This is a genomic window from Lactobacillus delbrueckii subsp. jakobsenii ZN7a-9 = DSM 26046, from assembly GCF_001888925.1.
Taxonomy (GTDB): domain Bacteria; phylum Bacillota; class Bacilli; order Lactobacillales; family Lactobacillaceae; genus Lactobacillus; species Lactobacillus delbrueckii.
Window position 1 is genome coordinate 689062 of the sequence record NZ_CP018218.1, and the last position, 228912, is coordinate 917973.

The window sequence follows — 228912 nt, forward strand, 5'->3', positions numbered from 1 at the left end:
ACGGGGTCAAGGACCGGCCTTATGTGGTCAACCTGGCCTTAGACAGCTATGAAAAAGCAGGCCTGGCGCCAAATGTACAGACCTTTAGAGGGGGAACCGACGGTAACTTCATCACCAAAAAGGGAATCCCGACCCCCAACCTCTTCAATGGCGGGGGCAACTACCACGGCCGCTACGAATACGTGACGGTCGAGCAGATGGACAAGCTGGCCGAGGTCTTGGTGACGATCGCGGCTGAGCATGCCCGCCAGAGCAAGGAGGGGCAAGACAAGCGGCCTCTGGAAAAATACTGGTAAAGATAAGAAGAGCATCCTCTTTTAACGGGGGATGCTCTTTTAGCGGGCTTTTGATTTGTCCTTCAGGCCTATTCTTGTTATGATATAAAGTTGTAGTTATTGAAAGGAAAAAGATGGCAATGGACACTACTTGGAAGATACGTGAAATCGAAATCCCTAACCGGGTGATGGTGGCGCCGATGGCTGGCGTTTCCAACATGGCTTTTAGAAAAGTCTGCAAGGAATTCGGCGCCGGCATGGTTGTCTGCGAAATGATTTCCGACCACGGGATCATCTACGGCAACGAGAAAACTTTGAGCATGCTGGACGTCGACCCGGGCGAGCACCCGATGAGCATCCAGATCTTCGGGGGGACGGAAGACAGCCTTTTGCAGGCGGCCCAGTACATCGACCAGCACACCGATGCCGACATCATCGACATCAACATGGGCTGCCCGGTGCCGAAGGTAACGAAGACTGACGCGGGTTCCAAGTGGCTTTTGGACTCAAACAAGATCTACCAGATGATCCACAAGGTTGTTCAGAACGTGGAAAAGCCGGTGTCCGTCAAGATGCGGATCGGCTGGGACCGCAAGCACATTTTTGCCGTGGAAAACGCCCTGGCCGCCCAGGAAGCCGGTGCTTCCATGCTGGCCATGCACGGCCGGACCAGAAAGCAGATGTACCAAGGCGAAGCTGACTGGGAAACCCTGCATGAAGTAGCCCAGGTCATGGACATTCCTTTCGTGGCCAACGGGGACATCACGACCCCACAGCTGGCCAAGAAGGCCCTGGACGAGATCGGCTGCACGGCTGTCATGGTTGGCCGGGCCGCCTTGGGCAATCCTTGGATCTTAAAGGAAATGACCCACTACCTGGCAACGGGCGAAGAACTGCCAAAGCAGTCCGTCCGGGAAAAGGTGGAAACCGCCAAGCACCAGCTCGACGGCCTGGTCCAGCTGCATGGGGAAAAGCGGGCCGTGCCGGAATTTCGCCAGCAGGCAGCATATTATTTGAAGGGAATTCCCCGTTCAGCCCGGACTCGTGCTAAAATAAATGAAGTCTGGACGCGTCAGGAGGTTTTTGACCTGCTTGACGAATTCGTCGAAATTTACGAAAAAAGGGCGCGGCAGAAGCAAGACCGCGTCGCTGATACCCAATCTATGTAAATGGAGGAAAAACACGTTGGCAAAGAACGAAATTAACGACCAATTGCTTGTTCGTCGGCAAAAGCTTGAAGAACTCAAGGAGATGGGGATTGAACCCTTCGGCCGCAAATATGACCGGGAAGCCCTGGCCCGCGACCTGGACGAAAAGTACTTGGGCCTTGACAAGGATGAACTGAACGCAAATATGCCGAAGACCAAGATCGCTGGCCGGATGCTGGCCAAGCGGGGCAAGGGCAAGGTCGGCTTTGCGGACCTCTATGACCGTAGCGGCAAGATCCAGATCTACGTCCGCAAGGACATGGTCGGTGAAGAAAACTACCAGATTTTCAAGAAGGCCGACCTTGGTGACTTCCTGGGCGTTGAAGGCGAAGTCTTCAAGACTGACTCAGGCGAATTGTCTGTCCGGGCCCAGCACGTGACCTTCCTGTCCAAGGCTTTGCGGCCACTACCTGACAAGTACCACGGTCTTAAGGACGTTGAATCCATTTATCGCCAACGCTACCTGGATTTGATCACCAACCACGAAAGCTACCAGCGCTTCGTTAACCGGACCAAGATCATCCAGGCCATCCGTGACTACTTAAACGGGCAGGACTTCCTGGAAGTTGAAACGCCAGTTTTGCACAACATCCCAGGCGGGGCTGAAGCACGTCCGTTCATCACCCACCACAACGCTTTGGACATCAACCTCTACATGCGGATTGCCTTGGAATTGCCGCTGAAGCGTCTGATCGTCGGTGACATGGAACGGGTTTACGAAATCGGCCGGGTCTTCAGAAATGAAGGGATGGACCTCAAGCACAACCCTGAATTTACTGAACTGGAAACCTACGCTGCTTACTACGACTTCCACGATGTCATGGATGAAGCCGAAGGAATCATCCGGGCAGCGGCCAAGGTTGTTTCAGAAGACGGCAAGATCAACTACCAGGGCACTGACCTGGACTTGGGCAAGCCATTCCGCCGGGTGCACATGGTTGACCTGATCAAGGAACTGACTGGCGTTGACTTCTGGCAGCCAATGACTCTGGAAGAAGCCCGGAAGGTTGCCGCTGAACACCATGTTGAAGTTGAACCTTACTGGCAAGTTGGCCACATCATCAACGCCTTCTTTGAAGAATTTGGTGAAAAGACAATCGTTGACCCAACCTTCGTTTACGGCCACCCAGTTGAAGTTTCACCGCTGGCCAAGAAGAACGCGGATGACCCGCGCTTCACTGACCGTTTCGAAATCTTCATCATGGGCAATGAATACGGCAACGCCTTCTCAGAATTGAACGACCCGCTTGACCAGCGGGAACGGTTCGAAGCCCAAATGGCTGAACGTGACGCCGGTAACGACGAAGCCGACATCATCGACGAAGACTACCTGCGGGCTATGGAATACGGTATGCCACCTACGGGTGGTCTGGGCATCGGGATCGACCGTCTGGTCATGCTTTTGACCAACGCGGCTTCAATCCGCGACGTCCTCCTCTTCCCAACCATGCGGCCGGAAAAGATCGTCGACGACGAAAAGAACATTAAACTGGACAAGTAGTTCAGATCGCTAAATTTAACTCTCCAGCTTTGCCTGGAGAGTTTTTTGTTTGAAAAAATAAAACGAATCGTTTTCAAGATATCAATATTAGAGCTTTTTTGCTAGAATATAGGCAATTAAATTGCGAGCTGCTATTAGAAAAGGTGAATTTTTGCCAATCTACAAATACTTATTGTCGATCTTAACCACCATCTCCGCCTTGGCTGGGGCCTTTTTGGCTGCCAGCAGCGGCTTACCGGCTTATTTGGCCGGCCAGCCCTTAAAGGCGGGGATTTTTGCCGTCCTCTGCCTCTTAGAGGGGCTTAGCGCCTACCTTCTCTGGCGGCCGGGGAAGCGGGCATTAGCTGTTTTGAATGGCGGCCTGCTGGCGGCAGCTTTGCTTTTGTTTTGGCAGGGAGAAGGCCTGGCAGCTGGAAGTGCCCTGGCTTTATTGGCAATCAACTATTTGCTGAAAAGGGAAGAGACCTGGGCCTGGACTCTGGCTTTAGTCTTGAACCTGGTCTTTGCCGCTTTGACCATGCTGCCCCACCAGTTTATGTCTTTCCCGGCCGCCTAGTTTTTTCATATCGTGCAAAGAGAGCGGATCGCCTCTTTCCTACTTTTTAACAAGTACAAGGAGAACCAGCGCGAGCTCCGGGTCCAGGCTAATTTTGACCACTTGAGCGGGGTGATACTCCGGTCGACCTTCATGGACCTTTTACAAAAAGCAATCGAGCAGCCGGAGTGCACTGACCTCTTCATCGGCCTGGTTGACATAGACTACTTCAAGCAAATCAACGACAATTACGGCCACCGGCTCAGCCAGCTGCGTTTTTCCTGCGGGGTCATCCACTACCTAAACAACTTGTCTAATGTCGATCAGCTCTACCAAAAGGCCGACTAATTGATGTACGAGGTGAAAAAGCAGGGCGGGGGCAATGTTTTGCTGGCCCGGTCCTGATTTTTCCCGGAAAAGAGATTGACTTTGGACAAAAAGCTCGTATACTTTAAATACGGATTAAGTTTAGCTGGGAAAGTGCTTTCGGCGGCTTGATTTGGTGAATAGGACGATCAACCAGGAAATCACTGCCATGATTTCCTGGTTTTTGTTTGCCCTTTTTTCTAAAAAACGGATTGACATTTTCCCTAAGGATAGTACACTTAAAACTAAATTAAGAACTGATGAAGAAGGGAGAACCAAGATGGAATTCGCAGCTAAGAATTGTCAAATGCAAGTCATGCCAATGAACATGCTGATGTCCAGCATGCCTTTTAGCGTAGAAGCGAATACCTGTGGTTCACCATCCTAAGATCGTTACTGTATTGAAGATAGTAAAGGCCGCCTGAACTACTGGTTAGTTGGGCGGCTTTTTTTACGAGGTAAGGTTCATGTGTAGGAAACGGTATCAACAGACGAAACGCTGGCTGATCCTCTGGCGGGGAGCAGCGATTGGGGTCAGCTACATGTGTCGCTTGTGTTTGTAACAGCAATATTTCAGCAATCTAATCATTTCCAACAACTAACAACTAAAAAATAAATATTACACAGCAACAACACAAGCGAGGTAAAAAACATGAGTAAAGAGGCTATCAGCAACGAAGGTTTGTCATTTGAAACTTTGCAGGTCCACGCCGGCCAGCCAATCGACGAAACTGGCGCCCGGGCAGTGCCGATCTACCAGACCACGTCCTATGTCTTTGACGACGCTGACCAGGCAGCTGGCCGCTTTGCCTTGACCGACGCCGGCAACATCTACAGCCGTTTGACCAACCCAACCACGGCTGTTTTTGAAAGCCGGGTGGCTGCCCTGGAAGGCGGCACTGGTGGTGTATCTTTGGCAACTGGGGCGGCAGCGATCACCGCGGCTATCTTGAACGTAGCCGGGGCGGGCGACGAAATCGTAGCTGCTTCCACCATTTACGGCGGGACCTACGACCTGTTTGCCCAGACCTTGCCGCCATTGGGCATCAATACCCACTTCGTTGACCCAAGCGACCCGGCCAATTTTGAAAAAGAAATCAACGACCATACCAAGGTGGTTTATGCTGAAACCATCGGCAACCCGAATGCCAACTTGATCGACATTGACGCGGTAGCAGCAGTGGCCCATAAGCACGGGGTTTTGGTCATTATCGACAACACCTTTGCTACCCCTTACCTCTACCGGCCATTTGAACATGGGGCTGACGTGGTTGTTCACTCAGCGACCAAGTTCTTCGGTGGCCACGGGACGACTATGGGCGGGGTAGTCGTGGAAAGCGGCAAGTTTGACTATGAAAAGTCCGGCCGCTACCCGACTTTCACTAACCCTGACCCGTCCTACAAGGACGTGACTTGGGCCAAGCTGGGGGCTGGGGCCTTCACGAGCAAGATCCGGGCAACAGTTCTGCGCGACACCGGGGCCAGCCTCAGTCCTTTCAACGCCTTCCTTCTTTTGCAGGGTTTGGAAAGCTTGTCCTTGCGGGTTGAACGCCACGTCTACAACGCGCAAAGAGTAGCTGAATACCTTAGCAAGCACCCAAAGGTTGCCTGGGTCCGCTACCCGGGCCTGGCCGACAGCCCGGACCATGCCCTGGCTGAACGGGACTTCCCGAAGGGGGTCGGCTCAATCTTCACCTTTGGCCTGAAGGGCGGGGAAGAAGCCGGCAAGCAGCTGATTGACAACTTGAAGCTCTTCTCTCTTTTGGCCAATGTGGCTGACGCCAAGTCCTTGATCATCCAGCCAGCTTCAACCACCCATGCCCAGCTGAACGGCGAAGAACTGGCCAGCGTCGGGATTACTCCGGACTTGATCAGAATTTCCGTTGGGGTGGAAAATATCGACGACCTTTTGGCCGACCTGGACCAGGCCCTGTCCAAACTGTAATTTTTGAAAAATACTCCTTAATACTAAAAAACGTTTCCTGCTTGAGGAAACGTTTTTTGCGTCTACATTTTCTTGATAGTCTCCATGTCATAGATGGAGTAGTCGCAGCGGTAGATAAAGAGCCGGTGTCCGTCGACATTGATCTGGGTGGTTGATGGCATGTCAGTGGCACTGACCCGGACCTTGTTACCGGCATAAACGGCGATCGGCTTGCCGGCTTGGGACCGGATCATGATAACCTTGCCCTTGGAGAGCCAGTCGTTTCTGAAATTGTTGTACATTATTGACAGAACCGGAATGGACCGCTGCTTGTCGGTGATGGTGACCTTTTTGGAAAAAGTATCTTCGTAATTGCGCAGGCCTTCGTTGGCGATCAAGCTGGAGCCGACATGGATCATCTGCTGGCCGCCGAATTCCACGTCGATGACTTTGGACTGCTCGTCGCCGCTGGAATTTTTCTTGCTCATCGGCTTGTAGGTCTCAATGTGGACTGACTTACCCTTGATCTGGTCGATCTTCTGCCCGTCGTAGTCATAGGTGGAGACGGTAAAGGGGATGCCGACCAGCTTGGACTTGAGGTCCAGGGTGTAGTCGCTGATCATGGAGCAGGAGGACAGGAGAGGCAGGAGGGCCAAGGCCAGGCAGGCCGCCAGGAGTCTTTTCTTTTTCATTTTTTCTCTTCCTTTCATTTAGACAAACGTTTTCTTACTCTTAGTTTAATCGAACTTGCCCCCGAGAAAAATACTATTTTTTATAAAAAGCCCTTGCCAAGACCCGGCTTTTAGATTATCCTAATAGATGTGTTGCGGAAGTAGTTCAGTGGTAGAACATCACCTTGCCATGGTGGGGGTCGCGGGTTCGAATCCCGTCTTCCGCTTCTTCGGGAATTAGCTCAGTTTGGTAGAGCGCTACGTTCGGGACGTAGAGGTCACAGGTTCAAATCCTGCATTCCCGATTAGCCAATGTGTGATCAAAGCGTTACTTTATAGCGGCGCTTTTTTCTCATTTATGGGCAAAAAAGACTTGCAAAAGAGAAATTTTTTGGTAAACTAATAAATGTATCGCGGAAGTAGTTCAGTGGTAGAACATCACCTTGCCATGGTGGGGGTCGCGGGTTCGAATCCCGTCTTCCGCTTCATCAAAGACTCGCTAATTTAGCGGGCCTTTTCTTTTTGCCTTATAGCCTTATAATAGATCTGCGGGGCGCCTGGCTTGTCGAAAAGATCGGGAAATGTTATGCTTGCAAGCATAGCAATTTTTGCCTTTTTACCTATTTATTGGCAGACGTGAAGGAGGAAATCATGGCAGCAGCAAGTCAGGCAGAGTACGAGTTATTGCTTGAGCAGGCCAAGGCCTTGACGGCCGGGGAGAGCGACTGGATCGCCAATACCGGTAATGTTTCGGCCCTTTTGAAGGCGGGGATGAAAAACGTTAATTTTGCCGGGGTCTACCGTTTTGAAAAGGGGGAATTGATCCTGGGACCCTTCCAGGGGATGCCGGCCTGCGTGCACATCCAGCTGGGTAAGGGGGTCTGCGGGAAAGCCGCCCTGGAAAAGAAGACGCAGATCGTGGCCAATGTTCATGACTTCCCAGGCCACATAGCCTGCGACAGTGCCTCCAATTCAGAAATTGTCGTGCCGGTTTTTAACCGGGATGGCAGCCTTTGGGGCGTGTACGACTTTGACTCGACTAATTTAGACAATTTTGATGATTTGGACCAGAAGTACTTAGAGCAGATCGCGGCAGTAGCTTTAGGCAACTAGGTCCAGTGTGAGGCGATTTTTATATGCAAAATTCATACAGTAAGAGCAGCAGACAGGTCTTGGAAATTGCCCAGGAACAAGCCAAGGAGTTTCACCACCGCCTGGTCGGGACAGAGCACGTCCTTTTGGCCCTGGTAATCGAAGCTGACGGCAAAGCCGGCAAGATCCTGCGGACCATGAACGTGACGCCGACCGGAGTCAGGGAAGAAATCGAGCGCTACACGGACTACGGCTCAGCGGCCCCGACAAGCTACATGGAATTTTCTCCCCGTCTGACTTTGGCGCTGGATTATGCCAAGCGGAATTCTGAACTCCGGTCCAGCAAGGAAATCGAAACGACTGACATTCTCCAGGCTTTGGTCTCCAGTGAGCAGATCCTGTCAGCCATGATCCTGCGCAACCTGGACGTGGACCTGGAAAACTTGAAAGACGAACTGGACGACGCCAACCAGGTGACCGGGGAAAGCAGCCAGACCAGCCGGCCAGCCGCGGCAGGCAGCAGCCAGTCGCAGACACCGATTTTGGACCGCTTCGGGATCGACTTGAACCGGCGGGCTAAAGAAGGCAACATTGACCCGGTGATCGGCCGCCAGCGGGAACTGGACCGGGTGATTCAGATCCTGTCCCGGCGGACCAAGAACAACCCCCTTTTGGTCGGTGAGCCTGGGGTCGGCAAGACCGCGGTCGCTGAAGCTTTGGCCAGTGCGATCGTTGCTAAAAAGGTTCCCCGGGACCTGGCTGACAAGCGGGTGGTTTCACTGGATATCAACAGCATGGTGGCCGGTACCCGCTACCGGGGTGAATTTGAAGAGCGGATGGACCGCTTAATCAAGGAAGTTACTGCCAGCAAGAATGTCATTCTTTTTGTCGACGAAATCCACTCTTTGGTCAAGGCCGGGGACGCGGAAGGGGCGATGAGCGCCTCCAACACCTTGAAGCCGGCATTGGCCCGCGGGGACATTCAATTGATCGGGGCCACGACTTTTGAAGAATACCGCAAGCACATGGAAAAAGACTCTGCCTTTGTCCGCCGCTTCCAGCTGGTCCGCCTGGCTGAGCCAAATGAAGAGGAAACCCTGCAAATTTTGCATGGGATCAAGGACAAGTATGAAGACTACCACCGGGTAGCTTTGTCAGAAGAAGCCTTGCAGGCAGCAGTTGATTTGTCCAGCCACTACATTGCCGACCGCTACCAGCCGGACAAGGCCATCGACTTGATCGATGAAGCCAGCGCGGCGGTTAAACTGGCTAATGACACTGGCGAAGACAAGGACCTGGCTGAAATCGATTTGGAAATCAGCCGGACTCTCAAGCAGAAGAACGATGAAGCAGCCAAGCAGAACTTTGCCCAAGCGGCCAAGCTGCGCAACCAGGAAATCGCCTTGCGGCAAAAGCGGAATGAGATTGCCAAGAAGCTGGCCGGCAAGGATGAGAAGCGGTCAGTCGTTGGGGCTGAAGACGTGGCCAAGGTGGTCTCCATCTGGACCGGGGTTCCGGTAACCCAGCTTAAGACCAGCGAAAATAAGCGCCTGGCCCGCCTGGAAGGGATCCTGCATGAAAGAGTCATCGGCCAAGACGATGCCGTCAAGGCCGTGGCCAATGCCATCCGCCGGTCCAGAAGCGGCTTGAAGGACGAGAACCGGCCGATCGGTTCCTTCCTCTTCCTAGGCCCAACCGGGGTCGGCAAGACTGAACTGGCTAAGGCTGTTGCTGAGGCAGTTTTTGGCTCAGAAGACAATATCATCAGAGTCGACATGTCAGAGTACATGGACCGGGAATCTTCCTCCAAGCTGATCGGGTCAGCGCCTGGCTACGTTGGCTACGAAGAAGGGGGCCAGCTCTCCAACAAAGTCCGGGAACATCCTTACTCAGTGGTTCTTTTTGACGAAGTGGAAAAGGCAAACCCGGAAATTTTCAACGTCTTGCTACGGGTCCTGGATGAAGGCTTCATGACTGATTCTCTGGGCCGGAAGGTCGACTTCAGAAACACGATTATCATCATGACTTCCAACCTTGGTTCCAGAAGCTTGGAAGCTGACAGCCACGTGGGCTTCTCAGCCAGCCAGGAAGACCAGGGCAAGCTGATCGCAGAAAAGGTAACCAGGGCTACCAAGGACTTCTTCCGGCCGGAATTTTTGAACCGGATCGACGAAAAGATCGTCTTCAAGCCCCTGGAAGCCAAGCAGCTGCGGGAAATCGTGACACTTTTGACCCGGAAGCTGGTCAAGCGGCTGGCGGAAAAAGATATTACTTTGCGCCTGTCGCCAGCTGCCTTGGACCAATTGGCCAAGGACGGCTACAATCCGGAAATGGGGGCCCGGCCATTGCGGCGGACCATCCAGGATGAAGTTGAAGACGAATTGGCCCAGGACCTGGTCAGCGAAAAGCTGCAGGCCGGCGACACGGTCAAGATCGGTGCCCGGGGCGGCAAGCTGCGCTTTGAAATCGTCAAGGCCAAGACTGGTGAAAAGATCAAGGGATAATCAATAGATTTTTGGAGGCAGATTATGTTTGGCAAGAAGAAAAAAGCTGAAGCTGCTAAGGCAGAACAAGAAGCAAGCAAGAAGACTGACGGGCGGATCCTGCTTTACAGCGACATCATCGACGCTCTTTACGACGAAATGCCAAGAGAAGATCGGGAGGCCCTGCTTGAAGCTAAGCAGCAGCTGGAAGAGAAGGTTTACGGGACTTGCGGATCGCTTTAGAGCCGGTCGCGATCAAATCCCAGCTCAGCCCGCAAGGCAAGCAGATTTTCTGGAATATCATGGCTGGCGGTTACCAGCTCACCGGGGTTGGTCTGGTCAGCCAGGCGGCCATGCTTTTTAGCGGCCACTAGGGCTTGCTTTCCTTTAAAATTAGTGGTACAATATTGGGCGATTTAAAAGGCTGAAGTTCAGGATTTTACTGATATATTGTCCAGTAAAATGATACAGACAAAAACGACTGGTTCGTTTTTGTCTTTTTTATGCCCAAAATCCCGGCCTTTTTAAAATGTAACACAAATGTAATATTTGCTTTCTTCAACAGGATAGAAAGGATGTTTTCCTTGCTAAACGGACACGTAGTAAATTACGGACAACACCGGACAAGACGCAGCTTCTCACGGATTAAGGAAATCCTGCCGCTGCCAAACTTGACCGACGTACAGACTGAATCATACAAGTGGTTCCTTGACGAAGGCGTTAAGGAAGTTTTCGACGACATTCTGCCAATCAGCGACGCTTCTGGCCGCCTGACTCTGGAATACGTCGACTACAAGCTGCAAGAACCTAAGTATACTGTCGATGAAGCACGCAAGCACGACGCGACTTACTCCGCTCCAATGCACGTGACTCTGAAGCTGACCAACCACGAAACTGGCGAAATCAAGACCCAAGACGTCTTCTTCGGCGACTTGCCGCTGATGACCAAGTCCGGCTCCTTCATCGTTAATGGGGCGGAAAGAGTTATCGTTTCCCAGCTGGTTAGATCACCTGGTGTCTACTACAGTGGCGAATTCGACAAGAACGGCCGGCAAATCTTCGGCACGACTGTCATCCCTAACCGTGGGGCTTGGCTGGAATTCGAAACTGACGCCAAGAACATTTCCTACGTCCGGGTTGACCGGACCCGGAAGCTTCCTTTATCTGTCCTGGTCCGGGCCCTGGGCTTTGGCTCTGACAGCGAAATCAAGGAAATCTTCGGCGACAGCGACACTTTGGACCTGACTTTGGACAAGGATGTTCACAAGAACCCAGCAGACAGCCGGGTAGCAGAAGCCTTGAAGGACATCTACGACCGCCTGCGTCCAGGTGAACCAAAGACTACCGACTCATCCCGGAGCCTCCTGGTTTCCCGCTTCTTTGACCCACGCCGTTACGACCTGGCTGCTGTTGGCCGCTACAAGGTCAACAAGAAGCTGAGCTTGAAGAACCGGCTTTTGGGCTACACTTTGGCTGAAACCCTGGCTGACCCTGACACTGGAGAAGTTCTAGCTGCCAAGGGGACGGTTGTCAACAACGAAGTCATGGACGTTCTGAAGGACTACCTGGACCGCGACGACTTCAAGACTGTTACCTACACCCCATCTGATGAAGGTGCAATCCCAGAACCTGTAACTGTTCAGGAAATCAAGGTCTTCTCCCGTGAAATTCCTGACCGGGAAATCAAGCTGATCTCCAACGGCCACATTGCTGAAGACGTTAAGTGCATCACTCCAGCCGACATCATCGCTTCTGTCAACTACTTCCTGGAACTCCAAGAAGGCGTCGGCAACATCGACGACATCGACCACTTGGGTAACCGTCGCATCCGCCGGGTTGGCGAATTGCTGCAAAACCAGATGCGGATCGGTTTGGCCCGGATGGAACGGGTTGTCCGCGAACGTATGTCAATTCAAGACGCGGCTACGGTTACTCCGCAGCAATTGATCAACATCCGGCCAATCGTTGGTTCAATCAAGGAATTCTTCGGTTCATCCCAGCTTTCGCAATTCATGGACCAAAACAACCCGCTGGGTGAATTGACCCACAAGCGGCGTATGTCCGCCTTGGGGCCTGGTGGTCTGTCCCGTGACCGGGCCGGCTACGAAGTCCGGGACGTTCACTACACCCACTACGGCCGTCTGTGCCCAATCGAAACGCCAGAAGGCCCTAACATCGGTTTGATCAACTCCATGGCCACTTACGCCATCATCAACAAGTACGGCTTCCTGGAAACCCCATACCGGCGCGTTTCCTGGGCAACCCACAAGGTTACCGACAAGATCGACTACTTGACTGCCGATGAAGAAGACAACTACATCATCGCCGGGGCCAATACTCCTCTGAACGAAGACGGCTCCTTCGTTGATGACGTGATCCTTTGCCGGCACCGGGAAGACAACGTCGAAGTAAGTCCAGACCGGATCGACTACATAGACGTTATTCCAAAGCAGGTTGTTTCCGTAACTTCCGCATGTATTCCATTCCTGGAAAACGACGACTCCAACCGGGCCTTGATGGGGGCCAACCACCAACGTCAGGCTGTTCCTTTGATCAACCCGCACGGTCCGCTTGTGGCTACTGGTATGGAATACCGGGCAGCTCACGACTCCGGTGACGCCTTGCTGGCTGAAGCAAACGGTGAAGTTGAATACGTGGACGCAAACGAAATCCGCGTCCGCCGCGAAGACCAGACACTGGACACTTACACCCTTGAAAAGTACCGCCGGTCAAACGCGACTAAGAACTACAACCAAACGCCAAACGTCAAGCGCGGCGACAAGGTTGTTGATGGCCAGGTAATTGCCAACGGTCCGTCAATGGCTGATGGCGAACTTGCCCTGGGTCAAAACCCGGTTATCGCCTTCACCACTTGGAACATGTACAACTTCGAAGACGCCATCATGCTGAGCGAACGCCTGGTTAAGGAAGACGTCTACACTTCAATCCACATTGAAGACTACGACTCAGAAGCCCGTGACACCAAGCTGGGGCCGGAAGAAATTACCCGGGAAATCCCTAACGTTGGTGAAGACGCCTTGAAGGACCTGGACGAAAACGGGATCATCCGGATCGGTGCCGAAGTTCACGACGGCGACATCCTGGTCGGCAAGGTTACCCCTAAGGGGATAACTGAACTGAGCGCTGAAGAAAGACTGCTGCACGCCATCTTTGGTGAAAAGGCCCGTGAAGTCCGTGATACTTCATTGAGGGTACCTCACGGCGGTGGCGGTGTGGTTCAAGACGTTCAAGTCTTCACCCGTGAAGCCGGCGACGAACTGGCACCAGGCGTTAACACCCTGGTTCGGGTTTACATCGTACAGAAGAGAAAGATCCAAGTCGGGGACAAGATGTCCGGTCGTCACGGTAACAAGGGTACGGTTGCCCTGATTGCTCCAGTTGAAGACATGCCTTACCTGCCAGACGGTACTCCAGTCGACATCTGCTTGAACCCAATGGGTGTGCCATCACGTATGAACATCGGGCAGCTGCTTGAAATCCACTTGGGCCGGGCAGCCCGGGCCTTGGGTATCCACGTGGCTACTCCGGTATTCGACGGGGCCAGCGAAGACGACGTTTGGGACTTTGTCCGCGAAGCCGGTGTTGACTCAGACGGTAAGACTGTCCTTTACGACGGCCGGACCGGTGAACCATTCCACAACCGGGTTTCAGTCGGGGTTATGTACTACCTGAAGCTGACTCACATGGTTGACGACAAGATCCACGCGCGGTCAATCGGGCCTTACTCACTTGTTACCCAACAACCTTTGGGTGGTAAGGCGCAATTCGGCGGCCAGCGTTTTGGTGAAATGGAAGTCTGGGCTTTGGAAGCCTACGGTGCAGCCTACACCCTGCAAGAAATCCTGACCTACAAGTCTGACGACGTTGTCGGCCGTGTCAAGGCCTACGAAGCAATCGTCAAGGGCGAAAGAATTACTAAGCCAGGCGTGCCTGAATCATTCCGCGTTTTGGTCAAGGAACTGCAATCATTGGGTCTGGACCTGCGCGTTTTGGACAGCGACGAAAACGAAGTTGAACTGCGCGACATGGACGAAGACTCAAATGAACATGTAAACATCGATGCTTTATCTCGCCTTGCGGAAGCGCAAGAAAAGAAGAAGTTGGCCGAAGAAGAGGCCGAAATCGCCGCAGAAGCTGAAGGCAGCACGGAAGAAGACGCAACTGAAGCAGATGCTGATGCAAATGAAGCTGAAACTGCTGACGACGACAAGGCTTCAAAGTAATTGGGAGGTTAAACTTTGATCGACGTAAATAAGTTTGAAAGCATGCAGATTGGTTTGGCTTCACCAAACAAGATCAGAAGCTGGTCTTACGGGGAAGTTAAGAAGCCGGAAACCATCAACTACCGGACTTTGAAGCCAGAAAAAGACGGTCTGTTCGATGAACGGATCTTCGGGCCGACCAAGGACTACGCTTGTGCCTGTGGCAAGTACAAGGGCGTTCGCTACAAGGGGATCGTCTGTGACCGGTGCGGGGTTGAAGTAACGACCTCTCACGTGCGCCGAGAACGGATGGGCCACATCGAGCTGGCTGCTCCTGTAACCCACATCTGGTACTTCAAGGGTATCCCATCAAGAATGGGTCTGGTTTTGGACGTGTCTCCAAAGCAATTGGAAGAAGTTATCTACTTCGCTGCCTACATTGTCATCGATCCAGGTGACACTGGCCTGGAAGCCAAGCAGCTCTTGACTGAAGCTGAATACCGGGAAGAAAAGGCCAAGTACGGCAACCGCTTCGTGGCTAAGATGGGTGCCGAAGCTATCCGCGACCTGCTTAAGCAGGTTGACCTGGACAAGGAAGTTACTACCCTTAAGGCAGAACTGCAAACCTTGAAGGGGCAAAAGCGGACCCGGGCCATCCGCCGGCTGGACATCCTTGATGCCTTCAGAAACAGCGGCAACAAGCCTGAATGGATGGTTATGGAAACTGTTCCGGTTATTCCGCCGGACTTGCGCCCAATGGTTCAGCTGGAAGGTGGCCGTTTCGCCACTTCCGACTTGAACGACCTTTACCGTCGGGTTATCAACCGTAACAACCGGTTGAAGAAGCTGCTGGACATGCACGCTCCTAGCTTGATCGTGCAAAACGAAGAGCGGATGCTGCAAGAAGCAGTTGACGCCTTGATCGACAACGGCCGCCGGGGCCGCCCAGTTGTTGGGCCAGGCAACCGGCCACTGAAGTCTATCTCACACATGCTGAAGGGTAAGCAAGGGCGTTTCCGTCAAAACTTGCTTGGTAAGCGTGTTGACTACTCCGGCCGTTCAGTTATCGACGTTTCTCCAAAGCTGAAGCTTTACCAATGTGGTGTTCCGCGTCCAATGGCTCTGGAATTGTTCAAGCCATTCGTTATGCGGGAACTTGTCCGCCGGGGCATTGCTTCCAACATCAAGAACGCCAAGCGCAAGATTGACCGGGAAGACGACGACATCTGGGACGTATTGGAATACGTCATTAAGGAACGTCCAGTTCTTTTGAACCGGGCACCTACCCTGCACCGGCTGTCAATCCAGGCCTTTGAACCAGTTTTGGTCCCAGGCAAGGCCCTGCGTTTGCACCCGCTGGCTTGTGAAGCCTACAACGCCGACTTCGACGGTGACCAGATGGCCATCCACGTGCCGTTGTCAGACGAAGCTGTAGCTGAATCCCGCCTCTTGATGCTGGCTGCCCACCACATCTTGACTCCTAAGGACGGTACGCCAATCGTTACTCCGTCCCAGGACATCGTTTTGGGTAATTACTGGCTGACCCAGGCTGAAATCGGCCGGGAAGGCGAAGGCATGATATTTGCTACTCCAGAAGAAGCAACCATCGCCTACAACAACGGTGATATTCACTACCACACCATCATCGGTGTGTCAGCCGCTTCAATGCCGAAGAAGGACTGGGGCGCGGGCCACGAAGACAGCATTTTCGTAACTACTTACGGCCGCTTGGTCTTCAACTCCCTCTTCCCAGACGACTACTTCTACATCAACGAACCAACCCAGGACAACTTGAAGCAGCCAATGGCTGACAAGTACTTCCTGGAAGATGGCCAGGACATCCAGGACAAGATCGCTGAAATTGGCCAGGACCTTGTGGCTACGCCATTCAAGAAGGGCTTCCTGGGTGACACTATTTCTGAAATCTACAAGCGCTACCGGGTACAAAGAACTTCTGAATATCTGGACGACTTGAAGGAAATGGGCTACTCAGCTTCAACTATTTCCGGCTTGACCATCGGTATGGCTGACGTTCCGGAAACCAAGACCAAGGATGCTTTGGTTGCTGAAGCCCGCAAGAAGGTTAAGCAAGTATCCAAGATGTTCCGCCGGGGCAAGCTGTCCGACAAGGAACGTCACGACAACGTCATCAAGATCTGGACTGACTGTAAGGATGCCGTTCAACAGGAAATTGCTGAATTCAAGGACCAAAGGAACCCAATCTCCGTCATGCAGCAGTCCGGTGCCCGTGGTAACATCTCCAACTTTACCCAGCTGGCTGGTATGCGTGGTTTGATGGCCACTCCAAGTGGTGAGTTGTTCGAAATCCCGGTTATCTCCAACTTCAAGGAAGGTCTGACCGTTCTGGAACTGTTCATGTCAACTCACGGCGCCCGGAAGGGGATGACTGACACGGCCTTGAAGACTGCCCAGTCTGGTTACCTGACCCGTCGTTTGGTTGACGTTGCCCAGGACGTTATCATTCGTGAAGACGACTGTGGCACTGACCGCGGCATTACTGCCAAGGCCATCGTTGACAAGGATGCCGGCTTGATTGAATCACTTTACGACCGTCTGGTCGGCCGCTTTACCAACCGGACTATCCGTGACCCGCAAACTGGTGAAGTCATCTGCCCTAAGGGAGTCTTGATGGACGAACAAATGGCGCAGAAGATTGTTGACGCTGGCGTGCAGGAAGTTCAAATCCGATCAATCCTGACTTGCAACACTTCCCACGGTATCTGCCGGAAGTGCTACGGCCGGAACCTGGCCACTGCCGAAGAAGTTGAAATCGGTGAAGCAGTTGGTACGGTTGCCGCTCAGTCAATCGGTGAACCAGGTACCCAGCTGACCCTGCGTACTTTCCACACCGGTGGTGTTGCCGGCGCAGAAGACATCACTCAAGGTCTGCCTCGTGTGCAAGAATTGTTCGAAGCCCGCAACCCTAAGGGTCGCGCGGTTATCTCTGAAGTTGACGGTGTTGTTGACAAGATCGAAAGTAACGCGGCTGAACACTTGCAGGAAATCACCGTTAAGGGCAAGATCGACACCAGAGTCTACACCATTCCTTACACTGCTAAGCCAGCAGTTCAGGAAGGTGATGAAATCCACCGTGGTGACAAGCTGATCCCTGGTTCTATCGACCCTAAGGAATTGATCAAGGTAACTGACACCTTGACGACTGAAGAATACATCCTGGCTGAAGTCCAGAAGTCATACCGGACTCAAGGGGTTGACCTGGCCGACAAGCACGCCGAAGTCTTGACCAGACAGATGCTGCAGAAGGTCCGGGTTCTTGACCCAGGTGAAACCGACATCTTGCCAGGTGAAGTCATGGACATCGCTGAATTCCGCGACAGAAACCGTGACGTCATCATCAGCGGCGGGATCCCGGCTACTGCCCAGGCTGACATTCTGGGTATCACCAAGGCTGCCTTGGAAACCAACAGTTTCCTGTCAGCTGCTTCCTTCCAGGAAACTACCCGGGTTCTTACCGACGCGTCAATCCGCGGCAAGAACGACCCGCTTCTCGGTTTGAAGGAAAACGTCATCATCGGGAAGATCATCCCAGCTGGTACTGGTATGCCAATTTACCGCGACCAAGTGCCAAAGGTTGATGTTCAACAACCAGACTCAGTTTACTCAATCGCTGACCTGGAAAAGAAGATGGAAGACGAAAACAAGGAAACTGAAAGCAAGTAATCCAGTTTAATTAACAAGAAAAAACGCTCGAATGGCTCAAAGTCATCCGAACGTTTTTTCTTTTACCCTAAAGGAAAAATTGGAGGTTGAGGCCCCAGAATAAGTAGGGCAGGAAGGCAAAGGGCTCTTTACCCGGCCGCTTATGCCAAAGCGCGTGGGCGATGGCCAGCAGGGAGGCCAGCAGGAAACTCTTCACAGCAACGGGACATGAAAAATTTAAAGACAGGAGTAAAAAATGCCAAACGTCCCCGCTGCCCATTTTCCCTGTAAAAGCGAGCCAGACCAGGACTGCCAGAAAAATTGCAGCCTGCCCCAGGCCTTCCGTGTTTGGTGTCTGGAAAAAATGCATCAGCCCGGTGGCCAGCGGTACGACGAGCAGGCAAGTATCAAAAGACTGTTCATGCAGGTCGCTGACAACCATTAAAAAGAAGTTGATTATAAAGAGCAAAGAAATAGCACTGCTCCTAGAATTGGAGATTAAATAAACTAACAAATTTCCGGCCAGAATGATGTAAGGGATATCATCCGCCAGCCAGCTTTTACACTCAAGAAAGGTATTATAACGATAACGGTCGGCGATGAAAGCTGCCAAAAGACCGCAGAGTAAAGAAATCATTTCGCTGAGCATTTTTTCCCTCCACTTACTATTACACCTTTTTTGCCAATATTTTTTAAAAAGGCAAAAAATTGTCAGTTTAGGGAAAATTACCTGCTAAAAAACAAATTTCTCCAGAGCTTGGGCGATCCCGTCTTCATCATTGCTACTGGTGACATAGTCAGCGGCTTGCTTAACCAGGTCATTGCCGTTGCCCATGGCCACGCTGGTGGCGGCAAAAGCAAACATGTCTAAGTCGTTTCTCTCGTCGCCGATCGCCATGACTTCTTCTGGCGCGATTTCCAGCCGGCCGCAGAGTTCTTTGAGCCCCTGGCCCTTGTTGACCTTGGGATTGAGCAGTTCAAGGAAGCAGGCGGCAGTACCGCGATTGGCCGGCCGGAACAGAGAACGATTTTAACGCCGCGGTCAAGTGCCTTAGAGATGGCTTCCTTTGTGCTGGCCTGGATTTCTCCTTGGGAGTTGAGCAGGGTACCGTCAGTGTCGATAGCAATTAATTTGATCATTTTTTACCTCATTTTTTCTTTTCTACTAACAATAAATTAATTTTTTTGCATAAAATTAATCTTAGCATAGATAGAAAACGCTGCCATCGAGTGAAAAAGCGCAGCTTTTTTCAGGCTGGAAATTCTAGAAAAAAGCTTTGCATTAGCTGGCAAATGGAGTATACTAACAGATGTATGTTTTGAAGATTACTCCGCGAGGCAAAAAAGAAACTCCCGGATATGTGAACAAAATGATATATAAATTTAGGAGGAACTAGTTAATGCCAACCATTAATCAATTGGTTAGAAAAGGCCGTCACTCAAAGACTACTAAGTCAAAGTCACCAGCCTTGAACTACAGCTACAACAGCATGAAGAAGGAACAAGTCTTCAACCCAGCACCACAAATGCGTGGGGTTGCGACTCGTGTCGGTACTATGACGCCAAAGAAGCCTAACTCAGCTTTGCGTAAGTACGCCCGTGTACGTCTTTCAAACTTGACTGAAGTTACTGCCTACATCCCAGGTGAAGGCCACAACTTGCAAGAACACTCAGTTGTACTGATCCGTGGGGGCCGTGTAAAGGACCTTCCTGGTGTACGTTACCACATCGTTCGTGGTGCCCTTGACACTGCTGGTGTTGACGGCAGAAAGCAATCTCGTTCCAAGTACGGCGCTAAGAAGGGTTAAAGGAGGACTTAAATAATGCCAAGAAAAGGTCATGTTTCAAAGAGAGACGTTTTAGCAGACCCAGTTTACAACTCAAAGCTGGTTACTAAGCTGATCAACCACTTGATGAAGGATGGTAAGAGAGCTCAAGCTTCATCAATCTTGTACGATGCTTTTGACATCATCAAGGACAAGACTGGCAAGGAACCAATGGACGTCTTTGAAGAAGCCATGAACAACGTTAAGCCAGTTTTGGAAGTTAAGGCTCGCCGTATCGGTGGTTCTAACTACCAAGTTCCTGTAGAAGTTCGTCCAGAAAGACAAACTACTTTGGCATTGCGTTGGTTGGTTTCATACTCCCGCCTGCGTAACGAACACACTATGGATGAACGTTTGGCAAACGAATTGATCGATGCCTCAAACAACACTGGTTCAGCCGTTAAGAAGCGTGAAGACGTGCACCGTATGGCAGAAGCTAACCGTGCCTTCGCTCACTACCGTTTCTAATCCAGTGCTCGTTATCTAAGGAGATAGAAAATTATGGCTAACAAACGTGAATTCTCATTAGAGAAGACTCGCAACATCGGTATCATGGCCCACATCGACGCCGGTAAGACTACTACTACTGAACGTATCCTTTACTACACTGGTAAGATCCACAAGATTGGTGAAACTCACGAAGGTGACTCCCAAATGGACTGGATGGAAGAAGAAAAGGAACGTGGGATCACGATCACTTCCGCAGCCACTACTGCACAATGGAAGGACCACCGGATTAACATCATCGACACCCCAGGACACGTCGACTTCACTATCGAAGTTGAACGTTCCCTGCGTGTCCTTGACGGTGCCGTAACTGTTCTGGACGCACAATCAGGTGTTGAACCACAAACTGAAAACGTTTGGCGTCAAGCTGAAAACTACGGTGTTCCGCGGATCGTCTTCGTTAACAAGATGGACAAGATTGGTGCCAACTTCGACTTTTCAGTTAAGAGTCTGCACGAACGTTTGAACGCTAACGCTATCGCCGTTCAAATGCCTATCGGTGCTGAAGACCAATTCGAAGGCGTTATCGACTTGTTCGACATGGTTGCCGACGTCTACGACGAAGACAAGCTGGGCGCAAACTGGGAAACTATTCCAGTTCCAGACGAATACAAGGAAGAAGCTGAAAGCCGTCGTGAAGAAATGATCGAAGAGATCGCTGAAGTTGACGACGACATTATGGAAAAGTTCCTTGGCGGTGAAGAAATCTCCAACGAAGAACTTAAGGCTGCCTTGCGCCGGGCAACTTTGGACTTGAAGGCCTTCCCAGTATTTGCTGGTTCAGCCTTCAAGAACAAGGGTGTGCAAATGATGCTTGACGGTGTTGTTGACTACCTGCCATCACCACTTGACGTTAAGCCTTACATCGCCCACGACAAGGAAGGCAACGAAGTTGAATTGCTGGCTGACGACAACAAGCCATTTGCAGCTTTGGCCTTCAAGATCGCCTCTGACCCATTCGTTGGTCGTTTGACTTTCATCCGTGTCTACACTGGTTCATTGGAATCAGGTTCTTACGTTTTGAACGCTTCAAAGAACCAACGTGAGCGTGTTGGTCGTTTGTTGCAAATGCACGCCAACTCACGTACTGAAATCCCAGAAGTCTTCTCAGGTGACATCGCTGGTGCCATCGGTTTGAAGAACACTACTACTGGTGACTCTTTGACTGACCCAGCTCACCCATTGATTCTGGAAAGCCTGGACATCCCAGCTCCAGTTATCCAAGTTTCAGTTGAACCTAAGTCAAAGGCTGACCGGGACAAGATGGATGTCGCTTTGCAAAAGCTGACTGAAGAAGACCCAACTTTCCGGGCTGAAACTAACCCAGAAACTGGTGAAACTTTGATCTCCGGGATGGGTGAACTTCACCTGGACATCATGGTTGAACGTATGAAGCGTGAATTCAACGTTGAAGCAACCATCGGTGAACCACAAGTTGCCTACCGTGAAACCTTCACTGTACCAACTCGAGCTCAAGGTAAGTTTGTTCGTCAGTCAGGTGGTAAGGGTCAATACGGTGACGTTTGGATCGAATTTACTCCAAATGAAGGCAAGGGCTACGAATTCGAAGACGCCATTGTCGGTGGTGTAGTTCCTCGTGAATACATCCCAGCAGTTGACGCTGGTTTGCAAGAAGCCATGAAGAACGGTGTTCTGGCTGGCTACCCATTAATCGACGTTAAGGCTAAGCTGTACGACGGTTCATACCACGAAGTCGACTCAAGTGAAGCTGCCTTCAAGGTTGCCGCATCATTGGCGTTGAAGAACGCTGCTCCAAAGGCCGGCGCTGTTATCCTTGAACCAATCATGAAGGTTCAAGTCATCGCTCCAGAAGAATACCTTGGTGACGTTATGGGCTCAATCACTGCTCGTCGTGGCCAAATGGAAGGTATGGAAGACCGAGCAGGTGCCAAGGTCATCAACGCGATGGTTCCATTGTCAGAAATGTTTGGTTACGCAACTACCCTGCGTTCATCTACTCAAGGCCGTGGTACCTTCACGATGGTTATGGACCACTACTCACCATGTCCTAAGTCAATCCAAGCTGAAATTATCAAGAAGCGCGGCGGCAATGCTTAATGCTTCCTAGCATGATCTAGGCCTTGATTTAGACCAAAACAGAAATCCTAGTAAAGACATTACTTGTCCTTGCTAGGATTTTTTGTATTTTTTAAGAAAAAACTGGCTTCTGGAAATATAAATATGTTAAAAAGGAAAGAAAAATTTCTCTGCCAAGGGAAAGGAATTCCAGGAAACTTTTTCGAAAAAAATAGGGCTAAACCCTTGCTATTTAAGGCTTAAGGCCTTATACTAGATGAAGTGCTTTTGAGAGGGAAAATGCCCTCTGAGTACAAATTGTAGGTAGCTTAGACGCGGAAGGTTGCGGCACACTAGGCTGCATTGCCACAGTGGTTGTGCAGGGAATTTTCGCCGAGCTAGTCATCTTTTAAAGAAGACGTATAGGAGGTAATTAGATGGCAAATGAAAAGATTCGCATTAGACTAAAGTCTTACGAACACAGCATTCTCGATGAATCAGCTGCTAAGATTGTGGACACTGCGAAGAGAACTGGTGCTGAAATCTCAGGTCCAGTTCCGCTTCCAACTGAAAGAACTTTGTTCACTGTTCTGCGTTCACCACACAAGAACAAGGACTCACGTGAACAATTCGAAATGCGGACCCACAAGCGCCTGATCGACATCTTGAGCCCAACCCCTAAGACGGTTGACTCATTGATGAAGCTCGATCTGCCAAGCGGCGTAGACATCGAAATCAAGCTTTAATTTTTAGATAGAAAGAGGTGTAATCATGACCAAAGGAATCTTAGGAAGAAAAGTTGGCATGACTCAAATCTTCACTAAAGATGGTGTTCTTGTGCCAGTAACTGTTATTGAAGCAACTCCAAACGTTGTTATGCAAGTTAAGACTGTAGAAAACGACGGTTACGAAGCTGTACAATTGGGCTACCAAGACAAGCGTGAAGTTTTGAGCAACAAGCCAGAAAAAGGTCATGCTGATAAGGCAAAGACTTCACCTAAGCGCTTCATTCGTGAACTCCGCGGAGTAGAGCTTAGTGACTACGAAGTCGGCTCAGAAGTTACCGTGGAGACGTTCAAGGAAGGTGACGTTGTCAACGTTACTGGTACTTCAAGAGGTCATGGCTACCAAGGTAACATCAAGCGCCACCACCAATCACGTGGTCCTGAAACTCACGGTTCCCGTTACCACAGAATTCCGGGTTCAATGGGTTCAATCATCAACCGCGTGCCAAAGGGCAAGAAGTTGCCAGGTCACATGGGTGTGAAGACTGTTACTATTGAAAACTTAGTAGTAGAAAAAGTTGTTGCAGACAAGAACGTTTTGATGATCAAGGGTAACGTGCCAGGCGCCAAGAACTCATTGATCGTTGTTAAGTCATCTGCAAAGGCTAGCAAGTAGGAAGGAGGACTCAAATGGCTAATTTCAAACTTATGGATCAAAACGGCAACAACGCTGGTGAAGTAACTTTAAACGATAACGTGTTTAGCGTTGAACCAAACGAAGCTGTTGTCTTTGATGCAATCATCAGACAAAGAGCTGGCAAGCGTCAGGGTACCTCTAAGGTGAAGAACAGATCTGCCGTTCGCGGTGGTGGTAAGAAGCCTTGGAGACAAAAGGGTACTGGTCGTGCTCGCCAAGGTTCAATCCGTGCTCCGCAATGGCGCGGCGGTGGTGTTGTCTTTGGGCCTACTCCACGTTCCTACGCTTACAGCATGCCAAGAAAGCAACGCCGGCTGGCTATCAAGTCTGTCTTGTCACAAAAGCTCCTTGACCAAAACTTGGTAGTTCTGGACAAGCTGACTCTGGACGCTCCTAAGACTAAGGACTTCGTTGCAATCTTGAACGGCTTGAAGCTTGAAGGCAAGGTTCTGGTTGTTTCAGACGACAAGAACGTACAACTTTCAGCCAAGAACCTGCCAAAGGTTAAGGTTGTTCCAGTTAACGGCTTGAACGTTGAAGACGCCGTTAACTACGACAAGCTCGTTTTGACTCAAGACGACGTTAAGAAGATTGAGGAGGTATTGGCTTAATGGACGCACGCGACATTATCTTAAGACCTGTTATCACTGAAAAGTCAGCCGACTTGATGGACAGCAAGAAGTACACTTTCGACGTGGCCTTAACTGCTACCAAGCTTCAAGTTCGCGACGCTATTGAAGAAATCTTCGATGTTAAGGTTAAGAGCGTGAACATCATGAATGTTCGCGGCAAGGAAAAGCGCGTAGGCCGCTACACTGGCAAGACTGCCCGTCGCAGAAAGGCTATCGTTGCTTTAACTGAAGATTCAAACGACATCAAGATTTTCAAAGACGAAAACAACGAATAAATCAAGTAATTAGGAGGTCAGTCAATTGGCTATTAAAGTTTACAAGCCAACATCAAACGGTCGTCGTAATATGACTTCTTCTGACTTTGCAGAAATCACTAAGTCAAAGCCTGAAAAGACTTTGCTTGCTTCTAAGTCAAAGACTGCAGGTCGTAACTCATACGGTCACATTACTGTAAGACACCGTGGCGGCGGTCACAAGCAACAATACCGTATCATCGATTTCAAGCGTACTAAGGACAACGTTAAGGCTAAGATTGTCGCAATCGAATACGATCCAAACCGCTCAGCAAACATCGCCTTGTTGCACTACACTGATGGTACTAAAGCTTACATCTTGGCTCCTAAGGGCTTGACTGTAGGTTCATGGGTAGAATCAGGCGCAGATGCCGATATCAAGGTTGGTAACGCATTGCCACTGAAGAATATCCCAACTGGTACTGAAGTTCACAACATCGAACTTAAGCCGGGCAAGGGTGGCCAAATCGCACGTAGTGCTGGTACTTCAGCTCAAGTTTTGGGTGTTGACGGCAAGTACACTCAAGTTCGTCTGCAATCCGGCGAAGTTCGTGAAATCCTTTCAGAATGCCGCGCTACTATCGGTGCTGTCGGTAACGAACAACACTCACTGATCAACATCGGTAAGGCTGGTCGTTCACGTTGGATGGGCAAGCGCCCACAATCCCGTGGTTCTGTAATGAACCCTAACGATCACCCACACGGTGGTGGTGAAGGTAAGGCACCTGTCGGCCGTCCACAGCCAATGACTCCATGGGGCAAGAAGTCACGTGGTGTTAAGACTAGAGACAGCAAGAAGGCTAGTGAAAAGTTAATCATCCGTCACCGTAAGGGTCGTAAGTAAGAGAAGGGGGTAATTAAATGAGCCGTAGTATTAAAAAGGGTCCTTTTGCAGATGCCCATCTTTTGAAGAAGGTTGACGAGCAACAAACCGCGGAAAAGAAGCAAGTTATCAAGACTTGGTCACGTCGTTCAACTATTTTCCCTTCTTTCGTAGGGTTGACTATCGCTGTTTACGACGGTAGAAAGCACGTTCCAGTTTTCGTAACTGAAGACATGGTTGGTCACAAGCTGGGTGAATTCGTGCCTACTAGAACCTTCCGCGGCCACAAGGCTGACGACAAGGCATCCAAGTAATAAGGAAGGAGAAACAATTAAATGGCAGAACAAATTAGTTCAGCTAGAGCTGAAGCAAGAACTGTTCGTATCGCCCCAAGAAAAGCTCGTCTCGTTGTAGACTTGATCCGGGGTAAGAGCGTTGCTGAAGCATTGGCAATTTTGAAGTTTACGCCAAAAGCTGCTTCCCCAATCGTTGAAAAGGTTTTGCGTTCAGCAGTTGCTAACGCAGAACACAACTATGATCTTGAAAGTGCAAACCTTTACGTATCAGAAGCATATGTTAACGAAGGTGCTACTTTGAAGAGATTCCGTCCACGTGCCAAGGGTTCAGCTTCTCCAATCATGAAGAGAACCAGCCACGTAGTTGTTGTTGTTTCAGAATTGAACGATTAAGGGAGGTATTTGAATGGGTTCAAAGATTAACCCAATTGGTTTCCGTCTTGGTGTTAACCGCGACTGGGAAGCTAAATGGTACGCTGCTAGAGGCTACAAGGAAACTTTAAACGAAGACCTTCGGATCAGAAAGTTCCTCGATGAAAAGTTGAAGGATGCCTCCGTATCTACCGTTGAAATTGAACGTGCTGCTAACCGTGTAAACATTGCTATCCACACTGCTCGTCCAGGTATGGTTATCGGTAAGGGCGGCGCTGAAGTTGAAACCTTGAACAAGGAAATCAACGCTTTAACTAACAAGCAAGTTCACATTAACATTGTTGAAATCAAGAAGCCTGATCTCGACGCCAAGCTTGTTGCTGACGGCATCGCTCGTCAACTTGAAGCTCGTATCGCTTTCCGTCGTGCCAGCCGTCAAGCTGCACAACGTTCAATGCGTGCCGGCGCCAAGGGTATCAAGGTACAAACTGCAGGCCGTTTGAACGGTGCTGACATAGCTCGCCGTGAATGGCACACTGAAGGCAGTGTTCCACTTCATACTTTAAGAGCTGACATCGACTACGCATGGGTAAACGCATTTACTACCTACGGCGAAATCGGTGTTAAGGTTTGGATCAACCGTGGCGAAATTTTGCCAGGTCGCAAGAATCAACCTGCAAAGCGTTCAAAGGGAGGTAAGAAGTAATGCCTTTAGTACCAAAGCGTGTAAAACACCGTCGTGAATTCCGTGGTAAGATGCGTGGTGCTGCCAAGGGTGGCAAGACTGTAGCATTTGGTGAATACGGTCTTGAAGCACTTGAATCCCACTGGATTACTAACCGTCAAATCGAAGCTGCCCGTGTTGCGATGACTCGTTACATGAAGCGTGGTGGTAAGGTTTGGATCAGAATCTTCCCTCAAAAGTCCTACACTGCTAAGGGTGTTGGTGTACGTATGGGTTCCGGTAAGGGTGCACCAGCAGGTTGGGTAGCTGTAGTTAAGAGAGAAAAGATCATGTTCGAAATTGGGGGCGTTTCAGAAGAAACTGCTCGTGAAGCAATGCGACTCGCAGCAAGCAAGCTTCCAATTAAGTGCAAGTTCGTGAAGAGAGAAGACCAGGAAGCAGGTGGCGCAACTAATGAAGACTAAGGAAATCAGATCATTATCAACTGATGAATTGTTGGCAAAGGAAAAGCAATACAAGGAAGAATTGTTCAACTTGCGTTTCCAACAAGCTACCGGTCAATTAGAAAACACCGCTCGCTTGAGCCAAGTCCGTAAGAATATCGCTCGGATCAAGACTATCTTGAGCGAAAAAGAATTAGAACAAAACTAGTGGAAGGGAGATACTAACTTGAGCGAATCAATCGAAAGAAACCGCCGCCATGTTTACCAAGGCCGTGTCGTTTCCGACAAGATGGATAAGACTATCGTTGTTGTAGTTGATACTTACAAGAACCACCCAGTTTACAGCAAGCGTACTCGTTACTCAAAGAAGTACTACGCTATGGATGAAAATAACGAAGCCAAGGTAGGCGACATCGTTCGTATCATGGAAACCCGTCCATTATCACGTACTAAGCGTTTCCGTTTAGTTGACATTGTTAAGAAATCTGTTTAATTTACGGATTAGCTAAGGGAGGATTTAATAGTGATTCAAACTGAAACTCGTTTGAAGGTAGCTGACAACTCCGGTGCACGTGAATTGCTTGTTATCCGCGTTATGGGCGGGTCAAAGCGTAAGACCGGTAACATCGGTGACATCGTTGTCGCGGCTGTTAAACAAGCAACGCCAGGTGGTGTTGTAAAGAAGGGTGACGTCGTTAAGGCTGTTATCGTAAGAACCAAGTCAGGCGCTCGTCGTGAAGACGGTTCATACATCAAGTTTGACGAAAACGCAGCAGTTATTATCAACGCTGACAAGAGCCCTCGTGGTACTCGTATTTTCGGGCCAGTTGCACGTGAACTTCGTGAAGGGGACTTCATGAAGATCGTTTCACTTGCCCCTGAAGTATTGTAAAAGGAGAGTTGCGCGAATGTTCGTTAAAACTGGTGACAAGGTAAAAGTTATTGCCGGCTCAGAAAAAGGCAAGGAAGGCACTGTCCTTTCCGTAAACGTTAAGAAGAACCGCGTGGTTGTTAAGGGCGTTAACATGATCAAGAAGGCTACCAAGGCTTCAGCTTCTAACGCTAACGGCGGTGTGGTTGAAACTGAAGGTTCAATCCACGCTTCTAACGTTAAGGTTATTGCCAAAGCTGAAAGCAACAAAGACTAATTAGGGAAGGAGGACACTAATGGCTAATAGTTTTGCAACTAAGTACAACGAAGAAATCGTTCCTGCATTGACCAAGAAGTTTAACTACACTTCAAGCATGCAAGTACCAAAGATCGACAAGATCGTTTTGAACATGGGTGTTGGTGACGCCGTTGCCAACGCAAAGAACCTGGACGAAGCTGTTGAAGAATTGACTCTGATCTCTGGCCAAAAGCCAATGATTACCAAGGCCAAGAAGTCAATCGCCAACTTCCGTTTGCGTGAAGGTATGTCTATCGGTGCTAAGGTTACCCTTAGAGGCGACAGAATGTACGACTTCCTGAACAAGCTGATCAACGTATCTCTTCCACGTGTTCGTGACTTCCGCGGTGTTTCAACTCGTTCATTTGACGGCCGGGGCAACTACACTCTGGGTGTTAAGGAACAATTGATCTTCCCAGAAATCGACTTCGATAAGGTTAACCGCACTAGAGGTTTGGATATCGTTATCGTAACTACTGCGCAAACTGATGAAGAAGCTCGTGAACTTTTGACTCAATTTGGCATGCCATTTGCTAAGTAATTTGGAGGACATACATGGCTAAGACATCACAAAAGGTAAGAAATCACCGTCCTGCAAAGTTTTCTTCACGTGAATACACTCGCTGCGAACGTTGTGGGCGTCCACACTCTGTTTACCGCAAGTTTGGTTTGTGCCGCATTTGCCTGAAGGAATTGGGACACAAAGGTCAAATTCCTGGTCTTAAGAAGGCCAGCTGGTAAATCGGTAAGGAGGATAGCATAGATGGTATTGACTGACCCAATCGCAGACTTTTTGACTAGAATCAGAAACGCCAACATGGCTAAGCACGATTCAGTAGAAATTCCTGCATCAAACATTAAGAAGTCACTTACAGAAATCTTGAAGCAAGAAGGTTTCATCCGTGACTACGAAGTAACTGAAGATGGTAAGCAAGGCGTAATCAAGATTACCTTGAAGTACGGTCCAAACGGTGAACGTGTTATCTCCGGTTTGAAGCGTATCTCCAAGCCAGGCTTGAGAAACTACGTTTCGGCTGACAACCTGCCAAAGGTTTTGAACGGTTTAGGTATCGCCATTGTTTCTACTTCAGCTGGTATCCTTACCGACAAGGAAGCTAGAGAAAAGAACGTCGGCGGCGAAGTTATCGCTTACGTTTGGTAATTCTGACAGGAAGGAGAACAATTAATGAGCCGTATTGGTTTAAAGGTAATTAACGTCCCTGAAAGTGTCACTGTTACCAAGAATGGTAATGAAATTACTGTTAAGGGCCCAAAGGGTGAATTGACTAGGGAATTCGACCCACGCATCAAGTTCGAACAAGAAGACGGAGTAATCCGCTTCAGCCGTTCAAACGAAAATGACAAGGCTATCCACGGCACTATGAGAGCCAACTTGGCTAACATGATCGAAGGTGTCGTAAATGGCTACAAAAAGGAATTGAAGCTGATCGGTGTTGGTTACCGTGCAGTTGCCAAGAACAATGTCTTGACTCTGAACGTTGGCTACTCACACCCAGTTGAAATGAAGGCCCCAGAAGGCGTTACTGTGACTACCTCATCAGCAACTGACGTTACTATTGAAGGTATCTCAAAGCAAGTAGTCGGCCAATTTGCTGCGGAAATTCGCGCCGTACGTTCACCTGAACCGTACAAGGGTAAGGGTATCCGTTACGCTGATGAAGTCGTTCGCCGCAAGGAAGGTAAGACTGGTAAGTAATAGAAAATAAATTTTGAGGTGAAATTGTGATTTCAAAACCAGATAAAAACAAGTTGCGCTTAAAGCGCCACAGACGTGTTCGCGGTAAGATTTCTGGTACTGCTGAGCGCCCACGCTTGAGTGTTTTCCGTTCAAACACTAACATCTACGCTCAATTGATTGATGACGTAGCGGGTGTCACGCTTGCAAGTGCCTCAACTTTAGATAAGTCCGTTTCAAAGGATGCTACCAAGGTGGAACAAGCTCAAGCAGTTGGCAAGGCCATTGCTGAAGCTGGTAAGGCCAAGGGCATCACTGAAGTTGTCTTCGACAGAGGTGGTTACATCTACCACGGTCGTGTAAAAGCTTTGGCTGACGCAGCTCGTGAAAACGGCTTAGAATTCTAGGAAAGGAGATTAACATATGGCAAACCGAAACGATTCAAAAAATCGTAGAAACAAGGACGACATCGAAGATCAATTGGTCGCTATCAACCGGATTACCAAGGTTGTTAAGGGTGGTCGCCGTCAAAGATTTGCTGCCTTAGTTGTCGTTGGTGACAAGAAGGGTCACGTTGGCTTTGGTACTGGTAAGGCAACTGAAGTTCCAGAAGCTATCCGTAAAGCAGTCGAAGCCGGCAAGAAGAACATGATCTCAGTTCCAACTGTTGGTACTACTATTCCTCACGAAGTACTTGGCCACTACGGCTCAGGTAACGTTCTGCTTAAGCCAGCTGAAGCCGGTTCAGGTATTGCAGCTGGTGGTGCCGTACGTATCGTTATGGACATGGCTGGTATCGACGACGTTACTTCCAAGTCTTTGGGTTCAAACACTCCAATCAACGTTATCCGGGCCACTATCGATGGTCTGCAAAAGTTGAAGACTCGCGAAGACGTTCTGAAGCTTCGTGAATCAGCTAAGAGCTTGCAAGATTAGGGAGATTATAGATGACAGATTTAAAGATTACTTTAATTAGAAGTGTTGCCCACCGTCTGCCTGAACAAAGAAAAGTTGTTAAAGCTCTCGGCTTAGGCAAGATCAACAGTACTGTTGTCCAACCAGACAACGCTGCAACTCGTGGCGCGCTGATGAAAATCGCTCACTTAATTTCTGTTGAAGAAGTTAACAAATAAATCAAGGAGGGTCCAATTTAATGAAACTTAATGAATTACACCCATCCGAAGGTTCACGCCACGCTAGAAAGCGTGTCGGCCGTGGTACTTCAAGTGGCTTCGGTAAGACTTCAGGTCGTGGTCAAAAGGGTCAACACGCACGTTCCGGCGGTAACACCCGTTTAGGTTTTGAAGGTGGTCAAATGCCATTGTTCAGAACTATGCCTAAGCGTGGCTTCAAGAACATCAACCGCAAGGAATACGCAATTGTTAACCTTGCAGATTTGAACAAGTTCGAAGAAGGCAGCGTAGTTGACTTCGAAGCTTTGAAGGCTAAGGGCTTGGTTAAGAAGCAATTGTCAGGTGTCAAGGTACTTGGCAACGGCGACTTGAACGTTAAGTTGACTGTAAAGGTTAACAAAGTTTCTGAAGCTGCTAAGAGCGCGATCGAAGCAGCTGGTGGCACTGTAGAGGTGATCTAATGTTTTCAACCTTGAAGAACGCCTTCAAGGATAAGGAAATTAGAAATAAGCTTTTCTATACTTTGTTTATCCTTGTAATTTACCGACTTGGTGCAAATATTACAGTTCCGGGGATAAATGCGAAGGCTCTGACAACAGTTGCTAATACGGGACTTGTTTCCGTGTTAGATACGGTTTCCGGTGGTGGCTTGGACAACTACTCCATCTTCTCATTGGGGGTATCACCATATATCACTGCGCAAATTGTTATCCAACTGTTGCAGATGGACATCGTACCAACGCTTGTCGAATGGGGCAAGCAAGGGGAAGTTGGCCGGCGCAAAACCAACCAGGTTACCCGGTATTTAACGCTGTTTGTTGCTTTTGTCCAGAGTGTGGGAATTACATTAGGTTTTAACGCCTTGTCTTCCTTCGGTCTGGTTAAGACTCAAACTTGGCAAACCTACTTCGAAATCGGTATGATCATGACAGCTGGTACCTTCCTGTTAACTTGGCTGGGTGATGAAATTACCGATAAGGGTTTAGGCAATGGGGTTTCAGTAATTATCTTTGCTGGGATCATTGCCCGTCTGCCAGGCGGACTTTACCAAGTCTTCCAAGATCAGGTGATCAACAACAGTGCAAGTGATCGCTGGCAAGGAGTTGCGTTCTTCGTTGCGCTTATTGTCGCAATTTTATTGGTAACGAAATTCGTTACCTGGGTTGAACAAGCTGATCGTCGTATTCCGATTCAATATACGAGAAGAGCAACGATCAGTGGATCAGAAAGTTTTCTACCATTAAAGGTTAACGTCTCCGGCGTTATTCCAGTTATCTTCGCCAGTTCGTTCATCGTTACGCCAGCCACGATTTTGATGGCTTTCCAAGGCAAGTACGGCGACACGACTTGGTATCAGGTCTTATCGAATATCTTTAGCTTGCAGACGACCCCTGGTGCAATTATCTACACCCTTTTGATCATTCTATTTACTTTCTTCTATGCCTTCGTTCAGGTAAATCCTGAGAAGCTGGCGGAAAACTTACAAAAGCAGGGTGCATATATTCCTAGCGTGTGGCCAGGTAAGGACACTGAGAAATATATGAGTTCAATGTTGCTGAAGCTTTCAACGGTCGGGTCCGTATATCTGGGGTTGGTTGCTTTGCTTCCACAGCTTGCAACCAACATCTGGGACCTGCCAAGTTCAATTGGCTTGGGTGGGACCAGCTTGTTGATTGTTATCGGGGTTGTTCTGGAATTGTCACGGCAAATCAACGGTTTGTTGATGAAGCGTGAATATGCCGGATTTATTAGATAGGTGAAAAAATATGATTAATTTGATTCTTCTTGGTCTGCCAGGCGCAGGCAAGGGTACTGCATCTGAACAAATCGTTGACAAGTATCACTTGGCTCACATTTCAACCGGTGATATGTTTAGAGAAGCTATGGCTAACAAGACTCCAGTAGGCTTGGAAGCCAAGTCTTACATCGACAAGGGCGATTTGGTTCCAGACGAAGTAACTGCTAAGTTGGTTGAAGAACGTCTCGGTCAAGACGACGTTAAGAATGGTTTCATTCTTGACGGTTTCCCGAGAACGACTAACCAGGCAGAATTGCTCGACGAAATCACTACCCGCTTGAACAAGCAGCTGACCAACGTCATCGCAATCGATGTCAAGGAAGAGACTTTAATCGATCGTTTATCTGCACGGTTCATGTGCAAGAATTGCGGCGCAACTTACAACAAGTTCTCAAAGAAACCTAAGGTCGAAGGGACTTGCGACCGCTGCGGCGGCCACGAGTTCTATCAACGTGAAGACGACAAGCCTGAAGTTGTCAAGAACCGGCTGGAAGTTAACGAAAAGATGAATGCTCCATTGAAGGAGTACTATGACAAGAAGGGCTTGCTCGCTACTGTAAACGGCGAACAAGCACCTGAAAAAGTTTTTGCAGATATCGACGCTATCCTGAGCAAGGATTAGCCAAACGAATTTGCAAATTTTTTCGAACATGTTATAATTTCGAAGTATGACTGTTTTGATTGCGGAGGGGCAACTTTGGCAAAAGATGATGTCATTGAAGTAGAAGGTAAGGTAGTTGATACCTTACCTAATGCTATGTTTAAAGTCGAATTGGAAAACGGTGCCACTATTTTGGCTCACGTTTCCGGCAAGATCAGAATGCACTACATTCGGATCCTGCCTGGCGACCGGGTCACTGTGGAGCTGTCTCCATATGACTTGACTAAAGGTAGAATTACGTATCGGTTTATTAAATAAAAACGGAGGCAAACATGAAGGTTAGACCATCTGTTAAGCCAATGTGCGAACATTGCAAGGTCATTAAGAGACATGGTCGTGTTATGGTTATTTGCCCTGCAAATCCAAAGCACAAGCAACGTCAAGGTTAATTTTAGAAAGTAGGAGGTGCATTCTATGGCACGTATCGCTGGTGTTGACTTACCAAGAGATAAAAGAGTTGTTATCGCTTTAACTTACATTTACGGTATCGGTGAACACACTGCACAAAAAATCTGTGCAGCAGCCGGTGTATCTGAAGACATTCGTTCAAAGGACTTGACCCCAGAACAACAAGAAAAGCTTCGTGCAGAAGTCGACAAGTACCGTGTTGAAGGTGACTTACGTCGTGAAGTAAGCATGAACATTAAGCGTCTTGTTGATATCGGTTCATACCGTGGTATCCGTCACCGTCGCGGTCTTCCAGTTCGTGGTCAAAACACCAAGAACAACGCACGTACTCGTAAGGGTGCTAAGAGAAGCCGTTAATTCAAAAATAATATAAGGAGGTTTATTGATGCCTGCAAATAAAACTGCTCGTAAGCGTCGTGTGAAGAAGCACGTTGAAAGTGGCGTGGCTCACATTCACTCAACGTTTAACAACACTTTAGTTATGATTACTGACGTTCAAGGTAACGCCGTGGCCTGGTCTTCAGCTGGTGCTTTGGGTTTCAAGGGTAGCCGCAAGTCTACTCCATTTGCTGCGCAAATGGCTGCTGAAGCTGCTGCTAAGAGCGCAATTGACCAAGGTATGAAGCACATCGAAGTATCAGTTAAGGGCCCAGGTTCTGGTCGTGAATCAGCAATTCGTGCTCTGCAAGCTGCTGGTCTGGAAATCACTTCAATCCGTGACGTTACTCCAGTACCTCACAACGGTTCTAGACCACCAAAGCGTCGTCGTGTTTAATAAAATCTTACTTTGAGACGTGCGTTTTGAAAGGGGCCCAGTAATGATTGAATTTAAAAAACCAAATATTACCGTCGTGGATCAAGAAGACAGTTACGGTAAGTTTGTCGTTGAACCGCTGGAGCGTGGGTTTGGTACTACCTTAGGTAATTCACTGCGTCGGGTTTTGCTGACTTCTGTCCCAGGGACCGGTTTGGTGAAGGTGAAGATCGATGGTATCTTGCACGAATTCACTACTGTTCCCGGTGTTAAAGAAGACGTAACCAAGATCATCTTGAACCTGAAGAAGCTTGAACTCCGGGCCTACACTGAAGAAGTAAAGACGATCGAACTCGATGTTGAAGGTCCAGCTACGGTAACTGCTGAAGATTTGAAGGCTGATGCTGATGTTGAAGTCTTGAATCCTGACCAATACATTTGTACCATCGCTCAAGGTGGCCACCTGCACATGTGGATTGATGTCTGCAACGGCCGGGGCTACGTACCAGCCAGCGAAAACAAGTCTGCTGAAATGTCCATCGGCGACATTCCAGTTGACTCACTTTTCTCACCAATCGAAAAGGTCAACTACCAAGTTGAATCAACCCGGGTTGGTAAGAGAGAAGACTTTGACAAGCTTACCCTGGAAATTTGGACAAATGGTTCAATCGCTCCGAATGACGCCCTCAACTTTGCCGCCCGTGTTCTGGTTGAACACTTCAAGGCCTTCGAATCAGCTGACGCTGCTGCCGAAATCGGCGAAGTTATGGTAGAACAGGAGAACGACCAAAAGGAAAAGAAACTCGAAATGACTATCGAGGACCTGGACCTTTCAGTTCGTTCATACAACTGCTTGAAGCGGGCTGGCATCAACACCCTGCAAGACTTGACTGTTAAGTCAGAAGCAGAAATGATGCGGGTACGCAACCTGGGACGTAAATCATTGGAAGAAGTTAAGAATAAATTGGCAGACCTGGGTCTTTCACTTCGTCAAGAAGACTAGTCTGCAATAAAGGAGGCACATTAATGTCATACCGTAAATTAGGTTGGGACAGTAGTCAAAGAAAAGCTATGCTCCGTGAAATGACTACCCAATTGATCATTAACGAACGCATCGTCACTACTGAAGCTCGCGCTAAGGAAGTACGTCGCACTGCTGAAAAGATGATCACTTTGGGCAAGCGCGGTGACTTGGCTGCAAGAAGAAAGGCTGCTGCTTTTGTACGTAACGAAATCGCTGATATCCACGAAGAAGGCGACGAAGTAGTTGTTAAGTCAGCACTTCAAAAGCTCTTCAGCGACGTAGCTCCTCGTTACAAGGACCGTAACGGTGGTTACACCCGGATCATGAAGCTGGCAGTTCCTCGTAAGGGTGACGCAGCTCCTATGGTAGTTTTGGAATTGGTTTAATTCTCAAGCTGCAAATTTAATACTTTTTGAAATTATTCATGAAAGCGAGAATAAGCGCGATGATGATGGGGAAACCTTAGTCTAGCTTAGATGGTTCGATATCATCCCTCTTCATGGATGATTTTTTTTTTGCGCTTTTTTACCCTGGCTTGATACAATAGAAGGAAATGACCAAATAGGTGGTGACGCGATGAGCGACAATATTATTTCTTTTGACCATGTGACTTTTACTTACCCGGACAGCCCGCGGCCAGCTGTGTCTGACCTCTCTTTTGCGATTGAGCGGGGAAGCTGGACGGCGCTGATCGGGCATAACGGCAGCGGCAAGTCAACGGTCTCTAAATTGATCAATGGCCTGCTGGCCCCAGATGATTTGGATAAGTCCTCTATTACAGTTGACGGGGTCAAGCTGGGGGCTGACACGGTTTGGGAAGTCAGAGAGAAGGTCGGCATTGTTTTCCAGAATCCTGACAACCAGTTTGTCGGGGCCACGGTCAGTGACGATGTTGCTTTTGGCTTGGAGAACCGGGCAGTGCCCCGGCCGGAAATGCTGAAAATCGTCGCTCAGGCGGTCGCTGACGTTGGTATGGCTGATTATGCTGACAGCGAGCCCAGCAACCTCTCAGGGGGGCAGAAACAGCGCGTAGCGATCGCCGGCATCCTAGCAGTCAAGCCCCAGGTCATCATCCTGGATGAATCGACCTCCATGCTGGACCCGGAAGGCAAGGAGCAGATCTTGGACCTGGTTCGGAAGATTAAGGAAGACAATAACTTGACGGTTATTTCCATCACCCACGACCTGGAAGAAGCCGCGGGGGCTGACCAGGTTTTGGTCTTAGACGACGGCCAGCTGCTAGACCAAGGTAAGCCGGAGGAAATTTTTTCCAAGGTGGAGATGCTGGAGCGGATCGGCCTGGATATTCCCTTTGTCTACCGGCTCAAGCAGCTCTTGAAGGAACGGGGGATTGTGCTCCCGGATGAAATTGATGATGAGGAAAAGTTGGTTCAGAGCTTATGGCAATTAAATTCGAAAATGTAAGTTATGTCTACAGCCCTGGCTCACCGCTGGAGGCGATTGGCCTGGACCAGCTGAATTTCAGCCTGGAAGAGGGGAAGTTCATCGCTCTGGTTGGCCATACGGGCAGCGGCAAGTCGACCCTAATGCAGCACTTTAACGCGCTGTTAAAGCCCACCAGTGGCAAGATCGAAATCGCGGGCTACACCATCACCCCGGAGACTGGCAACAAGGGCTTGAAGGACCTGCGCCGCAAGGTGAGCCTGGCCTTTCAGTTTCCAGAGGCCCAGCTCTTCGAAAACACGGTTTTAAAGGACGTTGAGTATGGGCCAAGGAACTTTGGCTTCAGTGAAGATGAGGCCCGTGAGGCGGCCTTAAAATGGCTTAAAAAGGTGGGTCTGAAAGATGACTTGATTGAGCATTCGCCATTCGACCTGTCCGGCGGGCAGATGCGGCGGGTGGCCCTGGCTGGGGTTTTGGCCTATGAGCCGGAGATCATCTGTTTAGATGAGCCGGCAGCTGGTCTGGACCCAATGGGGCGGCTGGAAATGATGCAGCTGTTTAAGGACTATCAGGCAGCCGGGCATACGGTGATTTTGGTAACCCACAACATGGATGACGTGGCAGATTACGCCGACGACGTCCTGGTTTTGGAGCATGGCCGCTTGATCAAGCATGCCAGCCCTAAGGAAGTCTTCAAAGACAGTGAATGGCTGCAAAAACACCACCTGGCTGAACCCCGCAGCGCCCGTTTTGCCGCAAAACTTGAGGCGGCTGGCTTAAAGCTGCCGGGCCAGCCTTTAACCATGCCGGAGCTGGCGGACGCGATCAAGCAATGCTTGAAGGGGGGAGAGCATGAGTAGGATTATTATCGGCCGCTATCTGCCGGGGACGACCTTTGTCTACCGGGTAGACCCGCGGGCCAAGCTGCTGACGACTTTTTACTTTATCATCATGATCTTCTTGGCCAACAACTGGGTCAGCTATCTGGTGATCAGTATCTTCGGCCTGGCCTGCGTTTTCGCGACGGGACTGAAGGCCAGAGTTTTTTGGGACGGGGTCAAGCCAATGATTTGGCTGATTGTTTTCACCTCCCTTCTGCAGACCTTCTTCATGGCCGGTGGAAAAGTCTACTGGCACTGGTGGATATTTACCCTGTCCAGCGAGGGCTTGATCAATGGTTTGTACGTTTTCATCCGTTTTGCCATGATCATTCTGGTGTCAACAGTGATGACGGTGACGACCAAGCCCCTGGAAATCGCGGATGCCATGGAATGGATGCTGACGCCGCTCAAGCTCTTCAAGGTCAACGTGGGCATGATTAGTTTGGTGATTTCGATCGCCCTGCGCTTCGTGCCGACCTTGTTTGACCAGACGGTCAAGATCATGAATGCCCAGCGGTCCCGGGGTGCCGACTTTAACGACGGCGGCCTGGTCAAGCGGGCCAAGTCAGTTGTCCCGATGCTGGTGCCGCTTTTTATCGATTCTCTGGAAGTGGCCCTGGACTTGTCCACAGCCATGGAATCCCGGGGCTACAAGGGCAGTGAGGGCCGAACCCGCTACCGGATCCTGGAATGGAGTAAGGTGGACTTGATTCCAGCAGCCTACTGCCTGCTGTTGACAATTTTGATGATCACGACAAGGAAGCATTGATGACGAGCAGATACAAATTGACATTGTCCTATGACGGCCATGACTTTCATGGCTTCCAGTCCCAGCCGGGGCAAAGAACGATTCAAGGGACGGTAGAGGAGATTCTCAAGCGGATGACTAAGGGCCAGGAGGTCCGGGTCTTCGGGTCAGGCCGGACTGATGCCGGAGTCCACTCAGTCGGGCAGGTAATCCACTTTGACTATCCAGGCAGGGAAATTCCGGCAGCCAACATGATCAAGGCCCTAAATTCCCAGCTGCCGATGGATATGGTTTTTACTGACTGTAAAATTGTGGATAAAGATTTCCACTCCCGTTTTTCCGTCAAGGGGAAGTGGTACCGTTACCGGGTCAGCCTGGACGGCTTCGTAAACCCCTTTAAGCGTTTTTACACAGGACACTACCCATATCCGGTAGATGTGGAAAAGATGCAAGAAGCCGCCAAGGACCTCCTGGGCCGGCATGATTTTACCAGTTTCGCGGCCAGCGGCGGGCAGATTGAGGATAAAGTCCGGGACATGTACTATGTCAACGTGGCCCTGGATGAAGAAAACAACGAAGTGATCATGGACTTTATCGCGACCGGCTTTTTGTACAACATGGTCCGGATCCTGGTGGCCACCTTGCTGGAGATCGGCAATGGCCGCCGGCCGGTGCACGACTTAAAGCGGGTGATCGCGGCCAAGAACCGGCTGGAGGTCCAGCAGACCGCCCAGGCCTGCGGCTTGTACCTCTACCATGTCTTTTACGAGGAAGTGCCAAGAAAATATCGGCTCGACCTTGATTTATAATTGACATTTTGGTATTTAGGACATATGATATAAGGGTATGTTTGTCCACGGTAGGCCCCGGAAACTTATTGTATTCAAACTACGAATTAAACGGAGGAATTTACATTGCGTACTACACCATTAGCAAAGACTAGTGAAATTGAACGTAAGTGGTACTTGATTGACGCTACTGATGTTTCATTGGGCCGTCTTTCAACTGTTGTTGCTACTATCCTTAGAGGTAAGAACAAGCCTCAATTTACCCCAAACGTTGACACTGGTGACAACGTCATCATCGTTAACGCTTCTAAGTTAAAGCTGACTGGTAAGAAGGCAACTGACAAGATCTACTACCACCACTCAGAATACCGTGGCGGCTTGAAGTCTGTATCAGCTGGCGAATTACTTGCCAAGAACCCTGTTAAATTGGTTGAATTGTCAGTTAAGGGTATGCTTCCAAAGAACACTCTTGGCCACCAAGAATTCTTGAAGATGCACGTTTATGCTGGTGAAGAACACAAGCACGAAGCGCAAAAGCCTGAAAAGTTAGACATTAACAATTTGATCTAGGAGGTAGTTTAGATGGCACAACAAGCTGCATATGCAGGTACTGGTCGTCGTAAGGACGCCGTAGCTCGCGTTCGTTTAGTACCAGGCGATGGTAAGATCACTGTTAACAACAAGGATGTTGCTGACTACATTCCATTGCCAATCTTGGTTAAGGACCTTAAGCAACCTTTGACTTTGACTGAAACTGAAGGCCAATACGACGTTATCATTAACGTTAACGGTGGTGGTTTCTCAGGTCAAGCCGGTGCGATCCGTCATGGTATCGCCCGTGCCCTTCTTGAAGTAGACCCAGACTTCCGTGGTCCACTGAAGAAGGCCGGCTTCTTGACTCGTGACCCAAGAATGAAGGAAAGAAAGAAGCCAGGTCTGAAGAAGGCCCGCAAGGCTTCACAATTCTCAAAGCGTTAATCTGGATCGTCAAGAACGGCATCAGATCAGCGGTTTCGAGACTTCAAATGGTCACATATGGTCACAACAGATCATATCGAATCCAAGAGATTTAAAGCATCAGCATCTTGCTGGTGCTTTTTTTCTGCATCAATTTCAGATAATGTTTTTCAGTAGAAACGTGGGTATCTCTTAAGCCATGAAATGTGCTTGTAGGGATGCCCTTTTTTAGCTGTTACTTGTATTTTTGCTTAGTGGGGGTAAAATTGATATGAAATTAAAGGAAAATGTTTACATTATATAAAACGGGAGTATAAAAAGTGCGATGAAAAAAATCTTGACTAGTAAAGTTGCCAGAAGCATATTAGCGTTTATATTTATATTTTTTACGGGGTGGTCTGCCGCAAGATTAAAGGTACGGACAGAAAGGTCTAATTCGACATATGACTACTTGATTTTAGGAGGGTTTAGTCTGTTTTTAGGTGTTTTGGAACTCTATAGATTAATGAATAGTAAGTAATCTATAGATCAAAATATAATGTAATGAACAGTGGAGTTTTGCCCATGAATTATGAAAATGCCGTTGATCTTATTGACCACTTGATTGACCAGCAATCAGACAAGTATTTTGCTGATTTTGTTCCGTTTACTTTTCAAAATGAAGATTATGCAGAACTATAGATGTATTTAAACGTACACTTTAAGCCGTGATTTGCAGAAAAAATAAAATTTATTGCCTTCGCGCTGATGTACCAGCACGAGTCATATGTCTACTTAGATGAAGCAGTGGCTAATGCCCTTTACCCCTATCTGAAAAACAAGAACCTACGAAACATTGGCTTAGAGCGGCCGGGAGAAATCATCGATACTATGGTGATTGACAATTACTGCAGCTTAAATATCTTGCTTAAGCAGGAGAATGATTTTTCGCTTATGCGGAGTGAAGATGGTTTTAGTGCAATTTTCTTTAACCTTAAGGGGCAGTTGCAAGAAGAAGTAGAGAGTCTGGTTGAGCACCAAGGACTGTATTTCAAGGAAATTGACTGAGCAGACCAATTTTTCTCCCCAGCTTATCCACATAAGAAAATTAAGCAAAAGTCTAGACCAACTGAATAAAGTAAATCCGTGTCGGACAGAAAACTTCCAAAACTAAGAGTTTCCCGGAAAAAAGACAAGTCCTTGCATATGCTGCAAAATGGAAATACAATGGGTACAAGCTTAAAAAATTAACCAGCGATGACAAAGATGTGAAAACAGGGGACAAGACAATGAAAATTCCGAAAAACTTAGGTCAAGCAGCCTGCGTCTGCCTGGCGGCACTCGCGTTAACGGCATGTGGCTCTTCAAAGGCAAGTTCATCTGCCAAAAAAACTCTGAACTGGTCAGCTGGTGCTGAAATTCCGACCATGGACCTGTCAAAAGCGACCGACTCAGTTTCCTTTACCCAGATCTCCAACACCTTTGAAGGCCTGTACCGCCTGGGCAAGGACTCAAAGATCACTCCTGGCCTGGCAACCTCTGAAAAAGTTTCCAAAGACGGTAAAACTTACACCTTTACCTTGAGAAAGAACGACAAGTGGTCCAACGGGGATCCGGTGACGGCCCAGGACTTTGTCTACTCCTGGCGGCGGACAGCCAACCCGAAGACTGAATCAGAATACTCGTACCTCTTCTCTGGCATCAAGAATGCTGACAAGATCGTAGCTGGCAAGAAGCCGGCAACGAGCCTAGGGATCAAAGCGGTTGGCAAGTACAAGCTTGTCGTGACCCTGGAACGGCGGATCCCTTACTTCAACAAGCTGATGGGCTTCGCGGTCTTCTTCCCGCAAAATGAAAAAGCCGTTAAGAACTATGGCTCCAAGTACGGGACAGCTTCCAAGTACCTGGTCTACAACGGCCCTTACATCCAAAAGGGCTGGACCGGGTCCAACCTGTCTTGGAAGATGGTCAAGAACAAGTACTACTGGGACAAGAGCAAGGTCAAGCTAAACCAGATCAACTGGAGCGTACAAAAATCAACCACGACCTCCTACAACCTCTACCAGGCTAAGAAGCTGGACGCTACTTCCCTTGATTCTTCACAAATCAAGCAGCTGAAGAGCGATAAGGCCTTCACCTTGCTGCCGCAAGGCGGGACCTACTACATGACATTCAGCCAGGGCAAGAGCGGCAACGAATACGTCAAGAACGCCAACATCCGCAAGGCCCTGTCACTGGCAATTGACCGCGGGGGCCTGGTTTCTACCATCGACGGCGGGGCCAGCCAGCCGGCCAACACTTTGACCTCCAAGGACTTGACCAAGGTCAACGGCAAAGATTACACTAGCTTGATCTCCAGAAGCGCAAAGAGCCTTTACCCGAAGGACGGCAACAAGAAGTTGGCCAAGCAGTACCTGGCTAAGGGCCTGGCTGAACTGGGCAAGAGCAAGATTAAGCTGACCTTGATCTCCAGTGATACGGACAGTGCCGAGAAGACGGCAGAATCAATCCAGTCCAACATTGAAGCGACCCTGCCGCAGGTTAAGGTGGAAGTTAACAGCGTGCCATTCAAGACCCTGCTGAACCGCCTGGCCAGCCACAATTTCCAGCTGGGCCTGATCGACTGGATCGCCGACTTCGCTGACCCAATCTCCTTCCTGGACCTGTTTACGACTGGAAACAGCCAAAACGACGGGCAATGGTCAAACAGCGAATACGACAAGCTGATTGCTGACTCCAAGACCACCACGTCTGCCAGCCAGCGCTGGAGCGACATGAGCAAGGCTGAAGACATCCTCTTAAACGATGCCGGCATTTGCCCGCTCTACTACTCAACCAGCGTCATGCTGGTTCGGACCAGTGTCAAGAACGCGGTCTACAACCGGGGCAACTGGGACTTCAAGGAAGCCTACGTCAAATAATCGAGATTAAAGATAGTCAAGAAAGCAGATCTCCGGATCTGCTTTTTTGCGCAAAAAATTTTCCCCTTTGACTATAATTAAGGCAGGAACAATTACAGCAGAAGGAAGAGAGGGCATGATGAAAAAAGGCGACAAATTGATTGACTGGGCCATGGAAATCCAAGCGATCGGGCAGACCGGCCTGGCCTACAGCAAGGACGTTTTTGACACGGAGCGCTACAGCCGTCTGCGGGAAATAGCCGCGGAAATGCTGGCGGAAAAAAGCGCGGTCAGTTATGACAAGGTCAAAGAGCTCTTTTGCAATGAAATTGGCTACCAGACTCCGAAAATCGCGACCAGGGCAGCCATCTTTAAAGATGACCAGATTCTCCTGGTCCAGGAAAAAGAAGGGCATTGGTCCCTGCCCGGCGGCTGGTGTGACGTCGACCAGTCTCCAGCTGACAACTGCATTAAGGAGTGCCGGGAAGAGTCAGGCTTAACTGTCAAACCGGTCAAAATTATCGCTGTTCAAGACCACTTCAAGCACCATGGCTCCATTCACCCTTATGGGATTACCGACATCTATTATCTCTGCCAGTCTTTAGGTGGGGAATTCCAAGCCAACTCCGAAACCAGCCAGGCGGCCTGGTTTAAGGAAGATGACCTGCCGCCTTTGGCAGAAAACAAGAACTCAACTGAACAGGTGAAGATGTGCTTTGCCGCGCACCGGGATGCCAACTGGCAAACTTTATTCGACTAAAAAACTCGCCGTGCGGCGAGTTTTTACTATCTATTCATTTTTTAGCTTTTGCCTATTTTTACTTCTTAGCAGCTAATTGCCGGCAGACCAGGACCATCAGAAGGCAGCTGAGCAAACTGTAGACCCCGCCAAAGTAGGGGGTGCTAGCGATCCCGGTCAAGCCTGCCGCTTGCGCTGCCGTAAAGGAGCCCAGGGAGATGCCGACATTGGCAAAAATTGAGTTGAAGCTGGAAGCGAAGTCGATTGACTCTGGATATTCAGCCGCGGCCAGGTCCATGAAATAAACCTGGGTGGAAGACCCGTACATGCTGTTGACGCAGCAGATGCCGACGATGCACAGGAAGGCTAGCCAGGACAGAGGCAAAAGGGGAGCCAAGAGGAAGAGCAGAACAGTCTGGATGCCAAAGACCAAAGGCAGGCGCTTGATCCCGCCATGGTCGGCCAGAAAGCCCCCAGTCTTGTTGCCGGCAATAAAGGCCAAGCCTAGCAGCAAGAGCAGGACATTCAGCCAGCTCTTCGGGAAATGCATGTAGTCGGTGATCAAGGTCCGGATGTAGGTATAGTAGGTATACTGAGCCGCGCAGACCAGGATGATGGCCAGGAGGGTCAGCTGGATGTGCCAGTTGCCCAGGATGGCAAACTGCTTATTGCCCTTGCTGGACTGGCTCTGCGGAGTGTCCCGGGGCACGAAGGCCAGTAAAAGGATAAAGGTTACGAGTGTCAGAAGCGAGATCATCCAGAAACTAGCATGCCAGGAAAAAGTCGTTGAGATCAAGGTCCCCATTGGCAGGCCGATGATGGAAGCAATCGAGAAGCCGGCAAAAATCCAGGAGAGAAGCGAGGCTCTTTTTTCCAAGGGAGCCACGAAGTTGGCGATAACCAGGATCAGGGAAATAATCGCTCCAGCTGTCGTGGCTGACAGGATTCTGGACAAAAGCAGGCTGACATAGCTGTGTGACAAGGCCGTCCAGGTATTGCCGATAAAGAAGATCCCCATCAAAAAGAAGAGGAGCTGGTGGCGCTTGAAATACTTGGTCAGGGAAGTGACCAGGGGAGTGGCGACAGCATAAACCAAGGCAAATACGGTAACCAGGTAGCCCAAGCTGCTGAGGGAGGCATTTATTTCCCGGGAAATATCCGGCAAAACGCCGACGATCATATATTCATTGCAGCCCAACATGAAGGCTACGAAAACGAAGAGAAAGGATTGAATTTTGTAACGTGACATGAGAAAACTCCTATAAAATACACCGTTAATTAGTTTAACAGAAAAAATGTTAAAATGAAGATGATGTATAGTAAGTCTTGAGTAAAGAAAGCAGGTTTAACCATGCAGATTCAAGTTAAATTGGATAAGGGCTATTTGCCCGATGAATATGCCAAGTATGCCAGCGTTAAAGAAGCCGGCAATCCGGTAGTGTCTTTTCCTTTTACCCTGACGGACCTGCCGGAAGGGACCAAGTACCTGGCCTGGTCCTTGGTCGACTATGATTCCATTCCGGTCTGCGGCTTTGCCTGGATCCACTGGCTGGCTAGCGACGTGCCAGCAGTCAGCGAAATTCCAGCTGACTTCAGCCGGACGACGAATACGCCCCAGGGTTACAATAGTACTGTTTCCCGCTTTTTAACCGATCCAGAAGAAGTGCATACGGGCTATATCGGGCCGACTCCGCCGGACAAGGACCACGACTACCACTTCCGGGTTTACGCTTTAAGCGAGAAACTGGACCTGGAGCAGCCTTATTACTACAATGAATTCTTGCGTGCCTTAAAGGGCAAGGTTTTGGCTGAAAGCCAGGTCGACCTACCGGCCCGGGTTTAAGGGAAAAGATTTTTAGAAAAAGTTGCCGAAAACTGTTGACCAAAGCTAGGAAATTAGGTAATATACTATTGGTTGAGCGATCAGCTCACAAGTAAGATTGCGTTATAGCCAAGTGGTAAGGCAACGGTTTTTGGTACCGTCATGCGCTGGTTCGAATCCAGCTAACGCAATAAGCAAGGCCAGGCCGGAAGGCTTGGCCTTTTTTGCGCACCAAAAAAGCAGGTCAAAAATCTGGTAAAATGGAAAAGAACTTTTGTCGTCAGATTGATTTTAAGAAAAGAGGCAGCAAATGGCTGGAAAAGAACAAGAAGCGGAGAAAATTCAAAAGCTGCTGGGCCAGCTGGAAGAAGAAATTTCCTTGAGCTACTTCCTTAAGCCCGGAACAATCACAGTCGGCCGTGACCTCCTGCAGGCCATGCAGGACCTGTTGGCTAATCCTGAAAATTGGGAAGAAAATTAACATATCTCGCTTGACTTTAATTTGTTCTTAAGATATAGTTAAAGCATAAAATGTTGAGAGAGGACAAGAATCATGAACGCTTTAATCAGCAAGAACGCGAAATTCTTTAGCTTTTATTACTGGAACTAGCTTGCATCTGTGGATGCAAGTTTTCAAGCAAGAACATGCATCTGCAGTTTCAATAATAAGAGTTTTCTCAGCATTTTTTGAAACGGCAGGAATCAGGATCCGGCGGTTTCAAGAACACGCGCATTAGCAGACTTTGGTAATCGTGGATCATCTGATCCGCGATTTTTTTGTTTTTACGGTAGCCAAGGAGGACACCATGGTTGATTTAACTAAGCACTTTAAGCAGGGAGTAGCGGAAGTAAAGTCTTCAGCTATTCTGAATTTTGCCAAGTATACGAGCCAGTACCCGGACATCGTCAAGTTCACGGTTGGCGAGCCAGACTTCAATACCCCGGACCATATCAAGACGGCTGCCATTAAGGGGATCGTGGACAACCACTCCCACTACGCTCTTTCAAACGGGACGCCAGGCCTCAGAAAAGCCGCGGCAGACTTTCTGGCCCGGCATTACGACATGCACTATGAGCCAAGCGAAATCATCGCTACCAACGGAGCAACGGAAGCCATCTACACGGTCATGTCTGCCATCATCAACCCAGGCGACGTGATGGTCCTGCCAACCCCGATCTTTCCTTTATATATTGCTGACGCGGCCCTGGAAAAGGCTGAAGTTGTCCAGATCGACACTTCCCAGACCAGCTTCAAATTAACGCCAGACCAGCTGCAAGCAGCCGTTGACGAATACGGCGACCGCCTCCGGATTCTGGTCATGAACTACCCGACCAACCCGATTGGAGTCATGTACAGCCAGGAAGAGCTGGATGCTTTGGCGGCAGTAATCAAGGACCGGCCAACTTTTGTCCTCTGCGACGAAATCTACAGTGAACTGAACTACGATCAAGAGCACGCCTCAATGGCCAAGTCCCTCAGAAGCCAGGCCATCGTTTTAAACGGTGTCTCCAAGTCCTGGGCCATGACCGGCTACCGGATCGGGATCATGGCGGCTCCCCAGGAAATCACTGACCAGCTGGCCAAGGTCCACCAGTTCATCACCACGACTGAACCGACCCCAATGCAGGACGCGGCCGAGGAAGCTTTTAAAAACGGGGATAGGGATGCCCGGGAAATGAAGGCCGCCTTCAAAGAGCGCCGGGACTACCTCTACCAGGCTTTGACGGAAACCGGCTTTGAAGTGGTCAAACCGCAGGGGGCCTTCTATATCTGGGCCAAGATTCCAGCCGGTCTTAACCAAAAAGACACGGAATTCGTTTATGAGCTGGCTGACCAGGCCCATGTCGGGGTTTGTGCCGGTTCCTGGTTCGCCAAGGGCGGGCAGGGCTGGCTCCGCTTCTCCTACGCGACGGCACTGGACGAAATTAAAGAAGGCGTAAGCAGAATCAAGAAATTTGTCGAGGAAAATAAGAATGACGGAAAGTAAAGAAACAAACGGCCTTAAGCAAGGCACGCTGAACATTTTAAACGGGATCGGACTCGGGGTCATTGCTGCCCTGGTGCCGGCCGCGATTTTAGGCCAGCTGATGAAGGCCCTCTTGGGTGTAGCTCCGGCTTTTGCCCAGACGGTCATCAACATCACTACTTTTACCCAGAGCCTGCTGGCGGCCATGGCCGGCTTCTGCGCGGCCTACCTCTTCCAGATGAACATGATCCAGATGTGTTCGGTCGCAGCCGCGGCCATGATCGGGTCTGGCGCGGTTACTTTTAAAAACGGCTTTATCATGGTCGCCGGGACTGGTGACGTTATCAACATTGGCTTGACGATCACCCTAGCCATCCTCTTGATCAAATTGATTGGCAACAAGCTTGGTTCCTACACGACCATTCTCTTGCCAATTATCGTCTTGGTCGTTGGCGGCGGGATCGGCCTCTTGATATTGCCATACGTTAAAACCGTGACCACTTTTATCGGCATGATTGTCATGGCCTTTACCAAGCTGCAGCCGCTCTTGATGGGTGTCTTGATCGGGATGTCCTTCGCGGCTATGATCGTGTCCCCGATTTCTTCAGTTGGGATCGCGGTGGCGATCGGCTTGACCGGGGTTGCCTCCGGGGCCGCCAACCTGGGCATCACTGGGGCGGCCTACACTTTGGGGATTATGAGCTACAGCGTCAACGGGATGGGGACCACCTTGGCCCACTTCATCGGTACGCCAAAGATCCAGATGGCCAATATGCTGGAGAAGCCGAAGCTTTTTGTCCCGGTCCTGCTTTCGTCTGCTTTGTCCGGTCTTCTGGCCGCCATCTTCAACCTGCAGGGGACGCCTAATTCCGCTGGCTTTGGCTTCAGCGGCCTGATCGGACCCCTGGCGGCTTACGCCAAGATGACGCCAGGCTGGGGGAGCATCATCCTGTTGACGGTTCTCTACGTCGTTTACCCAGTTGCCTTGGGCTTCTTCATGCGCTGGCTCTTCATCGACCGCTTGAGCTTTGTCCAGGCAGAGGACCTGCGCCTGGAAGTTTAAGCCAAAAAGTAAAAAAATCGCCAAAAAACCTTGCACTTGCCCTGTTTTTTTGTTAGTATAATAGAGTACTTCAACGGAGGAATAGCGAAGTGGCTAAACGCGGCGGTCTGTAAAACCGCTCTCTCTGAGTTCAGTGGTTCGAATCCACTTTCCTCCATTGATTGCGTTATAGCCAAGTGGTAAGGCAACGGTTTTTGGTACCGTCATGCGCTGGTTCGAATCCAGCTAACGCAATTGTTCTAAAGAACACCCAACCCGAAAAAAGAGCTCCTGACCCAGTCAGAAGCTCTTTTTTTGCCCAAGCAAAAGAAAAATAGTTTTTGGCCAGAAGAAGCGCTTAAAAACATATGAAAAAGATAATTTTAAAAGAAAAAAATTTCTTTCATAAGTAATGATGTACATTCTTAGTATTACTTGCTATACTGAAAAGTAAGTTGTTGGTTACTTTTAGTAAGTTTAATAAATGCAAGTAAGATTAGATTGGATTAGACTAGACAAGTAAACTCTCGGGAGATTAAACGATGCATAAGAAAAAGATTGCTTCAGTAACACTTTTGGCAACGGCCGCACTTTTGACAGCTTGCGGGCAAAACAAGGGGGCTTCCAGCTCCAAGCAGGTGATGAAGACAGCCGTAACCGGGGAAATCAGTACCCTGGACTCCAGCAAGTACGGGGACACCATCAGCTCTGAAACCCTGCAGAACTCCATGGAAGGGCTCTACCGTTTTGACAAAAAGGGGCAGGCCCGGCTGGCCGGGGCGGTCAAGGTGACCAAGTCCAAGGACCAAAAGGTTTACACTTTTACCCTTAGGAAAAATGCCAAGTGGTCTAATGGGGACCCGGTAACGGCCCAGGACTACGTCACTGCTTGGCGGCGGACGGTTGACCCGAAGAACGATTCCCTGGACAGCGACAGCTACCAGGTGATCAAGAACGGGACGGACATCGTGGCCGGCAAGAAGAAGGTGTCTAGCCTGGGCATCAAGGCCTTGGGCAAGTACAAGCTGCAGATTACTTTGGAAAATCCGATTCAGTACCTGCCGGATCTTTTGACTGGGGCCCAATTCTACCCGCAGGACACGAAGATCGTCAAAAAGTACGGGTCCAGCTACGGGACCAGTTCCAGCAAGCTGGTTTACAACGGGCCATTTACTGTCAGCCAATGGACCGGGTCCAATCTCAAGTGGACTTTGAAGAAGAACAAGACTTACTGGAATGCCAAGTCAGTCAGCTTGAGCGCGGTCAAGGTCCAGGTCATCAAGACTACCTCTACCGGCCTCAACCTCTATAAGGGCGGGCAGCTGGACTACGCGCCAGTTGATTCTGACTACGTCAAGCAGTATGAAAAGAACGCTGACTACCACACGAAGACCACGCCGACCAACGGCTACATGGTCTTTAACTTGAAGCGCAAGACTACTGGTAATGTCCACGTCCGCCGGGCAATCAGCCTGGGCGTGAACAAGCAGGAATTAGTGAAGACGGTTCTGCATTCAGGCAAGGCGGCCCAAGGTTTAGTAGCCAGCGACTTCATCTACGATGAAAACGGCAAGGACTACCGGGCCAGTGCCGGCAAGCTGATGACCTACAATCTGAAGCAGGCCCAAAAGGAATGGGCTTTGGCTAAAAAGCAGCTGGGCAAGTCCAAGATCACCATCGAACTGTTAACCAGTGACATGGACGCTTCCAAGCGGGTAGGCGAATACCTGCAGAGCAACTTGATGAAGAACCTGCCGGGCTTGACCGTTAAGTTGCGGTCAATTCCGCTGAAGTCCCGTTTGGCGGACACGAGCAAGCACAACTTTGACATGGTTTACGGGACTTGGCAGCCAAGCTTCCAGGATCCGATCGACTACTTGACCATCGGTGGTCTCTTCAACCTGGAAAGTGACTACAAGAACAGGACTTTCTGGAAGGAAATCAACCAGGCAAAGAGCACTTACGCCACCCAGCCAGCCAAGCGGCAGGCCAGCTTGATCGCTGCCGAAAAGCAATTGATCCAAAAGGATGCTTTCGCGGCACCGCTCTACCAAGCCGGAGTTTCCTACCTGCTTAAGTCCAAGGTGACCGGCTTCCGCCTGTCTCCTTACGGGACGGTTGCCTACTACTGGGACGTCAAGATTAAGTAAAACAAGTTTTAAACCGGTAAAAGCTGCCAGTTTCTTTCAATAAGGAAGAAACTGACGGCTTTTTTGCGAAAAAAGAAGCATTCTTCAACTATTTTGCCCGTATAGCGGGTACAATAGTATTTAGTTTTTTGACCAGGAGGCGGACATGAGCAAATACATCAAAGTTGGCAGCGGCGGCGGTGAAATGACCTGGCACCAGGCCATGCTCGACATTGAGCCGGGGGACTATCTGCTGCTGGAGCCCGGCTATTACGTTTGGCCCCGGGGCCGGCTATTAGAAGACGTGACCATCAAGGGCCTGGGGGCCAGTCCGGAAGACACCCGGATCCGCAGCTTTTTCTCCATCGGTGAAAACAGCTCCCGGGTGGTTTTTGAAAACTTGACCCTGGAACCTTACGGGGACGTAAATACCCTGGATTTGCCGGAAGAGACCAACAGCTATCTGATCCTGCGCGGCTGTGTCTTGACCGGGACCGGCAGCAAGACGACTACGATTTCCGTCAACGGCCAGGACACGGTGGAGATGTACTCCTGCCGTCTGCTCAACGGGACCCTGTCCTTTTTTGAAAAAGCCAATTTCCGCCTGGAAATGGCGGACTGCCTGCTGGACTATGAATCAGAAAAATTCGGCACCATCTCTTTGGAAGGGACTGGGACGGCCATCATTAATAACTCTGAGATCCGGGGGACGGTCAACAGCTTTGATTCCAGCAACATTGAATTAAACATCAATAACTCCGCCATCGGCAACCTTAACTTAGGCGGCAAGAGCTGGGTCAACGTTTACTCCTGCCGTTTTCTTAACCGGGACTACAGCCTTTATGCCCGGGGCGAATGCTGGTTGAACATCCTGGAGAGTCAAATGCCCAGTCAATTGGCTATCGAAGACCACTGCCACTTGCTAATGCAGAACAGCCAGCTCTACAATTTCCAGGCCCGGGGGGAGAGCCAGAGCTTTTTGTCCAATGTGCAGATCGCGGCCGCGGCCAGCCTGGAAGGCAAAAGCTTTATGGACGGCAGCTTAGTGACTTTCTCCGGCAATGGCGACTACCCTTACTTCATCTTCCTGGTCGACCAGGCGGTATTGAAGGGGCGGAACCTGCAATTTGACCCGCAAAACTGGCCGGTTCTGGTCGACAATGATGCCCGTTTAGTGGCCAACGCCCTTTACTACCAGGGGGCGCCACTGGAAATCAAGTGCGAGCATCCGGAAAACATCTCTTTGATGGGGATCAAGTGGACTGAACGGAAGGAATAGAAAGGAGCCAGATCATGCGCTTAATCAAAGTAAGCCAGGACCCCCGGGACTTGTCCTGGGAGCAGGCTTTAGACCAGCTGGAAGACGATGACGTGCTCATGCTGGCTCCCGGCTTTTATGAAATTCCTTTTGGGCAAAAGCTGAAGAATATCGTGATCAAGGGGACGGGGACAGCAGCGGATATGACGGTCCTGGTTGGCACGGTCATCCTGGATGGCCGCTATTTGACCTTGGAAAATCTGGCCGTCAAGACTACCGCAATTGCTGGAGCCCTGGTCAGAGTCTATGAAGGAGAAAATGCTCCTTACTTGACCCTGCGCGGCTGCCGGCTGGAAGCAGCAGAAGGGGAGAGGGGCACGTCCCTCATAGCCTTGGGGCCGGTCTGGCTGGAATTTTACTCCTGCCAGGTCAAAGGGGGAATCCGCCTGGTTGGCGATGAGGAGCAGCATGTCCAGATCTCTTCCAGTGAAATCTCGGCAACTTCCGCTGCTTTTACCGGCAATGGCTTTGGCCCATTAGCCATCAGCCAGTCCCAGATCAAGGGGGATTTTGTCCTGGAGGAAAGTTCGGCTTATGAAGGGCACTTTGACCAGACGGCTTTTGACCAGGTGATCAGCTTGAGCGAAGGAAATGACCTTTACTTCACTGAGTCTGCCCTGTCTTTAACTCTGAAAAATGGCCAGGCCGACCTTTTGAACTGCGACTTGCCGGGGACAACCCTTTTGGAAAAAGCTAATTCAGCCGCTTTCCAAAACTGCACTTTTAAGCAATTCAAGCAGGTCAGTGGAAGCAGCAACTTAACCAACTGCCACTTGGAGGCAGGGGAAATCATGGGCCAGGGCAAGGCTGTTTTTTGCCGGCCGCACTTTTCCTGCAGCGAAGGCACTTGGCTTAGTTTAAGGGATGCAAGCCAGGTCCGCCTGCAGAATGCCCTTTTAAACGTGGCTGGCAGCCACTTGCTCCTGGCTGACAAAGCCGGGATCTTAGGCAATGTTTTGGAGAGCGACCAGGACCAGCTGCTGGTCAAGCAGACTGGCCAGGGCAAGGTAAAATTGACGGGAATAAAATGTAAACTTGTCTAAAGGCCGCCTTTTGCTATAGAATTTAATTAAGATCCAAGCTTGATGATCCTGTGGGGGGAAAGACCGATGCAAGAACCAATGTATATCAAAATTCACAATCAGCTGCGCCGGGACATTGAAAACCATGTCTACCAGGTGGGGGACCGGATTCCAGCTGAACGGCAGCTGGCAGAACAGTTCAAGGTGTCGCGGATGACCCTGCGCCAGGCCATCAAGACCCTGGAGGAAGAAGGGATTCTGGAAAGGCGGCTGGGCAGCGGGACCTACGTGGCCAGCCAGAAGGTCCAGGAGAAGATGTCCGGGATCATGTCCTTTACCGAAATCACCCGGGCCAACGGGCAGACCCCGTCCAGCAAGCTGGTTTCCTACAAGATCACCCAGCCGTCCCTGTCGGAAAAAGAACGCTTGGCCCTGGAGGGCAGCGACAAGGTCCTGCGCATGGAGCGGATCCGTTATGCCGACCAGGTACCGATCTGCCACGAAATCGTGACGGTTCCGGAAGATTTGATCGCGCCTTTTGCCAAAGATGACGTGTCAAGCCACCTCTACCAGACCTTGGAGAAGCAGGGGGGCTACCAGATCGGGGATGCAACTGAGTACATCTCAGCCGCTGTCGCCAATGAACAGGAGGCCCGCCTGCTTAACTGCCGCCGCGGGGAAGCCTTGATCACCCGCCGGCAGGTTACCAAGCTGGCTGATGGTCGGCCCTTTGAATACACGCGGGCTTCATACGTGGGCGAGCGCTTCGAATTTACTTTCAGCAAATAGCCAGCTGACTAGCTAAAGATGAAAATGACAAAGAGACAGGTTCAGTCCTGCCTCTTTTTGCTTCCTTTAAAAAAGTACAAAAGATGGAACTTGCTTTTGGCGGCAGGGGGCGAATTTGCTAAAATGGACTTGATACTATTAGCTAATGATTAACGAGGCACTATGAAAAGCATACTATTCCGCCTATATCTGGCAGTCATGAAATTTTTGGCCCGCTGGCAAAAAGAAGACCCCAACACATACGTGATCTTGAATGGGGCCGGCCGGTCGGGGTCCAATGGCTACCTCTTTTATAAATACCTGCGCCGCGAGCACCCGGAAGTCACGGCCTACTTGATCGAGCCCTGGCCTTCTTCCCACCTGCCCTGGTCAGACTGGCAAAAAATCGGCCGGGCCAAGTACGTCTTGACCACCCACCAGCCCTTCAAGGTCCGGAAAAGCCAGGTCAACCTGGCCCTCTGGCACGGGATTCCCCTAAAGCGGATGGGGACTATGGCCAACAATACCCAGCGCCGAGACAACCAGAGAAACGAAAAGCTCTGGCACAAGACGGCCGACCTGGTCACCTCCAGTTCGGAACTCTATGAAAGCTTGATGAGCGCCTGCATGGGAATTGAAGGTCCCCGCTATGTCCGGCTGGGTTTCCCCAGAATTGATTCCTTGCTCAAGTCTCCTTATAGAAAGGCCCAGCTCCTGGCTGACTTTTTCTCCTGCCAGGACCCGGAAGCCCAAGTAGGGATCTATGTGCCAACCTTCCGCTATGAATTGGAAGAGCCGGAAGTGATGGAGCGGATTAAAGAAGGGAACTTTTTTGCCTTCAGTGACTTTGACTTGGCCGCTTTAGACCAGGCTCTGGCTGCTAGAAAGCAGTACCTCCTGGTCAAGCTCCATCCATGGGAAATGAAGCTCTTCAGCGACTTCCACTTGGAGGCCAAGCACGTGGCCTTTTTGAACAATTCCGACCTTTTGGCGAAAAAGCTGGACCTCTACGAAATCCTGGGAGCCACGGACTTCCTTATGACCGACTTCTCCTCGATCTACTTTGACTATCTCCACTTGGACAAGCCGCTGATTTTCATCACCAACTACCTGGCCCAGTATGAAAAGACCCGAGGCTTTTTGCTGGGGCCTTATGAAAAAATCGTCCCTGGTCCCTGCGTGGCCAGCCAGGCTGACCTGGTTAAGCAACTGGGTGAAAAAGACGGGTATGGTCTTGAGCGGAAAAAGTGGCTGGAGCTGAGCGACCAGGCCGACCATGGCCAGGCCTGCCAGACTATTTTTTATTACTTAAGCGGGGTCTGATCCTTGAAAAAAACTTTTCTGAACATCTTTTATAACGCGGTCTACCAGGTCTTCCTGGTCCTGGTGCCCTTGATCACGGTTCCTTATCTGTCCAGAGTCCTGGGCCCGACGACCTACGGGATCTATTCCAGCGTCAACAACACGATCCAGTTTCTGATGATCTTCTGCGTCCTGTCCTTATCCAATATCGGGGTCAGAAGCATCTCTAAAGCCCGGGCCAAAAGCAAGAGCGGGGAACTGACCGAGGCCTTCTGGGGCCTGTGGTACTTCCAGTTTATCGGCGGCTTGGTAACCATCGCCTTGACTGTCTTGACCTGCCTGGTCCTCAAGGTCCGCTACTGGAACTACTTCCTGCTGATGCTGCCATACTTGATTGCCGCCCAGTTTGACATCTCCTGGTTCTTCCAGGGCCTGGCTGATTTTGGCCGGGTGGTTTTAAGAAATACCATCGTCAAGATCGTCAGCGTTGTCTTTATCTTGCTTTTGATCAAAAGTCCGGCTGACCTTTGGAAGTATTTCCTGATCATGTCCGTGTCCACCATGCTGGGTTCCTTTGTCTTCTGGTTCAGCATCGGCAAATATGTCGGCCGGCCAGTCAAGCATTTCTACTATTTCGCGGAAACCCGCCGGGCCATCATGACCCTGATGATTCCCCAGATCGCGACCCAGATTTACACTTCCTTGGACAAGCCCCTTTTGGGCCTCTTCCAAAATACGGCCCAGGTCTCTTACTATGACAACTCCCAGCGGATTTCTAACATGATCCTGGGGGTTATCACCAGTATTTCCCTGGTAATAATGCCGCAGATGGCGGTCCAGGGGAAGGAAACCCAGAAGAAGGTCTTGAAGAAGTCCCTGGAAGCCACGACCATGCTGGGAACCATGTTTGCCGTGGTGGTCATGGCCAATACCAAGGAATTCGTGCCCTTTTTCTTCGGGAAAAAATATATCCCGATGACCCCCTTGATGTTCTTCTTCACCTTGACCATCATCTTGATTCCCATGGGCGGGGTCTTCGCCAACCAGTTTGCCCTGGCCAACAAGCGGGACAAGGACTATGCCATTCCAGTTACGATCGGGGCGGTCCTAGAGCTGGTCTTCAGCTACTTTTTGGACCGGCCTTTCGGGGCAGCGGGGGCCATGGTGGCGATCATCTTGACCGAAGCCGTTGTTCTCTTTCTGCGCTGCTGGATCGTGCGGGACGGTTATGACTTCAAGGAAACTTTCAGCGACGTGCCCAAGTGCTTTTTGGCCATGGGGATCAGCCTGGCGGCAGGGATGCTGTGGCCTTGGCAGATTCCAAGTGCTTTTATCAACATGACGGTCAAGTCCCTGGTTATTATGGCCTTGTACCTGGCCATCCTCTGGCTCTTGAAGTTTGACTTGAACGAAGACTTGGTCACGATCGTCAAAAAGCGCTTGAAAAAATAGCTATTAATAAGGAAGAAATCAGCAAAAATAAACAAAGAAAGCGTGTAAGCATGGTAAAAATAAACATTTTGGGCGTTGGCTTCGACAAGTACAGCCTGGCGGAATTTGAAGCCCGCTTTTTGGACCGCTTGCGGAAAAAAGAATCCACCCTGGTGGTCACGGCCAACCCGGAAATTGTCATGGCCGCTAAGGAAGACCCGGAATACCGGGAAATCATCAACAATGTGGCTGACTACGTGACGGCTGACGGGATCGGCATCATCAAGGGGGCCAAGATGCTGGGGCTGAAGCTGCCGGAGAGAGTAACCGGCTACGACCTCTTCTGCTGGTACCTGCAAATCGCCAATGAAGACCACTTGCGGGTCTACCTGATTGGGGCCAAGCCAGCCGTCATCGCCGCCGTTAAGGAAAAAATTGCCAAGGACTACCCGGGCATCGACTTAGTTGGCGCTGAAGATGGCTACTCCAAAGACGCCCTGCCGGAAATTGCCAGCCGGATCGCCCAAAGCGGGCCCGACCTGGTCTTCGCGGCCCTGGGCTTTCCCAAGCAGGAGAAGCTCCTGGCGATCTTGCGCAAGCAAAACTTGTCAGCTAGCATGATGGGGGTGGGCGGCAGCTTTGATGTCTTCGCCGGCGCCGTCAAGCGGGCACCGAAGCTCTTTCAGGACGCCCACCTGGAATGGTTCTACCGTCTTTTGAAGGAACCAAGCCGGATCGGCCGGATGATGGTTTTGCCCAAATTCGTCGTGGAAGTTAAGAAGAGCAAGAAGCAGGACCAGCAATAATGAAAGTACTGCACATCAACGCCGGCTTGGAAAGCGGAGGCGGGCTGACTCATATCGTGAACCTGCTCTCCCAGGCCAAAAAGGCGGGGCAGGATTTTGACCTCTTGACCTTCGCGGAAGGACCGGTTGCCCAGGCTGCCCGGGAAAAGGGGATCAAGACTATCGTTTTGGGCGGCTCCAGCCGCTACGACCTGGCCCTGCTCAAGCGGCTGAAAAAGACAATCAAGGATGGACATTATGACCTGGTCCACAGCCATGGGGCCCGGGCCAACCTTTTTGTCAGCTTGATCAAGTCATCCTTGCCTTGTCCCTGGTTGATCACGGTCCACTCGGATCCCGCGATCGACTTTGAAGGGCGGGGAATCGCTGGGAAGATTTTTACCAAGCTGAACCTGCGGGCGATCAAGCAGGCCGATGGTGTCTTCGCCATCACTCCTCGTTTTGAAAAAAACCTGCTGAGTTATGGAGTAAAGCCCGGCCGGATTTACGTTATCTACAACGGGATTAGCTTTAGGGACAATAGAAATATAGCAGGCAAGGAAGACCACGCCGGTTTTAACATCATCAATGTTGGCCGCTTGGAGAAGGTCAAGGGGCAAGATCTTTTGCTCAAGGCATTTAAAGCAGCCAATTTGCCGCAAGCTCACCTCTATATCGCCGGCAGCGGTAGCCAGGAAGCGGACTTAAAAAAATTACGGCAGGATTTGGCTTTAACAGACCAAGTGACTTTCACCGGCTTTTTGACCCAAGCAGAATTAAGGCAGCTCTACCGGAAGATGGACCTGGCCGTCTTGTCTTCTTACTCAGAAAGCTTTCCTCTAGTCTTGCTGGAAGCAGCTGACAACCTGCTCCCGCTTTTGTCAACTGACGTGGGCGGGGCCAGGGAACTGATTCCAGAAGGAAAAGGCTGGGTCATGCCGGTCAACGAGGAAAAAGCCATGGCTGACCAGTTAAGAGCAATCGCCGCTTTGCCAAAAGAAGAATTAGCAGCAATTGCCCAAACGGAAAAAGCCTATGCCCGCCAGCACTTTTCCCTGGACCGGCAACTGGCTGACGTTCTGGCCGGCTACCAGGCCTGCCTGCAAGGAGAAAAAGCATGATTCCCAAAATTATCCACTATGTCTGGGTGGGCGGCAATCCCAAGTCCAAGACCATCCAGACCTGTCTGGCCTCTTGGCAAAAGCGCCTGCCGGACTACGAAATCATCGAATGGAATGAAGACAAGCTGGACCTGAATGCCAACAAATATGTCAAGCAGGCCTACCAGGCCAAGAAGTGGGCCTTCGTTTCCGACTATGTCCGGGCCAAGGCCCTCTATGAAATGGGCGGGATCTACCTGGACACCGATGTCATGGTCTTAAAAGATTTTGCCGGCTTGCTAAATGACCGGGCCTTTATCGGCTTTGAAAACAATGACTACTTGTCAGCGGCCATCATCGCGGCAGAGAAGGGGCATCCTTTTATGGCTGACATCCTGCACTACTATGACGACCTGGATTTTGTCTTTGACCAAAAGGACCAGCTGGCCGGGGTCAACTCTCTGTCCGTCACGGAAATTCTCAAAGAAAAGTATGGCCTTAAGACTGGCAACCGAGAGCAAGTGTTAAAGGAGGGAATTCATGTTTATCCAGACGGGATCCTCTGCAACCCTTCCCCTCAGTCCCGGTCCATTCACCTTTTTACCGGGACCTGGCTGGAAGGGAAAAATTCCTGGAAGCACGACCTGGTCACCTTTTTGAAATTACATATCCGCAGTCAAAAAAATGCGAAAATTTACTACCAGCTCTTCAGACGCTAATTTTTTAAAGAATCTCGTGAAAATACATTTCTGAAAGCAGGGACTGCATTTTTTGAGTATAATTAAAGATAGAAAATACAAAGTAGAAGATTGCGAGGCAGCAAATGAGAGAGTTGCAAAAGAAAATTGTCGAATATGAGCACGTTTTGCCGGAAATCGATCCCCAGGAAGAAATCCGCAAGACAGTTGACTTCTTAAAGGATTACCTGAAGGCTAACCCCTTCTTGAAGTCATATGTTTTGGGGATTTCCGGGGGCCAGGACTCAACCTTGACCGGGAAGCTGACTCAAATGGCAATTTCCGAAATGCGGGAAGAAACTGGCGATGACAGCTACAAGTTCATCGCCGTCCGCCTGCCATACGGCGTCCAGGCCGATGCCGCTGATGCCGCTGACGCGGTAGCCTTCATCAAGCCGGACGTGGACTTGATCGAAAACATCAAGCCAGCCACTGACGCCATGGTGGCTACCTTGAAGGAAACGGGCGTGGAAGTGACCGACTTTAACAAGGGCAACATCAAGGCCCGGCAAAGAATGGTCATGCAGTATGCCATTGCCGGGGCCAACCAGGGCGCGGTTGTGGGGACTGACCACGCGGCCGAAAACGTCTCTGGTTTTTACACCAAGTATGGTGACGGCGCGGCTGACTTAACCCCGCTCTTCCGTTTGGACAAGCGGCAGGGCAAGCAGCTCCTGGCTGCTTTGGGCTGCCCGGAACACCTTTATTTGAAGGCCCCGACGGCCGACCTGGAAGAAGAAAAGCCATCCTTGCCAGATGAAGTTGCCTTGGGCGTGACCTATGAGGAAATCGATGACTACCTGGAAGGCCGGGAAGTCAGCGAGAAGGCAGCGGAAAGAATCGAAGAATTGTGGACCAAGAGCGAGCACAAACGCCACCTGCCGGTTACAATTTTTGATGATTATTACAAAAAATAGGGGCAGATTTGGTAAAAAACTTGTTTCAAGCGCCAATTTTTGCTATATTAATCATGTCATAAGGGAGTAACGGCAAGCATAGCTTGCGACAAGCCCAACAACCGGGAGCCGTGTTGGTTTCCTGGGCTTGTCTTAATTAGTGAGACTTATGTGCTTTTGTTAAGGGGCACGTAAGTCTCTTTTCTTTTTTTAAAGGAGGAAAATACTGTGGCTAAGAAGTATTACAGCCAGGACATCCCGAGCACTTTAGCCGAGTTTGGCTCGGATGCCAACCACGGGATCAGTTCGGCTGAAGCCAAAAAGCGCCTGGACCAATACGGCCCGAACGCTTTGGCCGGCAAGAAGAAACGTTCAATGTTTGCCCGCTTCATGGACCAGTTCAAGGACTTGATGATCATCGTCCTGCTGGTTGCCGCTGTTTTGTCCGGGGTAGTTGCCCAGGAATGGACAGACGCGGGGATTATTTTAGTAGTTGTGCTTTTGAACGCGGTCCTGGGCGTGATCCAGGAAGCCCGATCAGAAGCAGCAATTGAAGCCTTGAAGGACATGTCCACGCCAAGCGCCAGGGTGCGCCGGGACGGAGCGGTAATTGAAGTTCCGTCAACGGATATCGTGCCAGGTGACGTGGTCTTGCTGGAAGCCGGTGACGTGGTCCCGGCCGACCTGCGTCTTTTGGTAGCAAAAAGCTTGAAGATTGAAGAAGCTGCCTTGACTGGGGAATCAGTTCCGGTGGAAAAGAGTAATGAAACCCTGCAGGGGGAGGACATTGCCCTAGGTGACCGGATCAACATGGCTTACTCCGGCACCAACGTGACCTACGGGCGCGGGGAAGGTGTGGTTGTCGCTACGGGGATGAACACGGAAGTCGGCAACATCGCCAAGATGCTGAACGAAGCTGATGAAACTGATACTCCTCTTAAGCAGAACTTGAACCAGCTGGGCAAGACCCTGACTTACATGATCTTAGCCATCTGTGTGGTCGTCTTCATTATCGGGGTTATCCAGAACCCGCAGCATGAACCGATGAATGCTTTGCTGATCGACATGTTCTTGACGGCGGTTTCCCTGGCGGTTGCCGCTATTCCGGAAGGTCTGCCGGCGATCGTGACGATCATTTTGGCCTTGGGTACCCAGACCATGGCTGACCACAAGGCCATCGTCAGAAAGCTGCCAGCCGTTGAAACATTGGGGGCAACGGATATCATTGCTTCTGACAAGACTGGTACCTTGACCCAGAACCGGATGACGGTGGAAAAGGTCTACTACGACGGGATCCTGCATGATGCCAGCGATGACATCGACTTGACCAACCAGGCCTTGATTACCATGCTTTTGGCCAACGACACCAAGATTAAGGATGGCGGGGAGCTCTTGGGTGACCCGACTGAAACTGCCCTGGTGCAATTCGGTTTCCACAAGGATCTGCCAGTTAACGACTTTTTGGCAGAACACCCACGGGTACAGGAAGTACCATTTGACTCTGACCGGAAGTTGATGAGTACGGTCAACAGGTATGACGGCCAGTTTATGGTTGCCGTCAAGGGCGCGCCGGACATGCTTTTGGAAAGAGTCAAGTATGTCAACATCAACGGCGAGCTGAGCGAAATCAGCGCTGAACAAAAGAAAGCCATTTTGGCAAGCAACAATGAAATGGCCAAGCAAGCCCTCCGGGTCTTGGCGATGGCTTACAAGGTTGTTGCTGAGCCATACGCTGACCCGACGACTGACAATGTTGAACAAGATCTGATCTTTGCCGGTTTGGTCGGCATGATCGACCCAGAGCGGCCGGAAGCCAAGGACGCGATCGCGGAAGCTCACCGGGCCGGGATCAGAACGATCATGATTACTGGTGACCACCAAGTTACGGCGCAGGCGATTGCCGAACGGCTGGGCCTGGTTGAAAAGGGCCGCGGCGATGCCGTGATTACCGGGGCGCAATTGGATAAGCTGAGCGACGACTACTTCACCAAGCATGTCGGTGACTACAGTGTTTATGCCCGGGTTTCACCAGAACACAAGGTTAGAATCGTGAAGGCATGGCAGGCAAATGGCAAGATCGTGGCCATGACTGGTGACGGGGTCAACGACGCGCCGAGTCTGAAGCAGGCCGACATCGGGGTCGGCATGGGGATTACCGGTACGGAAGTCTCCAAGGGCGCGGCCGACATGGTTCTGGCTGACGACAACTTCGCGACGATCGTGGAAGCGGTCAAGCAAGGGCGAAAGGTCTTTGCCAACATTCAGAAGGCGATTCTGTACTTGATGAGCTGCAACGTCGGCGAAGTATTGACGGTCTTCTTGATGACTTTGCTGGGCTGGGATGTTTTGAAGCCAGTGCAGCTTTTGTGGATCAACTTGGTAACTGATACCCTGCCGGCGATTGCCTTGGGTGTTGAACCGATTGAAAAGGGGATCATGAATAAGAAGCCGCGGGGGAAGAATTCCAACTTCTTCTCAGGTGGCGTGGCCAGCTCAATTGTCTACCAGGGGATCCTGGAAGGTGCTTTGGTCTTGACCGCTTATGGTTTGGGTCTGCACGTTTTGCCGCAGGGGACTAACCCGCATGAAGACGCGTTGACCATGGCCTTCTTGACTTTGGGTCTGATCCAGCTCTTCCACGCGGTCAACTCTAAGTACCTGAAGCAGTCTATTTTCCAAAAGAGCACTTTTGCCAACAAGTGGTTCAATGGCGCGATTGTTCTGTCAGCCTTGATTATGGCGGCAGTTGAATTGCCATTCTTGACCAGAGTCTTCTCAGTTTCAGAATTGCACCTGGACCAATGGCTGACTGTTCTGGGGATGGGCGTTTTGATGATCGTGATCGTCGAAATCGTTAAGTTCTTTGAGAGAAAAGCTGATCAACGGAATAATTAAAGATAATAATTCACAAAAATGCCTGGGCGTAAGTCCGGGCATTTTTTGCTGCGTGAAAAGAGGTACGGTGAAATTGTGGGGACTTGAATCAGCTGCAATGATCTTTATATTATGTTAATAATAACGAGAGAACTGGAGTAAATAATAAGGTTCAGTGTGGCTTTGTTTGTTAAGAAAAATAGTCTTTGTCTGTTTTTAGGGGCAGTTGTCGGTTTTATGATAACGTTAACTGAAAACATATCAACTGAGATTGGAGGGACTTTATTTACTGTTTCAAATATCTGGGATACTACCAACATTATTAATCCACTAGCGAATGCTATGGTGGAGAATCCATTACCGGCAATCTATTACCTAAATTACGCGACGACTGCAGTTTTCTATATTACGCTAACTGCTGTTTTGTTAAGAATTTGGTACATGAAGAATGTAGAGAAAGGTTAAATTATGCTAAAAACGCGTTATCAGCGCCTAATTGCCATAACACTCTTTTTGGACTTTGTGGTTAGTCTGGGCTGTGGCCTGCAGTTTGCGATGGATGGCGGAGAAGGCGAGATGCCAATGTATTATCTGAATGCCAACTTGATCAGCTTATACATCCAGCCAGGTCTAACCGTCATGGCAGCTGTCCAAATCCTTTCTTTCCGCTCAGTCCGGCCGCTTCTGGCTCCCCGCGGCAAAATGGATTACTTTGACCAGCGCCTGGCCCAGCTGCTTTTCTTAGATTTGGCCATCTACCTTGTTTTCTCCATCGTGCCCTATTTCTTTGACAAGAATCCCTGCTTCCGCTATGGCCCGGCCTGGAAGGGCACCCTCTTGCTTTTGATGCATTACCTGCTGTTCATTGCCTGCTTTATGCTGATCTTGCTCTGCATCAAGACTAAATATCCTTTTTTTATTATCGTTTTTGCCAGTACAGTACCCATTCTTTATCATTACTGGCTGGAGAAGAGCTGGCTTTTACCAAAATACGCTAATATTTATGACCCTCTCTGGCGGGCCATCCACCACATGTATATACTCTAAGTCGAGGAGGAGTTTGTATGTTGAAAGTGGCACATGTTAATAAGAGCTTTAAAAAAACTGGCCGTATTAAAGGACATCTCTTTAGAAACCCAAGCGGGTGAACTGGTCCACATCTCCGGTGTCAACGGCTGCGGCAAGTCCACCCTGTTCAAAATCATCGTCAGCCTCTTAAAAGCTGACAGCGGGGAGATCCCACACTGACAAGGATGACTACCTTGGTGCCCTGATCGAAAACCATGGCTTTATCGAATATGAAACTGCCTGGGACAACTTGACCTTTTTAGGTCACTTCAACCACCGCTTCCAACCCGAAAAGACCCGGGACCTGCTCAAGGCCTTTGACCTGGATCCGGATAACCCGCAATCCGTCGGCAACTACTCAGACGGGATGCGGCAGAAGCTCGGGATCACCCAGGCCGTGATGGAAGAGCAGAATATTATCCTGCTGGATGAGCCAACCCGGGGGATCGATAAGGAAGGGGTTGACCAGTTCGTTAACCTTATGAAAGACTTGCGCAGTAAAAACGAGACCGTCATCGTGGCCAGCCACGACGAAATTCCCGGCCTGGTCTACGACCGCCGTTTAAGAATGAAAGACGGGATCTTGCTGGCCGAAGAGTAAAAGTTGGCATTTTCCGCCCTGACTAGCTACAATAATCCCATGATTAGTGAACAAGAACTGCAGCAGCTGGTCGAAAGCATCTCCCTTGAATCCTTCAGCCGTCCCTTTCTCCACCAAGCGAAAATCAACCGCCGCCTGAAGACTACTGGCGGCCGCTACCAATTATCCGACCATCACCTGGAATTTAACCCGCTCTTTCTTAAGGAAGAAAATCTCCATTATCTGCCGGGCATCATCAAACATGAACTGGTCCACTACCACCTCCACCTGGCCGGCTTGGGCTACCAGCATAAAGACCGGGACTTCAAGCTTTTACTGCAAAAGGTAGGCGGTAGCCGCTATGCGCCAAGACTAGAAGAGAACAAAAGAAGCCGCTGGCACTACCGCTGCCGGCAATGCGGGCAGGACTACTGGCGCCAGCGGCAGGTCAACGTCAAGAAGTATTTCTGCGGCCGCTGCCGGGGAAAATTGGAAAAAATTGCTGGTCCCCTTGCCAAATGAGGGCGGCTTTGCTAAAATATTAATGTGTTTGCGGGCGTGGCGGAATTGGCAGACGCGCAAGACTAAGGATCTTGTGACCGCTTTTGGTCGTGGAAGTTCAAGTCTTCTCGTCCGCACTAAGATAAGGAGTCGTTGTAAAACGGCTCCTTTTTTGTTGATTCTTAAAACTTGCTTTTCCTCCAATCTGTTATAATTGATAGAACACAATGCAAGATGAATAGAAGGTGTGCTAAATGTACGATTCTGAAGCCAGACAGAAGACCTTGAACCTGACGGTCAGCGCGGTCTTTGTGGCCATTCTGCTGCTGGAAGCTTTTATTCCCAATGTGGGTTACATCACGATTTTGCCGGGCCTGCCGGCCATCACCACGATTCCGCTGACAGTCGCGGTCTTTGCCTCTTTAAGAGGTCCGAAAGCCGGCGCGGCCTTTGGCTTGGTCTGGGGCCTAACTAGTTTGCTTAGGGCCTATGCTGCTCCAAATGGCCTGGTTACCATTCTCCTTTTCCAGAACCCCTTGATTGCCTTATTGCCCCGGCTTGCTGCTGGATGGGCAGCGGGCCTGGCTGGGCAATTGGCTGATAAATGGGAGAAGGAGAGCAGAAAGCCTCTGGCTTACGCCTTAAGCGGCCTTTTAGCTTCAGCGGTCAACACGCTCATGGTGATCCTTTTGTCTGACCTGGTCTACTTCAGTCATCCCCAGAAGCTGGCTTTAGCCCTGGGGGCCAAGAGCGGGCAGTCTTTGCTGGTCATCCTCTTTACGGCCCTGGCCGTCAACGGCATTTTGGAAGCAGTCTTCAGCGGCTTGATCACGCCGCTCATTACCGCGCCCCTCAAGAAGCGCCTTAAGCGGCGCTAGAAAGCAGATAAGTATGGCTGGACACAGAAAAACACGCAAGGGCAAGCAGACGACCACCATTCTCGTGGTCCGCGTTTTTGCCATCATCCTCTTGTGCCTGTGCTTGTTCGTGGCCTTCCGCTACTACCGCCGCCAGGCCTTGCAGCAAGAACAGATCCGCCAGGCTGAACTGGCCAAGCAGGAAGCAGCCGCTAAGCTTTTGCGGCAAAAGAAAGCCTTTATCCAAAAGGTGGGGCCGATCTCGCAAAAGGTTGACAAGGGGACCGGTCTTTTGCCAAGCATCACTATCGCCCAGGCCTGCCTGGAAAGCAACTACGGGCAAAGCGCCTTGTCCCAGAAGTACAACAATCTCTTCGGGGTCAAGGGGACCAACCCTAACACTTCAGCCGTGATGACGACCAAGGAGTACAGCAACGGCAAGTGGGTGACCGTCAAGGCCCGCTTCCAAATTTATGATTCTTATGAAGCCTCGATCCGGGCCCATGTCCGCCTCTTCCAGCAGGGAACCAGCTGGAACAAGGACCAGTACAAGGACGTTTTGGCGGCCAAGGACTATAAGAGCCAGGCCAAGTCCCTGGTCACTGACGGCTATGCCACCGACCCGGACTACTCGACCAAACTCATCAATTTAATTGAACAATACAACCTGAATAAGTACGATAATTAAGCAGGTTTAACAGGGTTGCCAGAGCTTTTTGGCAGCTTTTTTTGCTATAATGGATAAGCTAAGTTTTTTGATTTTTGAAAGGGTAAAGCATGTCTGAAGCAACGATTTTACAAGGTTTGAATCCGCAACAGGTCCAGGCAGTCAAGACGACTGAAGGGCCCCTTTTGGTAATCGCCGGGGCCGGCAGTGGGAAGACCTCAGTTTTGACCAGGCGGATTGCCTACTTGGTGGAAGAAAAGCGGGTTGCTCCCTGGAACATCCTGGCCATCACCTTCACCAACAAGGCCGCTAAAGAAATGAAGGAAAGAGAAGTCAAGCTCCTGGGCGACCAGGCTGAAAGCATCTGGATGTCCACCTTCCACGCCCTCTGTGTCCGCATCCTCCGCCGGGACGGCCACTTGATCGGCTATGACCGGGACTTCTCCATCGCTGACCCTTCAGAGCAGGTGACCCTGGTCAAGCGCTTCCTCCGCCAGCTGGACCTGGATCCCAAGCAATACCTGCCCCGCAACATCTTGAGCCAGATCTCCAATGCCAAGAACCGCCTGCAGACCCCGAAGCAGTATGAGGCCAGCGCGGTCGGTCCTTTTGAAAAAGTTGTCGCCGACGTCTACAAGAAATACCAGGCCAGCCTGGAAAGAGACCAGATCCTGGACTTTGACGACTTGATCATGCAGACGCTGACCCTTTTTAAGGCCAGTCCTGATACCCTGGCTTACTACCAGCAAAAGTTCCGCTATCTGCTGGTTGACGAATACCAGGACACCAACGAGGCTCAGTACGAGCTCTGCCGCTTGCTAGCTGACGGCTACCACAATATCTGCGTTGTCGGGGATGCCGACCAGTCAATCTACGGCTGGCGGGGAGCCAACATGGAAAACATCCTCAACTTTGAGCATGACTACAAGAATGCCCAAACTGTCAAACTGGAGCAGAACTACCGGTCAACCGGCCACATCTTGAAGGCGGCCAACTCGGTCATTGACCACAATAAAAACCGTAAGGCCAAGAAGCTGTGGACTGACAAGGGCGACGGGGAAAAGGTCCACTACTACCAGGCCCAGAGCGACCGGGACGAAACCCGCTTCGTCCTTGCCAAGATCAAGGAAGAAGTTGACCAAAAGAAGCGCCGCTACCAGGACTTTGCCGTCCTTTACCGGACCAATGCCCAGTCCCGGGGGATGGAAGAAACTTTGGTTGAAGCCAATGTCCCTTACCAGATCGTCGGCGGGCACAAGTTCTACGACCGCAAGGAAATCAAGGACATCATGGCCTACCTCAAGCTGGTGGCCAACCCCAGCGATTCCATGAGCTTCAACCGGATCATCAACGTCCCAAAGCGGGGGATCGGCCAGGCTACGACTAGCAAATTGGCTGCCTTCGCCGACGAAATGGGGGGCGGGATCTACGAAGCCATACGCAATGTCGAATTGGCTCCGATTTCTTCCGCCGCTGCCAAAAAGCTCCTGGCCTTCAGCGACCAGCTGACTGCCGCCATTGCTTACGCCCAAGACCACACGGTCAGTGAACTGACCGACAAGATCCTGGAAGACTTCGGCTACATCAAAGCCTTGAAGGAGGAAGAAGCTCAAGGGTCCCTGGAAGCTGCCGCCCGCCTGGAAAACCTGCAGGAATTTGCTACGGTTACCAAGCGCTTTGACGACAATTACAATGAAGAAGAAAACCCGGACAGCAGCCGCTTGAGTGACTTTTTAGCGGAAGTATCCCTCTTAAGCGACCAGGATGACCTGGAAGAAAGCGATGACCGGGTAACTTTGATGACCCTGCACGCGGCTAAGGGTTTGGAATTCCCAGTCGTCTTCTTGATCGGGATGGAAGACAACATCTTCCCGCTTTCCCGGGCGATCAAGGACGAAGACCCGAACCAGCTGGAAGAAGAACGCCGCCTGGCTTACGTGGGCATTACCCGGGCCAGAGAAGAGCTTTACTTGACTTCGGCTTACACCCGGATGATGTACGGCAGCAAGCAGTACAACGCCCAGTCCCGCTTTATCGGTGAGATCAAGGATGAGGACCTGGACATCGTGGCCTCAACTGCCCCGAAGTCCAGCACTTCCTTCTTAGACTTGGACCGGCTGCCTTTTGCCGAAAAGTCCCAAGCCAAAGCTGCTCAGCCGGCTAAGATCCACCGGGCTAGCAAGGCAGCCGGGGCCGTCGGCGCTGAAAAGAAGGGCTGGCACCCTGGCGACCAGGTAGAGCACAAGAGCTGGGGCAAGGGCGTGGTCATCAAGGTCACCGGCTCTGGCGAAGACATGGAACTGGACATTGCTTTTGCAAGCAAGGGCAACAAGCGCCTGCTGGCGGCTTTTGCCCCGATCAAGAAAATTTAGGTGAAGAAGCATGGCTGAAAGTTTAGAAGAAGCAAAACAGGAAGTCCGCCAATTGCGGGCCCAGCTGGACCAGTGGGCCAAGGCCTACTATGAGCAGGACGCTCCGGTGGTTGAAGACCACGTTTATGATGAAAAATACGCCCGCCTGCTGGAACTGGAAGCTGCCTATCCAGAATTAAAGTCAGCTGACTCCATCACCCAGAGGGTCGGCGGCGAGGTCAACAGCGACCTGCCCAAAGTTGAGCACCAAGTGCCAATGCTGTCGATGGGGGACGTTTTTTCCAAAGAAGAGCTGGCGGAATTTGACCAGCGGGTGCAAAAAGCCATCGGCCACCCTGTGGCCTACAATGTCGAATTGAAAATCGACGGCCTGTCCCTGTCTTTGGAATATGAAGAAGGGCGCTTAAAGCGAGCCTCAACCCGGGGCAATGGCCAGGTTGGCGAAGATGTGACCAAGAATGTCAAGTATATCAAGGACGTGCCCCAGAAATTGCCGAAAGCCATTACCACCGAAGTGCGGGGGGAATGCTACATGAGCAAGGAGGCTTTCGCCAAATTGAACCAGGAGCGGGACGAGGCCGGGGAGAGCATCTTTGCCAATCCGAGAAACGCCGCGGCTGGTTCTCTGCGCCAGCTGGACCCGAAGGTGACAAAAAAGCGGCAGCTGAGCACCTTTATCTATACCTGGATCAACCCACCAGCCGGTATCGACTCCCAGCACCAGGCGATCTGTGAGATGGCCAAGCTAGGCTTTCACACCAATGAAAACGGCCGCCGGCTGGAAAATCTGGCAGACGTCTACGACTATATCGACGAATTTACCAAAAAGCGCGACAGCCTGCCTTACGTGATCGACGGCATTGTCTTGAAAGTCGATGACCTGGCCCTGCAGGCGGACTTGGGCAACACCGTCAAGGTGCCCCGCTGGGAAATTGCCTACAAGTTCCCGCCGGAAGAAGAAGAAACAGTAGTCCGGGAGATTGAATGGACCGTGGGAAGAACCGGGGTCGTGACCCCGACTGCCGTGATGGATCCGGTGCGATTAGCCGGGACCACGGTAGCCCGGGCCTCTTTGCACAATCCGGACCTTTTGGCCAAACTGGACGTCCGCTTGGGCGACACGGTCAAGCTGCACAAGGCCGGCGACATCATTCCGGAAATTTCCGAAGTTGTCTTAAGCAAGCGGCCAGAAGACTCTGTTCCCTATGAAGTGCCAACTAAGTGCCCTTCCTGCGGGGAAGACCTGGTTCACTTGAATGAAGAAGTGGCCCTGCGCTGCATTAACCCGTCCTGCCCTGCCCAAGTTGAAGAAGGGATTACCCACTTCGCCTCCCGGCAGGCCATGAACATCGCTGGCCTTGGCCCAAAGATCGTCAAGCAGCTGATCGCCAAGGACCTGGTGCACAATGTAGCTGACCTTTACTATCTGACAGCCGACGACTTGAGCCAGCTCGACCACTTTAAGGAGAAGTCGATCAACAATCTCCTGGCGGCCATTGACCAAAGCCGGAAGAATTCCGTTGAGCTGGTCCTCTTTGGCCTGGGGATCGACAATGTAGGCGGGAAAGCCGCCCAATTGATTGCCCAGAAATTTAAAAATATGTCTAAAATCGCTTCAGCAAGCGTGCAAGAACTGACGGCAATCGATACAATAGGAATGACGATTGCTGAGTCTTTGACGGCTTACTTCCAGCAGGAAGAAGCCAAGAAGCTGCTGGCCCGGCTGGAAGAGGCCGGAGTCAACATGGACTACTTAGGCGAAGACGGGGAAGCCGCAGACAACTTCTTCAAGGGCAAGACGGTGGTCTTGACCGGGAAACTGGCCCACTATAGCCGGGCGGAGTTTACCAAGAAGCTGCAGGCCTTGGGAGCCAAGGTGACCGGGTCAGTCTCCAAGAAGACCGACTGCCTGGTTTACGGGGAAGATGCCGGCAGCAAACTGGCCAAGGCAGAAGCCCTGGATATTCCGCGCTTAACGGAGGCAGAAGCAATCTCTAAGATCGAAGAGAAGGACACGGAAAAGTGAAGAGATTTTTACAGGCAATAACTTTGGCAAGCTGCAGCTTTCTGCTGGCGGCTTGCGGCAACTTGAAGAATTCCGACCTGGCCAGCAACTCAACGACGACGACCAGCAAGGCGAAGAAGTACGAGACGACTTCCAGCACTGATGGCGGCTACTCCGTCCTTTTGAAAAAGGGGGTCTACAAGACCAGCCCGATCTCCGGCCTGGAAGCCACCAACTATGACAACAGCGTGGACGAGTCGGCCATGGAACGGGGCTTGATCCGGGTCTCCAAGAAGGTCTTCTCAACCAAGGACTATGTCATCCAGGAAGGCCAGCAGCTCGACGAAACGACGGTCACCAACTGGCTGGGCCGGTATTCAAAGAGCAACAAAGAGGGGCTGAACCTCAAGAACAACGGCAAGACCGGGTCAACGACCAGAAACCCGATCATCTTGCAGCAGATCATGGAAGAAGACTTCTATGTCAAGAGCGGGTCCAGCTACAAGCTGGCCGGCATCAGCATCAGCCTGGGCCTCAACTCAGTCGACTACTACACCAAGACGACTGACGGGGCCGAATACAGCACTAAGATTTCCCTGGCCAAGCGGCGGGCCTTCGGGCAGAAGACGGCCAACACGATCGTCTCCCGCTTGCACGCCAAGAAGAAGCTTAAGAATATCCCGATCATGGTTGGCCTTTTCTCTAAGACCGACACCGACTCATTAGTTGGGGGAACTTACTTCTCATATGGGACAGCTAGCGCAAATAGTAGTAAAATATCTAAATGGAATCCCGTGAACGAAAAGACCCAGGTGCTGCCGACAGTCGATGGAGCCAGCGCGGTCAGTGCCAGTGACGAATCCAAATTCACCAGCTTTAAGGATGAAATTGAGGATTACTTCCCGAACGTTTCCGGGGTCACGGCCACTCTGCGCTACTACGATGGCAAGCTGGCTTACGAAAGCATCGCCATCACCACGCAGTTCTATGGCTATCTGCAGGTACAAAGCTTTGCCCAGACGGTTATGAGCCGGGCAAAGAAGTATCTGGGAACCAGCTCACCGGTTGAAATCACCATTTCCTCGGTCAACGACACCCAAGCGGTCGTCGCCAAGGAAACGGCTACCGGGTCTTATCGGATGCACATCTATGGCGGTAATTAGGAGGTACATAAGTGGAAAAGGTAACAAATGATACTATCAAGCACGTTGCGGCATTAGCCCAGCTTGAATTCAGCGAAGAAGAACTGGCCAAGTTCACCTCGCAAATGGGGAAGATTCTGGAAATGGCAGAAGAACTTCAAGCCGTTGACACGACTGGCGTTGAAGAAACGGTGCAAGTAATTGATCGCGACACTGTCTTCAGAGAAGACGTTCCTGAAAAGTGGCAGACCCGCGAAGAAATGATGAAGAACGTTCCTGACAAGAGCAATGGTTTTGTCAAGGTACCTGTAATTATCGATAAATAAGGATGATAACCAATAATGAACTACTTAAACGAAACGATCGATTCCTTAAACTGCAAGCTGAAGAGCGGCGCTGTTTCTGCTGACCAATTGGCCAAGGACACCATCGCCAACATCAAGAAGACTGACGAAAAGATCAACGCCTTTATCACTGTAGATGAAGACGCCAAGCCAGCAGAAGACCTTGACTTTAACAACAAATTGGCCGGCGTGCCGATTGCCATCAAGGACAACATCATCACCAATGGCTTGAAGACGACGGCAGCCAGCCACATTTTGTACAACTTTGAACCAGTTTACGAATCAACTGTTGTTGCCAAGTTGAAGGCAGCCCAAGCTACCATCATCGGCAAGACCAACATGGACGAATTTGCCATGGGGTCATCCACTGAAACTTCTTACTTCGGTGCCACCAAGAACCCATGGAACTTAAACAAGGTGCCAGGCGGTTCATCCGGTGGTTCTGCAGCGGCTGTTGCCAGCGGTGAAGTGGTTGCTGCCCTGGGTAGTGACACCGGTGGTTCAATCCGCCAGCCAGCATCTTTCAACGGTATCTTCGGGATCAAGCCGACTTACGGCCGGGTATCCCGCTGGGGCTTGATCGCTTTTGCCTCATCACTGGACCAAATCGGGGTGATGAGCAAGCGGGTCAAGGACTCAGCTGAAGTTCTGAACGTGATCGCCGGGGCTGATGACCGCGACGCTACTGTTTCAGAAAAGGAAGTCCCAGACTACACCAGCTTCCTGGGCAAGGACGTCAAGGGCCTGCGGGTTGCCGTTCCTAAGGAATACATGAGCGACGCCGTTGAAGAAGGCGTCCGCAAGGCAGTTGAAGCCCAAATCGAACTTCTGCGGGCAAACGGGGCCATCATCAACGAAGTTTCCCTGCCGCACACCAAGTATGTGGTGCCAACTTACTACATCATAGCTTCCAGTGAAGCTTCAGCCAACCTGGAACGTTACGACGGGATCCGTTACGGTTACCGGGCAGAAGCCAAGAACCTGGACGAAGTATTCCTCAAGTCCCGGTCAGAAGGCTTTGGCGACGAAGTAAAACGGAGAATCATGCTGGGTTCCTTCGCCCTGTCCGCCGGCGCTTACGACAAGTTCTTCCTGCAGGCGGCCAAGGTAAGAACTTTGATTTGTCAAGACTTCGACAAGATCTTCGAAGACAACGATGTTATTGTCGGGCCGGTTTCTACCGAAACTGCTTTTGACTTGAACTCAGAAATTTCTGACCAGATCAAGATGTACAACAACGACATCTTGACGATTTCCGCCAACATGGCCGGGATTCCGGCAGCCAGCGTGCCAGCCGGCTTGAGCGAAACGACGGGGATGCCGGTCGGCTTCCAAATCATGGCCAAGCGCTTTGACGAAGGCCATGTCTTCCAAGTAGCTGACTTCATCGAACGCAACAACAAGTTCTACGAACAAACACCAGCTGGATTGGAGGATTAATTTAAATGAATTTTACGTCAACTATCGGTCTGGAAGTCCACTTTGAGTTGAAGACCAAGAGCAAGATCTTTTCACCTTCACCAGTAACTTACGGGGCCAAGCCAAACACCGAAACCAACGTTATTGACTGGGGTTACCCAGGTACCTTGCCAATGGTTAACAAGGAAGTCTACCGCCTGGGCTTGATGGTCGCTTTGGCCACCCACTCTCACGTTAACCCGGTAACCCATTTTGACCGGAAGAACTACTTCTACCCGGACAACCCAAAGGCTTACCAAATCACTCAATTCTTCAAGCCACTGGCTGAAAACGGCTATGTTGAAGTCGAAGTTCACGGCAAGAAGAAGAAGATCCATATCCACGAAATGCACATCGAAGAAGACGCCGGTAAGAACACCCACGGGACCAACGGCTTCTCCTACGTTGACTACAACCGGCAAGGGGTACCGCTTTTGGAAGTTGTTTCTGAACCAGAAATGACTGACCCGGACGAAGCTGTTGCCTACCTGGAAAAGCTGCGGGAAATCGTGCAATTTACCGGGGCTTCTGACGTTAAGATGGAAGAAGGGTCAATGAGAATTGACACCAACATCTCCATCCGCCCAGCTGGCCAGAAGGAATTAGGGACCAAGGTTGAAATGAAGAACCTGAACTCCTTTGAACACGTCCGTCTATCCCTGGCTTACGAACAAAAGCGCCAGCAGGAAATCCTCCTGTCCGGTGGCCGGGTTCGCCTGTCTACCCGCCGTTTTGACACCAACACGGGCAAGACTGTCCTGGAACGTGTCAAGGAAGGGGACGCGGACTACCGTTACTTCCCAGAACCAGACCTGCCTCCATACCACATCAAGCAGGAATGGGTTGATGAAATCGCGGCCAACTTGCCAAAGACGGCTGACGAACGGCGGAAGATCTACGTTGATGAATACGGCCTTAAGCCATACGACGCGAATGTTTTGCTGCAAAACAAGGAAAGCTCAGACTTCTTTGACGCTACTGTAGCAGCTGGTGCTGACCCGCAACAAGCAGCCAACTGGATGAACACCCAGGTTAACGGCTACTTGCACGAAAAGCATGCTGAACTCAAGGACATTGCCTTGACTCCAGAAAACCTGGCAGCCATGATCAAGCTGATTTCTGACGGGACGATCTCATCCAAGATCGCCAAGAAGGTCTTCGCGGAAACTGTTGCCAACGGCACTGACCCGAAGAAGTACGTTGAAGAAAACGGCATGGCGCAATTGTCAGACGAAAGCGTCTTGGCACCAATGGTCAAGGAAGTTGTTGACGCCAACCCGCAGTCTGTTGAAGACTACAAGAACGGTAAGGACCGGGCTATCGGCTTCCTGGTTGGGCAAATCATGAAGCAGACCCGGGGCAAGGCCAACCCTAAGGTGATCAACAAGCTCCTATTGGCCGACCTGGCTAGCCGTTAAGGCAGGAGAAAATTTTTTAGAAAAAGGTGAAGCAGATGACTAAGCGCGCGCGCTTGATTTACAATCCGGTCTCAGGGCATCAACAGATGCCGAAGAACGTTTCTGATATTTTGGATATTTTGGAACAAGCGGGTTATGAAGCCAGTGCATTCAGAACTACGCCAGCTCCGCTCAGTGCTCAAAATGAAGCAACCCGGGCAGCCAAGGACGGTTTTTCATTGGTCGTGGCTGCCGGTGGGGACGGCACGATCAACGAAGTCGTGAGCGGGATCGCCTTTTTGCCTAAGGAAGAGCGCCCGCGCATGGCCATCATCCCGGCGGGGACGACCAACGACTACGCCAGAGCCTTGAAGATTCCGCGCGACGACGTGGTTGCGGCGGCTAAAGTGATTCTTAAGGACAAGGTGCAGAAGATGGACGTGGGCCGGGCCGACTTTGGCGACGGCAGCCAGAAGTACTTCGTCAACATCGCTGCTGCTGGCTCTTTGGCGGAACTGACCTACGGGGTTTCTTCAGACGTCAAGTCCGCCCTGGGCTACGCTGCCTACCTGATCAAGGGGGCGGAAATGCTGCCAAACCTCAGCGAATGCGAAATGCGGCTGACTTTTGACAAGGGCGTTTACGAAGGCAAGCTGTCTCTGCTTTTATTGGGGATGACTAACTCCATTGGCGGTTTTGAAAAGATCATGCCAAACGCGGAACTTTCAGACGGTCTCTTCCAGCTGATTGTGGTCAAGCCAAGCGACCCGGGCAACCTGCTCCGGCTGATGGCTTTGGCTTTGAACGGCAAGCACGTGGACGACCCGAACATCATCTACACCAAGACGACCAGTCTGAAGGCAGAATTGATCGGCCACAACCGCGATGACAAACTTTCCGTCAACCTGGACGGGGAAGAAGGCGGCATGTTCCCGGTAACTTTTGAAAACTTGCGGGAACGGATCGAATTCTACGTCGGTTAGAACTGTTATAATAGAGTTTGACCTTCTGTCAGACTCTATTTTTGTGTTTAGAGGAAAAGCATGATAACCAATATAAAGAAAGAATTAGCAAGAAAGCGGGCCGAGCGGTCTCTGCAGCCTCTGTCGCCAGAAGAGCAGAGCGAGTGGGATCAGCTGCGCCAGTACCGGGAAAAGGCCATTAAGGAGTCCGGAGACAAATTGGCCGAACACGTGATGACGTTTAACGACGGGGTAATTGCCATTATCATCACCATTGTGTTGGTGGAGATCGCGGATCCCTTGTCCAAGAGTGCCTATCAGGACTTTTTCAGCCAGATTTTTATATACTTGATTTCATTTTTCGTAGTAGCCAATTTCTGGTATGAAATCCACTATACCTTCGGTTTCTATATCATGCGGGCCGGCAAGATGACCATGGTCTGTGACTTTGCCTTTTTGGCCAGTCTGTCGCTGATTCCCGTCATGACAAAGTGGATCATGGGGGATTTATCGGTCTTGAGCGTGGTCTGTTATGGGATCGTATATTTTTTGGTCCAGATTTTTGAACTGGCAACGGAAATTGTGGGGATGCGGAGCTCACTGCCGCATATCAAGACATTCCGGAAGTTCTGGGGTCGGTTTTCCTGGCTGCGCTTCATCTGGCTCTTCCTGCTCAATTTGGTCTTTATTTTGATATCTTTCGTCCAGCCAAGGTTGGGGATGATTTTGTATCTGGCCTTCCCAATCATCAACTTTGTCATGCCAGATAACCGGAGCCAGCGGGCCCGCAAAGGAGATAAATAATCATGAAGAAAAATGAAATCGTCGAAGTCGAAATCACCGACTTGTCATATGAAGCCATGGGGGTCGGCCATGTTAATGGCGAAACGGTCTTTGTCAACAACGCTCTGCCGGGTGAAGTGGTCAAGGCGCAGATTTTGAAGGACAAGAAGAGCTATGCTTTTGCCAGAATTTCTGAGATCGTCAAGGAAAGCCCGGACCGGGTCAAGGTGCCTCTCCGCCAGTACGTGCAAACCGGCCTGACCAGCCTGGCTCATTTGAAGTACGACAAGCAGCTGGAATTCAAGCAAAAGCAGGTTAAGGAGCTTTTGAGCAAGGCCCACTTGGACCAGATCAAGGTAGCAGAAACTTTGCCAAGTCCCTTGGAGACTGGCTACAGAAACAAGGCCCAGGTACCGGTCAGAATGGTTAAGGGGCAGCTGGAGATTGGCTTTTTCCGCCGGCACTCACATGACCTAGTGCCGTTGGAGGACTTTTTCACCAATGATCCGGAAATTGACCGGGTATTGCTGGCAGTCAGAGATATCTTGCGGGAAAAGCGGATTCCAGCCTATGACGAAGAAAAGCATCAAGGACAGGTAAGATATCTGGAAGTCCGCCGGGGGACGGCTACGGGCGACATGATGGTCGTCCTGGTTTGTCTAGACCGGGACTTCCCAGGCCTGCACGCGGTAGTAGATGAAATTAAGGAAATCGCCGGGGTGAAGTCGATCTTCCTCAACCATAACCCGAAGAGAACCAATGTCATCTTGGGTGAACACGACTACCATTTGTGGGGGAAGAGATACATTGATGACAAGATTGGTGATTTGACTTTTGAAATCTCGCCGCAGTCCTTCTTCCAGATTAATTCTTTGCAGACGCCGCGTTTGTACAAGCTGGCTATTGACCAGGCAGGTCTGACTAAGGACGATTTGATTGTTGATGCCTACTCCGGGATCGGGACGATCGGTCTGTCCGCAGCCAAGTACGTTAAGGAAGTCCGCGGGGTTGAAGTGGTTAAGGCAGCGGTTAAGGACGCCAAGAACAACGCCCGGCTCAACCAGATCCACAATGCCAAGTACTATGCCGGCAAGGCGGAAGAACTGATGCCAAAGTGGGCAGCTGAAGGCTTGAAGACGGATGTGATTTTTGTCGACCCGCCGAGAAAAGGCTTGACCAAGGAATTTATCGATGCCGCGGTTAAGACTGGTCCAAAGAAGGTTGTCTACATCTCCTGCAACCCGGCAACGCTGGTACGGGACATGCAGCTCTTGATGGAGGCTGGTTACACGACTGACCTGGTTTCCCCGGTCGACATGTTCCCGCAGACGCCACATGTGGAATGCGTGACCGTCCTAGAACGTACACAAATCGATTAAAATTTGCTGAAGGGTTGGCTAGCCTGCTGTAACGTAGGTCCCATTAACGCCGACGTTAAGGCATAATGACGCTTGGATGAAATTGTCTATTGTTAAAAAGAAGATTGGGGTAAAGTTTTGTACACTTAAAAAGTAAGAGTGCAACTTTTTAGGAAGGGGGGACTGGGAATGGCCATAAATAGAATGGAAGAATTTGAAAACCTGATTATGATTGAAGTGCTAAAAGCGATGCAAGCACTTGGCGGTCGGGTAACACGCAAGGAAGTTAAACGTGAGATTCGCGACCACTCTGAAGCAATTTCAGAGGATAAGGTCGATGAAGTTAAGCATTCAAAGAAAACAGGCACTCCATACCGTCCGTTTGATTATCGTTTTAACTTTGCGGTTAAACATTTGATTACGACTGGTTTCATCATCACTGAAGATAATCGAAATCTTGAACTACCAGAAAAGGGACGGACAACTAAGTTAGAAGATTTTGATCCAATTCGTGATGTGCGGGCCGTGCTATCCGAAAATTCAGCCGATGATACTGATGTAGAGGAAGAGACTGAGATTGAAGAAGAACCCTGGAAAGCTGAACTGTTAGCAGCCTTAGCCAAGATGCCGCCACAGAAATTTGAAATATTTAGTCGAGGTTTGCTGATCCATATGGGGGTTGACCTTGACGACAATATCGGTGTCCGCTATGTCGGCGACGGTGGCTTAGATGGTTTTGGCTATATCACTTCAGATGATCTTCGAACAACCCGGGTCGCCTTACAAACTAAGCGGTGGGACGGTAAAGTTTCTGCCCCAGAAATTGATAAGTTCCGTGGGGCAATGGATAAGTATAATGCCGAGTACGGAATCTTCATCACGACCTCTGACTTTACCCGCGAAGCAATGAAAACCGCAAAAGCAGGCACGCGGATAATTACCCTTATCAATGGGGACAAGCTTTGCGATCTAGTGGCTAAGTACCACTATTATGTAGAACCTGTGACAACCTACAAGCTGAAGGGCTTTTTTACGGATAACGAATAAAGCTCCGATAATAGCTGAGCTACTACCAGGGCAGTATGGTAAAATTTATTTACAGGTTAATTTTTACAGAATCGCCATTTTTGAATTCTACGATGACGACCATCGAGAAGCCCTGATCAAAAAGTGGGTGTCGTAATGGGCCGGTGCTTAGCTAACACTGGACAAGTTAATTTTCTTCCGGCCTCTCCCAATTCCCTAGAAAGCGATTGTATAACCCGCTATAATAAGGTTAATTATTTGGAGGTGTCTTTTTATGGAATACATCAATTACCAGACCCAGGACCAGTGGCAAGGTCCCGCTAGCCAACAGTCACCCATCGACATCGTTTTAGAGCAAACTACCCCACGCCCCCTCGCCGACCAGCCCTTAACCGTCTCCTTTGTCGGCGACCAGGTGCTGACCCGCGACCCCCGTTCGTCTGGGGACCAGTTTATCGGCGCTGGCACTTTAACGCTAGGGAACCACCACTACCACTTCTTGCGCCTCCACTTCCACGACCACAGCGAGCACCTGTTTGATGGCCAGCGGCAAGACGCCGAGGTCCACTTTGTCTACCAAGACGACCAGGGGCAAACCCTGGTCTTAGCCATGCTGGGGATAAGGGCCGCCGATGGTGAAGCCGGCTTTGACTTCGCTCCCGTCATTAACGGTCAGGCCGGTGCCGCCTACTTAAACCAGTTCTTCGCTAATAGCCAGGGCTACTTTAATTACACCGGCTCTTTGACGACCCCACCACTGTCGCCGGACGTGACTTGGGTGGTGCTTGACGCCGTGCACCGCTTTTCTTCCGGTTCACTGGCACTAATTCACGACTTGTTTGCCGACAACTACCGGGCACCACAACCCATCACGGTCCCGGTTTACCATTACTACGAGAGTGGGAAATAATCTTCTCGGCAGGCCGTATGACTAAGCTAGGACGCACCGTTCTTCGGCCTGCTTAGACACTAGACCTGCGGTTATTTACCATGTTTTCTGTCTAATCCTCGTGAATACAACAAGGAGTCGGGAAAACAGAGTTTTTCCCGACCCCTTTTGGTTTGGCAATGTGTGCGAGAGGGTTATTGTTCACTTCCTTTGTTGGCGCGTTCAATCTGCGCCCCGATCACGGTGGCCGGCGCCGACTTTTGGTTGGTTAAGTGGTAATCGGCGTAGGGGAAGTGGGCCCGGTAGATGGCGCCGTGGTAGGTGGTTCCCTCGTGACTAGCCTTGACCAAGGCCTGGCCAGATACTTCTTCTTGATTCTAGATCCGAACGGTAAAATCATTGGCGAAAGCGTGATTAATGAAATCGACTAGGACCTGCGCCGGGCTAACTTCCACACCTGTACCGGCTTGAACTGGACGTCTTTTTCTTTTAATCTCCGCGCGGAAAAAGCATACCTGCGGGCTAGTTTCAAGTGGGAGGGAGTTTTGCGGGATGCGGTTTTCGACAGGGGCCAGTACGCTGACAGTAGATAGTTGATATTTTTATATAAAACTTATTCCATTAAGTCGTTATTTTATAAATAGCAAGCAAGCTTATTATATGGTATACTCAATGTAGTCATGATAGTCATGATAATTATGATAATCATGACGTGATGTACTTATTTTTAAGTAGTTAAAACTCCCTTTAACGTTAAAGCGATAACTATGATTTGTTGAGGAAAAAATATGACTAAATACCGCGCCGACATTACGGCTCTTAACGCAGAAAAAATTGGCAGCCAGGCTCATGGCTACGTAGAATTCACGATTGAGGCTGACAAGCTTCACATCAAGCTGGAGATGTTCGACACCCCGGCTAACATCCAGCACTGGGAACACTTCCATGGCTTCCCGGACGGCAAGGATGCCCAAGTGCCAACCCTTGCCCAGGACACCAACCAGGACGGCTTTATCGACCTCGTGGAAACCGAACCGGTCTCCGGCACGACTATGGTGCCCCTGGACGCGGCTCCGCACGAAATGTGCATCCCCAACGACAACTACCCAGTTGCCGACGCAAACGGCTACTACAGCTATGAAAAAGATGTCGACTTAGCCAAGCTGGAAGCCAAGTTCAAGGAAGTCTTCAATGACCAGGATCTGGCCCTGGACAAGCGGGTGGTCTACATCCACGGCGTGCCAGCTGACCTGGAATTGCCAGAAAGCGTTGGCGGCAAGATCAACGACCATTACGACCAACACGTCACTCTTCCAATCGCGGCTGGTAAAATCAACCGCGTCGACTAAAACTAAGCCATTCAGAGGATCAAATTCCTCTGGATGGCTTTTTTCGTAAAAAGTTTTTGTAAAAATCCCGATCTTGATAGAAATCAATTGGGGAATCCTGCTTTCCCGGTATATTAAAAGCATCAAAGCAAGGAGGTCAAAAGATCAATGCAAAAATGGTTAATGAAAAATCGCAACCGGCTGACGGCAATTACGGGCATCTTAATCGTCCTGGCCTTTGCCGCAAAATGGTTATTTAAAAGTGAAATAGCAGAGTCCAGCCTGCTCCTGGCTGCCTCCCTCATCGGCGGCTTCCCGATCGCCGCAACCGCTTGGCAGGCCCTGAAAGTCAAAGTCATCAGTATCGACTTGCTGGTGACCCTGGCCATCTTAGGTGCCTTCGTCATCCAGGAATTCGAAGAATCCGCTATCGTGGCCTTCCTCTTCTTGTTTGGGGCTTACCTTGAACAAAGGACTCTGGCCAAGACCCGGTCAGCCATCAAGGAACTGGTGGAGATGGTGCCAGAAACCGCCCTCCGGCAGACGGCAGACGGCGACTTTGAAGAAGTTGACTTAGACGACCTGGACGAAGGGGACATCCTTTTGGTCAAGACCGGCGGCAAGATCCCGGTTGACGGGGAAGTCGTCTCCGGTTCCGGGACGGCCAACGAAGCCAGCATTACCGGTGAATCCATGCCTTTAGGCAAAAAGCCTGGCGACCCGGTCTATGCCGGTACTATTTTGGAAAACGGGACCATCCGGATCAAGGCGGAAAAAGTCGGGGATGAAACGACTTTTGGCAAGATCATCGAACTGGTCGAAGAAGCCCAGGACTCCAAGTCCCAGGCTGAACGTCTAATTGACCGCTTCTCCAAATACTACACCCCAGTCGTCCTGCTCCTGGCCATTATTGTTGGCCTCATCAGCCAAGACCTGGAACTGGCTGTAACCATCCTGGTTCTTGGCTGCCCGGGTGCCTTGGTTATCGGGGTTCCGGTCTCCAACGTGGCTGGAATCGGCAATGGTGCCAAGCAGGGAATCCTTTTTAAAGGCAGTGAAGTCATCACCAAGTTCAGCAAGGTCGACACGATCATGTTCGACAAGACCGGGACCTTGACTTACGGCGACCCCCGGGTCAGCCAGGTGAAAAAGTACGGCCAGGGCCAGCTGGCTGAACAGCTTTTGGTCAGCGTGGAAAAAGAATCTGCCCACCCTTTGGCGAAAGCCATCACTGGCTACTATGAAGACCTGGAAGCTAAAGAAGTTGAAGATTCCCAGGTCCTCCAGGGCGGCGGGATCGTTGCTCAAGTAGCTGGCCAGCAGGTCCTGGTCGGCAACCGCTACTTGCTTGACGAGTACCATGTCCCAGTTACAAAAGAAATGGAAAAGGACATGGAAGAGCTGGCAAGTGCTGGCAATTCCCTGGTTCTGGTGGCTGTAAACGGGCGGCTGGAACTTGCTTTAGGCTTAAAGGACGAGATACGGGCCGGGGTCAAGGAAGACCTGGCTGCTTTAAAGAAGCTGGGTGTCAAGAACCTGCTCCTCTTGTCCGGTGACAACCAGAAGACGGTTGACCTGGTAGCGGAAGAACTGGGCCTCACTGAGGCATATGGCCAGCTTTTGCCAGAAGACAAGGCCGAATTTGTCAAAAAGCGGCAGGCAGCCGGTGAAATCGTGGCCTTTGTCGGCGACGGGATCAACGACAGTCCGTCACTGGCCCGGGCAGACATCGGGATTGCCATGGGCAGCGGGACTGACGTGGCAATTGAGACTTCAAATGTGGTCCTCATGAACGGCAGCTTTGACCGGATTCCGCGGGCCCTGGCCCTGGCTAAGGCTACCCGGCGGAACATGATTGAGAACATCACTATCGCCCTGGCTGTCGTAGCCGTCCTGCTGGTCAGCGTGTTAGCCAGCTCATGGATGAACATGGCCATCGGGATGTTTGTCCACGAAGGCAGTATCCTGGTTGTAATCTTAAACGCCATGCGCCTTCTGGCCTACCGGTCAAAATTACAAAAATCGCGAAAGTTGATAGAAAACAATTTTTCTCAAGCAACAGGCCCGTATACTAAGGGCATAGAAAGTATCTAATAGAAAAAAAGAAAGGACAAGAAATCATGAAAAAAGCAATTTTACAACTTGAAACATTAGCCTGCCCGACCTGCATGCAGAAGATCGCGGGGGCCATCGCCAATGTTGACGGGGTTGAAAAGACCAGCGTCAAGGTCCTCTTCAACGCAAGCAAGGCCAAGGTCAACTTCGACCCGGAAAAAACCAATTTGGACACGATCACTCAAGCCGTGAAGAATATCGGCTATGACGTCTTGAAGGCCAGCGCTAAATAAGAGAAAAAAGCAAAAACAAGAAAAACGACTAATCAAGAAAAAGGAGAAAAATGATGATCAAGGAATTTTTTGACAAGAACGATGAAATGTTAGACTTATATACGCAAGCAATTACCAAGGCCCACGGCGCCCATCACCCGGAAGTCTTTGAAGTCCGCAAGGTTTACGAAGACATCCAAAAGAAGGTGAGAGCCGGCCAGGAAGACTTAACTGCCGACTTCAGCAAGCTGCGGTCCTTGACCTCGGATTACACCATTCCGGCCGATGCCTGCGGGGCGATGACTAAGACCTACCAGACCCTGGAAGAATTCGATCACTTGGTCCAGGGCTAATTTTTACCAGCAGAGGAGAGCAAAATGCAGCATATATGTGTCAGCCTGGTTCCCTTATTCGCGGACCTGCCTGAAAAAGATCAGCTTAAGATCAATTCCCTGGCCAGCCACCGGCACTATCAAAAAGGTGAGATGATTTTTCAGCCAGGGGATGAAAAGCTGCAGATCGTGGCCCGGGGAAACATGAAGGTTTACCAGCTGTCCGCCAGCGGCCGCGAGCAGCTGCTCCGGGTTGCCCAGCCGGGTGACTATGAAGGTGAAGCGCAGCTTTTTGGCCTGGAAAACGACAGCTTCTTTGGCCAGGCCATGGAGAATACGGAAATCTGCAGCTTGAGCAAGGCCGACTTCAACCGGCTCCTCCTGGAAAATCCCCAGCTCTCCCTCAAACTGCTGGAACTCAGCGCTCAGAAGCTGCTGGCCACCGAAAGACAGACCAAATTCCTGGCCATGGAGCGGGTCGAAGAAAGGCTGGCCAGCTACCTGCTCGACTTGGCTAAGGCGGCTGGAAGCGACCAGGTCCAGCTGCCCATGAAGATGAAAGATATCGCCTTCTACCTGGGAACTACTCCCGAAACCCTCTCCCGCAAATTCAAACTCCTCGAAAAAATGGGCTATCTGAAAAGGACAGGCAAGCAGGTGAAAATCCTTGATGAAGACGGCTTGCTGGACTTGTAATAGGCAAGCAAAAAACAGAGTTTCCTCTATAGCTTAGGAAACTCTGTTTTTGCGTTAGGCGTGTTTTTTGCTGATAGCAGCCTTAATGGCTAAAATAACGAAGATAACAGTGACTGGAACCAGCCAGCCCAGGCCATCCTGGTAAAGGGGCAGGACGCGGCCGTAAAGGCCGGTAACCGCCTTGACCTGCATCCCTGCCGGCAGGGCCTTGAAGAAGTCGCCCAGGGCGCAAAGGAAGGTAACAGCCGTCATAATCTGGTAGTCGACCTGTTTAAAGTCAAAGAGCTTGCTGGTCAAGGCCAGCAGGATCAAAGAGATGGCCAGCGGGTAGAGCAGCATCAAGACTGGCAGGGAGAAGGAAATGATGGTGGTCAAGCCCACGTTGGCAATCCCAAAGGCCAGGAGGCTGAAGATAATGGCCCACTTGTTGTAAGACAGGGTCTTCGGGAACATTTCCACGAAGGTCTCGCTGCAGGCCGTAATAAGGCCGATGGCCGTCTTAAGGCAGGCCACGAAGATCATCAAGGCAAAAATTACTGCCCCCAGACCTGGGAAGTAGTGGCGGGCAATCTGGGACAGGGCTTCCCCGCCGTTAGCGGCTAAGCCCAAGGCAGTCCGGCTCTGGGCTCCGACCAGGGCAGTAATGGCGTAGATCACCGCCATCAAAAGGCAGGTAAGGACCCCGGTCTTCAAAGTCGCGGAAGCAACTTTTTCCGGCTTGGTAACCCCAAAGGTCCGGATGCTGGAGATGACGATGATGCCAAAAGCCAGGCCTGCCAAAGCGTCCATGGTGTTGTAGCCGGCCAAGACTCCGCTGATTAGCGGGGCGCCGGCGTATTCGCCGACCGGCTTAACTGCATGATAGTTGCCCAAGGGATGCAGCAGCGCCGTGATCATAATAAAGAAGAAAAAGAGCAAGAAGTCCGGAGTCAGAAACTTGCCGATCCAGTCCATGATCCGCCCTGGTCTTAAAGAGAAGAAAAGCATGATCGCGAAGAAGATTAGTGAGAAAATAAAGAGGCCGGTGCTTTTTGCCATCCCGCTGGGCAAAAGAGCTGAGATCCCGGTCTCAAAAGGAACCGTGAAGCAGCGGGGAATGGCGAAGAAGGGCCCGATGGTCAAGTACAAAAGGCAGGTAAAGAAGTAGCTGTACTTGTGGCTGACCCGGCTACTGAGGTCTAAAAGCCCTTCTGACCTGGTCATCCCTAATGAGGCGATAGCCAAAAGGGGCAGGCCCACCCCGGTGATCAGGAAGCCCAAGAGGGAGATCCAGAGGTTGGCTCCGCTGGCTTCCCCCAGGTAGGCAGGAAAAATCAGATTTCCGGCCCCGAAGAAGAGGCCAAAGAGCATGCTGGAAATCGTCAGCGACTCAGCATGCGTCAGCTTTTCTTTCATGTTGATCCTCCATAAACCAAGTTAAAATAACAATACATAGAAATTAAAAACTAGAAAATATAAATTTGAAAACTATTGTGCTAAAGCACACAATAGCCTATATTTTACCATACAACTGACAGAAAGATGAAAACATGGTGAAATGATGCCCCCTTTTGAAAAGTACCAGGCGGTTAAAAAGGCTTATACGGCCGGGGCTAACAAAGAAAATGCCCAGGCCATGGGCAAGTACATGCGAAATCTTTTTCCCTTCTATGGGCTCAAGACACAAACGCGGCGGGAATTATCCAAGCCCTTTTTAAAGGGCGTGACTAAGGAAGAAATCGCCTGGGACCTGGTTGACCTCTGCTTTAAAGATGACTACCGGGAAATGCAGTACTTTGCCCTGGACTACTTGAAGAAAGTCCAAAAGCAGCTGACTTTTAAGGACTTACCAAAAATCAAGCAACTGGCTGAGACCAAGTCCTGGTGGGACAGCGTCGACAGCCTGGTCAAACTGGCCGGTCAGATTTTTATCAAAGATGAGGAAAACAAGGAAAAGACGGCAGCCCTCATGCTGGCCTGGGCTCAAGATCCCGACTTCTGGGTTAGGCGGGCGGCGATTGAATTCCAGCTGGGCTTAAAAGAAGCAACTGACCCGGACCTTTTGGGCAAAATTATCGACCGCAACTTAGGCAGCCAGGAATTTTTTATCAACAAGGCTATCGGCTGGGCCCTAAGGGACTACTCCAAGACCAACCCGGCCTGGGTCAGGGAATACATGGCTTCCCGCGATCTCTCTGCCTTAAGCCGGCGGGAGGGCAGCAAGTATATCTAGTTGCTGCAGGTAATGATAAGTAAGCAGATAAGAGTTACAAAAAATGTTTGAACTGACCTACTGCCCCCAATGCGGGCAAAAATTGACTAAAAAGGAATTGCCTCTGGATGGCTTGATCCCTTATTGCGAGCAATGCGGCGACTTCCGCTTTCCATTTTTTTCCGTCGCTGTCAGCATGATCGTCATGAATGAAGGAGGCGACCAGGTACTCTTGATCAAGCAGTACGGGAAGGACTCCTATATCCTGGTAGCTGGCTACGTTAACAAAGGGGAGAACGCCGAAGACAGCTGCCGCAGAGAACTAATGGAGGAACTTCATCTAACGGCTAAAAGCCTCCACTTCAACCGCAGCCAGTATTTTGCTCCCTCAAATACCTTGATGCTCAACTACACGGTGACCGTTGACCAGGCTGAAAAGGTTAGTCCAAATGAGGAAATCGACGCCTGGAACTGGCTAAGCATAGACGAAGCCCGCCGGCAGATCCGGCCAAATTCCTTAGCCCGGACTTTTTTGTTGGAATACCTCAATAAATGCAAGCTGGATAGATAACTGAAAACTTATCGCATTAGCGATATATCCTTGATTTATTAAGGCTTACCTAATAAAAGCAATAAGTGCTTTATTATTTCGCGCCAATAACTTGATTTTATTAATCGAATGCTTTATAGTATTTTTTGCTCTAATAAGGTAGACACTCCCGGCCCAGCCGCGGGTGCCTTCTTCAGTTAACGGTATTTTGGCTAGGAAATTTGTATTTTGCTTGGTGAGGTAAAGCTTGGGAAAATACGGCGCTTTTAAAAGGAATTTTGATTTCAGCGGTCTTTCTCCCCTGGAAGCTCAGAAAATGCTGGGCTATGTAGAATTGATGAACCAGTGCATGGACCGGGCCAGGATCGCGGCCAACAATGCCGTGGGCAACTACCAGAACTACTACTGCTGCTATGAGCAAAAGATGGAGGCGGACCTGACTTTGGCCAACTACCTGCTCAGCCACATCGACGAAGCCGTGGCTAAGGGCTGGATCAAGGTCTACTACCAGCCGATCGTGGACACCTTCAGTTCCAAGATCAGCACTTATGAAGCCCTGGCCCGCTGGATTGACCCCAAGTACGGCTTTTTGAACCCGGGAGAATTCATCGAGGTCCTGGAGCGGGGGCATTTGATCCACAAGCTGGACCTGCATATCTTGGACCTGGCGGAAACCGTTCCGGTCATGGTCTTTTTAGACAAGGGCGGGGACTTTGACATTATCTATGCCAACAAGGCTTCTAAAATCTGGACTGAGTCCCTCCGTCTCAAGGGTGAAGATTACGCGGCAGCCATCAAGGAAGATTTTTGTGCCCTTTTAAGGCAGCTGGTCAGCCAGACCGATGGTGAAATCATTGAAAAGAGTTTCCGGATCAAAGACTATGCCGGCCGCCTGCAGCTGGTGGCAGAGATGCCGGGCCAGCGGGCATATGTAATCAGAACGAATATGGTTTGATTTTTTCAAAGTCTTTTTCTTTCAAACGCTTTTCGCTTATAATTTAACTAGTTTGAAAAATTCGAGGAAAAAGACGATGAATGAACTAGACAAAATGCGCTCCAGTGATTTCTACCAGCTGACGGCACCGGAGGTGGAGCATTACCAGTAAGCGGGAATCATCTGGAACGACGAGTTCAGGCAGGGCAATAACCTGGACGGGCCAGCCCAGCTCCTGTGCTTGAAGATGCGCCTGGGTGCTTTAGGGGACCAGGCCAGCTTTGGGACCAGCTTCAGCTACCTGAACGGGCCGAATATCTATATTGGCCGCTGGGGGTTTGACCATCGAAGACGCCGGTGAGGTCCATATCGGCGACAACGTGACCATGGGGCCCAATTGCCTGCTGACGACAATCGCCCCCCCCGGTCAACCAGGCAGCGCCGCCAGCACCTGGCCCAGGCCAAGGGGGTTGAAATCGGCAATGACGTTTGCCTGGGGGCGGGGGTCACGGTTTTAGCCGGGGTCAAAATTGGCGACAACGTGGTCGTGGAAGCCGGGGCCGTGGTAGCCCAGGATCTACCCGCCAACGGGGTCTTTGCCGGCATCCCGGCCAGGGAAATCGCTGATCTGGCCAATGATTGCGGATAAGTGTCAACTTATGGTTTGACTTTATCATTATGTTTTAAGTAAAATATCACTATCAGCTTGCACTGAAGTGAAAAGTTGAGGAGTTAACAATGAAAATAGCTTTACAAGTTTTAGCCTGCCTGGTGGCAGTTGAGTTCTTCTATATCATGTATTTGGAAACTTTTGCAACGACTTCCAAGAAGACAGCAGAAGTTTTCCAAATGGACCAGGAAGAATTAAGCCGGCCGTCAGTCAATACGCTGTTTAAGAACCAGGGTATCTACAACGGCCTGCTGGCCGTTTTGACCTTGATCGCGGCCTTTGCCCTGGGCAAGATCGTCCTGCAGCTGGTCTTGGCCGACATGATCCTGGTAGCGGCCTACGGGGCCGTGACCAGCCAGCCGAAGATCCTCTTGATGCAGGGGGGATTGCCTATATTGACCTTGATCGTCAGCTTCTTTGCTTAAGGGCGGGATGCAAGATATAACTCTTTTTTCAGAAAAGCCTTGCGCTGAATTCTTGTAGGAATATAATATTTTTAATAAAAGGACCAAAATAGCCAGCGTAGCTGTTGAATAGGTGGGAGAAAGAAATGGTTGAATACAAAATCGACAAAACCGACCGGCGCATTTTACAAATGTTGGAAGAGAACGCCCGCATTTCCGTCAAGGATATCGCGGAAGCCAACTTCATGTCTTCTCCGGCCGTAGCCAACCGTATCAGACGGATGGAAGCCAACAACCTCATCAAGCACTACTATGCTGACATTGACTACCCGTCCATGGGCTACGTGGTTAAGGCTTTCATCAATCTGGAAGTCAAGCCGGAAGACAAGAGCGAGTTCTACCCCTTCATCGAAAAGATTCCGAATGTTATCCAATGCGACTGCGTGACGGGGGACTACTCCATGCTGATTCAGGCTGCCTACCAGCGGCCTGAAGAACTGGACCACTTAGTCAACGAGCTGCAGAAATTCGGCCGGACCAAGACCGAAATTGCCTTTTCCACCCCGATCGAGCACCGGCCAATCCCGGTCAAGACCGAGAGTGATGACGAAGAAGACAAGAAAGAAGACTGATTTTAAGCCTCCGTCTGCCAAGACGGGGGCTTTTTTTACCTTTTTGCAAAGAAATAGTTAAGCACGCCACTTTACCGCTTACAATTATACCAATTTGCGAGCAAAGACTTGACCCGGGCTAAAAAAACGGCTATGATTCCTATTGCAAACGCAAAAATACAAATTAGTCCAATAGCTTAAATTGAACTAGACCAAAGGAGAAGAAATATGTGCGGAATTGTCGGTGTAGTTGGCAAGCCAGCTAGAGAAGTTGTTTTAAACGGTTTGAAGAACTTGGAATACCGCGGCTACGACTCAGCTGGTATCTACCTCAATGACTTACAAGGGCATGAATACTTGACCAAGGCGGTTGGCCGGATTGCCAACCTGGAAGAAAAGCTGACGCCAGAGGAAGAAGGAACGACCGGGATCGGCCACACCCGCTGGGCAACCCACGGCCAGCCAACGGTGGAAAACGCCCACCCACACTACTCAGAAGACGGCCGCTTCTACCTGGTCCACAACGGGGTGATCGAAAACTACCTGGAACTGAAGGAAAAGTACCTGGCAGGCGTTCACTTCAAGTCTGAAACTGATACTGAAGTTATCGTGCAACTGGTAGCCAAGCTGGCCAAGGACGAAAACCTGGATGCTTTTTCAGCCTTCAAGCAGGCTTTGAAGCTTGTTAAGGGTTCATACGCCTTCTTGCTGGTGGACAACACCAAGCCAGACCACATTTACATTGCCAAGAACAAGAGCCCGATGATGCTGGGGTTGGGCGACGGCTTTAATATTATCGCTTCAGACGCGATTTCTGTTTTGGACCAAACCAAGACCTTCATCGCCTTGAACGATGGCGACTGTGCTGACGTAACCAAGGACTCAATCGAAATCCAGGACTACGACGGCAACAAGGTGGAAAGAGAAGCTAAAGTTTTGGACATCGACCCGAACGCTGCTTCCAAGGGCACTTACGAATTCTACATGCTCAAGGAAATCGACGAACAGCCAGCAGTTATGCGCCGCCTGTCAACTGACTACTTAGACGAAGCAGGCAAGCCAGTTGTTGACGAAAAGATCGTCGACGCTGTCAGCCAGGCTGACCGGATCTACATCTTCGCGGCTGGTACTTCCTACCACGCTGGCCTGGTTGGCAAGGAAATTTTTGAGAAGTTCACCGGGATTCCAACTGAAGTTGGCTATGCTTCTGAAGCCGGCTACCACTTCCCAATGATGTCCAAGCACCCATTCTTCATCTTCCTGACCCAGTCCGGTGAAACTGCCGACTCCCGCGTGGTCTTGACTGAAGCCAACAAGCGGGGGATCCCAAGCTTGACCATGACCAACGTTGAAGGGTCAACCTTGTCAAGAGAAGCAACTTACACCATGCTTTTGAACGCTGGTCCGGAAATCGCCGTTGCTTCAACCAAGGCTTACACTGCCCAAGTTGCCCTGCAGGCAATTTTGGCCAAGGCCGTTGGTGAAAAGCTGGGCGACCAGGCGGCCAAGGACTGGAATTTGAAACAAGGCTTGAGCCTGGCCGCTGAAGGTATCCAGGAAATCGTTGACGGCAAGGACAAGATCGAAGAACTGGCTAAGAAGTACCTGGTACCATCTAGAAACGCCTTCTACATCGGCCGGGGGATCGACCATGCCGTTTCCTTGGAAGCTGCTTTGAAGCTGAAGGAAGTTTCTTACATCCAAACCGAAGGTTTCGCCGCTGCTGAACTGAAGCACGGGACCATTTCCTTGATCGAAGACGGCACACCAGTTATCGCCTTGATCGACGACCCGGTAACGGCTGACCTGACCCGGGGCAACATCCAGGAAGTGGCTTCCCGCGGGGCCAACGTGATCACTATCGTTGGCAAGCAATTTGCTAAGGAAGGCGACAACATCGTCTTGCCGGAAATCGATTACTACCTGTCAGCTTTGCTGTCAGTAGTGCCGACGCAATTGCTGGCTTACTACGCTTCTAAGAACAAGGGCCTGGACGTCGACAAGCCACGTAACCTGGCTAAGAGCGTTACGGTTGAATAACTTTTTGGAAAACTACGCTAGCATCTAACAATTTACCACACATTAAAAAGGACACCTGCCTGGCAAGTGTCCTTTTTTTGTTGAGATAATTTCGGTGAAATTTGATATTAGCCCGAATTACGCAGGCCGGAAGCGACCCCGTTGATGGTGATGTGGATGATCGATTCGTAGATACCGCTGAGCTTTTCTTGCCGGCCCCGCTTGATCATTTCCAGCTGGACGTAGTTCAAGACGTTGAAGTAAGGCAGGCGGTAGTCCAAGCTGCTTTCCAAAGACGGGTTGTCTTCCAAAAGCTTGCTGTGGCCTTCGATTTGCAGGATGACTTCCTTGGTCAGTTCCCATTCCTTCTTGATGATGTCAAAGACTGACCGGGTAGCTTCGTCTTCACAAAGACCAGCGTACTTTTCCGCGATTTCCATGTTGGACTTAGACAAAACCATGTCGACGTTGGACAGTAGGGAGTGGAAGAATGGCCAGCCCTGGTACATTTCCTGCAGTTCCTTCAAGTTATTCGGATCAGCATCAATGAAGTGCTTGAAGGCTGAACCAACCCCGTACCAGCCTGGGAACATGACCCGGCTCTGTGACCAAGAGAAGACCCAAGGAATGGCCCGCAAGCCGGACAGTTCAGTAATCTTCTTTCTGGCTGCCGGCCGGGAGCCGATGTTCAAGCTAGAAACTTCCTTAATCGGCGTAGCCTGGAAGAAGTAGTCATGGAAGTGCGGGTTGTCAAAAACAAGTTCCCGGTAAACCCGGTTGCTGTCTTCCACAATGCCGTCCATTGAAGCCGTAAAGTCCTGGATGTGGTCCTGGCTGACATTTTGCTTGGAGACCATCCGGTCAACCGCGGCAGAAACCAGCATTTCCAAGTTGTAGTAGGCAGCGTCCTTGTTACCGTACTTGTTCTGGATGATTTCCCCTTGTTCAGTGGTCCGGATTCGGTCCTTGATAGAGCCGAATGGCTGGGAAGTGATGGCTTCGTATGATGGGCCGCCGCCCCGGCCAACCGTGCCGCCCCGGCCGTGCATGAAGGTGATCTTGATGCCCTGTTCCTCGCCGATGGCTGTCAGTTCCTTTTGGGCCTTGTACAGGCTCCAGCAGGAGGCCAGGTAGCCTCCGTCCTTGTTGGAGTCGGAGTAGCCCAGCATGATTTCCTGGTAGTTGCCCTTAGAAGCAACCCAGCGCTTGACGATGTCGAAGCTGAGGTAGCGCTTCATGATTTCCCGGGAGTTCTGCAGGTCTTCCACCGTTTCAAACAAAGGCACCACTTGCACCCGGGCCTTTTCGGAATCGAGCAGGCCGTATTCCTTCAGCATGATGGCTTGTTCCAGCATGTCAGAGATGCTTTCGGTGTGGGAAATGATGTGCTGCTTGATCACATTCTCGCCCAAGGTGTCCTTAAGCAGGCGGGCAGTGTGGTAGATCTTCAGTTCCTTTTGCAAAAGCTCTGACTTCGGTGAGTTGGATGAGTGCAGGCTGCGGGGATCATTGTTTAATTCACTGAGCAGGATCTGGATCTTTTCTTCTTCGTCCAAATCGCTGTAGTTGTCACAAATCCGGGCACTCTTTAAGAGCTCTGCCACGCAGGCTTCGTTGACGCTGGAGTCTTGCCGCATGTCGATCGTAGCCAGGTGGAAGCCAAAGACATCAATAGCTTCTAGGAGGTCGTCAAAGTGGCCGCCGGTAACTGCCCGGTCATGGTTTTGGATTAATGACCGCTTGATGGCTTCCAGGTCTTCCTTGAACTCGTAAGCATCCTTGTAGACCGGAGCCTTGAGGGCAGCTTCTTTCTTAATGACGGCTTCCTTGGAGAAGACGTCCAAAAGCTCCATTTCCGTGTGGGCCAGGCGGCTTTCCAGGTAGTAGAAGGCCCGGCGGTAAGGTTCGTTTTCTCGGAATGGGGAGTTGTCGGCTGACAATTTGGCCAGTTCGGCAACTTCCGGCGTTGGCTGCACGTAAGAAGTTGAAACAGACACTGTCCGGTAAAGGTCGTTGAGAGCCTTGATGTAGTATTCAAAAATGACTTCACTTTGAATCGTCGCGCTCAAGCGGAGGGTTTCAGCCGTAACGTAAGGGTTGCCGTCCCGGTCCCCGCCGATCCACATGCCCATGGTGATCGGCGTTGCCCCGTCAACGTTGAGGCCCTTTTCCCGGGCAAGTTCCTTGTAGCGGGCAGTCAGCTTAGTGATGGCCGGAATCAGGGAGTCAGGGTAGTAGACCATGACGTTCTTGATTTCATTGGAGACCTTCAGTTTCTTTTCCCGGATGATGTCCGTCCGCATGATGATTTCAATGTAGCGGCGGAGCTGGTTGGTCCACTCTTTCCGGTTGATGGTGCCGGTCTTGGAGTCCCGGTAGCGGCGGAGCTGGTCGTGGATCTTGTTAGTCAATTCCAGAATGGTCTTGCGCTGCACCTGGGTTGGGTGGGCGGTCAGAACCGGCACGACATTGACATGACTCAGAATTTCAGCGGCATTGTCCTTTTCCGCTACCAGGTCAACCGTTGATTCCAGCTTGCCCAGGTAATCCTTGTCCGTGTTGTTGAGCAGGTTGACTTCGCTGGCCAGGTCAACGTCTTCAGTAATGTTGATCAAAAGTGGCAGGGTCGCGAAGTAGCGGGCGACAATGATCATCTCTTGATTGCTTAAGCAGGCAATCTGACTTTCCAGCTGGCTGTGGTCGCCGCTGGCAGCAATTTTAACCAGGTCCTTGATCTTGGCGAATTCTTCGTCGCCAACCAAATGGCGGGTGCTTTCGTCAAGCAAATCGGTCAAAATCTTGACCTCTTCAGCAATAACCGCGTGGTTACTGTTGTTCTCTAATTTCTTAGCAGTCACGCTTAACTTCCTCTTTCTTTTAAAATAAACTTTGTTTGCTAATGCTTTTTCTCTATCATACGCCTTTTTTGCCCAAAATTGAATTAGCTTGGGCTTGCTTTCAGCAACTTTTTCTAAAAAAGCGAACAATCGTCTTGACAAAAAAATGCCCTTTTTGCTTAATGGGGAACTATACAAGCTGCTTGAGCCAGCTGGCCAGCATAATAATCAAGGGCACGCTGACCACAGACATTAAAGTCGACAGGTACAGACAAGACAATTTTTTCTTAAAAAGGAAGAAGTTGAAAAAAGGGAGGAGAAAATGGTTGAAAAGCATGGAGGCAAAAGGCCAAACCTGTTATACTGATTTAGTCATAATTGCAGTAGAAAATTTAAGAAACAGAGGAAAATCTATTGATCACAGTAACAGATTTAAGTTTGCAAATCGGCAGTCGCACCCTTTACAGCGACGTCAACCTTAAGTTCACGCCGGGCAACTGCTACGGCATCATTGGAGCCAACGGGGCCGGCAAGTCGACTTTCTTAAAGCTGCTGGAAGGAAAAATGGAACCAACCACGGGCTCAATCAGCATGGGCCCTAACGAAAGAATGTCCAGCCTGAATCAGGACCACTTTGCCTTTGAAGATTTTTCCGTTATGGAAACTGTGATTCAAGGCCACCAAAAGCTCTACCAGGTCATGAAGGAGCGTGACGCCCTTTACGCCAAGGCCGACTTTAGTGAAGAAGACGGGGTCAAGGCGGCTGAACTGGAAACGGAATTTGCGGAACTGGACGGCTGGAACGCGGAAGCTGATGCTGCCCAGCTTCTCCAGTCCATGAGCATTCCGGAAGACATGCACCAAAAGCAGATGAGCGAGCTGGCGGAAAGCGACAAGGTTAAGGTCCTTTTGGCCCAGGCCCTTTTTGGCAACCCGGACATCCTTCTTTTGGACGAACCGACCAACGGTCTGGACGTGCACACCACGGCCTGGCTAGAAAACTTCCTGGCTGACTACGAAAACATCGTCCTGGTCGTTTCCCACGACCGTCACTTCCTGAACCAGGTCTGCACCCAGATGTGTGACGTTGACCGTGGGCAGATCAAGCTCTACGTCGGCAACTACGACTTCTGGTACGAATCAAGTAAGCTGGCTACGGAACTGGCCCGCCAGCAAAATGCCAAGAAGGAAGAACAGATCAAGCAGCTGCAGGAATTTATCGCCCGTTTCTCAGCCAACGCTTCCAAGTCCAAGCAGGCTACTTCTAGAAAGAAGCAGCTGGACAAGATCAGCTTGGACGACATCAAGCCATCCAGCCGCAAGTACCCGTACATCAAGTTTGAGGTGAACCGGGACCTAGGCAACGACTTGCTGAGAGTGGACAATGTGTCCTACAAGTCCGGCGACGAGCAGCTTTTGGACAATATTTCCTTTATCATCCGGCCAGGTGACAAGGTTGCCTTCTTGTCCAGAAACACCCGGGCAACCACGGCCTTGATGGAAATCATCGCCGGCCGCCTGGAACCAGACTCCGGGACTGTTACCTGGGGGCAGACGACTTCCTTTAACTACATGTCCAGAGACCTTAACGCCAACTTCGACAATGACGAATTGACGATTTTGGATTGGCTGCGCCAATACGCTGACAAGGAACACGACGACAACACCTTCCTGCGGGGCTTCTTGGGCAGAATGCTCTTCAGCGGCGACGAGATCAACAAGCAGATCAAGGTCCTGTCCGGGGGTGAAAAGGTCCGCTGCCAGCTGTCCAGAATGATGCTGGAAGCAGCCAACGTGCTGGTCATGGACGATCCAACCAACCACTTGGACCTGGAATCCATCACCGCCTTGAACGAAGCCATGGAAAACTACCCTGGCTCAATTCTCTTTACTTCCCACGACCACGAGTTCATCCAGACCATTGCCAACCACATTATTGAAGTTGGTCCAAAGGGTGTGGTGGCCCGGGCCGACATCAGCTACGACGACTTCCTGGCCCACCCGACTGTTCAGGAACAAGTTGCAAAGATTTACTAAAAGCAGAAAATGCCAAAGAAAAAGCTTATCCGTCCTGGATAAGCTTTTTTGCATCTGCCTTATGCTTCATCGTCAAGTGCTGACCGGTGACAGTCACAACCTTTTAAGGCAAAGACATAAACCAAAAGAGAAATGAAGGCCGCGAATAAGACGTAGTAGAAGAAGAGACTTTCATGGCCGATTGACCGCATGTATAAGGCGACGTATTCGGCCGGTATGTGGAAGACAATTACTACGGGGATGTCTTTGTGATCTGTGTCTTGCCGGATGACTTGTCCATGAAACGAAAAAAATAAAATGGTGAAGCTCGAGAATGAGTTTCACCATTTTTGGTATGTGTAATTTTTGGCTACTATTCATGAAAATCGATGGCAAAGTGGGCCAGAAGGACCAGCAAGAGTTGCAAGAGGTTCAGCCAGAGAAAGCCAGAGCCTAAAGCAACAGGGGCGACCATTTCGCCGGCTGTTAAAAGTAGGAGGGCGGCCAGGAAGAAGAAGATTCCCCGGTCGTCCAGCTTGTTTATCCGCAGGCCGATCCAGGCTTCGCAGATGAGCATGACAATGAAGACCAGGCCGGTGACAATTGAAGGGATGAAAGAGGACCAGCCCATTAGTCTGGCAGAGTTGCAGACGTCAAGCAAGCTGGTCAGGCCGGCCCAAAGAAGAAAGAGGCTGAGCAGAAAGCTGACAGCTTGCAAAATTTTGGTAATGACTTTCAAAAGAACACCTCGATTCTTAAAGAATATTTTTCCTTCAGTATAATGCGAAGAATTTTTTTGAGCAAACGCATAGATTTTGTTAAAATTTGTTATTTTCACTTAAGGACATCTTTGTTTTTGTGAAAAATAGGTAAAATCGGCCCAAACACAGACAAAACAGTGCTTGCTCTTTAGGATAGTCAAGAATAATCTTCAAGCAAAAAGCCCCAAGAATGAATCTTGGAGCTTTTTTGCGCCTAAGCTAGGCAATGTTTTTCAAAATATTAGTCCGGTAAAGAAGCAGGTTGATCACGACAATCCCGCTGGTTACCAGGAAGACGGCGCTGTAGCCGAAGTGGGCGGAAACCGTTGAACCTAGCAGAGGGCCAAAAATATTGCCGACGTACATGGCACTTTGGTTCCAGCTGAAGACCCTGCTGGTCAGTTCCTTTGGACTGTGCTTGGTCAGCATGGTCTGGACCTGTGGGAAGAGGCAGGCGTCAGTAAAACCAACCAGGAAGCGGCAGACGCCAAGCTCAACCGTGTTGCGGACGAAAGCCGTCAAGAAGAAGAGGATGATCGACCCAATCAAGCCGCCTAAGATGATCTTGTGGGCCCCAATCCGGTCACCTAAGCCACCAAAGTAAGAAGCCGCGGCCACCGTGGCAATCCCTGGTAAAGCCGCGATCACTCCGCTGACGAGGACAACCTGTCCGGAATTGTGCATCAAGCTTCTGACATACAAGGAAACGATCGGGTTGATGGAGTTGTTGGCCCCTTGAATGATCAAGGTCGTCAGCAGCAGCCCCAGAATCAATTGCCCGCTCTTAAACTGCTTCATCGTGTCCTTAAAGCTGCCCCGCTGCTTGCTCTCAACTGGCACGAAGTCATCTTCATGGATAAAGAAGACAGACAAGATAAAGCAGGTGAAAAGCAGAGCCCCGGTAATAAAGAAGGTTACCCGATAGCTAAAAGCCTGTGATAAGGCCCCGCCGGCAAAGGGCCCCAGCAATTGCCCCCCGGTCTGGGCAGAAATCATGATCCCCAGCGCCTTGCCCGACTTGTTCTTCGGCGTTTCTGACGCGATAAGGGCGTTAGAGTTAGAGATGAAGCCGGCAAAAACCCCCTGCATCCCTCTAAGGAACAGCAGCTGCCAGACATTCTGGGCCAGGCCCATGCAGGTAAAGACGACCGCCATCCCTAAAGAGGCCCGCAGAATCATCGGCTTGCGCCCCTTCTTGTCAGCCAGCTTGCCCCAAATCGGGGAAACCAGGGCCGCCACCACGTAGACCGCTGAAAAGACGATCCCTGACCAAAAGCTCAGCTGCTGGTGGCTGAACTTGCCCAGGGTGTCAATGTACAAGGACAAAAAAGGGGTAATTTCCGAAAAGGCAATCCCCGCCAAAAAGACGCTGACCGTCGAGACTTGCAGATTTCTTTTCCATACCGGCTGCTTTTGCAATGTGTGACCTTCCTTTTATTTCAGCTTCGCTAATAAATGCTTTACATATCTTTTACCTTACTCTTGCAGGAAAAATAGTCAAGGAAAAAAGGCCCTCTAATAGGAAGAGAGCCTTTTCAAAAAAATCTTAAATTTTAGTTGTCGTTGTCAGCGATCCCGAAGATCCGCAAAAATTGCAGGAAGAGGTTGATGAAGTCCAGGTACAGCATCAAAGCCCCGTTAACGGCCAGGCCGAGTTCTGGCAGCTGGTCGCCGTAACTGGCGTAGATGGACTTCATCTTCTGGGCATCCCAGGCAGTCAAGATCGTGAAAATGATGACCCCGATGATGGAGAAGATGAAGCTGGCTGGCGTGCTCTTCAAGAACATGTTGACCAGGCTGGCCACGATCAAGCCCCAGATGGCGGCTGAAGCGTAAGCCCCGATGGTGTCCAGGTTCTTCTTAGTCACGCTGCCGTAAGCCGCCATCCCGATGAAGACGGCTGAAGCGGAGATGAAGGCCCCGCCGATTTGGGCACCCGTGTAGGCAAAAGCCAAAAGGGAGAATTCTAGCCCGTAGATAACCGCGATAGCCATCAACATGAAGAAGGCCGTTGTCGGCTTGCGGGTAGCCTTAAAGCTGATGCCCACGCTCAAAATCAGCGGCAATAGCAGCAGAACCCAGAGGAAGACCCGGTTGGTGAGTAGCGGCAGCAGGCTGCCAGAGAAGACCGTCAAGGTCAAGTAGGCAGTCAAGGCTGAGACCAGAACCGCCAGGCCCATGATGGAATACATTTTCGTTAAAAAGCCATTGAGCGCTGAGTCGTCAACGATGTGGCGGCGCTCTTGTTCAGGCGAAACGTTAAACATAATTTCTTTTGCTCTTTCTAAAAAACTAAAAAAACTGTGGACAGAATTTATTCCCAGATTGCCGTTTTATTCCGGTAATCAACGTGATATCCAGGGTTTAGATATAACAATAACATAGCTCTTAAAAAAAGCAAGCCGGACGGTTCTTCCGCTAAAAAACTAAAGAAAAAATCAAGAAAGTCCGGCTTGCAGGAAAAATATCGGAGTCAATAGATTGAAGAAAGCGGATAAAAGGTTCAAAATTAATAGCTAGAGGAGGTCAAAATATGTCAAAAGAATATGCTGATCGGCCAATCGGCGTTTTTGATTCCGGCCAGGGGGGCCTCACGGTCCTCAGCCGCCTGGTTGATCTGATGCCAAACGAAGACTATGTCTTCTATGGCGACTCAGCCAATGCTCCTTACGGGGTAAAGAGCAAGGAAGAAGTCTACCAGCTGGCCAAGCGGGTAGTTGATGAACTGATTGACAAACACCAGGTCAAGGCCGTCATGATTGCCTGCAACACGGCAACCAGCGCGGCGGCTGACCGCCTGCGCCGGGAATACTCCCTGCCGATCATCGGGATCGAACCGGCTGTCAAGCCGGCAGCTGAAGAAAATCCCGGCCGGCAGGTTGTTGCCATGGCCACTCCCTTGACCCTGGAGCAGGATAAGTTCAACCAGCTGGTTGCCGAATGTGCTGAGCCTGGTCAGGTGGTCAAAGTGCCAGCCCCGAGACTGGTCGAATTGATCGAAAAAGGGCAAACTGACAGCCCGGCCATTTACCAGTACCTGGAAGAATTGCTGGCCCCATATGTCGGCAAGGCGGCAGGAGTGGTCCTGGGCTGCACCCACTTTCCTTTTGCCAAGCAGGCCATCCAGGAGATCTTAGGCCCCCAGGCCAAGGTCTATGACGGAGCTATCGGGGCCGCTGCTGAAGTCAAGCGGCAACTGGCCAGCCGGGATGAACTGAATGCCAGCAGCCAGCCTGGCCAGATCCTGTTTGAAAACAGTGCCCCAGCCGGCGCTGATTTGAGCAAGCGCCTCTATGCCCTTTACCGGCAAAAGCAGTAGCTGGCAAAAGGCGTTTTTTCAGCTAGAATAATAGTAAGAAAGCAAACAATTAGCTTTAGATTATTAGAGGAGGATTTATGCAAAAGCCAGCAGAATGCACGACCATTTTAGTCGGCAAGGACGCCACCATTGATGGCTCCACGATGATTGCCCGCAGTGAAGACGGCGGCAGCACCATTATCCCTGAAGCCTTTATCGCGGTTAACCCGAAAGATCAGCCAAAGCACTACAAGGCAGTGATCAGCGGCCAGGAAATCGATGATGAAGACCTGCTGCCAAACCCGCTGCGCTACACCAGCGTTCCAGACGCTTCCGGCAAGAACGGGATCTGGGCCGCTGCCGGGATCAACGACGCTACGGTAGCCATGACGGCCACGGAAACCATCACCACCAACAGCCGTATCCAAGGGATCGACCCCTTAGTTGAAGAAGGGGGCCTGGGCGAAGAAGACTTTGTCACTTTGACTTTGCCATACATCCATTCGGCCAGAGAAGGGGTCAAGCGCCTGGGCTACCTGGTGGAAAAGTACGGGACCTACGAAATGAACGGGTCAGCCTTTGCCGACCATGACGAAGTCTGGTACATCGAAACCATCGGCGGCCATCACTGGGCTGCCCGCCGGATTCCGGACGATGCCTATGTGGCAGCGCCAAACCGCTTGAATATCGACTTCTTTGACTTTAACGACGAAGAAAACTTCATGTGCTCAAGTGACTTGCTGGACATCATCAACGAATACCATTTGAATCCGGACTACCAAGGCTACAACCTCCGTCACATCTTTGGTTCATCCACCATCAAGGATGCTCACTACAACAACCCGCGGGCCTGGTACATCCACCGCTACTTCGACCCTGAATGGGAAGGCGAGCCAGGGGACCAGGACCAGCCTTTCATCACTTACGCCAAGAAGAAGATCAGCCCGGAAGACATCAAGTTCCTGGAAAGCTCCCACTACCAGGACACCAAGTACGATGTCTACAGCACGACCAACACTGAAGCGGAAAAGAAGCTCTTCCGCCCAATCGGGATCAACCGGAACTTTGAAACCCACATTCTACAAATCAGAAATGACGTTGAAGAAGGTATCGCCGGCGTGCAATGGCTGGCCTTTGGCCCGAACACTTTTAACTGCTTCGTGCCTTTCTACACCAACGTTACGACTACTCCGGCCAGCTTCCAGACCGGTCCGGACTTTGACTTGACCAAGATCTTTTGGCTCAACAAGCTGAACGCCCAGCTCGGCGACACCAACTACAAGGTTTACAGCGCTTTGGAGCAGGCTTTTGAAGAAAAGACCATGGCTAAATTGCGCCAGATCGAAAACGAAACTGACCGGGCTGTTAAGGGCTTGACTGGCCGCGACTTGCAAAAGAAGCTGGAAGAAGCCAACCAGAAGATGGCTGACTTGACTTACAAGCAGACCGTAGCCTTGACCGGGGAAATGGTCAAGGACGGCCACAGCTTGATGAAGCTGAAGTACGACCTGCTGGATTAATTGGAGATTATTGATGAAAAAAGCCGCTGAAATTCAAATGCTGAAGGACTTTTCAAATGCCAACGCCACTTCCGGCTTTGAAAATGAATTCGTTGACCTTTTTACTAAGACGGTCAAGGACTACGCCGACCTTGAAGTCGATGGGATGCTGAACGTCTACGCTTCCAAGAAGCAGAACACTGGCAAGCGGCCGGTGATCCAGTTGGACGCCCACTCAGACGCCGTGGGCTTCTTGACCCAGGCTATCCGGCCAAACGGCTTAATCAAGTTCGTGACCCTGGGCGGCTGGAACAATGTGGTTCTGCCGGCCCTCAAGGTCAAGGTCAGAAACCGGGACGGGGAATACATCCCCGGCGTCGTGGCTTTAAAGCCGCCCCACTTCATGTCGGAAGCTGAAAGAAAGTCTGTCCCGCAGGTCGCTGATTTGTCTATTGACGTCGGCTCCTCCAGCCGGGAAGAAACGATCAATGACTACAAGATTGACACTGGCTGCCCGATTTTCGTTGACGTGGACTGTGAATATAATGAAAAGACTGGCCTCTTCTTCGGCAAGGACTTTGACGACCGCTTCGGCGCCGCTGCTATGGCTGACATCCTGGAAAACTTGAAGGATGAAGAAGTCAACTTTGACCTGGTTGCCGCCTTGTCCAGCCAGGAAGAAGTCGGCCTGCGGGGTGCCTATGTCACGGCCCGCAAGATCAAGCCGGACCTCTGCCTAGTTCTGGAAAGCTGCCCGGCCGATGATACTTTTGAACCGGACTGGCTGTCTCAGACTGGCCTTAATCGGGGACCAATGTTGCGGGACATGGACGTCACCTTCCTGCCAAACCCCAAGTTCCAGCAATACGCCTGCGACTTGGCTGATAAAAACGGGATTCCTTACACCCGGTCAGTCAGAACTGGTGGCGGGCAAGACGGGGCGGCCATCTACTACGAAAACGGGGCCCCGACCATCGTGATCGGGATTCCGGTCCGCTATGAGCACTCCCCATACTGCTTCAGCAGCTACAAGGACTACAAGGCTGCTGTTGATCTGGCCTTGGCGATTATTAGAGATATCGATAAGGAAAAGCTGGAATCCTTTAAAAGCTTTAATTAATTAAGGGAACTTTTTACCTTGTTAACGCTTTAAGGATCTGCTAGACTAAATTAAGTCAAATTGAATAAAAGCCACTAGGGGAGCGAAAGCTGAGATGACGAAAGTCGACCCTTTGAACCTGACCAAGGTAATTCTTGCGCAAGGGAAGTGTTTCTTAAACATGATTTCAAACTCCTAGCCGGCAATTGTTGGATAGGAGTTTTTTTAATGCTTAGAAGAGAGAGCAAGTGGAATGTGAAGGCTATTATCTTGATGGCCTTGATTGGGATTATTATGGGGGTTATCTACACTTACGTCGTCAACCCCATCTACAATTCAGTTGAATTAGCCTTGAACCTTGTCGGCCTGGGGCCCTTAGCCGGGCAGATCTGCGCCGGTCTTTGGTACATGGCTGCGCCTTTGGCCATGTACTTCGTGCCAACCTTTGGCTCCGGGATTGTCGGGGAAACCCTGGCTGCTACGGTTGAAATGGCCTTCGGTGGCCAGTGGGGGGCAATGACCATCCTGCAAGGGCTGGTGCAGGGGGCCTGCAATGAAATCGGCTTCTTCCCGAAGAAGAAAAACTATGACCGCTTCGGCTGGGGCAGCTTGATTACCGGGGCAGTCTGCTGCGCGGTGGCCGGCTATGTAATGTCTTACTTAACTTACGGCTGGAGTGCCTACAAGCCAGCCCTCTTGATTGAAATGTTCATCGCCTGCATCATTTCTTCCATCGTCTTTGACGCGGTTTTGGTCAAGCTGATCACTAAGCTCTTTGACCAGGTCATGGCCAAGTAGTTTCGTAAAGTTATCATTTTTTTGATAAAAATAATCAAAAATGCGTGACAAGCCCCCCTTAAAGTTGTATGATGAAAAACATTGTTAGTTATCTTTCAAGGGGGGAGCAAAATGACGCATTTAATTTTAAGCAGACTAAAGAAGATGAACCGGGCATACTGGAGCACGGTTGGCCTCTTGCTGGCCTTGATGTTGCTGACTGCTTGGATTGGCCTGCATACCTTTGCTTACCTGAATCTCTAAAATCAAAATTTGCCAGAAAAAACGCGTGAACTTGCAAGTTCACGCGTTTTTGTTTTCTTCAAAATATTGAGGTTATTTTGTTCCTCTTAGCCGTTGATAATGGACAAGAGCTTGGAGGAGACCATGTCGATGGCCACTTGGTTTCCCCCACCCTGGGGGATGATTATGTCGGCATACTTCTTGCTTGGCTCAACGAACTGGTTGTAGCTTGGTTTAACCGTAGCCAGGTACTGGGAGATGATCCAGTCGATTGACCGGCCCCGTTCCTGGGTGTCCCGCTGCAAGCGGCGGATGAAGCGGATGTCGTCGTCAGCGTCGACAAAAAGCTTGATGTCCATGAACTTCCGCAATTCTTCTGAAGCCAAAACCAGGATCCCTTCCAGGATGATGATGTCGGCTGGCTCAACATGAATAGTGTCCTTGGCCCGGGAGAGGATGTTGAAGTTGTAGGTCGGCATTTCAATTGCCTTGCCATCCAGCAGGTCTTGCAGCTGCTCAATCAAGAGGTCAGTGTCGTAAGCATTGGGATGGTCGTAGTTGATCTTCTTGCGTTCATCCATGCTGAGGGCTGAATTGTCGTTGTAGTAGGCATCTTCAGTCAGAATTAGCACCCGGTCAGCTGGCAGGCGCTTGCTGATTTCCTTGGAGACTGTCGTCTTGCCTGAGCCTGACCCCCCGGCAATCCCAATGACGAGTGGTTTCTGCTTAGCCATTATTCTGCCTCTTTTTCCGCTAAATCATTGCGGCGGAGGATGTCGCGGACTTTCGTGGTCAGCATGTCCAAAGCGACATCGTTGGCCCCGCCTTCTGGCACGATGATGTTGGCGTAGCGCTTGCTTGGCTCAACAAACTGGTGGTAGCTTGGCTTAACCGTGGCCAAGTACTGGTCGATGATTGAGTCAAAGGACCGGCCCCGTTCAGCCATGTCCCGGTGCTGGCGGCGGATCAAGCGGATGTCGTCGTCAGTGTCGACGAAGATCTTGATGTCCATCAAGTTCCGTAATTCTTCCGAGGCCAGAACCAGGATCCCTTCCAGGATGATGATATCAGCTGGCTCAACGTGGACCGTTTCCGGGCTGCGCAGGTGGGTGGTGAAGTCATAGATCGGCATCTCGATGGCTTTGCCATTCAGCAGGTCCTGCAGCTGGCTGATCAAGAGCTCAGTATCAAAAGCATCCGGATGGTCGAAATTAATTTTATTTCTTTCAGCCATGGACATTTCCGGGTGGTTCTTATAATAAGAGTCTTCCGTGATGATCCGGATCCGGTCGTTTTTGAACTGGTCATATAATTCGTGGGCAATGGTCGTCTTCCCCGACCCGCTGCCGCCGGCGATACCAATAATGATGGGGTGTTGCTTTTTTGACATTGTAAAACTCCTTTAGCTATTAATTATAGAGGCCAGCCGGGGCCGGGTCTAGTCAAACTGTGAAAAAACGGGCTTTAAAGCGGTTACGTGTTTCTAAAGTAGAAACAGCTGTTGCTAAACTAGGCAAAATCTAATATAATTAATAATATCTAAGAAGAGGCAAAATTAAATTAAGAATATTTGGGAAAGAAATTAAGATAAGTAAGCAAGTTTCCCGGCTTTTTATTGAAAAAAGCTAAAGGGATGAAGTGGAACTGACAAAAGACTTGCACGAAAGCCCACTTTCTGGTAAATTTAACAAAAATTAAGCATGCTTAAATAAAAATAACCGCTTACGAAAGCAGAAGGGCAAGCTCACATCTCAGATGATTCGGCTCCTGCTTTTAAAAAGGACCGAAAGATCTGGCTGCTTTGCTAAAACAGAGCAAATAAACGAACTTTTACCAAAGGAGCCGCCTGTTTGATCAATACGGCTTAAGCCAAGAAAGCTGAGCCAAACCAACGGTGATTTAATTAAGCAATAATAAAACGAGGAGGACCACTATGGCAGCAATTATCGAATTCAAGAAAGTCAACAAGTTCTACGGTGACTACCATGCCTTAAAAGACATCAACTTAAGCATTGACGAAGGCGAAGTCGTTTCCATCATCGGCCCTTCTGGCGCGGGCAAGAGTACCTTGATAAGAACCATGAACGGCTTGGAAGGAATTTCTTCCGGCGTCTTGGAAGTGGACGGCTATGACCTGGGGGACAAGAAGACTGACTTGAACAAGATCCGACGGAATGTCGGCATGGTTTTCCAGCACTTTAACCTCTACGAAAACCACACCGTCCTGGAAAATGTCATGCTGGCCCCAAGAATCGTTTTGCACCGGGACGAAAAGGAAAACCGGGAAATCGCTGAAAAGCTGCTCAAGCAAGTTGGCCTTTTGGACAAGGAAGACTCCTACCCAAGACAGCTGTCCGGTGGGCAAAAGCAGCGGGTGGCCATTGCGAGATCTTTGGCCATGAAGCCCAAGGTGCTATTGTTTGACGAACCAACCAGTGCCCTTGACCCGGAAATGATCCAGGACGTTTTGGACGTCATGAAATCCATCGCCGCTGAAGGGATGACCATGGTGGTCGTGACCCACGAAATGGGCTTTGCCAGAGAAGTGAGCGACCGGGTCATCTTCTTTGACCAGGGGCAAGTCTTGGAAGACTCCCACAACCCGAAGGACTTCTTTGAACGCCCGCGCAACCTGCGGGCTCAGGAATTCCTCAGCAAGGTAATTTACCACTAATAAAAGGAAAGTAGCGGTTACATGAGACACACGAAACTATTCCGCAAAGTTGCCGCCCTGCTTTTTCTGTTACTGACCACTGTTTCACTTTCCGCCTGTGCTGTTGAAAGTGACAACTCAGTGCGTGTCTACAACCACGTCAAGAGCAGCAAGACGATTACTTGGGGCGTCAAATTTGATACGGCTTTGTTTGGGATCAAGAGCGTCAAGACCAACAAGCTGGAAGGTTTTGAAATCGACCTGGCCCGCATTTTGACCAAGGAGATCCTGGGCAAGGACGGCAAGGCAAAATTCATTGAAGTTACGGCCCAAACCAAGATCCCGCAGCTTAAGAACAACAACCTGGACGCGGTTCTGGCCACCATGACCATCACGGATGAGAGAAAGAAGTCGGTTGACTTCTCCACTCCTTACTTTAAGGCGGGGACATCCCTCATGACCAAAACCAGCAGTCCAATCAAGTCGATCAAGGACTTAAACCACAAGGGCCGGGTGGCCATCGTGGTTAAGGGGACAACGGCTGCGGACGATATTGCCCGCCTGGCCCCCAAGGCCAAGATCCGCCAGTACAATGACTACGGTGCCTGCACCAATGCCCTCTTAGCCGGGCAAGGGGACGCGGTCGCCACTGACAACGGGATTTTGGCCGGGATTGCCGAGCAGCACAAGAGCCTGCACCTGGTTGGCGGCACAGTTGCCGTTGAACCTTACGGGATTGCTGTTGAAAAGGGGCAGACCAAGATGCTGGCAGCTATCAACAAGGCTTTGAAGGAAGCTAAGGCAGACGGCAGCTACCACAAGCTTGTCAAGAAATGGTTTGGCAACATTCCAGGATTCAGTGTTAAGGAGGCTGAATATTAATGTTGAGTTTACTTGGAGCAAACTGGTCCACCTTTTTGCTCGGTTTTTGGAATACGATTCTCTGCAGTCTGATTTCCTTGTTTTTCAGTTTGATCATCGGATCTGGCTTTGCCATCCTGGAAACCGTGCCTAACAAGTTCTGGCGCGCGGTTGCCAAGGTCTATGTCGAAATCTTCCGGAACATTCCCTTGCTGGTTGTCACCATGGTCTTTTACCTGGTTTTGCCAACTTACACGCCGCTGAAGCTGACTGGCTTTCAGGCAGGGACAATCGGCTTGTCCATTTACTCATCAGCTTTTATCGCTGAAACTGTTCGCTCCGGGATCCAGTCCGTCGGGACCGGCCAGATGGAAGGGGCCCGGTCAAACGGGATGACCTACTGGCAGGCTATGCGCTACGTTATCCTGCCCCAGGCCTTCAGAATCGTGATTCCGCCATTGGGCAACCAGTTTGTCAACTTGATCAAGAACTCCAGCATCCTGGCTTTCGTAGCCGGCTTTGACTTGATGTACCAAGGGGACATCGTGGCATCCAATACTTTCCAGACCATCCCAAGCTATGTCTTGGTCAGCCTGTTCTACCTGGCTTTGACCCTGCCGCTCAGCTACTACATGCAGTATCTGGAAAAGAAGGGCGTTTAGGAGGCACATAAATGGAAAATCTTACAGAAGCATTATCCTGGATCAACCTCCGCTTTTTGCTGCAGGGTTTCTGGGTCACGATCGAAGTTTCAGTGATTTCAATCATCTTGAGCTTTGTGATCGGCCTGGCCCTGGGTCTGATCCGCTTTACCAGAATCGACGCCAAGACCACCCGGATTTCCAAAGTGGTCGGGGTGATCATCGACATCATCAGAAACCTGCCGCTTTTGCTGATCATCTTCTTCTCCTACTTTGGCCTGCCGGTCATGGGGATCAGAGTTGATGCCGTCCAGGCTTCAGTAATTGCCATGGTGGTCTTTGAATCAGCCATGATCGCGGAAGTTGTCCGCTCAGGGATCATGGCCGTCGACCCTGGCCAGATGGAAGGGGCCCGGTCAAACGGGATGACCTACATGCAGGCCATGACCCACGTGGTTTTGCCCCAGGCCCTGACCAAAATGATTCCGGCCCTTTTGTCCCAGTTCGTGTCCTTGATCAAAGATACTTCCCTGGCCACGATCATCGTTTTGCCGGAACTGCTCTACCACGCTGAAATTATTTACAACCAAAACACCAATTACATGATTCCGATGTACCTGGCCGTGGCAGTAATGTACTTTATCATATGCTTTGCCCTGTCCAGCTTTGCCAACTACTTGAGCAAGCGCATCAAGTACTAAGCACGAAGGAACCAAACCGCGTTTATTGCCGAGGAGAGAAAATGGCACGTAAACTGAGGGAGCTGACCGCCTTTATGGCGGTCTTGCTGTTATCATTAGTTTTTACCTCTTGCTCACACAGTCAATCTAGCAGCACCTATGACCGGGTTAAGCAAACAAACACCATCACTTGGGGGATGCGGGCCGACACCCGCCTGTTCAGCATGATGGACGTGGACAGCGGCAAGGCCACCGGCTTTGAAGTCGACTTGGCCCGGGCTATTACCAAGCAGATCTTTGGTCCTAAAGGCAAGATGAAAATTGAATACATCAGTGAAAAGTCCCGGATCATGGATCTCAAGATCGGCAACGTCGATGCTGTCATGGCTACCATGACCAACACACCCGATCGGCGCAAGATCATCAATTTTTCCGACACTTACTTTATGGCTGGGGAAACCTTGATCGTGCCGAAAAAGAGCAAGCTGAACTCCATCAAGGATTTCAACAACTCCAAGTACTCCATTGCCGCCGTTAAGGGGTCGACCGCTGACAGCGACGTTCACAAGTACGCTCCGAAGGCCCGGGTCATTTTCTATGATGACTATGGTTCTTGCTACAATGCCTTAAAGTCCGGCAAGGCCAACGCGATGGTCAGCGACAACGCCGTTTTGGCCGGCTTGATTTCTGATGACAAGGACAAGTTCAAGATGCTGCCTGATACCTTTACGGTTGAACCATACGGGATCGGCATCAAGAAGGGGGAAGACAAGTTTACGGCTGAGGTCAACCAGGCCTTGAAAGTACTCCGGAAGAACGGGACTTACGCCCGCTTGATGAAGAAGTGGTTCAATGGCGTGCCTGGCTTCAACATCAAGTCCTCTTCCCGCTTGAAGGCAAGCAAATAATTTTTACCAACTTAAGCAGTGTGTTCGACTTTGAACCCGCTGCTTTTTTAGTTCCAGTTAAAATTATGTTAAAAAATAGATTTTTGCCTGGAAAAAGAAGCCGAAGGGGCAGATTTTTTGTACAATTGAAATAGGTAACTTAGCGCTTACAGCTGAGCTTTTAAGCTAATTTGAAATTATTCGAAAGCAACCAGAGGAGAGACATATGAGTAAAAGACAATTTGGTCTAATTTACATATCATCATACCAGGCGCGCCTGTTCATCGTTGACTTGAAGAAACTGGCCATCATTGAACAGTTGAGTTCGGCCCAGTTCGTCCAAGGGGGGAAAAAGTTTGAAGTTTATGAAAACGAACTGCCCCGCTTGACTGATGCCTTGATCGGCTTCAAGCGAAAAATCGCGGAATACGGGATCGACAACTACAAGGTTTACGGTAACCGGCAGCTTTTGGACAAGATTTCTGCCCGCTACCTGGCTGACCAGATCAAGGTCAGAACCGGCCTGGAAATCGAATGGCTGAACGGGGCCCAGATCGCCTACTACAAGATCATTGCCGGAATGGCCCTGCCGCAGTTCTCAGAACTGGCGGATGATGAATTTACTTACCTGCTCAGCATGGGCAGTGCCATGCTCAACCTCACCTTGTTCAAGGGCCAGCACTACCTGTCAACCTGGAACTTTGCCCTGGGCCCGGAAGAAATTGAAGAAATGGCCGCTATGACTCGGGACACGCCAAGTGACCCGATCGACATCATCGGCGACTACATCTCCCGCAAGCTGGTCAGCTTCAAGACCATTGAGAAGCCGACCGGCAAGGCCCAGATCATCATCCAGCACGTCTCCGGCCGAGGCGAGCAGAGCCTGCGGCCCCAAGAAAAGGACCGGGTCATCGACCTCAAGGAGTTTGCCGGCGTTTACTCTGACTTCAGAGAAGCCCCGGACCAGTACCTTATGGAAAAATACGAGCTGGATACCGACTCTTTGGCCCGGATGAAGCCGACCATTGTTTTGATCAACCAGCTGGTTAAGATTATCAAGCCGCACACGATGACTTTGACCCAGTCTTCAGCCATCACCGGTTTGATGATCCAGGAAGCCGCCAGATTGAAGTACCGGCCAGATGAATACTCAACCATCGTTTTGACGGCGACCAAAAATATTGCCTGCCGCTACGAATCAGGCGGCCAGCACATCAACCTGTCCAACAAGTTTGCCCTGCATATTTTTGACCGCCTGGCCCATGCCGGCATGGTTGACCGCCGCGACCGGCAATTACTGGAAATCGCGGCCCGCCTGCACGACATCGGCAACTTCGTCAATTTCCACAACCACTACGAGCACGCTGCCTACATCGTGGGGGCCAACCAGATCATCGGCCTGTCTGACCGGGAAAACGAAATGCTCTTGAGCATTTTGAAGCACCAGGACATCACCAACTTGAACGCTGATGAACGTGAATATCGCCACCTTGACCCGGCCCTGCAGGTCCGGGTAGCTAAGTTGGCTGCCATCCTGCGCCTGGCCAACAGCCTGGATGCTTCCCGCAAGCAGAAGATCAGCAAGATCGTGGTTTCCATCAAGGATGAGAAAATGCTGATCACGGTGACCAGCAAGCGGGACCTGACCTTGGAACGCTGGGTTTTTGAAAAGAATGTCAATTTGGCTGAAGCCGTCTTCGGCATGAAGATTGCCATGAAGCAGAAGAGGGGAAAGTAAAAAATGACAAATACTAAGAACAAAAAAAAGTTTACCGATCCTAGTTATTACGCCAACCGGGAACTAAGCTGGCTGGACTTCAATGACCGCTGCCTGGACGAAGCCAGAAACCCGGATGAGCCGCTTTTGGAAAGAGCCAACTTCCTGGGGATCACCCAGTCCAACGTTGACGAATTCTACATGGTCCGGGTGGCTTCCTTGAGCAAGCTGGTAGCCGCCGGGGTCAAAAGCCACGATGCCAGTGGCCTTACGCCACTTGAACAATTGACGGCCATCAACCATAAGGAACACGAAGTGGTTGAAAAGCGCTACTCAACTTACTCCCGGTCATTGCTGCCGCTTTTGCGCAAGAACGGGATCAACATTTTGGAAAGTGACGAACTGTCTGAAGACCAGGAAGAATACATCCGCCGCTACTTCTCTAACGAACTCTACCCGGTTTTGACCCCGATGGCTGACGACCAGTCCCGGCCATTCCCGTTCATCAACAACGACTCCTTGAACATCGCCTTGCGCCTTAAGGACCGGGAAAGCGGTGAGCACAAGTTTGCCACGGTCAGAGTGCCGAACATCTTCCCGCGCCTGGTTAAATTGCCAGATGGCGATAATGACTTCATCATGCTGGAAGACATTATCAAGGTCTTTGCCTACCGCCTCTTTGATGGCTACGAAATCCGCCAGGCAGCCTGCTACCGGGTAATCCGGGACATGGATTTGGACGTTTCTGAAAGCGACACTTCCGACTTCCTTTTGGCGGTTAAAAAGCAGCTGGAAGACCGGGAACACGGGCACGTGACCCGGCTGGAAGTGGAAAGCAGCATGAACACCAAGCTGCTCAAGCACTTGATAAAGCGACTGAACGTCGATGAAGGTAGCGTCTTCAGCATCAACGGTCCAATCGACTTGACCTTCCTCAAGAAGCTGCCAGGGATGGTGGAAGGACATGAAGACCTCCGCTACAAGCCAATGCAGGCCTTTGTTGACCCGGCTTTAAGAAGTGACCACAATATTTTTGACTCAATCCGGGAAAAGGACTACCTGGTGCAGCACCCATATGACAGCTTTGACGCTGTTTTGAACTTCGTCAAGCAGGCCGCCAAAGACCCAGATGTTCTGGCTATCAAGATGACCTTGTACCGGGTTTCCGGCAACTCCCCGATCATCAAGTACCTGGGCCAGGCGGCTAAAGCTGGCAAGCAGGTGACGGTTCTGGTGGAAGTCAAGGCCCGCTTTGACGAATCAAACAACGTTCACTGGGCCAGAACCCTGGAACAGATGGGCTGCCATGTTATCTACGGGCTGGTGGGCTTGAAGACCCACACCAAGGTAACCCTGGTTATCCGCCGCGATGAAGACGGAATCCGCCGCTACCTGCACCTGGGGACTGGTAACTACAATGACGTTACCGCCCACTTCTACACTGACTTAGGCCTCTTTACCTGCGACCGGGATCTGGGCGTTGACGTGACTAATCTCTTCAACATGCTGTCCGGCTACTCCAAGCCGCCTTACTTCAGCGAGCTGCGGATTTCACCAAAATTGATCCGCCAGTTCATCTATGAAAAGATCAACAACGAAATTGCCATTGCCAAGGCTGGCCGGCATGCTGAGATCCACATGAAGATGAACTCCCTGTCTGACCCGGACGTGATCGCCAAGCTCTATGAAGCTTCCGCGGCCGGGGTTAAGATCCACTTGATCGTCCGGGGGATCTGTTGCTTGAAGACGGAAATCCCAGGCGTCAGCGACAATATCGAAGTACACTCAATCGTCGGCCGCTTCCTGGAACACAGCCGGATCTACTACTTCTACAATGACGGCAAGGAAGACGTTTACCTGGCCAGCGCCGACATGATGCGGCGGAACTTGGACCGGCGGGTGGAAACCCTCTTCCCGGTTTTGCAAGAAGACTTGCGGGAAAGAGTTTTGGATATTTTTGCCAAGATGTGGCAGGACAATGTCCAGGCCCGAATCCTGCACAAGACCGAATGGGTGCATGCTGACCGGCGGGGACAGACCCCATTCAACAGCCAGGAATACTTCATCGCTGAAGCTGAGGAAAAGGTTCGGATCGTTAAAGAAGAGGAAGAAGAAGAGAAGGCGAAGAAGAAGGACGCTTTTGAAGCTATGAAGCCGCAGGAAAGCGAATTGGAAGACGACGAAAAGTAGGCTGGAAGATGGAAAAAGACCGCCACGAAATCGAAACTTTTAAAATCGATCAAATGTTTATCGGTGACAGCCAGGAAGAAATGATCAAGCAGGGAGAAGGCCGCCGTAAGGAACATCCAATTGCGGCGATCAGCACTTTCAACCCGGTCAAGCGGGACGTGTTTCAATTGATCAAGCTGACTGAGGAGAAAATGATTCCCGAGCTTTTGGGGATGCGGCACAAGCGGATGATGCAGAATCCCTTTTCCTACTTCCGGGCCACGGCCGGAATCATGGAAAAGGACCTGCGCCAGTTTCCAGACGGCCAGTCCCATATCCCGGTAATCATTTGCGGGGACTCCCACCTAACCAATTTCGGCTTCTTCGCTTCCCCGGAGCGCCAGCTTTTGTTTGGCTTGAACGATTTTGACGAGGCCCGGATTGGCAACTGGGAATTTGACCTTAAGCGCCTTTTGACCAGCGTGGTTTTGACCGGCCGGATCAATGGCTATCCTAAAGAGCAGCTGGACGGGATTTTGGCAGAAAGCGTCCACTCTTACCGGCGGGGAATCAAGTACGCCAATTCCTTGCCCCTGCTTGAGCGCTTTAATTTGTCTTATAGCGTTGATGACCTTTTAGGTCAAATGACGGACAATGAGCAAATGAAGCGGGTTCTCTTGAAGGTAGCGGACCGGGCACCGAAGAACAATTCTGATGCCGTGGTCAAGAAGTTTACGGAAAAGACCGAAGACGGGCGCTTGCGCTTTAAGGAAAACCCGCCCCGGGCCCGGCGTGTTTCCCAGAATGTTTATGCCGAGCTTATGGCAGGCCTGGAAGATTACCAGAAGAGCGTAACTGACGACATCCGGGTCCTTTTGATCAATTATGAAGTGACCGACATCATTCGCTACAGCGTGGGCGTCGGCAGCTGGGGAACCCGCTGCTATCTGGCCCTGCTCACTGGCAAGGACGGCAGCCACCTGGTCTTGCAGATCAAGGAGGCATTGCCGCTTCGCTACAACTTGTCTGCTTTGACGGTTGAGGAAAGCCAGGCCCAAGGCAAGGGGGAAGGCAAGCGGATCATTACCGCCCAGCGGGTTTTGCAGACCTACCATGATCCTTTCTTAGGGGCCATGGAAGCTGGCGGCAGAAGCTTTTACGTCCGGCAGTTCCGGGACATGAAGGACTCGATTGACCCGCTCAATCTGGACCAGGAAAGCTTCTCTGCCTACTGCAACATGTGTGCCTTCATTTTGGCCATTGCCCACTACCAAAGCCCGACAGCGCCGATGATTTACGGCTATGTCCACAAGCAAAAAGAGCTGGACACGGGCCTGGCTCATTGGGCCGTCAAGTATGCCGACCAGATGGAAGCCGACTATGCCCGCTTTGCCAAATACCTGCAAGGCGAGGAAGATGAAGAATGATCAATGAAGAATTGACCGACCTGGACCGGGTGGAACTGACCAAGCTGTCTTATGAGGCGTTGAATGTGGGCGAGACAGTTGTAGTCGCCGGCAAAAAGATCGGGCAATTGACCCGGGACGTTTACGCCAAGGACGGAATGCAGGCTTTTTTGATCGAAAACAACAATGAGATTACAGTCTTGTTCAAGGGCTCTTATGGCTTTAAGAAGGGCAACGCGACAACCTGGCGGGACGAGTGGCTGAACACCAACTGGCCGATTTTTCTGGCCATGCTGACTAATCAAAGGCAGGTGCCCAGCGCCTTGGTTACGGCCAGCCGCTATCTTAACCGCTGGCTGGAGGAATTCCCGGATGGCCATTTTTACATCTACGGGCATTCCCTAGGGGCGATCAATGCTGAATACGCTCTGGCTAATTGCCGCTTTCCAGATCAGATTGCTGCTGCTTATCTCTATGAGGGCACCAATATCTGGCGCCTTTTGACTCATAAAGAGCGGCAGCTGCTGGCCCAGCTGCGGGGCAGAATCAATACTTATGTTGATATCTATGACCCGGTGACTTTGGGCTTTACGGCCAGCAAGCGGATGGTGGGCAAGCTGCACTATGTCGACAGCCTGCCCATGAACCCGGTCAAGCAGCACATGTGGGGCGGCTACCGCTTTGATGGAAACGGGAATTTGCTGGAAAAAGAAGTGGACCAGCGTTTTCTGGACTCCAGCAAAATGCAGCAGGCTTTTTTGAGCCGGACCGGGCGGATGGCCAATTACTTGAGGTATCGCCGGAATCTGCAGGCTGACTGGCAAAAGGAGTCTGACCAGCGGGCCGAACAAATCAGAGGAGAATTGTTTAACCACAGCTTTTTGCAAGATTTCAATGACCGAGACAAAAATGCAAAAGATGGTAAAGAACAATAAGACAGTTGTTCAAAAAGACGCGTCAGTTGACGCGTTTTTTTGTTAAGAAATTCGAACTACATTTCAAGCAGCAGCCCAGGTATAATTTTCTTAGACGACTATAAACGCAATAGGAAGAAGAGAAAAATAGACGAGGAGCATGAAATGAAGATTGAAGAAGTGCTGGCAAAGCAGCTGCTGGCAGAAGACCCAAGCATCGAACGCTTTGAGGAAGATTTTTACGGGGACTTTTACGACTATTTTGTCAACTTTCTGAAGTTTAAGTGCCTCAGTCAAGGTAAGGACCTGGCCAGCCTGGAAAAGCAGAAACTGGTTTTGTACCTGGATTTGTTCAACTCCCAGGACTTCCCGGACCGGAAGGCTTACCGTTACAAGTTAGTCTTTGACAGCCAGCTGAACTTTTTAGCGGCGGAGTCAGACTTCACCCTCAGCGCTCTTTGCCGGGACTTGCGGGGGCGGGTGGATCAGCTGAGCGACTACGAGGCTGTCAGAAGCCAGGCCTTAGCTTCTTTGGCAGAACGTTTTGATTCCAAGAATCCAGACCCAAATACCAGGATCCAGAACTTTAACGTTGTCCTGGCCGACCTTTACGACCGCTATAATCTCAGCCGCTTTAAGACGGCCTACCAGTTGGTCGGCTAAAGCGCTTTTTTAAAAGGACGGGAATAGTTATAATTGACTTAGAATTAAAGTTAAGGAGAAAATGCTATGAAAAAGATCGTAGTAATCGGGTCCAGCAACGTGGACACGACCCTGCATGTAGAAAACTTCCCCAAGCCAGGCGAAACCATCAACGCCCACAAGGTCAGCGAGGCTGGCGGCGGCAAGGGGGCCAACCAGGCAGTCGCGGCTGCTAAGAGCGCGGCTGAGACCATCTTCATCTCTAAAGTCGGCGAAGACTCCTATGGGAGCTGGATGAAGGAGCAACTGGCCGGCTACGGGGTCAAGACTGACTATGTCTTGCCAACCGCTGGCGTTAAGACTGGCCATGCCTACATTACCTTGAACGCGGAAGGGCAAAACGACATTATCATCGACCATGGGGCCAACTACAGCTTGACTGAAGCCGACGTTTTGGCGGCTAAAGACGTCATTGAAGCTGCTGACTGCGTCATCGCCCAGCTGGAAACCCCGCTGGAAGCAACAACAGCCGCCTTCAAGCTGGCTAAGGCGGCCGGCAAGGTAACTATCTTGAACCCAGCTCCTGCGATCAAGGACCTGCCAGTTGACCTCTTGGCCGTGACTGACTTGATCACGCCAAACGAAACGGAAAGTGCCCTGCTGACTTCTTTGCCAGTTGTAGAAGAGGCTGACCTGGAAAAGAACGCGGCCAAGCTGCATGAACTGGGCGTTAAGCATGTGATCATCACCTACGGCAGCAAGGGGGCCTACCTGTCTTCTCCAGTCTTTACCGGTCTTGTACCAGCCTTTAAGGTCAAGGCGGTGGACACGACGGCGGCTGGCGATACCTTCTTAGGCTTTTTGGCCGGATCCTTGGCCAGCGACTTCAGCAACCTGCATGAGGCTGCGCGCTTTGCCAACCGGGCGTCGTCTTTAGCCGTGCAGAAGATGGGGGCCCAGCCTTCTATCCCGGACCGGGCCAGCGTTGCGTCTGCGTTAGCTGAGTAAAGGATGGGTGACTAGATGATTATTGCACCCTCAATTCTCAACGCGGACAACCTGCACTTAGGCCAGCAGATCCAGGAAGCAGCTGACAGCGGGATCCGCCGCTTCCACATCGACGTGATGGACGGACATTTCGTGCCCAACCTGTCATATGGTCCCCAGCTGGTCAGTGATTTTAAAAAGCAGTTCCCGGACCTGACCGCGGAAGTCCACCTCATGAGCAACAACCTGCCTGACCTTTTGCCAGCCTTTGTTAAAGCGGGTAGCGACTTGATTGAAATTCACTATGAAGCCGACTACCCAAACCGAATTGACCACTGGTTGGACTACTTAAAGGAAAATGGCGTCTCCTGCGGGTTAGTCCTTAGTCCAGATACTGACATTAAGGTGCTGGAGCGCTACAAGGACAAGCTTGACCAGGTTCTCTTGATGACGGTCTATCCGGGCTTTGGCGGGCAGAAGTTCATGGAAGAAGCAGCAGACCGGATCAAGGCCGCCCGGGCAATTCTGCCAGATCTTCCGATCGAAGTAGACGGCGGGATCAATGCTCAGACGGCGGAAATCGCCAAAGAAGCCGGAGCTGATGTTTTTGTGGCGGGCTCTTATATCTTCGGCCGTGACTCAGTGGCTAAGCAGGTAGCTGAGCTGACAAGCATTTTGGAAAAATAGCGGAGGCAAAAAATGGACCAAGCAAAGCAAGATGGATTGAAAAAGGCTGCTGCTAAGAAAGCAGCTGCCTTGGTGGAAGACGGGATGGTTTTAGGCGTCGGCACCGGGTCAACGGTGAAGTTCTTCATCGATGAACTGGGCAAGAAGAAAGCAGCAGGCTTGACTCTTAAGGCAGTCGTGACCACCTCCAGCCGCAGTCAAAAGCAGCTGGAAGGCTATGGCTTTACTGTCAGCCCCCTCAGTGAAGTTGACCAGGTTGATTTAACGGTTGACGGGGCCGACAGAGTGGACAAGCAGTTAAACGGGATCAAGGGAGGCGGGGCCGCCTTGACCTTGGAAAAGAACGTGGCCGTCAACTCCAAGAAGAATGTCTGGATCGTAGACGAAAGCAAGGTGGTTGACCACCTCAGCGGCTTTGCCCTGCCAGTGGAAGTTTTGCCGATCTCCTGCATGCAGGTGGAAAAGCGCCTGGCAGATGAAGGGCTTAAGCCGGAATTCCGTTTAACGGAAGATGGTCAGCGCCTTAAGACCCACTATGGTAACTACATTCTGGACCTCAAGCTGGACCGGATTCCTGTGCCAAGTGGTCTGGCTGACTACCTGGACCATACGGTCGGGGTAGTTGAGCACGGCCTCTTTTTAAACATCTGCGACCAGGTCATCATCGCCCGCGACAACGGGGAGATTGAAGTCCGCAGCTGCTAAAGAAATTTTTTGGAAAAGAAGCAACCGCTTCTTTTCTTTTTATTTGCCGGGTGAAATGATAAAATAAAGCTATTCTGAATAATGGAGAACGATTAATGAACAAGAAACCCTTAATTATTTCAACTGATCCCGGGATCGATGACGCGGTCTGCCTAACGATCGCCCTGTTCGCCAAGGAACTGGACGTGAAGCTGATCGTGCCAACCTGGGGCAACGTTTCTTTGGAGAAGACTTTGAACAACACCCTGCGCCTGCAGGCCTTCCTGGGCACTAAGGTCCCAGTTGTGGCCGGGGCCAAGTTGCCTTTGGTCAAGGAAGCCATCGATGCTTCTGAAGTCCACGGGGCCAGCGGGATGGACGGCTTTGACTTCCCGGAAGCTGACCAGAGCCTTTTGGTAGAAGGCTTAGCCGCGACCAAGATCCACGAAGTAGTCAGCCAAAGCCCGGAAAAGGTGACCTTGATGCAGATCGGGCCAGCCACGGACTTTGCCCTTTACTTCCGCCAATACCCGGAAGACCTGGACAAGATCGACCGCCTTTACATCATGGGTGGAGCCCTGGGCCGGGGCAACTACGGTCCTTACGACGAATATAACGTTTCCGGGGACCCGGAAGCAGCCAAGATCGTCTTTGACTTGGGCGCCAAGGGCCTGGACATCTACGTGGCTCCTTTGGAAGTCGGCAACCAGGCCTTCGTTGACGCGGCCAGCCTGGAAGAAATCAAGGCTTTGGGCCGGGTCGGGGAAATGATCTACGGGCTCAACTCTCAATATGAATTAAACGACGCTGACGCCGATTCTGGCAAGCGGATCTATGACGCCTTGACGGCTGCCATGTTGCTGGCGCCAGATCTGTTTGAAGTTAAGGAAGCTTACGTGGCGGTAGACACCAAGGGTCCTTACACTTACGGGGCTTCAGTCATGGACTTTGAAGGCTTCTTTGGCCAAAAGGCCAACGCCAAGATCGCGGTCAAGGTTGACCGCCAGGCCTTCAAGGACTGGTTCCTGGCTGCAATCGCACAAGCAAAGTAGGTGGCTGAATGGCTGATTATGTTTACCGGACGGTCATGCTTGACATCAAACGCCGGATTTTAGCGGGCGAATATGAGGGGATGCGGCTGCCCGATGAGCGCAGCCTGGCCGAACAGTATCAGGTCAGCCGGTCGTCGATGAAGCGGGCTCTGGAACTTCTTGCCCAGCAAGGTATCGTTTTTAAGAAGCGGGGCAGCGGGACTTTTATCAACCCCTTGTACTTGAAGAACCAGGCCATGTTCCGCTATGAAGGGTCCAACCTGGGCTTGACGGACAGCTTTTTAGCGCCAGGCAAGAAGCAGGGGATTAAGCTGCTGGAATTCAAGGTGGTCAAGGCCAGCCCGGAAACGGCCCAGGACCTCTTCTTGAGTGAAAATGACTTTGTCTACCAGTTCAAGCGCCTCCGCCTTTTGGACGGCCAGCCCTTCTTGATTGAAGAAGGCTTCGTGCCGATCAAGATCCTGCCGGAGCTTAAAGAAGAGATTCTGCAGGGGTCCTTGTTCAACTACCTGGAAGACGCGCAAAACAAGGCGGTCACCCGGTCTTATTTGACCATTACGGTTTCCCCTTCAAGCGCGGAAGACCAAGAAGCGCTGCAGCTCAAGGCCACTGAGCCGGTTGGCGTGATGGATGGGATCTTCTTTTTGGATGACGGCACGCCATTTGAAGTCTCCAGCATGCGGGTTCACTACAAGTACATGCGCTTCAACAGCTTTGTCAATTTGAATTAAGAGTAAATAAAGCGGACAGGCATACCTGTCCGTTTTATTTTTCACTTTTTCTATCTTTTCTATCTTTTGTCTTTTCTTCTTTGCAAAGTATTTTAAGGATTTGTAAAATTGGTAGGATCCAATTATCAGATTGATTGACTTGCTTTTTGTAAATGGTATGATTGAAACAAGTAAAACAGAAAGTTCCTCAAAGGAGTAAAAAGATGACAGCAGATTACGATTCAAAAGAATATCTAAAGAGCGTCGACGCTTGGTGGCGGGCCGCCAACTACTTGTCAGTCGGCCAGTTGTTCCTGCTCAAGAACCCCTTGCTTAAGGAAGAACTGACGGCAGACGACGTCAAGATCAAGCCGGTTGGCCACTGGGGCACGATTGCGCCGCAGAACTTTATCTACGCCCACTTAAACCGGGTTATCAAGAAGTATGACTTGAACATGTTCTACATCGAAGGTTCCGGTCACGGCGGCCAGGTGATGGTTTCCAACTCATACCTGGACGGGTCTTACTCTGAAATCTACCCGGAAATCAGCCAAGACGAAGCCGGGATGACCAAGCTCTTCAAGCGCTTCAGCTTTCCGGGCGGGGTAGCTTCCCACGCGGCTCCGGAAACCCCGGGTTCAATCCATGAAGGCGGGGAACTGGGCTACACTTTGTCGCACGCGACTGGCGCGATTCTGGACAACCCGGACGTGATTGCCGCCGCTGAAATTGGTGACGGGGAAGCTGAAACCGGCCCGCTGGCTGCTGGCTGGTTCTCCAACCGCTTCATCAACCCGGTCAAGGACGGGGCTGTCTTGCCAATTCTGCAGGTTAACGGCTTTAAGATTTCCAACCCAACCATTACTGCCCGCATGAGCGATAAAGAACTGACCAAGTACTTTGAAGGCATGGGCTGGAAGCCTTACTTTGTTTCAACTTTCAAGGGTGGCCGCTTTGACGGGATGAAGGATATTAACCAGATCCATGAGGAAATGGCCAAGACCCTGGATGCCATCATTGAAGACATCAAGGCTATTCAAAAGAATGCCCGTGAAAACGGCGATGAATCATTTGCCCACTGGCCGCTCTTGATCTTCCAATGCCCGAAGGGCTGGACTGGTCCTAAGGCCGATTTGGACGGCAACCCAATTGAAAACTCCTTCCGGGCTCACCAGATTCCGCTTCCGGTTGACCAGAAGCACATGGACCACAAGGAACTGTTGCTGGACTGGCTGAAGAGCTACAAGCCGGAAGAACTGTTTGACGAAACCGGCTACCCGACTGACTTAGTCCTGCAAAACGCGGTTCATGGTGACCAAAGAATGGCTATGAACCCAGTCACTAACGGGGGGATCAATCCTAAGCGCTTGAACCTGCCAGACTGGCGCGACTTTGCCTTTGAAGTTGGCAAGCCGGGCTCCAAGGACGCCCAGGATATGGTGGAATGGGCCAAGTACCTGACCAAGGTGGCAGAACTGAACCCGACTACTTTCCGGGGCTTTGGCCCGGACGAATCCAAGTCCAACCGCTTGTTTGACTTCCTGGACAGCGAAAAGCGTCAATGGGAAAGTGAAATCCACGAACCAAACGATGAAAACCTAGCTGCGCAAGGCCGTTTGATTGACTCACAATTGTCAGAGCACCAAGATGAAGGGATGCTGGAAGGCTACGTTTTGACTGGCCGCCACGGCTTCTTCGCTACTTACGAAGCCTTTGGCCGGGTGGTTGACTCCATGCTGACCCAGCACATGAAGTGGCTGCGGAAGGCTAAGGAACAATACTGGCGCCGCGATTACCCATCATTGAACTTTGTAGCTACGTCAACTGTCTTCCAGCAGGACCACAACGGCTACACCCACCAGGATCCAGGTCTTTTGACCCACTTGTTTGAAAAGAACCGGCCGGACATGATTCATGAATACCTGCCAGCTGACACCAACACTTTGCTGGCTGTAGCTGATAAGGCCTTCCGTGACCGGGAAGGGATCAACCTGCTGGTAACTTCCAAGCAGGAACGGCCGCAATGGTTCACTCCTGAAGAAGCCGCCAAGCTGGTTGACAAGGGCCTGGGCTACATAGACTGGGCTTCAACTGACAAGGATGCCAAGCCGGACGTGGTCTTCGCTTCAACGGAAACTGAACCGACCATGGAAACCCTGGCAGCAATCGACATCCTGCACCAGAACTTCCCAGACTTGAAGATCCGCTACATCAACGTGGTTGACGTGATGAAGCTGATGGCGCCAAAGGATAACACAGCTGCTATTTCCCAAGAGGAATTCGACCGCCTCTTCCCAACTGACGTGCCAACCGTTTTTGCATGGCATGGCTACAAGACCATGATGGAATCCATCTGGTTTGCCCGCAAGCGTTACAACGTTTCAATTCACTGCTATGAAGAAAATGGTGACATTACCACGGCATTTGACATGCGGGTCTTGAACCACCTTGACCGTTTCGACCTGGCCAAGGACGCGGTTGAACAAATCCCAGCCTTGAAGGACAAGAGTGCTGCCTTCATTGACAAGATGGACAGCCTGCTGTCTAAGCACCACGCTTACATCCGGGACCACGGTGAAGACATTCCAGAAGTAACTTCTTGGAAGTGGACTGGCCTGGACAAGTAAGAGCATATATAATTCCAAAAAAATTATTAAAATGTCGTTCCGCGAGGGACGGCATTTTTTCTTTTGACTAGCTAAAAAAAGCGAAAACATGGTAAAACAGGTCGGGATTCCTGCCTTCTTTTCACTGACCTGCCCCGGATGAAAAAGGGGGACGTCTTCTACGTCCACAATCTGGGTCAGACCCTGGCCTACAAGGTGGACCAGATTAAGGTTATCAAGCCAACCCAAGTCGACCAGCTCAAGATTGTCAAGGGCAAGGACCTCTGCACCTGGATTCCTTACAATCCAAAGTCCGAAGCCAAGGCTAAGGAGAGAATCCGGAACCGCCTCTTCTGGATTATCATCGCCATCCTTTTACCGGTCTTGGCGATCATCATCTTCATCTGGCACAAGAAGCGGAAGAAGAAGAAGGCTAAGGCAGACAAGGAAAAAGAACAAGAATAAGTAGGTAAAACGGGCCGTCCGGATTTTCCCGGACAGCCCGTTTAATATTTTCCGGGATTAATGTAGTTTGTGAAAAAAACTCTGCAAATGATGATAGAATAAAGGTAAATAGTTCAATTGGAGTAATAGGTGAATTACAGTGACGACAACACAAATCTGGATTAATTTACTAGCAATCGGTGTGATCTTTGTTTTTGCCTCCTTCTTTGTCGCGGCGGAGTTTGCCCTGGTGCAAGTCCGGCCCAGCCAGCTGGAGGACATGATTGCCAACGGGCAGGGGAACGTGAAGAAACTTAAGCGGGCCCTGCACATGTCGCAAAATTTAAATGAGTACCTGTCAACCACCCAGGTTGGGACTACCTTGGTCGGGGTTATCCTGGGCTGGTTCGGGGCGGACACCATCGCCAGCATTTTTGAAAGGCTGCTGGCCCTGACCCCCATATCCAAAAATCTGGTCAACTCAGTCGGAGCCTTGATCGGGGTCATTGCCTTGACCTACTTGGAAGTGGTTTTGACGGAAGTCGTGCCGAAAAATATCGCCATCGATGCTCCGGTTAAGATGCTGATGTGGATCGTCAATCCCCTCCAGCTCTTCCACACCTTGGTTTATCCCTTTGTCTGGCTTTTGAACGTCAGCTCCTCTGGCATCTTAAAGATGCTGGGCTTTAACCCGGTCGATGAAGAAAACCAGGTCTACTCCCAGTCAGAAATCATCCGCTTGAGCAAGAACGCGGTGCATGGCGGTGCTCTGGACAAGGAAGACTTGACCTATATGGAAAGAGCCTTCCAGCTGAACGACAAGACGGCTAAGGACATCATGACTGACCGGACCCGGCTGACAGTTTTAGATGCCAGCGAAAACATCAAGACTGCCCTGGACAAGTATCTGGAAGACGGCTACAGCCGCTTCCCGGTAGTGCGAGAAAATGACAAAGATGATGTGGTCGGCTATGTCTACGCTTATGACATTGTTCAGCAGAGCCGGATTGACGACCGGGTACCAGTAACCAGGATCAATCGGACCATCATTACCGTGCCGGAATCTATGCCCATCCAGGACATCCTCCGCTTGATGATCAGCAAGCACACTCCAATCGTGCTGGTTGTCGACGAATACGGCGGCACCAGCGGGATCGTGACTGACAAGGATATTTACGAAGAGCTCTTCGGGTCAGTTAAGGATGAAATCGACGACGTTTCTGATGACTACATTATCAAGGACGCCGAAGGCAATATCCGGGTCTCCGGCAAGACCACCCTTTATGACTTTGAGCGCTACTTCCACCAGAACCTCAAGAGCTTCCAGAACAGTGACATCATCACTATCGGCGGCTATATGATGGAACGGTATCCCGACTTGAAGAAGGGAGAGTCAATAGAACTGGAAGGCTTCCGCTTCACCTTGGACGATATCCAGCAAGGTTTCATGCGCTGGTTCATCGTTGAAGGGCCAAAGACAAACGATCAAGCCAAAAAAGAAGAATAAGATTCAGAAAAAAGAACGGTTTTTAGGCAAAATCCGTTCTTTTTTGTTAAAATAATGGTATAATCTTGATATATTATTTTGAAAGCAATTAGCAATCGAGGAAACCTAATGAAAAGTATTCATGACGCAGTTGATCACAAGTTGTACAGCGAAGAAGACATCGCGGAAATGACCAAGCGGCTTGGCCAGCAATTGACCAAGGACTACGCTGGCAAGCGGGTTCTGGTTGTTGGTGCCTTGAAGGGGGCTATCTTCTTTCTGACTGACCTCCTGCGGGAAATGGACCTGGCTTGCGACATTGACTTCATCGACGTTTCCAGCTACGGCAACGGGACTGAATCCAGCGGCAAGATCACGGTAACCCATGACCTGGAAGCTGACGTGACTGGCCGGGACGTTTTGATCGTCGAAGACATCGTGGACACTGGTTTGACTTTGAAGTTTATGAAGGACGAACTGCTCAGCCGCGGCGCCAACTCAGTCAAGTGCTGCGTCTTGCTGAACAAGACGGCCCGCCGGACGACTGAAGTAGATGTTGAATACTACGGCACCCACGTGGGCAACGAATTCGTCATCGGCTACGGGATGGACTTTGCGGGCCTTTACCGGAACCTGCCTTACATCGGCGTCATCAAGCCAGAAGTCGTTGAAGAATTCAGCAGCAAGCACGAACACGACTAATTTTTCCTAAAAGAAAATGGATCATCCAGACGGATGGTCCATTTTTGCTTGATTTTCTTTTGTCTATTATTTTCTTTTGCCCTAATGAAGCTCTTTCCAGTAGTAGACCGGCAGGCCCAGGAGGGTGATGCCCAGGCCAATCATGGAGAGGGCGAACTGGTTGATGACGGTCATCACGATGATGAAGAGACCCCCGATGATGGAAATCAAGGGAATGACCGGGTAAGCCGGCGTCATGAAAGGCCGGGCCAGGTCCGGCTCTCTTTTTCTCAGCAAAATGACGGCCACTGACAGGAGGGTGGTGAAGGTCCACATGACGAAAACCAGCATGTCGGTCAAGATTTCAAAGTTACCCAGGGAGATCATGATCAAGGCGATGGCATTGATCAAAAGGGCGGAGAAAACCGGGACTCCGCTTCTGGCAGAAGTCTTGGCCAATTTCTCAGAGCCGGGCAGGCGGTTGGCCTGGGCCAGGATATATGGCGTCCGCATCCCCGTCAGCATAAAGCCGTTGCAGGCTCCGTAAACCGACAGGAGAATGCCGACCGTGACGATTTTCCCCCCGGCCTGGCCAAATAGCTTAAGAGAAGCGTAGTAGGCGGTATTGTCGTTGCCGATGATCTTGTCAAAAGGCAAAACCGCCATAAAGGCGTAATTGACCAGGACGTAAACGACCGTGACCAAGGAGAGGCCAAGGATGATGGCCCGGGCCAGGTCCTTTTTCGGATTCTTCATTTCCTTAGCCAGGTTGGTCACCACGATCCAGCCTTCAAAGGCAAAGAGGGCAGACAAGAGCCCTTGGCTGATCCCGGCCAGCCAGCCGCCACTGCTATCCACCGTAACTGGCCAGAGACTGACGGAGACTTGCGGGCGGATGATTGCAAAGACGATGATCAAAAAGAGGGGGATGAGCTTGATGACCGTGATCACCGACTGCATCCAGGCTGAAGCCTTGGTCCCCAGCATATTGATCAAAAAGAGCAAAAGAACCACGCCGGCAGCGATCCACTTGCTGCTGGAGGCCGGCAGGCCCGCCAGGACCACGAACTGCTGGCCGAAAATTGAAGCTAAAGCCGCGATCTGGGCGGGGAAGTAGACAGTCATTTCCGCCCAGCCGAAGAGAAAGCCCCAGATATTGCCATAGCTGTAGTCCAGGTATTCAATGGCCCCGTTGACATTCAAGGCGGCCGCGATTTCTGACACGGTCAAGCCCGAGCAGATTGAGATGACTCCGGCTAAAAGCCAGACTAAGATGGTGGCTGAGGCCGACCCGGTGCTTTGGGAGATGCTGCCAATCTTAAAGAAGACCCCGGCTCCGATGACTGAGCCGATAACGGTTGCCAGCGCCTGGCCAAAAGAAATCTGTTTTTTCACGAAATACCTCCAGTAAAACAAGTCTAACCCTTAAATTATACAAGAAATCTTTCTGCTTGGTCTAGGCGGATTTCTCGGCTAAAATGGTAGAAGGAGGTTTTGGGCGATGGGGCAAAAAAAGCATTTCCAGCATCAGGCGACACTGCCGGCCCTTTTGATTCTGCTGGCCGCGATTATCAGCCTTTTGGCATATGGCCTGTACAATTATGCCAGCCAGACGACCCTGCCAAAAGGAGCCAGCCAAAGCGCGGTCGGCCTGAAGGTCAGCCAGGCAGATTTTGACCTCAGCCGCCTGGAAAAGGGCGGCTTGTCTTTCGTTTATCTGCCGGTTGACCAGAATTTTGCCGCCAGGCGCGAGCAGGTAGCCAAGACCAAATTGGCCTATGGCAGCATCATTGAGGTGCAAGGGGAGAAAAATGCGGAAAAGCAATTATCCCGGGCGAAGCGCCTGGCGGCTGGGCATTGGGGGGCCTTGCCCATCCTGCTGGACAGCGGGCAAGATGACCCCAGCGCCGCCAATTTAACGGCGATGAGCAAGCTGGCCTATTCCCTGGTCAAGAGTCATGAGATTATGGTCAACGCCCCGGTCAAGTACAAGAAGCTTTTTCCGGCGGGATGCAAGTTCCTGGCTACCTCGGCGTCAGCGCCAAGCAAGCTGGACTACTGCTTCTGGCGCTATACGGAAAAGGGCAACGTGGCCGGAGTCAGCGGGATCGGCTGCAAGAATGTCATGTATGCCTATATCGGGACCAGCCAGCAATATAAAGAAAAGTATGGACAATTAGCACAATGATTTACACAGAACAAATTCAAGCAGTTTTGCAAAAGGAAGGCAAGAGCCAGCCAACCTTGATCCAGAAAGAGACTTATGAGGCCATTAAGAATGGGGCCAGCCTGGTCGCTTTGGCCAAGACAGGGACAGGCAAGACCCTGGCCTATGCCCTGCCGGCTTTAGAGCGGGTCATCCCGGGGGAGAAAAATTCCCTGGTGATTTTGGCCCCAACGACTGAACTGGCCGTCCAGATCAGAAATGCCATCCTGCCTTTTGCCAAGGCCCTGGGTCTGAAGACTTTAGCCTTGGTTGGGGCCGGCAACCGGCAAAGACAGGACGAACGGCTGAAGAAGGACAATTGTGAAGTCCTGGTCTGCACTCCGGGCCGCTTCTTTGACTTCTTCTCCTCGGGCCGGATTAAACTGGTCCAGATCAAGACCCTGGTGATCGATGAAGCTGACGACATTTTGGAATTCGCCAAGCTAGAGCTTTTGAGTTCTTTAGGGCAGAACCTGCCTTCTTCCAGCCAGATCCTCCTCTTTGGGGCCACTGAATCTCAGATTACCCAAGAGGCGGAAGAAATTTTTGCCCGCCACTTCCTTTTAGTCGACGTCCGCCCCGACCAGGGCAGCCAGACTGAACACGTCTTTTTGCAGGTGGACAATGAGCACAAGCTGGAATACCTGCAGCGCTTGTGTAAGCTGGACGGCTTCCGGGGCCTGCTCTTCTTTGACTCAAATGAGGGAATGCTGCGCTTTGCCAGAATTTTTGCCCACAGCAAGACCCGCTTTGAAGTTTTGGCCAATAATTTCTCAAAAGACAAGCGCCAGCGGGCCATCCGTGACCTGGCCAAGGGGAAGGTCAAGCTGCTCTTGGCCACTGACCTGGCGGCCCGGGGCTTGGACATTCCAAAACTAACCTATGTGGTTAACTACGAAATCCCGACTGATGCCAACACATACATGCACCGGGCAGGCCGGACCGGCCGGATGCAGCAGGAAGGCAAGGTGGTGTCTCTGGGTAACGACCACGACCTGCGCAAGCTGAAGAAGCTTTTGGAAGGGGAAGTGACCGTCGACCGGGTCTACTTTGCCGGCTACCACTTGAGTAAAGAAAAGCCGGTCAAGAAGGAAAAGGCTGAAGACAAAGACAAGCCAGCTGTAATTGAGCAGCCAGTTAAGAAGAAAAAGAAGTCCAAGAAGAAAAACAAGAACAAGGGTTATCACCCGCATTATCTGAAGAGGAAGAAGCAAAGTGAATAGCGTGATTGACTGGCTGGAGCGGCACCTGCTGCCCTTGGCCAATAATCTGGCCTCGGTCCGCTGGCTGGTGGCCCTCAGGGATGCTTTTATTTCCACCCTGCCGATCAGTTTGACCGGGTCGGTGGCGGTTTTAATCAAGAGCCTCATCATTGCCGCCAACCGCAACTGGGGCTGGCATGTTTTTTACCAGCTCATGCAGCCATCGATCTCCATCTGCAACTTCGTCTGGCGGGGGAGCGTGGCCATGTTTGCCCTCTTCTTCGTCCTCAGCTGGGGCTACCAATTGGCTAAGGCCTGTGAGGTGGACCCCTTGGCCGGGGCGATGACGGCTCTTTGTTCTTTCATGATGAGCATTGCCAACTATTCCTACCTCATGCAGGGGAATAAGCGGATTAAGCTGGACCAGGCTTTTAACATCAAGCAGCTGTCAACGACAGGGATGTTTACGGCAATTCTTTTTGGCGGCCTGGGCGTGGCCCTGTACATCCTGGGGGTCAAGGCCCGGCTGGGCCTGCATATCCAGACGGCCATGCCCCCGGCCCAGATCGCGGCCTTTGAAGCAGCGATCCCGGTCATGCTTGCCCTCTTTATCGTGGGCGGGCTGAACTATCTCTTCCAGACCATTACCGGCCAGTATTTTGGCGACTGGCTCTTAGAGATCATTCAGCTGCCACTTTTGAAACTGGGCCAGGGCTTTATCATGGTGATTGCCATTACGGCTTTGACCCAGCTCTTCTGGTTCTTCGGGATCAATGGGGCCAGTGCCTTAGCTCCGGTTGTCGGGTCGATCTGGGCTACGGCCCAAAACGCCAACCTTTTGGCGGCAGCTAACGGCCACAAGATCCCGTATTTGTGGACCAATACTTCTTTTGTGGTCTTTGGCGTCAATGGGGTCTGCCTGCCTTTAGTCATCGCGATTTTGCTGACCTCCAAGCGGGGGGACCAGCGGACTTTGGCCAAGGTGGCCCTGGCTCCGGCTGTCTTCAACGTCAATGAGCCTATGCTCTATGGGCTGCCGATCATCTTGAACCCGGTCTGCTTTTTGCCTTTTACCCTGGCTCCTTTAGCCAATGTTTCCTTGGCTTATCTGGCGACCAAGCTGGGCTGGATCAATCGGGTCCAGGCTTCGGTGCCTAATATCATGCCCCCGGTCATCGGCCCTTATCTGGTCACTAACTATGACTGGCGGGCCCTGGTCTTGTCCTCGGTCAACCTGGTCATCGCGGTCTTGATTTGGTTGCCCTTTGTCAAGGCGGCTGACCAGATTAGGCAGACGGATGAACCCCGCCGTTTTTTCATGCCGCAATACTAATGACTTAAGCGAAAGCACTAGCTTTTTCAACACATTTTTTGTAGAATAAAATGTGTTGTATGGCCTGGTAGCTCAGTTGGATAGAGCACTGGTTTCCTAAACCAGGTTGTCGCGAGTTCGAATCTCGCCCGGGTCATATCTGCCCCTCACGGAAGTGAGGGGTTTTCTTTTTGCCTTTTGCTGCTTTTTTCATACTTTTTTCCTCCGTAGCTTATTGCTCTTCAATAAGAAAAATATTAAAGTGTTGACGAACAGCATTGCAAAGGACGGGAGCTTCCTCTTCTGGGCAACCATGAAGGTTGACAAGCCAGGTGTGCAAGTTGCTATCCTCTTAGGCGCCATCAAGATGATGATGCCAAACTTCCTGAGATACCCAGTGATCGGGATCCCGATCGCTTTAACAGCGGCTATCTCAACTCTCTCCGTGCCAATCCTTGGCATGCAGGGGACCCCGGCTTCCGGTGGTTTCGGTCTGATCGGGGCGGTTTCTCCTTTAGCAGCCTACAATGCCGGCTTCCACAACGTGCTGGTGCTGGTCATCGTCTGGGTAGTCGTGCCATTCGCGGTTGGCTACCTGATGAAGAAGATCTTCGTTGACTGGACCAAGATCTGCAAGCCGGAATACTTCATCAGTCCGGCCCATTAATCATCATTAAAATACTCCTTAATCTATTCCAATAAACCATATTTTTCCTCAGATAGTTCAAGTCCGCGGCTGAAGCTTTGTCAGCCGCGGCTTTTTCTTCTTCCTTGACAAAAAATTATATTATTAGTAGGCTAAAGTAGTCAATTGTTAAGGAACCTTTAAATTCAGTCCCGTGAGGCTGACAAGGACATTTCTGTTCCGGGTTCCAGTATTTGGAAAGGAAGATTTCTTTTGAAAGAAGACAAGACATTCCGGAACCCTGAAGCGGTTTTGGACGTCCAGGACAAGCCGAAGTTCGGTCCCTGGCTGCTGCTCTCAATCCAGCACCTCTTCACCATGTTCGGTTCGACCGTCCTGGTTCCGCTTTTAATCGGCTTAAAGCCAAGCATCGCCCTCTTCTGTTCAGGGGTGGGGACCTTGGTCTACATCCTCTGCACCCAGGCGAAGATCCCAGCCTACCTGGGCTCATCTTTTGCCTTTATCGCTACTATGCAGGCCTTGATGAAAAATTACGGCTACCCGGCTGTAGGGCAGGGGGCCATCGCGGCTGGTCTGGTCTACGTCATCGTGGCCCTCTTGATCGCCCGCTTCGGTTCCCGCTGGCTGGACAAGATCCTGCCGCCAATCGTGGTTGGCCCGATCATCATCGTTATCGGCCTGTCACTAGCGACGACCGCGGCTAACGACGCCATGTTTAACGCCAGCGGCAAGTACAGCCTGGCTTACTTCGGGGTAGCGATTTTTACCCTGGTTATTACCATTATCTTCAACATGTTTTTGAAGGGCTTCCCGAGCATGATCCCGGTTTTGCTGGGGATCATCTGCGGCTACCTCATGGCCCTCTTCTGCGGGATCGTTGACCTGTCCGGCGTTGAAAGCGCCAAGTGGTTTTCTTTGCCCGTCTTTGATGTTTTAGGCGTCAGTTACAAGTTCAAGTGGTACGCGGACGCCATCATCACTATGGCGCCAATTGCTTTTGTTACTATGACTGAGCACATGGGCCACATCATGGTCTTAAACAAATTGACCAAGCGGAACTTCTTTGAAGACCCGGGCCTGCACCGGACCCTGCTGGGCGACGGTCTTTCCAGCATCATCGCCGGCTTTTTAGGCGGCCCGCCAACCACCTCCTACGGGGAAAACATCGGCGTTTTGGCCATGACCAAGGTCCACAGCGTCTTCGTCTTGGGCGGGGCAGCCTTCTTCGCTATCGTCTTCTCCTTCGTCGGCAAGGTGTCAGCGGTGATCGAATCCATCCCAACCCCGGTTATCGGGGGGATCTCCTTCCTGCTCTTCGGGATGATCGCGGCCAACGGCCTGCGGATCCTGGTTGACAACAAGGTCGACTTTGAAAAGAAGCGAAACCTGGTCATCGCTTCCGCCATCCTGGTTATCGGGATCGGGGGCACCTACCTCAAGATCGGCTCATTCCAGCTGACCAGCATCGGTTTGGCTACGGTCTTCGGGATTCTCTTGAACCTGATCTTGCCGGAAAAGGCAGCCAGCGAACAATAGAATTTTTGCAAATAGCTTTCCATAATTGCATGGAAGGCTATTTTTTATTTAAAAAGCTGCCTTTTTGGTTTAAGATAGGTAAGTAACAAAGAACAAACAGAGGGATTTTTTGATGAACAATTTACCAGAAGAATTAGCAAAAATTGTTAAGGAAGTCGACGAGCAGATCGCCGGCCGCCTGCATGAAATCGACGAACAGGTTATTTACAACCAGGCCAAGGTCCTGGAAGCCTTCGTGGACAACGCGGTCGCTGAATCTGACTTGAAGGGGACCAACGGCTACGGGGACGACGATGAAGGCCGGGACAAGCTGGAGCGGGTCTACGCCCAGGTCTTCCACACTGAAGACGCCCTGGTGCGGCCGCAATTCGTTTCCGGGACCCACACCCTGGCAACAGCCCTTGACGGCAACCTGGTGCCAGGCGACACTTTGACTTACCTGACGGGGATGCCTTACGACACCCTGCAGCACGCTATCGGCCTTACCCCAGACAAGGCCGGCACCTTGATTGAAAAGGGGGTTAAGTTCTCCTATGTGCCGCTAAAAGAAGACGGCAGCGTCGACTTTGAAGAGGGGGAAAAGATCTTAAAGCGGGACCAGCCGAAGATCGTGGCTATTCAGCGGTCCCGGGGTTACGACACCCGGGAAAGCTTCCCGGTTGCCAAGGTCAAGGAAATGATCGACTTTATCAAGGAAGTCAGTCCCCGGTCCTTGATCTTCGTTGACAACTGCTACGGGGAGTTTTCGGAAAAGCATGAGCCGACTGAATATGGGGCCGACTTCATGGCCGGTTCTTTGATCAAGAATGCCGGGGGCGGGATTGCCCAGACTGGTGGCTACATCGTCGGCAGAAAAGACTTGATCCACCGGGCAGCCAGCCGGCTTTTTGCCCCGGGGATCAGCGACTCAGAAGGGCCAACCTTAAACAGCCTGCATGAGTTCTACGAAGGCTTCTTCCTGGCGCCAAACGTGACCGGGGAAGCCATCAAGGGGATGATCTACTCAGCCGCCTTGATGGAAAAGCTGGGCTTCGACGTGTCTCCTAAGTGGGATGCCCCGCGGACTGACCTGATCGAACTGATCACCTTCAACGACAAGGAAAAGATGATCAAGTTCTGCCAGGAAGTGCAGAAGAACTCACCGGTTGACTCCTTTGTTACCCCAATTCCAAGCCACATGCGGGGCTACGAAGATGAAGTCATTATGGCCGGGGGGACCTTTGTCTCCGGGTCAACGGTTGAATTCTCAGCTGACGGCCCGATCCGTCCGCCTTACGCTGTCTACATGCAGGGCGGTTTGACCTACGCCCATGACAAGATCGCCGTGACCAACGCGGTCAAGTCAGTTCTCTTTGGTGACTAAAGGAAAAAAGAAAAAATAAAGAAAATAGTTCAGAAGATAGAAAAAACGTTGGCACGATTGTGTCAACGTTTTTTGTCAGCTTAAGATTCTTTAAGGACTTCAGCCCAGACTTCGCCGTCCTCTTGGTAGACCCCTTGGATTTCCGGATCAAGTCCCGGGAACTTTCGGGCAGCGCCGAGCAAGACTTGGAAGTAGGCAACGTCCAGGTCCTGCCAGCGTTCACCAGGTGCCACGATGAAGACACCAGGCGGGTAAGGGAGGGCGCCTTCCAAGGCCATGCGGCCCTTGGCGTCGGCCAGTTTGACCAGTTCGCTGTTGCCGTGGACGAATTCGCGGTCAGCTTCTTTTGGCGTCAGCTCGTAATTTTGGAAACTGTCCTTTAGGAAAAGAGCTTGCTGGAGCTTAAAGATCTCATGCTCTTGGTAGTAGTGGTGGAGCTCCTGGCAGAGCTGGTAGAGGGTATAACCCTTGTAGCGGTCAGGGTACTGGGCTACTAATTCCGGCATGATGGCAGACAGGGGCGCCTTAGTCAAGTAGGCTTCTTCAAAGGCCATTAAGGCCGAGAAAAGGCCGTTCATATCGACTTGCCCCTCGCCTGGCGTGAGCAGGTAGAGGGTGGAGTAGCTGTCGGACTTTTCCGGGATGATGTGCTTTTCATGCAGGTAGAGGGAAACGATGGCGCCAGGGATGCCTTCTTCGGTGAAGGCAGCTTTTGCCAGGTCAATGCCGGGCGTCATCAAGGTGACTTTTACCGGGCTTAGGGCAACTTCACCCGGAGCAAGCAATTTGAAGCCGTGCCAGTCATCATCTGGGGACAGTTTCCATGCTTCCGGGTCCTGGGCTAAGACATCAGTTGGCAGGTTCTCCCACTTTTGCCCGTGAACAGTTGGGGGAACGAGGGGCTTAAAGAGCTTGCTTTCCTTTAAAAGGCGCTTGCGGAAGTTGATGCCTAATTTAACCGTATCGTTCCACCAGCTGTTAACGGCCGGTGAAGCAGCCATGGCGCTGTTAGCGACAAGAGAAGCGTAGACCGGGTAGGAGTAGCTGGTCGTAACGTACTTCATGTAGGCATGGTTAAAGTGCTTGTGGTCGACGTAGCGCTTTTGTCCCTTGATGTGGCTGTCTTTTTTTAAAATCTGGGAGGCCTGGCCCACGCCGGCTTGCTGCTTGTGGACGGACTGGGTGACCAGGATGCCTGGATCATCGGGGCCGTAGGTCTGCTGGAAAGGAGAGAAGTCTCTGAGGACGTCGACAAATTGTTCATAGCCGCCCCAGGCGCAGTCAAAGAGGATGTAGTCACAGAGGCGGCCGAGCTTTTTCAAGATAAGCTTGGCGTCATAGAAGATGCCGTCGTAGGTTTCCAGCTGCAGAACCGCCAGGCGGAAAGGCCGGTCAGCCATGGCGCGGCCAGGGGCGACCTTGGCGATTTCCCGGCGGATCAAGTCTTCATCAAGACTGGCGGCGGTCAAAGGCCCGATCAAGCCGTCAGCGTTCCGGTCAGTTGGCAGGTAGACCGGCTTGGCCCCCGTCATGACCAGAGCGCTGTTGTAGATGGACTTGTGGTTGTTGCGGTCAAAAAGGACCAGGTCGCCTTCATCTAAAAGGGCGGTGGTGCAGATAGTGTTGGCGCTGGTTGTGCCGTTGGTGCAGAAGTAGACCTTGTCGGCGTTGAAGGCTTTAGCTGCTTCTTGCTGGGCTTCTAAGGGCCCGCCAGTGTGGTTCATCATATCGCCGAGTTCTGAGACGCAGTCAGAAGTATCGGCTCTGAAGTAGTTGTCACCGAAGAAGTTGCGCAAGATTGCTCCAGCTGGGTGGCGGTCATAGAAGCGGCCGTTGTGGTGGCCAGGAGTATCGAAGACCAGGTCGTCTTGGTCAGAAAAAGTTGTCAGCTCCCGGATGAAGCGGGGAACGTTGGCTTCTTCGTAGGTCTGGGCCAAGCGGCTGATTTCAGCGGGAGAGGTCTTAGGAGTAAATTCGATTAAGGGCAAGTCCAGCCCCAGCTTTTCCTTCATGGTCTGGTAGATGCCCCGGGACCGGCTGTCTTTTTCATCGATGACTACGGCAGCCAGGCTTGCGGGGTTGACCAGCTCGGTCAGTTCAGTTTTGGGCCAGTCGATTGGCAGATAGGGCAGAAGCTCTTTCTTAGCAGCGATTGCAAGATAATGCATTGAAAAATTCCTTTCTGTTTCATGGGTTGATGGAAGTTGCTACTTGTACTTGCGGTCACGTTCATCGCGGAGAAAATGATCAAAGAACCAGTCATATTGAGAGAGAAACAAGAGGATACCGGCGATGACCGCGATTTGAAGCCAGCTGGAGATGCCATTACCGCCGGTCGCTTAAGAAAGGCAACCCGCAAGTAGGAATGGCCAACAAAGAGCCAATACAAAGAGTCGAGAATAGCTGCAGCGGACAAAAGTGTCGCGGGTACTCGCAAAAACTTTTTTATATCTGTTCCTTTCTGTTACTTAGCATTTTTCATAAAATCGCGTACCACTCAATTCAGTATCTTTATAAAAATTGTAGTATGCATAGGTAAATTATACACTTTCAAGCTTTTTTTGCCAAAAAGCATTCTTAATTGACGCATTGAGTGATGTTTACTTTTTGCGCATTTACTTGTACGAAAAAGGCCTGCTTTTCTTGCCAAGAGCAAATTAACCAAATATTTTTTACTAAAAGCTGGCTAATGACCGGTATGCGGATAACTTTCACTTAACGCTTGAAAGAATTTTTATCAAATTAAAAAAGCTGTAGAATTTTCAAAACAATTGGAATAAAATGAAAACGACACTTTTTTTGATTGGAGATGGTGCAGTGACCAGCTTTTTAAAGCGCCAAAATAAGCCCCCGTCCAGGCAAATTGCCGCTTAAGACAATTTGACCAATAAGGAGCTTGACTTACAGAATGATTGAAGAAACCCCAAAAAAGCACTACATGGCCTGGATGACCTTGGCGATGCTCGACTTCGTCACCATCATCCGCTTTGAAGATGTTTTCTACCCATACCAAAACCAAGGTCTGTCCGTAATCTTTTCATGGATTTTCCTTTTGATTTGCTACCAATTGCCATATACCTTGATCGCTACCCAATTGGGCCTGGCCTACAAGGATACTGAAGAAGGGGGCCTGGCCTCCTGGATCCGGCGGGGGACGGGCAGCGACGTATTAGGCTACGCTACCAGCTGGATGTACTGGGCCCAAACCGTGCCCTACCTGGTGGACGTGTCCAACTCCATCATCGTTTCCATTTCCTGGATGATCCTGGGCAACAACACTTTAGGCAAGCACATGTCACCTTTCATGTTCGGCCTTTTGACCTTTGTCATCATCTTGATCTTTATCTTGTGCGAAAGTGCATATAAAAACTCCCTGGACCTTCTGTCCTTGATCGGGGGGATTGCCATGTTCGCCATGTCCGTGATCTTCGTGATCCTGATCATCTGGGCTCTCATGCATGGCGGCCACATCGCCACCAAGATGGAATGGTCCAGCTTTAAGCCGAACTTCAGCGTCCACTATTTCTCCACGACTGGCCTTTTGATCTTTGCCATGTCCGGGGCGGAACTGGCCGCGCCTTACGTTACCCGGCTGAAGAACCCCCGCAAGGAATTCCCGAAGTCAATGTGGATGCTTTTTGCCATGACGGTCTTCATGACCTTAACCGAAACTCTTGGTCTGGCCGTCCTCTTTGACGCTAAACACATCCCGCACGACTTTAAGATGAACGGGGCCTTCTACGCCTTCCAGCTTCTGGGTGAAGAAGCCGGCATGGGTAAGAGCCTCATGTACATGTACGCCATCGTCTGCCTCTTGAACTTCATGGCCGACCTGGCCGCCTTGATCGACGCCGCCAGCCGGGTCTTTGCCTCTGACACTTCTGAAAAGTACATGCCAAGCTGGCTCAGAAAGAAGAACAAGGATGGGCTGCCTGTTAACAGTTACGTGCTGACTTGCAGCATCACTCTCTTCCTTTTGCTTTTGTCAGGGACTTTGCCGGAAATCAACGATATCTTTAACTGGCTCTTGAACCTGAACGGGATCGTATCCCCGTACAAGACTTCCGTAGTCTTCTTGGCCTTCTTAGCCTTCCGCTACCGGCACAAGACTTTTGCCAAGGACGACTTCGTCTTCATCAGAAACAACAAGGGGGCCCTGGCGGTCGGCTGGTGGTGCTTCATCTTCACCTTCATCTGCGCGACGATGGGCTTCCTGCCGCAAGACGTTACTTTTGAAAGTCCGCAATGGACCAAGCAGCTCTGGATGAACATCATCACCGTTATCGTCCTCTTCGGGACTGGCTTCCTCTTGCCATGGCTCAGAAAGCTGGAATTAAAGCACCAAGCCAAGGCGAACAGCTAATAATGCAGTAAAAAGAGTAAAGAAATAAGGGATCAGCTGGACTGATTCCTTATTTTTTTGTGCTATTCAGTTTTTCCGCCTCATCAATTGATAAGCAGGGGATGCTGCAGGATCCAAATGGTCAAGAGGATGATGGCCAGGAGCAAAAGGAGGCTGGTAATTCTTAAAATCCGCCGCGTCTTTTGCCCCAAGGACCCGTCAAAGGAGTAGACCAGGCTGAAGCCGGCCAGGATGATCAAGAGGCTGTCACCCAGGAGGGGAAAAATATTGACTGTCATAGTTCACCTCAAAAATGATTTATCGATTATTTTATGAAAAATGCGCCGCTTTCGCGCCTTTTTGCTATGATTAAGTTAGCAATTTACTAAGGAGATTAAGTATGCAGAAAATTAAAGTAATGACCGTTTTCGGTACCAGGCCAGAAGCCATCAAGATGGCCCCCCTGGTGCTCAAGCTGATCAGTGACGACCGCTTCCAGGCAGTTACGGTAGTCACGGCCCAGCACCGGGAAATGCTGGACCAGGTCCTGGAGATTTTTAAAATCCAGCCGGACTACGACTTAAATATCATGCAGCCCCAGCAGACCCTGGCTGACATCACCACCCGGGTTTTGACTGCTTTAAGCCAGATCATCCAGGAAGAAAAGCCGGACATCGTCCTGGTCCACGGGGACACGACGACTTCCTTTGCCGCCAGCCTGGCTGCCTTTTACCAGCAGACTCCCCTGGGCCACGTTGAAGCGGGCCTCAGAACCTGGAATAAGTATTCTCCTTTCCCGGAAGAGATGAACCGGCAACTGACCGATGTCTTGTCCGACCTCTACTTTGCCCCGACCTCTGTCAGCCGGGCCAACCTTTTAAAAGAAGGGCACCCGGAAGAAAATATTTTTGTCACGGGCAACACGGCCATCGATGCCCTGGCCCAAACCGTCCAGGCCGACTACCAGCATGAAGTCTTAGACAAGATTGGCCAGGGCAAGCGGATCATCCTGGTCACCATGCACCGGCGGGAAAACCAGGGCGAGCCAATGCGGCGGGTCTTCAAGGTGATGAAGGACGTGGTCGACCAAACTGACGACGTTGAAATTGTCTACCCGGTTCACCTCTCGCCAAGAGTCCAAGAAGCAGCCAAGGAAGTTTTAGGCGGCGACCCCCGGATTCACTTGATCAAGCCTTTAGACGTGGTCGATTTCCACAACCTGGCCAAGCGCAGCTACTTTATCATGACCGACTCTGGCGGCGTCCAGGAAGAAGCCCCGTCTTTGGGCAAGCCGGTTTTGGTCTTGCGGGACACGACCGAGCGGCCGGAAGGGGTCAAGGCCGGAACCTTGAAACTGGTTGGCACTGAAGAAGACGCGGTTAAGGCAGCCATGCTGGAGCTGCTGACTGACCCAGCTGCCTACCAGCAGATGGCTGAAGCTAAGAACCCATACGGGGACGGGCAGGCTAGCGATCGGATTTTAGATGATATTGCCTGGTATTTTGCCGGCAAAAAAGGCCCCAAGCCAGCCGACTTTTCTTGATTGGCCAACTTGCACGAATAAAAAAGCAGTGAAGCTCAGCTTCACTGCTTTTTTATTTTCTTCTCCAGCCGCTTCTTCAGGCTCTTTTCCTGCTTCTCGAAGACTGATTTGGTGGTCAGGTAGTTGAAGATGCCGACCAGGATCTGGTCGATGACTTTGACGATCAAGGCTGGCCAGCCCAGGACAGTCATCCCCAGCCACATGATCAAGGTGTCCGGCAGCAGGCTGATGATCCGGTAGGCAAAAAAGGACAGCAGCTTCTGCCACAATTTGTGTTCATGGTCCACGTTCTTGGTGAAGACCGCCTTGTGGTTGAACCAGAAGGAGGCCAGGTTGGACACGATAAAGGCAATCGTGTTGTCGATGACCAAGACGGTGTGCAAAAAGTCATGCATGAACATGAAGACAACCGTGTTGATCAAGGCCGCTATAAAGCCAAAGAACATGTAGACCCATAAATTGCGGTGGCGCTTGAAGATCCGCTCGCCTAAAGTCCGCCGCCGGTTAAAATCTTTATCCATTTAATTTATCTGCCAACTCCTCAGCGGCTTGATCGATGCGCGCGATATCGTCATCGTCAGGGGCGTTTTCAACCGTGAGCGGGGGAATCAGTTCCTTGGCCCCGCAGGCCAGGAAGGCCTTCTCAAAGTCAAAAACGTTCTCGCAGTAGTGTTCCTTGTAGGTCTTGTCGCCAGAACCCATGACGGCAAAAGACTTGCCGGTCAAGTCCAGCTCCTTGAGCTGGTCGTAAAAGTCGGCAATTTCGTCAGTCATGGCGCCTTCCCCGTAAGTGTAGGTGATAAAGACGCACAGGTCGCTGTCTAAATAATCGCTGGCGTCAGTGAAGCTGACGTCAGAAGAATCTACTTCCAGGCCTTGGTCCAGCAGGCCTTCCTCCAGGATTTCGGCCATGTCCTCGTCGTTACCGGTCATGCTGGCAAAAACAATCTTTGCTCTCATAAGTTAAGCTCCCAAAAAACAATTTCTAGAGTATTATACACGATTTGCCCCGGCTTGGCGAATCGGGCGCATTGCTACTTTAGCAAACTTTTAAAAAAGGTTATAATAGTGAAGACAAACTACTTCATTATGAAAGGAAAAACAAATTGATTACTATTAAATCTGTTCGTGAATTGAAGGGCATGCAGGCTTCCGGCCACTTGCTGGCGACTATGTTTGAGGCCCTACGTGACGTGATCAAGCCAGGTATCTCCACCTGGGACATTGAAGAATTCTGCCAGGAATTCATTTCCAGCCGGGGCGGCCGCTTGTCAGAACAAGGTTTTGAAGGCTATAAGTACGGCACCTGCATCTCTGTTAACGACGAAATTGCCCACAACATTCCCCGCAAAAATGTCTTTTTAAAGGAAGGCGACTTGGTCAAGGTTGACGCAACCTGCAACTTGAACGGCTATGAATCCGACTCTTGCACCACTTACGGGGTCGGCCAAATCTCAGAAGAAGACCAGCACTTGATGGACGTGACCAAGAAGGCCATGTACATGGGGATCGACCAAGCCGTAGTTGGCAACCGGATCGGGGACATCGGAGCTGTCATCCAGCACTATGTGGAGGATGAAGAAGGCTACGGCGACGTCCGGGAACTGATCGGCCACGGCATCCAGCCATCCATCCACGAAGACCCGGAAGTTCCTCACTGGGGCAAGGCCGGCCACGGCCTGCGCCTGCGGGAAGGGATGACCATCACCGTTGAACCAATGGTGGAAGCCGGCGGGGACTGGAGGATTTTGCAAAAGACGGTTGACGACCCAAATGACGACTGGGTCTTCTACGCAACCCCGGACGGGTCCAAGTCAGCCCAGTTCGAGCATACTTTTGCCATCACCAAGGACGGCCCGAAGATCTTGACTTTGCAAAAGCCATACGACGGCCTGGAAAAGTACATTCCGCACTTTGACGAAATAGAAGACTAGGCATGACGGAAAAAGTTGAGCCAGGACAAAAGGGGGTCCGGCGCTTTCTTACAACTCTTTCCTCGGTCGTTTCCCAGGGGGAGATTTTTCAAAGTTCCATCGTGATTGCCTACTACATCCTGTTTTCAATTTTTCCCATCGTCATCATTGTCGGTAACGCCCTGCCCTGGTTTCACCTGGCCACGGGACCGATTGCTGATTATTTGGAAATGATCTTTCCAAGTGACGTGGCCCGCTATATCATCCCGATCGTCGATACCCTGCTCAAGTCGAATTCGACCAGCTACATTTCCTTCGGTGCGATCATGGCCCTGTGGTCCATGTCCTGTATGGTGAACGCGGTCAGAATCGGGATGAACCGCCTCTATGGCGTCCACAATAAGGAACTGAAGCTGGGCTTCTGGCACTTTATCTGGAACCGGACCTTGACCGTGATCTTCAGTGCCTTGATGGTCACTATGTTCATTATTTTAGCCCTGGTCGTGGTCTTTGGCCAGGAGGTCCTGCATTTCCTGGCTCCTTACTTTAACCTGCCCCTGGCCTGGATTGACAAGCTCTCCAGCTACCGCTGGCTGGTTTTGCTAGTCTTGATGTTGATCGGGGTCTACTATTTAAACGCTGTAGCGCCCAATGTCCACTTCAAGAAGGCTCTTTTGCCCGGGACCATCGTGACGGTGGCCGGCTGGGAAGCCCTGTCTTATCTCTTTTCCTTCTACTTGAAAAATTTTCCGGTTAAGTGGGAAAATTATGGTATAGTTGGAACTTTTATCATTTTTATGCTCTGGCTCAATCTCCTGGCTATCCTGTTACTTTTTGGCACGGCGGTCAATGTCAGTTTGGACCAGCTGCGCTATGGGCCAGCGACCTATTCTAACGGCCCTTTGGCTGAGTTTATCGCCAAGCGGCGGAAAAAATAATTTTCCTTTTTCAAGAAGATTGGTCTAGGTTTACTAGATTCTTTTCTAGAAATATGTTATTATACGCTTGCATTTAAAATGCTTTCATTAATGTGTGAAGTTAAGAAAAGAGGATGTAAATACATGAAAGTCAGAAAAGCGATCATCCCAGCTGCCGGTTTGGGAACCAGATTTTTGCCAGCAACCAAGGCCATGCCTAAGGAAATGCTGCCAATCGTTGACAAGCCAACTATTCAATTTATCGTTGAAGAAGCCATGGCTTCAGGGATTGAAGACATTCTGATCGTTACTGGCAGAAGCAAGCGGGCAATCGAAGACCACTTCGACTCAAACACGGAACTAGAAGACAACTTGATTGAAAAGCACAAGGACGCGCTTTTGAAGCTGGTCCGGGAAACCACTATGTCCAACATCAAGGTTAACCTTTACTTCACCCGGCAGCCGCATCCAAATGGCTTGGGGGATGCCGTCAACCGGGCTCGCAGCTTTATCGCCGGTGAACCTTTCGTGGTTATGCTAGGCGACGACTTGATGAGAGATAAGACGCCATTGACCAAGCAATTGATCGACTGCTACAATGAAACTCACGCTTCAACCATCGCGGTTATGAAGGTACCGCATGAAGAAGTCAACAAGTACGGTGTCATCGACCCAATCGGCGAAACTGCTCCGGACCTGTACAACGTTAAGGCCTTTGTGGAAAAGCCAGACGTTGACAGGGCCCCAAGTGACCTGGCCATCATCGGCCGCTACCTGCTGACTCCGGAAATTTTTGACATGCTGGACAAGCAAAAGGCCGGTGCCGGCGGTGAAATCCAATTGACTGACGCCATCGACGCCTTGAACAAGACCCAACGGGTCTTCGCCCACGAATTCAAGGGCCAGCGTTTTGACATCGGCAACAAGGAAGGCTACATGGAAACTTCCATCCAATACGGTCTCCGTCACCCGGAAACCAAGGATGCTTTGCGCAAGTACATCATTGACTTGGGCAAGAAGCTGGAAAGCGAAGGCAAGAAGAAGCCAGCCGGCAAGTGAAATACGCAAAGAAAGAAGCTGTCTGAAGACCAGACAACTTCTTTTTTCTACGCTTTTTTGTTACTTGCAGATGATCTTGCCCTCAGCTGGCAGGATCTGGACCCCGTAGACGGGAATTTCTTTTTCCTGCCAGCAGAAGCTGAGGGGGATGGACTTGCTCCCCTTGCCGGTCAGCTGGCGGAATTTAGCCAGGGTCATTGCCTGCCCGCCGCACAATAGCTGGCAGTCTTCCCGAGCCAAGACAAACTTACTGAGGGGGAGGGTCTGGTCTTGTACCTGCAGGTAGAGGACATTTTGCCCGCCCAGGCCAGCCAGGAGCTGTAAAAAATCTTCAAGCAGCATGGATAAACCTTTCTTTTTTTATTGTGGTATACTGTTCATATTGCTTAAAATAAAGGAGCAAAGCGATAAAAAAGACAGAAACTATAGATAAAGAGGGAAAGAGGAGAGGAAACTGGTGAAAAAGAAGAATAAAAAGAGAAGCAATTACCGCCTGGTCAAAATTTTAGGGGGCCTCTTAGCCGTCTTAGCCCTGGCCTTGGCCGGGGCCGGCTACTACTTTTTCAACATGGCCGTGGTGCCGGGCAAGAAGAGCTTCGTGACCAACGGGACGGTGCAGTTGACCAAGTCCACCCCCCAGTACAAGCAGAAGCTCTGGTACAAGCAGGTGACAAAGCAGCACTGGCAGCTGCGGTCGGCTAAGAACAATTATCTCCTGCGGGCCAATTATATTCCAGCTAAAAACTCGGCTAAAACCGTGATTATCCTGCACGGCTACATGTCCAACAAGGAAAATATGGGGGCCTATGCCCAGCTTTTCCACTCCCTGGGCTACAACACCCTTTTGCCAGACGCGGAAGCTCATGGGCAAAGCCAGGGCAAGTATGTCGGCTACGGCTGGCTGGAGAAAAATGATGTCAAGAAGTGGGCCGAGCAGGTTATCAAGAAAAATGGCCAAAAGAGCAAGATCGTGATTTTCGGGGTCTCCATGGGCGGGGCCACGACCATGATGACCTCCGGCTTAAACTTGCCTAAGCAGGTCAAATGCTTTATCGAAGACTGCGGCTACACCAGTGCTAAAAATGAAATCGAACACGAAGCCCAAGCCCTTTACAATATGCCGGCCTTTCCCCGTTTTCCTCTGGTGGAAATCTTGAGCGGGATTACCAAGTTAAAAGCCGGCTACTTTTTGGCCCAGGCCTCAAGCCTTGCCCAGCTGAAGAAGAATACCCGGCCCATGCTTTTTATCCATGGCAGCAAGGATACCTTTGTCCCAACCGAAATGGTTTATAAAAATTACCGGGCCAGCCGGGGGCCGAAGCAGCTCTTGATCGTCAAAGGAGCCCAGCATGTCAAGTCCTATGAGCACAATCCGGCTTTATATGCACGCACGGTCAAGCAATTTTTAGCAAAATACGCAAAATAATTCCTTGCAAGCGTTTGCATAAAATGCTATACTGAAGGCGTGGAAGAGGTAGAAAACAACTGAACGGAAGTTTTTATCTCCAGATTGTAATTATTATTCGTTGTCTCTCTTATTGAGACCATAATAAAGGCTTGAAGCTTTTAACCAAGTGGCGATACACAATGGTCTAATTCATTTCATACGCTAGCACGTAAAACTCGAACAAGTGACTGTTTTATCTTAGCCGATATTAGCCATTGGTGAATTCTTAAAATTGAATATCGTGACTATTAATTTGATGAGCTACCTCATCCACTTGGAAAGACTGCCGAGGGCAGTTTAAAGGCGAGAAGATTTGATCTTCTCGCCTTTTCTAATGCTTATTTTCTTTTTGTGCTTCCTACTTGCGCAGGGTCAGCTTGGCGATGCACTCGCAGCGCGGGGTCTGCGGCAGCATGTCGACGTTTTCGATGACCCGGACATCGTAAGCCTCGCCCAAAAGGACCAGGTCCTGGGCCAGGGTGGACGGGTTGCAGGAAATGTAGACGAAGCTGGCCGGCTTGACTCTGAGCAGGGTCTTGATCAAGGACTTGGCCAGGCCGGTCCGCGGCGGGTCGACGATCAAGGCATCGATTGGCAGGCCGTCTTCCTTCAAGCGGGGAAGGAGCTTTTCCACGCTGCCCTGCAGGTATTCTGCGTTTCTGACATGGTTGAGCTCAACATTGTGTTGGGCGTCCAAAACAGCTTCAGGGATGCTTTCGATCCCGACCACCTGCTTGACCTGGTCAGCCGCCAGGATCCCCAGGGTGCCGACCCCGGAGTAAGCATCGATCAAGGTCATGTCCGGCGTTAAGCTGAGCAGCTTCAAGGCCTCAGAATACAGGGTAGCCGTCTGGACCGGGTTCAGCTGGAAGAAGGACCGGGGACTCAAGTCAAACTTCTTGCCCATGATCTCTTCTGTTATCTGGTTCTTGCCCCGGAGCTTGCTGGTCTTGTTCCCCCAGACTTGCGGGTTCTGCCAGTCGGTTTCGTTTTGGTAGACGGAAACGACCTTTGGCAGGCGCATGATCTCGTCAGCCAGCTGCAGCAGATTGTCCAACTTGTGGCCAACAGTGATCAAGGTAACCTGCATCTCCTGGCTGGCTTCCGCCTGCCGGACCACAATAGTCTTAACGCCTGGCAAGTTCCGCCGGCGGTTGGCGATCGGGACGCGGAGCTTGATAATCAGATCCCGGATGGCCCGTTCAGTTGCCTGGGTGTCCTCGCTTTGGGTCGGCATTTCCGGCAGGTCGATCAATTGGTGGGAGTTAGGCGCGTACAGACCCAGGGAAACATGGTGGTTTTCCCGTTCGATCTGGTACTGGGCCTTGGCCCGGTAGTGCCACTGGTCTGGGGCCGGGATGGTGTTCTTGATCTTGTAGTTCTTGTAGCCGCGCGGGTGGTACTTTTCAAGGGCAGAGATCAGATTGTCCTTCTTGAACTTGAGCTGACCCGCGTAAGACAGTTGGGCCAGTTCCAGGCCCCCGATTCTCGGGTCAACGCCGGATGGGAAGGGAACCCGGTCCGGGCTGGCTTCCTTGATCCGGACTAATTCACCTTCCAGGTATTGGGGGTGGTCCTTGACGATCTTGGCCACCACGACTTCGTCTGGCAGGGCGCCGGGGATGAAGATGATCTTGCGCTTGTAGTAGCCGATCCCTTCACCGTTGATCCCCAGCCGCTTGATGGTGATGATGACGTGCCGCTCTTTAGAAGCGTTTTTTGAAAAATGTTTTTTCTGCATGTGAGCCTTCTTCTTTGTCTATTCTTTCTACAATAAAAATAACTGCAAACTTCGTAACACACTATTATACAGGGCTTTTTAAAAGGGGCGCAAGTTTTTCGCAGCTTTTGCGGCAATTTGCTAAGATAGAGTTGTCAGATTTGCCAAAAAGGAGGAAAAAATGGCCATTATCACGAAAGTTAGTGCACAAAAGCGGCAGGGGCGCTACAATATTTTTTTGGACCAGGAATATGCCTTTTCCGTCAGCGAGAAGACCCTGGCGGAATTTGTCCTGCTCAAGGGCCAGGAGCTTAGCCCCCAGAAGATCAATGAAATCCTGGACTATGAAGCCAGTGCCAAGGCCAGCGACCTGGCGGCCAGATACCTGTCCTACCAGCCCCGGACGGTCAAGGAAGTGACTGACTACCTCAGCCAGCATGAAATTTCCCGGTCAGCGGCCAAGCGGGCCGTTAACGAGCTGACCCAGCTGGGCTACCTGGAAGACGCGGCTTATGCCCGCCTTTTTGTCAAAAATAACCTCCAGGTCGGCAAGAATGGACCAGGGGCTGTCCGCCGGGACTTAAAGAAAAAGGGCGTTGACGATGACTTAATCGAAGCTGCCCTGGCAGACGTGACTGATGAGGAATGGGCCGGGGTTGGCAAGCGCCTGGTCAAGTCACTTTTGGGCCAGCAGGGGAAGATTGCCAAGCGGGAAGTCGACCGTAAGATGCAGACTAAACTGCTCAGCCACGGCTTCTCCGGCTCCCTGGCCCAGGCCGTGACCCAGGATTTAGTCCCGGAAGCAGATGAGGACCAGGAAAGAGCGGCTCTGGCCAAGCAGGGCCTTAAGGCCTACAAGCGCTTCAAGCGCTATGAGCCAGGTGTAAGGGAGCAGAAGATGCGGCAGTATCTGTACAGCCACGGCTTTTCCGGGGATGAAATCAGCGCCTTTTTGGCCGGGGAAATCATTCCTTTAGAAGAACTGGAAGAATACTAGAAAATAGAAAGAAGTAAAGAGATGCAGACAGAAATTAACGAACTTACTTTTATCGGCAAGGCCTTTCCTGACCGGATGATGGATGCAAACGGGACCTTCGCGGCCGCCAACCAGGAACTGGAAGCTGACCCGGCCTTTCAAGCCTTTGTCAAAGAGGCCGGCCTTGCCGGGCAGCGGGCGTCCTTGATTGTTTTTGGCCCGGAAAATTTCATGTACTGGTATGGGGTGATCGCGCCTAAGGATAGCGAAGTTAGCGGCCTGCTCAAGTTTTCCCTGCCAAGCGCCCGGGTTTTCCAAAAAGAAGAGACGGCCAACGCGGCCTATTTCGACCTGCCCCTGAACTTTGAACTGCCCCGCTTTTTGGATGAAGCCGGCGACTTAGGCAGCGACTTCCAGGCTCAGCTGGAGGAGAATCCTAACCCTTATATCCTCCGCCAGCTAGATTTAGGCAGTAAAAAACTGACCAAGAGCCTTTACCTCCCGGTCAGTCAGAATTAGGATTGCTTGATTTCAGCGGCAATGGACAGGTTGTCGTATTCGATATAGGCCCCCAGGCAAGTTGAAATGAACATGACCAAGATGACGAAGCCCATGGAGGTGCCGACGATCCATTCCAGGGGCAAAAGCAGGCGGATCACGATCGTGGCCAGGGTGCAGAGGACAAAGTCCAGGATAAAGTTGGCTACCTGCAAGAGCGGCCGGCGGCGGATGCTGAAGAAGCGGAGAATCTGCTGCAGAAAGCTGTCATAGATATCTCCGGCCAGCAAATTCAAGGGCCGCTGGATCGTGGCCTTGACGGCCAGCATGATGATGGCCCCGACAAAGGCCCCTACAGCCGTGCGGAAGGGGTCAGTCGAGTGCAGGACCAGGGCGTTAAAGCCGATCCCGATGATGGCTAGGCTGCAGATGTAGGGGATCAAGAGCAGGAAGACGAAAACTAACATAATGCGGCGCATTTTCATGGTAAAACACCTCTTTCTACTGGGCTATTTTAACATATTCCCGTAAGGTCATATGCTATAATGTAAATATTTAAGGATTTTACGAAAGAGAGTTAAGAAAATGACAAGCGACCCTGCGACCGGCAGCCTGTTTGGCAAACTGAGAAGCCGTTTTTCCAGCAATGAAGAAAGCGGCAAGGACCAGCTGCAGGCAGAAATTGACCAGCTGCATGCCGGCAATGTTTTGACTGATATTGAATATTCGATGATTGAGGGCAGTATGGCTTTCCATGACAAGGTAGCCCGGGAAGTCATGGTGCCGCGGACTGACGCCTTCATGATCGACATTGAGGACGATCTGGAGGAAAACCTGGATGACATCCTCCGCCAGCCTTATTCAAGAATTCCCGTCTACCGCCAGGACAAGGACCAGATCGTGGGTGTCATCCACATCCGTACCATTCTTAGAGAGGCCCGCCGGCACGGCTTTGACCAGCTGACTTATGACCGCTTGATTTCCCCGCCCCTTTTTGCCCCGGAAACGATCGAGCTGGACGACTTGCTGGTGCAGATGCAGACCAGCCAGCAGCAATTGGCCATCCTAACTGATGAATATGGCGGGGTGACCGGCCTGGCCAGCATCGAGGACTTGCTGGAAGAAATCGTTGGCGACATTGACGACGAGGTCGACAAGGCAGAAGTTTTGGTCCGGCAGCTGAATGACGGGCAATTTGACATTTACGGCAAGATGCCTTTGACCGACTTCAACGACCGCTTTGGCACCGACCTGGAAATGGAAGACGTTGACACCCTGGCCGGCTATATGATCACCAAACTTGGCGTGATCCCGGGCAGAGGCGAGCAGCTGGAAGTGCCCCTGGACAACGGCATGGTTTTGACGACCAGAAGAATGCGGGGGTCGCGGCTCTTAACTGTCTTGTTGACCCTGCCAGAAGAAAATTACGAGGAAGAAACTGAAGAATAATGAACAAAGAACTTTTAGACAAAGTAAACAAGCGGCGGACTTTCGCAATCATTTCCCACCCCGACGCAGGTAAGACGACGATTACGGAACAAATGCTGCTCTTGGGTGGGGTGATCCGCAGCGCCGGGACCGTTAAGGCCCGCAAGACCGGGAACTACGCCACCAGTGACTGGATGGAAATCGAAAAGAAGCGTGGGATTTCCGTTACCTCATCCGTTATGCAGTTTGAATACCAGGGCAAGCGGATCAACATCCTGGACACCCCAGGCCACCAGGACTTCTCAGAAGACACCTACCGGACTTTGATGGCGGTTGACGCCGCGGTCATGGTTATCGACTCCGCCCGCGGGATCGAGCCGCAGACCAAGAAGCTCTTCAAGGTCGTGCGGCAAAGGGGAATCCCGGTCTTTACCTTCATGAACAAGCTGGACCGGGACGGCCGGGAACCCCTGGACCTGGTCGCTGAACTGGAAGAAGTCCTGGGCATTGAAGGTGTGGCCATGAACTGGCCGATCGGGATGGGGCAGAGCCTGCTGGGCCTTTACGACCTGGCCAACCAGCGGGTTGAACTCTACCACCCGGAAGAAGGGCAGGACCGCTTTATCGCTTTAGCAGACGGAAAGGCGCCAGCCGGCAGTCCTTTGGCCGATGACCCGCAGTTTGAAGAAACCTTGGGTGAAATCGAGCTTTTGGAAGGGGCCGGGGCCAGCTTTGACCGGGCAAAGGTTTTGGCCGGCCAGCAGACTCCAGTCTTCTTCGGGTCAGCCTTGACCAACTTCGGGGTAGAAACTTTCCTGGAACAATTTGTTGACCTGGCACCAGCGCCAGGCGAGCACGAAGTCAACGGGGATGAAGAACTGAAGCCAGATGATGACGAATTCTCCGGCTTCATCTTCAAGATCCAGGCCAACATGAACCCTCAGCACAGAGACCGGATTGCTTTTGTCCGGGTCTGCAGCGGGGAATTCAGCAAGGGCCTGGACGTAACCCTGGCCAGAACCGGCAAGCAGGTCCGCTTGAACAATGCCGTTGAATTTGAATCCAGTGCCCGGGTTCAGGTTTCTGAAGCCGTGGCCGGGGACATTGTCGGCCTCTACGACACTGGCAACTTCCAGATCGGGGACTCTATCTACGCTGGCAAGCGCAAGCTGGAATTCCCGCCGCTGCCGGAATTTACCCCGGAACTCTTCATGCGGGTTTCACCAAAGAACGTCATGAAGCAGAAGTCCTTCCACAAGGGGATGAACCAGCTGGTTCAAGAAGGGGCTGTCCAGCTCTACCGCAACTACCAGACCGACGACTACATTTTGGGGGCGGTTGGCCAGCTGCAGTTTGAAGTCTTCCAGTACCGGATGAAGAACGAATACAACTCTGAAGTTGAAATGACTTCCATTGGCCACCGGGTAGCCCGTTGGATCAACCCGGACCAGCTGGACCCGAAGATGTCTTCCAGCCGGAACCTCCTGGTCAAGGACCGCTTTGGCAATCCTCTCTTCCTCTTTGAGAACGCCTTTGCTGAACGCTGGTTCCACGACAAGTACCCGGATGTGGAATTGACGGAAAAGCTGTAATGCAAAGAAGCAAGTAAAAACAAATCAGCAAAAGAAGATAGCAAACAAGAAAAACGATGCCGCGAGGCATCGTTTTTTTGCGCATGATTGGTTTGACTGACTAGCATTCAGTCATTTCTGTTTTGCTCTTTGGCAAAAAGTAGTAAACGAGGTCAAGGACCGCTTGGGCAAACATTACCCCGGCCATCCAGTACATGGCCATCATCGTCTTGTCGGTAAAGGTGTAGAAGGCGACGATGCCGTACAGTAAGACCCATAAAATCTTCAAGTAAAGGTTGTTGTTCATCATAATTCTGATCCTACAAGTTTTTTAGTGGTGGCTGGCCCCGCTGGTCGCGTCGTGGTGGCCTTTATGACCTGCTCTTGAAGCGGCAGTAACGGCTTCGACCAAGCGGCGGCTGGTCGAAGCTTCAGCCGCGTGGAAGCAGGCACCCATGTCCATGTCTTCAACGTCCATCCCTGGCATAAAGACTTCGCCTGGTTCAACGCCCATTTCTTCTGCAAAGGCGTTGGTGATGGTTTCCATGTCCATCAGCTTGTAGGTCTTGTTCGGATCCTTCGGGTCAACGATTTGGATCTGGGCCATCATGCCGGCATCTTCGTGCTCGATGATGTGGCAGTGGTACATGAAGACCCCGGCGTTTTGGAAGTAGACCTTCAGGCGGACAGTTTCTCCTGGTCCGACTTCAATAGTGTCCTTGTAGACATTGATTTCGTTCGGGTTAGGCTTTTGCCCGTTGCGGGAAACAACCAGGAAGTGGGCCCCGTGGATGTGGAAGGGATGCAGCATCCCTGAAGCAGAGTTGTTGGTGTTGGTTACGTCCCAGTATTCAACTGAGTTCAAGGTCTGCTTCATGTCGATTCTTTCCATGGAGAAGCGGAGACCGTTGATCTTGTCGTGGTCGTCCATGGTTACGTGGCGGACTGGCGCTTCGCTGTTCACAGCCGGGTCGTCCGGAGTGAAGATGTTGAATGGCAGTTCACGGTCGTCTTTTTCAAAGGCGTGGATGCGGAATTCAACCAGCTTGAAGTCGTCAGTGTAGAGGCTGACAACGTCGCCTTCCTTGTAGCCGGCAAAGTCAACGATGACTTGTTGTCTTTCCCCTGGCCCGATCAAAAGCTTCTTAACGTCAATCGGGTGTCTGAGGAAGGAGTCGTCCCCGCCGATTTGTGTCATGGTCAAGTCGTTTTCAAAGTGCAGGCGCCATTCCCGGCGGTCAGACCCTCCCAAGAAGAGCAGGCGGACCTTTTGGGTCGTCACGTCAACGTAAGGACGGACCACGCCGTTGATCAAAGGCACTTCACCAAAGACCCCCATCGGGTCGTAGTCAGCCCGGTAGTCGAGCTGGTTGTCGTGGAAGGTCCGGTCTTGCAGGATGATCGGGAATTCGTCAACCCCGTAGTTCTTTGGAATCGGCAGGCGGGCTTCGTTGTCGTCAGTAACCACAACCCCCATGGCCAGGCCCATCCAGACCTGCATGGCCGTTGACGGACATGGGTGGGCGTGCAGCCAGGTCAGAGCGGCTGGCTGCTTGACCGTAAATTCGATGTTTTTTTCTTCGCCAGGGTATACTGGGGCGTGGCAGCCGCCGTCAGTAATTGGTCCCGGAACTTCCATGCCGTGCCAGTGGAATGAAGTGAGGACAGGCAGGCTGTTCTTCAAACGCACGTGGACTCTTTGCCCGGTCTTGACTACCAGGGTCTGGCCCAAAAGGGGAGCGTTGTAGCCCCAGGTCTTGGTCTTCTTGCCTGGCAGGATCTGGCTTTCGCCTTCCTGGGCCTCGATGGTGTAGTAGATGTCATTGCCGTCAACCTTGTCCGGCGCTAAAAGCGGGGGAACGGCCAAAGGCTGGGCCTCAACGCCAGCTGGAATGGTCAGCGGCTTGTAGCCCATGTGGCTCTTATCAAAGTCTTTTTCAGAATAAAAGTAATCCGGATAAACTGTCATGATCAGTGCCTCCTTATTTTTACTAAATCAACAGTTTAAAATTGCTGCTTTTTACACATTCACTTTCTTTTCTAAAAGCGCTTTCCAGCGCTCAAAGGAGATTATAGAACTATTTTTTATAAAAAAATTGACATAGGTCAATTTTGACAATTTTTTTGAAAAAAAGGCTGTTTTTCGCAAGTTAATCTGTAATTTTGCTAAAAAACAAGTATTTTTTGAATTTTGCTGAAAAGAATAAGGGAAGAAGATAGGGAAGAAAAAAAGAGCCCAGTGGGCTCTTTTTGCAGGGATTACTTGTCAACGTGGATTTCGACGACCCGGCGGTGCTTGTCAACCGTAAGCTGATAGCTGGTCTGGTCGGGAATCAGCCGCTTGATTACAAATTCGAGTTCTTCCTCGCGGATCTTGCGGTGGTGGTTTTCCAGAACGATCCCGATGGCGATTGGGCTTTCGGTATAAATTACGGTAGTGTTGCCTAAGGAGTAAACTTTCACATAGTTCACGCTCGTAGTATTTAGCTGACTGTGAACTAATTCGGCATAGCTATTAGTGACATCAATTAAGTGCATAAAACTTCACCCGTTTCTATTTGTCTCTGATATTCCCCTCACTTTCATTATAACGCATTCAAGAAAAAACAAGGATCCTTTTTGGATAATCCTTGTTTTTTCTGCTCAGAGATAGTTATTTTTCTTTGCTTGCTTCAGTGACTGGCAGGGCGGGAACTTCTTCGAAAATCGTGATTTCCCCGTCCTTTAAGTCCGCCACTAATTGCTTGGCCTCAGTGTGGTCCAGCTTGTAGTCGGCCACCTTGTCTTCAATTTCTTCCTGGATGACCCGGCGAAGCGGACGAGCGCCCATTTCCGGATCGTAGCCTTCCTCAACCAGCTTGTCTTTGGCCGCGTCGGTAACCTTGATGTGCAGGCCCTGGTCGCTGACCATGGCATTGGTCTTGTCCAAAAGGAGGTTGACGATCTGCAGGAGGTTGCCCTTGCTCAATGGGTGGAACTGGATGATGTCGTCAAATCGGTTCAGGAATTCCGGCTTGAAGTACTGGCTCATCACCTTGCGGGTTTCTTCAGCTTCATTCTTGTTGTTTTCTGCCGCGAAGCCTACGCTGGCCGTCTTGATTCCCTGGCCGGCGTTTGAGGTCATGATGATGATCGTGTCCTTGAAGGAAACAGTCCGCCCTTGTGAGTCGGTCAAGCGGCCGTCGTCAAGAATCTGCAAGAAGAGGTTCAAAACATCCGGATGGGCCTTTTCAACTTCGTCCAAAAGGATCAAGCTGTATGGGTTGTGGCGGACCCGTTCGGTCAATTGGCCGGCTTCTTCATAGCCGACATAGCCCGGGGCAGACCCAATCAATTTGGAGACGGAGTATTGCTCCATGAATTCGGACATGTCGAAGCGGATCATGGCGTCTTCGCTGCCGAACATCTTCAAGGCCAGCTGCTTGGCCAGCTCGGTCTTGCCGACCCCGGTCGGGCCAACAAAGAGGAAGGAGCCGATTGGCCGGCCGGACTTGTTGAAGCCGATCCGGTTTCTTCTGATGGCCCGGGCCACCTTGTCAACGGCCTCGTCCTGGCCGATAACCTTAGCCTTGAGGTCGCTGGCTAGGTTGATCAGCTGGTTTTCTTCTTGTGCCTGGATGTCGCCGACCGGGATGTTGGTCTTTTCTTCCACGATCTTGTCCATGACCTTGGCTGTAATGGTTGGGGTCTTGTCCGGGTCGACGTTTTGGTCCTTCAGCTTCTCGTATTTTTCGATCTGGTCGCGGTAGTAGGCAGCCTTTTCGTAGTCTTCGTTCTTCAAGGCATCCTGCTTGAGCTTCTCAGCCGCGTCGATTCTTTCCTGGATCTTTTCCTTATCGATGTAAGGGATGGTCAGGTTCATTCTTGACCCGGCTTCGTCCAGAAGGTCGATGGCCTTGTCTGGCAGGAAGCGGTCCTGGATGTAGCGGGCAGACAGCTTGACGGCGGCTTCGATGGCGTCGTCAGTGTATTTGACGTGGTGGTAGTCCTCGTAGCGCTTCTGGATCCCCTTGAGGATCTTGATTGTCTCGTCGATGCTTGGTTCCTTGACTTCAACTGGCTGGAAGCGCCGGGCCAGGGCGGAGTCCTTTTCGATTTCCCGGAATTCCTTGATAGTCGTAGCCCCGACTAACTGCAGCTCACCTCTGGCCAGAGCCGGCTTGATGATGTTGCCGGCGTCCATGCCGCCTTCAGAATTGCCGGCGCCGACGATTTCATGGATTTCGTCGATAAAGAGGATGATGTCCGGCTGGCTCTGCAGTTCCTTGATCAGCTGCTGCATTCTTTGCTCAAACTGGCCCCGGATCCCGGTCCCTTGGACCATGGAAACCATGTTGAGGGAGATGATCCGCTTGTTTTGTAACTTGGCTGGAACTGACCCGTCCACGATGTCCTGGGCCAGGCCTTCAACGACCGCGGTCTTGCCGACCCCGGCTTCCCCGATCAGGACTGGGTTGTTCTTGGTCCGCCGGTTGAGGATTTCAATTACCCGGGCGATTTCCCGGTCCCGGCCGATAACTGGGTCGATCTTGCCCTTCTTGGCCAGATCTGTTAAGTCGGTCCCGAACTGGTCAAGAAGGGACTGGCCGCCGCCATTGCCGCCGCGGCCCGGGGTCGGGCCGAATGGATTTTGGTTGTTGTAATGGTTTGCGCCATTTGACTGCCCGTTCAAAGCATTGAAGAGGTCGTCAAAGTCGCCGAAAAAGTTGTTATTATTCATTTGATTTCCTTGTTGATTCCTTAACTCTTGGTAGCATTGCTGACATAAGTCGATTTCATTGTTTTGGCCGTTGATCTTCGTGTAAAGATGTATCGAGGCCTGCCGTTGGTGGCAGTTTTGACACAACATGTTAAAGTACCGCCTTTCATCAAAGCTCTGACTAAATTATAGAGCTTAGCACTCTAATTAGTCAAGTGCTAAGACTCAGGGGAGAAAATAGCCAGCCTTTGAGACTTCTTCCTTTAATTTTGACAAAAAATTGCGCTAAAATAATGGACAGGAGGTTGTGACATTAATATGGACTATACTGATATTTTGGAGAAATTGGTCTCAGGCGACTTGCTGGAGTACCAGATCGACCCGCAGAAGGACCCGGAAGATGCGTTTGCTTTCCAGCAAAGCCTGCGCAATTACGGAAAAAACAAGAAAATCACCGGCCGTGCCGGCCGCGGCGGGGTTATTACCTATACTTCGATAGAGAATAAGCCTAAATATTAATGAAAACATTTACAATTAAGTTGTATTGACCTCGAAAACATGTTATTCTTTAAAAGAAACGGTACTTTGGTACCCAATTCTTGATTTTTAAAGGAGATAATTTACGATGGAAAAGAAAGAATTTCACATTATCGCTGAAACTGGTATTCACGCTCGTCCAGCTACCTTGTTGGTACAAGCTGCTTCAAAGTTTGGTTCAGACATCAACCTTGAATACAACGGTAAGTCAGTTAACCTTAAGTCAATCATGGGCGTAATGTCATTGGGTGTTGGCCAAGGTGCAGATGTAACTATCAGCGCTGAAGGCGATGACGAAAAGGAAGCTATCGCAGCTATTGCTGAAACTATGTCAAAAGAAGGTTTGGCTGAATAATGACTAAAACTTTGAGGGGCATCGCAGCCAGTGACGGCGTTGCTGTTGCTCCAGCCTACCTCCTGGTCGAACCGGACCTTTCTTTTGAAAAGAAGTCCGTTGCTGACGTGGAAGCTGAAGTAGCCCGCTTTGATAAGGCAGTTGCCGAATCACAAGCTGAATTGGAAAGCATCCGCAAGGTTGCCGCAGAAAGCTTGGGTGAAGAAGAAGCGCAAGTCTTTGACGCCCACTTGATGTTCCTGTCAGACCCTGAATTCACTGGCCAGATCAGCGCCAAGATCAAGAGCGACGCTGTCAACAGTGAAGCAGCTTTGGATGAAGTTGCCCAAAACTTCATCACTATCTTCCAAAGCATGACTGACAATGCCTACATGCAAGAACGTGCAGCTGACGTCCGCGACGTTTCAAAGCGGATCATGGCGCACTTGCTGGGCAAGGAACTGCCTAACTTGGCAAGCATCGACCACGAAGTAGTTCTGGTGGCTGAAGACTTGACGCCAAGTGACACGGCACAATTGAACAAGAAGTACGTTAAGGGCTTCGTAACTGACCTGGGCGGCCGGACTGCCCACTCAGCCATCATGGCCCGGTCTTTGGAAATCCCAGCTGTTGTCGGGACTGAAAAGATCACCACTTCTGTAGAAAACGGCCAAATGCTGATCGCTGACGGTTTGGATGGGGTGGCTATCGTTGAACCAAGCGAAGAACAAGTGGCTGACTACCGCAAGAAGGGCGACGACTTCGCTAAGCAAAAGGCTGAATGGCGGAAGTTGAAGGACGAACCATCAGTAACTGCTGACGGCAAGCACTTCACGATCGCTGCCAACATCGGTACTCCAGACGACCTGGCTGGCGTTTTGGAAAACGGTGCTGAAGCAGTCGGCTTGTTCAGAACTGAATTCTTGTACATGAACTCAAACGACTTCCCAACTGAAGAAGACCAGTTTGAAGCCTACAAGAAGGTTCTGGAAGGCATGAACGGCAAGCAGGTTATCATCAGAACCATGGACATCGGTGGCGACAAGCACCTGTCCTACTGGGACCTGCCAGAAGAAATGAACCCATTCCTGGGTATTCGGGCCGTTCGTTTGTCTTTGAAAAACAAGGAAATCTTCCGCACCCAGCTGCGGGCCTTGCTGAGAGCATCAGCTTACGGCAAGCTGGGGATCATGTTCCCAATGATCGGTACTTTGGACGAACTTCACCAAGCCAAGGCTGTTTTGGCTGAAGAAAAGGACAAGCTGGTCAAGGAAGGCGTCAAGGTTGGCGACGACCTGCAAGTCGGCATGATGATCGAAGTTCCGGCAGCTGCCGTTCTGGCAGACCAATTTGCCAAGGAAGTCGACTTCTTCTCAATCGGGACCAACGACTTGATCCAATACACTATGGCTGCTGACCGGGGCAACGAAAACGTTTCTTACCTCTACCAGCCATACAACCCGTCAGTTCTCCGCCTCATCAAGCACACGATCGACTCAGCTCACGAAGCTGGTATCTGGTGCGGGATGTGTGGTGAAGCAGCTGGTGACTCAATCATGTTCCCAATCCTGCTTTCCATGGGCTTGGACGAATACTCAATGAGCGCAACTTCAATTCTGCGGATCAGAAACGAAATGAAGAAGCTCTCAACTGAAGAACTCGCTAGCCTGGCTGACAAGGCAACCAAGGAATCATTGACCAACGAAGACAACATCGAACTGGTTAAGAACTTGATGGCTGACAAGTAAAGAGCAAATTAAAAGCGATTAGCGTGAGCTGACCGCTTTTTTCTTGATTAATTAAGAAATTTAAAAGAAAGCCAATTACCCCCTTCCTTTTTGTAAGTATCCATGCTAAACTATATAGTAAGCAACGAATGTGTGTTCATGCAATCTCATTTTAAAGGAGCGTGGTAACAATGGTAGATTTATATGTTTCTCCAAGCTGCACCTCATGTCGCAAGGCAAAGCAATGGCTTGAACAGCACAATATTCCCTACAAGGAAAGAAACATTATTTCATATCCTTTGAACCGGGAAGAAATCATTCATGTTCTGAGAATGACTGAAGAAGGCACGGAAGAAATCGTGTCAACACGGTCGAAGGCTTTTCAAGAGCTGAATATCGACCTGGACGACATTTCAATGAATGAACTGATCGATTTGATTGAAAAGAACCCAAGCCTGCTGAGACGGCCAATTATTTTGGATGACCGTCGGATGCAGGTTGGCTACAATGAAGATGAAATCCGCCGCTTCCTGCCGCGCAGCGTGCGCCGGCTGGAAATAGCCCGGGCTAAGCGCCTGGCAGACCAGGATTTTTAATTTCAGAATAGAAAGTTGCAGGCGTTGGCTTCTAGAAGCTAACGCTTTTGCTTTGTTGGCTTTTTAGGTTACAATAACGGTACACATATAAGGAGGGATGAAGATGCGCGTTGAAAAGGTGAATGAGAACACGCTCCGCGTAAGCATGACCCGGGAGGATCTGAACCAGCGGGGCTTGAAGATCTTGGATTTACTCGGCAACCGGGAAAGAGTCCAGGAATTTTTCCTGTCAGTTCTCCGCGAAGTGGACGAGGACAATGACTTTGCCAGCGATGCGCCGGTGACTTTCCAGGTCATGCCCAACGATAGCGGGATCGATCTCCTGATTACCAAGATGAATGCAGGCAGAGACCTGCCGGAAGAAATGCGGCGCTTCTTTGATCCTGAAGCCAATGGGGTCGGAGACGATATGGCGGAAGCGGTTGAGGAAGATGACTGGGCCTTTTCCGACTTGAACCCGGCTGATGACGCTAACACTGAGATGGACCCGGTGATTATGCAGGACCTGGGCAACACCGATGATGAAGACTACGAGGACTACTGGAGTTACCAGGAGACCCATGTTTTAGTCTTTGACGATATCGATGACCTCCTGGCTTTGGCTGACAGCCTCAAGGTCAGTGACCTGGCGTCCAGCGTCTACTACTACAAGCAGCAGTTTTATCTCAAGATGGCTTTTATGGACGAGAATTACGCGGAAATCAAGCCAGCTGATGCCTGGGCGATCGCCAATGAATTTGGCCGCCAGGTGTCCGCTGACGAATTCCAGCAGGCCCAAGCCCATGGCCAGTGCCTCTTCCAGCAGGATGCGCTGGGGGCTTTGCGCCGGCAGTTTGCCAGCAAGCGGGCTTAAGAATCCAGATGATAATTTAAGGACTCCTTCGGGGGTCCTTTTATTTTCTACTCTAAGTCAAGTGTTATCAACGATTTTAGCAATTTTATTTTGAAATAAGGGCCTAATCGGGAAATGGTTCCCGGAGAATCGAGTTAAATATCTGATTTAGGGCATGATAAATACAGCCACCTTCTGTAATTTCAAAAAAGAGGCTGTTATAATATCTATTGGATCAATTTTTATGACAAAAGTCTTTGGTTATGTTTGGCTACGTCATAGCTATACAATTGATCATTCTTAATTAAAGCGAAGATCGTCCGTAATAATTTATGGATCGATGCGATAGCGGCCTTCTTGTGACTTGCAGTCTCAGAAGACCGTTTTCGTTTCTCGTAATAATCCGCAATATGACAAGGGTTTCCCGCTTTCTTAGCCGACTGAATTTGGTTTATGGCCAAGTACAGCACCTTTCTGCCAATAGCTGTCCCACGCTTTGAAATTGACAGGTGGGCCGTGAGATTGCCAGATTCATAAACTTGAGGATCAACACCAACGAAGGCATTTAATTGGCTAGGGTTGTTAAAACGTCTGATGTCCCCAAGCTCACTAATGATTCTTAGAGCAGTATTTTCGCCAATGCATGGAATGCTTGTGAGGATCTCCAGATCCCGTTTAGGAGCCAGCTTTGCCATCTCCTGTAAAGCAGTCTGGCACTCTTCTTCAGCGCTCAGAATGTTGTTAATAGCCATTTTGAGGCCACGAATATGAGCACTGTTCTTTTTGACAGCTGGGCATGCGACTTTAGCCAACCGAATAAGACTTTGCGCTATGTCGTTAGCGCGTTTTTTACCAATACCGGTTAAGCCCTTTAAGAAGTCGATGATATCGGCTTCTTTTGTTTCTAGTACGATATCTGGGTGTGGGAATCTGAGGACAATACTCCAGTAGTTTTTCCCTCTCGGATTAACCATTAAGTGCTCAATCTCTGGGAAAGTGAGCTGAATGGCTTTGTGCAGTCTATTCCTGTTGGTTATCAGATCGTGCGAAGCCTGCTCGTAGATACGGTTATTGGCCATCAATTCTTGATATTCTTCGCTTTGAACGTAGGCCAGCCGCTGCGGGTGCTCAGATTGCAGCTTGGCAAGGTACAAGGCATCAAGCTTATCGGTCTTGTTCTGGTGCAGGTCATCCTTTGTCTTTCTTTTGGCTTCTAGCGGATTCATCATGACATAGCGCAATTCGTGCATGTCCAAGAATGCCTGGAGTCTTCTGGAATAGACGCCAGTTGCTTCAAAGATAATCTGTGGGTTAGTAACCTGCTTAAGGTCACCTAGCAGCTGATTGAAGCCTACCATATCGTTGGAGATGGCATAGTCATTAACTTTTTGGCCATTGACCATAATGCATACGTTAGACTTTCGGCTGCTAACATCAATACCGAAAACAGTTTTCAATAAATCCATAAGAATAAACCTCCGCTTTACTCGGAGATGAGCTACCTTCACCTAATCCAATCAGATCTAATTTTCTCAACAGGACTTTAACAGCCAACATACTTAGACGAGATTCACAATTGAATGGTGAAGCTGCCCGTTTTGCCTACGACATCGTGTGTCCAGAAAAGGAACGGCATTGGCTTCATCTCCACTTTACATAGTAAAAGAAAAAGTGTTGAACGACTACTCCGTCGAGTAATCATCCAACACTAGGTTAGTATGTTTTGCCTATTTTTAAAAAAATCTCCCCTTTTTGGCGTACTAGTTAATGGGGTATTATTTTGTACGCAGCTTTGTTAAATAAAGAACTGGTCCTGGCCGTCAGTGAGGCCGGCAAGGTCCGGGAGAACCCGGCCTATCTCAACCAGGAAGTCTACCGCTGCCCGCGCTGCCGGAAACCGGTCATCCTGGTTTTGTCGCAGAAGGCAGAGCCTTTTTTCAAGCACTACCAGGCTTACCGGGGGCTAGGAGAACAAGAGGAGCACCGGCAGGGGAAAATGCTCCTCAAAGCCGCTTTGACCGCGGCGGGGCTAAATGCAAAAGCTGAAGTGCCGCTGGCTGACGGTGACTTGCGGGCTGACATTTTGGCCACACCGCTCTTGGCCTTTGAAGTCCAGTGCGCGCCCTTAAGCAAGGGGGAGTTTGCCCACCGGCATGCCCTTTACCAGGCGATTGGGATTAAGGATGTCTGGTTGGTCGGCCGCCGGCATTTTTTAGGGGAAAAGCTAAAGCAGACCCAGCTGATCTTTTTCAGGGAAAACCGGTGCTGGGGAAGCTATTATCTGGAAATTCACCAAGAGGCAGGCTTGATTAGATTGAAGTACCAAATAAGGCAGGCCCCTGTCAGCCAGACCTTGCTGTACCGGCAGGTGGACTTCGCCTTGGACGCGGAAGGAATTGCTGCTTTATGGCACTTTAGGCCCCTTTTGCCCCCGCCTTTGGCCGATGACTGGGTCAAGGAGCGGGACTATCTGGACCAGCAGCTGAAGGAAAAGAGCAAGCTGGGTCAGAAGCTGGGGGAATTGATGTACCTGGCCGGCTACACTGTCTTTACTTTGCCCAAGGAAGCTTTTTCCACTTGGCGCAGGCCGGGGGAGAAAAGCTGGCTCTTGAAATTTTTGCAGCAAAAAACCAGCCCCTAAAGGAGAGGCTGGCTATAAGAGATGAAGGTGGCTGACCGGATAATAAAGTGGAGCATTCTCCGTTAGCTGCATCAAGGGTTCAAGGCAGCTGTCCGCGCTGTTTTGGAAAATTTGCAGGAGGTCGTCGTCGCTTAATTCACCATCAAGCAAGAGACCGCTGTCATCGATCTGGTCGTCAAAAATCACGATTGAAGGCAGGGCCGTGATTTGGAATTTCCTGGCCAGCTGCTGGTCCTGGGCAATGACGTCTTTAAGGCAGGCATCTTTCAAAGTAGATGAAATTTTCTTTGGCTTGATATTGAGGCTTTCCATCAATTCTTCAGCCAAGGCCGGGGAATAAGACCGCTGGCCGTCACTCAAACTTTCCTGCAACTTGAACAAAAAGCTCCTGGCCTTCTTCTTGCCATAAGCGATTTGCACGGCATAGTAAAAGCTCTGGGCGCTGACTGAGGCATTGTGATAATTGGCTAAATTGATGGAAGTGTTGAAGTTCCAGTTCCGCTTGATCATGTCGGCTTTCATGGCTTCCATGGTTACCAGGGGAATGTAATTGACGGAAATTTCAAGTTGCAGTTCTTCCGCCAATAGCCGGATGCGTTTTTCAAGCTGGTAGCAGGATAAACCTAACGGATTGATAAACAGAAAAAGTTCGAACATAGTCGACCTCCAATTTTTGCTTCATCTGCTACTTTAACAAAGCTTTTACTTGAAAACAAAAGAAAAGCTTTCGCCTATTTTTACTTGTCATGCTGGCTGGCCCGGGCAATCTTGCTCTGATTGTTGGCTGACTTGACCGGCAGGGCAAAGCGGGTCTTAATTTCTGCCAGGGCTTCCTTGATAGCAGCCGGGGAGTCATTTTCAATTTCCATTTCCCAGTCCTGGTAGCCGTCCGGGTAGCTGGTCTGGTCTAAAGTCAGCTCGCAGCCCTTTGGCCCGTCTAAAAGGATCCGCCGGGTCTTGCTCCAGGAAAAAAGGGTCAGCTGGCTGGCTTTGTCCGGGTAATGCTCTAAAAGGTACTGGCCAACATTGCCAGTCAGACTTGGCCGGCCCTTTTTTAAAAAGTCCTCGGCTTCAGGCAGGGTTAAATCATCATTGATTTCCAGGCTTTCATGGTAGGTCTCCTGCAGCTTCTTGACCGGAACCTTGATGGTTTCCTCGGCCCGGTCTTGGAAGCAGCGGATTCTGAGGGCACTGTGGTCTTCTTTTAGCTGCTTGTCCGGGGTGTCAAAATAGTAGTTGCTCTGTTTGAAGTCGCTCTTGACCGGATAGGCAGCGACGATAGCCTCATAGCTGGCCTGGTCCAGGGCGACTTTGGCTTCAATTTCGCGGTTTTTGCTCATTTTTTAAGACTCCTTTGTTAGATAAAAATTAAAAAGGTTGCGTTGGTGCTTTCGCTAACATCTATGTTAAAATGAATTTGTTTAAGATGGAAGGAAAATGTCTGTGATTACTGATTGGGATACTTTTTTATGGCCATACAATGAAGCCGTAAATGAACTAAAAGCTAAATTCAGAGCTCTCCGGCAGAGTTTCTTGACCAAGGGAGAGCATTCGCCAATAGAATTCGTGGTTGGCCGGGTGAAAACGGTCGACTCCATTAAGGAGAAAATGCAGCGGCGGGTCATCAGCCCGGACGTGATCGAAACCGACATGCAGGACATTGCCGGTATCCGGATCATGTGCCAGTTTGTCGATGACATCTACCGGGTCGTTGACCTGCTCCATGCCCGCGATGACCTGGAAGTCGTCGAAGAGCGCGACTATATCCAAAATGCCAAGCCGTCCGGCTACCGGTCCTACCACATGGTGGTGGCCTACACGGTTTATTTGCCCGAGGGGGCCAAGCGCCTTTTGGCGGAAATCCAGATCCGTACTCTGGCCATGAACTTCTGGGCCACGGTTGAGCATACCTTGAACTACAAGTACCAGGGGGCCTACCCGGAAGATATTTCTGAGCGGCTCAAGCGGACGGCGGAAGCTGCCTACCAGCTGGATGAAGAGATGTCCTCGATCAGAAATGAGGTCAAGGAAGCGCAGAAGATCTTCACCAAGAACAAGGGCAAGGAAAAGTCATGAAAGTAGCTATCGTTCACAATGACCGCGTGACCACCCAGGTGGCGGTCCGGCACCTGCAGGTGCTGCTCGCGGAAAAAGGCATTTTGCAGGACCAGCAGCATCCCGACCTGGTAATTTCTGTTGGCGGTGACGGTACCTTGATCTCTGCCTTTCACAAGTATAAGCAGCAGCTGGACAAGATCTGCTTTGCCGGTATCCACACCGGCCACCTGGGCTTTTACACCGACTGGCGGAATTACGACATGGAGAAGCTGGTTGACGCCCTGGCCAGCCATCCCGTTGAAGAAAACGAGGTGGGCTACCCGCTTTTGGAGATGAAGGTAACCACCAGCTGCGGGGAGAAGCGCTTTTTGGCCTTAAATGAAGCCTCAATCAAGCGGATTTCCAAGACCATGGAAGCTGAGGTCTGGCTCGGGGGCGAGCGCTTTGAGAATTTCCGGGGCGACGGGCTCTGCGTGTCAACCCCGACCGGGTCAACGGCCTACAGCAAGTCCCTGGGCGGAGCGGTAATCCATCCCCGCCTCAAGACCCTGCAGCTGACCGAAATTGCCTCGATCAACAACCTGGTCTTCCGGACGGTGGGCTCGCCCATCGTTATTGCCCCGGATGAGTGGATCACCATCGTGCCGAAGATTTCCGACCGGGCGGTCGTGATCGTCGACGGGGAAAGGATCAGCTTGACCGACGTGCAGAAAGTAGATTATAAAATTGCGGCGGAAGAGATTCGCTTTTACCAGTATGGCCACCACCATTTTTGGGAGCGGGTCAACGACGCCTTCATTGGTGACAGATAGTGCAAGTATACAAAATGATTGTTGCGAAAAATGACCCAGGCCAGCTGAGTCATTTTTTGCTGAAAAAAGGTTTTTCCCGGCGGGCAGTCAACAACTGCAAGAACCACGGCGGGATGATGCTGGTCAACCACCACCGCCGGAATGGCAGCTACCGGTTAAAAGAAGGGGACGTGGTCCACTTTTTGATGGGCCAAGAGCCGGTCAACCCCTGGCTCAAGGTATCCCGCCTGCCCTTGGACATTGTTGAAGAAACGGCTGACTATTTGGTGATCAACAAGCCGGCCGGCCTTTTGTCGATTCCTTCCGGCTTTCATGCGGAAGACGCGGTAATCAACCGGGTGCTGGCTTACTTTGAAAAGCAGGGGGTCAACCCGGCTTACGTCAAGCCCCACATCGTGACCCGGCTGGACCAGGACACTTCCGGCCTGGTTCTCTTGGGCAAGAACGCCATCGCCCATGACCGCTTCAGCAAGCTGGGCAAGGATGCTTTTATCAAAAAGTACCACGCTATCGTGCATGGTAACTTCGCCGAAGGAGATTTAAGCGGCCTGATCGACAAGCCCCTGGCCCGGGTGGGGGACACGGTCAAGCGGGAGGTCAATCCAAAGGGGCAAAGGGCCTTGACTGAATACCGGGTCCTTGACCAGGTCCCGGGGGCCAGTTTAGTTGAACTCCGCCTGTTGACCGGTCGGACCCACCAGATCCGGATCCACATGGCTTCTATCGGCCATGTCCTTTACGGAGACGACCTATACGGGGCCAGGGATGCTTTTGCCCGCCAGGCCTTGAACTGCTTCTACCTGTCCTTCCCCAACCCCTTCAGCGGGGAAGAGCGGGAGATTGAGATTCCCGACCCAGGCGACATGCAGGGCTTGTGGCGGCAGCTGAAGCAAGAAGCAGGGAAATAAATTAGCAGCAAAATAACAAAACAATAAAGTCAAAAAAGGAGACAGGCCGGCCTGTCTCCTTTTCTTATTCATCTGCTATCTATTTTTACGCGTTTGAGATTACTGCCCAAGCCAGGCCCCCGAGGGCACAGATGGCTAGCAGCGGCAAAACTACTGAGCTGAGCAAGGCAAAGGCCAGGCCGACTCCGATCAAAAAGATCAGAACCCGCCAGAGGGCCACGCCCATCTTCCAGCAGAGCCATAAAATAAAAAGTAAGCAAAGCAAACTTAACATGTTTATTCACCGTCCTCTAGCTGCTATCCTTGAGCGATAATCATAGCATATTTTCGCGTGAATACAAGGATTACGCAAATACCAGACCGCAGATGATGACGATGATCCCCAAAACAATCCGGTACCAGCCGAATGGCTTGAAGTCGTGGGTCTGCACGTACTTCAGCAGGAACTTGATTGACAGGTAGGCCACGATGAAGGAAACGACCATGCCAACCAAGAGGATAGCCAGCTGGTTGCCGACAAAGACGTGGCCGGCTTTGAAGAACTTGAACAGCTTCAAAAGCGACGCCCCGAACATGGTCGGGATAGCCAGGAAGAAGGAGAACTCAGTTGCCACGTAGCGGCTTGACCCGATCAGCATGGCCCCCAGAATAGTTGCCCCAGACCGGGAAGTCCCCGGGATCATGGACAAAACCTGGAAGCAGCCGATCAAGAGGGCGGTCTTATAGCTCATCTTGTTTAAATCAGTCAAGCTCGGCTGCCGCTTGGCGTAGTAGTTTTCCAAGACGATGAAGAGGATACCGTAGATGATCAAGGTGGCGGAAATTACCTGCCATGAGGTCATGTTTTCTTCCAGCCAGTCATTCAGCGGCAGGCCGATGATGATTGACGGCAGGACAGCCGCGATGACCTTGAACCAGATCTGCCAGGTCTGCCCTTTTTCCCGCTTGCTCTTTGACGGGGCAAAAGGATTCAGCTTGTTAAAGTAGATCACGATGACGCTCAAGATGGCCCCCAGCTGGATGACAACCATGAACATGTTGATGAAGCTGGTTGGCTGGTCTAACTTGATGATGTAGTCGGCCAGGTAGAGGTGGCCAGTTGAGGAGATCGGCAGAAATTCCGTAACCCCTTCGATGATGCCGAGAATGATGGCTTTGAAAATGTCTAGCATGTTACTAAAAAAATACTCCTAACTTAATCAGTGAATAAAACTCTGGTGCCTTCTGGAACCGCGATGTCCTTTTCCAGCGGGGTCAAGGTCCCGTCGCTTTGCCGCTGGTAGAGGGTAGCGTTGTTGCTGTTTTGGTTGGCGGCAACGACGTACTTTTCCTCCGCGTCCCAGTTGAAGTCCCGCGGGAATTCGCCAAAAGTTGACACCCGCTGGACCAGCTTCAGGGCCTGGTCTGGCAAAACGGCAAAGACGGCGATGGAATCGTGGCCGCGGTTGGAGACGTAAAGGAACTTGCCGTCACTTGACAGGCGGATGGCCGCTGCCCCGTTGTGCTGGTCCCAGCTTTCCGGAATGGTTGAGTAGGTGGCCAGGGACCGGAACATCCAGTTTTCTTCGTCAAACTTGACCGCGTTGACCTGGCTGGAAAGTTCACCGGCCACGTAGAAGTACTTGCCGTCCGGTGAGAAGGCCAGGTGGCGGCTGCCGAAGCCGTCTTCGTTTTGGTAGCTGGCCAGGTGGGTCAGCTTTTGCCCGTCAAAGCCGTAGAAGTCGACTCTGTCTTGGCCCAGGTCGCAGGAAACCAGGTGCCCGCCCGGAGTTTCATCAAAGTAGTGCGGGTGAGCACCGGTTTGTTCAGGCCGCGGCCCTAAAGCCTTGTTTTCGTGCTTGACCTGGTCAAGCAGGGTCAGCTGCCCCTGGTCATCATAGCTGATGACGGCCAGGACCCCAGTGTGGTAGTTGGCCGTGTAGAGCAGCTTTTTTTCCTTGTTGATGCCGATGTAGGCCGGAGAAGACCCCTCGTGCAGCAGCTGGCTGACCAGCTTGCCGTTTGCCAAGGCCGCGATGCCCCCCTGGCCGTTTTCATTCTTAATGGTAAAAATGAACTGGCCGTCTTTTTGGAAATATGTTGGCCCGCCGACTTCAACGACGTTTCTTCTTTGTTCCAGATGGGCCTGGTCACCGGAGCCGATAAAGTCAAACTGGTAGATGCCGGCTGACTCGTGCTTGGTGTAGCCGCCAATTAAAATATGCAATTTAAACCTCCTTATTTACTCTACAATAACTCCAGTTTAAATATTAAGCTTATCTTTAGCAAATGTCGATAAGAGATAGTCGTCCGTAAAGAATAATTAACAATTCTTTTCTTCTTAGCTTTAAGTTCCCGGTGAGTATGTTAGAATTTAACCAGGTGATAAAAATGAAATGGATATCTACAATTAAAGCAATCGGACCAAACGCGATCAGTGAAAAGGACCGCGTCGTAATTTTGTTTGGCCAGACGGCCAAAGATGAACTGCAGGACGTTTCCGTCATCCAGGCCTTTGATGATGAACAGGCTGCCCAGGCAGTCGTTCTTAAGAAGGGCGATACGGTGACCATTGACGGGACGACCTTTTTGATCAACTATGTTGGCCCTATGGCGGTCAGCAACTTGCGGACCTTGCATCACGCCAGCCTCTTTTTCACTGACAAAGTGCCAAAGAAGCCGATGTCCAACGCCCTCTACCTGGACTTGCCAGAAGACCAGGAAATGCCGAAGTTCAGAGTCGACGACGAAATCGTTTACGAACACCTGTAGGCTGGATTAATGAAGAAAAGAGACACGAGCCTCTTTACGGACTGGGTGCTTAACAACCGCTTCAGCGTCGGCTTGATCAATGTGCTCTTGGTCCTGGTGATCGTGCTGGTCTTTAACAAGATTTCCTTTATCTTGAATCCGGTCAACACCTTCATCAGCGCCATCCTGCCGCCCTTTTTGGTGGCCATGGTCCAGTACTATCTGATGGAGCCGGTGGTTGATAAGCTGGAAGAGAAGTTCAAGGTGCCGCGGACGGTCACCATCATGGTGATTTTTGCTATAGTCACGGTCTTCTTGATCTGGGCCATCAATTCCCTGATTCCGGTCGTCCAGAGCCAGATTGACTCCTTAGTCAAGAACTGGCCCACGATCTGGAAGAATTCGACCAACGCGGTTGATGAGCTCCTGCACAGTCCGAAATTCAGCGGCCTGCGCGATTCTCTGCAAAAGCAGATGACTTCTTTGCAGAAGAATTTCAGCAAGAGCATGGGGTCAACCGTCTCCAGCGCCCTGGGGAATTTAACCAGCGCGGTCACCGTAGCGACAGCCGTCTTCACGACCCTGGCCACAGCTCCGTTTTTGCTCTTCTTTATGCTGAAAGACGGGCACAAACTGCGGCCTTTTCTGGTCAAGTTCGCTCCCCAGCGCTGGGAGCAGGCGACCAGCAAGTTGCTGCATGAAGTCAACCAGGCTGTGTCTTCTTACGTGATCGGCCAGGTTTCCGTGGCTATCTGCGTGGGGATCATGTTATTCATTGGCTATACGATTATCGGCGAGCCTTACGGGGCAGCCCTGGCGATCTCTTCTGGCTTTTTGAACCTGATCCCTTACTTTGGGACCTTTATCGGTTTGATTCCGGCCTTAATCATCGCTTTAGTGACTGATTTGTCGATGGTGGCCAAGGTCTTAGTGGTTTTCTTTATTGAGCAGATCATTGAAACCCGGGTCATCAGCCCGCTGGTTGTCGGCAACCGCTTGAAGATGCACCCGGCGACGACGATTATCGTCATGCTGGGGGCTGGCTCAGTCTGGGGCCTGTGGGGCGTGATCGGCGGGATTCCGATCTACGCGGTGATGAAAATCCTTTTGACCCATGTCTACTGGTACTACCGGAAGGTTTCCCACCTTTATGACGACAGTTTCCAGGATGAAGCAGACCAGGCTGGACGAGAAGAAAAGGAAAGGAAATAAATGACCAACCATATTGTTTTGTTTGAGCCGGAAATTCCCGACAACACGGGTAACATTGCCAGAACCTGCGCGGGAACCAACACGGTGCTGGACTTGATCGAGCCCTTGGGCTTCCACCTGGACGACAAGCATCTCAAGCGGGCCGTTTTAGACTACGGCGGTGAAGTTGAAATCCGCCGCCATGACGACCTGCGGGCATTTCTGGCTACTTTGCCGGACAATGCCGAGATGTACTTGATCTCCAAGTTCTCCAGCAAGGCTTATACTGACGTCGACTACACGGACGAAAGCAAGGACTACTACTTTGTTTTTGGCCGGGAAACGACCGGTTTGCCGGAAACCTTCATGCGGCAATACGCGGATCGCAATCTCCGCATTCCCATGTCCGACAAGATCCGGGCCTTCAACCTGTCCAATTCGGCAGCGATTGTAATTTTTGAAGCCTTGCGCCAGCAAGGCTTTCCCCACATGGAAAAGTCCCACCACTATGAAAACGACAAGCTCAAGGACGACTACAATCGTCCTGGCCGCTACCAGCGGAACCTGCCCAAGCATTAGTGGCTAAAAAGAAATTTATGAGGTAAAATCATGGAATTTAATAAGCAGACCCCAATCATCGTTCGTGCCTTTCACTATGACCTGCTCGATGAGCCAGAAGAAAAGAACGAAGTCAACGTGGCCATCCGCCAGGTTGTCGCTACGGGCGAAGACGGCGTTGAAGATGCCGGCGAGGCAGGCGGCTACTACGAAGTAGCCGTTGTCTACGACGTTACGCCAGACGAAGACAACATCATCGAAATCAGCGGGGTCAACACCCAAGTCGTTCAGCTTCTGGGCTACCACGGCGACGGCCAGGACCTGGACCAGGAAACCTACCGTTTGCTCAGCCGGCCGCTGGTTGAATACATCGAAACCTTGACTTACGAAGTTAGCCAGGTTGCCTTGGATGAACCGATCAACTTGGACTTTGAACCTAATTTCTAAGGATTGAGCAGGTGAAGAAATGCCTCGAAAGAAAAGGCAGGCTAATCGTAAAAACAAAAATAAAAAGAAAACAGAAGAATCTTTGAGCTGGGTGGTTACCGGGATCGTCTTGATCCTGGTAGCCATTTTGGCGTTATTACGCTTTGGCTGGTTGGGCAAGGAACTGGCCAATCTTTTGCGGCTCTTGATTGGGGACAGTTATCTTTTAGGCGGAGCCTTCCTGGCCATTTTGGGCCTGGTCATGCTGATTTACGGGCAGCCGCCCCGCTTTGGCTTTAAGCGGACAAGCGGCTTGACTTTGGCTTACCTGGGCCTTTTGTACATTTTGGCCAGCCGCTTTTTCAATGTCAGAAGCGTCCACAGCGAATTTTTGCCCGCCTTCAAGAACGTGATCTTTGAAGAACTGGCCCGGGCCAATGTCACCGTCAGCGTCGGCGGGGGCTGGATCGGGAGCTTCCTGTACGGGATCTTCTACCAGCTTTTAGGCCAGATTGGTGGCCTGTGCCTGGCTGTTTTGAACATAATCAGCGGGATCTTGATGTTCTTTGACGTCAAATTCCGCTCCCTGGTCGCTGCTTTTCAAAAAATCAGCCGCTCCTTTATCCGGCAAAGCAAGGATGGAGCCGGCCAGCTAAAGGAAAAGTACTCTGAATACAGGGAGCAGCAAAAAAAAGATCCCAACAACCGGGAGAAGCTGACCGACTCTTGGCGGGATAGCGAAGAAGTCAAGCCGGAGAAAAAAACAAGGCAAGAGAAGGCAGAGAAGCAGGCAGCCAAGCCTTCCCTGCCGGAAATCCAGGTGGCAGAGCAGCACCCTGACCCGCCGGTCACTCATTCACTGGAACTGGATGACCCGCCCAAGCCCCGCAGCCAGGCTGAAGATGACCAGAAGATGATTTTGGCTGACCAGCGGGTTGACCATGGTCTGGACAAGAGCACGGTCAGCTATGATGACAACTACCAGTTCCCGCCCCTGTCTCTGTTAAAGGCCGTTCAGGCCAGTGACCAGTCCAGCGACAAGGATAAAATCAAGCAGAACACGGCTATTTTGGAGGAAACCTTCAAGAGCTTCGGGGTGGAAGTCAATGTTAAAAAGGCTATCTTAGGCCCGACCATCACCCGCTACGAAGTCCAGCCAGCCGTCGGGGTCAAGGTCTCCCGGATTGTCAACCTGGCCGATGACTTAGCCCTGGCCATGGCGGCCAAGGACATCAGAATTGAAGCCCCGATTCCGGGCAAGCCTTATATCGGGATTGAAGTGCCTAACCAGAAGGCCCAGTCCGTGGCTTTTAAAGATGCCATGGAGCACCAGGACCAAAAGGCCAAGGACCATCCTTTGATGGTGCCTTTGGGCAAGGACGTGACCGGGCAGATCATCAGCGCTGACTTGACCAAGATGCCCCACCTGCTGGTGGCCGGGTCAACTGGGTCCGGTAAGTCCGTGGCCATCAACACGATCTTGACCAGCATCTTGATGAAGGCCCGGCCGGATGAAGTCAAGCTCGTTTTGATCGACCCGAAGATGGTCGAATTGTCAGTCTACAGCGGGGTTCCGCACTTGATGATCCCGGTTGTCACTGACTCCCGCCTGGCTTCCAAGGCCCTGAAAAAAGTCGTCGACGAAATGGAGCGGCGCTACAAGCTTTTTGCTGCCGGCAGCGTCCGCAATATGGGCGAATACAACCGCAAGGTGGCTGAGAACAATAAGGATACCAGCCGGCCGGTAATGGAGCCTTTGCCTTATATTCTGGTCGTTGTTGACGAATTGAGCGACTTGATGATGGTCGGCGGCCACGACGTGGAAAACTCCATCGTCCGCCTGGGCCAGATGGCCCGGGCCGCCGGCATCCACATGATCCTGGCTACCCAAAGGCCGAGCGTGGACGTCATCACCGGTTTGATCAAGGCCAATGTGCCGTCAAGAATTTCCTTTGCCGTTTCCAGCGGGGTCGACTCCCGGACTATTTTGGACCAGGTCGGCGCTGAAAAGCTGCTGGGCAGGGGGGATATGCTCTACCTGCCGATCGGGGCCTCCAAGCCTGACCGGATTCAAGGGGCCTACATCGATGTCGATGAGGTCGAAGCCGTCGTTGATTGGGTCAAGGGCCAGCAAAGCGCTGAATACGATGAGAAAATGATTCCCCAGGCCGGGGATGATGACGAAAGCAGCGATGACGACGTTGACGACGAGTACTACCAGCAGGCAGTGGACCTGGTCCGCCGCCAGCAGTCAGCCAGCACCTCCATGCTGCAGCGGCGGTTCAGAATCGGCTACAACCGGGCTGCCCGCCTGATTGACGAGCTGGAGGAGCACGGGGTAGTCGGCCCGCCGGAAGGCTCCAAGCCGCGCAAGGTGCTTTTGCCGCCTGAAGGACAAGAAGAATAAAAATAATGAACGAAGAAAATATCAGCATTCAAAGCAATCAAAAATTTACCAGCGGCAACCTGGGCCTGTTCGTCCGCCTGCCGCTGACCAAGCACAACATGTCTATGGCCAGCCTGCTCTGCCGCATGCAGATGAACGAAAGCGAACTCTTTCCGGATCCCGGCCTCCAGCAGGTCGAATTGCAGCAGCGCTACTCCTTCCAGTTTGAAGCAGTCGTGCAGCTTTTTGGCAAGGAAATGGTCATTTCTTACCTGGCCAATTTCGTTGAGCCCCAGGAAATCCTGGACCCGGACTACAACTACCGGCAGATAGCAGAAACTTTTGCTGGCCTGGCCACCCGGCCCTTGATTACGCCCAGCTCTGTCCAGCTGGCCCAAAGACAGCTGGAAGAAGAATACCAGGAGCTCATGGCTGAGCCGAGCAACGCGGCTTTAAGCGCCTTTTTCAACAACTGGTACGCGGACCAGCCAGATTACGCGGCCAGCTTCATCGGCTCGATTGAAGATATTACGAAAGCGACCAGCCAAGAAGTCCGCCGCTTTGCCGATGCCATCAAGACCCAGGCCAGCTGCGTATTTGGCCATGTCTATGATGCCCGCCAGGTTAAGCGCCTTTTGCAAAAGAAGCTGCAAGAAGAAGGCTGGCCGGGCCTGGCCTTGGACTTTGGCAGCCGGGACTTATTGATTTCGGCCCCGGACTTGCGGATTGAGAAAACAGACGAGCAAGGCAAGCAGCAGGCCCAGCTTTTCCTGGGCTATGCCTACAAGGGCCAGCCCAGCCTGCAGGATTTGGCCACGGGGACGGTCTTGCGCCAATACTTGACCGGAGACCAGTCCTCCCGGCTCTTCAGCAAGGTCAGGGAGGAAAACGGGGCGGCTTACGCGGTGGAAAGCAACTGGTATGCTGACAATGCCCTCTTCTTGGTCAACGCCGGCCTGGATCCGGACAAGTTGGACTTAGCCCGGCAGATCATCGGCAAGGAGATGCAGATGGTGGCTGACGGCCGGATCGATCCGGGCCTGCTCAAGCAGAGCCGGCAGGCGCTGGCCAACCGCCACTTGCTCAACCAGGACCATGCCAGCTGGCTTTTAGCCAAAGACCTCCGCTACAAGCTTCATGCCGACTACGAGGACTTTGATATGATGGCCGCGGTCAGCCGGGTGACCAGCGGCCGGCTGGCTGACTTTGCCCAAAAGCTGTATCTGAATGAAAGCTATGTATTAAAATGATCAAACCAGAAATTATCAGAAAAGATTTTCCTTCCGGCTTCAAGGCCCAGGTGATCCGGCGCAAGGGTTTTAACCAGCGCTTTTTCGGCATTATCGTCGATTTCGGCAGCGCTGATCCCCAGCCCGTGCCCGGCCTGGCCCACTTTTTGGAGCACAAGCTTTTTGCTGCGGAAGAAGGCGACTTGTCCCTGGAATTTGAAAAAATGGGGGCCAGCGTCAATGCCTTTACCTCTTTCAATGAAACCATGTATTACGCCAGCGGGGTCAAGAATGTTGGCCCCATGATCGACCTGCTCTTCAAGCTGGTTGGCCAGCCCTACTTTACCGATGAGAATGTGGCCAAGGAAATCCCCATCATCCAGCAGGAATTAGCCATGTACCAGGATGAGCCTGACTGGATCCTAGGCGACCGGCTCCTGCGGGGCATCTATGGTGACTGCAATTTGGCCATCGACGTGGCCGGGACCAAGGAATCGATTGCCAGCGTGACTAAGGAAAAGCTCCAGGCTGCTTATGATGAAAACTACGTGGCCGCTCGCATGTCCTTTGTTGCCTGCGGGGACTTTACCGACAACCAGGTCAAGACCATTCTTAGACAGGCCATGAAATTGTCAGACCAATACCTGCGCCCGGGCAAGCCGCAAAAAGAAGCGGACTTGGTGCCCTTTTTGCCAAGCGGGCAGGACTGGAACCTGATCGGCGGGGAAGTGCCCCTGTTTATGGCGGCTATCCCTTTGCCAAACTTTAAGAAAGTTTTAGCAAGTCGGGATATGAGTCAAATTTTGCTGGAAATCATGCTAGAATCAAAGCTAGGTGCCGCCAGCCACTGGTTTGCCAGCGCCAGACAAGCCGGCCTGGTCAGCCAGCCACTCCAGATCAGCGTAACTTATACCCGGCAGGGGGCCTACGCGGCCTTGCTGGGGATGAGCCCGGAAGCAGAAGAGCTGCTGGACCAGATCAAGGCAGAACTGGCGCCAGACAAGCTTTTTTCCAAAAAGCAGGAAATGGAAATGCGCCAGCTCTTTGAGATTCACAAAAGAAGCTGGCTGGCCCAAACCGTGCGCAGCCTGGACAATTTGTCGGGTTTTGCCGTGGAGATGGCTGAAGAAAGCCTGGGTGAGGAAGACTTGTTTGCCAATGTTGAGCAGATGCAGGCCATGAATTTTGCCGACTACCGGGCCTACTGCCAGGAGCTTTTCAAGGGCGCCAGCATCAACACGGCCCGCCTGCTTGAGGAGGATGACCAATGAAGCGAGCACTGATTTTCGGGGCAACCGGCGGCATTGGCCAGGCCATTGCGGCCCGCCTGGCTGAGTCTGGCTGGTCCATGTACCTGCACTGCAACCGCAACTGGGAAGAGGCCATCGCTTTGGCCAGGACTCTGGCGGAAAAGCATTCCTTGCAGGATTTCATGCCGATCAAGCTGAACTTTTTAGCAGGCGACGACCAGCTCAAGAATTTTGCCAGCAGTCTTTTGCCCGTCAACGCGGTCGTTTTTGCCCAAGGGATCACCAACTATGACTTCCTGGGCAGCCAGAGTTCCCAGGTCATTGACCAGATCATCAAGGTCAATTTGGAGAACCCGATCAAGCTGACCAAGCTTTTGGAAAGCCAGCTTTTAAAGCAAGAGCACAGCCGGATCGTCTACCTGGGCTCAGTTTACGGGGGCCAGGGCAGCGCCATGGAAGCAGTCTACAGCGCGACTAAAGGCGGGATCAGCCGCTTTGCGCAGGCCTATGCCCGGGAAGTTGCCGCCAGCCGCTTCACGGTTAATGTCGTTGCCCCAGGGGCGGTCAACACGGCCATGAATGCCATGTTTTCCCCGGAAACCTTAAAAGAGCTGGCAGAAGAAATTCCGGCCGGCCACCTGGCCAAGCCCAAGGAAATTGCCTACTGGGTTGACTGTCTGCTTAACCCTGAGAGCGACTACCTGACCGGGCAAACGATTTATGTCAGTGGCGGCTGGCTGGAATAGGGCGACACATCCGCGGCTATTGTGCTATAATTTATAAACGAACTTTAAAGTGATTGAAGAGGTTAATAATGTCAGGCATTGGAGAACAACTACGTAAGGCAAGAGAGGCCAAGGGCCTTTCAATTTCTGATATTGAGAAGGCTACGAAGATCCAGAGCCGCTACCTGGAAGCAATCGAAAACAACGATTTCGACAAGCTGCCAGGCGACTTTTACGTCCGGGCTTTCATCCGCCAGTACGCGCAAATCGTCGGCTTGGACGGTAAGGAATTGCTGAGCCAGTACCAAGGCGAAGTTGCAAATGAAGTCACGAGCGAAGTCAGCCAGCCGGCAGCAAGCAGTCCGGCTCAAGAAGTTCATGAGGAAGCTCATGAAGAAGCAGCTCCAGTAGAGCCAGCCAGAATCAGTGCCAGCCGGCCAGCCAAGCGGGAAGCTGCCGAGAAAGCTCCTAAGGACGCCAAGTGGCGCAAGCTTGTGCCCCGCTTGGCCCTGGGCTGCGGGATCGCCCTTTTGCTTTTGATCGGGGGGATGGTCTTTGCCAACATGAAGAAGACCGGGTCAAGCAGCCAGAAAGAAAATGCTGGCTCCAGCGTCACGATTACTTCCAAGAAGTCTTCCAGCAAGAAGAGCTCATCAGCTTCTTCTTCATCCAAGAAAAAGAAGACCAGCTCAATCAAGGTTGCTTCACTTGGCGGCTCAAGCTACCGGGTAACTGGCATCAAGTCCAGCACGCCATTGGTAGTCCGGTCAAGCAAGCAAAGCATCTACTACTACGTTTCCGTTGACAACGTGATCACCAACCAGGGGACCCTGCAAAGCGGTGAAAAGCACACGGAAACTGTCAAGAAGGGGCAAACTTTGATCGTTTACCTGGGGACTGATACTGGCGTGACTGTAACTGTTGGCGGCAAGAAGATTCCGTTCACTCCAATCAACGGCACGACCCGTTTGACTATCTACCTGGGTGACAGCTCTGCTTCAGCAAGCAGCTCCGCGGCAAGCCGCACGACTAGCACCAACACTAACACCAATACCAGCACGAGCTACAGCAGCCGGGCAAGTTCCAGCGTGCAAAGCTCAGCTTCCAGCCGGCCAGCAGCTTCCAGCTCCAGCGTTCGATCAAGCTCACAGGCTTCATCCAGCGCTGCCCCAAGCAGCCGGGCATCATCTGCTCCATCATCTGCCACTTCCAGCAGCAAGCAATAAGAGAAGAATGATCATTAATTCTTAAAAGTGAGGAATTTAAAGCAATGAATTTACCAAATAAACTGACTGTTTTCCGAATCTTTTTGATTCCTGTCTTCATGATCCTGCTGATCGCCCAATGGCCAGCCGGCTCATTCACCCTGGCAGGGACTGAAATTCTGTGGAGCCGGGTGGTGGCCATGATCGTCTTTGCCGTTGCTTCCGCAACCGACTGGTTTGACGGCCACATCGCTCGCTCCCGGGGACTGGTAACCAACTTTGGTAAGTTTGCTGACCCGCTGGCGGACAAGATGCTGACCATGACGGCCTTCATCTTCATGGTTGCATTGAATCTGGCTCCAGCCTGGGTTGTAGCCATCATCGTCTGCCGGGAACTGGCTGTGACCGGCCTGCGCCTGATCGTGGTCGAAAACAACGGCAAGGTCATGGCGGCTGCCATGCCTGGCAAGATCAAGACCACCTGCCAGATGCTGTCAATCATCTTCCTGCTCTTTGGCGACATCTTCCACCTGGGCACCATCCTGCTCTACCTGGCTCTGATCTTCACGATCTACTCCGGCTACGACTACTTCCATTCTTCATGGGATGTCTTCAAGGGTTCAATGTAAGCATTTAGAAAATCACTATTCTTTAAAAATGAGTATCAGCAAGGTACTCATTTTTTTGTTTTTTAAGTCAGATTGGGGAAAAAAGGGCTTTTTTCTTGTACTAGTAAGTGGAGAGGAAATAATTTGAACGTTAGTTCGGATTTTTCTTGCTTTTTACCAGGCCTTCAAAGTATAATGTTTATTAGTAAGTTTCCAGGAGGGAAAAAATTGGCTAAAGATGAAAAACAAGCGGCTCTTGAAGCGGCTTTAAAGAAAATTGAAAAGAACTTCGGTAAAGGCGCGGTCATGCGGATGGGCGAGAAGGTCGACACCCAGATCTCGACTGTTCCGTCAGGCTCACTGGCCCTGGACGCGGCCTTGGGCGTGGGCGGCTACCCGCGGGGCCGGATCGTGGAAATCTACGGGCCGGAATCTTCCGGTAAGACGACCGTTGCCCTGCACGCCGTAGCTGAAGTGCAGAAGCGGGGCGGCACGGCGGCCTACATCGACGCGGAAAACGCCATGGACCCGGCTTACGCTGAAGCCTTGGGCGTGGACATCGACCAATTGATCCTGTCTCAGCCAAACACTGGGGAAGAAGGACTGCAAATCGCGGACACCTTGATCTCCAGCGGGGCCATCGACATTGTCGTGGTCGACTCCGTTGCCGCCCTGGTGCCGCGGGCCGAAATCGAAGGTGAAATGGGTGACTCCCACGTCGGTCTCCAGGCCCGCCTGATGAGCCAGGCCTTGCGCAAGCTCTCCGGGACGATTGCCAAGACCAAGACCATTGCCATCTTCATCAACCAGATCCGGGAAAAGGTCGGCGTCATGTTTGGTAATCCCGAAACCACCCCAGGTGGTCGGGCGCTGAAGTTCTACTCAACCATCCGGCTGGAAGTCCGCCGGGCGGAACAGATCAAGCAGTCCACCAACGTTATCGGTAACCGGGTCAAGATCAAAGTGGTCAAGAACAAGGTTGCTCCGCCATTTAAGGTAGCTGAAGTCGACATCATGTACGGGCAGGGGATCTCCCAGTCCGGCGAACTGCTGGACATGGCTGCTGACCAGGACATCGTCGACAAGGCCGGGGCCTGGTACTCCTACCACGGTGAAAAGATCGGCCAGGGCCGGGAAAACGCCAAGCAGTACCTGGAGGAACACCCGGACGTTTCCGAGGACATCCAGACCCAGGTCCGCAAGGCTTACGGAATCGATGCTGAATCTCTGGAAGAAAAGGAAAATCCGGAGAAGGTCAAGGAACAGCGGGCTAAGAAGGCAGCTCCTGGCGAAGAGAAGCCAGCAGAGCCGGCAAGTCCGGAAAAGACTGATAAGTAGGTAGTTTTTGGCCAATAAAAAGATTGCCAGCAGAGGCCTGGCAATCTTTTTTGTTTCCGCAAATGCAGCTAAGGAATTGACTTGACCAAAAATGTAACATATGATTAGTAATGTGTGAATAATTCTAAATACAAAGGCGACGTAACTCATGATGAATAATACTATATTTCTTCTCGCAACAGTCGCTGTAATTTTTCTTATTTCACTTGTCGTGGGATGCCTGATTGGTTATGCCATCCGGAAGAATGCCTGGGAAACCAAGGCGGAAAACGCCCGGCAGAGCGCGGAGGCAATTTTGGCCAAGGCGAAAGCCGAAGTCGAAGCAGCCAAGGCTGAGGTCCAGGCGCAGAAGCAGGCCGCTGAAGCCGTTAAGCGGGATGCTGAAACGGAGAAGAAGGCCAAGATCCTGGAAGCCCAGGAAGAAATCAGGGATTACCGGCAGAAGGTTGAAGACGAGCTGAACAGGCGCCGCGCAGAAGCGGCCCGAAAGGAAAACCGCCTTCAGCAGAAAGAAGATGCCCTGGATCACCGCAGCAGCCTGCTCGATGACCGGGAGAAACAACTCACACAAAGGAAAGACCAAATCAAAAAGCAGGAAGAAAAAGCCGCTGGTTTGCTGGAAGAAGCGCACGGGCTGGTCGAGAAGCAGAATGACAAGCTGCTGGAAATCTCCCACTTAGACGAAGAAGAGGCCAAGAAGATTGTCCTGGCCCAGGTCTCCGACCACCTGACCAAGGAGAAGGCGGAGCTGATTCGGGCTAACGAGGAAGAAATCAGTGCCAGAGCCGACCGCTTTGCCCACCAAATCATCGTGGATGCCATCCAGAGCAGCGCGGCGGATACGGTCGCGGAAACGACCGTGTCAGTCGTGGACCTGCCAAACGATGACATGAAGGGGCGGATCATCGGCCGCGAAGGCCGGAACATCCGCTCTTTTGAAGCCATGACTGGGGTAGACTTGATCATTGACGATACGCCAAAGACGGTCACCTTGAGCGGTTTTGACTCCATCAGACGGGAAGTTGCCAAGCGGGCCCTGCAGAAACTGATCAAGGACGGGCGGATTCATCCGGCCCGGATCGAAGAGATGGTTGACAAGGCGCGCAAGGAAGTCAACGACGATATTTACGAGGCTGGTGAAAGTGCCTTGATGGAACTGGGCATCCACCGGATGAACCCGGAACTGGTCAAGATCCTGGGCCGGCTGAAGTACCGGACTTCCTATGGCCAGAACGTGCTGGCGCACTCGATTGAAGTCGGGAAGCTGGCCGGGACCATGGCAGCTGAACTTGGTTTGGATGAAAAATTAGCGGTTCGCGCGGGATTATTACACGATATTGGCAAGGCAATCGACCATGATATCGAAGGCTCCCACGTAGAAATCGGTGTTGAATTGACCCGGAAATACCATGAACCGGACCTGGTGGTCAACGCGATCGCTGCCCACCACGGTGACGTGCCGAAGCTCTCCTTCATCGCTGACCTGGTCGTGGCGGCGGACACGATTTCCTCCGCCCGGCCTGGGGCAAGAAGCGAAAGCTTGGAGAACTACATCCGCCGTTTGACGGAACTGGAAGACATTGCTGGCAGCTATGACGGCGTCAAGCAGGCATATGCCATCCAGGCCGGCCGGGAAGTCCGCGTAATGGTTGAGCCAGGCAAGATCTCAGATGATGAGACCACGGTTTTGGCCCATGAAATCCGGGACAGGGTCGAGAAAGAACTCGATTACCCGGGCAATATCAAGATCACCGTAATACGGGAGAAACGTGCCGTGGCAGTTGCCAAATAAAGCAGAAAGTCCAGATTGAATTCTGGACTTTTTTGTTAGCATTTGGCAAATCGCCTCAAAGCCCGGTATAATTAACTCAACTAGACTCAGAAAGCGGAATTTCATGTTTAAGATTATCGTTGACCTTTTTTTACTGGTGATCATCCAAGTAGCGATCACGCCTTTCATCCGGCGCCTGGCCTTTGTCCTGGGGGCGGTGGACAATCCTAACGCCCGCCGGGTCAACAAGAAACCCATGCCGACTATCGGAGGACTGGGGATTTTCGTGACTTACAATATCGGGACCTTCATCTTGCTCAGAGAGCAGTTTCCGACCCACGAGCTCTTTGCCCTTTTGCTGGCGTCTAGCGTGATCGTCTTGACCGGGATGATCGATGATATTTTAGAACTCAAGCCCGGGCAAAAAATGGGCGGGATCTTCATCGCGGCCATGATTACCTACTTTTTGGCCGAAATCCGGATGACCGAGCTGAATATTCCTTTTACCGGCCAGACCATCAATTTGCCCTGGTATCTCAGCCTGCCAATTACCATCTTCTGGATCCTGGCCTTGACCAACGCGGTCAACTTGATTGACGGCTTAGACGGCCTGGCGGCCGGTGTGTCCTGCATCTCGCTTTTGACCATGGGGATTGTCGGCTACTTCTTCTTGCGTAACCAGGGCCTGTACGTGCCGATCGCCTGCCTTATGCTGGCGGCCTGCCTCCTGGGCTTTTTGCCTTACAACTTCAACCCGGCCAAGATCTTTTTAGGGGATACCGGGGCCCTCTACCTGGGCTTCATGATCTCGGTTTTAGCCTTAAAGGGCTTGAAGAACGTGACCTTTATTTCTTTGCTGGTACCGGTGATCATCTTGGGCGTGCCGATCTCTGATACGGTCTATGCCATGATCCGCCGCAAGCTGAACAAGAAGCCGATTTCCCAAGCGGACAAGCACCACCTCCACCACCAGCTGATGAACTTTGGCCTGACCCAAAGGCAGACGGTACTGCTGATTTACGCCCTGTCCTTGATCTTCTCCTTCGTGTCCATGCTTTTCCTCTTGTCGCCGATCTGGGCCATGGCCCTCTTGCTGGTCGGCCTCTTGATCGCCGTTGAGCTCTTCGTGGAATCGATCGGCCTTTTAGGGGAAAAATACAAGCCCCTCAGCCACTTGATTAACCGCCTGGTTTTACATAGCACTCACACTAAGGAGCCGGACGTTGAAGTCTGGCATCAAGGCGAGGCCAAGCCCCGGAAGTGGCAGGAGCGGTCCAAGGGAGGGCACAAGCCTGCTGAGAAAAATAGCGGTAAAAAACAATAAAGCTGAACAGACAAAACATACTAACCTAGTGTTGGATGATTACTCGACGGAGTAGTCGTTCAACACTTTTTCTTTTACTATGTAAAGTGGAGATGAAGCCAATGCCGTTCTTTTTCTGGACACACGATGTCGTAGGCAAAACGGGCAGCTTCACCATTCAATTGTGAATCTTGTCTAAGTATGTTGGCTGTTAAAGTCCTGTTGAGAAAATTAGATCTGATTGGATTAGGTGGAGGTAGCTCATCTCCGAGTAAAGCGGAGGTTTATTCTTATGGATTTATTGAAAACTGTTTTCGGTATTGATGTTAGCAGCCGAAAGTCTAACGTATGCATTATGGTCAATGGCCAAAAAGTTAATGACTATGCCATCTCCAACGATATGGTAGGCTTCAATCAGCTGCTAGGTGACCTTAAGCAGGTTACTAACCCACAGATTATCTTTGAAGCAACTGGCGTCTATTCCAGAAGACTCCAGGCATTCTTGGACATGCACGAATTGCGCTATGTCATGATGAATCCGCTAGAAGCCAAAAGAAAGACAAAGGATGACCTGCACCAGAACAAGACCGATAAGCTTGATGCCTTGTACCTTGCCAAGCTGCAATCTGAGCACCCGCAGCGGCTGGCCTACGTTCAAAGCGAAGAATATCAAGAATTGATGGCCAATAACCGTATCTACGAGCAGGCTTCGCACGATCTGATAACCAACAGGAATAGACTGCACAAAGCCATTCAGCTCACTTTCCCAGAGATTGAGCACTTAATGGTTAATCCGAGAGGGAAAAACTACTGGAGTATTGTCCTCAGATTCCCACACCCAGATATCGTACTAGAAACAAAAGAAGCCGATATCATCGACTTCTTAAAGGGCTTAACCGGTATTGGTAAAAAACGCGCTAACGACATAGCGCAAAGTCTTATTCGGTTGGCTAAAGTCGCATGCCCAGCTGTCAAAAAGAACAGTGCTCATATTCGTGGCCTCAAAATGGCTATTAACAACATTCTGAGCGCTGAAGAAGAGTGCCAGACTGCTTTACAGGAGATGGCTAAGCTGGCTCCTAAACGGGATCTGGAGATCCTCACAAGCATTCCAGGCATCGGCAAAAACACTGCTCTAAGAATCATTAGTGAGCTTGGAGATATCAGACGTTTTAACAACCCTAGCCAATTAAATGCCTTCGTTGGTGTTGATCCTCAAGTTTATGAATCTGACAATCTCACGGCCCACCTGTCAATTTCAAAGCGTGGGACAGCTATTGGCAGAAAGGTGCTGTACTTGGCCATAAACCAAATTCAGTCGGCTAAGAAAGTGGGAAACCCTTGCCATATTGCGGATTATTACGAGAAACGAAAACGGTCTTCTGAGACTGCAAGTCACAAGAAGGCCGCTATCGCATCGATCCATAAATTATTACGGACGATCTTCGCTTTAATTAAGAATGATCAATTGTATAGCTATGACGTAGCCAAACATAACCAAAGACTTTTGTCATAAAAATTGATCCAATAGATATTATAACAGCCTCTTTTTTGAAATTACAGAAGGTGGCTGTATTTATCATGCCCTAAATCAGATATTTAACTCGATTCTTCGGGAACCATTTCCCGATTAGGCCCTTATTTCAAAATAAAATTGCCTAAAATCGTTGATAACACTTGACTTAGAGTAGAAAAGAAAATGACCAAGCAGAAATGCTTGGTCATTTTTGGTTAGAATCTTTTTTCTCCGCTTTTAACGGGAATTTCGTTATAGCGCTGGTCCCCCTTGATCAGGTTGGGTTCACCGTTTAAGAGCTCGGTTAGATCGCTGATAAAGGGGTCAATCTGGCCCAGGTCCAGGTAGATGGAAATGGTGATGTTTACGCCATATTCAGTGCCGGCAACGAAGACCTCTTTTTCCTTAAGGAAGTGGTCGACCTTGTCATAGCGGTTGTAGGGGATCGTAAAAATCAATTCCTGCTGCTTAACCCGCTTGACGATGCCGATGGCTTCAGCTGCCTCGCTGACGCTGGAAGAGTATGCCCGGATGAGGCCGCCGGCCCCTAATTTGATTCCGCCGAAATACCGGGTCACGACGACGGCGACATTCTTCAGGCCCATTAATTGCAGGGTCTTTAATTCCGACACCCCGGCCGTACCGGCTGGTTCGCCGTTGTCGCTGCTTTTGACCCGGTCGTCATTAATGCCCAAGGTATAGGCATAGGTGTTGTGGGTGGCGTCATGGTACTTTTTGCTGGTCGCGGCAATAAAGTCCCGGGCCTCTTCCTCATCCTGGACCCGGGCAAGAGTCGCGATGAAGCGGCTCTTCTTGATGACCAGCTCATGCTGGCCGTTTTCTTTGATTGTTAAAAAATCTGCTTCTTTTGACAAAAAATCATCCCTTTTTGGTGTATTAGTTAGTGGAGGCAAAAAAATGACAGAAGAAAAAGAATCTCTGACCGGCCGCCAATGGCTGGTTGACAAAGTGGATAATAGCATAAAAGAGGGGCAGACGACAATTCCCGCCATCGAAAATGGCATCTGCCAGCGCTGCGGCAGCTCATGCTGGGCCCGCCTGCCGTCGGGCTTTTTGTATTGCCGTGCTTGCGTGGGCCTGGGCCGGCTGGATGAGGGCAAGCTTTTGGTCCGCCAGACGGCTGGCAGTCATTACCCGGCCAGGGCGGGGATGACCTGGACAGGGCAGCTGCAAGAGCGGCAGGGGGGTGTGAGCCGCTTTTTATTGGAGAAATTTGCCGCTAAAGAGGACTGCCTGGTTGAGGCCGTGACCGGGGCGGGTAAGACGGAGATGATTTTCCCCTTATTGGCTGAGGCTTTCAGCCGCGGCTGCCGGGTAGCCATTGCCACGCCCAGAATCGACGTGGTCAATGAGCTTTACCCCCGCCTAGTAGCAGCCTTCGGGGAGGTGGAGATCGGCAAGTACCATGGCCGGGAGGAAAAGGAAGCGGCCAATGAGCAGCTGGTCATCTGTACGACCCACCAGCTGTTGAAGTACTACCAGGCCTTTGATCTTTTGATCATCGATGAGATCGACTCCTTTCCATATGCCGGCAATCCCCAGTTGCATTTTGCCGCGGGCAATGCTGTTAAAAAAACAGGCAGCCGGGTCTTTTTGACGGCCACCCCGCCTGAGGACCTGCTAAAAGCGGCCAGGCAGGGGAAACTGGCCATCGTTAGGCTCAACCGCCGCTTTCACGGCTATACTTTGCCTGTGCCCCGGCTGGATCTGTACGTCAAGCCTTTTTTGACCAAGGGCCGCCTGCATCCGAAATTAGCCCGGCGGATCAAAATGGCGGCTAAAAGCGGCCACCCCCTCCTGGTCTTTTTGCCCAGAATTGCCCAGATGCCCCAGTATTTTGCCGCTGTCAAAAGGCTCCTGCCCGACTTGCGCCTGGCAACCGTCTATGCCCAGGACCCGGACCGGCTGGAGAAGGTGGAAAAATTCCGCAAAGGCGACCTGGACCTGCTTTTGACGACCACAATCTTGGAGCGGGGGGTGACCTTTAAGCATGTCTGGGTGATCATCGTGGCCGCTGATGATGAGATTTATTCCGCTGCCAGCCTGGTCCAGATTGCCGGCCGGGTGGGCAGAGACAAGCAGGATCCGGACGGGCTGGTGCTTTTTGGCTACCGGCGCTACAGCCGGCAGATCAGAAGCGCGGTCAAGCAGATCAAGGAGATGAACCGGGGATGAGTCTTTGCCTTTTTTGCGACCAGCCTTTTACCGGAGATTTGGACATGAGGCGCCTGCTTTTGCCGGGCAAAAGCAAGACTTCCTGCCTGTGTCCATCCTGCCGCCAGCAGTTTGCGCAGATCGGCCCCGCTTTTTGCCCCCAGTGCGGCCGCCAGCAGGATAGCGGGGAAATCTGCCAGGACTGCCAGAAGTGGCGGCGGATCTACCAGGGGAATTTTTTGCACAACCAGGCCGTCTACTGCTACAACCAGGCATTTCATGACCTGATGGTCCGCTACAAGCGCTACGGGGACTACCTGCTCTGCCAAGTTTTGCAGGAATTGGCCGCCCCTGCTGTCCAAAAATTAGCGGCCGACTACTACGTCCCGGTCCCGACTTCACCTGAGCACCGGAAAAAGCGGGGCTATGACACGGTCTGGGAAATTTTTACCCCTCTTTTGCCCTTAACGCCTCTTTTAGCCAAGAAGGCTGGAGCTGGGGCCCAGGGGGAAAAGGGAAAAAAAGTCAGGATGCAGGCCAAGCAAAATTTCTTTTTAAATCCGGAATTTAGGGGTACAATAACAGGTAAGATCATCCTTTTGGATGACATTTACACCACAGGCCGAACGCTTTACCATGCGCGCGACGCGATTGAAACGGCTTTTCCTAAATGCCAGGTCGAAAGTTTTTCAATTAGTCGCTAAATATTTTCACAAAGCGCTTTCAAGTTTGGTATAATATGAGTGTAAAGAAACCGCGCAAGCGTGAAAGGAGATAATTATTATGTTAAAGTACAATGTTCGTGGTGAAAATATTGAAGTCACTGAAGCTTTGAGAGATTATGTTGAAAAGCGCTTGACCAAGTTGGAAAAGTACTTTGATCTGAGCCAGGACGTAATCGCTCATGTAAATCTGAAGGTATACCGTGACCACTCAGCTAAGGTTGAAGTAACCATTCCGCTTCCATACCTGGTTTTGAGAGCTGAAGAAACTACGGATGACATGTACCGCAGCATTGACTTTGTTTCCGAAAAGCTTGAACGCCAAATCAGAAAGTACAAGACCCGCGTCAACCGCAAGAGCCGTGAAAAGGGCGTTGAAGAATTCTTCATCCCTGAAGAAGCTCCGGTTGAAGAGGAGAAGGAAGAAAAGGCTCCAATGTTCAAGATTGTCCGCAACAAGCGGGTTAGCTTGAAGCCAATGGACCCAGAAGAAGCCATCTTGCAAATGGACATGCTGGAACACGACTTCTTCGTCTTCCAAGACGCTGAAACCAACGGCACCAGCGTGGTTTATCGCCGCAACGACGGCAGCTACGGCTTGATTGAAACTAACGAATAGTTTCGCCGCTTATCCAACTGAATACTAAGGCTGCAAGCCAGGCAGGGCACGATAATTATTGTGCCCTGCTTATTTTTGTAGATTATTTTAATTTTTGGCATTTACATGTTAAAATTATTCTGTGATTTTAGACTAAATATCAGAATTAAGGACGATTAGATGGCAAACATTTTAAAGAAGTTATACAACGCTGATAAAAGAGAACTTAAACGTTTTGAAAAAATTGCTGACCAAGTAGAGTCATACGCTGACCAAATGGCCGCTCTCTCTGACGAAGAATTGCAGGCCAAGACGCCGGAATTCCGGAGCCGGATTGAAAAGGGCGAAAGCTTAGACGACCTGCTGCCGGAAGCCTTTGCCGTATCCCGGGAAGCTTCCAAGCGGGTTCTGGGCCTGTACCCATTCCACGTGCAGATCCTCGGCGGGATTGCCCTGCACCGGGGCAACATTGCCGAAATGATGACCGGGGAAGGTAAGACCTTGACGGCCACCATGCCGGTTTACCTCAACGCTTTGTCTGGCAAGGGCGTGCACGTTGTTACTGTCAACGAATACCTGTCCAGACGTGACGAAACTGAAATGGGCCAGCTCTACCGCTGGCTGGGCTTGACGGTCGGCTTGAACGTCAGCACCATGTCCCCGGAAGAAAAGCGGGAAGCTTACGCCTGCGACGTAACTTACTCAACCAACTCTGAACTGGGCTTTGACTACCTCCGGGACAACATGGTTGTCTACAAGGAACAAATGGTGCAGCGGCCGCTTAACTACGCCATCATCGACGAAGTTGACTCCATCTTGATCGACGAAGCGCGGACGCCTTTGATCATTTCCGGTGAAGCTGAGCAAGCTAACGCTGACTACATCCGGGCTGACCGCTTTGTCAAGAAGCTGGTGGAAGACAAGAGCGACAATGACGCTGATGACGATGAAGACCACGGCGATTACAAGATCGACTGGCCAACCAAGACTATTTCCTTGACCAGAACCGGGATCCAGAAGGCCTGCGACCACTTTGGCCTCAAGAACCTTTACGACGTTGAAAACCAGAAGCTGGTTCACCACATCGACCAAGCCTTGCGGGCCAACTACATCATGCTCAAGGACATCGACTACGTTGTCCAAGACGGTGAAGTCCTGATCGTTGACTCCTTTACCGGCCGTGTTATGGAAGGCCGCCGCTACTCAGATGGCCTGCACCAGGCCATCGAAGCCAAGGAAGGGGTCAAGATCCAGGAAGAATCCCAGACCCAGGCCACAATTACTTACCAGAACTACTTCAGAATGTACCAGAAGCTGTCCGGGATGACCGGTACGGCCAAGACTGAAGAAGAAGAATTCCGTGAAATCTACAACATGGAAGTCATCACCATCCCGACCAACCGGCCAGTCATCAGACAAGATATGCCAGACCTGCTCTACCCGACCCTGGACTCCAAGTTCAAGGCCGTGGTTGACGAAATCAAGGAGCGGCACGCCAAGGGCCAGCCAATCCTGGTCGGCACGGTGTCCATTGAATCTTCTGAACGCTTGAGCCACATGCTGGACAAGGAACACATCCCGCACGCTGTCTTGAACGCCAAGAACCACGCCAAGGAAGCAGCCATCATCATGAATGCTGGCCAAAGAGGGGCAGTTACGATTGCCACCAACATGGCCGGGCGTGGGACTGACATCAAGCTGGGGCCTGGCGTCAAGGAACTGGGCGGTTTGGCTGTAATCGGGACTGAAAGACACGAATCCCGCCGTATCGACAACCAGCTGCGGGGCCGGTCCGGCCGGCAGGGTGACCCGGGTTACACCCGCTTCTACCTGTCCTTGGAAGACGACTTGCTGAAGCGCTTCGGGGGCGACCGGGTCAAGGACTTCCTTGACCGCCTGTCCGACAATGACGACGACAAGGTCATCGAAAGCCGCCTGATCACCCGCCAGGTTGAATCAGCCCAGAAGCGGGTTGAAGGGAACAACTACGACATCCGGAAGCAGACCCTGCAATACGACGACGTTATGCGGATCCAGCGTGAAATCATCTACAAGGAACGGATGCAGGTTATCGATGAGCAGCAGTCCTTGAAGAGTGTCTTGATGCCGATGATCCACCGGACTATCGACCACCAAGTGGATATGTTCACCCAAGGCGACCGGTCGACTTGGCGCCTGGACTCCTTGCGCGACTTTATCGTTTCCAGCCTGGCCAGTGAAGAATACGTTAATTCAGAAATCGACTTCAAGACCTTCACGCCAGATGCCCTTAAGCAGCAGCTTTACCAGCTGGTTGAAGACAACTACCAGGAAAAGGAAGCTGCCCTGGCTGATCCGGAACAAATGCTGGAATTTGAAAAGGTGGTTATCCTCCGCGTGGTTGACGAACACTGGACCAACCACATTGACGCCATGGACCAATTGCGGCAGTCAATCGGCCTGCGGGGCTACGGCCAGCTGAACCCGCTGGTTGAATACCAGGACTCCGGCTACAACATGTTTGAAGAAATGATCAGCGACATCGAGTTTGACGTGACTCGCCTCTTCATGAAGGCGCAGATCAGAAACAACTTGAGTCGGTAATAAATCAGCAAAGAGGGGGCGGGAGCCTCCTCTTTTGGTTATAATTGTAGTAAACAAAAAGAGTATTTTTAGCAAAGGAAAAAGACAATGGAAATCAATGAAATTCAAAATGCTTTAGACGAGTTGCGGACCCGGCTTAACCACTTCAGGGGGTCTCTTTGACTTCGATAATATCAGCGAAAGCATTGAAATCAACGAAGCCAAGATGGCGGAACCGGGCTTTTGGGACAATCAGGAAAAGGCCCAGAAATTGATCAGTGAGACCAACCTGCTCAAGGAAAAGCGGGACTCCTTCCTGGCTCTGGAAAAAGACCTGACCGATGAAGAAACGGCCCTGGAATTGCTGCGCCTGGAAGCAGACGCGGACCTGCAAAAGGACACCGAAGACCAGCTGGCCAAGCTGCAGGAAGAGTTCCACCAGTATGAATTGAACCTGCTCTTGTCGGGCGAATATGATGACCATAACGCCTTGATGGAAATCCACCCGGGGGCCGGCGGCACTGAAGCCATGGACTGGGGGAACATGCTGCTCCGGATGTACCAGCGCTATTGCGACTCCCGTGGCCTTAAGTTTGAAGTCAACAACTTTGAACCAGGTGATGAAGCTGGCTTAAAGAGCGTCAGCGTCCGGATTTCCGGCAAGAATGCCTACGGGCTGCTGAAGTCTGAACACGGCGTTCACCGCCTGGTCCGGATTTCGCCTTTTGACTCAGCCAAAAGACGGCACACTTCTTTTGCCTCGGTTGAAGTTATCCCCGAAGTCGATGACTCCATTGAAATCGACATTGACCCTAAGGACCTCAGAATTGACGTCTACCGGTCATCCGGGGCGGGCGGCCAGCACATTAACAAGACTTCCAGTGCCGTCCGGATTACTCACATCCCAACCGGGATCGTGACGACTTCCCAGGCCCAGCGGTCCCAGTTCCAGAACCGGGACACGGCCATGAATGAAATGCGGGCCAAGCTTTTCCACCTGGAAGAAGAGAAGAAGCGCAAGGAAAAGGCGGCCTTGAAGGGTGAGCAATTGGACATTGCCTGGGGCTCGCAGATCCGGTCTTACGTCTTCCACCCATACAGCATGGTCAAAGACCACCGGACCGGCTATGAAACCGCCGATGTGGGCGGGGTGATGGACGGGAAGCTGGACCCCTTCATCTACGCCTACCTGCAGTGGCGTTTGAGCCAGGAAAATCCAGAATAAGAGGAAAAATATGTCATTTACCACGATAGTACTGCTGGTTTTGGCGGCGGTAGTCGCCCTGGCCCTGCTCTCGGTTTTCTTCAAGGCCTTGATTGCCTTGCTGCCGGTGGGCCTGGTCGTAATTTTGCCATTATGGCTCTACTACCGCTTTTACTGGCGGAAGAAATACAAGCTGCCCAGCCGGCCAGAGCCCGACAGGTTCAAGCCAGGCCAGGCAGATCCGGAGCGGCCGCGGAAACAGGCGCAAGATGTGACAGTGCGAGATGTTGATGATAGTGAGGTACATGATGACGAACACGGTAAAACTAACTGAGTTCATTAATGACAATTCCAACCTGCGGGTTCTGCAGGGACAGGAAAGCGTGTCTGGCAAGAAGATTACGGTTTCCGACGTTTACCGGCCGGGACTGGAATTGAGCGGCTACTTTGACTTTTACCCGGCTGACCGGGTCCAGCTTCTGGGCAGAACGGAAATTTCCTACGCTGCCCGGCTGGACCACGACCTGCGCCGGAAAGTTTTTGAAAAAATCTGCCAGAAAGAAACTCCCTGCCTGCTGGTTTCCCGCAACCTGCCGGTGCCGGTTGAACTTAAAGAAGCGGCAGAAGCAGCCGGGACCCCGATCTTGATTTCCAATGACGCCACGACCTACTTGATGAGCATGATCACCCAGTACCTGGCCGTCAAGCTGGCGGAAAGAAGCAGCGTTCACGGGGTCCTGGTCGAAGTTTTCGGGATGGGGGTCCTCTTGACCGGGGAATCCGCGGTCGGCAAGTCCGAAACCGCCCTGGCCCTGGTGCAGCACGGTCACCGCTTGATCGCTGACGACCGGGTGGATGTCTACCAAAGAGACCACGAGACCGTGGTCGGGGAAGCTCCCCGTATTTTGAAGCACTTGATGGAAATCCGGGGGATTGGGATCATTGACGTCCTCAAGCTCTTCGGGATTGGGGCCATCAAGGATGAAACCGAGATCTCCCTGGTTATCAACTTGACCAACTGGGACTCCAAGGCCAACTATGACCGCCTGGGCTTCCAGGAAAACACCCGGATCATCTGCGGGATCGCGGTTCCCCAGGTCACTATTCCGGTCAAGGTCGGCCGGAACATGGAAAACATCGTGGAAGTGGCCGTCATGAACTTCAGAGCCAAGGCCATGGGCTTTGACGCGGCCAAGACTTTTGATGAAAACCTGACCAGCCTGATCGCGGAAAACAGCGAGGAAGAAAAAGGGGGTAAAGCAGACTAATGACTTTAGCACTGAATCCAATCGCTTTCAGTATCGGGGACATTCACGTCCGCTGGTACGGAATCATCATCGCCTGCGGGATCCTGCTGGCTACCTTCATGTCGATCAGAGAAGGGCAAAGACGGCAGATCATGAGCGATGACTTCATCGACTTGCTCTTGTGGGGCGTGCCAATCGGCTTTATCGGGGCCCGGATCTACTATGTAATTTTTGAATGGGGCTACTTCTCCCAGCACCCGGATGAAATTATCGCCATCTGGAACGGGGGGATTGCCATTTACGGGGGCTTGATCGCCGGGGCGATCGTCCTTTTGGTCTTCTGCTACCGGCGCTTCTTGTCGCCATTTCTAGTCCTGGACATCGTGGCGCCGGGCGTGATGGCGGCCCAGGTCCTGGGCCGGTGGGGCAATTTTATGAACCAGGAGGCCCACGGGGCCAAGTGCAGCCTGCAGTATCTGCAAAACCTCCACTTGCCCCAATTCATCATCGACCAGATGTACATTAATGGCAGCTACTACAAGCCGACTTTTTTGTATGAATCTTTCTTTAACCTGATCGGTTTGATCATCATCCTCTCCCTGCGCCACAAGAAGCATCTTTTTAAGCAGGGGGAAGTCTTCATGCTTTACCTGGCCTGGTACTCCGTGGTCCGCTTTTTCGTCGAAGGGATGCGGACGGACAGCCTTTATATCTTTGGCGTCATCCGGGTTTCCCAGGCCCTCAGCCTCCTGCTTTTAATCGCTGTGGTTATTTTATTTGTCTACCGGCGTGTCAAAGTCAAGCCAAAGTGGTATCTTGAAGGAAGCGGTTTAAAATATCCATACGAGAGGTAGAAAAAATGGCAAAAATTTCCGTTTTAGGCGCCGGTTCCTGGGGGTCAGTCCTGGCCTCCATGCTGGCTGACAACGGCCACGAGGTGGCCCTTTACGCCCACCGGCAAGTTATTGCTGATGAGATCAACCAAGATCACACTAACCTGCACTACATGAAGGACTGGACCTTGAACCCTAGCGTTTGGGCCAGTACCGACATGGGGCAGGTTCTGAAAGACTGTGACGTTATCCTCTTCGCCGTACCGACCAGCGCGATCCGGTCAGTGGCTAAAGCGGTCCGGCAGGTCTTGGACGAAAATGGCCGCCAGCCTTACCTAGTTTCGGCCACCAAGGGGATTGAACCGGGGACTAAAAAGCTGGTTTTGCAGATTTTTAAAGACGAAATCTACCCGGACGGATTTGACAAGATGATCGTCCTGTCCGGTCCCAGCCACGCGGAAAATACCGCCCAAAAGGACCTGACGGCCATTACCCTGGCTTCAACCAGTCTGGACAACGCGGCCAAGATGCAGAAGATTTTTTCAAATGATTATGTCCGCTTCTACACCAGCAACGACCCAATCGGGGTCCAGGTCGGCGGGGCTGTTAAAAACGTCATCGCCATCGCGGCTGGGATCCTGGCGGGCCTGGGCTACGGGGACAATGCCAAGGCAGCCTTGATGACCCGGGGCCTGGCGGAAATCACCCGCCTGGGCGTGGCCTTTGGCGGCCAGCCTTGGACCTTCAGTGGCCTGTCCGGGATCGGCGACTTGATCGTGACTTGTACCTCAGTCAACTCCCGGAACTGGCGCTGCGGCTACCAGCTGGGCCAGGGCAAGCCCCTGGACGAAGTCTTGGCCAACATGGGCCAGGTTGTTGAAGGGGCCACGACCGTCAAGGCCGTGTACGAAATCTGCGACAAGTATTCTTTAGACATGCCGATTTCAGCTTCCATCTACAAGGTCCTCTATGAGGAGGCCAAGATCGACGATGAGATCAAGCTGATGATGAGCCGGCAGATGGGACCGGAAATCAGAATTTAAAAGAGGCTTGCAATCTTTTGAAAATCCTGTATGATATTACTTATAAAAAGTAAGTGGCAAGGAGGCTGTTTATGACCAAAGAAGTTGACGTAGTAATCATTGGTGCCGGTCCAGCCGGCATGACGGCAGCAGTTTACGCGGCCCGGGCCAACCTGAAGACGGTCCTCTTAGACCGGGGGATTTACGGGGGGCAGATGAACAACACTGCCGACATCGACAATTACCCGGGCTTTGTGGAAGTTCAGGGGCCGGAACTGGGCGAAAAGATGTACCAGACCGTGCAAAACGCCGGGGCCAGCTATGAATATGGCGACGTCCAGGCCGTCAAGCTGGAAGGCGACTACAAGCGGGTGATTACGGACAGCGAGGAATACCTGGCTCCAGCCGTGATCATCGCGACTGGATCAGAGCACAAGCACTTGAACGTGCCGGGAGAGGAAACTTATTCCGGCCATGGTGTTTCTTACTGCGCCGTCTGCGATGCAGCTTTCTTCAGAGATGAAGACGTGACGGTGATCGGCGGGGGCGACTCGGCCATCCAGGAAGGGCTCTACCTGGCTCAGTCAGCCAAGTCAGTCACGGTCGTTCACAGAAGAGACCAGCTGCGGGCCAAGCCTGAACTGCAGGAGAAGGCCTTCAAGCACCCGAAGATCAAGTTTGTCTGGAACGCCCTGACTGAAGAAATTGTCGGCGAAGACGGCAAGGTCAGCGGGATCCGTTACAAGGACAAGGTCAGCGGGGAAGAAAAGGAATTTGCCACCAAGGGCGTATTCATTTACGTTGGCGTTTTGCCAGTGACTAAGGCCCTGGATGGCCTGGATATCCTGGACGAAAACGGCTGGATTCCTACTGACGAATTGATGCGGACCCGGCAAGAAGGGATCTTCGCGGCCGGCGACGTGCGGCCAAAGGATTTGCGCCAGGTAACGACCGCCGTGGGCGAAGGCAGCGTGGCCGGGCAGGAAGCTTACAACTACCTGCAAGCCAAGGGCTTTTTGAAATAGATATTAAAAGCAGCGGACAAGTGGTCTGCTGCTTTTTTCTTTGAGCAAAATATTGTTAGAATCTATGTTCGGGTAGTAAAATAGATTACGACTGATTATTGCAAGTTTAAGGGGGAAAAAGTGATTAAGCGGCAAGACAATAACAAATTTGAACTCGTCTCACCATATAAGCCGGCCGGTGACCAGCAGCAGGCCATCGACCAGCTGACGGCCGGTTTTCAAGCCGGCGATAAAGAGCAGATTCTCAAGGGGGCAACGGGGACGGGGAAGACCTATACCATGGCCAATGTAATTGCCAAAATGAACAAGCCGACCCTGGTCATTACCCACAACAAGACCCTGGTTGGCCAGCTCTACAATGAATTTAAGGAATTTTTCCCGAACAACGCCGTGGAATACTTCGTTTCCTACTATGACTACTACCAGCCGGAAGCCTACGTGCCCCAGTCAGACACTTACATTGAAAAAGACGCCTCGATCAACGACGAAATCGACCAGCTGCGGCACGCCGCCACCAGCGCCTTGATGTCCAGAAATGACGTCATCGTGGTGGCTTCCGTTTCCTGTATATACGGCTTGGGTGACCCAAGAGAATACGCGGCCAGCGTGTTAAACGTCTATACTGGCCAGGAATACGAAAGAAACACCCTGCTCAGAGACTTGGTCAACATCCAGTACGACAGAAACGACATCGACTTCCAGCGGGGCCGCTTCCGGGTCCGGGGCGACGTCGTGGAAGTTTTCCCGGCCGGCTATTCTGACCGGGCCTACCGGATTGAATTTTTTGGCGACGAAATCGACCGGATTGTCGAAGTTGACCCCTTGACCGGGGAAGTGCACGGGGTCAGAGAAAGCATCTCCCTTTTCCCGGCCACCCACTTCATGACCAACGATGATCAGCTGGCCGGGGCTATCGACCGGATCAAGGCTGAGATGGACGACCAGGTCAAGAAGTTTGAAAAAGAAGGCAAGCTGCTGGAGGCAGAAAGAATCAAGCAGCGGACCACCTACGACTTGGAAATGCTGAGAGAAGTCGGCTACACCAACGGGATTGAAAACTACTCCCGGCAGATGGAAAACCGCAAAGCCGGTGAGCCGCCATACACCCTTTTGGACTTCTTCCCCAAGGATTCCCTGATTTTAATCGACGAATCCCACGCCACCATGCCGGAAATCCGGGCCATGTATAACGGGGACAGAAACAGAAAGCAGACCTTGATTGACTATGGCTTCCGCCTGCCATCAGCCTTGGACAACCGGCCCCTAAAGCTGGAAGAATTTGAGCAGCATGTCAACCAGATCATGTATGTGTCAGCCACCCCCGGTGACTATGAATTAAACCAGACTAGCCGGATCGTGGAACAGGTCATCCGGCCGACCGGCCTTTTGGACCCGAAGATCGAGGTCCGGCCAATTGAAGGGCAGATCGATGACCTGGTTGCTGAAATCAACCTGCGGATTGAAAGAAAGGAACGGGTTTTTGTCACTACTTTGACCAAAAAGATGGCTGAAGACTTGACCGACTACTTGAAAGACCTGGGCATCAAGGTCCGCTACCTGCACTCGGACATTAAAACCCTGGAAAGAATGCAGATCATCCGCGACCTCCGCTTGGGCAAGTTTGACGTTTTGATCGGGATCAACCTGCTTAGGGAAGGGATCGACGTACCGGAAGTTTCCCTGGTGGCCATTCTGGACGCGGACAAGGAAGGCTTCCTGCGGGCCTACCGGCCGCTGATCCAGACCATGGGCCGGGCGGCCCGGAACGCCAACGGTGAAGTTATCATGTATGCTGACCGGATCACCGATTCCATGAAGCTGGCAATTGATGAAACTAACCGCCGCCGGGCCATCCAGATGAAGTACAATGAAGAGCATGGGATCGTGCCAAAGACCATCATCAAGCCGGTCCGGGACATGATCTCCGTGGTCAAGGCCGACAAGGAAGCCGAAAAGTCAGACTCCTTCGCCGACCTCAACTTCGACGAGCTGACGGCCAAGCAGAAGAAGCAGATGATCGCCAACTTGAAAGAGCAGATGCAAGACGCGGCCAAGCGCTTGGACTTTGAAAGCGCGGCTAACCTCCGCGACGCGATTATCGAATTGGAAGGCTCTGTAAGAAAACCGATTAAGAAGAAAGGCAAGGACTTCAATGGCAGATAGAAAGATTGTCATCCGCGGTGCCCGTGAGCACAATTTAAAAGACATCGACGTAACCATTCCTAAAGACCAGCTGGTCGTTATTACTGGCTTATCGGGTTCTGGCAAGAGCTCACTGGCTTTTGACACCCTGTACGCTGAAGGCCGGCGCCGCTACGTCGAATCCCTGTCCAGCTATGCCCGCCAATTTTTAGGGCAAATGGACAAGGCCGACGTCGACTCAATCGACGGCCTTAACCCGGCCATTTCCATCGACCAGAAGACGACCTCCCACAACCCCCGCTCAACGGTCGGCACGGTTACTGAAATCAACGACTACCTCCGCCTGCTCTGGGCCAGGGTCGGTCACCCTTACTGTCCAAATGACGGCACCTTGATCCAGCGGCAGTCGGTTGACCAGATGGTGACCCGGATCCTGGATTTGCCGGAAAGAAGCAAGATCCAGCTTTTGTCTCCGGTCATCCGGGGCAAGCGGGGCGAGCACAAGGAGGTTTTCGCCCGAATCCGCCGGGCCGGCTATGTCCGGGTGATCGTTGACGGCGAGCTGCACGACGCCAGTGAGGAATTTGCTTTAGAGAAAAAAAAGCGCCATGATATCGAAATCGTGGTTGACCGCCTGGTCATCAAAGACGGGATCCGGTCCCGCCTCTTTGACTCGGCTGAAGCAGCCCTGCGCCTGTCTGAGGGCTACATGGACGTTGACGTGATCGGGGGCGAGAAGTTCAGTTTTTCTGAATACTACGCCTGTCCTCTTTGCGGCTTTACAGTCGGGGAAATGGAGCCCCGCCTTTTCTCCTTCAACGCGCCTTTCGGGGCCTGCCCGGCCTGCGATGGCCTGGGGATGAAGCTGGCGGTTGACCCGGACTTAGTGGTCCCGGACAAGGACAAGAGCTTGGCTGAAGGGGCCCTGGCTCCTTGGGCAGGGTCAAAGTACTACATGGGGATGCTGGAGCAGGCCTGCGCGGCTTTGAAGATCTCGATGGACAAGCCTTTTAAAAAGCTGACCAAACGGCAAAGAGACATTATCTTAAATGGGTCAGACAAGGAAATCCACTTCCACCTGGAAGGGGACTTCGGGGTCAACGACACCAAGCAGCCCTTTGAAGGGGTGATCAACAATGTCGACCGCCGCTACGCCAAGCCAATGTCCAAGTTCATGCAGGAAGCCATGGGCAAGTACATGACTGAATTGCCTTGTGAGGTCTGCGGTGGCAAGCGGCTTAATGAGAAGGCCCTGGCCGTTAAGGTCAATGGCAAGAACCTGGCTGAAGCCAGCGACTTGTCAATCAAGGACGGTCTGGCCTTTTTCAAGGCAGTTGACTTAAGCGAGCAGGAAGCTGCTATCGCCAAGCCGATCCTAAAAGAAGTCTGCGACCGCTTGAATTTCCTGGTTAGCGTCGGCTTGGACTACCTGACCCTGTCCAGATCAGCCGGTACTTTATCCGGAGGGGAAGCCCAGCGTATCCGCCTGGCCACCCAGATCGGGTCCAACCTGTCCGGGGTTATGTATGTCTTGGATGAACCGTCTATCGGCCTGCACCAGCGGGACAACGACCGCTTGATCGCTTCTTTGAAGCGGATGCGGGACCTGGGCAACTCCTTGATTGTCGTTGAACACGACGATGAAACTATGCGGGCTGCTGACTACTTGATCGACATGGGGCCAGGGGCCGGCAGCCAGGGCGGGGAGGTTATGGCGGCCGGAACGCCGGAAGAAGTCATGGCCAATCCGAAGTCTTTGACTGGCCAGTACCTGCGGGGAGAAAAGTTCATCCCGGTACCATTGAAGCGGCGCAAGGGCAGCGGCAAGAAGCTGAAGCTGACCGGGGCGGCGGAGAACAACCTGAAGAATATCAGCGTCGAATTCCCTTTGAGTGAATTCGTGGTCGTGACCGGGGTTTCCGGGTCCGGCAAGTCCACCCTGGTCAACCAGATTTTAAAGCGGGTCCTGGCCCAGAAGCTCAACCACAATTCCGCCAAGCCGGGCAAGTATGACAAGCTGACCGGCTGGAAGAATATTGAAAAAGTGATCGACATCGACCAAAGCCCGATCGGCCGGACCCCGCGGAGCAACCCGGCGACCTACACCAGCGTCTTTGACGATATCCGGACCCTTTTTGCCCAGACCAATGAAGCCAAGATGCGGGGCTACACCAAGGCCCGCTTCTCCTTCAACGTCAAGGGCGGGCGCTGCGAAACCTGCCACGGGGACGGGATCCTCAAGATCGAAATGAACTTCCTGCCGGACGTCTACGTTCCTTGTGAAGTCTGCCATGGCCAGCGCTATAATTCTGAAACTTTGGAAGTGACTTACCGGGAAAAGAATATCGCCCAGGTCCTGGACATGACGATCAGTGAAGCTTGTGACTTCTTCGTTAATATTCCCAAGATCCACCGCAAGCTGCAGACCATCGTCGACGTTGGTCTGGGCTATGTCAAGCTGGGCCAGCCAGCCACTACTTTGTCCGGCGGGGAAGCCCAGCGGATGAAACTGGCCAGCGAACTGCAGAAGTTATCGACTGGGAAAAACTTCTACATCCTGGATGAACCAACTACTGGCCTGCACACCGACGACATCAAGCGCCTTTTGGAAGTCCTCCAGCGCCTGGTGGACCAGGGCAACACGGTTTTGGTGATCGAACACAACTTGGACGTGATCAAGACGGCTGACTGGCTGATCGACCTGGGCCCTAACGGGGGCGAGCGGGGCGGCCAGGTGGTCTGCACGGGGACGCCGGAAGAGGTGGCAGACTGCCCAGAGTCCTGGACTGGCAAGTATCTCAAGCCAGTTTTGGGCCGGGACAAAGCTTTGACTGAAAGCAGTCTTGCAAATAAATAAAAAGAATCTTAATCACGCCCTAAACATTTTTTAGCAAAGTATTGTAAAATGAAAGCTGAAGCTAAATAATTGTCAGAATTTTTACTTCAGTGTGAAGGGGTGATTTTTATGTTTGATTCTGGCTACAACGAAAAACGCGGCTTTGACTGGGGCGTCTTCATCGCTGGGGTCATCTCCGTCGTTTTAAGCATTTTTTTCTTTGCCAACCCTGGCAAGGGCTTGCGGGGACTGGTCATCGTTCTGGCCGTCTTGTTGATCATGCAGGGGAGCGCTTGGATTTCCATGTATGCCGGCTTTCACGGTATCTTTGGCCCGTCTTGGACGACCCTTTTATCGGGGATCTTTGACATTTTGATCGGGATCTTCTTCCTGTGGGATAACAAGGTCGGGGCATACACGATCGCGATCTTGGTGGCTATCTGGTTCATCGTCGACTCGGTGATCGGGATCGTCTTTGCCTGGCATCTGCGTTTCTTTGAGACCGGCTGGTATTTCTTCTTCAACCTGCTCTTGAACATCCTGGGCCTGGTTGTCGGGGTTATGCTTCTGCTCAGACCGGTTATCGCGGTGTTGAGCACGGTCTACTTGATCGCGATCTACTTGATGATCTTCGGGATAAATGAGATTGCTTTGGCCTTTATGCACCGTTAAGCATTTTAAACTGCCGATACTTAACAGATTGTTTAAGTGTTGGCAGTTTTTTTGATGGTAAAATGAAAGTAAGTAGTAAAAAAGTGTAAGGAAAAAGCAAAAGCAGGGAGGCAAGGGAAAATGGAGAAAAAGATTTATATTTCCTGCGACATGGAGGGCTGCGCCGGCGTTACTAGCTGGGAGCAGACCCATTATGGCCACAAGGGCTATGACCTGGCTTTAAAAGAAATGACCCGGGAAACCGTGGCCGCGGTCAAGGCCTGCCAGCAGGCCGGCTACCAGGTGACCGTCAAAGACGGGCATGAGGACGGGATCAACCTGGATCCGGCCCTGTTGCCGGCGGGCACGGAACTGATCCAGGGCTGGGACTCTTCACCAGAAGAAATGATGGCGGGAATTTCATCCGACTATGCCGGGGCAATCCATATCGGCAGCCACTCTCCGGCCGGCTCCAGCGAAACGCCCTTGGACCATACAGTGGAACATGGCTGGTATTCCTGGGTCAAGCTGAACGGGGAATTGGCCTCGGAATTTACCTTCAACAGCCTCTGCGCGGCCCAGTACGAGGTACCCTCACTTTTCCTGGCCGGGGATGCCGGAATTTGCCGGCGGGCTGAGGACTTTTGCCCGGGCATCGTGACCTGCGCCACTAAAAAAGGGGTGGGCAGCGCGACTGTCAATAAGAGCCCCCAGGAAGTCGCAGCGGGCATCGCGACCGGGATCAAGGAAGCCTTGGCGGGGCCCGGTGGTCTGCCGCTTTTAGCTGACGAATACCTGCTGGAATTCTGCTTTTATTCAGCAGGCCGGGCCAGAGCCGCTTCTTTTTACCCGGGAGCTGAGCGAGCAGGCGAGCGGATCGTTTCCTACCGGGCCAAGAGCATTATGGAACTCTTGACGGCGAAAATGTTCATGACGGAAATCTGAGGTGGAAGATGGGCTTAAAAGGAGAACTGTTTTTGCCCCGGGCTTATCAAACCGGAGAGAAAAACGACATAACCGATGTTCCGGGGATCAAGGTGGGCCAGGTGACCCTGCGAAAGGGTAGGGTTAATACCGGCGTCACGGCAATCTTGCCCGGGAGTGATATTTTTAAGCAAAAAATGCTGGCCAGCAGCCAGGTCATCAACGGCTTCGGCAAAACTACCGGCCTGGTTCAGATCAATGAGCTGGGTACTTTGGAGACCCCGATTCTCATGACCAACACCCTGGCCGTGGGGACCTGCTGGACGGCCTTGACCCGCTACATGCTGGATCGGAACCCGGAGATCGGCCTCACAACCGGGACGGTTAACCCGGTCGTAATGGAGTGTAACGACGGGGATTTGAATGATATTAGGTCCCTGCCGGTTAAAGAGAGCGATGCTCTGACGGCTTTAGCTTTAGCCGAGGGTAATCCGCCCCTGCTGGAAGGTAATGTCGGTGCCGGAACTGGTATGCGCTGTTTGGGCTTTAAGGGCGGCATCGGGTCAGCTTCACGGCTTTTGGAACTGGGCGGGAAAAAATATCACGTAGCCAGTCTGGTCTGCGCCAATTTCGGGGCTTTTGGCAAGTTGCGGGCTGGCAGCCGCCTTTTGGGCCAGGAACTAAAAGATGCCGTTTTGGCCCTGGCGAAAGCAGAAAATAACCAGCTTTATGCCCGCTATCAAAAAGACCAGGGGTCAATCGTGATGGTGATCGCCACCGACCTGCCTCTCTCCAGCCGGCAACTAGGCCGCCTGGCCCGCCGGAGCGCGGTTGGCTTAGCCAGAACCGGGTCGTATATCGGCGATGGTTCTGGCGACATTGCCCTGGCTTTTTCCACGGCGCAAAGGGTCAGCCATTTCACTAAAGAAGCGGAAAGCTTTATCTTTTTGCCGGACAGCCAGCTGGACCCGGTCTTTGAAGCCGGGGCGGAGACAATCGAAGAAGCGGTCTTGAGTGCCTTGGTCCACGCTGAGACCTTGACCGGTTTTCAAGGGAGAAGGGTCTACGGCTTAGGGGATTTTTTATAAAAATAGTGGAGAATAGGAATGCAGCTAGGGCAAAATAATTGCCAAGACGCGGCACGCCCGGTATGATAGAGTTTAACGTTTTATGGGAGCAATACGGAATCATGCATGAAAAACACAAGAAACAGCTGTTGATTTTGACGGGGATGAGCGGGGCCGGCAAGACGGTCGCCGCCCACTCATTAGAAGATGTCGGCTACTTCGTGGTTGACAACCTGCCCCCGGAATTGCTGGGCAATTTCTGGGACTTGATGAACACTTCGGAAGACTTTGAAAAAGTTGCCGTGGTGATCGACCTCAGGGTCAAGTCCTTCTACAAGGACCTAATCGACGAAATCAACTCCCTGGAAGACAGCGGCCAGACCCAGGCCACGATTGTCTTTTTGGAAGCTTCTGACGACACCTTGGTGGCCCGCTACAAGGAAACCCGCCGCCTGCCGCCTTTAGCGGAAAACGGCCGCCTTTTAGACGGGATCCGGGATGAACGCCGCATTTTGACTCCGGTCAGAAACCGGTCCAACTACATTTTGGATACCTCCAAGATGACGACGAAGGAACTGAAGCAGAAGCTGCAGAGCAAATTCGGGGAACTCCACAAGCCAAAATTCGGGATTGAGGTTATGTCCTTCGGCTTCAAATATGGAATGCCAATTGACGCTGACATCGTCATGGATGTCCGCTTTTTGCCTAATCCCTTCTACATTCCGGAACTGCGTCCCTTCACGGGGCTGGACAAGCGGGTCTTCAACTATGTCATGGACAAGGATGAAACCAAGGTCTTTTATGGCAAGCTGCTGGACCTCTTGTTGACAGCAATTCCCGGCTACATCGACGAAGGCAAGGAAAAACTGACGATCGCCATCGGCTGCACGGGCGGTCAGCACCGCAGCGTTTCGATCGCCCAGCAGCTGGCGCGCGACTTGTCTGAAAAATATCCGGTTGACATTACCCACCGGGAAATCAGCCGTTATCTCAGAAAGTAGGAATTCAGCATGTCTTTTGGCGAAAACAAGATCATCCGCATCATCAAGCGCCGCCGGCCCCGGGTGGTCGTCATCGGCGGGGGGACCGGCCTGCCAGTCATTTTGCAGGCCTTGAAAAAGCAGGACGCGGAGATCACGGCGATCGTGACCGTCTCTGACGACGGCGGGTCATCCGGGATCATCCGCAACTACATCAACGTCGTTCCTCCGGGCGACATCCGCAATGTCCTGGTTTCCTTGAGCGACCTCTCGCAAGAAAAAAAGCAGATCTTCCAGTACCGCTTTGAATCAAAGGACTCCTTTTTCTCCGGCCACGCCATCGGCAACTTGATCATCGCGGCCTTAAGCGAGATGCAGGGGAATATTTTTGACGCTGTCCAGAACTTATCAGCCATGATGGAGGTTGATGGTCACATTTATCCTTCTTCTAACGAACCTTTGACCTTGAACGCGGAATTCATGGACGGCAGCCAGAGCAGCGGGGAAGTGGAAATTACCAGCCAGCACAAGCAGATCAAGCGGGTCTGGGTAACAGCTGATGACGGTGAGCCGGCAGCTCCCAGTCCGGTGATCGAGGCCATTATGCAGGCCGATGTTATTGTCCTGGGGCCAGGGTCCTTGTTTACCTCGATTCTGCCGAACCTGATGATCCCGAATGTTGGCCAGGCAGTCCGGGAGACTAAGGCTGAAGTGGTTTACGTCTGCAACATCATGACCCAGGCCGGGGAAACGGTGGGCTTAAGCGATGCCGACCACGTCCGGGTCATCAACCAGCACCTGGGCGGCAATTATATCGACACCGCCCTGGTCAATGGGGCCCGGATCGACATGACCAAGTTCCATCCGGAAGACTATGATGAGTATTTAAAGCCGGTCGCCAACGACTTTGCCGGCCTGCAGGAACAGAACTGCCGGGTGATTACGGATGACTTTATCGACCAGCGAAGCGGCCTGGTCTTCCATGATGGCGACAAGGTGGCCAGGGAAATCATTGACCTGGCCCTGCAGGAAATGTTTAAGAGAAAGTAGGAAGTTAATGGCGAGTTATGCCAGTGAGGTAAAAAAAGAACTGACTTCAATCGAGGTCCATCCCGAGCATGCCAAGGCGGAACTGGCGGCCTTTTTGCGGATGAATGCGGTTTTGAGCCGGCATGACGGACAGATGAGCCTGGACATCGTGACGGAAAACCCGGCCATTGCCCGGCGTATTTTTTCCCTGATCAAGACGGCCTACGGCTTTGAGCCCCAGCTGATCGTGACCCGGAAGATGAAGCTGAAGAAGAACCACCAGTACCTGGTCAGAGTGGCCCAGATGGTCAGCGAGATTATGGTGGATTTAGAGATCTATTCCCCGAAAAAAGGCTTCATCACCGGGGTGCCGGACAAGATCAAGTATTCAGAGCAGCGGTCAATGTCCTACCTGCGGGGGGCCTTTTTGGCCAGCGGCAGCGTCAACAATCCGGAAACCAGCCGCTACCACCTGGAAATCTATTGCACCTATGCCAACCACAGCCAGGATCTGCAGGAGATCATGAACAAGTACTTTGACCTCAATGCCAAGGTGACGGCCCGCAGAAGCGGCAGCATCGTCTACTTGAAAGAAGCGGAAAAAATCGGCGACTTCCTTCATGTGGTCGGGGCGGTCAATGCCATGCTGGCCTTTGAGGACCTGCGGATCATGCGGGACATGCGCAATTCCGTCAACCGCCTGGTCAACTGCGACACGGCCAACCTCCGCAAGACGGCCGGCGCGGCCGCCAAGCAGGTGGAAGACATTGAATTGATTGACCAAAAGCAGGGCCTGGAGTCTTTGCCGGAAAAGCTGGCCAGCCTGGCCCGCTTCCGCCTGCAGCACCCGGAACTTTCCCTCAAGGAACTGGCTGAGCAGGTTCCCGACGGGCCGATTTCCAAGTCCGGGGTTAACCACCGCTTGAAGAAATTGCATGAGATCGCGGAAAACCTCCGCTAATAATAAGACAACAAAAAATCCAGACGGCTATTTCAGTCGTCTGGATTTTCTTTTCCCGATAAGCGGATTACTTGTTTTGGTTGACCATGATGTCGTCAATCAAGCCGTAGTCCTTGGCTTCCTGAGCGGTCATGTAGTGGTCGCGTTCAGTGTCGCGCTTGATGGTTTCGATGTCCTGGCCGGAGTCCTTGGCCAAGATTTCATTGATCATCTTTCTGGTCTTCAAGATTTCTTCAGCGGCAATTTGGATTTCCGTGGCTTGCCCTTGCGCCCCGCCCAAAGGCTGGTGGATGAGGACAGTAGCGTGCGGCAGGGCAAAACGCTTGCCCTTTTCGCCTTCAGCCAAAATGATTGAGGCCATGGAAGCTGCCATACCGGTGGCAATGGTGGAAACTGGTGACTTGATGAAGTTCATGGTGTCCACGATAGCCATGCCGGAAGTGATCACACCGCCTGGTGAGTTGATGTACATGTAAATGTCTTTAGTATTGTCTTGCGCGTCAAGGAAAAGCAGCTGGGCAATGATGGAGTTGGCCATTTGGTCGTTAACTTCACCGCTCAGCATGATGATCCGGTCCTTCAGCAAGCGGGAGTAAATGTCATAAGCGCGTTCGCCGCGGGCCGTTTGTTCAATAACTGTAGGTACTAACATAATTTTCCTCCTAGTGATTGGATTAGCACTCATTTGGATATAGTGCTAATTAAAACACTCCTGGCCGGGTCTGTCAAACTTGGTGCACTCTTTTTCAAAAAAATAAACTGGTGCTATAATGTCCTTGTGTGAAAAGGCTTTTTTATCTGGAAAGAATCTAATTTATATAGAAAGTGAAAAAGAAATGGATAAGAAACTGCTCTGCTTGCTCCTGCTGGCGGCGGCCTTTATTGGCCAGGCCCAAACGGCCCAGGCGGCCACGGTCAGCAAGATGCCTGGCACGAAAAACATGGGGATCTATGCCAAAGTAACCAAGAAGGGCGCCAGCAAGAAAGTGACGACCACTAAGTACTTTAAGTACAGCAAGATCCAGTCAACGGCCAGCAAGAAGACCAAGAAGGGGACTTATGCCTATATCTATGCCAACGGCCGCCCTTTAGGCTGGGTTAGTGAAAAGTGGTTTGTCAGAAACAAGATTTCCGCGGCCAAGCAAATCTACCTGGTCGAAGATGACAACCGCTTTAACTACAAGGACGCCATCAGCTATGTGACCAACGCTCACGGGACCATGGTGAACCCGGCAAATGGCGCGGTTAAGGCCAGTCTGTCCGGGAACAAGCTGACTTTTACTTATGGCAAGGCCAAGACGACCGTTGAATTGGTGAAGACGGCTAACCCGAACCGGAACCTTAAGCCGGCTGTTAGCGCGAAGAAGGGCCCTAAGGAAGTGGTCAGCACGAGAAAGCATTCCGGCAGCTCCAAGAACTGGAACGCCGCCCACCGCTATGGCACAGAGACCAGCGGCAACCGCTGGACCAGCGGCGGCTTGACCCTGGCCACCCAGCTTTGGGAGCCGCGCAACTTGAGCCTGGAGACCAATGACTGGCAGCAGGTCGGTCCGGTTATGGAAGGCTTGGCCGTAAATGGCGGCTGGGCTTACAGCAGCTGGTACCGGTCAGCCGCGGCCAGCGACCAGCTTAAGGGCAACATCGTGGCCTTCAACATGAAGAAGCTGAACAAGTACCAGGCCCAGTATCTGTCACCGCGCAGCTACCTCTACAAGAAGCTGAGTTTTGGCAAGTTTAAGAGCTACTCCCAAAATGTCAAAGTGAGTCCTTACATGCGCCTGGGCCACGGCCAGTCACTGGGGGCAAGTTCAAAGTACATCTATGTCCTGGCCAACGAAAACAAGCTGCCAGGCGGGGCAAGCAACGGTTTTTACTCGGAAGAAATCCTGCAGCTGAAGAAGAGCGACTTGACCATCAACAAGGTCTGGAGCATCCGGGTAGACGTCGGTAGCTCTGGCCGCTACTTCTACAACGCCGCTTTTGCCGGCGACAATACCATGTACGGGGTCTTCCACAACGCGGCATTTGGCCGCTATGAATTCTGGTACCTTAACCTGGTCAACAACCGCTGGCAGGTCAGTCAGGTAACGGCGACCCAAAGCCACTTCGTCAAGCAGCAGGCCGGCAGTTCTCCGGTCCAGGGCTTCAACGTAAGCGGCAGCAACATGTACCTGGCCTTTAACAACTTGATCTTCAAATTGCAGACTGATGGGACTTACCAGAAGACCTGGAAGCATGTCTCCAACCGGGAAATCGAAGGTCTGGCCAGTGACGGCAGCCAGCTATATGCTCAATTGGCCCAAAGAGGGGAAATTCTTTCCGGCCGCTGGTAAAAAGCCGAAAAATAGCCTTGACAGGGGAAAGGCTTTCCAGTAAGATCAGTTAAAAACAAATTAAATGTTAACCGAGAGGTAAAAAGATGAACTTTCAAGCAATGGTAAAAGAAAGCTGGCAATTCAAGTAGAGATTGTTTCGCGGGGCGATTCAATCTGTTTTGGCTTGAATTGCTGTCTGAATTGCTAAAAGTTGATTAGGGTCCGGATAGTAAATAAATCTATCCGGATTTTTCTTTTTGAGATAGAAAAAGAGGATCCAGGCGGATCCTCCTTTTTATTTTGCTTTCGGTTAGTTTGTTATTTTTTCTGTATTTACAGTACTTTAGTTTTTGCTTTAATTTGCGAGGTAACAGAATGAAAAAGGTGCTCGCGGCCTTTGCCGCAATTTATCTTTTTTTGGCAGCCGCCCTGTTTATCAATATCAAGCCGGCGGCCCAAAAGAGCAAGGAAGTCAGAGTGGGGGTCTTGACCCTGATGCGCCACCCGGCCCTGGACGAAATCTACCGGGGCTACAAGGCCGGCCTGGCCAAGTCGGGCTACAAGATCAAGATCGACTACCAAAACGCCAACAATGACCAGAGCAATCTGAAGACCATGGCGGAAAAACTAGTCAACAGCCAGGACCAGGTCCTCTTCGGGATCACCACCCCGTCTTCCCAGGCCCTGGCCAACGCGACCAAAAAGAAGCCGATTGTCTTAGGGGCAGTGACTGACCCTAAGGGGGCGGGCCTGGTGAAGAACAACAAGCGTCCCGGCGGCAACATCACCGGGGTCAGCGACCGGGCGCCGATCAAGCAGCAGCTCAAGTTGATCCAGCGTTTTTTGCCCAGGCTGAAGACCCTGGGGATCATCTACACCTCAAGTGACAGCTCAGCCGTGTCTGGCTACAAGCAGATCGTCAGCTACTGCAAGCAGATGGGGATCAACTACAAGGCCTACTCCATTTCCAACAGCAATGACTTAAACCAGGTCTCCCAGCAAATGCTGACCCAGGTCGACGCGGTGATCGTGCCGACTGACAACACGATTGCCGGGGCCATGCAGACCCTGGTCAAAAACGCCAACGCGGCTGAAAAGCCGGTCTTCCCGGCTGCCGGCACCATGGTTAAAGACGGGGGCCTGGCCACCTACAGCGTGGACCAGTACCAGCTGGGCTTGATCGGGGCCAAGATGACCGTCCAGATCTTGCAGGGCAAAAAGCCAGGCAACATGGCCATCCGCTATGTTGAACACGGCACCCCGTATCTTAACCTCAAGGAGGCTAAGAAGCTGGGCACCAAGGTTCCGGCCAGCTTCTTGAAAGAAGCCAAGTCTAAGGGAACCATCTACAAGTAGTTTACAAGGAGGATTTTTATGAATTTGATCGTATCGGCAATTGGCCAAGGCTTCTTATGGGGGCTCCTGGGCCTGGGCCTCTTTCTCAGCTTCAGAATCATGAATACGACGGATATGACCGTGGAAGGGACCTTCCCTTTAGGCGCGGCTGTTTCCGTCAGCCTGATCGTGCAAGGGACCAACCCCTTTTTAGCCACTTTGGCCGCCTTTGTGGCGGGGGCTTTAGCCGGCCTGGTCACGGCCCTTTTGATCACCAAGGGTAAGATTCCCAGCCTTTTAGCCGGGATTTTGACCATGACCGGGATCTACTCTATCGACTTGATGGTTATGGGCAAGTCTAATGTCTCCCTTTTAGGCAAAAAGACCATCTACTCCCTGGCCTTTTTGCAAAAACTGCCCCAGTACTTTGACAGCGTCGTTGCCGGCACCATCTTGATGGTTCTGGTCACCTGCGACTTGATCTGGTTCTTGTCAACCGACTTTGGCCAGGCCTTTATTGCCACGGGTGACAACCCGCAGATGGCCAAATCTCAGGGGATCAGCCCCCAGCAGATGACGGTGGCGGGCCTCATGATTTCCAACGGCCTGGTTGGCCTCTGCGGAGCGGTGGTCGCCCAAAGCAACGGCTACGCAGATGTGAACATGGGGATGGGGACGATCGTTATTGCCCTGGCCTCCATCATCATCAGTGAGGTCGTCTTCAGAAACCTTGGCCTGGCCAGCCGGTTATTCGCGGTCAGCCTGGGCAGCATTATCTACCGCCTGCTCTTATTGGCAGTTCTCCAGGTGGGCCTGTCTTCAAACAACTTGAATTTGATTTCTTCACTAGTTCTGGCCGCCTGCATGATGCTACCGCAAGTTGAAGAAAAACTCCGCCTCAAGCAGACATTTATGAAAGGATTTAAGCATGACTAGTCAAAATTTACTGGAACTGACCGATTTGGAAGTGGTCGTAGGCCGCGGTACTAGCGAGGAAAACAAGATCCTGGGCAAGCTCAGCTTAAAGATCAAGCCAGGGGACTTCATCTGCCTTCTAGGCAGCAACGGGGCCGGCAAGAGCACCCTGCTCAATGTTTTGGCCGGGGCCATCCAGCCGACCAGCGGAAAAATTCTCCACGTCGGCAAAGACATCAGCAAGGAAAGCGAGGTCAAGCGCAGCAGCTACATCGCCCGGGTCTTCCAGGATCCCAAGCTGGGAACGGCGCCCCGGATGACGGTGGCTGAGAATCTGCTTTTGGCCGCAAAAAGAGGGCAGAAGCGGGGGCTGAAGCTGCGCCGGCTGAAGGAAAACATTCCGGCCTTCAAAGAAGCCCTGGAAAAGGTCAACCCCGACCTGGCCGGCAAGCTGGACCTGCCGGTCGACCAGCTCTCAGGCGGCCAGCGGCAGGCTTTGAGCTTCGTCATGGCTACCTATAATAAGCCGGAGCTTCTGCTTTTAGACGAGCATACCGCGGCGCTTGACCCCAGATCCAGCCACAAGCTGATGGAGGCAACCGATGAACAGATCCGGGCCAAGAAGATCACCGCGGTGATGATCACCCACCATATGGAAGACGCCTTAAAGTATGGCAACCGCCTTTTGGTTTTAGACCATGGTCAAATCAGCCACGACTATCAAGGCCAGGCCAAGCAGGACTTGACCCTGCAGGACTTAGCCGCCTTGTTTGACTGATAAAGAAGAGGCAGAGCAGACAGAAAAACAAAACGAAAAAAGACAAAAAGAAAACCGCTGCTAAAAAGCAGCGGTTTTCATATGATGGACCCCCTGGGAGTCGAACCCAGATTTCAAGAACCGGAATCTTGCGTGCGATCCATTACACTAAGGGTCCCAATCACAGTTATTAATTATAGCAGAGATTCAGAGAATGGGAAGGGGTTAAAGCAAAAAAATGTAAAAACTTGTAAAGTATCTGCGAAAAAGGTCAAGAAAGTTATAAAACAGGCTTTTTGCCCGGGCTGGGTTAGAAAAAAACTTGCATACGGAGCGAATTCTGTTATACTAAGAGTGTCGAGAGAGAAATGGAGATTGAAGCGAAGTCTTGTTTCTCTTATATTTTTAAGCAACGTGGGACAGAAAACGACAACAGCGTGGTCGGGGAGCGCCCCACTAGAAGGATGGTTACTTTGAACACGGATTTATCCCTGCTCGAACTGATTGTTCCCGATGCTTTAAAGATCTTTCGACAAAGATATCTCATCCTTGAACAGATTAGCTTGCATGCTCCAATCGGCCGCCGGACGGTGGCCAGGCAGCTAGGGCTGAGCGAGCGGAACATCCGGACCGAAACTGATTACCTGCGTGACCAGGGTCTGATCGAAATCAAGAATTTCGGGATGTTCTTGACTGAAAAAGGAGAGAGTGTTGTAAAAGATGCAGCACCAATTGTTGATCGACTTTTTAATGCCAGCCAAGCAGAAGTATGGTTGGCCCAGGCTTTAGGAATAGATCGGACAATTATCGTAGCTGGCGACGCGGACCTGCAGAGCCGGGTTTATGACCTGGCTGGCGAAGAGCTGAATTCAGCCTTGAATCTCCTCTTGCCCCTGGCAGACTGCATTGTCACTGTTATGGGCGGCAAGACAATAGCCAAAGTGGCTAAGAAGTTGAACCGCAGCTTGAGTGAGAACCGGAGCTTGATATTCGTCCCTGGCAGAGGGGCATTGGGCGGCCGGGTCAACACGGAAAGTAACGCGGTCGTTCAAGAAATGGCCCGGGCGACCGGCGGCAGCTATGAATCCCTCTTTTTACCGGAACATGTTTCCAAGGACGCTTACCGGTCTTTGGTCCGGGATCCGGAAATCAGCGGGGTGTTGCAGGATATCTCCCAAAGCGATGTCGTGATTCACGGCATTGGCTTGGCTAGTGAAATGGCCAGGAGGCGGGGCTACGATTCAGTTGCCCTGGCACGTCTGCGGGAGAACAAGGCCGTCACCGAATGCTTTGGATGTTTCTTCGATGAAGAAGGCCACGTTGTCGAACGCATCAGACAGGTTGGATTGCAGTTCGAGAACCTAACGAATGTCCCGCATATTCTGGCAATTGCCCTTGGCACGAGAAAGGCCAAGGCCATCAAGGCCTATATGCGCAACGCTCCTCATCAAACCTGGCTGATTACTGATGAGGCAGCCGCAAATCAGATTTTAAACGGGTCATCCCGCTTAAAATAAAATGTTTTCTATAGTTCTTAAGGAGGACTTTTCGAATATGACAGTTAAGATTGGTATTAACGGCTTTGGCCGTATTGGTCGTTTGGCATTTCGTCGTATCATGGACTTGGGTGAAGAAACCAAGGACATCGAAGTTGTTGCTATCAACGACTTGACTACTCCAGCTATGTTGGCTCACCTGTTGAAGTATGACTCAACTCACGGCACTTTCGACCACGAAGTTTCAGCTACTGAAGACTCACTGGTTGTAGACGGCAAGAAGTACCGCGTATACGCTGAACCACAAGCTCAAAACATTCCGTGGGTTAAGAACGACGGCGTTGACTTCGTTCTTGAATGTACTGGTTTCTACACTAGCAAGGCTAAGTCACAAGCCCACCTTGACGCTGGTGCAAAGCGTGTCTTGATCTCAGCTCCAGCCGGCAACGACTTGAAGACTATCGTTTACTCAGTAAACCAAGACACTTTGACTGCTGACGACACTATCGTTTCAGCTGGCTCATGCACTACCAACTCACTTGCTCCAATGGCTAACGCTTTGAACAAGGAATTCGGTATCGAAGTTGGTACTATGACTACTATCCACGCTTACACTGCAACTCAAAAGGTTTTGGATGGTCCTGACAGAGGCAACAACTTCCGCAACGCCCGTGCCGCTGCTGAAAACATCATTCCTCACTCAACTGGTGCTGCTAAGGCCATCGGCCTGGTATTGCCAGAATTGAACGGCAAGCTTGATGGTCACGCACAACGTGTCCCAGTTAAGGACGGTTCAGAAACTGAACTTGTTACTATCTTGAACAAGAAGGTAACTGCTGAAGAAGTTAACGCAGCTATGAAGAAGTACGAAAGCCCATCATTTGCTTACAACGCAGACCAAATCGTTTCTACTGACGTATTGGGCATGACTGCTGGCTCAATCTTCGACCCAACTCAAACCCAAGTTATCACTGCAGGCGACAAGCAACTCGTTAAGACTGTTGCTTGGTACGACAACGAATACTCATTCACTTGCCAAATGGTTCGTACTTTGTTGCACTTTGCTACTCTTTAATTTAAAGTTTTCTAAATTGAATTAGTAGTGTGAAAGAAGGCGGAGGGAAATTTCTTCCTTCCGCCTTTTTTCGATGAATATAGGAGATTTTTTCAATGGCTAAATTGATTGTTTCTGACGTAGACGTTAAGGACAAGAAGGTTTTGGTTCGCGTTGACTTCAACGTGCCGATTAAGGACGGCGTTATCGGCGACGACAACCGTATCGTGGCTGCTTTGCCAACTATCAAGTACATCATCGAAAACGGCGGCAAGGCTATCTTGCTTTCCCACCTTGGCCGGATCAAGAGCGATGAAGACAAGAAGAGCTTGAGCCTGGCTCCAGTTGCCAAACGTTTGGGCGAATTGCTTGAAAAGCCTGTAACTTTCGTACCTTCAAACGAAGGCAAGGAAGTTGAAGACGCCATCAACAACATGAAGGACGGCGACGTAGTTGTTTTGGAAAACACTCGTTTCCAAGACATCGACAACGACTTCGGCAAGCGTGAATCAAAGAACGACCCTAAGCTGGGCGAATACTGGGCATCATTGGGTGACGTTTTCGTAAACGACGCCTTCGGTACTGCTCACAGAAGCCACGCTTCAAACGTTGGTATCGCTACGGCCATGAAGGCTGCCGGTAAACCAGCAGCTGCTGGTTTCCTGCTTGAAAAGGAAATCAAGTTCCTGGGCAACGCTGTTGCTAACCCAGTTCACCCATTCGTAACTATTCTTGGCGGGGCTAAGGTTTCTGACAAGATCGGCGTTATTACCAACTTGATTCCAAAGGCTGACCACATCATCATCGGTGGTGGTATGGCTTACACCTTCCTTAAGGCTCAAGGCCACAATATCGGCAAGTCCCTGGTTGAAGACGACAAGGTTGAATTTGCCAAGGAATTGCTGGAAAAGGCTGGCGACAAGCTGGTTCTGCCAATCGACCACGTAGCCGCAACTGAATTCAACAACGATGCTGCTTCAGAAGTTGTTGGCCAAGACATCCCAGACAATGAAATGGGCTTGGACATCGGTCCTAAGACTATTGAACTCTTCAAGAAGACTCTTGAAGGTGCCAAGACTGTTGTTTGGAACGGGCCAATGGGCGTCTTCGAAATGCCAAACTTCGCCAAGGGTACTTTGGAAGTTGGCCGTGCTTTGGCTGACTTGCCAGACGCTACTACTATTGTCGGCGGTGGTGACTCAACTGCTGCTGCTAAGCAATTGGGGATCGCTCCTAAGTTGACTCACATCTCAACTGGTGGTGGTGCATCTCTTGAATACCTTGAAGGTAAGGAATTGCCAGGTATCGCTTGCGTTTCAGACAAGTAGTTTAGGAGGATTTTTCAAATGTCACGTACCCCAATTATTGCTGGTAACTGGAAGCTGAACATGAACCCAAAGGAAACTGTTGAGTTCGTAAACGCTGTTAAGGACCAATTGCCAGACCCATCAAAGGTTGAATCGGTGATTTGTGCACCAGCAGTTGACTTGGACGCCTTGCTGAAGGCTGCCGAAGGCTCAAACCTGCACGTCGGTGCAGAAAACTGCTACTGGGAAAACTCCGGTGCCTTCACTGGTGAAACTTCTCCAGCAGTTTTGAAGGAAATGGGCGTGCAATATGTCATCATCGGACACTCAGAACGCCGTGACTACTTCCACGAAACTGACGAAGACATCAACAAGAAGGCCAAGGCTATCTTTGCCAACGGCTTGACTCCAATCCTTTGCTGCGGTGAATCACTGGAAATCCGGGAAGCCGGCAAGGAAAAAGAATGGGTTGTCAGCCAAATCAAGGCTGACCTGGAAGGCTTGACTAGTGAACAAGTTTCCAAGCTGGTGATCGCTTACGAACCAATCTGGGCGATTGGCACTGGCAAGACTGCTTCAAGCGACCAAGCTGAAGAAATGTGCAAGACTATCCGGGAAACTGTTAAGGACTTGTACAACGAAGAAACTGCTGAAAACGTCCGCATCCAATACGGCGGTTCAGTAAAGCCAGCCAACATCAAGGAATTGATGGCTAAGCCAAACATCGACGGTGGCTTGGTTGGTGGTGCATCATTGGTACCAGACTCATACCTGGCTTTGGTAAACTACCAAGACTAATTTTTGACTGTCATATCAAAAAACGCTCCCGAAGGAGCGTTTTTTCTTTGTCTGCTATTCGATACTTTTCTGTCTTCTTTTGTACTTTTCGCTTTTTTGCTTTTTAAAACTATTTTCCCAAAAATCTCAGCCTATTGGCTGACAACGTTTACAAAGGTGGCATTATATAAGTGTAGACAAAAGAAAAGAGTTAATGTTCAAGGAGGATACTCCAATAGAAAGTTTAGCTTAAATTCGTAGAGCATAACTAAATTAGGCTCGGGAAAGGACTGAGACCACCATAAGATGCAGTCGACAATTGAAGATAGAAGAAGTTCCTAATGGTTAAGTACGTGAGTAGATTGACTGTTAGGAACTTTTTGTTTGCTCGGAAAGGACGCTTAATTGTCTTTTTTCTCCTGACTATAGTAACATGAATTGTAGGAAAACAATTTATATAAAAAATAACAAGGAAAAGGAGAAAAAAGACGAAATGATCCGTAAGGCAAGAAAAATCGACTTTGAAGCGGTTTACCCGATTTTAAACCAGATTTTTGACGAGATGGACATGGATACCATCAACCGCCTGCCGGAGAGTCAGTTCTACGACTTGATGCGGCTGGGTTTCATCTCGGAAAACTACCGTTATTCCTACAACCGGATCTGGGTTGAGACTGACGAAAACGACCGGGTCCGGGGGATGATCTGTATGTACCCGGACAAGGCCCAGGGAATTATTGACGTGGTGCTCAGAAAAGAAATGGCTAAGGTCGGCCTGCCAATGACCACCGATATCTTTACCGATAAGGAAGCCCAGAAGGGGGAATGGTATATCGATGCCTTAGCTGTCTCTCCGCGGGACTGGGGGAAGGGGATTGCCAGCCGCTTAATGGAACTGGCCCCGAAACTGGCCAAGAAGCACGGCTACAAGAAGGTCAGTTTAAACGTAGATCTAGAAAACCCTCGCGCACAGCAATTATACTTGCGCAAGGGTTTCAAAACAACTAATTCAATGACTATTGGCGACCGTGTTTACGACCATATGGTAAAAGAAGTTTGAAGAAGCTGGCCGTGCTAGTCTGCCGCCGGTTGAGATTTGGAAAAAGGTCCGGCAGCTTGAGCGGGGTGACGTGCCACTGGGTGAAAAGGACCGCGATCAGCAGAATAAAGGGGGTATCTTCCTCCCGGCTGATCTGGCAGGTCAAGGTCACCCCCTTGTCGGCTACCACGGTGTCAACGGAAGCCACCTTCTTAAAACCGTTCCGGAAGGAATAGCTGCCCTGCTTGATGCTGCCATTGACCCAGTAGTTGAGCCGGGTAATGTAGAACAAGTTGGTCTGGGGGCTGTTGACCTTCTTGACGTGGACCAGGGAGTGGTGAACCACATCCAGGGTGTAAGATGCGATCAAGCCGGTGCCATCGCTGAACAGGCGGCCGATCTCATTACCGCTGGTGTCCAGCAGGTAAAGGGTGTGGTTGGGATTGTCCAGCCGGCCGCGGATGGAGCCAAAGGGCTTGCCCTCCTCATCGGTGATTGGAATCTGGCCCGTGTGGCCTTCCTGGGTTAGGTAAAGGGTGTAAATCATTGGTCCTGCTCTTTTTGATTGTCGGCAAGGATCTTGTCGATAGCCCAGGCTACCCCGTCTTCATTGTTGCTCTTGGTGACGAAGCTGGCAATCGCCTTGATTTGCGGAATGGCATTGCCCATGGCCACGCCGGTGCCGGCAGCCTGGATCATGCTTTCATCGTTCAGGTTGTCGCCGATAGCTGCGATTTCTTCGCGCTTGATTCCCTTGGCCGCCGCGTAGTCCAGCAGGGACCGGCCCTTTTGGGCGCCGGCGGCGTTGATTTCGATATTGTCGGCCGCGCTGGAAGTGATGGAAACCTTGTCGATCTCTTCAATTTTCTTGATGACGTCGGTGAAGGCGTATTGGCCCCGGGAGTCAAAGACCAAGATCTTCATTACTTCCGTGCCAGGTTCGTCCATCAAGTCCTCATAGCTTGGCACCTGCTTGATGCTGACGATGGCCGGCTTGCTGGCTGAAACCAAAACAGCCTCCTTGAAGGTCAGCATTGGGTTCAGTTCCACCATTAAGTGGGCCACGTTGGTAATCCGCTGGCTCAAGTCTTCTGAGTAGACGTGGTTGCTGGTAACCAGTTCGAAGTAAAAGCCTTCTTTCTTGAGCAGGCGGCAGATCTTCTTGGCAGTTTCCAGCTTCAAGGGATTCTTGACGATCAAGTTGCCGGCCGTGTCAAAGACCAGGCCCCCGTTTAAGTTAATAAAGCTGCAGTCTATCCCGTATTCTTTAAGCATTGGCTGGGATTCATGGGGTGCCCGGCCGCTGGCCACCATGAATTCGATGCCGTTTTCTTGGGCGCGTTTAATGGCTTGAACATTGGCGTCAGAAATTTCCATAGAAGAGTTCAGCAGGGTCCCGTCTAAGTCACAGGCTATCAGTTTAATCATGTTATTTCCTCCTTGTTGTTATCGATTTCATAATAACATAAAGTAGGAAGTTTGATTACTACAAAGTGTTTCTTTATTTGAAAAAAAAATGTCGTGAATTATTTCACTAGTTCCTTTAAATCAAGAGGCAATCATGGTAAGATTGACTAAGGTGAATTACAGATGAAACATTTTATTGGAAATGATTGGGACCAGGTGCTTACCCCGGTTTTTGAAAGTGATGAATATCACAAGCTGCATGATTTTTTGAAAAACGAATACCAGACCAGGCAGATCTACCCGGATATGTACCATATCTTTACGGCCTTCAAGCTGACCCCTTTTAAAGACACCAAGGTTGTCATTTTGGGCCAGGACCCCTACCACAATCCTGGCCAGGCTAACGGCATGAGTTTTTCTGTCATGCCGGGCACGCCCCTGCCACCATCCTTGCGCAATGTCTATAAGGAGCTCTATGACGATGTTGGGGCTCAGCCGGTCAACCACGGCTACCTTAAACGCTGGGCCGACCAGGGCGTTCTCTTGCTCAACGCCGTTTTGACCGTGCCATATGGCCAGGCTAACGGCCACCAGGGCAAAGGCTGGGAAATGGTGACAGACGCCGCTATTAAGGCCTTGAGCGAGCGGGGGCAGGTAGTCTTTATACTGTGGGGCCGCTTTGCCCAAGATAAGATACCCTTGATCGACCAGGACAAGAATGTCATTATCAAGTCAGCCCACCCAAGTCCTTTTTCGGCCAACCGCGGCTTCTTTGGCTCCCGGCCATTTTCAAGATGCAACGCGGCCTTAAAGGAATTTGGCCGAGCTCCGGTCGACTGGCAATTGCCGCCTAACCCGGAAGCATGATTTTTTTGAGGAGATTATTGATGGAAGTTTTTGAACAATTAAAGCAATTGATTAAGCAAAAAGACAAGCAGCGTATCGTTTTCCCGGAAGGGGAGGACCCGCGGATCCTGACGGCGGTCAGCCGCTTAAAGCAAGATGACCTGGTTGAACCAATCGTCCTGGGGCAAAAGGACCAGGTCCTGGCTTTGGCGGAAAAAGCCGGCTTGGACATGACCGGGATCGAAATCGTGGACTACCAAAACAGCCCGGACTTTGGCGAGATGGTGGAAAAGTTCCACGAACGGATGGCCGGGGGCAAGCACTTCCAGACCATGGAAGAAGCGGAAGCTGCCTTGCGCGACGCCAACTTCTACGGGACCATGCTGGTTTACACCGGCCAGGCCGACGGGATGGTGTCCGGGGCGGCTCACTCAACGGCCGACACGGTCCGGCCAGCCCTCTTCATTTTGAAGACCAAGCCGGGGATGCACCGGATTTCCGGTTCCTTCATCATGGAAAGAGGGGAAGAAAAGTATGTCTTTGCTGACTGCGCGATTTCCATCGACCCGACCAGCGACCAGCTGGTTGAATTCGCGGCCCAGTCAGTTGCTACGGCCAAGATGATCGGGATTGACCCCAAGGTGGCCTTCCTCAGCTTCTCAACCCACGGCTCAGCCAAGGGCCCGCAGGTAGACAAGGTGGCAGAAGCGGCTAAGCTGTTCAAGGAAAAGTACCCGGACATCCCGGCAGACGGCGATTTGCAGTTTGACGCGGCCTTCGTGCCAGCAGTTGCTGAACTTAAGGCACCTGGTTCAGCCGTTGGCGGCCGGGCTAATGTCTTTATCTTCCCGGAACTGCAGTCAGGCAACATTGCCTACAAGATTACCCAGCGCCTGGGCAACTTTACGGCCATTGGGCCGGTTTTGCAGGGGATTGCCAAGCCGGTCAACGACCTCTCCCGGGGCTGCAGTGCTGATGACGTCTACAAGATCGGAATTTTGACGGCAGCTCAAGCCGTTATGGAAGGGTAGAAAGAAAGCGATGACAGAATTAGCAATCAATTCCGCTTCTGACATGCAGGCCTTTGGCGCTTCCTTGGCCCAAAGCGCCCAGCCCCATGACCTTTTGCTCTTAAAAGGGGACCTGGGGGCCGGCAAGACCACGCTGACCCAGGGCTTCGGCCGGGCTCTGGGGATTAAGCGGCCAGTCAAGAGCCCGACCTTTACCCTGGTCCGGGAATACCGGGAAGGGAAGCTGCCCCTTTTTCACATGGATTTTTACCGGCTGGAAGGCGATGACCTGGCTTCAATCGACTTAAATGACTACCTGGCTGAAGAAGGCGTGGTCATCATCGAATGGCCCCAGGTGATCCAGGCTGACCTGCCCAGTGACTTTTTAGAGCTGGTTTTGACCCGGGTGGACGATTCCTGGGATTCAACCAAGCGCTTGCTTGAGCTCATCCCGCATGGGCAAAGAGCAGCTGCCTGGGCAGAAAACGCCTGCCGCCTCTACCAGGAAAAGCAGTAAAGCAAAAAACAAAAGCAGAAGTAAAAACAAAAGAAAAATGGATCAGCTTGCTACTGATCCATTTTTTGCCTAGACTTGGTAGACAAACTTTTTCAAAAGCTCGCTGCCCCGCTTCTCCTCCTCTTTTAAGAGGATACCGGCGCAGGCTTCGCTGTCGCTTAAGGCATTGTGGTGGTGCCAAAGCTCCACGCCCAAAAGGTCAGAGACAGTGTTGAGCTGGTAGTTATCCAGTCCCGGCTCCAATTCCCGGCTGACCTTGAGGCTGTCTAAAACCAGGTAGTGGGGCTCGGCAATCCCGTAGCGGGCCAGGGACTGCTTCATTACATTGCAGTCAAAGCGGGCATTGTGGGCCGCCACCAGCATCCCCGGCTGAAAAAGGGGCTGGATCTTGGGCCAGACCTCGGCCATGGTCGGGGCTCCCGCCACGTCTTCAGCCGTAATGTCGTGGACCTTGACCTGCTGGGCGTCAAAAGCCATCTGGGGGTTGATGACCGTGTAAAAGCGGTCGATAATCTTGCTCTCCCGCACTAAAACCAAGGCCAAAGAGCAGGCGCTGGCCGGGTGCTGGTTGGCAGTTTCAAAGTCCATGGCGACGAAATTCATCATAAGCAAAAGCCTCCGTGTTGCGCGTAAGTCAAATTAAGCCAAGCAAACTTGATCCAAGCTAGTATAACACAACGTGAATGCGGTAAAATATCAAAAGGAAGATTTAGAGGAGGCAATTTTAATTGAAGCTGTATGACTTAAAAGCGCAAGGACTTAATTTGCAAGAAAACATTCCTTTGAGCCGCTATACTTTTACCCAAACCGGGGGACCGGCAGAATACCTGGCCTTCCCCAAGACTTTGGCAGAATTGAAAGAACTCTTGGCCGCGGCCAAGGAGGATCAGCTGCCAATTACGGTGATCGGCAACGCGTCCAACTTGATTATCCGGGACAAGGGGATCAAGGGCCTGGTGATCATTTTAAAGGAAATGAAAGAGATCAAGGTTGAAGCTGACAAGGTCCACGCCCAAGCCGGGGCCAGAATCATCGATACTTCCTTCGCGGCTGGGGAAGCCGGCCTGTCCGGCCTGGAATTTGCCGCGGGCATCCCCGGCTCAGTCGGCGGGGCGGTCTTCATGAATGCCGGGGCTTACGGAGGTGAAACTAAAGACTGCCTGGAAAGCGCCACGGTCGTCACCAGAGACGGTGAGGTCAAGACCTACACGAACGCTGAGCTGCATTTTTCCTACCGGCATTCCCTTTTGCAGGAAAATGACGAGATCGTCATCGCGGCAACTTTTGCCTTAAAGGCCGGTGATAAGGCAACTATTTTGGACCAGATGAACTACTTGAACGCGCTCAGAAGCTACAAGCAGCCCCTGGAATACCCGTCCTGCGGTTCAGTCTTCAAGCGGCCGACCGGCCACTTTGTCGGCCCGATGCTCATCAAGGCCGGCCTTCAGGGCAAGCAGATCGGCGGGGCCCAGGTGTCAACTAAGCACGCAGGCTTTATTGTCAACAAGGGCGGGGCCACGGCAACCGACTACCTCAATTTGATCCACTATATCCAAAAGACGATCAAGGAAAAGGATGGTATTGCTTTGCAGACGGAAGTCCGCATAATTGGCGAAGAATAATAGCTTAGGATTAAGAGAAAAAGAAAAATGGGAACGGCAAATGGAAATTATTAAGTTAGATCACATCACCAAGCAGTATGATGATGGCTTTGTAGCCTTGAAGGACATCAACCTTGAGCTTGAGTCCGGCAAATTCTACTCTTTGCTGGGGCCATCAGGCTCGGGTAAAACAACGATTTTGAGGATCATTGCCGGCTTTACGGAAGCGTCAGCTGGCAAGGTTTATTTTGACGGTCAGGACATCACCAATCTTGACGCCTCAAAACGGCATATCAATACGGTTTTTCAGAATTACGCTCTTTTTCCGCACTTGAATGTCTATGAAAATGTTGCTTTTGCCTTGAAGCTGCGCCGGCGGCCGGAAAGCGAAATCCGGGAAAAGGTCAAGGATGCCCTCCACACCGTCCGCCTGGACGGCTACGCCAACCGGGAAATTTCCGAACTCTCCGGGGGCCAGCAGCAGCGGGTGGCGATCGCCCGGGCGATCATCAATGAACCTAAGGTGCTGCTTTTGGATGAATGCCTGTCAGCTTTGGACAAGCGCCTGCGAAAAGAAATGCAGTTTGAACTCCGGGCCATTCAGAAGAAGCTGGGCATCACCTTTATTTTTGTCACCCACGATCAGGAAGAAGCCCTGGCCATGAGTGACGAAATTTTCGTCTTAAACGACGGGGAGATCCAGCAGAGCGGGTCACCGGTAGACATTTACGATGAGCCGGTCAACGACTTTGTTGCTCACTTTATCGGGGACTCCAACATTTTATCCGGCCGGATGATCCGGGACTTTGCCGTGAAATTTGCCGGCAAGGACTTTGAATGTGCCGACGCCGGGATCACCCCGGGGGAAAAAGTCGAAGTCGTTTTGCGGCCAGAAGATTTGGATATTACGGCTCCAGCTGCTGGCAAGATCGTGGTAACGGTGCAGAGCCAGCTTTTCCTGGGCGACCACTTTGAAATCAAGGCCATCGGCCAGGACGGCTTTGAATGGCTGATTCATTCCACCAACGGGGTCCAGATCGGCCAGGAAGTCGGCATCTTCTTTGACCCGGAAGACATCCACGTCATGCGGCTGGGCGAAACCGAAGAAGAATTCGACGCCCGCCTGGAAACTTATGAAGGTGAGGACTAGCCATGAAAAAGAACCGGCTTTTATTTTTTTTGCCTTACCTGCTGTGGATCGGCCTCTTCGTCATCGCCCCCCTGGTCTTGATTCTGGGCTATTCACTGACTGATGCCCACAGTCATCTGACCCTGCAAAACTTCGCCGCCTTTTTCTCTGGCGGCACCTTTTTGCGGATGATGGCCAATTCCTTTTGGTATGCCCTCTTGATCACCTTTTTCTGCCTGCTGGTTTCTTATCCGGCAGCCCTGGCTTTGACCAGGCTGAAAAACCAGCAGTTCTGGCTGATGCTGATCATTTTGCCGACTTGGATCAACCTTTTGCTTAAGGCTTACGCCTTCATCGGTATTTTTTCCCGGAGCGGGATGGTCAACCAGTTCCTAGGCCTCTTCGGCATCGGCCCGGTTGGGATCATGTTTACCGACTTCGCCTTTATTTTCGTGGCGACTTATATCGAAATTCCCTTCATGGTCATGCCCATCTACAACTCGCTGAAGGAAATTGACCCCGCTCTTTTAAGTGCCAGCTCAGACCTGGGGGCCAGCTTCTGGCAGACCTTCCGCTACGTGATCTGGCCCTTGTCCTGGCCAGGCGTTGAATCGGGCATCCAGGCTATCTTCATCCCGTCTCTGTCTCTCTTCATGTTGACCCGCTTGATCGGGGGCAACCGGGTGATCACCCTGGGGACGGCGGTTGAAGAGTATTTCTTGACAACGATGAACTGGAATATGGGGGCAACGATCGGGGTTATCCTGATTGCCTTGATGTTGATTGTAATGCTGCTGACTTCACGCAAGCAGCACAAGAAGGAAATTGAATTATGAAAAAGACCATTTGGGGCAGGGTATACTTTGGCCTGGTGCTGCTGATCCTCTACCTGCCGATTTTTTACCTGATCTACTTTTCTTTCTCCAGCGGCTCCAGCATGGACCACTTCCGCCATTTTACCTGGGAGCACTACCAGACCTTGTTTGCTGACAAGCGCCTTTTGGCTATCTTGCTGGAGACGATCATGCTGGCTCTTTTGTCCAGCCTGGCGGCAACCGTCCTGGGGACTTTTGGGGCCATTGCCATCCAGCGCAGTAAGGAGGCCTACCGCAAGATCCTGCTCTCTTTTAACAATATCTTGATCGTGTCGCCCGACGTTATTATCGGGGCCAGCTTCTTGATTCTTTTTACCGCCCTGGGCTTCAACCTGGGCTTTGCCTCCGTCTTGCTCAGCCACATCGCCTTTTCAGTGCCGATCGTGGTCTTGATGGTCCTGCCTAAGCTGAAGGAAATGGACAACTCCCTGATCGACGCGGCCCGGGACCTGGGGGCTAACAATTACCAGGTCTTCAGCCAGGTCCTCCTGCCGGCCCTTACGCCGGGGATCCTGTCAGGCTTCTTCATGGCCCTGACTTACTCTTTGGACGACTTCGCGGTTACCTTCTTCGTGACCGGGAACGGCTTTACCACCTTGTCCGTTGAGATCTATTCCCGGGCCCGGCAGGGGATCGACCTGGAAGTGAATGCTTTAAGCACAATCATCTTCTTCTTTGTCCTCCTTTTGGTCGGGGTCTACTACTTCTTGACCAAGCGGCAGGGCAAGAAGGCTAATAAGCTGGGAGGGCTTCTGCGATGAAAAAAATCCTATCCGCGGCCCTGGCCATCCTTTTGGTCAGCTTGGGCCTTTACCTGGGCGCCCAGCAGCTGGACAGCTCCAGCGGCGGCTCTGCCTCAAGTAAGAAAGACTTAATCATTTACAACTGGGGGGACTATATCGACCCGGATTTGATTACCAAGTTTGAAAAGCAGACGGGCTACCATGTCATCTATGAGACTTTTGACTCAAACGAAGCCATGTATACTAAGATCAAGCAGGGCGGGACAGCCTATGATTTAGCCGTGCCGTCGGATTACATGATCACCAAGCTGCGCCGGGACAATCTTTTGGACAAGATCGATACCAGCCGCTTGAGTAATTTCAAGTACATCGGCAAGGAATTTTTGCACAAGTCCTTTGATGAGAAAAACGAGTACTCAGTGCCTTACTTCTGGGGAACCCTGGGGATTGTCTACAACGACCGCTATGTCAAAAAGGGCGAGATCAAGAGCTGGAATGACCTCTGGAAGAAAAAGTACCAAGGGCAGATCCTGCTGGTTGACTCAGCACGCGATATCATGGGCATGTCCCTGGTTTCCATGGGCTACTCCATGAACGACACTAACTCTGCCCACCTTAAGGTCGCCAAGGCCAAGCTAGACAAGATCGGCAAGAACGTCAAGGCAATCGTGGCTGACGAGCTGAAGATGTACATGGTGCAAAATGAGGCCTGGATCGGGGTTACCTATTCCGGGGAAGCCGCGACGATGATGGACCAGGACTCCCACATCCATTACGTGGTGCCGGCCCAAGGGTCCAACTTGTGGTTTGACAATATCGTTATCCCGAAGACTTGCAAGAACAAGGAAGCCGCTTATAAGTTCATCAACTTCATGCTAGAGCCCAAGAACGCGGCCCAAAACGCCGAATACATCGGCTACTCGACTCCGAATACCGCGGCGCAAAAGCTCCTGCCTAAGTCCGTCCGGGAAGACAAGCAGTTTTACCCGCCAATGTCGACGGTCAAGAATTTGGAAGTTTATCGGGATCTGCCAAGCAGCAAGGTGCAGGAATACAATGACCTCTTCCTGGAGTTCAAGATGTATGCCCATAACTAGCTGACAGAAAATTTTAGAAAGAGAAAATTTCATGCAGTTTGATTTTGCAAGTCTGTGGACCTGGCATACCTTGTCGGTGGTCCTGGACGTCTTGATCACCTGGTATTTCATCTACCACCTGACCCATTTGATCAAGGGGACCAAGGCTGTCCAGCTGGCCAACGGGATCATTTTGATCATGGCGGCCCGGGTCTTGGCCGGCTGGGCCCAGCTGACGACC

Annotated in this window: 231 protein-coding genes, 9 tRNA genes, 3 pseudogenes and 1 riboswitch (2 of these 244 cut by a window edge); of the genes and pseudogenes, 206 read left to right on the forward strand and 37 right to left on the reverse strand. The window is 51.3% G+C overall.

Translation table 11 applies throughout. The features are described 5' to 3' along the window. From pepT to LJ046_RS03555, 7 genes are all read left to right on the forward strand, one after another. Positions 1–296: the end of a peptidase T gene (pepT, locus tag LJ046_RS03525; RefSeq protein ID WP_002878670.1), read on the forward strand. It extends 991 nt beyond the left edge of the window; the window shows 296 of its 1287 coding nt (coding positions 992–1287); its start codon lies beyond the left edge, outside the window; its stop codon occupies positions 294–296. Between the two features lie 119 nt (positions 297–415). Beyond that, complete coding sequence (dusB, locus tag LJ046_RS03530) at positions 416–1444, forward strand: tRNA dihydrouridine synthase DusB (protein WP_002878669.1); 1029 nt, start codon at positions 416–418, stop codon at positions 1442–1444. Positions 1445–1460: 16 nt separating this feature from the next. Next, on the forward strand, positions 1461–2984 hold the full coding sequence (gene lysS, locus LJ046_RS03535) for a lysine--tRNA ligase (RefSeq protein WP_002878668.1): 1524 nt from the start codon (positions 1461–1463) through the stop codon (positions 2982–2984). A 151-nt stretch (positions 2985–3135) separates the two neighbouring features. After that, positions 3136–3540: a hypothetical protein gene (locus LJ046_RS03540; protein WP_002878666.1), complete on the forward strand. Its 405-nt coding sequence runs from the start codon at positions 3136–3138 to the stop codon at positions 3538–3540. 12 nt (positions 3541–3552) lie between these two features. Next, entirely contained in the window at positions 3553–3867 is a 315-nt protein-coding gene (locus LJ046_RS09980; RefSeq protein ID WP_231128072.1) for a GGDEF domain-containing protein, read from the forward strand. 187 nt (positions 3868–4054) lie between these two features. Continuing rightward, positions 4055–4273: a hypothetical protein gene (locus LJ046_RS03550; RefSeq protein ID WP_002878661.1), complete on the forward strand. Its 219-nt coding sequence runs from the start codon at positions 4055–4057 to the stop codon at positions 4271–4273. 264 nt (positions 4274–4537) lie between these two features. Next, the gene (locus LJ046_RS03555) at positions 4538–5830 is read left to right on the forward strand and encodes an O-acetylhomoserine aminocarboxypropyltransferase/cysteine synthase family protein (protein ID WP_002878659.1); all 1293 of its coding nucleotides are present in this window, start codon (positions 4538–4540) and stop codon (positions 5828–5830) included. A gap of 62 nt (positions 5831–5892) precedes the next feature. On the opposite strand, the gene LJ046_RS03560 is transcribed toward LJ046_RS03555, so the two are convergent. Then, on the reverse strand, positions 5893–6519 hold the full coding sequence (locus tag LJ046_RS03560) for a DUF5052 family protein (protein WP_003616936.1): 627 nt from the start codon (positions 6517–6519) through the stop codon (positions 5893–5895). 116 nt (positions 6520–6635) lie between these two features. Between LJ046_RS03560 and LJ046_RS03565 the strand changes: the two genes are divergently transcribed. From LJ046_RS03565 to rpoC, 9 genes are all read left to right on the forward strand, one after another. Continuing rightward, a tRNA-Gly gene (locus LJ046_RS03565) sits at positions 6636–6707 on the forward strand. Between the two features lie 4 nt (positions 6708–6711). Beyond that, positions 6712–6785 (forward strand) — tRNA-Pro (locus tag LJ046_RS03570). 108 nt (positions 6786–6893) lie between these two features. Continuing rightward, a tRNA-Gly gene (locus tag LJ046_RS03575) sits at positions 6894–6965 on the forward strand. 166 nt (positions 6966–7131) lie between these two features. Continuing rightward, a complete protein-coding gene (locus LJ046_RS03580) occupies positions 7132–7593 on the forward strand; it encodes a GAF domain-containing protein (RefSeq protein WP_002878237.1) in 462 nt (153 codons plus the stop codon). A gap of 23 nt (positions 7594–7616) precedes the next feature. Beyond that, positions 7617–10076, forward strand: coding sequence for an ATP-dependent Clp protease ATP-binding subunit (locus tag LJ046_RS03585; RefSeq protein WP_002878236.1), 2460 nt, complete (start codon positions 7617–7619; stop codon positions 10074–10076). Between the two features lie 24 nt (positions 10077–10100). Further along, a complete protein-coding gene (locus LJ046_RS10145; protein WP_002878234.1) occupies positions 10101–10298 on the forward strand; it encodes a hypothetical protein in 198 nt (65 codons plus the stop codon). Next, complete coding sequence (locus tag LJ046_RS10150; RefSeq protein ID WP_002878233.1) at positions 10283–10429, forward strand: hypothetical protein; 147 nt, start codon at positions 10283–10285, stop codon at positions 10427–10429. Before LJ046_RS10145 ends, LJ046_RS10150 begins: the two co-directional genes overlap by 16 nt. Before the next feature lie 210 nt (positions 10430–10639). Next, a complete protein-coding gene (gene rpoB / locus LJ046_RS03595) occupies positions 10640–14299 on the forward strand; it encodes a DNA-directed RNA polymerase subunit beta (protein WP_035176535.1) in 3660 nt (1219 codons plus the stop codon). Between the two features lie 15 nt (positions 14300–14314). Continuing rightward, on the forward strand, positions 14315–17980 hold the full coding sequence (gene rpoC / locus LJ046_RS03600; protein ID WP_002878228.1) for a DNA-directed RNA polymerase subunit beta': 3666 nt from the start codon (positions 14315–14317) through the stop codon (positions 17978–17980). A gap of 67 nt (positions 17981–18047) precedes the next feature. On the opposite strand, the gene LJ046_RS03605 is transcribed toward rpoC, so the two are convergent. Continuing rightward, entirely contained in the window at positions 18048–18608 is a 561-nt protein-coding gene (locus LJ046_RS03605; RefSeq protein ID WP_002878224.1) for a hypothetical protein, read from the reverse strand. A gap of 84 nt (positions 18609–18692) precedes the next feature. Next, positions 18693–19099 (reverse strand): annotated as a pseudogene (locus tag LJ046_RS03615) (HAD family hydrolase). Positions 19100–19359: 260 nt separating this feature from the next. Between LJ046_RS03615 and rpsL the strand changes: the two are divergent. From rpsL to rpsI, 38 genes are all read left to right on the forward strand, one after another. Next, positions 19360–19767 carry a 30S ribosomal protein S12 gene (rpsL, locus tag LJ046_RS03620; RefSeq protein ID WP_002878219.1) on the forward strand — a complete coding sequence of 136 codons (408 nt, stop codon included), beginning with the start codon at positions 19360–19362 and terminating at the stop codon, positions 19765–19767. A 15-nt stretch (positions 19768–19782) separates the two neighbouring features. Next, positions 19783–20253: a 30S ribosomal protein S7 gene (gene rpsG, locus LJ046_RS03625; RefSeq protein ID WP_002878218.1), complete on the forward strand. Its 471-nt coding sequence runs from the start codon at positions 19783–19785 to the stop codon at positions 20251–20253. Positions 20254–20286: 33 nt separating this feature from the next. After that, entirely contained in the window at positions 20287–22371 is a 2085-nt protein-coding gene (gene fusA, locus LJ046_RS03630; protein WP_002878217.1) for an elongation factor G, read from the forward strand. 395 nt (positions 22372–22766) lie between these two features. After that, positions 22767–23075, forward strand: a complete 309-nt coding sequence (gene rpsJ / locus LJ046_RS03635) for a 30S ribosomal protein S10 (protein ID WP_002878215.1) — start codon at positions 22767–22769, stop codon at positions 23073–23075. Between the two features lie 25 nt (positions 23076–23100). Then, complete coding sequence (gene rplC, locus LJ046_RS03640) at positions 23101–23730, forward strand: 50S ribosomal protein L3 (RefSeq protein WP_002878214.1); 630 nt, start codon at positions 23101–23103, stop codon at positions 23728–23730. A gap of 14 nt (positions 23731–23744) precedes the next feature. Then, positions 23745–24362, forward strand: a complete 618-nt coding sequence (gene rplD / locus LJ046_RS03645; RefSeq protein WP_002878213.1) for a 50S ribosomal protein L4 — start codon at positions 23745–23747, stop codon at positions 24360–24362. Then, complete coding sequence (gene rplW / locus LJ046_RS03650; RefSeq protein WP_002878211.1) at positions 24362–24658, forward strand: 50S ribosomal protein L23; 297 nt, start codon at positions 24362–24364, stop codon at positions 24656–24658. The genes rplD and rplW overlap by 1 nt, the downstream gene beginning before the upstream one ends. 25 nt (positions 24659–24683) lie before the next feature. After that, positions 24684–25520, forward strand: coding sequence for a 50S ribosomal protein L2 (gene rplB / locus LJ046_RS03655; RefSeq protein WP_002878210.1), 837 nt, complete (start codon positions 24684–24686; stop codon positions 25518–25520). Between the two features lie 17 nt (positions 25521–25537). Then, the gene (gene rpsS / locus LJ046_RS03660; protein WP_002878208.1) at positions 25538–25813 is read left to right on the forward strand and encodes a 30S ribosomal protein S19; all 276 of its coding nucleotides are present in this window, start codon (positions 25538–25540) and stop codon (positions 25811–25813) included. A 21-nt stretch (positions 25814–25834) separates the two neighbouring features. Next, positions 25835–26188 carry a 50S ribosomal protein L22 gene (gene rplV, locus LJ046_RS03665; RefSeq protein WP_002878207.1) on the forward strand — a complete coding sequence of 118 codons (354 nt, stop codon included), beginning with the start codon at positions 25835–25837 and terminating at the stop codon, positions 26186–26188. Positions 26189–26201: 13 nt separating this feature from the next. Next, positions 26202–26873: a 30S ribosomal protein S3 gene (rpsC, locus tag LJ046_RS03670; protein WP_002878206.1), complete on the forward strand. Its 672-nt coding sequence runs from the start codon at positions 26202–26204 to the stop codon at positions 26871–26873. Next, positions 26873–27316 carry a 50S ribosomal protein L16 gene (rplP, locus tag LJ046_RS03675; RefSeq protein WP_002878205.1) on the forward strand — a complete coding sequence of 148 codons (444 nt, stop codon included), beginning with the start codon at positions 26873–26875 and terminating at the stop codon, positions 27314–27316. The genes rpsC and rplP overlap by 1 nt, the downstream gene beginning before the upstream one ends. Continuing rightward, complete coding sequence (gene rpmC, locus LJ046_RS03680; RefSeq protein WP_002878201.1) at positions 27306–27503, forward strand: 50S ribosomal protein L29; 198 nt, start codon at positions 27306–27308, stop codon at positions 27501–27503. Before rplP ends, rpmC begins: the two co-directional genes overlap by 11 nt. An 18-nt stretch (positions 27504–27521) precedes the next feature. Continuing rightward, positions 27522–27788, forward strand: a complete 267-nt coding sequence (gene rpsQ / locus LJ046_RS03685; protein WP_002878196.1) for a 30S ribosomal protein S17 — start codon at positions 27522–27524, stop codon at positions 27786–27788. Between the two features lie 30 nt (positions 27789–27818). Next, on the forward strand, positions 27819–28187 hold the full coding sequence (gene rplN / locus LJ046_RS03690) for a 50S ribosomal protein L14 (protein ID WP_002878195.1): 369 nt from the start codon (positions 27819–27821) through the stop codon (positions 28185–28187). Positions 28188–28203: 16 nt separating this feature from the next. Beyond that, complete coding sequence (gene rplX, locus LJ046_RS03695) at positions 28204–28443, forward strand: 50S ribosomal protein L24 (RefSeq protein ID WP_002878194.1); 240 nt, start codon at positions 28204–28206, stop codon at positions 28441–28443. A 19-nt stretch (positions 28444–28462) separates the two neighbouring features. After that, positions 28463–29005: a 50S ribosomal protein L5 gene (gene rplE / locus LJ046_RS03700; RefSeq protein ID WP_002878193.1), complete on the forward strand. Its 543-nt coding sequence runs from the start codon at positions 28463–28465 to the stop codon at positions 29003–29005. Positions 29006–29019: 14 nt separating this feature from the next. Then, positions 29020–29205: a type Z 30S ribosomal protein S14 gene (locus LJ046_RS03705; protein ID WP_002878192.1), complete on the forward strand. Its 186-nt coding sequence runs from the start codon at positions 29020–29022 to the stop codon at positions 29203–29205. Positions 29206–29227: 22 nt separating this feature from the next. Beyond that, entirely contained in the window at positions 29228–29626 is a 399-nt protein-coding gene (gene rpsH, locus LJ046_RS03710) for a 30S ribosomal protein S8 (protein WP_002878190.1), read from the forward strand. 24 nt (positions 29627–29650) lie between these two features. Next, positions 29651–30181 carry a 50S ribosomal protein L6 gene (gene rplF, locus LJ046_RS03715; protein WP_002878187.1) on the forward strand — a complete coding sequence of 177 codons (531 nt, stop codon included), beginning with the start codon at positions 29651–29653 and terminating at the stop codon, positions 30179–30181. A 26-nt stretch (positions 30182–30207) separates the two neighbouring features. Continuing rightward, positions 30208–30567: a 50S ribosomal protein L18 gene (gene rplR / locus LJ046_RS03720; protein ID WP_002878185.1), complete on the forward strand. Its 360-nt coding sequence runs from the start codon at positions 30208–30210 to the stop codon at positions 30565–30567. Between the two features lie 16 nt (positions 30568–30583). Next, on the forward strand, positions 30584–31096 hold the full coding sequence (gene rpsE / locus LJ046_RS03725; RefSeq protein ID WP_002878184.1) for a 30S ribosomal protein S5: 513 nt from the start codon (positions 30584–30586) through the stop codon (positions 31094–31096). 11 nt (positions 31097–31107) lie between these two features. Continuing rightward, positions 31108–31293: a 50S ribosomal protein L30 gene (gene rpmD / locus LJ046_RS03730; RefSeq protein ID WP_002878183.1), complete on the forward strand. Its 186-nt coding sequence runs from the start codon at positions 31108–31110 to the stop codon at positions 31291–31293. 20 nt (positions 31294–31313) lie between these two features. Further along, positions 31314–31754, forward strand: a complete 441-nt coding sequence (gene rplO, locus LJ046_RS03735; RefSeq protein WP_002878182.1) for a 50S ribosomal protein L15 — start codon at positions 31314–31316, stop codon at positions 31752–31754. Continuing rightward, entirely contained in the window at positions 31754–33049 is a 1296-nt protein-coding gene (secY, locus tag LJ046_RS03740) for a preprotein translocase subunit SecY (RefSeq protein ID WP_002878181.1), read from the forward strand. The genes rplO and secY overlap by 1 nt, the downstream gene beginning before the upstream one ends. A gap of 10 nt (positions 33050–33059) precedes the next feature. Continuing rightward, positions 33060–33713 carry an adenylate kinase gene (locus LJ046_RS03745; protein WP_002878179.1) on the forward strand — a complete coding sequence of 218 codons (654 nt, stop codon included), beginning with the start codon at positions 33060–33062 and terminating at the stop codon, positions 33711–33713. A 75-nt stretch (positions 33714–33788) separates the two neighbouring features. Further along, positions 33789–34010 (forward strand): translation initiation factor IF-1, encoded by a 222-nt coding sequence (infA, locus tag LJ046_RS03750; protein ID WP_002878178.1) that lies wholly within the window; start codon positions 33789–33791, stop codon positions 34008–34010. Between the two features lie 14 nt (positions 34011–34024). Beyond that, positions 34025–34141: a 50S ribosomal protein L36 gene (gene rpmJ, locus LJ046_RS03755; protein ID WP_002878160.1), complete on the forward strand. Its 117-nt coding sequence runs from the start codon at positions 34025–34027 to the stop codon at positions 34139–34141. Between the two features lie 25 nt (positions 34142–34166). After that, entirely contained in the window at positions 34167–34517 is a 351-nt protein-coding gene (rpsM, locus tag LJ046_RS03760; protein ID WP_002878140.1) for a 30S ribosomal protein S13, read from the forward strand. 28 nt (positions 34518–34545) lie between these two features. Beyond that, complete coding sequence (gene rpsK, locus LJ046_RS03765) at positions 34546–34935, forward strand: 30S ribosomal protein S11 (protein ID WP_002878139.1); 390 nt, start codon at positions 34546–34548, stop codon at positions 34933–34935. 43 nt (positions 34936–34978) lie between these two features. Continuing rightward, positions 34979–35917, forward strand: coding sequence for a DNA-directed RNA polymerase subunit alpha (locus tag LJ046_RS03770; RefSeq protein WP_002878138.1), 939 nt, complete (start codon positions 34979–34981; stop codon positions 35915–35917). A 23-nt stretch (positions 35918–35940) separates the two neighbouring features. Beyond that, positions 35941–36324: a 50S ribosomal protein L17 gene (rplQ, locus tag LJ046_RS03775; protein WP_002878136.1), complete on the forward strand. Its 384-nt coding sequence runs from the start codon at positions 35941–35943 to the stop codon at positions 36322–36324. Between the two features lie 190 nt (positions 36325–36514). Further along, positions 36515–37363, forward strand: coding sequence for an energy-coupling factor ABC transporter ATP-binding protein (locus LJ046_RS03780; protein WP_002878135.1), 849 nt, complete (start codon positions 36515–36517; stop codon positions 37361–37363). Further along, complete coding sequence (locus LJ046_RS03785; RefSeq protein ID WP_002878133.1) at positions 37339–38202, forward strand: energy-coupling factor transporter ATPase; 864 nt, start codon at positions 37339–37341, stop codon at positions 38200–38202. Before LJ046_RS03780 ends, LJ046_RS03785 begins: the two co-directional genes overlap by 25 nt. Further along, on the forward strand, positions 38195–38992 hold the full coding sequence (locus tag LJ046_RS03790; RefSeq protein WP_002878130.1) for an energy-coupling factor transporter transmembrane component T family protein: 798 nt from the start codon (positions 38195–38197) through the stop codon (positions 38990–38992). The genes LJ046_RS03785 and LJ046_RS03790 overlap by 8 nt, the downstream gene beginning before the upstream one ends. Continuing rightward, positions 38992–39780 carry a tRNA pseudouridine(38-40) synthase TruA gene (truA, locus tag LJ046_RS03795; RefSeq protein ID WP_002878127.1) on the forward strand — a complete coding sequence of 263 codons (789 nt, stop codon included), beginning with the start codon at positions 38992–38994 and terminating at the stop codon, positions 39778–39780. Before LJ046_RS03790 ends, truA begins: the two co-directional genes overlap by 1 nt. Before the next feature lie 105 nt (positions 39781–39885). After that, on the forward strand, positions 39886–40329 hold the full coding sequence (gene rplM, locus LJ046_RS03800) for a 50S ribosomal protein L13 (protein WP_002878124.1): 444 nt from the start codon (positions 39886–39888) through the stop codon (positions 40327–40329). 12 nt (positions 40330–40341) lie between these two features. After that, positions 40342–40737: a 30S ribosomal protein S9 gene (rpsI, locus tag LJ046_RS03805; protein WP_002878121.1), complete on the forward strand. Its 396-nt coding sequence runs from the start codon at positions 40342–40344 to the stop codon at positions 40735–40737. Between the two features lie 71 nt (positions 40738–40808). Here rpsI and LJ046_RS10350 read toward each other — a convergent pair. Beyond that, positions 40809–40945: pseudogene (locus tag LJ046_RS10350) on the reverse strand (site-specific integrase); the annotation flags it as partial. 518 nt (positions 40946–41463) lie between these two features. On the opposite strand from LJ046_RS10350, the gene LJ046_RS03815 reads away from it, so the two are divergent. The 3 genes from LJ046_RS03815 (at position 41464) to LJ046_RS03825 (ending at position 44355) form a co-directional block, all read left to right on the forward strand. Further along, complete coding sequence (locus LJ046_RS03815) at positions 41464–41763, forward strand: hypothetical protein (RefSeq protein WP_002878119.1); 300 nt, start codon at positions 41464–41466, stop codon at positions 41761–41763. A gap of 221 nt (positions 41764–41984) precedes the next feature. Then, positions 41985–43616 (forward strand): peptide ABC transporter substrate-binding protein, encoded by a 1632-nt coding sequence (locus LJ046_RS03820; protein ID WP_002878117.1) that lies wholly within the window; start codon positions 41985–41987, stop codon positions 43614–43616. 115 nt (positions 43617–43731) lie between these two features. Then, a complete protein-coding gene (locus LJ046_RS03825) occupies positions 43732–44355 on the forward strand; it encodes an NUDIX hydrolase N-terminal domain-containing protein (protein WP_002878115.1) in 624 nt (207 codons plus the stop codon). 58 nt (positions 44356–44413) lie between these two features. On the opposite strand, the gene LJ046_RS03830 is transcribed toward LJ046_RS03825, so the two are convergent. Then, the gene (locus LJ046_RS03830) at positions 44414–45583 is read right to left on the reverse strand and encodes an MFS transporter (protein ID WP_002878114.1); all 1170 of its coding nucleotides are present in this window, start codon (positions 45581–45583) and stop codon (positions 44414–44416) included. 102 nt (positions 45584–45685) lie between these two features. On the opposite strand from LJ046_RS03830, the gene LJ046_RS03835 reads away from it, so the two are divergent. From LJ046_RS03835 to LJ046_RS04035, 41 genes and pseudogenes are all read left to right on the forward strand, one after another. After that, positions 45686–46177, forward strand: coding sequence for a YbhB/YbcL family Raf kinase inhibitor-like protein (locus LJ046_RS03835; RefSeq protein WP_002878113.1), 492 nt, complete (start codon positions 45686–45688; stop codon positions 46175–46177). Positions 46178–46275: 98 nt separating this feature from the next. Next, a tRNA-Gln gene (locus LJ046_RS03840) sits at positions 46276–46347 on the forward strand. A gap of 119 nt (positions 46348–46466) precedes the next feature. Then, complete coding sequence (locus tag LJ046_RS10155) at positions 46467–46637, forward strand: hypothetical protein (protein WP_002878112.1); 171 nt, start codon at positions 46467–46469, stop codon at positions 46635–46637. Positions 46638–46962: 325 nt separating this feature from the next. Next, positions 46963–48144 carry an aminotransferase class I/II-fold pyridoxal phosphate-dependent enzyme gene (locus tag LJ046_RS03845; RefSeq protein ID WP_002878111.1) on the forward strand — a complete coding sequence of 394 codons (1182 nt, stop codon included), beginning with the start codon at positions 46963–46965 and terminating at the stop codon, positions 48142–48144. Further along, complete coding sequence (locus LJ046_RS03850; RefSeq protein ID WP_002878110.1) at positions 48131–49186, forward strand: PTS sugar transporter subunit IIC; 1056 nt, start codon at positions 48131–48133, stop codon at positions 49184–49186. The genes LJ046_RS03845 and LJ046_RS03850 overlap by 14 nt, the downstream gene beginning before the upstream one ends. Positions 49187–49261: 75 nt before the next feature. Beyond that, positions 49262–49343: transfer RNA gene (locus tag LJ046_RS03855), tRNA-Tyr, on the forward strand. A gap of 5 nt (positions 49344–49348) precedes the next feature. Beyond that, positions 49349–49420: transfer RNA gene (locus LJ046_RS03860), tRNA-Gln, on the forward strand. Between the two features lie 287 nt (positions 49421–49707). Then, positions 49708–51315, forward strand: a complete 1608-nt coding sequence (locus LJ046_RS03865) for a peptide ABC transporter substrate-binding protein (protein WP_002878108.1) — start codon at positions 49708–49710, stop codon at positions 51313–51315. Between the two features lie 145 nt (positions 51316–51460). Next, the gene (locus LJ046_RS03870; RefSeq protein WP_002878107.1) at positions 51461–52573 is read left to right on the forward strand and encodes a phage tail protein; all 1113 of its coding nucleotides are present in this window, start codon (positions 51461–51463) and stop codon (positions 52571–52573) included. 14 nt (positions 52574–52587) lie between these two features. Beyond that, on the forward strand, positions 52588–53655 hold the full coding sequence (locus tag LJ046_RS03875) for a hypothetical protein (protein WP_002878106.1): 1068 nt from the start codon (positions 52588–52590) through the stop codon (positions 53653–53655). 66 nt (positions 53656–53721) lie between these two features. Next, positions 53722–54423 (forward strand): GntR family transcriptional regulator, encoded by a 702-nt coding sequence (locus tag LJ046_RS03880; RefSeq protein WP_002878105.1) that lies wholly within the window; start codon positions 53722–53724, stop codon positions 54421–54423. A 162-nt stretch (positions 54424–54585) separates the two neighbouring features. After that, positions 54586–55725, forward strand: coding sequence for a CDP-glycerol--glycerophosphate glycerophosphotransferase (locus LJ046_RS03885; RefSeq protein ID WP_035176521.1), 1140 nt, complete (start codon positions 54586–54588; stop codon positions 55723–55725). Between the two features lie 3 nt (positions 55726–55728). Then, positions 55729–57156 (forward strand): oligosaccharide flippase family protein, encoded by a 1428-nt coding sequence (locus tag LJ046_RS03890; protein ID WP_002878102.1) that lies wholly within the window; start codon positions 55729–55731, stop codon positions 57154–57156. A 50-nt stretch (positions 57157–57206) separates the two neighbouring features. Further along, the gene (locus LJ046_RS03895; RefSeq protein WP_002878101.1) at positions 57207–57941 is read left to right on the forward strand and encodes a WecB/TagA/CpsF family glycosyltransferase; all 735 of its coding nucleotides are present in this window, start codon (positions 57207–57209) and stop codon (positions 57939–57941) included. Beyond that, positions 57941–59041 (forward strand): glycosyltransferase, encoded by a 1101-nt coding sequence (locus LJ046_RS03900; protein ID WP_002878100.1) that lies wholly within the window; start codon positions 57941–57943, stop codon positions 59039–59041. The genes LJ046_RS03895 and LJ046_RS03900 overlap by 1 nt, the downstream gene beginning before the upstream one ends. Continuing rightward, entirely contained in the window at positions 59038–59739 is a 702-nt protein-coding gene (locus LJ046_RS03905; protein ID WP_002878099.1) for a glycosyltransferase family 32 protein, read from the forward strand. Before LJ046_RS03900 ends, LJ046_RS03905 begins: the two co-directional genes overlap by 4 nt. A gap of 104 nt (positions 59740–59843) precedes the next feature. Beyond that, positions 59844–60674: an NAD(+) synthase gene (gene nadE / locus LJ046_RS03910; RefSeq protein ID WP_002878098.1), complete on the forward strand. Its 831-nt coding sequence runs from the start codon at positions 59844–59846 to the stop codon at positions 60672–60674. 207 nt (positions 60675–60881) lie between these two features. After that, a complete protein-coding gene (locus LJ046_RS03915; RefSeq protein WP_002878097.1) occupies positions 60882–63548 on the forward strand; it encodes a calcium-translocating P-type ATPase, PMCA-type in 2667 nt (888 codons plus the stop codon). Between the two features lie 156 nt (positions 63549–63704). Beyond that, the gene (locus tag LJ046_RS03920; RefSeq protein ID WP_002878096.1) at positions 63705–63992 is read left to right on the forward strand and encodes a hypothetical protein; all 288 of its coding nucleotides are present in this window, start codon (positions 63705–63707) and stop codon (positions 63990–63992) included. Between the two features lie 111 nt (positions 63993–64103). Further along, complete coding sequence (locus tag LJ046_RS03925; protein WP_003614812.1) at positions 64104–64574, forward strand: hypothetical protein; 471 nt, start codon at positions 64104–64106, stop codon at positions 64572–64574. A 17-nt stretch (positions 64575–64591) separates the two neighbouring features. Then, positions 64592–65196 (forward strand): annotated as a pseudogene (locus tag LJ046_RS03930) (ABC transporter ATP-binding protein). Positions 65197–65238: 42 nt separating this feature from the next. Then, the gene (locus LJ046_RS03935) at positions 65239–65697 is read left to right on the forward strand and encodes a SprT family protein (RefSeq protein WP_035161059.1); all 459 of its coding nucleotides are present in this window, start codon (positions 65239–65241) and stop codon (positions 65695–65697) included. 30 nt (positions 65698–65727) lie between these two features. Further along, positions 65728–65813, forward strand: a tRNA-Leu gene (locus LJ046_RS03940). A 117-nt stretch (positions 65814–65930) separates the two neighbouring features. Then, the gene (locus LJ046_RS03945) at positions 65931–66554 is read left to right on the forward strand and encodes an ECF transporter S component (RefSeq protein ID WP_002878090.1); all 624 of its coding nucleotides are present in this window, start codon (positions 65931–65933) and stop codon (positions 66552–66554) included. 13 nt (positions 66555–66567) lie between these two features. Further along, positions 66568–67221 carry a glycoside hydrolase family 73 protein gene (locus LJ046_RS03950; protein ID WP_002878089.1) on the forward strand — a complete coding sequence of 218 codons (654 nt, stop codon included), beginning with the start codon at positions 66568–66570 and terminating at the stop codon, positions 67219–67221. An 89-nt stretch (positions 67222–67310) separates the two neighbouring features. After that, positions 67311–69572: a DNA helicase PcrA gene (gene pcrA / locus LJ046_RS03955; protein ID WP_002878088.1), complete on the forward strand. Its 2262-nt coding sequence runs from the start codon at positions 67311–67313 to the stop codon at positions 69570–69572. Between the two features lie 10 nt (positions 69573–69582). After that, the gene (gene ligA, locus LJ046_RS03960) at positions 69583–71598 is read left to right on the forward strand and encodes an NAD-dependent DNA ligase LigA (RefSeq protein WP_002878087.1); all 2016 of its coding nucleotides are present in this window, start codon (positions 69583–69585) and stop codon (positions 71596–71598) included. Further along, the gene (locus LJ046_RS03965) at positions 71595–72740 is read left to right on the forward strand and encodes a CamS family sex pheromone protein (RefSeq protein WP_002878086.1); all 1146 of its coding nucleotides are present in this window, start codon (positions 71595–71597) and stop codon (positions 72738–72740) included. Before ligA ends, LJ046_RS03965 begins: the two co-directional genes overlap by 4 nt. Positions 72741–72751: 11 nt before the next feature. Beyond that, on the forward strand, positions 72752–73045 hold the full coding sequence (gene gatC, locus LJ046_RS03970; protein WP_002878085.1) for an Asp-tRNA(Asn)/Glu-tRNA(Gln) amidotransferase subunit GatC: 294 nt from the start codon (positions 72752–72754) through the stop codon (positions 73043–73045). A gap of 15 nt (positions 73046–73060) precedes the next feature. Further along, positions 73061–74503: an Asp-tRNA(Asn)/Glu-tRNA(Gln) amidotransferase subunit GatA gene (gene gatA, locus LJ046_RS03975; RefSeq protein ID WP_002878083.1), complete on the forward strand. Its 1443-nt coding sequence runs from the start codon at positions 73061–73063 to the stop codon at positions 74501–74503. Between the two features lie 5 nt (positions 74504–74508). Continuing rightward, a complete protein-coding gene (gatB, locus tag LJ046_RS03980; RefSeq protein WP_002878081.1) occupies positions 74509–75939 on the forward strand; it encodes an Asp-tRNA(Asn)/Glu-tRNA(Gln) amidotransferase subunit GatB in 1431 nt (476 codons plus the stop codon). A gap of 35 nt (positions 75940–75974) precedes the next feature. After that, complete coding sequence (locus LJ046_RS03985; RefSeq protein WP_002878080.1) at positions 75975–76901, forward strand: diacylglycerol kinase family lipid kinase; 927 nt, start codon at positions 75975–75977, stop codon at positions 76899–76901. A 60-nt stretch (positions 76902–76961) separates the two neighbouring features. Next, positions 76962–77684: a TMEM175 family protein gene (locus tag LJ046_RS03990; RefSeq protein WP_002878079.1), complete on the forward strand. Its 723-nt coding sequence runs from the start codon at positions 76962–76964 to the stop codon at positions 77682–77684. A gap of 2 nt (positions 77685–77686) precedes the next feature. Continuing rightward, complete coding sequence (gene rlmD / locus LJ046_RS03995; RefSeq protein ID WP_002878078.1) at positions 77687–79042, forward strand: 23S rRNA (uracil(1939)-C(5))-methyltransferase RlmD; 1356 nt, start codon at positions 77687–77689, stop codon at positions 79040–79042. A 168-nt stretch (positions 79043–79210) separates the two neighbouring features. Further along, entirely contained in the window at positions 79211–80068 is an 858-nt protein-coding gene (locus LJ046_RS04000) for a restriction endonuclease (protein ID WP_002878077.1), read from the forward strand. Positions 80069–80321: 253 nt separating this feature from the next. Beyond that, on the forward strand, positions 80322–80957 hold the full coding sequence (locus LJ046_RS04005) for a carbonic anhydrase family protein (RefSeq protein WP_002878076.1): 636 nt from the start codon (positions 80322–80324) through the stop codon (positions 80955–80957). Between the two features lie 767 nt (positions 80958–81724). Beyond that, positions 81725–82285, forward strand: a complete 561-nt coding sequence (locus LJ046_RS04015) for a hypothetical protein (RefSeq protein ID WP_002878074.1) — start codon at positions 81725–81727, stop codon at positions 82283–82285. A gap of 147 nt (positions 82286–82432) precedes the next feature. Then, positions 82433–84358: a heavy metal translocating P-type ATPase gene (locus LJ046_RS04020; RefSeq protein WP_002878073.1), complete on the forward strand. Its 1926-nt coding sequence runs from the start codon at positions 82433–82435 to the stop codon at positions 84356–84358. A 26-nt stretch (positions 84359–84384) separates the two neighbouring features. Beyond that, positions 84385–84612 (forward strand): heavy-metal-associated domain-containing protein, encoded by a 228-nt coding sequence (locus LJ046_RS04025; RefSeq protein WP_002878072.1) that lies wholly within the window; start codon positions 84385–84387, stop codon positions 84610–84612. Positions 84613–84662: 50 nt separating this feature from the next. Beyond that, positions 84663–84944: a hypothetical protein gene (locus LJ046_RS04030; RefSeq protein ID WP_035176518.1), complete on the forward strand. Its 282-nt coding sequence runs from the start codon at positions 84663–84665 to the stop codon at positions 84942–84944. A gap of 24 nt (positions 84945–84968) precedes the next feature. Then, the gene (locus tag LJ046_RS04035; RefSeq protein ID WP_002878070.1) at positions 84969–85619 is read left to right on the forward strand and encodes a Crp/Fnr family transcriptional regulator; all 651 of its coding nucleotides are present in this window, start codon (positions 84969–84971) and stop codon (positions 85617–85619) included. A gap of 54 nt (positions 85620–85673) precedes the next feature. Here LJ046_RS04035 and brnQ read toward each other — a convergent pair whose 3' ends face one another. Next, positions 85674–87014 carry a branched-chain amino acid transport system II carrier protein gene (brnQ, locus tag LJ046_RS04040; RefSeq protein WP_002878069.1) on the reverse strand — a complete coding sequence of 447 codons (1341 nt, stop codon included), beginning with the start codon at positions 87012–87014 and terminating at the stop codon, positions 85674–85676. A 145-nt stretch (positions 87015–87159) separates the two neighbouring features. On the opposite strand from brnQ, the gene LJ046_RS04045 reads away from it, so the two are divergent. The 7 genes from LJ046_RS04045 (at position 87160) to glmS (ending at position 93019) form a co-directional block, all read left to right on the forward strand. Continuing rightward, on the forward strand, positions 87160–87831 hold the full coding sequence (locus tag LJ046_RS04045; RefSeq protein ID WP_035176532.1) for a DNA alkylation repair protein: 672 nt from the start codon (positions 87160–87162) through the stop codon (positions 87829–87831). A 43-nt stretch (positions 87832–87874) separates the two neighbouring features. Next, positions 87875–88381: an NAD(+) diphosphatase gene (locus LJ046_RS04050; RefSeq protein WP_002878067.1), complete on the forward strand. Its 507-nt coding sequence runs from the start codon at positions 87875–87877 to the stop codon at positions 88379–88381. Between the two features lie 295 nt (positions 88382–88676). Further along, entirely contained in the window at positions 88677–89315 is a 639-nt protein-coding gene (locus LJ046_RS10355; protein ID WP_002878065.1) for an EAL domain-containing protein, read from the forward strand. Between the two features lie 376 nt (positions 89316–89691). Beyond that, positions 89692–89943 (forward strand): DapH/DapD/GlmU-related protein, encoded by a 252-nt coding sequence (locus tag LJ046_RS10360; RefSeq protein ID WP_002878061.1) that lies wholly within the window; start codon positions 89692–89694, stop codon positions 89941–89943. An 89-nt stretch (positions 89944–90032) separates the two neighbouring features. Then, positions 90033–90389 carry a DUF1304 domain-containing protein gene (locus tag LJ046_RS04070; protein ID WP_002878058.1) on the forward strand — a complete coding sequence of 119 codons (357 nt, stop codon included), beginning with the start codon at positions 90033–90035 and terminating at the stop codon, positions 90387–90389. A 125-nt stretch (positions 90390–90514) separates the two neighbouring features. Next, positions 90515–91000: an Lrp/AsnC family transcriptional regulator gene (locus tag LJ046_RS04075; RefSeq protein WP_002878057.1), complete on the forward strand. Its 486-nt coding sequence runs from the start codon at positions 90515–90517 to the stop codon at positions 90998–91000. Between the two features lie 207 nt (positions 91001–91207). Next, complete coding sequence (gene glmS / locus LJ046_RS04080; protein ID WP_002878055.1) at positions 91208–93019, forward strand: glutamine--fructose-6-phosphate transaminase (isomerizing); 1812 nt, start codon at positions 91208–91210, stop codon at positions 93017–93019. Positions 93020–93126: 107 nt separating this feature from the next. Here the strand turns inward: glmS and ppc are convergent, their stop codons facing one another. Then, entirely contained in the window at positions 93127–95856 is a 2730-nt protein-coding gene (gene ppc, locus LJ046_RS04085) for a phosphoenolpyruvate carboxylase (RefSeq protein ID WP_002878053.1), read from the reverse strand. A gap of 393 nt (positions 95857–96249) precedes the next feature. On the opposite strand from ppc, the gene LJ046_RS04090 reads away from it, so the two are divergent. Further along, positions 96250–97872, forward strand: coding sequence for an ABC-F family ATP-binding cassette domain-containing protein (locus LJ046_RS04090; RefSeq protein WP_002878048.1), 1623 nt, complete (start codon positions 96250–96252; stop codon positions 97870–97872). Positions 97873–97931: 59 nt separating this feature from the next. Here LJ046_RS04090 and LJ046_RS04095 read toward each other — a convergent pair whose 3' ends face one another. The 4 genes from LJ046_RS04095 to LJ046_RS04110 form a co-directional block, all read right to left on the reverse strand. Continuing rightward, a complete protein-coding gene (locus LJ046_RS04095) occupies positions 97932–98063 on the reverse strand; it encodes a hypothetical protein (protein WP_002878046.1) in 132 nt (43 codons plus the stop codon). Positions 98064–98224: 161 nt separating this feature from the next. Then, on the reverse strand, positions 98225–98590 hold the full coding sequence (locus LJ046_RS04100; RefSeq protein ID WP_002878042.1) for a hypothetical protein: 366 nt from the start codon (positions 98588–98590) through the stop codon (positions 98225–98227). Positions 98591–98831: 241 nt separating this feature from the next. Continuing rightward, positions 98832–100031, reverse strand: a complete 1200-nt coding sequence (locus tag LJ046_RS04105) for an MFS transporter (RefSeq protein ID WP_002878040.1) — start codon at positions 100029–100031, stop codon at positions 98832–98834. A 134-nt stretch (positions 100032–100165) separates the two neighbouring features. After that, positions 100166–100879 carry a Bax inhibitor-1/YccA family protein gene (locus tag LJ046_RS04110; RefSeq protein WP_002878038.1) on the reverse strand — a complete coding sequence of 238 codons (714 nt, stop codon included), beginning with the start codon at positions 100877–100879 and terminating at the stop codon, positions 100166–100168. Positions 100880–101145: 266 nt separating this feature from the next. On the opposite strand from LJ046_RS04110, the gene murI reads away from it, so the two are divergent. From murI to LJ046_RS10580, 5 genes are all read left to right on the forward strand, one after another. Beyond that, entirely contained in the window at positions 101146–101931 is a 786-nt protein-coding gene (gene murI / locus LJ046_RS04115; protein ID WP_002878037.1) for a glutamate racemase, read from the forward strand. A 77-nt stretch (positions 101932–102008) separates the two neighbouring features. Further along, positions 102009–103430, forward strand: coding sequence for a C69 family dipeptidase (locus LJ046_RS04120; RefSeq protein WP_002878035.1), 1422 nt, complete (start codon positions 102009–102011; stop codon positions 103428–103430). 13 nt (positions 103431–103443) lie between these two features. Then, complete coding sequence (locus LJ046_RS04125; RefSeq protein WP_002878034.1) at positions 103444–104529, forward strand: M42 family metallopeptidase; 1086 nt, start codon at positions 103444–103446, stop codon at positions 104527–104529. Positions 104530–104595: 66 nt separating this feature from the next. Beyond that, a riboswitch (TPP riboswitch) is annotated at positions 104596–104692 on the forward strand. A 44-nt stretch (positions 104693–104736) separates the two neighbouring features. Further along, positions 104737–105306, forward strand: coding sequence for an ECF transporter S component (locus LJ046_RS04130; protein ID WP_002878031.1), 570 nt, complete (start codon positions 104737–104739; stop codon positions 105304–105306). A gap of 111 nt (positions 105307–105417) precedes the next feature. Continuing rightward, a complete protein-coding gene (locus LJ046_RS10580; RefSeq protein WP_002878029.1) occupies positions 105418–105549 on the forward strand; it encodes a hypothetical protein in 132 nt (43 codons plus the stop codon). 86 nt (positions 105550–105635) lie between these two features. On the opposite strand, the gene udk (LJ046_RS04135) is transcribed toward LJ046_RS10580, so the two are convergent. Together udk (LJ046_RS04135) and udk (LJ046_RS04140) are read right to left on the reverse strand one after the other, a co-directional pair. Then, the gene (gene udk, locus LJ046_RS04135; RefSeq protein ID WP_002878025.1) at positions 105636–106262 is read right to left on the reverse strand and encodes a uridine kinase; all 627 of its coding nucleotides are present in this window, start codon (positions 106260–106262) and stop codon (positions 105636–105638) included. Then, a complete protein-coding gene (udk, locus tag LJ046_RS04140; protein ID WP_002878021.1) occupies positions 106262–106918 on the reverse strand; it encodes a uridine kinase in 657 nt (218 codons plus the stop codon). The genes udk (LJ046_RS04135) and udk (LJ046_RS04140) overlap by 1 nt, the downstream gene beginning before the upstream one ends. A 543-nt stretch (positions 106919–107461) precedes the next feature. Here udk (LJ046_RS04140) and LJ046_RS04145 point away from each other — a divergent pair. The 19 genes from LJ046_RS04145 (at position 107462) to hpt (ending at position 127456) form a co-directional block, all read left to right on the forward strand. After that, entirely contained in the window at positions 107462–108202 is a 741-nt protein-coding gene (locus LJ046_RS04145; protein ID WP_002878018.1) for an amino acid ABC transporter ATP-binding protein, read from the forward strand. A gap of 21 nt (positions 108203–108223) precedes the next feature. Next, positions 108224–109063 carry a transporter substrate-binding domain-containing protein gene (locus tag LJ046_RS04150; protein ID WP_002878015.1) on the forward strand — a complete coding sequence of 280 codons (840 nt, stop codon included), beginning with the start codon at positions 108224–108226 and terminating at the stop codon, positions 109061–109063. Beyond that, positions 109063–109704, forward strand: a complete 642-nt coding sequence (locus LJ046_RS04155) for an amino acid ABC transporter permease (RefSeq protein WP_002878013.1) — start codon at positions 109063–109065, stop codon at positions 109702–109704. The genes LJ046_RS04150 and LJ046_RS04155 overlap by 1 nt, the downstream gene beginning before the upstream one ends. 11 nt (positions 109705–109715) lie before the next feature. Next, positions 109716–110384, forward strand: coding sequence for an amino acid ABC transporter permease (locus LJ046_RS04160; protein ID WP_002878011.1), 669 nt, complete (start codon positions 109716–109718; stop codon positions 110382–110384). A 41-nt stretch (positions 110385–110425) separates the two neighbouring features. Then, positions 110426–111271, forward strand: coding sequence for a transporter substrate-binding domain-containing protein (locus LJ046_RS04165; RefSeq protein WP_035176516.1), 846 nt, complete (start codon positions 110426–110428; stop codon positions 111269–111271). Positions 111272–111476: 205 nt separating this feature from the next. Beyond that, positions 111477–112988 (forward strand): HD domain-containing protein, encoded by a 1512-nt coding sequence (locus tag LJ046_RS04170; protein WP_002878009.1) that lies wholly within the window; start codon positions 111477–111479, stop codon positions 112986–112988. Positions 112989–112991: 3 nt separating this feature from the next. Continuing rightward, positions 112992–115157, forward strand: coding sequence for an RNA degradosome polyphosphate kinase (locus tag LJ046_RS04175; protein ID WP_002878008.1), 2166 nt, complete (start codon positions 112992–112994; stop codon positions 115155–115157). An 8-nt stretch (positions 115158–115165) separates the two neighbouring features. After that, a complete protein-coding gene (locus LJ046_RS04180; RefSeq protein WP_002878007.1) occupies positions 115166–116563 on the forward strand; it encodes a DUF2252 domain-containing protein in 1398 nt (465 codons plus the stop codon). Then, positions 116560–117477 (forward strand): alpha/beta hydrolase family protein, encoded by a 918-nt coding sequence (locus LJ046_RS04185; RefSeq protein ID WP_002878006.1) that lies wholly within the window; start codon positions 116560–116562, stop codon positions 117475–117477. Before LJ046_RS04180 ends, LJ046_RS04185 begins: the two co-directional genes overlap by 4 nt. A 144-nt stretch (positions 117478–117621) precedes the next feature. Beyond that, positions 117622–118119 carry a hypothetical protein gene (locus tag LJ046_RS04190; protein WP_002878005.1) on the forward strand — a complete coding sequence of 166 codons (498 nt, stop codon included), beginning with the start codon at positions 117622–117624 and terminating at the stop codon, positions 118117–118119. A 66-nt stretch (positions 118120–118185) separates the two neighbouring features. After that, a complete protein-coding gene (gene rbsK / locus LJ046_RS04195; RefSeq protein ID WP_002878004.1) occupies positions 118186–119106 on the forward strand; it encodes a ribokinase in 921 nt (306 codons plus the stop codon). Positions 119107–119121: 15 nt separating this feature from the next. Then, entirely contained in the window at positions 119122–119772 is a 651-nt protein-coding gene (rpe, locus tag LJ046_RS04200) for a ribulose-phosphate 3-epimerase (protein ID WP_002878003.1), read from the forward strand. 12 nt (positions 119773–119784) lie between these two features. After that, positions 119785–120477: a ribose-5-phosphate isomerase RpiA gene (gene rpiA, locus LJ046_RS04205; protein ID WP_002878001.1), complete on the forward strand. Its 693-nt coding sequence runs from the start codon at positions 119785–119787 to the stop codon at positions 120475–120477. Positions 120478–120572: 95 nt separating this feature from the next. Continuing rightward, entirely contained in the window at positions 120573–121508 is a 936-nt protein-coding gene (locus tag LJ046_RS04210; protein WP_002877998.1) for a nucleoside hydrolase, read from the forward strand. Between the two features lie 8 nt (positions 121509–121516). Continuing rightward, complete coding sequence (locus tag LJ046_RS04215; protein WP_002877995.1) at positions 121517–122239, forward strand: GntR family transcriptional regulator; 723 nt, start codon at positions 121517–121519, stop codon at positions 122237–122239. 203 nt (positions 122240–122442) lie between these two features. Then, entirely contained in the window at positions 122443–124845 is a 2403-nt protein-coding gene (locus LJ046_RS04220; RefSeq protein WP_002877992.1) for a phosphoketolase family protein, read from the forward strand. 138 nt (positions 124846–124983) lie between these two features. Then, positions 124984–125289, forward strand: coding sequence for a sortase (locus tag LJ046_RS10600; RefSeq protein WP_002877990.1), 306 nt, complete (start codon positions 124984–124986; stop codon positions 125287–125289). A 139-nt stretch (positions 125290–125428) separates the two neighbouring features. After that, on the forward strand, positions 125429–126775 hold the full coding sequence (locus LJ046_RS04230; RefSeq protein WP_035176514.1) for a hemolysin family protein: 1347 nt from the start codon (positions 125429–125431) through the stop codon (positions 126773–126775). Positions 126776–126883: 108 nt separating this feature from the next. Continuing rightward, positions 126884–127456, forward strand: a complete 573-nt coding sequence (gene hpt, locus LJ046_RS04235) for a hypoxanthine phosphoribosyltransferase (protein WP_002877987.1) — start codon at positions 126884–126886, stop codon at positions 127454–127456. An 81-nt stretch (positions 127457–127537) separates the two neighbouring features. Here the strand turns inward: hpt and LJ046_RS04240 are convergent, their stop codons facing one another. Further along, positions 127538–128830, reverse strand: coding sequence for an APC family permease (locus LJ046_RS04240; protein ID WP_002877986.1), 1293 nt, complete (start codon positions 128828–128830; stop codon positions 127538–127540). Positions 128831–128936: 106 nt separating this feature from the next. Between LJ046_RS04240 and LJ046_RS04245 the strand changes: the two genes are divergently transcribed. The 7 genes from LJ046_RS04245 (at position 128937) to LJ046_RS04280 (ending at position 135700) form a co-directional block, all read left to right on the forward strand. After that, positions 128937–129623, forward strand: a complete 687-nt coding sequence (locus LJ046_RS04245; protein ID WP_002877985.1) for a glycoside hydrolase family 25 domain-containing protein — start codon at positions 128937–128939, stop codon at positions 129621–129623. After that, positions 129620–130864, forward strand: a complete 1245-nt coding sequence (locus LJ046_RS04250) for a DEAD/DEAH box helicase (protein ID WP_002877984.1) — start codon at positions 129620–129622, stop codon at positions 130862–130864. Before LJ046_RS04245 ends, LJ046_RS04250 begins: the two co-directional genes overlap by 4 nt. Then, positions 130857–132176 carry a PTS sugar transporter subunit IIC gene (locus tag LJ046_RS04255; protein ID WP_002877983.1) on the forward strand — a complete coding sequence of 440 codons (1320 nt, stop codon included), beginning with the start codon at positions 130857–130859 and terminating at the stop codon, positions 132174–132176. The genes LJ046_RS04250 and LJ046_RS04255 overlap by 8 nt, the downstream gene beginning before the upstream one ends. A gap of 61 nt (positions 132177–132237) precedes the next feature. Next, positions 132238–132312 (forward strand) — tRNA-Arg (locus LJ046_RS04260). A 105-nt stretch (positions 132313–132417) separates the two neighbouring features. Then, a complete protein-coding gene (locus LJ046_RS04265; protein ID WP_002877982.1) occupies positions 132418–132822 on the forward strand; it encodes a PTS sugar transporter subunit IIC in 405 nt (134 codons plus the stop codon). A gap of 231 nt (positions 132823–133053) precedes the next feature. Beyond that, entirely contained in the window at positions 133054–134337 is a 1284-nt protein-coding gene (locus LJ046_RS04275; RefSeq protein ID WP_002877981.1) for a uracil-xanthine permease family protein, read from the forward strand. Between the two features lie 112 nt (positions 134338–134449). Beyond that, positions 134450–135700 (forward strand): methionine gamma-lyase family protein, encoded by a 1251-nt coding sequence (locus tag LJ046_RS04280; RefSeq protein ID WP_002877980.1) that lies wholly within the window; start codon positions 134450–134452, stop codon positions 135698–135700. Positions 135701–135780: 80 nt separating this feature from the next. On the opposite strand, the gene LJ046_RS04285 is transcribed toward LJ046_RS04280, so the two are convergent. Continuing rightward, complete coding sequence (locus LJ046_RS04285) at positions 135781–137868, reverse strand: putative ornithine decarboxylase (protein ID WP_002877979.1); 2088 nt, start codon at positions 137866–137868, stop codon at positions 135781–135783. Between the two features lie 740 nt (positions 137869–138608). Between LJ046_RS04285 and LJ046_RS04295 the strand changes: the two genes are divergently transcribed. Continuing rightward, positions 138609–140063 carry an APC family permease gene (locus LJ046_RS04295; RefSeq protein ID WP_002877975.1) on the forward strand — a complete coding sequence of 485 codons (1455 nt, stop codon included), beginning with the start codon at positions 138609–138611 and terminating at the stop codon, positions 140061–140063. A gap of 83 nt (positions 140064–140146) precedes the next feature. Here the strand turns inward: LJ046_RS04295 and LJ046_RS04300 are convergent, their stop codons facing one another. Then, entirely contained in the window at positions 140147–140341 is a 195-nt protein-coding gene (locus tag LJ046_RS04300; RefSeq protein WP_002877973.1) for a hypothetical protein, read from the reverse strand. A gap of 101 nt (positions 140342–140442) precedes the next feature. Between LJ046_RS04300 and wecB the strand changes: the two genes are divergently transcribed. Next, the gene (wecB, locus tag LJ046_RS04305) at positions 140443–141585 is read left to right on the forward strand and encodes a non-hydrolyzing UDP-N-acetylglucosamine 2-epimerase (RefSeq protein ID WP_002877971.1); all 1143 of its coding nucleotides are present in this window, start codon (positions 140443–140445) and stop codon (positions 141583–141585) included. Between the two features lie 41 nt (positions 141586–141626). Here wecB and LJ046_RS04310 read toward each other — a convergent pair whose 3' ends face one another. Continuing rightward, on the reverse strand, positions 141627–142106 hold the full coding sequence (locus tag LJ046_RS04310; RefSeq protein WP_002877969.1) for a GtrA family protein: 480 nt from the start codon (positions 142104–142106) through the stop codon (positions 141627–141629). Further along, entirely contained in the window at positions 142099–142545 is a 447-nt protein-coding gene (locus tag LJ046_RS04315; protein ID WP_002877968.1) for a flavodoxin, read from the reverse strand. Before LJ046_RS04315 ends, LJ046_RS04310 begins: the two co-directional genes overlap by 8 nt. Before the next feature lie 146 nt (positions 142546–142691). Here LJ046_RS04315 and map point away from each other — a divergent pair, with 146 nt between their 5' ends. From map to galU, 3 genes are all read left to right on the forward strand, one after another. Beyond that, positions 142692–143519 carry a type I methionyl aminopeptidase gene (gene map / locus LJ046_RS04320; RefSeq protein WP_002877966.1) on the forward strand — a complete coding sequence of 276 codons (828 nt, stop codon included), beginning with the start codon at positions 142692–142694 and terminating at the stop codon, positions 143517–143519. 2 nt (positions 143520–143521) lie between these two features. Beyond that, positions 143522–144436: a YihY/virulence factor BrkB family protein gene (locus LJ046_RS04325; protein WP_002877963.1), complete on the forward strand. Its 915-nt coding sequence runs from the start codon at positions 143522–143524 to the stop codon at positions 144434–144436. Positions 144437–144559: 123 nt separating this feature from the next. Beyond that, positions 144560–145474, forward strand: coding sequence for a UTP--glucose-1-phosphate uridylyltransferase GalU (gene galU, locus LJ046_RS04330; protein ID WP_002877960.1), 915 nt, complete (start codon positions 144560–144562; stop codon positions 145472–145474). Between the two features lie 60 nt (positions 145475–145534). On the opposite strand, the gene LJ046_RS04335 is transcribed toward galU, so the two are convergent. After that, positions 145535–145816, reverse strand: a complete 282-nt coding sequence (locus tag LJ046_RS04335) for a hypothetical protein (RefSeq protein ID WP_002877957.1) — start codon at positions 145814–145816, stop codon at positions 145535–145537. Positions 145817–145931: 115 nt separating this feature from the next. On the opposite strand from LJ046_RS04335, the gene LJ046_RS04340 reads away from it, so the two are divergent. Continuing rightward, positions 145932–146900, forward strand: a complete 969-nt coding sequence (locus tag LJ046_RS04340; RefSeq protein ID WP_002877953.1) for an alpha/beta hydrolase — start codon at positions 145932–145934, stop codon at positions 146898–146900. A 379-nt stretch (positions 146901–147279) separates the two neighbouring features. Here the strand turns inward: LJ046_RS04340 and rlmD (LJ046_RS04345) are convergent, their stop codons facing one another. Further along, positions 147280–148662, reverse strand: coding sequence for a 23S rRNA (uracil(1939)-C(5))-methyltransferase RlmD (rlmD, locus tag LJ046_RS04345; RefSeq protein ID WP_002877952.1), 1383 nt, complete (start codon positions 148660–148662; stop codon positions 147280–147282). A 160-nt stretch (positions 148663–148822) separates the two neighbouring features. Between rlmD (LJ046_RS04345) and recX the strand changes: the two genes are divergently transcribed. Next, positions 148823–149638 (forward strand): recombination regulator RecX, encoded by an 816-nt coding sequence (recX, locus tag LJ046_RS04350; RefSeq protein WP_002877951.1) that lies wholly within the window; start codon positions 148823–148825, stop codon positions 149636–149638. 21 nt (positions 149639–149659) lie between these two features. Next, positions 149660–150136: a hypothetical protein gene (locus LJ046_RS04355; protein ID WP_002877949.1), complete on the forward strand. Its 477-nt coding sequence runs from the start codon at positions 149660–149662 to the stop codon at positions 150134–150136. Here the strand turns inward: LJ046_RS04355 and LJ046_RS04360 are convergent. After that, complete coding sequence (locus LJ046_RS04360; protein ID WP_002877947.1) at positions 150133–150600, reverse strand: hypothetical protein; 468 nt, start codon at positions 150598–150600, stop codon at positions 150133–150135. The genes LJ046_RS04355 and LJ046_RS04360 overlap by 4 nt on opposite strands. 100 nt (positions 150601–150700) lie before the next feature. Between LJ046_RS04360 and LJ046_RS04365 the strand changes: the two genes are divergently transcribed. Both LJ046_RS04365 and LJ046_RS04370 read left to right on the forward strand, forming a co-directional pair. Next, positions 150701–151564, forward strand: a complete 864-nt coding sequence (locus tag LJ046_RS04365) for a hemolysin family protein (RefSeq protein ID WP_002877944.1) — start codon at positions 150701–150703, stop codon at positions 151562–151564. Next, positions 151564–153135 (forward strand): peptide chain release factor 3, encoded by a 1572-nt coding sequence (locus LJ046_RS04370; protein WP_002877942.1) that lies wholly within the window; start codon positions 151564–151566, stop codon positions 153133–153135. The genes LJ046_RS04365 and LJ046_RS04370 overlap by 1 nt, the downstream gene beginning before the upstream one ends. Positions 153136–153235: 100 nt before the next feature. Here the strand turns inward: LJ046_RS04370 and LJ046_RS04375 are convergent, their stop codons facing one another. The 4 genes from LJ046_RS04375 to LJ046_RS04390 all read right to left on the reverse strand — a co-directional run bounded on the left by LJ046_RS04375 (position 153236) and on the right by LJ046_RS04390 (position 157963). Continuing rightward, positions 153236–153424, reverse strand: a complete 189-nt coding sequence (locus LJ046_RS04375) for a hypothetical protein (RefSeq protein WP_002877937.1) — start codon at positions 153422–153424, stop codon at positions 153236–153238. Between the two features lie 21 nt (positions 153425–153445). Next, on the reverse strand, positions 153446–155083 hold the full coding sequence (locus LJ046_RS04380; protein WP_002877936.1) for a multicopper oxidase family protein: 1638 nt from the start codon (positions 155081–155083) through the stop codon (positions 153446–153448). Positions 155084–155373: 290 nt separating this feature from the next. Beyond that, positions 155374–155652 carry a DUF1827 family protein gene (locus LJ046_RS04385; protein ID WP_002877935.1) on the reverse strand — a complete coding sequence of 93 codons (279 nt, stop codon included), beginning with the start codon at positions 155650–155652 and terminating at the stop codon, positions 155374–155376. A gap of 115 nt (positions 155653–155767) precedes the next feature. Then, entirely contained in the window at positions 155768–157963 is a 2196-nt protein-coding gene (locus tag LJ046_RS04390; RefSeq protein ID WP_035176512.1) for an ATP-dependent Clp protease ATP-binding subunit, read from the reverse strand. A gap of 168 nt (positions 157964–158131) precedes the next feature. On the opposite strand from LJ046_RS04390, the gene LJ046_RS04395 reads away from it, so the two are divergent. The 5 genes from LJ046_RS04395 (at position 158132) to LJ046_RS04415 (ending at position 161860) form a co-directional block, all read left to right on the forward strand. Next, positions 158132–158332, forward strand: coding sequence for a protein YkzS (locus LJ046_RS04395; protein ID WP_002877932.1), 201 nt, complete (start codon positions 158132–158134; stop codon positions 158330–158332). 106 nt (positions 158333–158438) lie between these two features. Further along, complete coding sequence (locus LJ046_RS04400; RefSeq protein WP_002877930.1) at positions 158439–158705, forward strand: phosphocarrier protein HPr; 267 nt, start codon at positions 158439–158441, stop codon at positions 158703–158705. Beyond that, complete coding sequence (gene ptsP, locus LJ046_RS04405; protein ID WP_002877926.1) at positions 158705–160432, forward strand: phosphoenolpyruvate--protein phosphotransferase; 1728 nt, start codon at positions 158705–158707, stop codon at positions 160430–160432. The genes LJ046_RS04400 and ptsP overlap by 1 nt, the downstream gene beginning before the upstream one ends. A gap of 170 nt (positions 160433–160602) precedes the next feature. Beyond that, a complete protein-coding gene (gene spxA, locus LJ046_RS04410) occupies positions 160603–161007 on the forward strand; it encodes a transcriptional regulator SpxA (RefSeq protein ID WP_002877925.1) in 405 nt (134 codons plus the stop codon). Positions 161008–161110: 103 nt separating this feature from the next. Beyond that, the gene (locus LJ046_RS04415; RefSeq protein WP_002877924.1) at positions 161111–161860 is read left to right on the forward strand and encodes an adaptor protein MecA; all 750 of its coding nucleotides are present in this window, start codon (positions 161111–161113) and stop codon (positions 161858–161860) included. A 221-nt stretch (positions 161861–162081) separates the two neighbouring features. Here the strand turns inward: LJ046_RS04415 and LJ046_RS04420 are convergent, their stop codons facing one another. Next, entirely contained in the window at positions 162082–163305 is a 1224-nt protein-coding gene (locus LJ046_RS04420; protein WP_072557706.1) for an IS110 family RNA-guided transposase, read from the reverse strand. Between the two features lie 314 nt (positions 163306–163619). Between LJ046_RS04420 and LJ046_RS04425 the strand changes: the two genes are divergently transcribed. Further along, positions 163620–164480, forward strand: a complete 861-nt coding sequence (locus tag LJ046_RS04425; protein WP_002877058.1) for a competence protein CoiA — start codon at positions 163620–163622, stop codon at positions 164478–164480. 12 nt (positions 164481–164492) lie between these two features. Here the strand turns inward: LJ046_RS04425 and LJ046_RS04430 are convergent, their stop codons facing one another. Together LJ046_RS04430 and LJ046_RS04435 are read right to left on the reverse strand one after the other, a co-directional pair. Then, positions 164493–165137 (reverse strand): DsbA family protein, encoded by a 645-nt coding sequence (locus tag LJ046_RS04430; RefSeq protein ID WP_002877057.1) that lies wholly within the window; start codon positions 165135–165137, stop codon positions 164493–164495. Positions 165138–165217: 80 nt separating this feature from the next. After that, positions 165218–165820 carry a CYTH domain-containing protein gene (locus LJ046_RS04435; RefSeq protein WP_002877055.1) on the reverse strand — a complete coding sequence of 201 codons (603 nt, stop codon included), beginning with the start codon at positions 165818–165820 and terminating at the stop codon, positions 165218–165220. Positions 165821–165923: 103 nt separating this feature from the next. On the opposite strand from LJ046_RS04435, the gene yjbM reads away from it, so the two are divergent. The 3 genes from yjbM to LJ046_RS04450 are packed head-to-tail and all read left to right on the forward strand — an operon-like array spanning position 165924 to position 168258. Then, entirely contained in the window at positions 165924–166556 is a 633-nt protein-coding gene (gene yjbM, locus LJ046_RS04440) for a GTP diphosphokinase (protein ID WP_002877053.1), read from the forward strand. Then, entirely contained in the window at positions 166553–167350 is a 798-nt protein-coding gene (locus tag LJ046_RS04445) for an NAD kinase (RefSeq protein WP_002877050.1), read from the forward strand. Before yjbM ends, LJ046_RS04445 begins: the two co-directional genes overlap by 4 nt. Before the next feature lie 14 nt (positions 167351–167364). Next, complete coding sequence (locus LJ046_RS04450; protein WP_035176438.1) at positions 167365–168258, forward strand: RluA family pseudouridine synthase; 894 nt, start codon at positions 167365–167367, stop codon at positions 168256–168258. 85 nt (positions 168259–168343) lie between these two features. On the opposite strand, the gene LJ046_RS04455 is transcribed toward LJ046_RS04450, so the two are convergent. The 3 genes from LJ046_RS04455 to LJ046_RS04465 all read right to left on the reverse strand — a co-directional run bounded on the left by LJ046_RS04455 (position 168344) and on the right by LJ046_RS04465 (position 170464). Next, positions 168344–168532 (reverse strand): hypothetical protein, encoded by a 189-nt coding sequence (locus LJ046_RS04455; RefSeq protein WP_002877046.1) that lies wholly within the window; start codon positions 168530–168532, stop codon positions 168344–168346. A gap of 70 nt (positions 168533–168602) precedes the next feature. Next, on the reverse strand, positions 168603–169430 hold the full coding sequence (locus LJ046_RS04460) for an undecaprenyl-diphosphate phosphatase (RefSeq protein WP_002877045.1): 828 nt from the start codon (positions 169428–169430) through the stop codon (positions 168603–168605). A 23-nt stretch (positions 169431–169453) separates the two neighbouring features. After that, positions 169454–170464 (reverse strand): lactonase family protein, encoded by a 1011-nt coding sequence (locus tag LJ046_RS04465; RefSeq protein WP_002877043.1) that lies wholly within the window; start codon positions 170462–170464, stop codon positions 169454–169456. A gap of 164 nt (positions 170465–170628) precedes the next feature. Between LJ046_RS04465 and LJ046_RS04470 the strand changes: the two genes are divergently transcribed. The 14 genes from LJ046_RS04470 (at position 170629) to LJ046_RS04535 (ending at position 186494) form a co-directional block, all read left to right on the forward strand. Next, positions 170629–171009: a PTS glucitol/sorbitol transporter subunit IIA gene (locus LJ046_RS04470; RefSeq protein ID WP_002877042.1), complete on the forward strand. Its 381-nt coding sequence runs from the start codon at positions 170629–170631 to the stop codon at positions 171007–171009. Between the two features lie 9 nt (positions 171010–171018). Continuing rightward, positions 171019–172200, forward strand: coding sequence for an AI-2E family transporter (locus LJ046_RS04475; protein WP_002877040.1), 1182 nt, complete (start codon positions 171019–171021; stop codon positions 172198–172200). After that, positions 172201–172758, forward strand: coding sequence for a tRNA (cytidine(34)-2'-O)-methyltransferase (locus tag LJ046_RS04480; RefSeq protein ID WP_002877038.1), 558 nt, complete (start codon positions 172201–172203; stop codon positions 172756–172758). It begins immediately after the preceding gene. A gap of 30 nt (positions 172759–172788) precedes the next feature. Then, the gene (locus tag LJ046_RS04485; RefSeq protein WP_002877037.1) at positions 172789–173184 is read left to right on the forward strand and encodes a DUF1149 family protein; all 396 of its coding nucleotides are present in this window, start codon (positions 172789–172791) and stop codon (positions 173182–173184) included. A 19-nt stretch (positions 173185–173203) separates the two neighbouring features. After that, positions 173204–175570, forward strand: coding sequence for a DNA translocase FtsK (locus LJ046_RS04490; RefSeq protein ID WP_035176435.1), 2367 nt, complete (start codon positions 173204–173206; stop codon positions 175568–175570). A gap of 5 nt (positions 175571–175575) precedes the next feature. Next, positions 175576–176799 (forward strand): M16 family metallopeptidase, encoded by a 1224-nt coding sequence (locus LJ046_RS04495; protein ID WP_002877028.1) that lies wholly within the window; start codon positions 175576–175578, stop codon positions 176797–176799. Further along, on the forward strand, positions 176796–178049 hold the full coding sequence (locus tag LJ046_RS04500; protein WP_002877025.1) for a M16 family metallopeptidase: 1254 nt from the start codon (positions 176796–176798) through the stop codon (positions 178047–178049). The genes LJ046_RS04495 and LJ046_RS04500 overlap by 4 nt, the downstream gene beginning before the upstream one ends. Continuing rightward, complete coding sequence (gene ymfI / locus LJ046_RS04505) at positions 178046–178774, forward strand: elongation factor P 5-aminopentanone reductase (RefSeq protein ID WP_002877024.1); 729 nt, start codon at positions 178046–178048, stop codon at positions 178772–178774. The genes LJ046_RS04500 and ymfI overlap by 4 nt, the downstream gene beginning before the upstream one ends. Before the next feature lie 68 nt (positions 178775–178842). Continuing rightward, on the forward strand, positions 178843–179979 hold the full coding sequence (locus tag LJ046_RS04510; RefSeq protein WP_002877020.1) for a helix-turn-helix domain-containing protein: 1137 nt from the start codon (positions 178843–178845) through the stop codon (positions 179977–179979). 44 nt (positions 179980–180023) lie between these two features. Next, the gene (gene pgsA / locus LJ046_RS04515; RefSeq protein ID WP_002877019.1) at positions 180024–180587 is read left to right on the forward strand and encodes a CDP-diacylglycerol--glycerol-3-phosphate 3-phosphatidyltransferase; all 564 of its coding nucleotides are present in this window, start codon (positions 180024–180026) and stop codon (positions 180585–180587) included. A 207-nt stretch (positions 180588–180794) separates the two neighbouring features. Continuing rightward, positions 180795–181904 carry a recombinase RecA gene (gene recA / locus LJ046_RS04520; RefSeq protein WP_002877009.1) on the forward strand — a complete coding sequence of 370 codons (1110 nt, stop codon included), beginning with the start codon at positions 180795–180797 and terminating at the stop codon, positions 181902–181904. Between the two features lie 148 nt (positions 181905–182052). Beyond that, complete coding sequence (gene rny / locus LJ046_RS04525; protein ID WP_003617251.1) at positions 182053–183696, forward strand: ribonuclease Y; 1644 nt, start codon at positions 182053–182055, stop codon at positions 183694–183696. 103 nt (positions 183697–183799) lie between these two features. After that, positions 183800–184999: a glycosyltransferase family 4 protein gene (locus LJ046_RS04530; RefSeq protein ID WP_002877003.1), complete on the forward strand. Its 1200-nt coding sequence runs from the start codon at positions 183800–183802 to the stop codon at positions 184997–184999. Between the two features lie 271 nt (positions 185000–185270). Then, positions 185271–186494, forward strand: a complete 1224-nt coding sequence (locus LJ046_RS04535) for an IS110 family RNA-guided transposase (RefSeq protein WP_072557707.1) — start codon at positions 185271–185273, stop codon at positions 186492–186494. A 215-nt stretch (positions 186495–186709) separates the two neighbouring features. On the opposite strand, the gene LJ046_RS04540 is transcribed toward LJ046_RS04535, so the two are convergent. After that, positions 186710–187369 carry a YigZ family protein gene (locus LJ046_RS04540; protein ID WP_002879953.1) on the reverse strand — a complete coding sequence of 220 codons (660 nt, stop codon included), beginning with the start codon at positions 187367–187369 and terminating at the stop codon, positions 186710–186712. A gap of 43 nt (positions 187370–187412) precedes the next feature. On the opposite strand from LJ046_RS04540, the gene LJ046_RS04545 reads away from it, so the two are divergent. The 18 genes from LJ046_RS04545 to whiA all read left to right on the forward strand — a co-directional run bounded on the left by LJ046_RS04545 (position 187413) and on the right by whiA (position 208472). Continuing rightward, positions 187413–188690, forward strand: coding sequence for a DEAD/DEAH box helicase (locus tag LJ046_RS04545; protein WP_002879954.1), 1278 nt, complete (start codon positions 187413–187415; stop codon positions 188688–188690). Beyond that, positions 188687–189373, forward strand: coding sequence for a ComFC family protein (locus LJ046_RS04550; RefSeq protein WP_002879955.1), 687 nt, complete (start codon positions 188687–188689; stop codon positions 189371–189373). The genes LJ046_RS04545 and LJ046_RS04550 overlap by 4 nt, the downstream gene beginning before the upstream one ends. Positions 189374–189452: 79 nt before the next feature. Continuing rightward, positions 189453–190010 carry a ribosome hibernation-promoting factor, HPF/YfiA family gene (gene hpf, locus LJ046_RS04555; RefSeq protein ID WP_002879957.1) on the forward strand — a complete coding sequence of 186 codons (558 nt, stop codon included), beginning with the start codon at positions 189453–189455 and terminating at the stop codon, positions 190008–190010. Between the two features lie 159 nt (positions 190011–190169). Then, complete coding sequence (gene secA, locus LJ046_RS04560; RefSeq protein ID WP_002879958.1) at positions 190170–192572, forward strand: preprotein translocase subunit SecA; 2403 nt, start codon at positions 190170–190172, stop codon at positions 192570–192572. A gap of 87 nt (positions 192573–192659) precedes the next feature. Continuing rightward, positions 192660–193776, forward strand: a protein-coding gene (gene prfB, locus LJ046_RS04565) for a peptide chain release factor 2 (RefSeq protein WP_120490266.1) whose coding sequence is annotated in 2 segments (ribosomal slippage) — positions 192660–192731 and positions 192733–193776 — 1116 coding nt in all. Because the reading frame shifts where the segments join, the coding sequence is not laid out codon by codon here. Positions 193777–193786: 10 nt separating this feature from the next. Further along, positions 193787–194089 (forward strand): hypothetical protein, encoded by a 303-nt coding sequence (locus tag LJ046_RS04570; RefSeq protein ID WP_002879960.1) that lies wholly within the window; start codon positions 193787–193789, stop codon positions 194087–194089. Further along, a complete protein-coding gene (hprK, locus tag LJ046_RS04575) occupies positions 194064–195023 on the forward strand; it encodes an HPr(Ser) kinase/phosphatase (RefSeq protein WP_002879961.1) in 960 nt (319 codons plus the stop codon). Before LJ046_RS04570 ends, hprK begins: the two co-directional genes overlap by 26 nt. Further along, entirely contained in the window at positions 195023–195856 is an 834-nt protein-coding gene (gene lgt / locus LJ046_RS04580; protein ID WP_002879962.1) for a prolipoprotein diacylglyceryl transferase, read from the forward strand. The genes hprK and lgt overlap by 1 nt, the downstream gene beginning before the upstream one ends. 5 nt (positions 195857–195861) lie before the next feature. Continuing rightward, complete coding sequence (locus LJ046_RS04585) at positions 195862–196878, forward strand: NAD(P)H-dependent glycerol-3-phosphate dehydrogenase (protein ID WP_002879963.1); 1017 nt, start codon at positions 195862–195864, stop codon at positions 196876–196878. Positions 196879–196949: 71 nt separating this feature from the next. Then, positions 196950–197882 carry a thioredoxin-disulfide reductase gene (gene trxB / locus LJ046_RS04590; protein ID WP_002879964.1) on the forward strand — a complete coding sequence of 311 codons (933 nt, stop codon included), beginning with the start codon at positions 196950–196952 and terminating at the stop codon, positions 197880–197882. Positions 197883–198002: 120 nt separating this feature from the next. Next, entirely contained in the window at positions 198003–200045 is a 2043-nt protein-coding gene (uvrB, locus tag LJ046_RS04595) for an excinuclease ABC subunit UvrB (RefSeq protein ID WP_002879966.1), read from the forward strand. Continuing rightward, on the forward strand, positions 200035–202881 hold the full coding sequence (gene uvrA, locus LJ046_RS04600; RefSeq protein ID WP_002879968.1) for an excinuclease ABC subunit UvrA: 2847 nt from the start codon (positions 200035–200037) through the stop codon (positions 202879–202881). The genes uvrB and uvrA overlap by 11 nt, the downstream gene beginning before the upstream one ends. A 108-nt stretch (positions 202882–202989) precedes the next feature. Next, a complete protein-coding gene (locus LJ046_RS04605; RefSeq protein ID WP_002879970.1) occupies positions 202990–203532 on the forward strand; it encodes an HdeD family acid-resistance protein in 543 nt (180 codons plus the stop codon). Between the two features lie 120 nt (positions 203533–203652). Continuing rightward, positions 203653–204456, forward strand: a complete 804-nt coding sequence (locus LJ046_RS04610) for a M55 family metallopeptidase (protein ID WP_002879971.1) — start codon at positions 203653–203655, stop codon at positions 204454–204456. Positions 204457–204464: 8 nt separating this feature from the next. Then, on the forward strand, positions 204465–205523 hold the full coding sequence (locus tag LJ046_RS04615) for a DmpA family aminopeptidase (RefSeq protein ID WP_002879972.1): 1059 nt from the start codon (positions 204465–204467) through the stop codon (positions 205521–205523). Between the two features lie 101 nt (positions 205524–205624). Then, positions 205625–206503, forward strand: a complete 879-nt coding sequence (rapZ, locus tag LJ046_RS04620; RefSeq protein WP_002879973.1) for an RNase adapter RapZ — start codon at positions 205625–205627, stop codon at positions 206501–206503. Positions 206504–206512: 9 nt separating this feature from the next. Then, positions 206513–207532 (forward strand): gluconeogenesis factor YvcK family protein, encoded by a 1020-nt coding sequence (locus tag LJ046_RS04625; RefSeq protein WP_002879975.1) that lies wholly within the window; start codon positions 206513–206515, stop codon positions 207530–207532. 7 nt (positions 207533–207539) lie between these two features. Then, entirely contained in the window at positions 207540–208472 is a 933-nt protein-coding gene (gene whiA, locus LJ046_RS04630; protein WP_002879976.1) for a DNA-binding protein WhiA, read from the forward strand. Positions 208473–208539: 67 nt separating this feature from the next. Here the strand turns inward: whiA and LJ046_RS04635 are convergent, their stop codons facing one another. After that, entirely contained in the window at positions 208540–209124 is a 585-nt protein-coding gene (locus tag LJ046_RS04635; RefSeq protein ID WP_002879977.1) for an ATP-dependent Clp protease proteolytic subunit, read from the reverse strand. Positions 209125–209308: 184 nt separating this feature from the next. Here LJ046_RS04635 and LJ046_RS04640 point away from each other — a divergent pair, with 184 nt between their 5' ends. From LJ046_RS04640 to LJ046_RS04655, 4 genes are all read left to right on the forward strand, one after another. Continuing rightward, a complete protein-coding gene (locus LJ046_RS04640) occupies positions 209309–210805 on the forward strand; it encodes an SH3-like domain-containing protein (RefSeq protein ID WP_002879978.1) in 1497 nt (498 codons plus the stop codon). Between the two features lie 357 nt (positions 210806–211162). Further along, positions 211163–212143 carry a tryptophan ABC transporter substrate-binding protein gene (gene trpX, locus LJ046_RS04645; protein ID WP_002879979.1) on the forward strand — a complete coding sequence of 327 codons (981 nt, stop codon included), beginning with the start codon at positions 211163–211165 and terminating at the stop codon, positions 212141–212143. Between the two features lie 18 nt (positions 212144–212161). Then, on the forward strand, positions 212162–213058 hold the full coding sequence (locus tag LJ046_RS04650) for an ABC transporter permease (protein WP_002879980.1): 897 nt from the start codon (positions 212162–212164) through the stop codon (positions 213056–213058). Next, positions 213051–213815 (forward strand): ABC transporter ATP-binding protein, encoded by a 765-nt coding sequence (locus LJ046_RS04655; protein ID WP_002879982.1) that lies wholly within the window; start codon positions 213051–213053, stop codon positions 213813–213815. Before LJ046_RS04650 ends, LJ046_RS04655 begins: the two co-directional genes overlap by 8 nt. Positions 213816–213900: 85 nt before the next feature. On the opposite strand, the gene LJ046_RS04660 is transcribed toward LJ046_RS04655, so the two are convergent. Then, a tRNA-Arg gene (locus LJ046_RS04660) sits at positions 213901–213972 on the reverse strand. Between the two features lie 295 nt (positions 213973–214267). Between LJ046_RS04660 and LJ046_RS04665 the strand changes: the two genes are divergently transcribed. From LJ046_RS04665 to LJ046_RS04685, 5 genes are all read left to right on the forward strand, one after another. Next, positions 214268–215311 carry a sugar-binding domain-containing protein gene (locus LJ046_RS04665; protein ID WP_002879983.1) on the forward strand — a complete coding sequence of 348 codons (1044 nt, stop codon included), beginning with the start codon at positions 214268–214270 and terminating at the stop codon, positions 215309–215311. A gap of 37 nt (positions 215312–215348) precedes the next feature. Continuing rightward, positions 215349–216365, forward strand: a complete 1017-nt coding sequence (gene gap, locus LJ046_RS04670) for a type I glyceraldehyde-3-phosphate dehydrogenase (RefSeq protein ID WP_002879985.1) — start codon at positions 215349–215351, stop codon at positions 216363–216365. Between the two features lie 95 nt (positions 216366–216460). Continuing rightward, the gene (locus LJ046_RS04675) at positions 216461–217672 is read left to right on the forward strand and encodes a phosphoglycerate kinase (RefSeq protein WP_002879986.1); all 1212 of its coding nucleotides are present in this window, start codon (positions 216461–216463) and stop codon (positions 217670–217672) included. An 18-nt stretch (positions 217673–217690) separates the two neighbouring features. Beyond that, positions 217691–218449, forward strand: a complete 759-nt coding sequence (gene tpiA, locus LJ046_RS04680; RefSeq protein WP_002879988.1) for a triose-phosphate isomerase — start codon at positions 217691–217693, stop codon at positions 218447–218449. 472 nt (positions 218450–218921) lie between these two features. After that, a complete protein-coding gene (locus LJ046_RS04685) occupies positions 218922–219488 on the forward strand; it encodes a GNAT family N-acetyltransferase (protein WP_002879989.1) in 567 nt (188 codons plus the stop codon). Here the strand turns inward: LJ046_RS04685 and LJ046_RS04690 are convergent. Continuing rightward, positions 219445–220014 carry an LURP-one-related family protein gene (locus tag LJ046_RS04690; protein ID WP_002879990.1) on the reverse strand — a complete coding sequence of 190 codons (570 nt, stop codon included), beginning with the start codon at positions 220012–220014 and terminating at the stop codon, positions 219445–219447. The two genes, LJ046_RS04685 and LJ046_RS04690, sit on opposite strands and share 44 nt — an antisense overlap. Next, the gene (locus tag LJ046_RS04695) at positions 220011–220895 is read right to left on the reverse strand and encodes a Cof-type HAD-IIB family hydrolase (RefSeq protein ID WP_002879991.1); all 885 of its coding nucleotides are present in this window, start codon (positions 220893–220895) and stop codon (positions 220011–220013) included. The genes LJ046_RS04690 and LJ046_RS04695 overlap by 4 nt, the downstream gene beginning before the upstream one ends. 162 nt (positions 220896–221057) lie before the next feature. Here LJ046_RS04695 and LJ046_RS04700 point away from each other — a divergent pair, with 162 nt between their 5' ends. From LJ046_RS04700 to tsaE, 3 genes are read left to right on the forward strand one after another with little or no spacing between them, the layout of a single operon-like run. Further along, the gene (locus LJ046_RS04700) at positions 221058–221741 is read left to right on the forward strand and encodes a uracil-DNA glycosylase (protein WP_002879992.1); all 684 of its coding nucleotides are present in this window, start codon (positions 221058–221060) and stop codon (positions 221739–221741) included. 20 nt (positions 221742–221761) lie between these two features. Then, positions 221762–222751, forward strand: a complete 990-nt coding sequence (gene pta / locus LJ046_RS04705; RefSeq protein ID WP_002879994.1) for a phosphate acetyltransferase — start codon at positions 221762–221764, stop codon at positions 222749–222751. Between the two features lie 10 nt (positions 222752–222761). Then, a complete protein-coding gene (gene tsaE / locus LJ046_RS04710; RefSeq protein ID WP_002879996.1) occupies positions 222762–223247 on the forward strand; it encodes a tRNA (adenosine(37)-N6)-threonylcarbamoyltransferase complex ATPase subunit type 1 TsaE in 486 nt (161 codons plus the stop codon). 69 nt (positions 223248–223316) lie between these two features. Here the strand turns inward: tsaE and LJ046_RS04715 are convergent, their stop codons facing one another. Continuing rightward, positions 223317–223850 (reverse strand): 3'-5' exonuclease, encoded by a 534-nt coding sequence (locus LJ046_RS04715; RefSeq protein ID WP_002879997.1) that lies wholly within the window; start codon positions 223848–223850, stop codon positions 223317–223319. A gap of 125 nt (positions 223851–223975) precedes the next feature. On the opposite strand from LJ046_RS04715, the gene murB reads away from it, so the two are divergent. The 6 genes in view from murB to cdaA are tightly spaced (at most 40 nt apart) and all read left to right on the forward strand, a layout consistent with a single transcriptional unit that may run on beyond the window. Further along, positions 223976–224869 (forward strand): UDP-N-acetylmuramate dehydrogenase, encoded by an 894-nt coding sequence (gene murB, locus LJ046_RS04720; protein ID WP_002879998.1) that lies wholly within the window; start codon positions 223976–223978, stop codon positions 224867–224869. 40 nt (positions 224870–224909) lie between these two features. Further along, on the forward strand, positions 224910–225998 hold the full coding sequence (locus tag LJ046_RS04725; RefSeq protein ID WP_002879999.1) for an ABC transporter ATP-binding protein: 1089 nt from the start codon (positions 224910–224912) through the stop codon (positions 225996–225998). A 2-nt stretch (positions 225999–226000) separates the two neighbouring features. Further along, complete coding sequence (locus LJ046_RS04730; protein WP_002880000.1) at positions 226001–226813, forward strand: ABC transporter permease; 813 nt, start codon at positions 226001–226003, stop codon at positions 226811–226813. Then, on the forward strand, positions 226810–227613 hold the full coding sequence (locus tag LJ046_RS04735) for an ABC transporter permease (RefSeq protein ID WP_002880001.1): 804 nt from the start codon (positions 226810–226812) through the stop codon (positions 227611–227613). Before LJ046_RS04730 ends, LJ046_RS04735 begins: the two co-directional genes overlap by 4 nt. Beyond that, on the forward strand, positions 227610–228692 hold the full coding sequence (locus LJ046_RS04740; RefSeq protein WP_002880002.1) for an ABC transporter substrate-binding protein: 1083 nt from the start codon (positions 227610–227612) through the stop codon (positions 228690–228692). The genes LJ046_RS04735 and LJ046_RS04740 overlap by 4 nt, the downstream gene beginning before the upstream one ends. Positions 228693–228723: 31 nt before the next feature. Continuing rightward, positions 228724–228912, forward strand: the 5' portion of a protein-coding gene (gene cdaA, locus LJ046_RS04745; RefSeq protein WP_002880003.1) for a diadenylate cyclase CdaA. The gene runs 651 nt beyond the window's last position; the window shows 189 of its 840 coding nt (coding positions 1–189); it begins with the start codon at positions 228724–228726; the stop codon falls past the right edge of the window.

Excerpts from the sequence above, each read along its gene's own strand:
- dusB (WP_002878669.1), top strand. The coding sequence starts at position 416 with ATGGACACTACTTGGAAGATACGTGAAATCGAAATCCCTAACCGGGTG.
- LJ046_RS03550 (WP_002878661.1), top strand. The coding sequence starts at position 4,055 with ATGATTTCCTGGTTTTTGTTTGCCCTTTTTTCTAAAAAACGGATTGAC.
- LJ046_RS03555 (WP_002878659.1), top strand. The coding sequence starts at position 4,538 with ATGAGTAAAGAGGCTATCAGCAACGAAGGTTTGTCATTTGAAACTTTG.
- LJ046_RS03560 (WP_003616936.1), bottom strand. The coding sequence starts at position 6,519 with ATGAAAGGAAGAGAAAAAATGAAAAAGAAAAGACTCCTGGCGGCCTGC.
- LJ046_RS03580 (WP_002878237.1), top strand. The coding sequence starts at position 7,132 with ATGGCAGCAGCAAGTCAGGCAGAGTACGAGTTATTGCTTGAGCAGGCC.
- LJ046_RS03585 (WP_002878236.1), top strand. The coding sequence starts at position 7,617 with ATGCAAAATTCATACAGTAAGAGCAGCAGACAGGTCTTGGAAATTGCC.
- LJ046_RS10145 (WP_002878234.1), top strand. The coding sequence starts at position 10,101 with ATGTTTGGCAAGAAGAAAAAAGCTGAAGCTGCTAAGGCAGAACAAGAA.
- LJ046_RS03605 (WP_002878224.1), bottom strand. The coding sequence starts at position 18,608 with ATGCTCAGCGAAATGATTTCTTTACTCTGCGGTCTTTTGGCAGCTTTC.
- rpsL (WP_002878219.1), top strand. The coding sequence starts at position 19,360 with ATGCCAACCATTAATCAATTGGTTAGAAAAGGCCGTCACTCAAAGACT.
- rpsG (WP_002878218.1), top strand. The coding sequence starts at position 19,783 with ATGCCAAGAAAAGGTCATGTTTCAAAGAGAGACGTTTTAGCAGACCCA.
- fusA (WP_002878217.1), top strand. The coding sequence starts at position 20,287 with ATGGCTAACAAACGTGAATTCTCATTAGAGAAGACTCGCAACATCGGT.
- rpsJ (WP_002878215.1), top strand. The coding sequence starts at position 22,767 with ATGGCAAATGAAAAGATTCGCATTAGACTAAAGTCTTACGAACACAGC.
- rplC (WP_002878214.1), top strand. The coding sequence starts at position 23,101 with ATGACCAAAGGAATCTTAGGAAGAAAAGTTGGCATGACTCAAATCTTC.
- rplD (WP_002878213.1), top strand. The coding sequence starts at position 23,745 with ATGGCTAATTTCAAACTTATGGATCAAAACGGCAACAACGCTGGTGAA.
- rplW (WP_002878211.1), top strand. The coding sequence starts at position 24,362 with ATGGACGCACGCGACATTATCTTAAGACCTGTTATCACTGAAAAGTCA.
- rpsS (WP_002878208.1), top strand. The coding sequence starts at position 25,538 with ATGAGCCGTAGTATTAAAAAGGGTCCTTTTGCAGATGCCCATCTTTTG.
- rplV (WP_002878207.1), top strand. The coding sequence starts at position 25,835 with ATGGCAGAACAAATTAGTTCAGCTAGAGCTGAAGCAAGAACTGTTCGT.
- rpsC (WP_002878206.1), top strand. The coding sequence starts at position 26,202 with ATGGGTTCAAAGATTAACCCAATTGGTTTCCGTCTTGGTGTTAACCGC.
- rplP (WP_002878205.1), top strand. The coding sequence starts at position 26,873 with ATGCCTTTAGTACCAAAGCGTGTAAAACACCGTCGTGAATTCCGTGGT.
- rpmC (WP_002878201.1), top strand. The coding sequence starts at position 27,306 with ATGAAGACTAAGGAAATCAGATCATTATCAACTGATGAATTGTTGGCA.
- rplX (WP_002878194.1), top strand. The coding sequence starts at position 28,204 with ATGTTCGTTAAAACTGGTGACAAGGTAAAAGTTATTGCCGGCTCAGAA.
- rplE (WP_002878193.1), top strand. The coding sequence starts at position 28,463 with ATGGCTAATAGTTTTGCAACTAAGTACAACGAAGAAATCGTTCCTGCA.
- LJ046_RS03705 (WP_002878192.1), top strand. The coding sequence starts at position 29,020 with ATGGCTAAGACATCACAAAAGGTAAGAAATCACCGTCCTGCAAAGTTT.
- rpsH (WP_002878190.1), top strand. The coding sequence starts at position 29,228 with ATGGTATTGACTGACCCAATCGCAGACTTTTTGACTAGAATCAGAAAC.
- rplF (WP_002878187.1), top strand. The coding sequence starts at position 29,651 with ATGAGCCGTATTGGTTTAAAGGTAATTAACGTCCCTGAAAGTGTCACT.
- rpsE (WP_002878184.1), top strand. The coding sequence starts at position 30,584 with ATGGCAAACCGAAACGATTCAAAAAATCGTAGAAACAAGGACGACATC.
- rpmD (WP_002878183.1), top strand. The coding sequence starts at position 31,108 with ATGACAGATTTAAAGATTACTTTAATTAGAAGTGTTGCCCACCGTCTG.
- rplO (WP_002878182.1), top strand. The coding sequence starts at position 31,314 with ATGAAACTTAATGAATTACACCCATCCGAAGGTTCACGCCACGCTAGA.
- secY (WP_002878181.1), top strand. The coding sequence starts at position 31,754 with ATGTTTTCAACCTTGAAGAACGCCTTCAAGGATAAGGAAATTAGAAAT.
- LJ046_RS03745 (WP_002878179.1), top strand. The coding sequence starts at position 33,060 with ATGATTAATTTGATTCTTCTTGGTCTGCCAGGCGCAGGCAAGGGTACT.
- rpmJ (WP_002878160.1), top strand. The coding sequence starts at position 34,025 with ATGAAGGTTAGACCATCTGTTAAGCCAATGTGCGAACATTGCAAGGTC.
- rpsM (WP_002878140.1), top strand. The coding sequence starts at position 34,167 with ATGGCACGTATCGCTGGTGTTGACTTACCAAGAGATAAAAGAGTTGTT.
- rpsK (WP_002878139.1), top strand. The coding sequence starts at position 34,546 with ATGCCTGCAAATAAAACTGCTCGTAAGCGTCGTGTGAAGAAGCACGTT.
- LJ046_RS03770 (WP_002878138.1), top strand. The coding sequence starts at position 34,979 with ATGATTGAATTTAAAAAACCAAATATTACCGTCGTGGATCAAGAAGAC.
- rplQ (WP_002878136.1), top strand. The coding sequence starts at position 35,941 with ATGTCATACCGTAAATTAGGTTGGGACAGTAGTCAAAGAAAAGCTATG.
- LJ046_RS03780 (WP_002878135.1), top strand. The coding sequence starts at position 36,515 with ATGAGCGACAATATTATTTCTTTTGACCATGTGACTTTTACTTACCCG.
- LJ046_RS03785 (WP_002878133.1), top strand. The coding sequence starts at position 37,339 with ATGGCAATTAAATTCGAAAATGTAAGTTATGTCTACAGCCCTGGCTCA.
- LJ046_RS03790 (WP_002878130.1), top strand. The coding sequence starts at position 38,195 with ATGAGTAGGATTATTATCGGCCGCTATCTGCCGGGGACGACCTTTGTC.
- truA (WP_002878127.1), top strand. The coding sequence starts at position 38,992 with ATGACGAGCAGATACAAATTGACATTGTCCTATGACGGCCATGACTTT.
- rpsI (WP_002878121.1), top strand. The coding sequence starts at position 40,342 with ATGGCACAACAAGCTGCATATGCAGGTACTGGTCGTCGTAAGGACGCC.
- LJ046_RS03815 (WP_002878119.1), top strand. The coding sequence starts at position 41,464 with ATGTACCAGCACGAGTCATATGTCTACTTAGATGAAGCAGTGGCTAAT.
- LJ046_RS03820 (WP_002878117.1), top strand. The coding sequence starts at position 41,985 with ATGAAAATTCCGAAAAACTTAGGTCAAGCAGCCTGCGTCTGCCTGGCG.
- LJ046_RS03825 (WP_002878115.1), top strand. The coding sequence starts at position 43,732 with ATGATGAAAAAAGGCGACAAATTGATTGACTGGGCCATGGAAATCCAA.
- LJ046_RS03830 (WP_002878114.1), bottom strand. The coding sequence starts at position 45,583 with ATGTCACGTTACAAAATTCAATCCTTTCTCTTCGTTTTCGTAGCCTTC.
- LJ046_RS03835 (WP_002878113.1), top strand. The coding sequence starts at position 45,686 with ATGCAGATTCAAGTTAAATTGGATAAGGGCTATTTGCCCGATGAATAT.
- LJ046_RS10155 (WP_002878112.1), top strand. The coding sequence starts at position 46,467 with ATGGCTGGAAAAGAACAAGAAGCGGAGAAAATTCAAAAGCTGCTGGGC.
- LJ046_RS03845 (WP_002878111.1), top strand. The coding sequence starts at position 46,963 with ATGGTTGATTTAACTAAGCACTTTAAGCAGGGAGTAGCGGAAGTAAAG.
- LJ046_RS03850 (WP_002878110.1), top strand. The coding sequence starts at position 48,131 with ATGACGGAAAGTAAAGAAACAAACGGCCTTAAGCAAGGCACGCTGAAC.
- LJ046_RS03865 (WP_002878108.1), top strand. The coding sequence starts at position 49,708 with ATGCATAAGAAAAAGATTGCTTCAGTAACACTTTTGGCAACGGCCGCA.
- LJ046_RS03870 (WP_002878107.1), top strand. The coding sequence starts at position 51,461 with ATGAGCAAATACATCAAAGTTGGCAGCGGCGGCGGTGAAATGACCTGG.
- LJ046_RS03875 (WP_002878106.1), top strand. The coding sequence starts at position 52,588 with ATGCGCTTAATCAAAGTAAGCCAGGACCCCCGGGACTTGTCCTGGGAG.
- LJ046_RS03880 (WP_002878105.1), top strand. The coding sequence starts at position 53,722 with ATGCAAGAACCAATGTATATCAAAATTCACAATCAGCTGCGCCGGGAC.
- LJ046_RS03885 (WP_035176521.1), top strand. The coding sequence starts at position 54,586 with ATGAAAAGCATACTATTCCGCCTATATCTGGCAGTCATGAAATTTTTG.
- LJ046_RS03895 (WP_002878101.1), top strand. The coding sequence starts at position 57,207 with ATGGTAAAAATAAACATTTTGGGCGTTGGCTTCGACAAGTACAGCCTG.
- LJ046_RS03900 (WP_002878100.1), top strand. The coding sequence starts at position 57,941 with ATGAAAGTACTGCACATCAACGCCGGCTTGGAAAGCGGAGGCGGGCTG.
- LJ046_RS03905 (WP_002878099.1), top strand. The coding sequence starts at position 59,038 with ATGATTCCCAAAATTATCCACTATGTCTGGGTGGGCGGCAATCCCAAG.
- nadE (WP_002878098.1), top strand. The coding sequence starts at position 59,844 with ATGAGAGAGTTGCAAAAGAAAATTGTCGAATATGAGCACGTTTTGCCG.
- LJ046_RS03925 (WP_003614812.1), top strand. The coding sequence starts at position 64,104 with ATGCCAATGTATTATCTGAATGCCAACTTGATCAGCTTATACATCCAG.
- LJ046_RS03945 (WP_002878090.1), top strand. The coding sequence starts at position 65,931 with ATGTACGATTCTGAAGCCAGACAGAAGACCTTGAACCTGACGGTCAGC.
- LJ046_RS03950 (WP_002878089.1), top strand. The coding sequence starts at position 66,568 with ATGGCTGGACACAGAAAAACACGCAAGGGCAAGCAGACGACCACCATT.
- pcrA (WP_002878088.1), top strand. The coding sequence starts at position 67,311 with ATGTCTGAAGCAACGATTTTACAAGGTTTGAATCCGCAACAGGTCCAG.
- ligA (WP_002878087.1), top strand. The coding sequence starts at position 69,583 with ATGGCTGAAAGTTTAGAAGAAGCAAAACAGGAAGTCCGCCAATTGCGG.
- gatA (WP_002878083.1), top strand. The coding sequence starts at position 73,061 with ATGAACTACTTAAACGAAACGATCGATTCCTTAAACTGCAAGCTGAAG.
- gatB (WP_002878081.1), top strand. The coding sequence starts at position 74,509 with ATGAATTTTACGTCAACTATCGGTCTGGAAGTCCACTTTGAGTTGAAG.
- LJ046_RS03985 (WP_002878080.1), top strand. The coding sequence starts at position 75,975 with ATGACTAAGCGCGCGCGCTTGATTTACAATCCGGTCTCAGGGCATCAA.
- LJ046_RS03990 (WP_002878079.1), top strand. The coding sequence starts at position 76,962 with ATGATAACCAATATAAAGAAAGAATTAGCAAGAAAGCGGGCCGAGCGG.
- rlmD (WP_002878078.1), top strand. The coding sequence starts at position 77,687 with ATGAAGAAAAATGAAATCGTCGAAGTCGAAATCACCGACTTGTCATAT.
- LJ046_RS04000 (WP_002878077.1), top strand. The coding sequence starts at position 79,211 with ATGGCCATAAATAGAATGGAAGAATTTGAAAACCTGATTATGATTGAA.
- LJ046_RS04005 (WP_002878076.1), top strand. The coding sequence starts at position 80,322 with ATGGAATACATCAATTACCAGACCCAGGACCAGTGGCAAGGTCCCGCT.
- LJ046_RS04015 (WP_002878074.1), top strand. The coding sequence starts at position 81,725 with ATGACTAAATACCGCGCCGACATTACGGCTCTTAACGCAGAAAAAATT.
- LJ046_RS04020 (WP_002878073.1), top strand. The coding sequence starts at position 82,433 with ATGCAAAAATGGTTAATGAAAAATCGCAACCGGCTGACGGCAATTACG.
- LJ046_RS04025 (WP_002878072.1), top strand. The coding sequence starts at position 84,385 with ATGAAAAAAGCAATTTTACAACTTGAAACATTAGCCTGCCCGACCTGC.
- LJ046_RS04030 (WP_035176518.1), top strand. The coding sequence starts at position 84,663 with ATGATGATCAAGGAATTTTTTGACAAGAACGATGAAATGTTAGACTTA.
- LJ046_RS04035 (WP_002878070.1), top strand. The coding sequence starts at position 84,969 with ATGCAGCATATATGTGTCAGCCTGGTTCCCTTATTCGCGGACCTGCCT.
- brnQ (WP_002878069.1), bottom strand. The coding sequence starts at position 87,014 with ATGAAAGAAAAGCTGACGCATGCTGAGTCGCTGACGATTTCCAGCATG.
- LJ046_RS04045 (WP_035176532.1), top strand. The coding sequence starts at position 87,160 with ATGCCCCCTTTTGAAAAGTACCAGGCGGTTAAAAAGGCTTATACGGCC.
- LJ046_RS04050 (WP_002878067.1), top strand. The coding sequence starts at position 87,875 with ATGTTTGAACTGACCTACTGCCCCCAATGCGGGCAAAAATTGACTAAA.
- LJ046_RS10355 (WP_002878065.1), top strand. The coding sequence starts at position 88,677 with ATGCTGGGCTATGTAGAATTGATGAACCAGTGCATGGACCGGGCCAGG.
- LJ046_RS04070 (WP_002878058.1), top strand. The coding sequence starts at position 90,033 with ATGAAAATAGCTTTACAAGTTTTAGCCTGCCTGGTGGCAGTTGAGTTC.
- LJ046_RS04075 (WP_002878057.1), top strand. The coding sequence starts at position 90,515 with ATGGTTGAATACAAAATCGACAAAACCGACCGGCGCATTTTACAAATG.
- glmS (WP_002878055.1), top strand. The coding sequence starts at position 91,208 with ATGTGCGGAATTGTCGGTGTAGTTGGCAAGCCAGCTAGAGAAGTTGTT.
- LJ046_RS04095 (WP_002878046.1), bottom strand. The coding sequence starts at position 98,063 with ATGCGGTCAATCGGCCATGAAAGTCTCTTCTTCTACTACGTCTTATTC.
- LJ046_RS04110 (WP_002878038.1), bottom strand. The coding sequence starts at position 100,879 with ATGTTTAACGTTTCGCCTGAACAAGAGCGCCGCCACATCGTTGACGAC.
- murI (WP_002878037.1), top strand. The coding sequence starts at position 101,146 with ATGTCAAAAGAATATGCTGATCGGCCAATCGGCGTTTTTGATTCCGGC.
- LJ046_RS04120 (WP_002878035.1), top strand. The coding sequence starts at position 102,009 with ATGCAAAAGCCAGCAGAATGCACGACCATTTTAGTCGGCAAGGACGCC.
- LJ046_RS04125 (WP_002878034.1), top strand. The coding sequence starts at position 103,444 with ATGAAAAAAGCCGCTGAAATTCAAATGCTGAAGGACTTTTCAAATGCC.
- LJ046_RS04130 (WP_002878031.1), top strand. The coding sequence starts at position 104,737 with ATGCTTAGAAGAGAGAGCAAGTGGAATGTGAAGGCTATTATCTTGATG.
- LJ046_RS10580 (WP_002878029.1), top strand. The coding sequence starts at position 105,418 with ATGACGCATTTAATTTTAAGCAGACTAAAGAAGATGAACCGGGCATAC.
- udk (WP_002878025.1), bottom strand. The coding sequence starts at position 106,262 with ATGGCTAAGCAGAAACCACTCGTCATTGGGATTGCCGGGGGGTCAGGC.
- udk (WP_002878021.1), bottom strand. The coding sequence starts at position 106,918 with ATGTCAAAAAAGCAACACCCCATCATTATTGGTATCGCCGGCGGCAGC.
- LJ046_RS04145 (WP_002878018.1), top strand. The coding sequence starts at position 107,462 with ATGGCAGCAATTATCGAATTCAAGAAAGTCAACAAGTTCTACGGTGAC.
- LJ046_RS04150 (WP_002878015.1), top strand. The coding sequence starts at position 108,224 with ATGAGACACACGAAACTATTCCGCAAAGTTGCCGCCCTGCTTTTTCTG.
- LJ046_RS04155 (WP_002878013.1), top strand. The coding sequence starts at position 109,063 with ATGTTGAGTTTACTTGGAGCAAACTGGTCCACCTTTTTGCTCGGTTTT.
- LJ046_RS04160 (WP_002878011.1), top strand. The coding sequence starts at position 109,716 with ATGGAAAATCTTACAGAAGCATTATCCTGGATCAACCTCCGCTTTTTG.
- LJ046_RS04165 (WP_035176516.1), top strand. The coding sequence starts at position 110,426 with ATGGCACGTAAACTGAGGGAGCTGACCGCCTTTATGGCGGTCTTGCTG.
- LJ046_RS04170 (WP_002878009.1), top strand. The coding sequence starts at position 111,477 with ATGAGTAAAAGACAATTTGGTCTAATTTACATATCATCATACCAGGCG.
- LJ046_RS04175 (WP_002878008.1), top strand. The coding sequence starts at position 112,992 with ATGACAAATACTAAGAACAAAAAAAAGTTTACCGATCCTAGTTATTAC.
- LJ046_RS04180 (WP_002878007.1), top strand. The coding sequence starts at position 115,166 with ATGGAAAAAGACCGCCACGAAATCGAAACTTTTAAAATCGATCAAATG.
- LJ046_RS04185 (WP_002878006.1), top strand. The coding sequence starts at position 116,560 with ATGATCAATGAAGAATTGACCGACCTGGACCGGGTGGAACTGACCAAG.
- LJ046_RS04190 (WP_002878005.1), top strand. The coding sequence starts at position 117,622 with ATGAAGATTGAAGAAGTGCTGGCAAAGCAGCTGCTGGCAGAAGACCCA.
- rbsK (WP_002878004.1), top strand. The coding sequence starts at position 118,186 with ATGAAAAAGATCGTAGTAATCGGGTCCAGCAACGTGGACACGACCCTG.
- rpe (WP_002878003.1), top strand. The coding sequence starts at position 119,122 with ATGATTATTGCACCCTCAATTCTCAACGCGGACAACCTGCACTTAGGC.
- rpiA (WP_002878001.1), top strand. The coding sequence starts at position 119,785 with ATGGACCAAGCAAAGCAAGATGGATTGAAAAAGGCTGCTGCTAAGAAA.
- LJ046_RS04210 (WP_002877998.1), top strand. The coding sequence starts at position 120,573 with ATGAACAAGAAACCCTTAATTATTTCAACTGATCCCGGGATCGATGAC.
- LJ046_RS04215 (WP_002877995.1), top strand. The coding sequence starts at position 121,517 with ATGGCTGATTATGTTTACCGGACGGTCATGCTTGACATCAAACGCCGG.
- LJ046_RS04220 (WP_002877992.1), top strand. The coding sequence starts at position 122,443 with ATGACAGCAGATTACGATTCAAAAGAATATCTAAAGAGCGTCGACGCT.
- LJ046_RS10600 (WP_002877990.1), top strand. The coding sequence starts at position 124,984 with ATGAAAAAGGGGGACGTCTTCTACGTCCACAATCTGGGTCAGACCCTG.
- hpt (WP_002877987.1), top strand. The coding sequence starts at position 126,884 with ATGAAAAGTATTCATGACGCAGTTGATCACAAGTTGTACAGCGAAGAA.
- LJ046_RS04245 (WP_002877985.1), top strand. The coding sequence starts at position 128,937 with ATGGGGCAAAAAAAGCATTTCCAGCATCAGGCGACACTGCCGGCCCTT.
- LJ046_RS04250 (WP_002877984.1), top strand. The coding sequence starts at position 129,620 with ATGATTTACACAGAACAAATTCAAGCAGTTTTGCAAAAGGAAGGCAAG.
- LJ046_RS04280 (WP_002877980.1), top strand. The coding sequence starts at position 134,450 with ATGAACAATTTACCAGAAGAATTAGCAAAAATTGTTAAGGAAGTCGAC.
- LJ046_RS04285 (WP_002877979.1), bottom strand. The coding sequence starts at position 137,868 with ATGCATTATCTTGCAATCGCTGCTAAGAAAGAGCTTCTGCCCTATCTG.
- LJ046_RS04295 (WP_002877975.1), top strand. The coding sequence starts at position 138,609 with ATGATTGAAGAAACCCCAAAAAAGCACTACATGGCCTGGATGACCTTG.
- LJ046_RS04300 (WP_002877973.1), bottom strand. The coding sequence starts at position 140,341 with ATGACAGTCAATATTTTTCCCCTCCTGGGTGACAGCCTCTTGATCATC.
- wecB (WP_002877971.1), top strand. The coding sequence starts at position 140,443 with ATGCAGAAAATTAAAGTAATGACCGTTTTCGGTACCAGGCCAGAAGCC.
- LJ046_RS04310 (WP_002877969.1), bottom strand. The coding sequence starts at position 142,106 with ATGGATAAAGATTTTAACCGGCGGCGGACTTTAGGCGAGCGGATCTTC.
- LJ046_RS04315 (WP_002877968.1), bottom strand. The coding sequence starts at position 142,545 with ATGAGAGCAAAGATTGTTTTTGCCAGCATGACCGGTAACGACGAGGAC.
- LJ046_RS04325 (WP_002877963.1), top strand. The coding sequence starts at position 143,522 with ATGACGGAAAAAGTTGAGCCAGGACAAAAGGGGGTCCGGCGCTTTCTT.
- galU (WP_002877960.1), top strand. The coding sequence starts at position 144,560 with ATGAAAGTCAGAAAAGCGATCATCCCAGCTGCCGGTTTGGGAACCAGA.
- LJ046_RS04335 (WP_002877957.1), bottom strand. The coding sequence starts at position 145,816 with ATGCTGCTTGAAGATTTTTTACAGCTCCTGGCTGGCCTGGGCGGGCAA.
- rlmD (WP_002877952.1), bottom strand. The coding sequence starts at position 148,662 with ATGCAGAAAAAACATTTTTCAAAAAACGCTTCTAAAGAGCGGCACGTC.
- recX (WP_002877951.1), top strand. The coding sequence starts at position 148,823 with ATGGCCATTATCACGAAAGTTAGTGCACAAAAGCGGCAGGGGCGCTAC.
- LJ046_RS04355 (WP_002877949.1), top strand. The coding sequence starts at position 149,660 with ATGCAGACAGAAATTAACGAACTTACTTTTATCGGCAAGGCCTTTCCT.
- LJ046_RS04360 (WP_002877947.1), bottom strand. The coding sequence starts at position 150,600 with ATGAAAATGCGCCGCATTATGTTAGTTTTCGTCTTCCTGCTCTTGATC.
- LJ046_RS04365 (WP_002877944.1), top strand. The coding sequence starts at position 150,701 with ATGACAAGCGACCCTGCGACCGGCAGCCTGTTTGGCAAACTGAGAAGC.
- LJ046_RS04370 (WP_002877942.1), top strand. The coding sequence starts at position 151,564 with ATGAACAAAGAACTTTTAGACAAAGTAAACAAGCGGCGGACTTTCGCA.
- LJ046_RS04375 (WP_002877937.1), bottom strand. The coding sequence starts at position 153,424 with ATGATGAACAACAACCTTTACTTGAAGATTTTATGGGTCTTACTGTAC.
- LJ046_RS04380 (WP_002877936.1), bottom strand. The coding sequence starts at position 155,083 with ATGACAGTTTATCCGGATTACTTTTATTCTGAAAAAGACTTTGATAAG.
- LJ046_RS04385 (WP_002877935.1), bottom strand. The coding sequence starts at position 155,652 with ATGCACTTAATTGATGTCACTAATAGCTATGCCGAATTAGTTCACAGT.
- LJ046_RS04390 (WP_035176512.1), bottom strand. The coding sequence starts at position 157,963 with ATGTTGTGTCAAAACTGCCACCAACGGCAGGCCTCGATACATCTTTAC.
- LJ046_RS04395 (WP_002877932.1), top strand. The coding sequence starts at position 158,132 with ATGGACTATACTGATATTTTGGAGAAATTGGTCTCAGGCGACTTGCTG.
- LJ046_RS04400 (WP_002877930.1), top strand. The coding sequence starts at position 158,439 with ATGGAAAAGAAAGAATTTCACATTATCGCTGAAACTGGTATTCACGCT.
- ptsP (WP_002877926.1), top strand. The coding sequence starts at position 158,705 with ATGACTAAAACTTTGAGGGGCATCGCAGCCAGTGACGGCGTTGCTGTT.
- spxA (WP_002877925.1), top strand. The coding sequence starts at position 160,603 with ATGGTAGATTTATATGTTTCTCCAAGCTGCACCTCATGTCGCAAGGCA.
- LJ046_RS04415 (WP_002877924.1), top strand. The coding sequence starts at position 161,111 with ATGCGCGTTGAAAAGGTGAATGAGAACACGCTCCGCGTAAGCATGACC.
- LJ046_RS04420 (WP_072557706.1), bottom strand. The coding sequence starts at position 163,305 with ATGGATTTATTGAAAACTGTTTTCGGTATTGATGTTAGCAGCCGAAAG.
- LJ046_RS04430 (WP_002877057.1), bottom strand. The coding sequence starts at position 165,137 with ATGTTCGAACTTTTTCTGTTTATCAATCCGTTAGGTTTATCCTGCTAC.
- LJ046_RS04435 (WP_002877055.1), bottom strand. The coding sequence starts at position 165,820 with ATGAGCAAAAACCGCGAAATTGAAGCCAAAGTCGCCCTGGACCAGGCC.
- LJ046_RS04445 (WP_002877050.1), top strand. The coding sequence starts at position 166,553 with ATGAAAGTAGCTATCGTTCACAATGACCGCGTGACCACCCAGGTGGCG.
- LJ046_RS04450 (WP_035176438.1), top strand. The coding sequence starts at position 167,365 with ATGATTGTTGCGAAAAATGACCCAGGCCAGCTGAGTCATTTTTTGCTG.
- LJ046_RS04455 (WP_002877046.1), bottom strand. The coding sequence starts at position 168,532 with ATGTTAAGTTTGCTTTGCTTACTTTTTATTTTATGGCTCTGCTGGAAG.
- LJ046_RS04460 (WP_002877045.1), bottom strand. The coding sequence starts at position 169,430 with ATGCTAGACATTTTCAAAGCCATCATTCTCGGCATCATCGAAGGGGTT.
- LJ046_RS04470 (WP_002877042.1), top strand. The coding sequence starts at position 170,629 with ATGAAATGGATATCTACAATTAAAGCAATCGGACCAAACGCGATCAGT.
- LJ046_RS04475 (WP_002877040.1), top strand. The coding sequence starts at position 171,019 with ATGAAGAAAAGAGACACGAGCCTCTTTACGGACTGGGTGCTTAACAAC.
- LJ046_RS04480 (WP_002877038.1), top strand. The coding sequence starts at position 172,201 with ATGACCAACCATATTGTTTTGTTTGAGCCGGAAATTCCCGACAACACG.
- LJ046_RS04485 (WP_002877037.1), top strand. The coding sequence starts at position 172,789 with ATGGAATTTAATAAGCAGACCCCAATCATCGTTCGTGCCTTTCACTAT.
- LJ046_RS04490 (WP_035176435.1), top strand. The coding sequence starts at position 173,204 with ATGCCTCGAAAGAAAAGGCAGGCTAATCGTAAAAACAAAAATAAAAAG.
- LJ046_RS04495 (WP_002877028.1), top strand. The coding sequence starts at position 175,576 with ATGAACGAAGAAAATATCAGCATTCAAAGCAATCAAAAATTTACCAGC.
- LJ046_RS04500 (WP_002877025.1), top strand. The coding sequence starts at position 176,796 with ATGATCAAACCAGAAATTATCAGAAAAGATTTTCCTTCCGGCTTCAAG.
- ymfI (WP_002877024.1), top strand. The coding sequence starts at position 178,046 with ATGAAGCGAGCACTGATTTTCGGGGCAACCGGCGGCATTGGCCAGGCC.
- LJ046_RS04510 (WP_002877020.1), top strand. The coding sequence starts at position 178,843 with ATGTCAGGCATTGGAGAACAACTACGTAAGGCAAGAGAGGCCAAGGGC.
- pgsA (WP_002877019.1), top strand. The coding sequence starts at position 180,024 with ATGAATTTACCAAATAAACTGACTGTTTTCCGAATCTTTTTGATTCCT.
- rny (WP_003617251.1), top strand. The coding sequence starts at position 182,053 with ATGATGAATAATACTATATTTCTTCTCGCAACAGTCGCTGTAATTTTT.
- LJ046_RS04530 (WP_002877003.1), top strand. The coding sequence starts at position 183,800 with ATGTTTAAGATTATCGTTGACCTTTTTTTACTGGTGATCATCCAAGTA.
- LJ046_RS04535 (WP_072557707.1), top strand. The coding sequence starts at position 185,271 with ATGGATTTATTGAAAACTGTTTTCGGTATTGATGTTAGCAGCCGAAAG.
- LJ046_RS04545 (WP_002879954.1), top strand. The coding sequence starts at position 187,413 with ATGACAGAAGAAAAAGAATCTCTGACCGGCCGCCAATGGCTGGTTGAC.
- LJ046_RS04550 (WP_002879955.1), top strand. The coding sequence starts at position 188,687 with ATGAGTCTTTGCCTTTTTTGCGACCAGCCTTTTACCGGAGATTTGGAC.
- hpf (WP_002879957.1), top strand. The coding sequence starts at position 189,453 with ATGTTAAAGTACAATGTTCGTGGTGAAAATATTGAAGTCACTGAAGCT.
- secA (WP_002879958.1), top strand. The coding sequence starts at position 190,170 with ATGGCAAACATTTTAAAGAAGTTATACAACGCTGATAAAAGAGAACTT.
- LJ046_RS04570 (WP_002879960.1), top strand. The coding sequence starts at position 193,787 with ATGTCATTTACCACGATAGTACTGCTGGTTTTGGCGGCGGTAGTCGCC.
- hprK (WP_002879961.1), top strand. The coding sequence starts at position 194,064 with ATGACGAACACGGTAAAACTAACTGAGTTCATTAATGACAATTCCAAC.
- lgt (WP_002879962.1), top strand. The coding sequence starts at position 195,023 with ATGACTTTAGCACTGAATCCAATCGCTTTCAGTATCGGGGACATTCAC.
- LJ046_RS04585 (WP_002879963.1), top strand. The coding sequence starts at position 195,862 with ATGGCAAAAATTTCCGTTTTAGGCGCCGGTTCCTGGGGGTCAGTCCTG.
- trxB (WP_002879964.1), top strand. The coding sequence starts at position 196,950 with ATGACCAAAGAAGTTGACGTAGTAATCATTGGTGCCGGTCCAGCCGGC.
- uvrA (WP_002879968.1), top strand. The coding sequence starts at position 200,035 with ATGGCAGATAGAAAGATTGTCATCCGCGGTGCCCGTGAGCACAATTTA.
- LJ046_RS04605 (WP_002879970.1), top strand. The coding sequence starts at position 202,990 with ATGTTTGATTCTGGCTACAACGAAAAACGCGGCTTTGACTGGGGCGTC.
- LJ046_RS04610 (WP_002879971.1), top strand. The coding sequence starts at position 203,653 with ATGGAGAAAAAGATTTATATTTCCTGCGACATGGAGGGCTGCGCCGGC.
- LJ046_RS04615 (WP_002879972.1), top strand. The coding sequence starts at position 204,465 with ATGGGCTTAAAAGGAGAACTGTTTTTGCCCCGGGCTTATCAAACCGGA.
- rapZ (WP_002879973.1), top strand. The coding sequence starts at position 205,625 with ATGCATGAAAAACACAAGAAACAGCTGTTGATTTTGACGGGGATGAGC.
- LJ046_RS04625 (WP_002879975.1), top strand. The coding sequence starts at position 206,513 with ATGTCTTTTGGCGAAAACAAGATCATCCGCATCATCAAGCGCCGCCGG.
- whiA (WP_002879976.1), top strand. The coding sequence starts at position 207,540 with ATGGCGAGTTATGCCAGTGAGGTAAAAAAAGAACTGACTTCAATCGAG.
- LJ046_RS04635 (WP_002879977.1), bottom strand. The coding sequence starts at position 209,124 with ATGTTAGTACCTACAGTTATTGAACAAACGGCCCGCGGCGAACGCGCT.
- LJ046_RS04640 (WP_002879978.1), top strand. The coding sequence starts at position 209,309 with ATGGATAAGAAACTGCTCTGCTTGCTCCTGCTGGCGGCGGCCTTTATT.
- trpX (WP_002879979.1), top strand. The coding sequence starts at position 211,163 with ATGAAAAAGGTGCTCGCGGCCTTTGCCGCAATTTATCTTTTTTTGGCA.
- LJ046_RS04650 (WP_002879980.1), top strand. The coding sequence starts at position 212,162 with ATGAATTTGATCGTATCGGCAATTGGCCAAGGCTTCTTATGGGGGCTC.
- LJ046_RS04655 (WP_002879982.1), top strand. The coding sequence starts at position 213,051 with ATGACTAGTCAAAATTTACTGGAACTGACCGATTTGGAAGTGGTCGTA.
- gap (WP_002879985.1), top strand. The coding sequence starts at position 215,349 with ATGACAGTTAAGATTGGTATTAACGGCTTTGGCCGTATTGGTCGTTTG.
- LJ046_RS04675 (WP_002879986.1), top strand. The coding sequence starts at position 216,461 with ATGGCTAAATTGATTGTTTCTGACGTAGACGTTAAGGACAAGAAGGTT.
- tpiA (WP_002879988.1), top strand. The coding sequence starts at position 217,691 with ATGTCACGTACCCCAATTATTGCTGGTAACTGGAAGCTGAACATGAAC.
- LJ046_RS04685 (WP_002879989.1), top strand. The coding sequence starts at position 218,922 with ATGATCCGTAAGGCAAGAAAAATCGACTTTGAAGCGGTTTACCCGATT.
- LJ046_RS04690 (WP_002879990.1), bottom strand. The coding sequence starts at position 220,014 with ATGATTTACACCCTTTACCTAACCCAGGAAGGCCACACGGGCCAGATT.
- LJ046_RS04695 (WP_002879991.1), bottom strand. The coding sequence starts at position 220,895 with ATGATTAAACTGATAGCCTGTGACTTAGACGGGACCCTGCTGAACTCT.
- LJ046_RS04700 (WP_002879992.1), top strand. The coding sequence starts at position 221,058 with ATGAAACATTTTATTGGAAATGATTGGGACCAGGTGCTTACCCCGGTT.
- pta (WP_002879994.1), top strand. The coding sequence starts at position 221,762 with ATGGAAGTTTTTGAACAATTAAAGCAATTGATTAAGCAAAAAGACAAG.
- tsaE (WP_002879996.1), top strand. The coding sequence starts at position 222,762 with ATGACAGAATTAGCAATCAATTCCGCTTCTGACATGCAGGCCTTTGGC.
- LJ046_RS04715 (WP_002879997.1), bottom strand. The coding sequence starts at position 223,850 with ATGAATTTCGTCGCCATGGACTTTGAAACTGCCAACCAGCACCCGGCC.
- LJ046_RS04725 (WP_002879999.1), top strand. The coding sequence starts at position 224,910 with ATGGAAATTATTAAGTTAGATCACATCACCAAGCAGTATGATGATGGC.
- LJ046_RS04730 (WP_002880000.1), top strand. The coding sequence starts at position 226,001 with ATGAAAAAGAACCGGCTTTTATTTTTTTTGCCTTACCTGCTGTGGATC.
- LJ046_RS04735 (WP_002880001.1), top strand. The coding sequence starts at position 226,810 with ATGAAAAAGACCATTTGGGGCAGGGTATACTTTGGCCTGGTGCTGCTG.
- LJ046_RS04740 (WP_002880002.1), top strand. The coding sequence starts at position 227,610 with ATGAAAAAAATCCTATCCGCGGCCCTGGCCATCCTTTTGGTCAGCTTG.